The 230,686-nt window shown below is 42.5% G+C and carries 225 protein-coding genes, 3 tRNA genes, 2 pseudogenes and 2 riboswitches (1 of these 232 cut by a window edge); of the genes and pseudogenes, 39 read left to right on the top strand and 191 right to left on the bottom strand.

Going from position 1 to position 230,686, the window contains the following annotated elements:
- Positions 1-1,711, bottom strand: partial view of an ABC transporter permease gene (locus tag O3627_RS01150; protein WP_125382760.1) — the 5' portion only. 1,013 nt of this gene lie to the left of the window's left edge; only the first 1,711 of its 2,724 coding nucleotides appear in the window; the start codon lies at positions 1,709-1,711; its stop codon lies off the left edge, out of view.
- A 1-nt stretch (position 1,712) separates the two neighbouring features.
- Positions 1,713-2,414 carry an ABC transporter ATP-binding protein gene (locus tag O3627_RS01145; protein WP_125382762.1) on the bottom strand — a complete coding sequence of 234 codons (702 nt, stop codon included), beginning with the start codon at positions 2,412-2,414 and terminating at the stop codon, positions 1,713-1,715.
- Positions 2,415-2,557: 143 nt separating this feature from the next.
- Here O3627_RS01145 and O3627_RS01140 point away from each other — a divergent pair, with 143 nt between their 5' ends.
- A complete protein-coding gene (locus O3627_RS01140; protein ID WP_125382763.1) occupies positions 2,558-3,118 on the top strand; it encodes a TetR/AcrR family transcriptional regulator in 561 nt (186 codons plus the stop codon).
- Positions 3,119-3,208: 90 nt separating this feature from the next.
- On the opposite strand, the gene O3627_RS01135 is transcribed toward O3627_RS01140, so the two are convergent.
- From O3627_RS01135 to O3627_RS01005, 27 genes and pseudogenes are all read right to left on the bottom strand, one after another.
- A complete protein-coding gene (locus tag O3627_RS01135) occupies positions 3,209-5,260 on the bottom strand; it encodes a C69 family dipeptidase (RefSeq protein ID WP_125382764.1) in 2,052 nt (683 codons plus the stop codon).
- A gap of 319 nt (positions 5,261-5,579) precedes the next feature.
- Positions 5,580-7,649: a M13-type metalloendopeptidase gene (locus O3627_RS01130; RefSeq protein ID WP_032905372.1), complete on the bottom strand. Its 2,070-nt coding sequence runs from the start codon at positions 7,647-7,649 to the stop codon at positions 5,580-5,582.
- 424 nt (positions 7,650-8,073) lie between these two features.
- Positions 8,074-8,937 carry an SAM-dependent methyltransferase TehB gene (gene tehB / locus O3627_RS01125; protein ID WP_343091925.1) on the bottom strand — a complete coding sequence of 288 codons (864 nt, stop codon included), beginning with the start codon at positions 8,935-8,937 and terminating at the stop codon, positions 8,074-8,076.
- A 181-nt stretch (positions 8,938-9,118) separates the two neighbouring features.
- On the bottom strand, positions 9,119-10,162 hold the full coding sequence (locus O3627_RS01120) for a hypothetical protein (RefSeq protein ID WP_125382769.1): 1,044 nt from the start codon (positions 10,160-10,162) through the stop codon (positions 9,119-9,121).
- A 24-nt stretch (positions 10,163-10,186) separates the two neighbouring features.
- Positions 10,187-11,149: a hypothetical protein gene (locus tag O3627_RS01115; protein WP_343091926.1), complete on the bottom strand. Its 963-nt coding sequence runs from the start codon at positions 11,147-11,149 to the stop codon at positions 10,187-10,189.
- A gap of 175 nt (positions 11,150-11,324) precedes the next feature.
- A pseudogene (locus O3627_RS01110) lies at positions 11,325-11,402 on the bottom strand (SsrA-binding protein); the annotation flags it as partial.
- Positions 11,403-11,446: 44 nt separating this feature from the next.
- Entirely contained in the window at positions 11,447-12,409 is a 963-nt protein-coding gene (locus O3627_RS01105) for a hypothetical protein (protein ID WP_125382771.1), read from the bottom strand.
- A 229-nt stretch (positions 12,410-12,638) separates the two neighbouring features.
- The gene (locus O3627_RS01100; protein WP_125382773.1) at positions 12,639-13,565 is read right to left on the bottom strand and encodes a hypothetical protein; all 927 of its coding nucleotides are present in this window, start codon (positions 13,563-13,565) and stop codon (positions 12,639-12,641) included.
- A 156-nt stretch (positions 13,566-13,721) separates the two neighbouring features.
- Positions 13,722-14,189, bottom strand: coding sequence for an SsrA-binding protein SmpB (gene smpB, locus O3627_RS01095; protein ID WP_002894882.1), 468 nt, complete (start codon positions 14,187-14,189; stop codon positions 13,722-13,724).
- Entirely contained in the window at positions 14,152-16,500 is a 2,349-nt protein-coding gene (rnr, locus tag O3627_RS01090; RefSeq protein WP_125382774.1) for a ribonuclease R, read from the bottom strand. Before rnr ends, smpB begins: the two co-directional genes overlap by 38 nt.
- A gap of 89 nt (positions 16,501-16,589) precedes the next feature.
- Positions 16,590-16,823 (bottom strand): preprotein translocase subunit SecG, encoded by a 234-nt coding sequence (gene secG, locus O3627_RS01085; RefSeq protein ID WP_002894878.1) that lies wholly within the window; start codon positions 16,821-16,823, stop codon positions 16,590-16,592.
- Between the two features lie 42 nt (positions 16,824-16,865).
- Complete coding sequence (rpmG, locus tag O3627_RS01080) at positions 16,866-17,015, bottom strand: 50S ribosomal protein L33 (RefSeq protein WP_125382775.1); 150 nt, start codon at positions 17,013-17,015, stop codon at positions 16,866-16,868.
- Positions 17,015-18,217 (bottom strand): multidrug efflux MFS transporter, encoded by a 1,203-nt coding sequence (locus O3627_RS01075; RefSeq protein WP_185756147.1) that lies wholly within the window; start codon positions 18,215-18,217, stop codon positions 17,015-17,017. Before O3627_RS01075 ends, rpmG begins: the two co-directional genes overlap by 1 nt.
- A 4-nt stretch (positions 18,218-18,221) precedes the next feature.
- Entirely contained in the window at positions 18,222-18,818 is a 597-nt protein-coding gene (gene coaE / locus O3627_RS01070; RefSeq protein ID WP_125382778.1) for a dephospho-CoA kinase, read from the bottom strand.
- Between the two features lie 5 nt (positions 18,819-18,823).
- On the bottom strand, positions 18,824-19,648 hold the full coding sequence (gene mutM / locus O3627_RS01065; RefSeq protein ID WP_009659334.1) for a DNA-formamidopyrimidine glycosylase: 825 nt from the start codon (positions 19,646-19,648) through the stop codon (positions 18,824-18,826).
- A gap of 25 nt (positions 19,649-19,673) precedes the next feature.
- Positions 19,674-19,823, bottom strand: a complete 150-nt coding sequence (locus O3627_RS01060; RefSeq protein WP_083842622.1) for a helix-turn-helix transcriptional regulator — start codon at positions 19,821-19,823, stop codon at positions 19,674-19,676.
- 2 nt (positions 19,824-19,825) lie between these two features.
- Positions 19,826-22,783: a type I restriction endonuclease subunit R gene (locus O3627_RS01055; RefSeq protein ID WP_009659348.1), complete on the bottom strand. Its 2,958-nt coding sequence runs from the start codon at positions 22,781-22,783 to the stop codon at positions 19,826-19,828.
- 9 nt (positions 22,784-22,792) lie between these two features.
- A complete protein-coding gene (locus O3627_RS01050; RefSeq protein ID WP_009659295.1) occupies positions 22,793-23,698 on the bottom strand; it encodes a DNA-binding protein in 906 nt (301 codons plus the stop codon).
- A gap of 174 nt (positions 23,699-23,872) precedes the next feature.
- Positions 23,873-24,352, bottom strand: coding sequence for a hypothetical protein (locus tag O3627_RS01045; protein WP_002894872.1), 480 nt, complete (start codon positions 24,350-24,352; stop codon positions 23,873-23,875).
- Positions 24,342-25,187 (bottom strand): hypothetical protein, encoded by an 846-nt coding sequence (locus tag O3627_RS01040; RefSeq protein ID WP_009659336.1) that lies wholly within the window; start codon positions 25,185-25,187, stop codon positions 24,342-24,344. The genes O3627_RS01045 and O3627_RS01040 overlap by 11 nt, the downstream gene beginning before the upstream one ends.
- Positions 25,188-26,450 carry a restriction endonuclease subunit S gene (locus tag O3627_RS01035; RefSeq protein WP_009659265.1) on the bottom strand — a complete coding sequence of 421 codons (1,263 nt, stop codon included), beginning with the start codon at positions 26,448-26,450 and terminating at the stop codon, positions 25,188-25,190. It abuts the gene before it with no gap.
- The gene (locus O3627_RS01030) at positions 26,443-28,551 is read right to left on the bottom strand and encodes a class I SAM-dependent DNA methyltransferase (RefSeq protein ID WP_009659312.1); all 2,109 of its coding nucleotides are present in this window, start codon (positions 28,549-28,551) and stop codon (positions 26,443-26,445) included. The genes O3627_RS01035 and O3627_RS01030 overlap by 8 nt, the downstream gene beginning before the upstream one ends.
- Positions 28,552-28,701: 150 nt before the next feature.
- On the bottom strand, positions 28,702-29,601 hold the full coding sequence (gene era, locus O3627_RS01025) for a GTPase Era (RefSeq protein WP_009659325.1): 900 nt from the start codon (positions 29,599-29,601) through the stop codon (positions 28,702-28,704).
- A gap of 66 nt (positions 29,602-29,667) precedes the next feature.
- Positions 29,668-30,066, bottom strand: coding sequence for a diacylglycerol kinase family protein (locus O3627_RS01020; protein WP_002894866.1), 399 nt, complete (start codon positions 30,064-30,066; stop codon positions 29,668-29,670).
- Complete coding sequence (ybeY, locus tag O3627_RS01015) at positions 30,047-30,544, bottom strand: rRNA maturation RNase YbeY (protein WP_125382781.1); 498 nt, start codon at positions 30,542-30,544, stop codon at positions 30,047-30,049. The genes O3627_RS01020 and ybeY overlap by 20 nt, the downstream gene beginning before the upstream one ends.
- A 225-nt stretch (positions 30,545-30,769) precedes the next feature.
- Positions 30,770-30,842: transfer RNA gene (locus tag O3627_RS01010), tRNA-Thr, on the bottom strand.
- Between the two features lie 48 nt (positions 30,843-30,890).
- Positions 30,891-31,460 carry a GNAT family N-acetyltransferase gene (locus tag O3627_RS01005; protein WP_125382782.1) on the bottom strand — a complete coding sequence of 190 codons (570 nt, stop codon included), beginning with the start codon at positions 31,458-31,460 and terminating at the stop codon, positions 30,891-30,893.
- 130 nt (positions 31,461-31,590) lie between these two features.
- Here O3627_RS01005 and ald point away from each other — a divergent pair, with 130 nt between their 5' ends.
- Entirely contained in the window at positions 31,591-32,703 is a 1,113-nt protein-coding gene (gene ald, locus O3627_RS01000; RefSeq protein ID WP_125382783.1) for an alanine dehydrogenase, read from the top strand.
- Between the two features lie 67 nt (positions 32,704-32,770).
- On the opposite strand, the gene O3627_RS00995 is transcribed toward ald, so the two are convergent.
- The 8 genes from O3627_RS00995 to rplK form a co-directional block, all read right to left on the bottom strand.
- Positions 32,771-33,760 (bottom strand): PhoH family protein, encoded by a 990-nt coding sequence (locus tag O3627_RS00995; protein WP_142998780.1) that lies wholly within the window; start codon positions 33,758-33,760, stop codon positions 32,771-32,773.
- 90 nt (positions 33,761-33,850) lie between these two features.
- Positions 33,851-34,066, bottom strand: a complete 216-nt coding sequence (locus O3627_RS00990; RefSeq protein WP_002894860.1) for a YozE family protein — start codon at positions 34,064-34,066, stop codon at positions 33,851-33,853.
- Between the two features lie 68 nt (positions 34,067-34,134).
- Entirely contained in the window at positions 34,135-34,989 is an 855-nt protein-coding gene (gene cvfB, locus O3627_RS00985) for an RNA-binding virulence regulatory protein CvfB (RefSeq protein WP_011837250.1), read from the bottom strand.
- A 104-nt stretch (positions 34,990-35,093) separates the two neighbouring features.
- Positions 35,094-35,651: a ribosome recycling factor gene (gene frr / locus O3627_RS00980; RefSeq protein WP_002894858.1), complete on the bottom strand. Its 558-nt coding sequence runs from the start codon at positions 35,649-35,651 to the stop codon at positions 35,094-35,096.
- Positions 35,652-35,670: 19 nt separating this feature from the next.
- Positions 35,671-36,396 (bottom strand): UMP kinase, encoded by a 726-nt coding sequence (gene pyrH / locus O3627_RS00975; protein WP_002894857.1) that lies wholly within the window; start codon positions 36,394-36,396, stop codon positions 35,671-35,673.
- A gap of 190 nt (positions 36,397-36,586) precedes the next feature.
- Complete coding sequence (locus O3627_RS00970; RefSeq protein ID WP_011837251.1) at positions 36,587-38,038, bottom strand: APC family permease; 1,452 nt, start codon at positions 38,036-38,038, stop codon at positions 36,587-36,589.
- 128 nt (positions 38,039-38,166) lie between these two features.
- The gene (gene rplA / locus O3627_RS00965; protein WP_002894855.1) at positions 38,167-38,856 is read right to left on the bottom strand and encodes a 50S ribosomal protein L1; all 690 of its coding nucleotides are present in this window, start codon (positions 38,854-38,856) and stop codon (positions 38,167-38,169) included.
- Positions 38,857-38,957: 101 nt separating this feature from the next.
- Positions 38,958-39,383, bottom strand: a complete 426-nt coding sequence (gene rplK, locus O3627_RS00960; RefSeq protein WP_002894851.1) for a 50S ribosomal protein L11 — start codon at positions 39,381-39,383, stop codon at positions 38,958-38,960.
- A gap of 151 nt (positions 39,384-39,534) precedes the next feature.
- Between rplK and O3627_RS00955 the strand changes: the two genes are divergently transcribed.
- Entirely contained in the window at positions 39,535-39,882 is a 348-nt protein-coding gene (locus O3627_RS00955; protein ID WP_002897148.1) for a DUF3397 domain-containing protein, read from the top strand.
- Between the two features lie 110 nt (positions 39,883-39,992).
- Here the strand turns inward: O3627_RS00955 and O3627_RS00950 are convergent, their stop codons facing one another.
- From O3627_RS00950 to O3627_RS00940, 3 genes are all read right to left on the bottom strand, one after another.
- Positions 39,993-40,379 carry a VOC family protein gene (locus O3627_RS00950; protein ID WP_002920687.1) on the bottom strand — a complete coding sequence of 129 codons (387 nt, stop codon included), beginning with the start codon at positions 40,377-40,379 and terminating at the stop codon, positions 39,993-39,995.
- 111 nt (positions 40,380-40,490) lie between these two features.
- Entirely contained in the window at positions 40,491-42,791 is a 2,301-nt protein-coding gene (locus tag O3627_RS00945) for a DNA translocase FtsK (RefSeq protein WP_125410463.1), read from the bottom strand.
- 130 nt (positions 42,792-42,921) lie between these two features.
- Positions 42,922-43,104 (bottom strand): PspC domain-containing protein, encoded by a 183-nt coding sequence (locus O3627_RS00940; protein WP_002897145.1) that lies wholly within the window; start codon positions 43,102-43,104, stop codon positions 42,922-42,924.
- A 227-nt stretch (positions 43,105-43,331) separates the two neighbouring features.
- On the opposite strand from O3627_RS00940, the gene O3627_RS00935 reads away from it, so the two are divergent.
- From O3627_RS00935 to O3627_RS00925, 3 genes are read left to right on the top strand one after another with little or no spacing between them, the layout of a single operon-like run.
- A complete protein-coding gene (locus O3627_RS00935) occupies positions 43,332-43,751 on the top strand; it encodes an NUDIX domain-containing protein (protein WP_371621238.1) in 420 nt (139 codons plus the stop codon).
- A gap of 54 nt (positions 43,752-43,805) precedes the next feature.
- A complete protein-coding gene (locus tag O3627_RS00930; RefSeq protein ID WP_002912980.1) occupies positions 43,806-44,624 on the top strand; it encodes a peptidylprolyl isomerase in 819 nt (272 codons plus the stop codon).
- Between the two features lie 35 nt (positions 44,625-44,659).
- Positions 44,660-44,896, top strand: a complete 237-nt coding sequence (locus O3627_RS00925; RefSeq protein ID WP_343091930.1) for a zinc-ribbon domain-containing protein — start codon at positions 44,660-44,662, stop codon at positions 44,894-44,896.
- Positions 44,897-45,068: 172 nt separating this feature from the next.
- On the opposite strand, the gene O3627_RS00920 is transcribed toward O3627_RS00925, so the two are convergent.
- The 14 genes from O3627_RS00920 to O3627_RS00855 form a co-directional block, all read right to left on the bottom strand.
- Positions 45,069-45,956: a class C sortase gene (locus O3627_RS00920; RefSeq protein ID WP_343091931.1), complete on the bottom strand. Its 888-nt coding sequence runs from the start codon at positions 45,954-45,956 to the stop codon at positions 45,069-45,071.
- Positions 45,957-46,028: 72 nt separating this feature from the next.
- Positions 46,029-47,471: an isopeptide-forming domain-containing fimbrial protein gene (locus O3627_RS00915; protein WP_125382787.1), complete on the bottom strand. Its 1,443-nt coding sequence runs from the start codon at positions 47,469-47,471 to the stop codon at positions 46,029-46,031.
- Between the two features lie 60 nt (positions 47,472-47,531).
- Positions 47,532-48,971 (bottom strand): isopeptide-forming domain-containing fimbrial protein, encoded by a 1,440-nt coding sequence (locus O3627_RS00910; protein ID WP_125382788.1) that lies wholly within the window; start codon positions 48,969-48,971, stop codon positions 47,532-47,534.
- A gap of 56 nt (positions 48,972-49,027) precedes the next feature.
- Positions 49,028-50,488: a SpaA isopeptide-forming pilin-related protein gene (locus O3627_RS00905; protein WP_125382790.1), complete on the bottom strand. Its 1,461-nt coding sequence runs from the start codon at positions 50,486-50,488 to the stop codon at positions 49,028-49,030.
- Positions 50,489-50,577: 89 nt separating this feature from the next.
- Positions 50,578-52,635 carry an Sgo0707 family adhesin gene (locus tag O3627_RS00900; RefSeq protein WP_260468534.1) on the bottom strand — a complete coding sequence of 686 codons (2,058 nt, stop codon included), beginning with the start codon at positions 52,633-52,635 and terminating at the stop codon, positions 50,578-50,580.
- 153 nt (positions 52,636-52,788) lie between these two features.
- Entirely contained in the window at positions 52,789-54,330 is a 1,542-nt protein-coding gene (locus tag O3627_RS00895; RefSeq protein WP_125382793.1) for an ABC-F family ATP-binding cassette domain-containing protein, read from the bottom strand.
- Positions 54,331-54,441: 111 nt separating this feature from the next.
- Entirely contained in the window at positions 54,442-54,750 is a 309-nt protein-coding gene (locus O3627_RS00890; RefSeq protein ID WP_125382795.1) for a DUF898 family protein, read from the bottom strand.
- Between the two features lie 13 nt (positions 54,751-54,763).
- Positions 54,764-55,456 carry a 5'-methylthioadenosine/adenosylhomocysteine nucleosidase gene (locus tag O3627_RS00885; protein WP_125382796.1) on the bottom strand — a complete coding sequence of 231 codons (693 nt, stop codon included), beginning with the start codon at positions 55,454-55,456 and terminating at the stop codon, positions 54,764-54,766.
- A 76-nt stretch (positions 55,457-55,532) separates the two neighbouring features.
- Positions 55,533-55,955, bottom strand: coding sequence for a cell wall synthase accessory phosphoprotein MacP (macP, locus tag O3627_RS00880; RefSeq protein ID WP_125382798.1), 423 nt, complete (start codon positions 55,953-55,955; stop codon positions 55,533-55,535).
- 12 nt (positions 55,956-55,967) lie between these two features.
- Positions 55,968-56,519 carry an NUDIX hydrolase gene (locus O3627_RS00875; RefSeq protein ID WP_125382799.1) on the bottom strand — a complete coding sequence of 184 codons (552 nt, stop codon included), beginning with the start codon at positions 56,517-56,519 and terminating at the stop codon, positions 55,968-55,970.
- 8 nt (positions 56,520-56,527) lie between these two features.
- Positions 56,528-57,907, bottom strand: coding sequence for a bifunctional UDP-N-acetylglucosamine diphosphorylase/glucosamine-1-phosphate N-acetyltransferase GlmU (glmU, locus tag O3627_RS00870; RefSeq protein WP_009659329.1), 1,380 nt, complete (start codon positions 57,905-57,907; stop codon positions 56,528-56,530).
- A 127-nt stretch (positions 57,908-58,034) separates the two neighbouring features.
- Positions 58,035-58,829, bottom strand: a complete 795-nt coding sequence (locus O3627_RS00865; protein ID WP_125382801.1) for a hypothetical protein — start codon at positions 58,827-58,829, stop codon at positions 58,035-58,037.
- Between the two features lie 197 nt (positions 58,830-59,026).
- Entirely contained in the window at positions 59,027-59,653 is a 627-nt protein-coding gene (locus O3627_RS00860; RefSeq protein ID WP_125382802.1) for a PadR family transcriptional regulator, read from the bottom strand.
- Positions 59,654-59,745: 92 nt separating this feature from the next.
- Complete coding sequence (locus tag O3627_RS00855; protein ID WP_125382804.1) at positions 59,746-60,195, bottom strand: ASCH domain-containing protein; 450 nt, start codon at positions 60,193-60,195, stop codon at positions 59,746-59,748.
- A gap of 226 nt (positions 60,196-60,421) precedes the next feature.
- Here O3627_RS00855 and O3627_RS00850 point away from each other — a divergent pair.
- Positions 60,422-60,685 (top strand): annotated as a pseudogene (locus O3627_RS00850) (transposase); the annotation flags it as partial.
- 186 nt (positions 60,686-60,871) lie between these two features.
- Positions 60,872-61,561, top strand: coding sequence for a DUF6796 family protein (locus tag O3627_RS00845; protein ID WP_125382805.1), 690 nt, complete (start codon positions 60,872-60,874; stop codon positions 61,559-61,561).
- 81 nt (positions 61,562-61,642) lie between these two features.
- Here the strand turns inward: O3627_RS00845 and O3627_RS00840 are convergent, their stop codons facing one another.
- From O3627_RS00840 to O3627_RS00720, 25 genes are all read right to left on the bottom strand, one after another.
- Positions 61,643-62,386 (bottom strand): GNAT family N-acetyltransferase, encoded by a 744-nt coding sequence (locus O3627_RS00840; protein WP_002905031.1) that lies wholly within the window; start codon positions 62,384-62,386, stop codon positions 61,643-61,645.
- On the bottom strand, positions 62,383-63,363 hold the full coding sequence (locus O3627_RS00835) for a glycerophosphodiester phosphodiesterase family protein (RefSeq protein WP_125382807.1): 981 nt from the start codon (positions 63,361-63,363) through the stop codon (positions 62,383-62,385). The genes O3627_RS00840 and O3627_RS00835 overlap by 4 nt, the downstream gene beginning before the upstream one ends.
- Positions 63,364-63,372: 9 nt before the next feature.
- A complete protein-coding gene (locus O3627_RS00830; protein ID WP_125382808.1) occupies positions 63,373-64,071 on the bottom strand; it encodes a 3-oxoacyl-ACP reductase in 699 nt (232 codons plus the stop codon).
- Positions 64,064-64,300, bottom strand: coding sequence for a DUF2829 domain-containing protein (locus tag O3627_RS00825; RefSeq protein ID WP_002899859.1), 237 nt, complete (start codon positions 64,298-64,300; stop codon positions 64,064-64,066). Before O3627_RS00825 ends, O3627_RS00830 begins: the two co-directional genes overlap by 8 nt.
- Before the next feature lie 338 nt (positions 64,301-64,638).
- The gene (locus O3627_RS00820; RefSeq protein WP_125382810.1) at positions 64,639-65,307 is read right to left on the bottom strand and encodes a Fic family protein; all 669 of its coding nucleotides are present in this window, start codon (positions 65,305-65,307) and stop codon (positions 64,639-64,641) included.
- 242 nt (positions 65,308-65,549) lie between these two features.
- On the bottom strand, positions 65,550-66,371 hold the full coding sequence (locus O3627_RS00815; protein WP_125382811.1) for an EbhA: 822 nt from the start codon (positions 66,369-66,371) through the stop codon (positions 65,550-65,552).
- 244 nt (positions 66,372-66,615) lie between these two features.
- On the bottom strand, positions 66,616-67,080 hold the full coding sequence (locus O3627_RS00810) for a GNAT family N-acetyltransferase (protein ID WP_125382813.1): 465 nt from the start codon (positions 67,078-67,080) through the stop codon (positions 66,616-66,618).
- The gene (locus O3627_RS00805) at positions 67,070-68,035 is read right to left on the bottom strand and encodes a hypothetical protein (protein WP_004185958.1); all 966 of its coding nucleotides are present in this window, start codon (positions 68,033-68,035) and stop codon (positions 67,070-67,072) included. Before O3627_RS00805 ends, O3627_RS00810 begins: the two co-directional genes overlap by 11 nt.
- A 29-nt stretch (positions 68,036-68,064) precedes the next feature.
- Positions 68,065-68,490: a GNAT family N-acetyltransferase gene (locus O3627_RS00800; RefSeq protein ID WP_004185954.1), complete on the bottom strand. Its 426-nt coding sequence runs from the start codon at positions 68,488-68,490 to the stop codon at positions 68,065-68,067.
- A 63-nt stretch (positions 68,491-68,553) separates the two neighbouring features.
- Positions 68,554-69,564, bottom strand: coding sequence for a S41 family peptidase (locus tag O3627_RS00795; protein ID WP_004185952.1), 1,011 nt, complete (start codon positions 69,562-69,564; stop codon positions 68,554-68,556).
- Between the two features lie 71 nt (positions 69,565-69,635).
- Positions 69,636-69,905, bottom strand: a complete 270-nt coding sequence (locus tag O3627_RS00790; protein WP_125382814.1) for a hypothetical protein — start codon at positions 69,903-69,905, stop codon at positions 69,636-69,638.
- On the bottom strand, positions 69,892-70,098 hold the full coding sequence (locus O3627_RS00785) for a hypothetical protein (protein ID WP_002909221.1): 207 nt from the start codon (positions 70,096-70,098) through the stop codon (positions 69,892-69,894). The genes O3627_RS00790 and O3627_RS00785 overlap by 14 nt, the downstream gene beginning before the upstream one ends.
- A complete protein-coding gene (locus O3627_RS00780; protein ID WP_048774307.1) occupies positions 70,099-70,605 on the bottom strand; it encodes a hypothetical protein in 507 nt (168 codons plus the stop codon).
- A 67-nt stretch (positions 70,606-70,672) separates the two neighbouring features.
- The gene (locus O3627_RS00775) at positions 70,673-72,073 is read right to left on the bottom strand and encodes an amino acid permease (RefSeq protein WP_125382816.1); all 1,401 of its coding nucleotides are present in this window, start codon (positions 72,071-72,073) and stop codon (positions 70,673-70,675) included.
- 156 nt (positions 72,074-72,229) lie between these two features.
- Entirely contained in the window at positions 72,230-74,218 is a 1,989-nt protein-coding gene (locus O3627_RS00770) for an ABC transporter permease (RefSeq protein ID WP_125382818.1), read from the bottom strand.
- Positions 74,218-74,979 (bottom strand): ABC transporter ATP-binding protein, encoded by a 762-nt coding sequence (locus tag O3627_RS00765; RefSeq protein ID WP_002894797.1) that lies wholly within the window; start codon positions 74,977-74,979, stop codon positions 74,218-74,220. The genes O3627_RS00770 and O3627_RS00765 overlap by 1 nt, the downstream gene beginning before the upstream one ends.
- A gap of 178 nt (positions 74,980-75,157) precedes the next feature.
- Positions 75,158-75,289 (bottom strand): hypothetical protein, encoded by a 132-nt coding sequence (locus tag O3627_RS00760; protein WP_009659231.1) that lies wholly within the window; start codon positions 75,287-75,289, stop codon positions 75,158-75,160.
- Positions 75,290-75,633: 344 nt separating this feature from the next.
- The gene (locus O3627_RS00755) at positions 75,634-76,821 is read right to left on the bottom strand and encodes an NADH-dependent flavin oxidoreductase (RefSeq protein WP_125382819.1); all 1,188 of its coding nucleotides are present in this window, start codon (positions 76,819-76,821) and stop codon (positions 75,634-75,636) included.
- A 163-nt stretch (positions 76,822-76,984) separates the two neighbouring features.
- Positions 76,985-82,204 carry a SpaA isopeptide-forming pilin-related protein gene (locus O3627_RS00750; protein WP_371621237.1) on the bottom strand — a complete coding sequence of 1,740 codons (5,220 nt, stop codon included), beginning with the start codon at positions 82,202-82,204 and terminating at the stop codon, positions 76,985-76,987.
- A gap of 325 nt (positions 82,205-82,529) precedes the next feature.
- The gene (locus tag O3627_RS00745) at positions 82,530-83,270 is read right to left on the bottom strand and encodes a class I SAM-dependent methyltransferase (RefSeq protein ID WP_002897119.1); all 741 of its coding nucleotides are present in this window, start codon (positions 83,268-83,270) and stop codon (positions 82,530-82,532) included.
- Between the two features lie 186 nt (positions 83,271-83,456).
- Entirely contained in the window at positions 83,457-85,310 is a 1,854-nt protein-coding gene (locus O3627_RS00740; protein WP_371621236.1) for a SpaA isopeptide-forming pilin-related protein, read from the bottom strand.
- 289 nt (positions 85,311-85,599) lie between these two features.
- Complete coding sequence (locus tag O3627_RS00735; RefSeq protein WP_002903193.1) at positions 85,600-85,785, bottom strand: hypothetical protein; 186 nt, start codon at positions 85,783-85,785, stop codon at positions 85,600-85,602.
- Positions 85,786-85,818: 33 nt separating this feature from the next.
- Positions 85,819-86,175, bottom strand: a complete 357-nt coding sequence (locus O3627_RS00730; protein WP_270618860.1) for a class Ib ribonucleoside-diphosphate reductase assembly flavoprotein NrdI — start codon at positions 86,173-86,175, stop codon at positions 85,819-85,821.
- Entirely contained in the window at positions 86,176-86,523 is a 348-nt protein-coding gene (locus tag O3627_RS00725) for a hypothetical protein (RefSeq protein WP_125410472.1), read from the bottom strand.
- Positions 86,524-86,722: 199 nt separating this feature from the next.
- Positions 86,723-87,334 carry a TetR/AcrR family transcriptional regulator gene (locus O3627_RS00720; RefSeq protein WP_371621235.1) on the bottom strand — a complete coding sequence of 204 codons (612 nt, stop codon included), beginning with the start codon at positions 87,332-87,334 and terminating at the stop codon, positions 86,723-86,725.
- A 106-nt stretch (positions 87,335-87,440) separates the two neighbouring features.
- Between O3627_RS00720 and O3627_RS00715 the strand changes: the two genes are divergently transcribed.
- The gene (locus tag O3627_RS00715; RefSeq protein ID WP_371621234.1) at positions 87,441-88,394 is read left to right on the top strand and encodes a hypothetical protein; all 954 of its coding nucleotides are present in this window, start codon (positions 87,441-87,443) and stop codon (positions 88,392-88,394) included.
- Between the two features lie 122 nt (positions 88,395-88,516).
- Here O3627_RS00715 and O3627_RS00710 read toward each other — a convergent pair whose 3' ends face one another.
- The 10 genes from O3627_RS00710 to O3627_RS00665 all read right to left on the bottom strand — a co-directional run bounded on the left by O3627_RS00710 (position 88,517) and on the right by O3627_RS00665 (position 97,162).
- Complete coding sequence (locus O3627_RS00710) at positions 88,517-88,933, bottom strand: DUF3021 domain-containing protein (protein ID WP_371621233.1); 417 nt, start codon at positions 88,931-88,933, stop codon at positions 88,517-88,519.
- Between the two features lie 10 nt (positions 88,934-88,943).
- A complete protein-coding gene (locus O3627_RS00705) occupies positions 88,944-89,399 on the bottom strand; it encodes a LytTR family DNA-binding domain-containing protein (RefSeq protein WP_371621232.1) in 456 nt (151 codons plus the stop codon).
- 22 nt (positions 89,400-89,421) lie between these two features.
- On the bottom strand, positions 89,422-90,267 hold the full coding sequence (locus O3627_RS00700; RefSeq protein ID WP_371621231.1) for an ABC transporter permease: 846 nt from the start codon (positions 90,265-90,267) through the stop codon (positions 89,422-89,424).
- 1 nt (position 90,268) lies between these two features.
- Complete coding sequence (locus tag O3627_RS00695; protein WP_314578693.1) at positions 90,269-91,135, bottom strand: ABC transporter ATP-binding protein; 867 nt, start codon at positions 91,133-91,135, stop codon at positions 90,269-90,271.
- A 150-nt stretch (positions 91,136-91,285) separates the two neighbouring features.
- On the bottom strand, positions 91,286-93,286 hold the full coding sequence (locus O3627_RS00690) for an ABC transporter permease (RefSeq protein ID WP_371621230.1): 2,001 nt from the start codon (positions 93,284-93,286) through the stop codon (positions 91,286-91,288).
- A complete protein-coding gene (locus tag O3627_RS00685) occupies positions 93,267-94,046 on the bottom strand; it encodes an ABC transporter ATP-binding protein (protein ID WP_002899832.1) in 780 nt (259 codons plus the stop codon). The genes O3627_RS00690 and O3627_RS00685 overlap by 20 nt, the downstream gene beginning before the upstream one ends.
- Before the next feature lie 169 nt (positions 94,047-94,215).
- Positions 94,216-94,971, bottom strand: a complete 756-nt coding sequence (locus O3627_RS00680) for a TraX family protein (protein ID WP_004193002.1) — start codon at positions 94,969-94,971, stop codon at positions 94,216-94,218.
- 148 nt (positions 94,972-95,119) lie between these two features.
- Positions 95,120-95,500 (bottom strand): class Ib ribonucleoside-diphosphate reductase assembly flavoprotein NrdI, encoded by a 381-nt coding sequence (locus tag O3627_RS00675; RefSeq protein ID WP_371621229.1) that lies wholly within the window; start codon positions 95,498-95,500, stop codon positions 95,120-95,122.
- 11 nt (positions 95,501-95,511) lie between these two features.
- Positions 95,512-96,492, bottom strand: a complete 981-nt coding sequence (locus O3627_RS00670; protein WP_371621228.1) for an ATP-binding protein — start codon at positions 96,490-96,492, stop codon at positions 95,512-95,514.
- Positions 96,476-97,162, bottom strand: a complete 687-nt coding sequence (locus tag O3627_RS00665) for a response regulator transcription factor (RefSeq protein ID WP_125434824.1) — start codon at positions 97,160-97,162, stop codon at positions 96,476-96,478. Before O3627_RS00665 ends, O3627_RS00670 begins: the two co-directional genes overlap by 17 nt.
- A 41-nt stretch (positions 97,163-97,203) precedes the next feature.
- Here O3627_RS00665 and O3627_RS00660 point away from each other — a divergent pair, with 41 nt between their 5' ends.
- Positions 97,204-98,526 carry a DUF2974 domain-containing protein gene (locus O3627_RS00660; RefSeq protein WP_371621227.1) on the top strand — a complete coding sequence of 441 codons (1,323 nt, stop codon included), beginning with the start codon at positions 97,204-97,206 and terminating at the stop codon, positions 98,524-98,526.
- A gap of 157 nt (positions 98,527-98,683) precedes the next feature.
- Positions 98,684-99,880 (top strand): ferric reductase-like transmembrane domain-containing protein, encoded by a 1,197-nt coding sequence (locus O3627_RS00655; protein ID WP_371621226.1) that lies wholly within the window; start codon positions 98,684-98,686, stop codon positions 99,878-99,880.
- 151 nt (positions 99,881-100,031) lie between these two features.
- Here the strand turns inward: O3627_RS00655 and O3627_RS00650 are convergent, their stop codons facing one another.
- Complete coding sequence (locus O3627_RS00650; protein WP_002905957.1) at positions 100,032-100,592, bottom strand: hypothetical protein; 561 nt, start codon at positions 100,590-100,592, stop codon at positions 100,032-100,034.
- A gap of 75 nt (positions 100,593-100,667) precedes the next feature.
- Positions 100,668-101,387 (bottom strand): suppressor of fused domain protein, encoded by a 720-nt coding sequence (locus O3627_RS00645; protein WP_125382838.1) that lies wholly within the window; start codon positions 101,385-101,387, stop codon positions 100,668-100,670.
- Between the two features lie 195 nt (positions 101,388-101,582).
- Here O3627_RS00645 and O3627_RS00640 point away from each other — a divergent pair, with 195 nt between their 5' ends.
- Together O3627_RS00640 and O3627_RS00635 are read left to right on the top strand one after the other, a co-directional pair.
- Entirely contained in the window at positions 101,583-102,110 is a 528-nt protein-coding gene (locus O3627_RS00640) for a DUF2975 domain-containing protein (protein WP_061592013.1), read from the top strand.
- Positions 102,111-102,122: 12 nt separating this feature from the next.
- On the top strand, positions 102,123-102,332 hold the full coding sequence (locus O3627_RS00635; protein ID WP_002894739.1) for a helix-turn-helix transcriptional regulator: 210 nt from the start codon (positions 102,123-102,125) through the stop codon (positions 102,330-102,332).
- A 53-nt stretch (positions 102,333-102,385) separates the two neighbouring features.
- Here O3627_RS00635 and lacG read toward each other — a convergent pair whose 3' ends face one another.
- The 13 genes from lacG to O3627_RS00570 form a co-directional block, all read right to left on the bottom strand.
- Complete coding sequence (gene lacG, locus O3627_RS00630; protein WP_002899825.1) at positions 102,386-103,792, bottom strand: 6-phospho-beta-galactosidase; 1,407 nt, start codon at positions 103,790-103,792, stop codon at positions 102,386-102,388.
- A gap of 98 nt (positions 103,793-103,890) precedes the next feature.
- The gene (locus O3627_RS00625) at positions 103,891-105,597 is read right to left on the bottom strand and encodes a lactose-specific PTS transporter subunit EIIC (RefSeq protein WP_002905954.1); all 1,707 of its coding nucleotides are present in this window, start codon (positions 105,595-105,597) and stop codon (positions 103,891-103,893) included.
- Positions 105,597-105,914 carry a PTS lactose/cellobiose transporter subunit IIA gene (locus O3627_RS00620; protein WP_002894735.1) on the bottom strand — a complete coding sequence of 106 codons (318 nt, stop codon included), beginning with the start codon at positions 105,912-105,914 and terminating at the stop codon, positions 105,597-105,599. The genes O3627_RS00625 and O3627_RS00620 overlap by 1 nt, the downstream gene beginning before the upstream one ends.
- A 48-nt stretch (positions 105,915-105,962) precedes the next feature.
- The gene (locus O3627_RS00615; protein WP_060976697.1) at positions 105,963-106,796 is read right to left on the bottom strand and encodes a PRD domain-containing protein; all 834 of its coding nucleotides are present in this window, start codon (positions 106,794-106,796) and stop codon (positions 105,963-105,965) included.
- Between the two features lie 196 nt (positions 106,797-106,992).
- Positions 106,993-107,973: a tagatose-bisphosphate aldolase gene (gene lacD, locus O3627_RS00610; protein ID WP_002905075.1), complete on the bottom strand. Its 981-nt coding sequence runs from the start codon at positions 107,971-107,973 to the stop codon at positions 106,993-106,995.
- Positions 107,974-107,976: 3 nt separating this feature from the next.
- On the bottom strand, positions 107,977-108,906 hold the full coding sequence (locus O3627_RS00605; RefSeq protein ID WP_371621225.1) for a tagatose-6-phosphate kinase: 930 nt from the start codon (positions 108,904-108,906) through the stop codon (positions 107,977-107,979).
- Positions 108,907-108,918: 12 nt separating this feature from the next.
- Positions 108,919-109,434 carry a galactose-6-phosphate isomerase subunit LacB gene (gene lacB, locus O3627_RS00600; RefSeq protein WP_125382841.1) on the bottom strand — a complete coding sequence of 172 codons (516 nt, stop codon included), beginning with the start codon at positions 109,432-109,434 and terminating at the stop codon, positions 108,919-108,921.
- A 16-nt stretch (positions 109,435-109,450) separates the two neighbouring features.
- Positions 109,451-109,876, bottom strand: a complete 426-nt coding sequence (gene lacA / locus O3627_RS00595; protein WP_009659075.1) for a galactose-6-phosphate isomerase subunit LacA — start codon at positions 109,874-109,876, stop codon at positions 109,451-109,453.
- Positions 109,877-110,084: 208 nt separating this feature from the next.
- Positions 110,085-110,840 (bottom strand): DeoR/GlpR family DNA-binding transcription regulator, encoded by a 756-nt coding sequence (locus tag O3627_RS00590; protein WP_125331178.1) that lies wholly within the window; start codon positions 110,838-110,840, stop codon positions 110,085-110,087.
- A 454-nt stretch (positions 110,841-111,294) separates the two neighbouring features.
- Entirely contained in the window at positions 111,295-112,056 is a 762-nt protein-coding gene (locus O3627_RS00585; protein WP_185756148.1) for a hypothetical protein, read from the bottom strand.
- A 400-nt stretch (positions 112,057-112,456) separates the two neighbouring features.
- Positions 112,457-114,454 carry a methionine--tRNA ligase gene (gene metG / locus O3627_RS00580; protein ID WP_343092037.1) on the bottom strand — a complete coding sequence of 666 codons (1,998 nt, stop codon included), beginning with the start codon at positions 114,452-114,454 and terminating at the stop codon, positions 112,457-112,459.
- Positions 114,455-114,582: 128 nt separating this feature from the next.
- Positions 114,583-115,215 carry a DUF421 domain-containing protein gene (locus tag O3627_RS00575; protein ID WP_002920633.1) on the bottom strand — a complete coding sequence of 211 codons (633 nt, stop codon included), beginning with the start codon at positions 115,213-115,215 and terminating at the stop codon, positions 114,583-114,585.
- The gene (locus tag O3627_RS00570; RefSeq protein ID WP_125351218.1) at positions 115,212-115,667 is read right to left on the bottom strand and encodes a DUF3290 family protein; all 456 of its coding nucleotides are present in this window, start codon (positions 115,665-115,667) and stop codon (positions 115,212-115,214) included. Before O3627_RS00570 ends, O3627_RS00575 begins: the two co-directional genes overlap by 4 nt.
- Before the next feature lie 140 nt (positions 115,668-115,807).
- Between O3627_RS00570 and O3627_RS00565 the strand changes: the two genes are divergently transcribed.
- Both O3627_RS00565 and O3627_RS00560 read left to right on the top strand, forming a co-directional pair.
- Positions 115,808-116,635 (top strand): exodeoxyribonuclease III, encoded by an 828-nt coding sequence (locus O3627_RS00565; protein WP_125351219.1) that lies wholly within the window; start codon positions 115,808-115,810, stop codon positions 116,633-116,635.
- Between the two features lie 11 nt (positions 116,636-116,646).
- A complete protein-coding gene (locus O3627_RS00560) occupies positions 116,647-117,033 on the top strand; it encodes a VOC family protein (RefSeq protein ID WP_002894702.1) in 387 nt (128 codons plus the stop codon).
- A gap of 27 nt (positions 117,034-117,060) precedes the next feature.
- Here the strand turns inward: O3627_RS00560 and nth are convergent, their stop codons facing one another.
- From nth to tmk, 8 genes are all read right to left on the bottom strand, one after another.
- Positions 117,061-117,690, bottom strand: a complete 630-nt coding sequence (gene nth, locus O3627_RS00555; protein ID WP_125382844.1) for an endonuclease III — start codon at positions 117,688-117,690, stop codon at positions 117,061-117,063.
- 94 nt (positions 117,691-117,784) lie between these two features.
- A complete protein-coding gene (locus O3627_RS00550) occupies positions 117,785-118,138 on the bottom strand; it encodes an arsenate reductase family protein (RefSeq protein WP_125382846.1) in 354 nt (117 codons plus the stop codon).
- 124 nt (positions 118,139-118,262) lie between these two features.
- A complete protein-coding gene (locus tag O3627_RS00545) occupies positions 118,263-119,438 on the bottom strand; it encodes a 3-phosphoglycerate dehydrogenase family protein (RefSeq protein ID WP_125382847.1) in 1,176 nt (391 codons plus the stop codon).
- 12 nt (positions 119,439-119,450) lie between these two features.
- The gene (gene serC, locus O3627_RS00540) at positions 119,451-120,542 is read right to left on the bottom strand and encodes a 3-phosphoserine/phosphohydroxythreonine transaminase (RefSeq protein WP_060976688.1); all 1,092 of its coding nucleotides are present in this window, start codon (positions 120,540-120,542) and stop codon (positions 119,451-119,453) included.
- Positions 120,543-120,801: 259 nt separating this feature from the next.
- On the bottom strand, positions 120,802-121,668 hold the full coding sequence (gene rsmI, locus O3627_RS00535) for a 16S rRNA (cytidine(1402)-2'-O)-methyltransferase (protein WP_125382849.1): 867 nt from the start codon (positions 121,666-121,668) through the stop codon (positions 120,802-120,804).
- Positions 121,669-121,670: 2 nt separating this feature from the next.
- Positions 121,671-121,988: a DNA replication initiation control protein YabA gene (gene yabA / locus O3627_RS00530; RefSeq protein ID WP_002894690.1), complete on the bottom strand. Its 318-nt coding sequence runs from the start codon at positions 121,986-121,988 to the stop codon at positions 121,671-121,673.
- 24 nt (positions 121,989-122,012) lie between these two features.
- A complete protein-coding gene (locus O3627_RS00525) occupies positions 122,013-122,903 on the bottom strand; it encodes a DNA polymerase III subunit delta' (RefSeq protein WP_125382850.1) in 891 nt (296 codons plus the stop codon).
- Positions 122,900-123,538, bottom strand: coding sequence for a dTMP kinase (tmk, locus tag O3627_RS00520; RefSeq protein WP_343092036.1), 639 nt, complete (start codon positions 123,536-123,538; stop codon positions 122,900-122,902). The genes O3627_RS00525 and tmk overlap by 4 nt, the downstream gene beginning before the upstream one ends.
- A 312-nt stretch (positions 123,539-123,850) precedes the next feature.
- Here tmk and O3627_RS00515 point away from each other — a divergent pair, with 312 nt between their 5' ends.
- On the top strand, positions 123,851-124,738 hold the full coding sequence (locus tag O3627_RS00515) for a YitT family protein (protein WP_002923623.1): 888 nt from the start codon (positions 123,851-123,853) through the stop codon (positions 124,736-124,738).
- 33 nt (positions 124,739-124,771) lie between these two features.
- Here O3627_RS00515 and O3627_RS00510 read toward each other — a convergent pair whose 3' ends face one another.
- The 14 genes from O3627_RS00510 to O3627_RS00445 form a co-directional block, all read right to left on the bottom strand.
- Positions 124,772-125,428, bottom strand: a complete 657-nt coding sequence (locus O3627_RS00510; RefSeq protein WP_002905931.1) for a CBS domain-containing protein — start codon at positions 125,426-125,428, stop codon at positions 124,772-124,774.
- A 675-nt stretch (positions 125,429-126,103) separates the two neighbouring features.
- Positions 126,104-126,814 carry an ABC transporter ATP-binding protein gene (locus tag O3627_RS00505; protein WP_002894681.1) on the bottom strand — a complete coding sequence of 237 codons (711 nt, stop codon included), beginning with the start codon at positions 126,812-126,814 and terminating at the stop codon, positions 126,104-126,106.
- The gene (locus O3627_RS00500) at positions 126,814-127,578 is read right to left on the bottom strand and encodes an ABC transporter ATP-binding protein (RefSeq protein WP_009659152.1); all 765 of its coding nucleotides are present in this window, start codon (positions 127,576-127,578) and stop codon (positions 126,814-126,816) included. Before O3627_RS00500 ends, O3627_RS00505 begins: the two co-directional genes overlap by 1 nt.
- Positions 127,578-128,531, bottom strand: a complete 954-nt coding sequence (locus O3627_RS00495) for a branched-chain amino acid ABC transporter permease (RefSeq protein WP_049541903.1) — start codon at positions 128,529-128,531, stop codon at positions 127,578-127,580. The genes O3627_RS00500 and O3627_RS00495 overlap by 1 nt, the downstream gene beginning before the upstream one ends.
- A 3-nt stretch (positions 128,532-128,534) precedes the next feature.
- Positions 128,535-129,404, bottom strand: coding sequence for a branched-chain amino acid ABC transporter permease (locus tag O3627_RS00490; RefSeq protein WP_002897070.1), 870 nt, complete (start codon positions 129,402-129,404; stop codon positions 128,535-128,537).
- Positions 129,405-129,649: 245 nt separating this feature from the next.
- Positions 129,650-130,810 carry an ABC transporter substrate-binding protein gene (locus tag O3627_RS00485; RefSeq protein ID WP_002894677.1) on the bottom strand — a complete coding sequence of 387 codons (1,161 nt, stop codon included), beginning with the start codon at positions 130,808-130,810 and terminating at the stop codon, positions 129,650-129,652.
- Between the two features lie 88 nt (positions 130,811-130,898).
- On the bottom strand, positions 130,899-131,168 hold the full coding sequence (locus tag O3627_RS00480; RefSeq protein ID WP_002894676.1) for a YlbG family protein: 270 nt from the start codon (positions 131,166-131,168) through the stop codon (positions 130,899-130,901).
- A gap of 160 nt (positions 131,169-131,328) precedes the next feature.
- Complete coding sequence (locus tag O3627_RS00475; protein ID WP_223313447.1) at positions 131,329-131,946, bottom strand: ATP-dependent Clp protease proteolytic subunit; 618 nt, start codon at positions 131,944-131,946, stop codon at positions 131,329-131,331.
- An 80-nt stretch (positions 131,947-132,026) separates the two neighbouring features.
- Positions 132,027-132,656, bottom strand: coding sequence for a uracil phosphoribosyltransferase (gene upp / locus O3627_RS00470; RefSeq protein WP_002894672.1), 630 nt, complete (start codon positions 132,654-132,656; stop codon positions 132,027-132,029).
- A gap of 97 nt (positions 132,657-132,753) precedes the next feature.
- Positions 132,754-135,414, bottom strand: coding sequence for a magnesium-translocating P-type ATPase (gene mgtA / locus O3627_RS00465; RefSeq protein ID WP_002913260.1), 2,661 nt, complete (start codon positions 135,412-135,414; stop codon positions 132,754-132,756).
- Between the two features lie 157 nt (positions 135,415-135,571).
- Positions 135,572-136,183, bottom strand: coding sequence for a glutathione S-transferase family protein (locus tag O3627_RS00460; protein ID WP_002899791.1), 612 nt, complete (start codon positions 136,181-136,183; stop codon positions 135,572-135,574).
- A 150-nt stretch (positions 136,184-136,333) separates the two neighbouring features.
- A riboswitch (M-box (ykoK) riboswitch) is annotated at positions 136,334-136,489 on the bottom strand.
- 74 nt (positions 136,490-136,563) lie between these two features.
- Positions 136,564-137,739, bottom strand: coding sequence for a MalY/PatB family protein (locus O3627_RS00455; protein WP_002899790.1), 1,176 nt, complete (start codon positions 137,737-137,739; stop codon positions 136,564-136,566).
- Entirely contained in the window at positions 137,732-138,889 is a 1,158-nt protein-coding gene (locus tag O3627_RS00450) for a cystathionine gamma-synthase (protein WP_125382856.1), read from the bottom strand. Before O3627_RS00450 ends, O3627_RS00455 begins: the two co-directional genes overlap by 8 nt.
- 97 nt (positions 138,890-138,986) lie before the next feature.
- Entirely contained in the window at positions 138,987-140,615 is a 1,629-nt protein-coding gene (locus O3627_RS00445) for a polysaccharide biosynthesis protein (protein ID WP_343092035.1), read from the bottom strand.
- Positions 140,616-140,701: 86 nt separating this feature from the next.
- Between O3627_RS00445 and O3627_RS00440 the strand changes: the two genes are divergently transcribed.
- Complete coding sequence (locus tag O3627_RS00440) at positions 140,702-142,147, top strand: UDP-N-acetylmuramoyl-L-alanyl-D-glutamate--L-lysine ligase (protein WP_125382859.1); 1,446 nt, start codon at positions 140,702-140,704, stop codon at positions 142,145-142,147.
- Between the two features lie 45 nt (positions 142,148-142,192).
- Here the strand turns inward: O3627_RS00440 and O3627_RS00435 are convergent, their stop codons facing one another.
- Positions 142,193-142,948: a CPBP family intramembrane glutamic endopeptidase gene (locus O3627_RS00435; RefSeq protein WP_009659084.1), complete on the bottom strand. Its 756-nt coding sequence runs from the start codon at positions 142,946-142,948 to the stop codon at positions 142,193-142,195.
- A gap of 220 nt (positions 142,949-143,168) precedes the next feature.
- Between O3627_RS00435 and O3627_RS00430 the strand changes: the two genes are divergently transcribed.
- The 4 genes from O3627_RS00430 to O3627_RS00415 all read left to right on the top strand — a co-directional run bounded on the left by O3627_RS00430 (position 143,169) and on the right by O3627_RS00415 (position 147,082).
- Entirely contained in the window at positions 143,169-143,954 is a 786-nt protein-coding gene (locus O3627_RS00430; protein WP_125382861.1) for an ABC transporter ATP-binding protein, read from the top strand.
- A gap of 79 nt (positions 143,955-144,033) precedes the next feature.
- On the top strand, positions 144,034-144,969 hold the full coding sequence (locus O3627_RS00425; protein ID WP_125382862.1) for an iron-hydroxamate ABC transporter substrate-binding protein: 936 nt from the start codon (positions 144,034-144,036) through the stop codon (positions 144,967-144,969).
- Between the two features lie 99 nt (positions 144,970-145,068).
- Positions 145,069-146,088, top strand: coding sequence for an iron ABC transporter permease (locus O3627_RS00420; protein WP_125382864.1), 1,020 nt, complete (start codon positions 145,069-145,071; stop codon positions 146,086-146,088).
- Positions 146,078-147,082, top strand: a complete 1,005-nt coding sequence (locus O3627_RS00415; protein WP_125382866.1) for an iron ABC transporter permease — start codon at positions 146,078-146,080, stop codon at positions 147,080-147,082. The genes O3627_RS00420 and O3627_RS00415 overlap by 11 nt, the downstream gene beginning before the upstream one ends.
- 27 nt (positions 147,083-147,109) lie before the next feature.
- Here O3627_RS00415 and O3627_RS00410 read toward each other — a convergent pair whose 3' ends face one another.
- The 8 genes from O3627_RS00410 to treP form a co-directional block, all read right to left on the bottom strand.
- A complete protein-coding gene (locus tag O3627_RS00410) occupies positions 147,110-147,304 on the bottom strand; it encodes a CsbD family protein (RefSeq protein ID WP_002894655.1) in 195 nt (64 codons plus the stop codon).
- Between the two features lie 100 nt (positions 147,305-147,404).
- Entirely contained in the window at positions 147,405-148,058 is a 654-nt protein-coding gene (locus tag O3627_RS00405; RefSeq protein WP_125382867.1) for a DUF1803 domain-containing protein, read from the bottom strand.
- On the bottom strand, positions 148,051-148,563 hold the full coding sequence (locus O3627_RS00400) for a YiiX/YebB-like N1pC/P60 family cysteine hydrolase (RefSeq protein WP_049544211.1): 513 nt from the start codon (positions 148,561-148,563) through the stop codon (positions 148,051-148,053). The genes O3627_RS00405 and O3627_RS00400 overlap by 8 nt, the downstream gene beginning before the upstream one ends.
- Positions 148,564-148,655: 92 nt before the next feature.
- Positions 148,656-149,591 (bottom strand): manganese-dependent inorganic pyrophosphatase, encoded by a 936-nt coding sequence (locus O3627_RS00395; RefSeq protein WP_125380330.1) that lies wholly within the window; start codon positions 149,589-149,591, stop codon positions 148,656-148,658.
- Positions 149,592-149,730: 139 nt separating this feature from the next.
- The gene (gene pflA, locus O3627_RS00390) at positions 149,731-150,540 is read right to left on the bottom strand and encodes a pyruvate formate-lyase-activating protein (RefSeq protein ID WP_125380328.1); all 810 of its coding nucleotides are present in this window, start codon (positions 150,538-150,540) and stop codon (positions 149,731-149,733) included.
- Positions 150,541-150,785: 245 nt separating this feature from the next.
- Positions 150,786-153,035 (bottom strand): endonuclease/exonuclease/phosphatase family protein, encoded by a 2,250-nt coding sequence (locus tag O3627_RS00385; protein ID WP_343092034.1) that lies wholly within the window; start codon positions 153,033-153,035, stop codon positions 150,786-150,788.
- 187 nt (positions 153,036-153,222) lie between these two features.
- Positions 153,223-154,854, bottom strand: a complete 1,632-nt coding sequence (treC, locus tag O3627_RS00380) for an alpha,alpha-phosphotrehalase (protein ID WP_002920592.1) — start codon at positions 154,852-154,854, stop codon at positions 153,223-153,225.
- A gap of 72 nt (positions 154,855-154,926) precedes the next feature.
- Positions 154,927-156,972, bottom strand: coding sequence for a PTS system trehalose-specific EIIBC component (gene treP, locus O3627_RS00375; protein WP_002899775.1), 2,046 nt, complete (start codon positions 156,970-156,972; stop codon positions 154,927-154,929).
- 187 nt (positions 156,973-157,159) lie between these two features.
- On the opposite strand from treP, the gene treR reads away from it, so the two are divergent.
- Positions 157,160-157,873, top strand: a complete 714-nt coding sequence (gene treR / locus O3627_RS00370) for a trehalose operon repressor (RefSeq protein ID WP_343092042.1) — start codon at positions 157,160-157,162, stop codon at positions 157,871-157,873.
- Between the two features lie 366 nt (positions 157,874-158,239).
- On the opposite strand, the gene O3627_RS00365 is transcribed toward treR, so the two are convergent.
- Together O3627_RS00365 and O3627_RS00360 are read right to left on the bottom strand one after the other, a co-directional pair.
- Positions 158,240-159,580, bottom strand: coding sequence for a hemolysin family protein (locus O3627_RS00365; protein ID WP_343092033.1), 1,341 nt, complete (start codon positions 159,578-159,580; stop codon positions 158,240-158,242).
- A 151-nt stretch (positions 159,581-159,731) separates the two neighbouring features.
- Complete coding sequence (locus O3627_RS00360; RefSeq protein WP_002894636.1) at positions 159,732-160,856, bottom strand: AI-2E family transporter; 1,125 nt, start codon at positions 160,854-160,856, stop codon at positions 159,732-159,734.
- 74 nt (positions 160,857-160,930) lie between these two features.
- On the opposite strand from O3627_RS00360, the gene O3627_RS00355 reads away from it, so the two are divergent.
- From O3627_RS00355 to O3627_RS00340, 4 genes are all read left to right on the top strand, one after another.
- On the top strand, positions 160,931-161,725 hold the full coding sequence (locus O3627_RS00355; RefSeq protein WP_371621224.1) for an ABC transporter ATP-binding protein: 795 nt from the start codon (positions 160,931-160,933) through the stop codon (positions 161,723-161,725).
- Entirely contained in the window at positions 161,722-163,284 is a 1,563-nt protein-coding gene (locus O3627_RS00350; protein WP_002905902.1) for a hypothetical protein, read from the top strand. The genes O3627_RS00355 and O3627_RS00350 overlap by 4 nt, the downstream gene beginning before the upstream one ends.
- Before the next feature lie 111 nt (positions 163,285-163,395).
- On the top strand, positions 163,396-163,770 hold the full coding sequence (locus tag O3627_RS00345) for a hypothetical protein (protein ID WP_002905901.1): 375 nt from the start codon (positions 163,396-163,398) through the stop codon (positions 163,768-163,770).
- A 119-nt stretch (positions 163,771-163,889) separates the two neighbouring features.
- Positions 163,890-164,654 carry a class I SAM-dependent methyltransferase gene (locus tag O3627_RS00340; protein ID WP_002913250.1) on the top strand — a complete coding sequence of 255 codons (765 nt, stop codon included), beginning with the start codon at positions 163,890-163,892 and terminating at the stop codon, positions 164,652-164,654.
- Positions 164,655-165,198: 544 nt separating this feature from the next.
- Here O3627_RS00340 and O3627_RS00335 read toward each other — a convergent pair.
- The 7 genes from O3627_RS00335 to O3627_RS00305 form a co-directional block, all read right to left on the bottom strand.
- A complete protein-coding gene (locus tag O3627_RS00335; protein ID WP_125382879.1) occupies positions 165,199-165,975 on the bottom strand; it encodes an ABC transporter permease in 777 nt (258 codons plus the stop codon).
- The gene (locus O3627_RS00330; protein WP_343092032.1) at positions 165,962-166,915 is read right to left on the bottom strand and encodes an ABC transporter ATP-binding protein; all 954 of its coding nucleotides are present in this window, start codon (positions 166,913-166,915) and stop codon (positions 165,962-165,964) included. The genes O3627_RS00335 and O3627_RS00330 overlap by 14 nt, the downstream gene beginning before the upstream one ends.
- Positions 166,915-167,511 (bottom strand): TetR/AcrR family transcriptional regulator, encoded by a 597-nt coding sequence (locus tag O3627_RS00325; protein WP_371621223.1) that lies wholly within the window; start codon positions 167,509-167,511, stop codon positions 166,915-166,917. The genes O3627_RS00330 and O3627_RS00325 overlap by 1 nt, the downstream gene beginning before the upstream one ends.
- Positions 167,512-167,747: 236 nt before the next feature.
- Positions 167,748-168,299: a class I SAM-dependent methyltransferase gene (locus O3627_RS00320; protein ID WP_343092031.1), complete on the bottom strand. Its 552-nt coding sequence runs from the start codon at positions 168,297-168,299 to the stop codon at positions 167,748-167,750.
- A complete protein-coding gene (locus tag O3627_RS00315) occupies positions 168,293-169,240 on the bottom strand; it encodes a TIGR01212 family radical SAM protein (protein WP_247908306.1) in 948 nt (315 codons plus the stop codon). Before O3627_RS00315 ends, O3627_RS00320 begins: the two co-directional genes overlap by 7 nt.
- Positions 169,241-169,299: 59 nt before the next feature.
- Positions 169,300-169,599 (bottom strand): MGMT family protein, encoded by a 300-nt coding sequence (locus O3627_RS00310; protein ID WP_002899758.1) that lies wholly within the window; start codon positions 169,597-169,599, stop codon positions 169,300-169,302.
- Between the two features lie 600 nt (positions 169,600-170,199).
- Positions 170,200-171,543: an MATE family efflux transporter gene (locus O3627_RS00305; protein ID WP_343092030.1), complete on the bottom strand. Its 1,344-nt coding sequence runs from the start codon at positions 171,541-171,543 to the stop codon at positions 170,200-170,202.
- Between the two features lie 340 nt (positions 171,544-171,883).
- Between O3627_RS00305 and O3627_RS00300 the strand changes: the two genes are divergently transcribed.
- Positions 171,884-172,456 (top strand): TetR/AcrR family transcriptional regulator, encoded by a 573-nt coding sequence (locus O3627_RS00300; protein WP_002913129.1) that lies wholly within the window; start codon positions 171,884-171,886, stop codon positions 172,454-172,456.
- Positions 172,457-172,658: 202 nt separating this feature from the next.
- Here O3627_RS00300 and O3627_RS00295 read toward each other — a convergent pair whose 3' ends face one another.
- The 3 genes from O3627_RS00295 to O3627_RS00285 all read right to left on the bottom strand — a co-directional run bounded on the left by O3627_RS00295 (position 172,659) and on the right by O3627_RS00285 (position 174,754).
- Positions 172,659-173,309, bottom strand: a complete 651-nt coding sequence (locus tag O3627_RS00295) for a phosphatase PAP2 family protein (RefSeq protein ID WP_002913241.1) — start codon at positions 173,307-173,309, stop codon at positions 172,659-172,661.
- Entirely contained in the window at positions 173,299-173,856 is a 558-nt protein-coding gene (locus O3627_RS00290) for an ECF transporter S component (RefSeq protein ID WP_002899751.1), read from the bottom strand. The genes O3627_RS00295 and O3627_RS00290 overlap by 11 nt, the downstream gene beginning before the upstream one ends.
- 131 nt (positions 173,857-173,987) lie before the next feature.
- Positions 173,988-174,134, bottom strand: a riboswitch (FMN riboswitch).
- A gap of 116 nt (positions 174,135-174,250) precedes the next feature.
- Positions 174,251-174,754 (bottom strand): tRNA (cytidine(34)-2'-O)-methyltransferase, encoded by a 504-nt coding sequence (locus tag O3627_RS00285; RefSeq protein WP_009659168.1) that lies wholly within the window; start codon positions 174,752-174,754, stop codon positions 174,251-174,253.
- A 339-nt stretch (positions 174,755-175,093) separates the two neighbouring features.
- Here O3627_RS00285 and trkA point away from each other — a divergent pair, with 339 nt between their 5' ends.
- Complete coding sequence (gene trkA, locus O3627_RS00280) at positions 175,094-176,443, top strand: Trk system potassium transporter TrkA (protein ID WP_002913133.1); 1,350 nt, start codon at positions 175,094-175,096, stop codon at positions 176,441-176,443.
- Positions 176,444-176,447: 4 nt separating this feature from the next.
- The gene (locus O3627_RS00275; RefSeq protein WP_049543903.1) at positions 176,448-177,887 is read left to right on the top strand and encodes a TrkH family potassium uptake protein; all 1,440 of its coding nucleotides are present in this window, start codon (positions 176,448-176,450) and stop codon (positions 177,885-177,887) included.
- Positions 177,888-177,935: 48 nt separating this feature from the next.
- On the opposite strand, the gene yidD is transcribed toward O3627_RS00275, so the two are convergent.
- The 14 genes from yidD to O3627_RS00205 form a co-directional block, all read right to left on the bottom strand.
- Positions 177,936-178,190, bottom strand: coding sequence for a membrane protein insertion efficiency factor YidD (gene yidD / locus O3627_RS00270; RefSeq protein ID WP_081102867.1), 255 nt, complete (start codon positions 178,188-178,190; stop codon positions 177,936-177,938).
- Positions 178,187-178,915 carry a pseudouridine synthase gene (locus O3627_RS00265; protein ID WP_002894611.1) on the bottom strand — a complete coding sequence of 243 codons (729 nt, stop codon included), beginning with the start codon at positions 178,913-178,915 and terminating at the stop codon, positions 178,187-178,189. The genes yidD and O3627_RS00265 overlap by 4 nt, the downstream gene beginning before the upstream one ends.
- On the bottom strand, positions 178,902-179,471 hold the full coding sequence (gene scpB / locus O3627_RS00260) for an SMC-Scp complex subunit ScpB (protein ID WP_002909096.1): 570 nt from the start codon (positions 179,469-179,471) through the stop codon (positions 178,902-178,904). Before scpB ends, O3627_RS00265 begins: the two co-directional genes overlap by 14 nt.
- Positions 179,464-180,174, bottom strand: a complete 711-nt coding sequence (locus tag O3627_RS00255; RefSeq protein WP_002905143.1) for a segregation/condensation protein A — start codon at positions 180,172-180,174, stop codon at positions 179,464-179,466. Before O3627_RS00255 ends, scpB begins: the two co-directional genes overlap by 8 nt.
- A gap of 2 nt (positions 180,175-180,176) precedes the next feature.
- A complete protein-coding gene (xerD, locus tag O3627_RS00250) occupies positions 180,177-180,908 on the bottom strand; it encodes a site-specific tyrosine recombinase XerD (RefSeq protein WP_002894607.1) in 732 nt (243 codons plus the stop codon).
- Positions 180,905-181,366 carry a cyclic-di-AMP-binding protein CbpB gene (gene cbpB, locus O3627_RS00245; RefSeq protein WP_002897025.1) on the bottom strand — a complete coding sequence of 154 codons (462 nt, stop codon included), beginning with the start codon at positions 181,364-181,366 and terminating at the stop codon, positions 180,905-180,907. Before cbpB ends, xerD begins: the two co-directional genes overlap by 4 nt.
- Entirely contained in the window at positions 181,363-181,884 is a 522-nt protein-coding gene (locus O3627_RS00240) for a metallophosphoesterase (RefSeq protein WP_002905880.1), read from the bottom strand. The genes cbpB and O3627_RS00240 overlap by 4 nt, the downstream gene beginning before the upstream one ends.
- The gene (locus O3627_RS00235) at positions 181,863-182,867 is read right to left on the bottom strand and encodes a nucleoside-triphosphate diphosphatase (protein ID WP_049548004.1); all 1,005 of its coding nucleotides are present in this window, start codon (positions 182,865-182,867) and stop codon (positions 181,863-181,865) included. The genes O3627_RS00240 and O3627_RS00235 overlap by 22 nt, the downstream gene beginning before the upstream one ends.
- Positions 182,864-183,658, bottom strand: a complete 795-nt coding sequence (gene racE, locus O3627_RS00230; protein ID WP_125402429.1) for a glutamate racemase — start codon at positions 183,656-183,658, stop codon at positions 182,864-182,866. Before racE ends, O3627_RS00235 begins: the two co-directional genes overlap by 4 nt.
- Before the next feature lie 98 nt (positions 183,659-183,756).
- A complete protein-coding gene (locus tag O3627_RS00225; RefSeq protein WP_002894600.1) occupies positions 183,757-184,005 on the bottom strand; it encodes a YneF family protein in 249 nt (82 codons plus the stop codon).
- A 56-nt stretch (positions 184,006-184,061) separates the two neighbouring features.
- Positions 184,062-185,312, bottom strand: a complete 1,251-nt coding sequence (locus O3627_RS00220; protein WP_343092028.1) for a diaminopimelate decarboxylase — start codon at positions 185,310-185,312, stop codon at positions 184,062-184,064.
- A 104-nt stretch (positions 185,313-185,416) separates the two neighbouring features.
- Positions 185,417-186,100 (bottom strand): Bax inhibitor-1/YccA family protein, encoded by a 684-nt coding sequence (locus tag O3627_RS00215; protein ID WP_002899730.1) that lies wholly within the window; start codon positions 186,098-186,100, stop codon positions 185,417-185,419.
- A 25-nt stretch (positions 186,101-186,125) separates the two neighbouring features.
- The gene (locus O3627_RS00210) at positions 186,126-186,617 is read right to left on the bottom strand and encodes an HD domain-containing protein (protein ID WP_049553184.1); all 492 of its coding nucleotides are present in this window, start codon (positions 186,615-186,617) and stop codon (positions 186,126-186,128) included.
- A gap of 44 nt (positions 186,618-186,661) precedes the next feature.
- Positions 186,662-187,402 (bottom strand): RNA methyltransferase, encoded by a 741-nt coding sequence (locus O3627_RS00205; RefSeq protein ID WP_125382899.1) that lies wholly within the window; start codon positions 187,400-187,402, stop codon positions 186,662-186,664.
- Between the two features lie 84 nt (positions 187,403-187,486).
- Between O3627_RS00205 and O3627_RS00200 the strand changes: the two genes are divergently transcribed.
- Complete coding sequence (locus O3627_RS00200; RefSeq protein WP_072074440.1) at positions 187,487-187,765, top strand: acylphosphatase; 279 nt, start codon at positions 187,487-187,489, stop codon at positions 187,763-187,765.
- Between the two features lie 81 nt (positions 187,766-187,846).
- Entirely contained in the window at positions 187,847-188,770 is a 924-nt protein-coding gene (gene yidC, locus O3627_RS00195) for a membrane protein insertase YidC (protein ID WP_125382900.1), read from the top strand.
- Positions 188,771-188,886: 116 nt separating this feature from the next.
- Here yidC and O3627_RS00190 read toward each other — a convergent pair whose 3' ends face one another.
- The 27 genes from O3627_RS00190 to O3627_RS00060 all read right to left on the bottom strand — a co-directional run bounded on the left by O3627_RS00190 (position 188,887) and on the right by O3627_RS00060 (position 219,818).
- On the bottom strand, positions 188,887-190,122 hold the full coding sequence (locus O3627_RS00190; protein ID WP_002899723.1) for a cell wall metabolism sensor histidine kinase WalK: 1,236 nt from the start codon (positions 190,120-190,122) through the stop codon (positions 188,887-188,889).
- The gene (locus tag O3627_RS00185) at positions 190,106-190,807 is read right to left on the bottom strand and encodes a response regulator transcription factor (RefSeq protein WP_033179275.1); all 702 of its coding nucleotides are present in this window, start codon (positions 190,805-190,807) and stop codon (positions 190,106-190,108) included. Before O3627_RS00185 ends, O3627_RS00190 begins: the two co-directional genes overlap by 17 nt.
- A 4-nt stretch (positions 190,808-190,811) precedes the next feature.
- A complete protein-coding gene (locus O3627_RS00180) occupies positions 190,812-191,432 on the bottom strand; it encodes a GTP pyrophosphokinase family protein (RefSeq protein ID WP_371621222.1) in 621 nt (206 codons plus the stop codon).
- Between the two features lie 153 nt (positions 191,433-191,585).
- Positions 191,586-192,068 carry a transcription elongation factor GreA gene (greA, locus tag O3627_RS00175; protein WP_002894584.1) on the bottom strand — a complete coding sequence of 161 codons (483 nt, stop codon included), beginning with the start codon at positions 192,066-192,068 and terminating at the stop codon, positions 191,586-191,588.
- Positions 192,069-192,213: 145 nt separating this feature from the next.
- The gene (gene mltG / locus O3627_RS00170) at positions 192,214-193,713 is read right to left on the bottom strand and encodes an endolytic transglycosylase MltG (protein WP_371621221.1); all 1,500 of its coding nucleotides are present in this window, start codon (positions 193,711-193,713) and stop codon (positions 192,214-192,216) included.
- A gap of 50 nt (positions 193,714-193,763) precedes the next feature.
- Complete coding sequence (locus O3627_RS00165) at positions 193,764-194,279, bottom strand: N-acetyltransferase family protein (RefSeq protein ID WP_371621220.1); 516 nt, start codon at positions 194,277-194,279, stop codon at positions 193,764-193,766.
- Complete coding sequence (locus tag O3627_RS00160; protein ID WP_371621219.1) at positions 194,279-194,791, bottom strand: GNAT family N-acetyltransferase; 513 nt, start codon at positions 194,789-194,791, stop codon at positions 194,279-194,281. The genes O3627_RS00165 and O3627_RS00160 overlap by 1 nt, the downstream gene beginning before the upstream one ends.
- 11 nt (positions 194,792-194,802) lie before the next feature.
- The gene (gene murC, locus O3627_RS00155; protein ID WP_371621218.1) at positions 194,803-196,137 is read right to left on the bottom strand and encodes a UDP-N-acetylmuramate--L-alanine ligase; all 1,335 of its coding nucleotides are present in this window, start codon (positions 196,135-196,137) and stop codon (positions 194,803-194,805) included.
- A gap of 281 nt (positions 196,138-196,418) precedes the next feature.
- Complete coding sequence (locus O3627_RS00150; RefSeq protein WP_268685366.1) at positions 196,419-197,078, bottom strand: cystathionine gamma-synthase; 660 nt, start codon at positions 197,076-197,078, stop codon at positions 196,419-196,421.
- A gap of 54 nt (positions 197,079-197,132) precedes the next feature.
- Positions 197,133-200,234, bottom strand: coding sequence for a DEAD/DEAH box helicase (locus O3627_RS00145; RefSeq protein WP_371621217.1), 3,102 nt, complete (start codon positions 200,232-200,234; stop codon positions 197,133-197,135).
- 128 nt (positions 200,235-200,362) lie between these two features.
- A complete protein-coding gene (der, locus tag O3627_RS00140) occupies positions 200,363-201,673 on the bottom strand; it encodes a ribosome biogenesis GTPase Der (protein WP_011837375.1) in 1,311 nt (436 codons plus the stop codon).
- A 42-nt stretch (positions 201,674-201,715) separates the two neighbouring features.
- Entirely contained in the window at positions 201,716-202,432 is a 717-nt protein-coding gene (locus tag O3627_RS00135) for an NADPH-dependent oxidoreductase (RefSeq protein ID WP_011837376.1), read from the bottom strand.
- Positions 202,429-203,328 (bottom strand): primosomal protein DnaI, encoded by a 900-nt coding sequence (gene dnaI, locus O3627_RS00130; protein ID WP_002894572.1) that lies wholly within the window; start codon positions 203,326-203,328, stop codon positions 202,429-202,431. The genes O3627_RS00135 and dnaI overlap by 4 nt, the downstream gene beginning before the upstream one ends.
- On the bottom strand, positions 203,329-204,513 hold the full coding sequence (locus O3627_RS00125; RefSeq protein ID WP_011837377.1) for a helicase DnaB: 1,185 nt from the start codon (positions 204,511-204,513) through the stop codon (positions 203,329-203,331). It abuts the gene before it with no gap.
- Positions 204,514-204,987, bottom strand: a complete 474-nt coding sequence (gene nrdR / locus O3627_RS00120) for a transcriptional regulator NrdR (RefSeq protein WP_002894570.1) — start codon at positions 204,985-204,987, stop codon at positions 204,514-204,516.
- A gap of 170 nt (positions 204,988-205,157) precedes the next feature.
- Positions 205,158-205,973, bottom strand: coding sequence for an endonuclease/exonuclease/phosphatase family protein (locus tag O3627_RS00115; protein ID WP_011837378.1), 816 nt, complete (start codon positions 205,971-205,973; stop codon positions 205,158-205,160).
- A 17-nt stretch (positions 205,974-205,990) separates the two neighbouring features.
- Complete coding sequence (locus O3627_RS00110) at positions 205,991-208,183, bottom strand: PTS transporter subunit IIBC (protein WP_011837379.1); 2,193 nt, start codon at positions 208,181-208,183, stop codon at positions 205,991-205,993.
- Positions 208,184-208,470: 287 nt separating this feature from the next.
- A complete protein-coding gene (locus tag O3627_RS00105; RefSeq protein ID WP_011837380.1) occupies positions 208,471-209,160 on the bottom strand; it encodes a response regulator transcription factor in 690 nt (229 codons plus the stop codon).
- A gap of 9 nt (positions 209,161-209,169) precedes the next feature.
- Positions 209,170-210,594 (bottom strand): NADP-dependent phosphogluconate dehydrogenase, encoded by a 1,425-nt coding sequence (gndA, locus tag O3627_RS00100; protein ID WP_011837381.1) that lies wholly within the window; start codon positions 210,592-210,594, stop codon positions 209,170-209,172.
- Between the two features lie 425 nt (positions 210,595-211,019).
- Positions 211,020-212,240 (bottom strand): hypothetical protein, encoded by a 1,221-nt coding sequence (locus tag O3627_RS00095; protein WP_270619291.1) that lies wholly within the window; start codon positions 212,238-212,240, stop codon positions 211,020-211,022.
- Positions 212,237-213,196, bottom strand: a complete 960-nt coding sequence (locus tag O3627_RS00090; RefSeq protein ID WP_270619290.1) for a hypothetical protein — start codon at positions 213,194-213,196, stop codon at positions 212,237-212,239. The genes O3627_RS00095 and O3627_RS00090 overlap by 4 nt, the downstream gene beginning before the upstream one ends.
- 68 nt (positions 213,197-213,264) lie before the next feature.
- Entirely contained in the window at positions 213,265-215,916 is a 2,652-nt protein-coding gene (locus O3627_RS00085) for a valine--tRNA ligase (RefSeq protein WP_371621216.1), read from the bottom strand.
- Between the two features lie 25 nt (positions 215,917-215,941).
- Positions 215,942-216,880 carry a hypothetical protein gene (locus tag O3627_RS00080; protein WP_223311176.1) on the bottom strand — a complete coding sequence of 313 codons (939 nt, stop codon included), beginning with the start codon at positions 216,878-216,880 and terminating at the stop codon, positions 215,942-215,944.
- Between the two features lie 239 nt (positions 216,881-217,119).
- Positions 217,120-217,683, bottom strand: coding sequence for a GNAT family N-acetyltransferase (locus tag O3627_RS00075; RefSeq protein ID WP_371621215.1), 564 nt, complete (start codon positions 217,681-217,683; stop codon positions 217,120-217,122).
- Between the two features lie 259 nt (positions 217,684-217,942).
- Positions 217,943-218,197, bottom strand: coding sequence for a DUF1912 family protein (locus O3627_RS00070; RefSeq protein ID WP_371621214.1), 255 nt, complete (start codon positions 218,195-218,197; stop codon positions 217,943-217,945).
- Positions 218,198-218,223: 26 nt separating this feature from the next.
- Complete coding sequence (locus O3627_RS00065) at positions 218,224-219,585, bottom strand: DUF438 domain-containing protein (RefSeq protein WP_371621213.1); 1,362 nt, start codon at positions 219,583-219,585, stop codon at positions 218,224-218,226.
- Positions 219,586-219,587: 2 nt separating this feature from the next.
- Positions 219,588-219,818: a DUF1858 domain-containing protein gene (locus tag O3627_RS00060; RefSeq protein WP_002894544.1), complete on the bottom strand. Its 231-nt coding sequence runs from the start codon at positions 219,816-219,818 to the stop codon at positions 219,588-219,590.
- Between the two features lie 254 nt (positions 219,819-220,072).
- Between O3627_RS00060 and O3627_RS00055 the strand changes: the two genes are divergently transcribed.
- The 4 genes from O3627_RS00055 (at position 220,073) to O3627_RS00040 (ending at position 225,833) form a co-directional block, all read left to right on the top strand.
- Positions 220,073-221,500, top strand: a complete 1,428-nt coding sequence (locus tag O3627_RS00055) for a helix-turn-helix domain-containing protein (RefSeq protein WP_371621212.1) — start codon at positions 220,073-220,075, stop codon at positions 221,498-221,500.
- Between the two features lie 157 nt (positions 221,501-221,657).
- Positions 221,658-223,166, top strand: coding sequence for a glycerol kinase GlpK (glpK, locus tag O3627_RS00050; protein ID WP_125382926.1), 1,509 nt, complete (start codon positions 221,658-221,660; stop codon positions 223,164-223,166).
- A gap of 68 nt (positions 223,167-223,234) precedes the next feature.
- The gene (glpO, locus tag O3627_RS00045) at positions 223,235-225,061 is read left to right on the top strand and encodes a type 1 glycerol-3-phosphate oxidase (RefSeq protein WP_002905176.1); all 1,827 of its coding nucleotides are present in this window, start codon (positions 223,235-223,237) and stop codon (positions 225,059-225,061) included.
- A gap of 67 nt (positions 225,062-225,128) precedes the next feature.
- Positions 225,129-225,833, top strand: coding sequence for an MIP/aquaporin family protein (locus tag O3627_RS00040; RefSeq protein ID WP_371621211.1), 705 nt, complete (start codon positions 225,129-225,131; stop codon positions 225,831-225,833).
- 166 nt (positions 225,834-225,999) lie between these two features.
- On the opposite strand, the gene rlmD is transcribed toward O3627_RS00040, so the two are convergent.
- Complete coding sequence (rlmD, locus tag O3627_RS00035; RefSeq protein ID WP_125382930.1) at positions 226,000-227,370, bottom strand: 23S rRNA (uracil(1939)-C(5))-methyltransferase RlmD; 1,371 nt, start codon at positions 227,368-227,370, stop codon at positions 226,000-226,002.
- 55 nt (positions 227,371-227,425) lie between these two features.
- On the opposite strand from rlmD, the gene O3627_RS00030 reads away from it, so the two are divergent.
- The 4 genes from O3627_RS00030 to O3627_RS00015 all read left to right on the top strand — a co-directional run bounded on the left by O3627_RS00030 (position 227,426) and on the right by O3627_RS00015 (position 230,070).
- Positions 227,426-228,202 (top strand): aminoglycoside 3'-phosphotransferase, encoded by a 777-nt coding sequence (locus O3627_RS00030; RefSeq protein ID WP_125382932.1) that lies wholly within the window; start codon positions 227,426-227,428, stop codon positions 228,200-228,202.
- Between the two features lie 26 nt (positions 228,203-228,228).
- The gene (recX, locus tag O3627_RS00025; protein ID WP_125382934.1) at positions 228,229-229,005 is read left to right on the top strand and encodes a recombination regulator RecX; all 777 of its coding nucleotides are present in this window, start codon (positions 228,229-228,231) and stop codon (positions 229,003-229,005) included.
- A gap of 86 nt (positions 229,006-229,091) precedes the next feature.
- Positions 229,092-229,625, top strand: a complete 534-nt coding sequence (locus O3627_RS00020) for a DUF402 domain-containing protein (RefSeq protein ID WP_002896978.1) — start codon at positions 229,092-229,094, stop codon at positions 229,623-229,625.
- Between the two features lie 127 nt (positions 229,626-229,752).
- A complete protein-coding gene (locus O3627_RS00015) occupies positions 229,753-230,070 on the top strand; it encodes a DUF960 domain-containing protein (protein ID WP_002905830.1) in 318 nt (105 codons plus the stop codon).
- Positions 230,071-230,440: 370 nt separating this feature from the next.
- On the opposite strand, the gene O3627_RS00010 is transcribed toward O3627_RS00015, so the two are convergent.
- Both O3627_RS00010 and O3627_RS00005 read right to left on the bottom strand, forming a co-directional pair.
- Positions 230,441-230,514: transfer RNA gene (locus O3627_RS00010), tRNA-Pro, on the bottom strand.
- Positions 230,515-230,560: 46 nt separating this feature from the next.
- Positions 230,561-230,634: transfer RNA gene (locus tag O3627_RS00005), tRNA-Arg, on the bottom strand.
- Positions 230,635-230,686: the final 52 nt, after the last annotated feature.

Here is a 230,686-nt window from a genome sequence, read left to right as displayed (position 1 = left end):
GTCCTAGGCCGGCAAAGAGCAGGGCAACAGAACCCGCCACACCAAAGATGGTCATAAACATCCGCTGCTTATAGCGAAAGATATTGCGAGCTGTGACCTTCTGAGTAAAGCTAAGGCGCCGCCAGATAAAAGACAGTCTTTCCAAGAAAATCTTGGAGCCTTTAACCGGTGGCTTGGGCAAAAGCAAGTGAGCTGCTTCTTCTGTCAGCTCCCGCCTCGCCACCAAATAGGCAGGGAGAACGCTGGAAAGAAGGGAAAGCCCAAGGGCCAGTAAACTATAGGAAACATAAAAATATGCATGCGGGGCAGAAAGCACCATCCCTCTGGTAATAATAGAAGAAATCACTCCAGACAAGAAATAATGTCCCAGCAGAATCCCTATGAGGGTACCTAGACTCCCCGCCACCAAACCGTAAAGGGCAAACTTACGAATGATATCTCGGCTATGATAGCCTAGAGCCTTAAAGACACCTGCATTTGTTCGCTCTTCATCGACAAAGCGAGTCATGGTGGTAAAGGTCACCATAGCTGCCACCAGATAGAGCACCACCGGGAAGATATTACCAATCGACGCAATACTATTCATGGAGTTTTTATACATATGATAGCCATTACCACCTGGCAGAGACTTGCGGTCATAGCTATGATAGGCAGGCTCTTTCAAACGACTCAGGTCTGACTTAGCCTCAGCTAGCTTGTCCTTGTTAGCAGATAGGTCTTTCTCTGCCTGTGCGAAGTCTGCTTTTTTCTGATTGAGCTGGGACTCAGCCTCCTGAATCTGCTGCCGGCTCTGACTGAGCTGATTGGGAGCTAGGATAGAAGCGGATTGAGCTGCCGCTAGCTGGTTTTTTTGCTGGTCCAGCTGACTCTGAGCTTGCTCTAACTGTTTTTTACCTTGGGTCAGCTCACTCTCAGCCTGAGCAATCTTGTCTTCACCCTTCTGAATGGTGCTTTTGGCATCCGTCTCTAATCGCTTAAACCGGGTCGCTCCATTATCTTCAAGGCTCTTGTCCAAAGCAGCCTGGTGCTGCTCCAAACGCTCCTGATAACTTGCAGAGAAGGGAGCCTGCTTTTCTAAATCATGATAGCGCAGACGGGCAATACTGTAAACATCTGTATCAAAGACCTTGGGGCTGACTACAGCATAGGCTGATAAAGCCCCGCTGCCACTAGTCGCATTGCCCAGATTTCTATCAGACCAGAGCTCTGCCGAGTTGACAAAACCCACAATCTTATAAGTCTTGTTTTTCAGAACTGACCGACTGCCTGCTTTCTCAGTCAGATCAATCTCCTGACCAAGCTTGTATTTTTTAGACCAAAAGCTAGCCAGGGCAATTTCTTGCGCATTCTTGGGAAGACGACCGGAGGTCACTTGAAAGTTTGAAATATCCTTAGTATCCGAGAATACTCGCAGGGCCTCCTCGTCTACGGTGACATCTGTCAGATAGCCAAACTCGACATCAGCTCCCTTAATAGATTCCAGCTCTTTCTGATCCGCCTTATCCAAACCATAGTCCGCCATAACAGCCAAGTCCATGGTTCGTTGCTCTTTCAAATAATCTGTTGCTGTTCTGCGCATATTGGGTGGAGCGACCTTAAGCCCCACGAGAGCTAAAGAGCCCAGCATCATGAGGATTAAAATAGATAGGAAACGTCCTTTAGAGCTAGTGAAGGAGCGCAGAATATCTTTCCAATAAATCTTTCTCTTCATATCAATACTCCAATGTACTTATATCCTGAGGCTCTTCATTGACTGTAACACTCTTGACTCTCGCATCGTGCATGCGGATAACCCTGTCAGCAATGGGAGCCAAGGCAGCATTGTGGGTCACGATAATCACCGTCGCCCCTTGATTGTGGGACATGTCCTGTAAAATCTGCAGTACTTGCTTGCCGGTATTGTAGTCCAGAGCCCCTGTCGGCTCATCGCAGAGCAATATCTTGGGATTTTTTGCCACAGCCCTAGCGATAGACACCCGCTGCTGCTCCCCACCTGACAGCTGCGCTGGAAAATTATTGAGGCGATTTTCCATACCAACTGCGGTTAGAACGGCCACTGGATCTTGAGCATCTTTGACGATTTCAGAAGCCAATTCGACATTTTCCTTGGCCGTCAGGTTGGGCACCAAATTGTAAAACTGAAAGACAAAGCCCACGTCATTGCGGCGATAGTCCGTCAGCTGGTGGGAATTGTAGTCAGCAATATTCTGGCCGTCTATCAGGATATCTCCCTCATCATTGGTATCCATACCTCCAAGAATATTAAGCACTGTTGACTTACCAGCACCAGAAGCACCCAGGATAATGACCAGTTCCCCCTTTTCAATCTCAAAAGAAATATCATGATTGGCGACAATCTCCGTGTCACCTACCTGATAACGTTTAAAACTATGTTTCATTTCAATATAAGCCATGTCATCATCTCTCCTTTTCAAAGCTCTTTTCCTTAAATCAACAATATGTTGATTCTAAATCACAGATATTATATAATGAGCTTAGATAAAAAGCAATAATCAAAAATCAACAAAGTGTTGATTTAAGTAAAAAGGAAGAAAAAATGGTCCAGAAACGAAAAACTAGCACTAAGGAAGACATCAAGGAAGCCTTGATTCAACTACTATCAGAGGAAAGGTTTGATAATATCTCCATCAGCAAACTCTGCAAACGGGCAGGGATTAATCGCGGCACCTTCTACCTCCACTACCAAGATAAGTATCAGATGGTTGATAGTCTCAAAAACGACATTATTTCCCAACTTTCTAGTTATAGCATGTTTGAAGCGGAGAACGAATATCCCAAAAAGTTAATGATAGCAAAATTTCATATACTGCGAGCTAATGAACGTCTTATCAATGCCCTGACCAGAAGCCATTATATTGACTTTCGCGAAGCTATTCGGGAGTACATAACCAGCATCATTCTGAGTGACAATCAAGAAGCTGCTACCCAGCATTTTTTAGAGGAAAACTTTCACATCCCTCAGAAATATGCACTGGAAATCTTCCTATCCAGCGTTGAGGGAATTATTTCTCTTTGGATAGCCGGTGGTGCTCAAGAGGAACCCGAAGAAATCACGGACATGATTTTAACTACTTATAACTATGATTATTTGAGATAAGGGCTCTAGCTTGAAGGCTAGCCTAGACAAAAGTCATTTTTTCCACTAAGAAAGGCCGAACATATTGCTCGGCCTTCTTTTTATTTTAGATTAGTTTTTCTTTGTTTTCTTCAAAAGGAAGAAGACTCCTGCTAGGATAATCAAGCCTGCAAGGCCCATGATGGTGACTTGCTCACCTGTTGATGGTAGGTCTTTCTTCTTAGCCTTGACGGACTGCTCATTTCGATACTGCACTTGATAAACAGAGAAATGATTGGTCGTGAAGCTAATGGTCTGGTTTTGATTAACTGTTACATCAAACTTCTCAACCTGCTTGCCATTTTCATCCAGAGCATAGACGGCATCCACTGGCAGGTCTTTGTGTACTGGAATCGTCACAAGGGTTGGACTAACCTGATGCACCGGCTGACCATTTGGATTGGTCAAGCTAATGTCATAAGTATCTGTCGGCTGAATCTTGCTTTCCATTTTTTTCACTGACAGCTGAAGACCAGCCTTGACCAAGTCAGCATTTTTCAAGCGAATGCCAGTTGCGACATCTACCAAGCTGTCATCTTCTACATTGACTTCCGTCCGTGTATCCGAACTGCTAGAAGTTGCTGAAGAGGAAGAACTTGACGAGTTTTGAGTTGATGAAGAGCTGCTAGAATCTTTGCTGGAGCTAGATGGAGTGTTTTTTGTTGCTTCCTTGATTTTAGCTTCCATTTCTGCTTCTAGATCTTTCATTTCCTTAAAGACTTGGGCTGCTCGAGCCTGTGTTTCCTCAGTAACTTTGGCTGAAGAGTCTGGCAGAGCTGCATTGGCTGCATCTAGAGCATTTTGCTCCTCAATAAATCGGGCTTCCAAGGCCTTCCACTTGTCTTGGACAGAAGTACCAAAGAGGTCCTGATGCTTGGCTGCCATATCGTAGATATGAGATGCTACCCAGTACCAAGAGTCTGGACTGTAGCTAGTTGTGTTGACCTTATAAGCATCGTAAGTATCCTTGATATTCCCATTATAAGGCAGGTAAGGTGAGAAGCGCGGACTGCCTACCGCCAGCCACATAGTGCCTCCGCCCATATTGGCTGGAACACCGTCTTTGAGCTGGAAGATATGAGCTTCCATGACATTTGGGTTCCCCAGCGGATATTTGTAAACAGGGTCTGTCGTACCACGTTGTGGCAGCCCCTTACCATCTAGCTCCATTTGGTCCAGCGGTTTGAACTGAGTACCCTCAAAGCGATTGCGCTGCATAGCCATGACATCTGCTACACTGATCTTTCTGTCTGTGGAGTGCATGAGATCAAAGTAAGAGTCGTTATAAGATACGGCCGCATTTGGATCTAGACTGGTGATACCTGCCCAGGCACGCGAACGATCTGCCTCTGCCATCGGTGGATTGTAGGACTGAGAAATGTGGAATTTGCCGTCAATTTCTTTATAAGAGTTAGCTTGCTTGGCAACATCCTGAACACCTTTTGAGGCAATGACATTTTCCGTATCATCAAAATCAACACTGCCTAAGAAGAAAGTATTAGGAAAGACTGCATACTTGTCATCTGGGAATTTAATAGCAACATATTGGTGGCCAGATAGGATTTCCATATACCAGACACCAGTCTTGTCAGCAATGGTGATAATATTCCCCTCTGCTGCTCCCTGCTCTCTGACGATCTGTGCCATCAGCTCCACACCCTGACGGGCAGTCTGAACATGAGGCAGAACGACAGTTGTCAGGATAGACTCTGCCAAGCCATTTGCTACATAAGGATCCACTTTTTGGATGGCATCATTAGACTTGGCAGAAACAGTCGCAGAAATAGAGACTCCGTACTCATTGAAGCCAACCTCGTCAAAAATGCCTTGGGATGGGGTCACATCTGAGACCGAAGTATACTTGTAACTTTCTGCCGGTAGGGTCCATTCAAAGCCGTTGGTTTCATCGACCAGCTTGGCACCACTCGCATTGGTCTTTCTCGGATGAACCAGAAAGACCTTATTGTGATTGGGCTCCAAGTCCTCTGTCCGACCGTAAAACGTTGTGCCGTCTGCTGTCAGGTCTTTCCCGACGATAAATCCTGTGCAGGCTTCGACCACTTGGAAAGGAAAGAGAAAAATGGTCGAAAGAGCTAACAAGGAACGAAACAATATTTTTTTCATAAAAATATCTCCTTTGTTTTTTTGTAAAAAATTACAAAATGAAATACTATATTCAGTATAGCCTTTTATACCAGTATTTGCAAGCGATTTCATTTTTTTGACGTATAAGATTTACTAGATAAATAATTCATTTCAAAATAGAAAAAAGCCAGATAAAATCTGACTTTAAAGACACGTGGCTGCGGAGGCACAACCCGCAGCCGCGCAAGTGTCGCAGGAAAGAATGGATAGGGGAAAAAGAACAAACTTCTCTCCTATTACCAAACTGGTTGTGCTTCATAGCTTAGATTATTTTACCGTCTTCTCTAGACAAGCCATCTTACCATACGCTGACCCGCTTATCTGGAGCCAGATACATGGCATCACCTTCTTTAATTTCTGGATAGGTTTCATAGAAGGCCTCTACATTTTTGAGTTGTTGGTTGACCCGAAGCTCGGAAGGAGCATGAACATCTACCTTCAAGAGAAGTTGGTTAAATTGCAGACTAGCCTTGCTTCTCCAGATATTGGCATAGTTTTCAAAGTAATTCTTCAAGTCTGCATCTGGATATTTCTTTTTCACAACTTCGAGAGTGGCTGAAAGTCCACCGGCATCGGCTACATTTTCTGTTACTGTAAGCTTGCCGTTGACCTTGCCGCCGTAGATTTCAATACCATCCCACTGCTTGGTAACAGCTTCAATTTTCTTGTCAAAAGCTTTCTTATCTGCTTCTGTCCACCAATTGTTCAAATTCCCCTCTTCATCAAAGTTTGCACCGTTTGAGTCGAAGGCGTGAGTAATCTCATGACCAATAACCATACCAATACCGCCGTAGTTCTTTTCCATCTCTTGCTTAACATCAAAGAATGGATTCTGCAGGATTGCAGCTGGGAAGTTGATACTGTTATTTTCCTGTGAGTAGTAAGCGTTGATATCATAGGAAGGCATGACCCACTCGTCCTTGTCTACTGGCTCAGAGAAGTGCTCAACATCATATTGATGTTTTGCTTGACTCAAAGCAATTGCATTCTCAAAGAAGGATTTTTTATCGTCTACTTTCAAGGCCTTAGTCGCTTCGCGAACTTTTTCAGGATAGCCGATATAGAGTTTCATAGTATCCAGCTTCTTGACTGCCTTCTGCTTGGTTTCTTCTGATAGCCATTCGTTTTTCAGCATACGTTCCCGATAGACTTCCTTGATATCCTTGACCATTTGGGTTACTTCTTGCTTGGCTTCCTCACCGAAATATTTACGTCCATAGTAAAGACTGAAGACATCTGAAAAAGTTCCTGTTGTCAGATTGTAGGCTGCATCTTCTTTTGAAGTTGCTTCCTTAGTACCTTGCAAGGATTTTTGGTACTCTGCAAAAATCAGCCGATAGTCATCGGTTAGAAAACTAGATGCTGATGCGGCTTGCTTCACAAGTATCCAAGATTTGAGCTTGGCAAAGTTCTTGTCGTTGACTACCTTGGCAAAATTTTCATAATACTTAGGGTTAGGTACATTGACATCACCAGCTTCCTGGCCTAGATAGTCATTGATAATATCGTGAAACTTAAAGGTATCAGAGTAGGCATTGATGTCTTCAGCCGTCTTAGGATGGTGAAGATTTTTAATTTCCGAAGTTTCTTCATTACTTTGGGCATACTTGGCCAGTTCTCCATCAAATTCTAAGGCTTCTTTGACAATCTTTTCGCTCTCTTTTTCACTGTAGCCCAGCTTTTGCATGGCTTCTTTGAATGCTTTTTCCAGCGGATCCATCATCCTTTTCTTAGCACCTTCATCTTCATAGTAGCTCTTATCCGGCAGCATAAGACTTGGACTGGACAGATTCACTTGTTTCTGATTGGTATTTTCTAGGTTAGAACTAATTTCAAGGGTAAACGGCAGTGCTAGACCACGCTTTTCCCAGTCAACAGCCTTACTGGCTAGGTCCTTCAAATCGGACAAGTCTTCAATTTCCTTGAGATAGGGCTTGAGAGGGGCTAGGCCATCCTTTTCCCGCTGCTTGAAGTCAGTCGCTTGCTGATAGTATTTGATAAACTCAGGCATGCCTTCAATCGTTGACTCTTCTTTACCAGAGACTAGATTTTTGACATCCGCCTTCATCTTATCCTTGACCTGCTCGTTCAGTTCATAAAACACACCGTTAGACGGCTGATCGCTAGGAATCTCTGCCTTTTCCAGCCATTTTTTATTGATGGCCTGATAGTAATTGGTCCTCACTGTGGCATTCTTATCGATCGGTGTCTCCTGAGGGACAAAGGTCTTATAAGCCCAATAGCCACCGGCAGCCAAGATTAGGCCGGTCACAGTCAACGTAGAAGTTAGAATGATTTTGGTTCTTTTCTTCATGAGTTCCTCCTTGTATATTAAGTAAAATATAATTGACTTTTTTATTTTACTCATTTACTTTAACATATTCTTTTTTCCTCGTCAACAGAAAACTGAAGGTCTGGAAAAATTTGCCGCAAGAAGAGAGAATTAGGTCGTTCAGTCTGCTTTTAAAAGTGATCTGCTCTAGACTCACACTTAAAGAAAAACTAAAGTTTCTATCAGCTGTCCTGTTGCTTCCAGCTCTTTTCTCTCGCCCCTTGCACTTTCTAGTATAGCGTCCAAACTTCAGATATTTCTCAAGAAATTCTAAAATATTTCTAAAGTTTTTTACTAAAATAAAAAGACTGAGACAAAAATATCTCAGTCTAGCTTTATTATGTTCAAAAAATATTGAATCTGAGACAATTTAAATTGTCTCCCAGACCTTTTAAACCTAAGCCTCAAAATAAGTGGGCCAAGCTAAATTTTCAAAAATTTAGTTCTGTCCTAGCATCTTCTACTGAACCTTTTTAGCCAGCATAGTCGCAAAGCGCAGCTGAATTCGATTGCCGTTTTCATCACGGCGATGGAGGTGACCAGGATTTTCATTGTACTTAACCAGCTCCCAGTCCTTGTAATACTCGGCAAGCTCGCCTTCCTTAAACGTAAAAGGAAAGGGAACAGAGCATGGGAAGTCTTCTGTATCCATAGCACAGACAATGAGATTATAGCCACCAAGCGCTGTGTGCTCTTGCATATTTCGGATAATATCCGGAATTCGCTCCGCCTGCAGAAACATAAGGACAACGGTGGAAACGATCAAATCATAAGTCTGGGTTAGACTAGCTGAGTTGATATCGTAACTACCCACTGGCAGATCTAAATCCTCCTGCTCCACAATGCTACGTAAGATCTCCAGTGCCAGCTCATTCTGATCTACAGCTGTCACTTCAAAGCCCTGCTTAGCTAGAAAGAGAGCATTGCGACCTTGACCACAGCCCAGATCTAAAGCCCGTCCAGGCCGGACTGTTTGCATGGCTTCCAAAACCTCTGAGTGCACTGGATTACTGCCGTATTTCTTAGGGAAATAATCCTCAGGCCGACAGTAAAACTCCAAATACCACTCTAGGTCATCCGTCAAGGCTTCGACCCGATGCCAAGCTTGGGGCTGGGCAAAAGGATTGTCCTGACCAGCCTCAAAGATGTGCTCAGCCAGCTCCTCACCTTCCTCTGACATCTCGACAAACTTAAGGCGTCCCTTGAGAACATTGATTTTGCCCCAAGTTCCCTCTTTGGTATTGTGCTTTCTCTTTACTGTCTCTGGCATTGTCTCAGCCGTCCACAGCGGCATGCGTTTATAAGCTAGCAATTCTTCTGTCATAAATAATCCTTTCTCTAAAAGCAAACTACGAGTAATCTAACTGTCTTTATCATACTCGAAAAGCACAGACTTTACAAGTGCCAAGTTGAACTGTCTCTAGCAAAAAGAAAGAACTGGTCAATCAGCCAGTTCTTTCTCACATAGGAAGTTTACTTTTCAGCATCTATCTCTTTACGACTCATCAGTATACCCTTTCTTGTAAAATTGATTTATTCTGTTTTTGTTTCATTAATTCCTTATCCTTACTCTCATCATAAAACTGGTTGAATTCCTCTTTAGAGTTAAAAGGATGTTCCAATCCATCTTTACTGATACTTGCTGGAATCACACCTTCATATAAGTCTGTATTCGAAGGAACTAACAGACTATAAAACTCTAGATAGTCTTTAACGCTCTTATCAAGTATATAAAGTTGAGAGTTCGTTTTTTCCAATAATGCCGCTGCCTTTGGGTCTGTTTGCGCCATCAAGATATTTCGAATCCAACTTGTATCCACAGCTTCATCTAAAGGATATAAAATAGGAAATCTGAAATTCCCCAACTTTTCATCAAACTGTTGCCTATTTAGTTTAAAATTAAAGGTTGGGCTTTGAAATTGTGCTGTCTTGTTATCTTCCCATTCAATTTTTCGAGTATCAAGATTGTACCAAAGAGTTTGAAACTTATCATGTTCCCCAGACTCAGAGGCAAGAATAGACAAATAATTACTTCCATCAATGACAGTTAATGTTTCCTCTATTCCTCTAGGTAAATATCGAGAATTATAGTCTGAAACTAATTTATACAAATCTTCTTTATAACCTTCTAACTGTTGATTCTTAACGTGGTAAATGGATAAGGTATAATAGTTACCTTCATTTTTTTTATCGAGATAATTCGGTCCTGAAGGAAGCTTCATGTTCTCTCGAACAATATAGTTGGCATTACGCGCACCACGTGTCACTTGCACTGGTTCATCTGCGTTTTTCAGAGTAGCATACTTGCGAACTAAGGCATCTTCCTCTGGATTTTCTGATTTCCAATGAACCACTACCCCTGTACCATTTTCAAGAAAAGAATAATCATCAATTGTAAAAGTCCCTGTATAATAAATTAAGGATTCATAAGTTTCTCTTTCTTCCTTAGCTTTTTGAAGCTGATCTTGTTTTAAATGACACTGCCAAGCAAATATGGCAAGTCCCAAGACTGCTAAAGCAAGAATACTTAACAATAATTTTCTTATCATTTTTTACCTTTCTTCTTATCGTTTCTATTTTTCTTTTTGTGGATGGGTTTCAACCCAATTCTTGAAATCATTAAAAGATCGAATCTGTGTTTTCTCTCCAGTTGCTTCATCTGTGGCATAAAGTTCCATTACATCCTGACCTTCGGGCGCAAACCAATGAATTAAATCATTAAACCACTCCTCCTCATTGTATTGGTCTGGACGGAAATAGATTTTATTCATGTCTCTCATTTTTTTCGCAATTTCAGGATAAATCTTAGCAAAATTAGTACCTGAAACTTCCACATAATCACCTATTTTATACGATGGTATTATGTAGCCAGAAACATACTCCATACCATACTTTAATAGTGCGTTATTAATCTGATCCCCTATTCCACCTCTTACAAGATCCATAGTCTTATATATTGTTCCTCTCATATAAGTTCTAGTATCCTTCTGATCTAAAAGTAGATTAATCTCTTTTTCTGACATCTCTTTTTCAATTTTTCCTGACTCCAATGCTAGAATAAAATATTTGATTTTCTCCGGTTTCCCTTTTTCATACGAGTGCATACTAAAAGTTAGAAATTCTTTTCCGTTCCTTGTAAATTGTGCACGAATTTGCTTAAGCCTATAAGTATTCTCTTGTCCTAACAAATCGTAGACATTGACTTCTTTACTAGTTATTTTAGATGGATCCTGCAAATTATAAATCTTGATTTTGAAATATTCCTCTTTACTAACTTTAGACGACGTTAAGCCATCCTCTTCAGTAAGAATATTATACTTGAAATCTGTTATATAATTCTGTCCATAATTGAAAGAACCATCATTTCTGCTAGTAACCAATACATATTTGTTTTGACTGAACAACTCTATTTGATCAACATTATAGTCTTCTTTATCATACTCTTTTTTTCTCCCACTTACTAAAAAAGCGAAAAGAACTACTAAAGTCAGAAGAAGTCCTCCAAGAAATATGAAAAATTTTTTATTGAGTTTCATTTGCTTACCACCAGTTTTTAATTCATCTAGTCATTTATTTTGATAGTCCTTGGAGTCATTCCGCTTTTTCATCAATCATTCACAAAAAGAAATCATCCTTAAACTTGTTCCCTCCCATTATAGCATAAATCAAAAGTCAAAGTTAAATACTAAAAAAGACCGGTCGCCCAGTCTTTCATCTTGTATTAAAGTTCTTCATCTGTCTTGCAATGTCGAGGTTTTGCTCGCGGCGTTTGATGGACTCGCGCTTGTCGCAAGAGTTATTTGTCAGTAGTTTTATCGTTTTCCTTGTAGACTCTAGTTTTCTTTTTGTGGATGGGTTTCAACCCAATGCTTGAAATCATTAAAAGATCGAATCTGTGTTTTCTCTCCAGTTGTTTCATCTGTGGCATAAAGTTCCATTACATCCTGACCTTCGGGCGCAAACCAATGAATTAAATCATTAAACCACTCCTCCTCATTGTATTGCTCTGGACGGAAATAGATTTTATTCATTTCTTTTATATTTGTTGAAATTTCTGGATAGAGTTTTGCAAAATTAGTGCCTGAAAGATCTAAATTACCTTTATCATAAGAAGCTACTAAGTAACCTGGTCCATATCCTAAGTGATAATTTGATGTTGAAGAACTAATCTGACTCTCTATACCTCCTTTTTTCCAATTGGTAGCCATAGGCGAAGAAGCCTCCACAGGAAAAATTGTGATATCCTCTTTACTTAAAAATTCATTGAACTCATTTTCTGACATCTTCTTTTCGATTTTTCCCGTATCCAACGACAGAATTACGTATATAGTTTTTTCTATCTTACCGCCTTCGTTCGAATACATGCTAAAAGATAAATACTCTTTTCCATCCTTTGAGAACTGCTCCTGAATCTGCTTAAGCCTATATGTATTCTCTCGTCCTAACAAACTATAGATATCGACTTCTTTGCTAGTTATTTTGGTGGAATCGTGCAAATCATAAATCTTGATTTTGAAATATTCCTCTTTATTTACTTTAGATGAACTTACACTGTCATATTCATCCAAACTGTTGTATTTAAAATCCGTTATATAATTTTGACTATAGCGAAAAGAATCATTTTCTTTACTGCCAACCAAAACATATTTATCTTTATTAAATAGCTGTATTCCTTCAACACAATATTCACTCTTAGCATATTCTTTCTTCTTCCCACCTAGAAAAAAAGTAAAGAAAACTACTGAAGCCAGAAGAAGTCCTCCAAGAAATATGAAAAATTTTTTATTGAGTTTCATTTGCTTACCACCACTTTTTAATTCATCTAGCCATTTATTTTGATAGTCCTCGGAGTCATTCCACTTTTTTTATCAATCATTCACCAAAAGTGGTCATCCTCAAACCTCATCCTTTCCATTATAGCATAAATCAAAAGTCAGAGTTGAATGCTAAAAAAGACTGGTCGCCCAGTCTTTTAATGTCATTAGACATCTTCCCCTGTGGCTACTATTCACTTCTTTGCCCAGCTCAATCATTTTGATGAGACTCTTTCCACTTTAAAAAATCTTCATAAGAATTAATAGGTGTTACTTCACTAGTTTCCTTATCAGTTATAGAAAGAGAAAGCTTATCTTGCCCTACTGGAGCAAACCAGTGCATTAGTGTATCATACCATTCCTCTGGGCTACTATTGCCTCGACGAGTGTAAATCTTTCCTTCACCAGAATTCATTTTTTTTACAATCTCAGGGTATCGTTTCGAGATATTTAAATCATCAGGTATTTTACTTCCTTTGACTGAACCAGGACCTATACCTTGAAAGCTCGAAGCAAGATTGTATGAGTCAGTAAGGTGATCCCACAAGCCAGAAGTGATGGATACTTCATCGAATTGTAATTTAGATTCAACAAATTCTTTTGAATAATCAATTATCTCCTCAGTATCCACATTAAAGAGGATTTCTTTAATTCTCGGTGAACTATTTTCTTTTATTAGCCTAATGTAAATATAATCTTGCCCTTGAATGTTTAGAATATCGCCAGATAAGTCAACCCCGAACGAAGGATCATAATGTCGAACAATTTCAAAAATGTCCAATCTTTTCTTAAACTTCTTCGTCTTTAGATCATAGACATTAATAAAGTAATACTCTCCTTCATTCTGATGACTATCAGCTCGATTTTCCTCACTATAATCGAAGCTCCAATCATCCAAATAAAAATTATTTTGCCCAACTTTTAATGCATTAAAGCCCTGTTCAGGTGTCTTACTTGTCACAAACACAAGCTTTCCATCTTCCAATTGCTCAAATCTAAGATCATCAACATAAAGTGTATATTCACTCCTGAAACGCTCCTCTTCTACTGGCGATTGGTGATGGAGAAATAGAGCTCCAAGTAAAGCCGTAAGAAGAATAATTAAAAAGATACTTTTTTTCGATTTTATACCTTTCATTTCTTAACCTCAAGTAATTTACTGAAGAATTCATCGCATATTTATATATTCTATCTGTCTGTAAGATAGCTTCCGAATTACATTCCTCATCCTTTCCATTATAGCATAAATCAAAATCAGAGTTGAATGCTAAAAAAGACCGGTCCCCCCAGTCTTTCATCTTGTATTAAAGTTCTTCATTTGTCTTGCGATGTCGCGGTTTTGCTCGCGGCGTTTGATGGACTCGCGCTTGTCGTAGTCGTGCTTCCCTTTGGCCAGGCCCAGGAGCAGCTTGGCATAGCCGTCCTTGAGATAGACCTTGAGCGGCACAAGCGTCATACCAGTTCCCTTGGTCTCCTGCTCCAGCTTTTGGATCTGCTTCTTATGCAGCAGCAGCTTTCTGCGGCGCTCAGGCTCTTGGTTCCAGATATTGCCCTCTTCATAAGGAGCGATATGGACATTGCTGAGCCAAGCCTCACCGTTCTTGATCTGGGCAAAGCCGTCTTTGAGATTGATACGAGCAGCGCGAACACTCTTGATTTCCGTACCGGTCAGCACCATGCCGGCCTCGATGGTATCCACGATGGTGTAGTCGTGTCTGGCCTTTTTATTTTGCGCGACGACCTTTCCTTCTCCCTTTGCCATGCTTGGCTCCTTTCTTGACTAGTTCCTTGTAAAATGCCTTCTGGCTCTTGCCTTTCTTGGACTTCTTATCTTTCTTATCTCTGTAGCCTTTTTCTTTGGAAGAATGGCTGCGCTTGTCATCTTCACGGCGTCTCTTTCTGCCTGACCTGGCTCTGCCACTCTTGCTAGTCTTTTCTACCAGGTCAAATTCACTAGGCAGGTATTCAAAGTCAATCTCGCCCGTAGCCTTATCCGCTCGAACCAGCTTGATGCGAATCTGCTGACCGACCTTGAAGACCACGCCAGACTTTTCTCCTTGCAGGGTCATCGTCCGCTCATTGTAGCTGTAAAACTCTGGCAGGTTGGTAACATGAATCAAGCCCTCGACCGTATTAGGCAGCTCTACGAAGAGTCCAAACTTAACCACGCTTGAAACCACGCCGTCAAATTCTTCTCCAACAAATTCTTCCATGTACTCAGCCTTTTTCATGGCTTCAACTTCACGCTCGGCCTCGATAGCCCGACGCTCTCGGCTGGAGGACTGACTGGCAATCTCTGGAATCACTTGCTCAAAATGCTCTGCTATTTCCTTAGACTTGCCATAATCCCGCACCATCCGGTGAACCAGAAGGTCCGGATAGCGGCGAATCGGACTGGTGAAATGCGTATAAAACTCCGCTGCCAAACCATAGTGGCCGTGATTGTGCTCAGAGTAGCGAGCCTGCTGCATGGAGCGCAGAAGCATCATGGACAGGACTTCCTCATAAGGCTGGTCTTTGACCGATTCCATAATATCCTGCAGAGCCTGCTGACTCATAGAGCTAGCCGTCCCGTATATCCGAATCCCAAAGCTAGAGGCGTAGTCAATGAACTTCTGCACCTTCTCCGCCTTAGGCTCCTCGTGGATCCGATAGATGAAGGGCAGATTTAACTTAGCAAAATGCTCAGCCACCGTCTCATTCGCCACTAGCATAAAGGACTCAATCATGCGCTCGGCAATCCCACGCTGACGCAGGACAATATCCACCGGGCGGCCTTCTTTGTTGACCATGATTTTGGCTTCATTGGTGTCAAAGTTAAGAGCACCGCGTTTAAAACGCATGCTTTCCAGAATCTCATGCAGCTGGACCATGCTGTCAATACTAGGCACAATTTCCTTGAACTGCTCAGCTTTTTCCTGATTTCCAGCAATGATGTCGTTGACATCGCTGTAGGTCATGCGGAAGGTCGTCTTGATGACAGTTTGGGTGATGGTATGCTTGACCACGCACCCCTTGGCATCTATCTCCATGATAGCCGACTGGGTCAGCCGGTCCACATTGGGATTGAGAGAGCAGATTCCGTTTGACAAGCGCTCTGGCAGCATAGGTACCACGCGATCGGTCACATAAACAGAGGTCGCTCGATTGAGGGCTTCTTTGTCCAGCTCAGAGCCTTCTTTGACATAGTAGGACACATCTGCGATATGGACGCCTAGCTCAAAGTTGCCATTTTTCAGGCGCTTGATATGGACAGCATCGTCCAAGTCTTTGGCATCCGCTCCATCGATGGTGAAGGTTATCTCTTCACGCAGGTCCAAACGCCCTGCCAAATCACTCTCTGTCGGTGCCTCTGGAACTCGCTCGGCCTCTTCCAAGACCTTTTCTGGAAACTCAGAGACAATGTCCATCGACTCCAGCACTTCCAGTACATCAATGCCTGGATCATTGACATGGCCGACCACATCGACCAGACTAGCCACGAAGAAATCGTGCTTCTTGGTCGGATATTTGTCAATAGCGACCTTGAGCACCTCTGTGCCATCTAAAACCATGGCTGGTTTTTTAACATAAATAGGCTGGCGGATTTTCTGATTTTTCGAGCGGATATAGCCCGCATACTTGGGCTTTTCCTCATCCAGAACCAGCTGGCCTACTGCTGCCGTCAGGCTGTGCTCCAAAATATCGATAATCTTAGCCTCAGCTGATGTTCCCTTGATCCGGTCTGCCACCTTGGTAATGACTACTTCCACCGTATCGCCATCAATGGCATGATTGACATCATTACGGCCGACAAAGAGGTCATCCTCTTCCTCATTCAGAGTGACAAAGCCAAAGCCATTCTTGTGGGCATGAAAAACACCCTTGAGCGTCAGACGCTCCTGCTTTTTCTTCTCATAAAGCTCAATCCGCCCCTTGTCATCAAAGCGAATCTGATGCTTTCTTTCCATCTGGGAGATGGTCTTGACCAAGCTACTAAAGGCCTTGGAAGAGTCTTTCCCCAAAGCAGCCGCCAGCTCATCCACGCTGGCCTGCTGCCTGTCTTTTAAATATTCAATGATTTCTGATTTCATATTCCTCTTCTCTTAACGAGCTCTTTCTTCATCCTTTCTAAATCTCTTTAAAACTTAAAAAATAGGCCAAGACGAAGTCAGAGCCCATTTTATTTACTAGATAATACTGCTAATACCAATGCAATCAGTAGCCAGAAGAAAATCATGATTCCCGTCATACGCTGCATCACAGCTTCAAAACCGCGTGCCTTAGGACGTTCAAACAAGTCGTTGGCACTGGCATCAAAGACGTTGCTGGACTGATTTTTAGTTGGCTGCATGAAAATTGCAATGACAATAATAGCTGATAAAATGACTAAAATGGTTAATAATAGGTTGTACATAAATAAAAACTCCTTAAAATCCTATCTATTTTATCATAAAATCTACTTGGATTCAAGATGTAAAGTAACTTTTCTTTCCTTAGGACAATACTTTAAGACCTCAATTTTTTCCGGATGCGTTTTAGTATTTTTGCTGGTCAGATAGTTATGACTGCCGCAGCTGGAACATTTTAAATTTATTTTAACGCGCACTAGATATCCTTCTTTTTAAATAAATTTCGAAAACTAAAGAGATTGGCCAGCATACTGACAGCAACTAGCCCTGCTGTTACATAAAAGACTGAATGATAGCCATAGGCTGCCGCAATGACCGATCCAGACATAGGGCCGATCACTCCACCCAGATAAAAGAAAATCTGATTATAGCTGAAAATCCTAGAGATTCCAAATTTGGGTGTTATCTTACTTAGCAAAGCATTGACACCTGGTATCAGCGCCCCTGTTCCTAGACCAAATAAAAAGCGATAAAAGCCTAGCTGCATAGGGGAGCCAGCATTGGCACAGAGCAGATAAATCAGGATTGAATAGAACTGAGCCAGCACCAGAAGCCGGTGATTGCCGATACGGTCTCCTAACCGCCCTAAAATACTGGAGCTCATCATGCTGGAAAGTCCCATGCTAGAAACGATGAGACCCGAAACAAAGATCAGATTGTCCTTTTGCCCCAGCTCTCTGACATAGAGGGAAAGGATAGGGCTGATAGATTGAGCTGCAAACTGGATAACAAAGCTGGTCAGAAAGAGATTCATCAGCATCTTAGGATACCTGAGTTGGCGCAGCAATTCCCTAAAGCCTACCTCTTCTTGTCGGGTCACTGGCACAAAATCCTCCCGAATCAAATAAAAGGTCATCAAGGCTGCCACTAGAAAGAAGCCGCCAATCAAAAGAAAGACATTGCGAATACCGAACATCTCCGCAATCAGCCCTCCAATAAATGGCCCCATAAGATTACCCGCAACGACACCGGTCGAGAGAGTTCCCAGAGCATAACCTGTTTTTTCCTTGGGAGCCTGACTGGCAATCAGAGCTGTGCTGTTGGGAACATAACCAGCGAAAACACCATTTAGAAAGCGTAGAAGCAAGAGCCAGAAAATATTGGGTACAAAAGCAATGCCGCCCATCGTGAAAACCATGGCAGTAGCTGCACGTATCATCATAGGCTTACGACCATACCGATCGGCCAGGCTTCCCCAAACAGGAGAGAGCAGCGCCGCTGAGATTGCAGAGAGTGAAATCCCTAGTCCAGCGTAATACTCCACCTCATGACCTCTGGCACCCAGCTGCTCCACGAAAAGTGGCATAAAAGGCGTCACCAGAGAAATGCTGGCACCTGTTAGGAAGTTCCCAAACCAAGCGACTTTCAGGTTATGTTTCCAATTTACTTGATTTGTAATAAAATCATCTTCTTTCTAATTTCTTCAAAGCATCGCGAATCTGCTGTCGAGTTTCCTCAAGCGATCCATTATTATCAATCAGCACGTCTGCCCTCTTTCGTTTTTCTAGAAGAGATAGCTGAGCTGCTATGCGTTTTTCTGCCTCTTCCTGACTGAGAGCATTTCGAGACATAAGACGACTGAGCTGAGTTTCCTCCGTCACATCCACCAGCCAGATTTGGTCAAACCAGTCCTCATATTGTAACTCAAACAGCAAGGGAAGATCCATAAAAAAGATATCTTCCTTCTCTGCTAGCAAACCTCGTCTGCCAGCCAGTTCCTCGCGAATAATACGGTTTTGTATTTGACTGGACCGCGCCATGAGTTCGGGATTCCCAAAAATCATAGCTCCCAGCTTGGGCCGATCCAAGCGCCCATCTTCCTGTAAGATAGCTGGACCAAAAGCGGATAAAAGAGCTTGATAAAGCCGTCCCCCCGGCTCCTGTAACTCATGAACCACCTGATCCGCATCAATGACTTGGTAGCCCTGCTGCCTTAAAAACTCTGTCACAGTTGACTTACCCGAGGCAATGCCGCCAGTGATACCGATAATTCTTGCCATGACAGCTACCTCGCTTTCTGACAATGAGGACAGAGATGAGTACCGCGTCCACCCAGCTTAATTTTTTCAATCGGGCTGCCGCATCTAGCACAAGGTTGACCAGTCTTTCCATAAACTTGCAGAAAATCCTGCATAGTGCCATCTTCACCCAAAGCATTACGATAGGTCCGAATGGTCGATCCTCTCTTTTCAATCCCGAGCTGCAAAACTTCTATAATCTGCTCACGCAGCCGCTTGGCCTCAGCAGGCTTTAGACTAGCTGCAGGCCTGGCCGGATGAATCCGCGCCCGCCAAAGGGCCTCGTCTACATAGATATTGCCCAGTCCAACGACCAAAGTCTGCTCCAGCAAATAGGGTTTTATAGGCTTCTTGGAACGACCCAAAGCTGCTGCAAAAGGCGCCAAAAGAAAGTCCGCCTCTGTCGGCTCAGGACCAAGCTTTCTGGCAGTAAAATAAGTCTCCAGCTGATCCTTTCTCAATAGCTCCATGGTCCCAAACTTACGAACATCCTCATAAACAAGCGTTCCACCATCTGTCATCTCGAAAAAGACATGGGCATGCGTGCGCTCAGGCACCGCATCAGGATAAAAAAGATACTTGCCTTCCATTCGCAGATGGGAAACCAGCACTCCGCCTGTCAGGTAAAAGAGCAAATACTTGCCCCGACGGCCAATCCTTTCAATGGTCTGACTTGGCAAGTCATGGACAAAGCTATCCACTCCTGTACCGATCATCTTAGCATAGCGGACCCGCACCTGTCCAATCGTCTTGCCAACAACCAGACGCTCCAAACCGCGCCGAACCGTCTCCACTTCAGGTAATTCAGGCATAAAGTTCCTTTCTATCTTCTATTTATTAGCCAGAAATATACTCTAAAATATCAGCAGGCTGACAATCCAGCGTTTCACAGATAGCCAGTAAGGTCGCAAAGCGAATACCTTTAGCCTTACCTGTTTTTAGAATAGACAAATTTGCTTGTGTAATTTTTGTTATTCCTAATAGAATTTTTAATCACCACTCTTTTTAAAACTTTGGTAAACATCATCAATAAAAATCTTTGCAATACGCTTTTTGAAATCTTCATTACTCAATAGCACTCCAAAGAAATCTTGATTTTGGGTGTAACCATCAGTTAAAGCTTTATCAATTTCATCCTCAAATGAAAATTCGAAATCTTCGCGAGAGTTTACTAAAGCTGATTGCTTCAATTTAGGATTCTTCTTCATCAATTCCCTAATTGAGACTGCCCCGCTAACAGCAATTTGATCATCAATATCTAAATCAAGCTGCTCATTAATTTCTTCAATGATTTCAGACAATTTTTTCTCTTGTTCTTCAGAAACATTTGATAAATTCGGCTTATTTAGTGTCACCGAATAATTTCCCTCTAACTCTGCCACAGTGTAAAAACCGGTTTGTTTGTGTTTCATATAATCTACAACAATCTTATCAGCAATAGTGAAATCATTCCCTCCCAATCGGACATCAATCATTTTCACAAGACCTTGCAGATAATTGTATCGTTCATGAAGCAATTCATTTTGATAAGCTGTAGCCTGAATCAAGAAGGTATACATCCGTAAAAATCCACGAATAACTTTACGGATATTTACTTGTTCTTTTTCATCAAAACGCTGCACTCGTGCATACCCGTTTGACAGTAGAGCGAGCATCTTTTGTTTATCGCGGCTGGAACGTTTCTCTTGATATAAGAATTGATTATAGGCATGGACATCATCATTATCTACTATTCCATAACTTTCAATTTTAGCATCTAAATCAAATACATCGCTCGGAGTAATCGTTTCAGTCAAAATTGTTTCTCGGTAGTAGGGAGCAAAAGCTCTATTAATATCCTCATAGGTATTTTTAAAATCAAGAATAAAAGTCTTTTTGTGATAGCCTTTTACAATACGATTCAAACGAGATAAAGTCTGTACTGCTGCTACATCACGCAACTTTTTATCTACATACATAGCCAATAATTTAGGCTGGTCAAAGCCCGTTTGATATTTATTTGCAACGATTAGCACTTGATAATCATCAGTATCAAACTTACTTTTGAGCTTATCTTCACTAAAGCCATTCATAGAAGATTCGCTAAATTCAGCTCCATCAAGGCTCAACCTTCCTGAAAAAGCGACGGCCGCTCCGATACTAGTAATATGATGCTCTTTTAAATATTTCTTAAAAGCTTGTTGGTATTTGACAGCTGCCTCACGTCCTGAAGTTACAATCATTGCCTTTCCATGTCCACCTAAATCAGCCATGATGTCATGAGTAATAAAATGGTCCATGATAATTTCGACCTTTTGATGAATATTTTCATCAGATAGCTCCACAAATTTAGCAATTTTCCGCTTTGCCACTGTCGTTTTGAGTTCAGGATCCTCTTCGACCGCCTTATTTAGCTTGTAGTATGTTTTATAAGTGGTGTAGTTATTGAGAACATCTAAAATAAAACCTTCCTCAATAGCCTGCTTCATACTGTACAAGTCAAAAGGAACCTTTGAACCATCTGGTCTAGTAGAGCCAAACAACTGCAATGTAGTAGCTTTAGGTGTCGCTGTAAATGCAATAATAGAAATATTGTCTTGTTTCCCTGTACGGGCAATTTCCTGTTCAATAGCATCGCCGACAGACACTTCTTGTGGCTCATCCATTGTGCCGTTCTCTATATCCGTTTCAGTCAATACCTGACTGACTGCACTCATATAGGAGCCAGTCGTAGAACTATGCGCCTCATCAATCAAAATGGCAAATTTCTTTTCTGCTGTTACACCCGCAGACATCCAGTTTGATTTATTTATTTGTGCAAACTTATGGATAGTGGTCGCAACAATTTTTGTATTCCCAGCAAGTGCATCTGCTAAGTCGCTAGAAGTAGCCTTATCATCCATAACCTTAATCACACCAGGCTGATGCTCAATAGAACGAATAGCATCTTGAAGTTGACGGTCAACAACGATACGGTCAGTAACAACCAAAACTGTATCAACGATATTTTGATTTTCTTCATCATGAAGACTAACTAAGCTGTGTGCCAACCAAGCAATCGTATTTGTTTTACCCGACCCCGCAGAATGCTGAATCAGATAGTTTCTGTCAGTATGGTTGACTCGCATATCTTCTAAAATACGATTAACTGCTCGTCTCTGCTGATAACGCGGAAAAATGATATCCTTTTTATCAGGCGTTAAAAAGATAAAACGTTCAATCAACTGTAGGATACTTTCTTTCTTCAGCAAATCTCGCCATAGATATTCTGTTTCTGGCCCCTGATTATTCTGGGGATTCCCTGCTCCTTGGTCAATCCCTTCACCCTTTCCTTTATTAAAAGGCAAGAAGTAGGTATCTGATCCCTTAAGCTGAGTTGTCATATAGACTTCCATCCAGTCAACCGCAAAACTAACTAATACTCCTGCATTAAATCGGAAAAGACGATTTTTAACATCACGTCCTTTTAACTGCTTAATAGCATCTTGGACAGACTGGCCACTTGAATTTAGTTTCAACTCAATAGCAAACAAGGCTAAGCCATTAAGAAAGATGACTAAGTCAATACGTTCTTGGTCCTTATAGACCACTTCTTCCATTACTGTCAAGCGATTTAAATTATACTGATGGCTAGCCTTTTCATTAAAGTCTGTTGCTGGTCTGCGGTACATAAGACGAAGTTTTTTATTCTCAATATACACTCCATCTTTTAAGGCAAATAGAAGACCACCTTTGATAATTTCTTGATTAATCAAATTGAGAATAGTTTCTCTATCAAAACGCTTCAAGAGTTTTTCGACAGTTGCTTCTTGGGTTGACATCAGAAATTCCCATAAAATATCTATATCCATAGCCAACCTTTGATTATAAGCAGACTGAGCACGCTGAATATAGCCATTATACTGAATGAGATCTTTTAAAATCCATTGCTGAAAATCATAACGCTCAGTAATATCTAAATTTGCCATCTGCTCTCCTTATCCTTCATCAGCAAGAGATAAAATCTCCAAATACATATCCAATCTTTCATTGATATATTTGGCAAATAAATCCTCCATTGCCGATAAACTTCCTTTTGAATGAAAGTCATCAAATGCTTGGTAATAAGCTAATCTGTCCATAAATTTTATATCAATTGGTGGATAGCCTGCCTTCATCAACTCCAAATTCACCAAGAGCCTACCTGTTCGGCCATTGCCGTCAATAAACGGATGGATACTCTCAAAGGCAATATGAAACTGAGCTAGTTTGGTCACCATATTTTCCTGACTTGCAGCATAGTCCATTAGGATCTTCTCCATCAATGGAGCAATCATATACGGCTGAGCCGGTTCATTGGCTGCTCCCATGATGCGCACCGGGACTCTCCGATAAATGCCTCGGTCATTTTTTTTATCCGCTAATACTAGATAATGAATATCCTTTATCATCTGATCTGACAAAGGCTGGTTCTCCTCAACAAGCCTTTGAACATACTGAAAAGCCTCCTGATGACCGATTGCCTCCATATGATCTTTTAAAGGCTTTTGGTCAATAGTCAATCCACGCAGGACCAAATCTGTCTCACGCAAGGTCAGAGTATTGCCCTCAATGGCATTTGAATTATAAGTATATTCGACTGTGAACTCTTCATTCAGCCGCTCCAGCTCTCCATCCGTCAAAGGGCGAAGTTTTGATAACTTCATCATCTTTTCATCAATCAAAGGCAAGAGGCTCTCTGCTTTTTTATAGCGACCATCCGCTGGTTTTCTGGCATCTGAGGGAATTCTCCACAAACGCCCTTCTTGGACAGCACCCGGAATCTTTCCCTGACTGCACAGAGACCGAACTCGACGATCAGAAATCCCCCAGAGATCAGCTGCCTGCCTCACTGTCATATACATGAGCACTCCTCACTTTCTCCCTCTATTATACCATAGTTCGGAACAATATGAGGAATAACGGAACAATATTTGCGGATTAACGGAAGGATAATAAACGGAAATAATATGTAGGCCATACACATTAGTCTTATAAAACTCACTATTCCCAATTATGTCCCCATTACTTACAAATATCTAATTAGTCTTTCTTTTTTCCTTTTCACTATCTAAACTTAAACATAGAATCTTTCTAAAAGTTAATACTAAACTACATAGCGATAAAATGAAATACAATAAACTTCCGATAAAGATGCTCATACCCACATGTACAATATTTGCTGAGTTATTTTGTTCAAGAGATATAAAAATAGAAGGAAAAATTAATAATAGTACTGATAAAATCGACAGATCAAAAAGTTGTTTCATTATTAGCAAGTCTAAATTCAGAGTTTTTAGTTTTTTGATAAATGGATTGTCCGGTAAAAATGAAGTAATACTAAATGAAGCTATAAGTACACCTGATGTAAAAATAAGGACATTTTGAATAGATGATAGAAAATCTGCATAATTCTGAAAAACGGACAATTTGATTGGACATATCAAAAAATACAAAGCTACTAACAAAGAAAGGAAAAAAAATATTTTTTTCTCATGTTTTCTAATTTTAGTAATCATTCAAATACTCTTCCCTTACTTTATAAGCTCTTTCAAGTTTATCATAAAAGACATTGTTATCAACTTCATCCAGATAATATTTTTCATAATAGTTTAACTTATGAGTTACTAAATCAATTATCTCTGAGTCACCATAAACAGACATAGTTCGGATCTTCATATTCTGGTTATCTTTATACGAACACAATTCGTCTATAGCGCGTTTAATTCTATTTTTATTTAAACTAGCTCCCTTTATTCTCATTTCCATACTTTCGGCTGACATTTCCTTAGCAAATTCAACACCACTATTAATATCTTTTACTTGATCTGAGAATAATGATAAATTTTCTGGAATAGCGATTGAAAAAACAACATCATGAATATGCCGCATCTTATCTAGATTTTCAATAGCATCCTTATCCTTTATAATAACAAATTCAAGTTCTTTATAATCAATTCCGACCTTTAAAGCAATAAATTTTCTTAATTCTTCTATTGTAGTTTGCGATTTCCCTCTTTTCTGAAGCAAAATGCTATTTTTAAAATCATACAAAAATTGAGCATCATTAGCTATTCCTTCGGTATCTAATTTTTCCACAATATCTCTATTTTGAGTCTGAATATCATCAATTTGAATATCTTGCTCCAAATTAACCTTTGCAATAGTAAATACTATATACGTATCTGTTTTACGAATATCATTTCGTAAATAATACGATAAATTACCAATAGATTCTGTAGCAAGTGGCACATTAGGAACAATTCCAGCAAAAAATGCATTAATCTTTGAAACAGCATTTGTTTTAGAAATAGCTTTATAAAAAAGACACTTGAATTCACGTTCTACAACCATTTACACTCTCCTCTTCCCTGTCACATAATCATAAATAAGAGTTTGTCGTTGTTTATTAATATTTTCAATTTGTTCTTGTTTAATATCAATCAACTGATTTATTATTTTGAGTTTATTATCTAAAAACTTAACTATATTCACTTGGCTGTTATAATCAGGAATTAGTATCTCAATAGTCTTAAAGTCATCTGAATAGGTTCGCCATCTCATTTTCATAATACCTTTTCCGTATTTATAACACTGACCAGCAAATGCTTCTGTTCTAAAAAGATAATGGAAAAATTTAGAACAAACACCTTCTAGAGGTTCATAAATATCATATGCAGGACTAGTCACTCCATCGTACTCTGATATTCCAATAGAGCCCATCCAAGCCAAAATAATATTCACTACAATATCTTTTTTATATACAATCTTATACCCTTCTGTTGAAACAGCTTTGTTACCTTTTTCCTCTCTATCACCATGAGGGAATACTCCAAATTCCGTATATAGAGAAAGTAGTTGAACTTCTTCAATAGGACGAAAATTTTTTTCACTTCTCAATTTAAAAGCATCTTTTACTCGTCCTATCTTCCACCCCTCAGGAACCTGTCCAATCCAGTCGATTCCTGAATCCTTCATAGGAACTGTTTTATCCAATCCTTTTGTGACAGTCTCATAAATCAAGCTAGCGCGGTAGTCTTTGAGTTTTTGAATTTGCTTTTCAAGTAATCTTTTTGCCCTATCTAACTGAGCTATTTTCTTGTCTAGATAATCAGCAATTTTTTGTTGTTCATTACAAGGAGGAATTAATAACTCCATTTTATAAATATCTGACCAAGTCCCACCTTGTCTAACTCCACCACCAAAGTTATAAAAAACTTTACAAATATCATATGTATGCAAAAGATAGTACATATAACTGTCGTTACTCTCTAAATTTTTTAAACGCAATGTTAAGTATGCCGAAGTAATAATACCATTTTCTCTTGCAAGTCCAACACGAAGACTTCTTTTATCATTTTGTAAATCAGTCAGACGTAAAACAATATCTCCTCTTTGAATAATATTATACGTATCAAATGATTCTGGTAAAAGTCCAAAAGAACTATCTATGGATTTCCGGATAATACGACCGTAACTTAGAGATAATAGATTTTTTTCTTTATTACCTCTATTTTTTTGTTTATGTTCCTCAAAAATATGATTGACTTTAGCAACTTCCCACTCTTCTGGTATCTGTCCAATCCAGTCGATGCCACTCTCTTTCATCCTAGTCATGTTTGAGCTCCTCCAAGAGGTTTTGTAGTTCTTCTTCAAGCTCGTAGAACTCTGCCAAGAGCTTATCTGCACTTTCTGGGGCTTGGTACTGGTAGAAATACCTAGTAAAAGGAATTTCAGCTCCATAGCCCTTTTCCTCATCAAACCAATAGTGGGCGTCTGGTACATGTGGATAGACTTCACGCGCAAAGTAGTCTTCAACATCCTCTGTCAGTTTGACGATTTCACTATCCTTGGTGGTCTTATCATAGACAATACCATCTGCTATCTCGCCAAACTTGTCCTTCTTGGTCGTTGTGACAATTTCTGCTGTCTTATCCATCTCGCTCATAGTAAGCGCAATAGCATTGACATTAGCTGGTGTCACCTTCACCTCAGATAATAGCTCTCTGATTGCCTGACTAAATTCCTCAAAATTAGGGTAGCTGTCATCAGTGATTCCAAGCCGGAGAGCATTTAATAACTGCTCCTGCTTGGCTTTTCCAGCTGCTAAGTCTTGTAATTTCTTCTCATCATTGGCTGTGCGAGGCTCCATTTCAAGCAGTTCCTGATATTGGTATTCATCATAAAGCTTTGCTACAAATGGGACACTTTTAACCTTTTCGATGGTATCTTCAGTAATTCTGCCTCGACGTTGCAGAGGCTGCATAACGATATACTCTTTATAAAGAAATTCTTTGTTATCAAATATTTTCACATGGTCGTTTTCTTCAAAGTTATGGTACCACTGGATAATCTGCCGGATATTGTCCTCAGAAAGTTCACGACGCTTTTGTCCCAGAGACTTTCTCAATGGTACAAACTCTTCGGTCGCATCGATAAACTGTACCTTATTCTGACGCTTAGGAGCTTTATTTTTATTGTAGATCCAAATATAGATGCCAATTCCTGTATTGTAGAAAAACTGACCAGGGAGTGCGATGATAGCTTCTAGCAAGTCATTCTCTAAGATATAACGCCTAATCTGACTTTCTCCAGATGTTGTTCCACCTGAAAAAAGCGGAGACCCGTTAGAAATAATAGCTGCACGTCCATTCTTTTCTAGTTTAGCCAAGCCATGCAAGTGGAAAAGTAGCTGAGCATCACCTGTTGCCGGAGTATTGACAAACCGACCTTGTCTGCCATCGGTTGCCTCAAAGAGTTCTTGATCTTTTTTGACAGCCTGTTCTACACCATCATCCGCGTCCTTTCCTCCCCAAGACTGGCCAAAGGGAGGATTGGCAATGACAAAATTCATCTTTTTGTCCGCAAAGGGATCACCATCTTTAAGAGTATCTGTCTTCACAAAGTAGTCAGAATTTTCCTGCCGAATCAGCATATCTGCCCTTCCGATACCATAAGTTTCTGAGAGATATTCCTGACCAAAGAGAAGAACATTCACTTCAGAATTCAAACGACGAATATAACTTTTGGCTGTAGCCAGCATGCCTCCCGTACCAGCAGCCATGTCTAGAATTTTTACTATTCTCTTATCTACAAACAGTTCCTCATCTGCTTCAACGAGCAGTAAGTTGACCATCAAAGCAATGACCTCCCGAGGTGTATAGTGAGATCCTGCTTCCTCATTTTCGGAGAAACGGCGAATGATATCTTCAAACATATAGCCCATTCGCATAGAATCCACTGTACTCGGGGATAGATCAATTTTGGAGAATTTCTTAATGACAGTGAATAGGCGTCCTGTCTGTGCCAAGGTATGGACCTGCTCCTTAAACTTAAGGTTTTCAATAATGTCCTTTACTCGTTTGGAATAACCATCTAAATAAGCGAGAAAGTTTTCTTCGATTGCATCAGGATCATTTTGCAAATTTTTAAGAGTAAAAGGGCTTGTATTATAGTATTTATATCCTGATATATCTTCAAGAATCTGTTCCGGTGTTTTTTTGTCTTTCTTGTAGGCTGCAATCACTTGATCCTTGGTTGGCAGTAGAGCTGCTTCCAATCTAGCTAATACAAACATGGGAATAATCACATCACGATATTTATCTGCGCGATAAGCTCCTCGAAGTGTATTCGCAATAGACCAAACTGTGTTGACATCGCTAGAAATATTAACATCATTTTTCTGAAAAAGAGGAAGTTGTGATTTTAATTTTGACATATATATACTCTATTTCCAATTCTTATTTTAGTATCTTTCTGGTGAAAAAAATGTAGACCATCTCTCGTTTGTAGTAAAAAGAGATAACAAATTGTTATGCTCTCTTTCACTGCTATTTTAAAAATAATTTTTCCTAGCTTCCTTAGGGATTCAATACTCCTTCTTATTATAGCCAAAGTCCGCCAAGTCCAGCTTCTTGTCCCGCCAGTTTTTCTTGACCTTGACCCAAGTTTCTAGGAAGACCTTGTCCCCCAGCATGAGCTCAATGTCGCGCCGAGCCATGGATCCGATTTTCTTCAGCATGGATCCACCTTTGCCAATGATAATACCTTTTTGGCTATCGCGCTCCACCATGATGGTCGCTCGGATATGGACCTTGTCCGTCTCCTTATCTCGCTTCATACTGTCAACAACCACCGCGACTGAGTGGGGAATTTCCTCCCGCGTCAGCATCAACACCTTCTCCCGAATCATTTCAGACACCAGAAAGCGCTCTGGATGGTCGGTAATCTGGTCTTCTGGGAAATACTGGAAGCCTTCCTCCAGATTCTCACTGAGGATGTCAATCAGATGGGACACATTATTACCCTGCAGGGCTGAAATCGGCACGATTTCTTTGAAATCCATCTGCTGACGGAAATCATCAATTTGCGCTAAGAGCTGATCCGGATGTACTTTATCGATCTTATTAACCACCAAAATAACTGGCACCTTAGCCGCTTTCAGGCGCTCGATAATCATATCATCACCCTTGCCACGCGGCTCATCAGCTGGCACCATGAAGAGGACGGTATCCACCTCACGCAGGGTGCTGTAAGCTGCTTCCACCATAAAATCGCCTAGAGCCGTCTTAGGCTTATGGATTCCCGGCGTGTCGATAAAGACAATCTGCTCCTTATCCGTCGTGTAAATTCCCATAATTTTATTGCGAGTGGTCTGAGCCTTATCGCTCATGATGGCAATCTTTTGCCCCATAACATGATTCAAAAAGGTTGATTTCCCAACATTAGGACGTCCTAAAATAGCTACAAAACCTGATTTAAAAGTCATTCTTTCACCTCTATTATTTCCATTAAAACAGCAGAAAATCGGCAGTCTCCCCCGATTTTCAAATCTTTAAAAAATCCAATCCCAAATCTTGGGAACAAAAATAATCAGTCCTGTCACAACAGCAAAGCCAGACACGACCAGAACAGCTCCCGCTGCCATATCCTTGGCATTCTTTGCCCGCATAGAAAAGTGGTAATCACTGGCCAGATCCACGACATTTTCAATGGCAGAATTGACAATCTCAAAGGCAATGACCAGAAAAATGCTCAAAAAGAGAAAGAGCCATTCTATCGCGGACAAGTCAAAAATCAGTCCCGCAACTATCACCGCCAGAGCCGAAAGTACATGCTTGCGCAGATTGCGCTCCTCTTTAAAGGCTGTAAAAATACCAGTTAAAGCAAATTCCAAACTCGAGACCACATCTCGATTTTTCCATTTGCGTTTGTTATTTCCTTGTGAGTCCATAAGCAGTTAAAATTTCTTCCTGTAAACCAAACATTTCTGCTTCTTCTTCCGGCGTATAGTGATCATAGCCGTTGATATGCAGAAAACCATGCACTGCCAAAAAGCCCATCTCCCGCTCAAAGCTGTGGCCGTATTCCTCTGCCTGCTCACGCGCCTTGTCCACTGAAATGAACAGCTCGCCGATATAGGCGTCAAAATCGTCCAGCATCTCAGCTAACTCAGGATGGTCCAGCAAATCCTCCTCGTCAACAGCGATGTCCAACTCAGGCTTATACTCCAAGCTGATCACATCCGTCGGCCGATCCGTATCTCTATATTCCAAGTTGAGTTCATGACTGCGCTCATTGCTGACAAAAGTCACAGCCATTTCCTTCTTTTCCTTGCCCGTTTTCTGGGCAGCAAACTCCAAAATTTCCTGAGTCTGTTTAAGAATCTCTTCCGAAACCTGACCCGTTTCATCTACCATTTCGATATACATACCTTACCCGCTTTGCTAGTATTACCTTATTATATCATATTTTGACTCACTTTAGGGAGCCAAGGGCAGGGTTTTGGAAAATAGCAGAGCAGATTCGTAAATCTCTCACCGCAAAGACAAAAGCTGTTCTTTTTTATTTTGTCCCTTCTCAAAACTTTGCATTCCACGACCAGCTATCGTTGACAAAAAGAAAAGGCTGGGAAAACCCAACCTTGTATTACAAGATGCTAATTGCCGGGATCGAACCGGCGACCTCATCCTTACCATGGATGCGCTCTGCCAACTGAGCTAAATCAGCGTACCTATCTAATATATCATGTAGATAGGTGCTTGTCAATATCCTTTCTCATTTTTTTGCAAAATAATCTTCCCTAGTCAGATAGTAATGCATTCGCGTCACAATGCGGCCTTTCTCATGCTTATCTAGTGATGCGTAAGGCTCTTCATGGGAATATTTCATACCAGACTTGACCATAACTCGGCCAGAAGCTGGATTGTCAACATCGTGCAGCGCCACAAGTTTGTTCATTTCAATTTCCTCAAAAGCCAGCTTGATGACTGCGCGATTGGCCTCTGTCGTATAACCCTGATTCCAGTATTTTTTATTGATTACATAGCCGATAGCCGCTGTTTTCAAGTCCAGCCTAATCTTATGCAGGTCAATAGTCCCGATGAATTTGCCGCTATCTTTCACTTCTATTCCCCAGCGCCCCAAAGGATTGGCCAGATAAAAGAGAGCGATATTATTGCGTGTTTCTTCCAGGCTTTTGTTTGTCTCAAACGTATAGCGAGTATTTTCCTCATCTGAAGCGTACTCAAACATTGCCGGGGCATCTTCCAAGGTCACCGGACGCAGAATCAACCGCTCAGTTTCCAGTCTGGTATGATGAGCCAGTTTGACATAAATATTTTCCATCATAGCCTCCTATTTTTTCTTAACAGAATAGCACAATTCACTGATGAAAGCAAACCGCTCTGATTTCCCCTTGATTTTTGAAGCGTTTTCATATACAATAAAAACATCTTAAAAAAGGAGCATATTTTTTATGTTAATCGGTATTCCAAAAGAAATCAAAAACAATGAAAATCGTGTCGCTCTGACACCAGCTGGTGTTCACAGCCTCGTTGGTAAAGGACATGAAGTGCTGATTGAGACAAATGCAGGGCTGGGATCTGGTTTTACAGATGCAGACTATGAAAAGCAAGGTGCAAAAATCGTCCCTACTGCTGCAGAAGCGTGGGCAGCTGAGCTAGTGGTCAAGGTCAAAGAACCTCTAGCAGCCGAATATAGCTTCCTCCGCGATGACCTCTTACTCTTTACCTACCTGCACATGGCTGCCGCTCCTGAGCTAGCAGATGCTATGACAAGTGCCAAGACGACTGGTCTGGCCTACGAAACTGTCCGCGATCAAGATGGACAACTGCCACTCTTGGTACCTATGAGTGAGGTGGCTGGTCGGATGGCGGTCCAAATCGGAGCCCACTTCCTGACTAAGCGCGAAGGTGGATCCGGCGTACTTCTCGGTGGCGTACCGGGTGTTCCGAAAGGGAAAGTCACCATTATCGGTGGCGGTGTCGTAGGTACTCATGCCGCTCGTATCGCTCTAGGACTGGGTGCTCAAGTGACTATTCTGGATATCAGCGCTAAGCGTCTGTCTGTCCTAGAAGATGTCTTCGGTCATCAAATCCAGACCCTCATGTCGAATCCTTTCAATATCGAAGCTAGCGTTCGAGAAGCAGATGTCGTGATTGGCGCTGTCCTCATTCCAGGTGCAAAGGCTCCGAAACTGGTAACAGACGATATGGTTAAGCAAATGCGTCCAGGCTCTGTCATTGTAGACGTAGCTGTTGACCAAGGAGGTGTCATTGAAACAGCTGACCGCGTAACGACTCACACTGAGCCTGTTTACGAAAAACATGGTGTTCTCCACTATGCAGTTGCAAATATCCCTGGCGCTGTAGCCCGCACTTCTACCATTGCCCTGACCAATGTTACCCTTCCTTATGTAGAGGCTTTGGCAGAAAAAGGCTTCAAACAAGCTATTGCAGATGACCAAGGACTGCGCCAAGGTGTCACAACTTACCAAGGTCACATCACTAGCCAGCCAGTTGCAGAAGGCCTCAACAAGAACTACACATCTATTGACGAACTCGTTTAGTTGAAAATTTCGACTTTAAAATCAATCTCACAAAAAAGAGCAGAAATAAATCTGCTCTTTTCGTATGTTATTCCATTTCTTCTGGCTCAGTTGCAGCCTCTCTAACAGGAGTTGGTTCATAAGCTCGGATAATCTCCGCCACCACTGGATGACGAACGACATCCTTAGCTGAGAAATGAACAAAATCAATCTGGGAGATATTCTTCAATTTCTCTTGAGCGTCAATGAGGCCGGACTTAACATTGCGAGGTAGGTCAATCTGGCTGATGTCTCCATTAACAATCATCTTGGACTGAAAGCCTAGACGCGTCAGAAACATCTTCATCTGCATGATGGTGGTATTTTGTGCCTCGTCCAGAATCACAAAGGCATCATCCAGCGTCCGCCCCCGCATATAGGCTAGGGGTGCAATCTCAATGATTTCTCGCTCCATGAGGCGCGTTGTCTGATCCTTGCCCAAAATCTGATACAAGGCATCATAGACCGGTCGCAGATATGGATCCACCTTTTCCTTAAGATCACCAGGCAGAAAGCCCAGACTCTCACCAGCTTCTACCGCTGGCCTTGTCAGGATAATTCGCTTGACCTGCCCACGCTTGAGAGCTGTCACGGCCAAGGTCACCGCTAGAAAGGTCTTCCCTGTTCCGGCTGGCCCGATACCAAAGACAATATCATGATTTTTAACACTGTCCTCATAGATTTTCTGACCAAGTGTCTTGACCCGAATTGGCTTGCCATAGCTGTCCTTGATAATCTCTTCTTCGTAAAGAGCTACAAACTTATCAATTTCATCATTTTTGACCATGGTAATGGCTGTCACAACATCGGGAGTACCAATGGTCATGCCACGATTGACCAAGACCAACAGAGCCTGAATGACCTGTCTGGTCTCTTCACAGGCAGCCTTCGTACCTAAAATCTGCACAATCTCGGTTCGGGCATGAATAGTCACCTTCAATTCCTGCTCCATCAGGCGCAGATGGCGTTCATTAGAACCAAAAAGATGAAAGGCATCATCTGGATGGCCCAGTTTCAATTCTACTGAATGTTCCTGCAAACAAAGAACCTCTCTATTTTATTTTTTTGAATGAATTATCTTTATTATATCAAAGCAAGCAGAAAATGACTATCCCTAGCCACTATCCACTTAATGCGCTTGATATTCCTCCCAAATAGCATCGAACTCGCCAAGGTTAAAGGAAAAATTTGCATGCTCCTCCAGAAAACGACTGACCTCATCAAAATCATCCGTATGCTTGGGAAAGGCTGTATCCTGAAAAGCCAAATCCGCCAAAATAGCCTTGGGCTCCTTGCTCTTAGGATTTCGCTCTGTCATCAGCCAGCTGTAAAAAGATTTTCTCATAGGTTCCTTTCATTTCTTTAAGACAGTATCCTTCCAAGCATCAGCTCTAGATACGTGATTCTTTATCCTCACACCAACTCCGTTCCGGTCGGATCTTGCTTGATTTTACCAGCTTTCATCAGCCCACCTAGAGCTTTTTTAAACTGGCCTTTGGAAATGCCAAAAGTAGCCTTGATGTCGTCTGGTGAAGATTTGTCGTTCAAGGTCATAAAGCCGCCATTGCTCTCCAGATAGGTCAGAATCATCTGGGCATCGTTTTCCAGCATTTCAAAGGAGCGAGGCTTAAGAGAGAGGTTAAGGGTGCGGTCTACTTCACGGAAGCCAATCACCCGTGCATCTAAGACCTGCCCCAAACGTGGCTCTGCATAGCGCTCACTCGGATGAATGAAGCCCAGCATTTTATTCTCCGGCAGGTAAACAAAGGTACCAGAAAGCTTGAGCCGATAAACGATGGCTGGCCAGTTTTGGTTCTGCATGTTATTGTAGGCAGGACGAGCCAGACGCTGGAAATCCTCTTGATAAGCCAGTTGGCCCCAGATGCGGTCTTTCTTGTCCACATCTAGACGGATATAAAGGCGGTCGCCTTTCTTAGGCCAGAGTTCCTTGATTTCTGGCAAGATGTCTAGTGACACGACAATTTGCTTATCCGGCAGACCCGTATCGACAAAGACACCTAGATCCTTGCGGACCTCCGTTACTGTTCCCCAGCCAAACTGCTCTTGAGTAGCTGTAACTTCAAGAGTTGTCAGGCGAAGCTTCTGCTTCATATCGCTATAGGCAAAGCCTTTGACAGACTGCCCCAGCTCATGCGCTCCCTCTTCCTTAGAAAGAGCGTAAACCTGACCGCCCTTTTGAACAAAGTAAAAGCGATCATTTTCATCCGTGATGATACCCACGATGAAGCTGGCAAGATTTGTATTCATATAGACCTATTTTCTACCTTGCTTCTTCAAACCAGGCAAGGATTTTTGATGTTAAAACAACTCAGTCAGCCAAAGCCAACTGAGTTTTGATTCTGATAAAAATGTTAAACTTCTAAAAGTTCTTTTTCTTTGTTTGCTGTCATTTCATCGATATGTTTGACAGCATCGTCCGTTACTTTTTGAATATCCTTTTCCAGGGTCTTCAATTCGTCTTCAGTGATTTCTTTGGCTTTTTCCTGCTTCTTAGCTTCATCCATAGCATCGCGACGGATGTTGCGGATAGCAACTTTAGCATTTTCACCGACCTTTTTCACTTCTTTAGCCAAGTCCCGGCGAGTTTCCTCTGTCAGAGCTGGAATGACCAGACGAATCACAGAGCCATCACTGGCTGGCGTAATTCCAAGGTCAGAAGCATTAAGCGCACGCTCAATGTCCTTGATAGAAGACTTGTCAAAAGGTGTCACCAAAAGAACACGCGCTTCCGGAATCGTAATCGAAGCGATTTGGTTGAGCGGAGTTTCTACTCCATAGTACTCCACATGGATGCGGTCCAAAAGGCTGGCATTGGCGCGGCCTGCACGGATGCTGCCAAATTCACGAGCCAAACTTTGGTGCGAGTGGGTCATTCTTTCTTTTGCTTTTTCTACAATTGCATTTGCCATGAGTTTCTAATCTCCGTTCTTATAAATTATTTGATACTGTTGTTCCGATTTGCTCACCGATAACAACGCGTTTGATATTGCCCGGCTCATTCATGTTAAAGACAACCAAGTCAATGTCATTGTCCATAGACAAGGTCGAAGCCGTTGAGTCCATAATTCGCAGTCCCTTACTGATGACATCCCGGTGGGTCAGTTCATCAAACTTAACGGCGGTCTTGTCTTTCTTAGGATCGGCATTATAGACACCGTCCACGCCATTTTTGGCCATAAGAATCGCATCTGCTTCAATCTCTGCTGAGCGCAAGGCAGCGGTTGTATCAGTTGAAAAATAAGGAGAACCAATACCTGCACCGAAAATGACGATACGGCCTTTTTCCAGATGACGAAGAGCCCGACCTCGGATATAAGGTTCAGCTACCTGCTGCATAGCAATCGCAGTCTGCACGCGCGTATCTACACCTACCTGCTGTAGTGAATCCGCCATTACCAGCGCATTCATGACAGTGCCCAACATACCAGTATAATCGGCCTGCACACGATCCATACCCGCTTCTGCTGCCGGCTCACCCCGCCAAAGGTTTCCACCTCCGATAACCAGAGCAATCTGAACTCCCAAATCGTGAACTTCTTTGATTTCTTCCGCCATCTTCTGAACGGTTTGAATATCAATACCAACGCCTTTTTCACCGGCAAGAGCTTCACCTGACAACTTAATCAAAATACGCTTATACTTAGGTTCTACCATTTTTTTACTCCTTATTTTATCTGTACTATTTTACCACATTTTGTGATTTTTATATAGTTAAATCACTGAAATTTTTCTTTTTTCCTTTTAGTAAAATAGCAGAGCAGGCAAGCTCATTTCACAGAAAAACCAGCCCCATCATCAGATAGGACTGGGAATGCATACTTCAATCATCTTTTACAAGATCCACTCACTGCTTGAGCGACTGTTTCCTTTCCCGCTTAGCTAAGAGCGGCAGGATAACACCCAGACTGATCAAGACGATTGGTGTCAGGATATTTGTCAAGAGAGAGAATTGCCAGCCTGCTGGGTCTTTGGCAAAGTCCACTTTCGGAACCATCCCTAAAATGCAGGCAAAGGCTGTAAAGAGGAAGCACCAAGCTCCGATAGCAAAGCCAACTTTTGGATTTTTGGTAAATTTGTACTCAGCATCCTTGTACTTCTTCCAGGCCTTGTTCAACATCATATAGGCCAGGAATACCCAGAGATACCGCATGGGCATAACGATAGAGTTGAGATTGGTCATCCATTTGACCAGGCCGTCAATTTCTTTGATTCCAAAGATAGGCAGAATAATTAGTAAGCTAACCAAAATCCCTGTCAAGATGTAACCGTTAATGAGGACTCCTTTTGATGTTCTCTTGCGCAACCAGCTTGGAACAAACTCTTCATCTGCATTATTGAGCATGATTTGCAGAGGCGCGTCAATAGAGAAAGCCAGTGCAGCAATCTGTCCAACCATATTGGTCAGGGCATAGATGACTACTAGTACATTGCCCACTCCCCAGTAATTGCCCAGCATTTGAAAAGCTTGGTAAGCGCCGTTTCGCATCAGATCCTCAGGAATATTGCTGCCGTCAAAAAGCATGCCCATAGCCAGAGAGCCTAGGATAGCAGATGCACCAACCATAACAGCCATGACAATCATTCCCTTTGGAAATTCCTTGGCTGGATTGCGTGTTTGATTAACGTAAGGCGAGATTTTCTCAGCTCCGCCAACCGCAAAGACTAAGAGGGAGATGGTCGTGAAATAAGAGAAGTCAAAGTTGGGAATGTAAGTGCTGAGCTTATCCATATTGGCCGTCGCAAACTGCATATCAGGTTTGATAAAAGGAGCACCGACCGCTAAGAGGACGAAGAGGAAAGACATAATCAGCATGGCACTTCCTGCCAAGCCCCCAATCACCTTGAGCGTGGATAGCCCCTTGGTAGACAAGTAGAGAAAGGCACCGAAAATCAGCAAGCTAAGAATAACAATCCAGTGAATGTCAAGACTGCTCAAAAAGTCTCCATTTCCCTGAAGAACCCAGCCCAGCGGAATCAAAACTCCCTGCGGCTTCTGAGCCAGATAGGGAATATGCACCACCCAGTAAGTCCAGGCCGCAAAATAAGCCAGCCGCTTGGTAGAGGTTTTCTCCACCCAGTCGCTGACACCGCCTCCGCTCTCCTTAAAAGTCGAGCCTAGTTGCCCCACGATGAGGGCATAAGGAATGAAGTAAATAGCTAGGATAAGAATCCAAGAAACAATTACCGAAATACCCTGCTGGGAATAGTTATTAACCACATTTCCCAGACCCCAGACCATATTAAAAGCAATCAGAGATACCATCAGCCAGGTTAGCTGGTTCTGATCTTTTTTCATGACACCGTCTCCTTTTGTTATAAAATAAATTGATTCGATATTATTATAACATGTTTCTATGAGTTTGTAATCGCTATCATCAATTTTATTTCAAAAAAAGAACTACCCGAAGGCAGTTCAATTAATTCTTAAAGTGAGTTTACGTCAACCTTGATACCAACACCTTGTGTAGTAGTGATAGTCAGGTTGGTTACGTAAGTACCTTTAGCAGTAGCTGGTTTCGCTTTTTGGATTGTGTCGTTGAAAGCTTTGAAATTTTCAACCAACTTGTCAGCTTCAAATGAAACTTTACCAATGATAGCTTGTACGTTACCTGCACGGTCTGCACGGTAAGTAATCTTACCACCTTTAGACTCTTCAACTGCTTTTGCAACGTCCATTGTTACAGTACCAGTCTTAGGGTTTGGCATTAAGTTACGAGGTCCAAGGACACGTCCAAGGCGACCTACAAGTGCCATCATGTCAGGTGTAGCGATTACTACATCAAAGTCCAACCAACCGTCGTTGATTTTTGCAACGAGATCATCTTCACCAACGAAGTCTGCACCAGCAGCTTTCGCTTCTTCTGCTTTAGCACCACGTGCGAAAACAAGAACGCGTGAAGTTTTACCAGTTCCGTTTGGCAATACCATTGCGCCACGGATTTGTTGATCAGCTTTTTTAACGTCGATGTTCAAGTTGTAAGCAACTTCTACAGTTGCATCGAATTTTGCAAAGTTAGTTTCTTTTGCAAGTGCTACAGCTTCTTCTACGCTGTATGCTTTTGTGCTGTCGATCTTTTCAAGAGCAGCACGAAGTTGTTTGCTTTTTTTAGCCATTTTATCTTTCTCCTTGTAAGTGGTTCAATCGATTTTCATCTCCCACGTCACTCGTCAATCTGATCAAGTGTAGTGCGGGCAAATGGGATGAACGTTATTGATTAGTCAACAACAGTGAATCCCATAGAACGAGCAGTACCTTCAATCATACGCATTGCAGACTCGATGTTTGCAGCGTTCAAATCTGGCATCTTAGTTTCAGCAATTTCTTGTACTTGCGCACGAGTAACTGTAGCAACTTTCGTTTTGTTTGGCTCACCAGAACCTTTTTCAACACCTGCAGCTTTCTTCAAAAGAACAGCAGCTGGCGGAGTCTTGGTCACGAAAGTGAATGATTTGTCTTCGTAAACTGAGATAACAACTGGAATAATCATACCAGCTTGATCAGCTGTACGAGCGTTGAACTCCTTAGTGAATCCCATGATATTGATACCGGCTTGACCAAGCGCAGGACCAACTGGTGGAGCTGGAGTAGCTTTACCAGCAGGGATTTGCAATTTTACAAGTTTTTCGACTTTTTTAGCCATTTTTAAATCCTCCTTTGTGGTTTTGGCGGTAAATAAAGATTTTTACCTCCCACAAGTATGCTTTTCGCATACCTTTCTATTATACACTAAACTTTGTTAAATGCAAGGAATTTTATCTTCTTTTTTGAATTTTTTGTGGTAAAATAATCTTATGACACTATTAAAGATTGCTTCGATTTTATTTATCTTTTTAACATTGATTTTAACCACTATTACAGTGCGAGTTTTTCAATTAAGGAAATACGGTTTAAACTTTGCGGACTTAGCTTTTCCGCTTTTTGTTGTGGAATTTTATATCATTTCAGATAAGGCCTACTACCACAGCTTGCTGCCCCAGCTGACTCTAGCTCTCTCAGTTCTCGCTATCGCCATCACCATCTATTTTCTCAAGAAAAAAAGGAGCTTCTACTATCCCAAGTTTTTCAAGTTCTTCTGGCGGGCTGGATTTCTTCTGACCTTCTTCATGTACCTAGCCATGGTCATCGGTCTCTTTTTGTAATAATGTAAAATAAACCCCATCGGTCACGAGTTAGCCGATGGGGTTTTCATATGCGGGACTTACAAGTCCTTCTTTTGCCGTGAAAGAAGAATCTTACGATGCTCCTAGTCTTATTCGTGAATCTCCAGAGGCAGGCCATCCGGATCAAAGAAGAAAGCCATCTTACGACCGTCAAAGTCGTCATAGCGCAGCTCGGTATGAGGAATCTCCAAACAGTCAAATTCCTCTAGCGTTTCTTCGACATCTTTCACTCGGAAGGCCAGATGCCGTAGACCTGTATGCTCAGGATGCGGCAGGGCTGGCCGCTTGGGAGCTTCTTCCTTGATAAAAATTTCCAGAGTCAGATTTCCCTTGCGGACATTAAAGAGAATATCCTGCTTGTCTGGCCGATGGTGTTCATCCAGCTGCTCAAAGCCTAGCTTATCCACATAAAACTCCCTGGTCTTGGCATAATCATGACCAATGATGGCTATATGGTGAATGGTGTCTAGTTTCATACTTTTTTCCTTTCCTTGGCAATGTGTAAGTAGAGAAAATCTGCCGGCTGACTGCTGGCAGATTTGTTTTTATCAAATGATTATCTTGCTAGCAGACTAGTGAAATTAGAATTAATTTGTCTGCAAAACCTTTCGAGGCTTGGTGCCTTCGGCTGGTCCGATAACGCCTGCCGCTTCAAGTTCTTCCATAAGACGAGTGGCTCGATTAAAGCCGACCGAGAGTCGCCGCTGAATCATAGATGCGCTGGCTTTCTGAGTCTCGATAACCAAGGCCTTGGCTTCTTCAAAGAGAGGATCGCCTTCATCATCGCCCCCACCAGTATCCAAATCACTTTCAGATACTTCACCAGGATCAAAACTATCGTCATAATCAGCTTCAGCTTGATTCTTGACGAAGGCTACGATTCGCTCCACATCTTCATCCGAGATAAAGGAGCCCTGCAGACGAACCGGGTGGTTTTCATCAATAGGCTTAAAGAGCATATCCCCACGACCCAAGAGCTTTTCTGCTCCATTTTCATCCAGAATGGTCCGGCTGTCTGTCCCGCTGGATACAGCAAAGGCAATCCGAGAGGGTACATTGGCCTTAATCAGACCGGAGATAACATCTACAGATGGACGCTGGGTAGCCAGAATCATGTGAATCCCAGCCGCACGCGCTTTCTGTCCCAGACGAATAATGGCGTCTTCCACTTCCTTGCTGGCCACCATCATAAGGTCAGCCAGCTCGTCCACGATGACGACGATTAAAGGCAGGGGAACTTGCTTGTACTCTGATTGGGCATTGTACTCGGCTACTTTAGCATTATAGCCAGCAATGTTACGGGCACCGACCTTGGAGAAGAGTTCATAGCGATTTTCCATCTCGTCCACAACCTTCTGCAGGGCGCGGCTGGCCTTGCGAGGATTGGTTACGACTGGAATAAGCAAGTGAGGAATGTCATTATAAACGGACAGCTCCACCATCTTAGGATCCACCATCATAAACTTGACTTCATCCGGTCTGGCTTTCATAAGAATGCTGGCAATAATACCGTTGACGGCCACAGATTTACCAGAGCCAGTGGAGCCCGCTACCAAGAGATGGGGCATCTTAGCCAAGTCAAAGGAGCGAACAGAGCCGTTGACTGCCTTACCAAGTGGGATTTCTAGAAGCTTGCTGGCATCCGTCTTAGACTGCTCCCAGAGTTCTCGGAAAGTCACGGTCGCAACTTCAGAATTGGGCACTTCAATTCCGACAAGAGATTTCCCAGGAATCGGCGCTTCAATCCGTACATCCTTGGCAGCCAAGGCTAGAGCCAAGTCATCAGCCAGATTGGAAATCCGATTGACCCGAACACCAACAGCTGGCTTGACCTCGTACTTAGTGACGGAAGGTCCGATTTCAGCCCGCTCAACAGCAGCCTTGATCCCAAAACTAGCAAAGGTCTCTTCCAAAATCTTAATATTGTCGCGGACAATGCGCTTTTCTTTAGACTGATTCTTAGGCTTGTCGGGCGCAAAGAGGTTGATGGTCGGCAGCTTGTAGTCCAGACTTTCCTTGGCAGTAAAGTCCACTTCAACGTCTACATCTGCCTCCTCCGTCTCTTCTTCGCGACCAAAGTCCAGAGGCTCATGAGGATCATACTCTCCCACTTCCTCATAGTCTGCCTCGTCAAAGTCCACAGCTGTATTTGACAAGTCCTCGTCATCTAAAATCTCTCCTGTTTCAGAATCGACTTCAGCTTCCTCTTGCTCTACTTCAATGGCTTGCATAGCTGCCTGTGCAGCTTTCTCTTCCTGCTCCAAGAAACGAAGCTGCCGCTTTTCTTCCTGCTTCTCTCTCCAATTTTGAAAAGCAGCCATAGTCTTTTCTGAAATATCATAGATAGACCAAGGGCTCATAAGCAGACCGCCCAAAAGAATGAGCAGCAGGCCGAAGAAATAGGAGCCGATATTTGAAAAAAGGAAAGAGATAGGCGCGTATAAGAGAGAGCCCAGCAGGCCGCCTCCCGCGAAGGAGCTAACCTTAAAGGCTGTCAGATCAGTCAAGACCCTGCCTAGAGTTGTGGATAAGACAGCTGCTCCCTCTAGCTTCAACACACTGACAAAATAAGCTTGAAAAATTAACTCCAATCCCAAAAAGAGGCTGATAAATCCTGAAACTGTCCCCTCGTGCTTGTGCAGCCACTTGAAAAAAAAGAGATAGCCAAAGCTGGCCAGAATAGCCAGATAAGCCAAGCTTCCCACCAAGAGGCGAATCATATTATAAATGGTGACCCCAAAGGCGCCCAGCTTTATAGCTGCAAACAAAAGAATAAGAGCCAGCACAAAGGTGGCAATCATTCTCTTTATTGCTTTTTGTCTTTCTAATTCTGCTTTTGTCGGCCGACGAGTTGTCCGGCCTTTTTTCGTGTTTTTCTTAGTTGCCATAACCCTTATTATACCATATTTGAGCCTTAGATGAGAAATCTTTTATCTAGATTAGCAACAAAAAAACTTATTTATCCACGCAAAAAGAACTGGGCTAGCCAGTTCTCATTTCACTATCACAAAATTCTTATTAAGCCTCTGGCATAACCGCCCAGGCAATCAAGTAAGCCAAGACACCTGTACCTGCTGCACAGCAAAAAACAATACAAAGAATACGGACCAAGGTTGGATCTAAATCAAAGTAGTTTGCGATACCAGCACATACACCAGCGATTTTCTTGTTGTTGACATCTCTTGTCAGTCTTTTCTCCATGGAAAACACTCCTTATTATTTTTACACTGTTTATTTTACCATAACATTTCTCTATACACAAGTTCGCCTGCTATTAAACCCTCTCTTCAGATAAAATTTAATTACATCAAGATGAATTTGTTCACTCTACCATACTTTTAACAAGTCTCAGCAAAACTCTTGTTCTTGTGGTAGAATAGAGGGACATTTTAATTAGCTCACAGTAAAAATACATGAGGAGGAAGATAATGCGAGCCGGAGTCATTCTTCACAATCCCCAAACCAAGCAATTACTGCTCATCCACCGATGGGAAAATGGAGAAGAGTATTTTGTGATACCTGGCGGCGAAGCCGATTCAGGTGAGACTGCAGTCCAAGCAGCTCAGCGAGAAATTCAGGAAGAGCTAGGTTGGAGCTTGTCTGAAAAGCAACTGCAGCCAGCCTTTACTTTCAGAAATGGCCAACGCTTAGAAATCTATTTTCGTGTCACTATCAGCCTTACATCAGCCCCAATGATTCAGGGCGAGGAAGCCCTTCGCAGTCATGCCCAGAATATCTATCAACCTGAATGGCTAGACATAGAAGCAATTCGCAACCTAAACATACAGCCAGAAGGACTTAAAAATCTGCTCCTGGATTGTCTGACACAGGAGGGTTTGAAAAACTAGCCTAATTGTAGTAAAATATCAGTAGTTTACAATCTAATGTGAGAAAGGTTTTATATGAAAAAAATTCTTCTTATCAGCCTCTTATCAGGACTTGTCTTGGCTGGCTGCTCTGGTAAAGGTAAGAAAGAGGAGACTACTAGCTCCTCCAACTCATCCAGCAGTTCTTCGCTAGTGAGCTCTAGCTCTGACCCAGAGGAAACCAGCAAACTCCGTGAGCAATTCAAGGATGCCATGACCAACGAAAATGCCAACTTCCCGCAGCTATCTACAGAAGTTGCAGAGGATGAAGCGGAAGTCAAGTTGGTAACGACTGAAGGCGATATCCGCATCAAGCTCTTTCCAAAACAAGCCCCACTGGCCGTTGAAAACTTCCTAACTCATGCCAAGGAAGGCTACTATGATGGCGTTTTATTCCACCGTGTCATCAATGAATTTATGATTCAGACCGGAGACCCTAAAGGCAACGGCACTGGAGGCGAGTCTATCTGGAAGGGCAAAGACAAGTCTAAAGACTCTGGAAACGGGTTTAAAAATGAATATTCTCCATATCTCTATAATATTCGTGGTGCCCTATCCATGGCTAATGCAGGCCCTGGTACCAATGGCAGTCAGTTCTTCATCAATCAAAGCAAGAAAGACTTGTCTAGCCAAATGTCTACGGATTCCTTCCCAGCTAAAATCATCGAAGCCTATAAAAACGGTGGAAATCCTACTTTAGATGGCGGTGCTTATACCGTATTTGGCCAAGTGCTGGAAGGGATGGATGTGGTGGACAAAATCGCTGCCGCAGAAACAGACGACAATGACAAGCCTAAAAAAGATATCAAGATTGAAAAAATCGAGATTATCAAGGACTATGACTTCAGCAAATAAGCTTGCTGTCCAACCAATAAAGGAGGGAAATCAATATGATTATCTGGGGATATAAAGGTTATCAGAAAAACTTAGGACAGACCCAAAGCAATATCGAGTGTGCCAACTGCCACAACGTCGCACCTTGGGACATTATTGAAACCGGCAGGAAGTTTACACTCTATTGGATTCCTACCTTTCCTTATGGTAGAAAACATTACCTCACCTGCCCAGTCTGCCTGCACGGCAAACAGATTGAAAAGCAGGAAATCGAGCAGTTTTTGAATTATTAGTATTAAAAAGCGACTGAGACAAATCTTGTATCAGTCGTTTTTTGTAAGAGTAAACTATGAAGGCTAGTTATCTTATCGTGTGAGGATTTTTAAGAATAAAGCACTGTCGCCTTTATAAAAAAGGAAATGTCTTCTTCATTAATTCTCACATAACTGTTCCTATTTCCATAAATCATTTAGCATGACGCCCCTTTTTGCACTGTTTGCGATAAACGGCTGAGCGCAAACCTGTTTTACGACGTAGCTCAGCTCTTTTTTTCTTTCTTCTGATATAAAGGAGAAGCAAAATAAAGATCAGCACAAGAAGAATAATAGCTATACAAATCCAAGGAATCACATCTGTCCTCTTCTTACTTGATTTAGAAATGTTCTTCTCATTTGGAACTCGGTGACCTCTAACCAACAAGCGGTGACTATTTATCCCATAAGGGGTACAGGTAACCAGTGTGCAATAATCCTGATCTGGGTCAATGGCCAAAGAAGAAATATCCTCAGGCTCAACCGTCAAGGTCTGATCCACTTGATAAGTGATAGTCTTTCCCAAGACATGGATCATAAACCGATCTCCATTTTTTAATTTGTCAATATCTGTAAACAGCTTAGCTGAAGGCAAACCTCGGTGACCTGATATGACTGAGTGGGTCCCTTGACCGCCAACTGGCAGTGAACTTCCTGGAATATGCCCAATTGCTACTTGCAAAATAGCATCATCTGTCCCATGGTAAATGGGCAGGTTGGTTCCTAGCTTAGGAATTTCCACATAAGCCATAATGCCAGTCCCTGTAACATCTAATAGGCTATTGTAGTTGTTTTTTTCTTCCTCTGAAAGACGATAGTTAGGAACAACTCCTTTTTCGAGGGTTTGGTTATAGAACTTTGCAGCCTCTCTCATCTCATCTGCTTTACTCGTGTCTAGCTTTTCTACTTTATTTTCATAATTTGAAATAGCTTGCGACTGATGATAAGAGTTCCAAAGTTCACTTACAGTAGGGTAGAGTAACAATCCTATCCCACTAACTAAAAATAAAATTAGCAAAAAATTAATAAGATGTTTTTTCATAATATTTATTCAGTCGCATAAGAAAGGAAAAGAGATAGTATACTTCATCTACCTCTTCCTTTCTCCCTAAGATTACCTAGAGTCAGCGCGTTTCTTGATAATAAATAGAACTCCAGCACCAAGAACTAGGCTTGTTCCGATTAGGTAAAGAATGGTTGTTCCAATTCCACCTGTGTTTGGCAGAAGAGCACCTCGCTTATTGACCACTTTCAGGGTGATTACACCAGTATTGACATTAGAATCAAATGTCGCGGTCGCTGAAGTTGCTGTCAGATTTGTCAAAGCTCCTGTGGAGTCGATTGTACCTGAAATGGTAAACTCGACATCTTTCATAGCATTGTAGCCCACTGGAACTGTACTTTCCACAAGCTTGTAGTCACCCGAATCCAGCCCCATAAAATCAAATCTGCTGTTTGATCCAGCTTCAAACTTTTTAATCTCAGTGTATTGGTTATTGATCTTCTTATAAAGAGTAAATCCTGCACCAGCAAGAGCTGCTTGGTTTTCTTTGACCTTATTCACTGTCAGCTGGTAGGTATAGACATTTGCCTTGGTTTCAGGAGTTTCAGTAGTTGAAGAATTATTTCCATTTGGATCATTTGAATAGGTCAGGCTAGCTATATTAGGATTTCCTACCCCACCCATTATAGGATAATTGTTTAAACTTGCAGTGTAGCGAACGACAATCTTACTAGATGCTGTAACTTCTTGATTGCCTTTAAGATCACCAGCAGTTATCGTAATGACATTGCCTGTATAGGAAATTGGGAAAAATGTTGAAATGTCTTTTTCAGTTCCACCTTCTTTTAGATAAACTCGAGCATCATTATTATAGGTCATTCCAGCAGGAATCGTATCCTTGATTGTAAATACATATTGCGGAAATTCAGCATAGTTGCTTGGAAGAGTTGCGGTAATTTGGAAAGGAATATTTTGTCCAATTCTATATTCCGTCGCTGCAGTATAATTTTGAGAGCCATTAGCTTGAACTTGTTTTGTAAGAGTTGGAACATCTGCTTTCACGGCTACAGTTGTATCCTTGGCCACTTGCAGCATAAATCTAGTATAGGCTTGACCACTTCTATTATCCAATGATCCCCGACTATCCTTAATAAGATAGTAACCAGGTTTTAGTCCTGAAATGGTTGTCGTACCTTGCTGGGATTTAACGGTTGTTACACCTGAACCTGATAAATATTGATTCAATTCTTGGGCAAAGGCTTTAGCCTCCGCAGAGTCGTTTTGCTTACCGTTTAAAGAAGCTGCTTTTTCAGATGCATCTCCAAAATGAGTTCTACCTGCTCCAGTAACCCCAGGTCCCCACTCAATATTGGTCAAGGTGTTGCTAGCATCTAAAGTCCCTGAAAAAATATGATAGACTTCATAAGTGTGACCAGTTGTTGTTCCGGTCAGTTGGATGGTGTAGGTCGTTGTATCAGCCGATACGACCGGTAGCCCTGCAAAAGTCAGGATAAAGACCAAGACGGTCATCAATAGTTGTTTTAATTTTTTCATTTTAATCTCCTTTGAGGAGGGAGATGAATGAAACGTTCATCACTTCCTCTAGTTCTCCTTTTATTTTGTTGAAACACGTTTTTTGACTACAAAGAGCACGCCTGCTCCAAACACAAGACTTGTGCCGACTAGGTAGAGAATGGTTGTTCCGATTCCACCTGTGTTTGGCAGAAGGGCTCCTTGCTTATTGACCACTTTCAGATTAATGTATCCTCTATTTACATCTGTTTCAAAGGTTGCTGTTGCGGATGTAGATGTCATATCTGTTAAAGCTCCAGTCGAATCAATAGTTGATGTAATGGTAAATTCAATATCTTTCATAGTATTATAACCAGCTGGTGTCGTGCTTTCGACTAGCTTATAGTCACCTGCGTTAATACCATAAAAATCAAAGGTACTACTTGAGCTCGCTTCAATCTTTCTCACTTCGCTATATTGGTTATTAATCTTTTTGTAAAGAGTAAAGCCTGCACCAGCTACACGCTCTTGTCTTTCGTTAACCTTGGTCAATCTTAAGCGATAAGTATAGACTGTTGCCCTACTATCGAGAGTTTGGGCAGTTGTACTGGCATTATTATTTGGATTGTTTGAATATTTTAGACTAGCCGTATTTGAATTCCCGGTCGTTCCTAAGGTAGCACTATCTTTCAACCTGGCGGTGTAACGAATCACGATTTTACTATTTTCATTTACGTTTGGCAGAGTTTTTAGATCCGCAATGCTGACCGTCAATCCATTGTTCGTAGTGATGGAAAAGGAGTCTGTAATTGCTACTTCTGAACCACCTTGTTGTAGATAAACTTGAATATCACCATTATTGATCATTCCCGAAGTCATACTGTCTTTGACAGAAAAGTGATACTTGGAAAAGTCTCCGTAGTTACTTGGAAGAGTCACAGTAATTTGGAAAGGAACGGTATCCCAAATTGCATAGTCAGTTGCTGATATGTAGTTTTCAGAGTTGCTAGCTTTTACTTGTTTTGTAAGAGTAGGAACATCTGATTTTATAGCTATTGTTGTATCCTTAGCAACTTGTAGCATAATGCTAGTATAGGCTTGACCTTTTACATTATCTAAAGACCCATTACTATCTTTAATCAAGTAGTAACCGGGCTTTAGTCCAAAAATGGTTGTCGTTCCTTGCTCAGATCGAACTCTTGTTCGCCCAGCAGCAGATAGACTATTCGACAATTCTTGAGCAAACGCTTTAACTTCAGAGGAGTCATTCTGCTTACCACTTAAGGAAGCTGCTTTTTCAGATGCATCTCCAAATTTTGCTCTATCTCCAATTGCAACTCCTGCCCCCCACTCGATATTAGTCAGGACATTATTAGCATCTAAATCACCAGAAAAAATGTGGTATAGTTCATAGACATGTCCTGAAGAAGTTCCAGTCAGTTGGATAGTGTAGGTCGTTGTATCAGCTGATGCGGCCGGCAGACCGGCAAAGGTCAGGAAAAAGACCAGGATGGTCATCAATAGTTGTTTTAATTTTTTCATTATAATCTCCTTTTAAGGAAGAGACTGATTTCCCGTTCAGTTCTTCTGATTTTATCCTATTTTTTATTCACTCTTTTCTTTAACATCCATAAGATTCCTGCACCTAGCACAAGCCCTGTACCACTCAGGTAAAGGATAGTCGTTCCAATTCCACCTGTGTTTGGCAGAAGAGCTCCTTTTTTATTGACAATTTTCGTAGTAAAAATTCCATTTGTCAATTCATAAGTAAAAGTTGCTCTGTCCGAAGTTGCTTGAATAGCAGTTCGAGTAATTGGCAATGTCGGATCGTAGGTTACTCGTAGCCTAAACTCAATATCCTTCATGGTGTTGTAGCCTTTTGGAGTGATTGTTTCTACTAGTTTATAATCTCCAGATCCCAGTCCTTTAAATCCTGAGAAATTACTTCTTTTGTATTCTTGTGTAGATCCAACCTTTACATACTGATCGTTTACTTTTTTATAAAGAGTAAACTCTGCTCCTGGAAGAGCTCCTCCCCTTTCATCCACCTTATAGACATTAAGTTGGTAGGTATGAATCTGAACTTTGCTTTGGGGCGTTGTCCCGATTGATTTTGCCAAAGCCGTATTGGGGTTATTAGAAAAGCTTAGACTAGCCACGTTCATGTTAGTATTAGCACTGGCATGTGTTGTTGCGTATTGATTCAGTTGAGCAGTGTAGCGAACCACAATCTTACTTGAAGCATCTACATTTGGCACCTGCCTCAAATTACTAGTTGCTATGGTTAAATTACGAGACGATTCTACAGAAATATTAAAATGGTCAGTTATCAAGCTTTCTTCATCACCGCGTTTTAGATAAACTTGCACATCATTATTATAAGTCAAACCAGGCATTAAACTATCATTAAAAGATAGCTCATACTCAGAATAATCATCCAAGTTCCTTGGAAGTGTCGCTGTCAGTTGAAATGGAACCATGTCACCGATGGAATAATCTGTTATAGTCGTTTCCTCTCCCGTCGTACTTGACTTGGTGACCTTAGTAAGACTAGGAACATCAGACTTAATTGCTACTGTCGTATCTCTTGCCACCTGCAGCATAAAACGAGTGTATGTCTCATTTTTTTTGTATAAGGTATTATTTACTTCCTTAATCAAATAGTAGCCTGGAGCCAAGCCAGAAATAGTCGTTGTCCCATTTTGGCCTGATACTGTTTTTCGTCCACCGCCGGATAAGTATTTTGAAATTTCCTGAGCAAATTCTCTTGCTTCTTGCGAATCATCCCCTTTAGCACTTAAAGAGGCTGCTTTATCGGCCGCGTCTCCAAATCTTCTTTTACCTGAATCCCAAATTCCCGGAGCCCATCTAATATTGGTAAGAGTATTCGTTGCTGGATCGAGGTCTCCAAGAAAAATCGGATGAGCTTCGTAAGTATGGCCTGTTGATGTCCCAGTCAGCTGAATGGTATAGGTCGTGTCTGCTGATACGACCGGAAGGCTGGAAAAAGCCAAGACAAAGACCAAGACCGCCATGACCAGCTGTTTTATCTTTTTCATTATAATCTCCTAATTTTTTCTTCACTCAAGCTTGATCTTCGAGATATCCCATTCCTCTTCAAAACTTTCGCGATTTCCTATCTTTTTCTTTATTGAAATTTCCTATATAGTTTATTTCGGACAATCAGCCAAATCGCTGAACCCAATGTGATGACAGAACCACCCCAGAGGTATAAAAGGGTTCCATTCCCACCTGTTTCTGGAAGGACATATTTTTTTATAGCTGTCGGATTGCTCGTTCTATTTGTTTCTAATGTAAACAGATCTGTCGATACTTGAGCTGAGCTTTGAAGAATGTGCCCATCTACATCCTGATCCACTCGGACTTTAAAGGACACTTCTACTGTCTCCTCTGGTGCCACCCTTCTTCTCCAAGTTAATCTTCTATTAGAAAAGTCATCATATACGGTTGAACCATTGACATAGTCCGTATGTTCAGGTAGTTCATCGGTAATGGTGACATCCAACTCCCTATCACTGGTATTTTTGTAGGTGATTTTATAAGTTAGAACATCATTGGCCTTGACTTCTTGATTATCAATATTTTCATTATTTTTATTGAAGACTTCTTTTTTTGGCTTTTCGTATTCTTGAAAATTCCATATTCCAGTGAAAAGTACATCTTGATTTTGAATCGTGTCAGATTCTTTATCATAGTTTTGGAAAACCCAATTTCCTTCTGAAATACTGACTAGTCTTTTATTCCCTTTGGGGGAATCCGGTGTAACCGTCGAACCATTTTCTAGGTCATGTTGATCTTGCGGTAGCAGATTCAAAACTTCTTGAGGAAGAGATTTATCCTGAGTTCCACTTTCAAATTGGTAACTTTTCTTGTAGTGCACATTAGTTGTAACGATTTCTGATGAAACAGGGATATTATCAATTTCTTGTGTGACCCTATTTTCAATAGGCGCTCTATTTTGTAAAATGTTATCGTTTGTTTTTGTCTTGTATATAATAGTAAATTCTTTCCCAGCATTGCTACTGGTCAGGTGCTTGGCATTGATTGCCACCGTTACCTTTTGTCCATCTCTGGCCAGTGTATAGTCAGCACCTTGGGTCAACGTCCGACCGTCCAATTGAAGGGTCAAGCTCTGAAAATCCAAACGATTGTCCAAAGTTTCAACCATCTGCATTGAAGATAGAGAACCAATGACGTCCTTACCAGGGGTTGGCATAGTAAATTTGGCTGTATAATTGAGAGATTCTCCAGCAAGGGCAGGAAGCTTATCCTTTGAAGCCTGCTTCACTGGTGCCTTTGGAGCCTCTGTATAAAAGCCAAACAAACCGCCACTACCTGCCGTCGTTGTAAATTCAAATCGAACGGCGTTAGTTTCAGAACGAACCGCAAATCCTGAAACATTGTGTTCATCACTATCTCCCTGCGTACTCCTTGTAGGGTGCCATGTCGTTTTATTGTCTACTAGAGTTTCATTAAGGGCATAGGAAGTGTTTTTTACGATTTTATTTAATGCTATATCTTTATCATATATTGAAAAATTTTCTTCTCGACCGAGTGCATTATAGACCACATCAATATCAGACGGCAACATGACCATCTTTAGATCTGTGGGCGTTCCGTCCTGATATCTCAATTCTGCAGTGACATCCGTATCCAGAGCAAAGCCTCCATGCATATCATGAGTAAGAGTTGGATGCGGTGGCCAAATATAGTCCATAATCTGGATGGATTTGCTTCCCCAGTTTTCATCCACTGTCAGAAAGGGGACAAGCGTCTTATTTGGATCCTGGTAGTCTGCATTTCTCTGAACCAGATGAGTATCTATACTATGGAAGGTCACATAAACATCAACAGCCTTGCCATTAACAATACCTGCATTGTTAAACCGCAATTGAATAGGGCTATTAAAGGTTTGCTGAGTTTGGTTTTTATCTACTCTTAGCGAGAAGACCGTACTTTCTTTCCAATTCCCATTAGCTGGGATAAAATCCCTTTCGACCGAGGCGCCTTGACTTAGGACCTCCATATTATCCTGAGTCAAGGTAAACTGATAAATATCAAGCGTTGATAGATTCGTGCTTTCAGTAAGCTCAGTAACAGCATAGACTGCTGAAGAAAAGAGCACAAAAATAAAAGTCAACCCAAAAAGAAATGACTTAACATATTTTTTCATAAGGTATTTCATAATAATTTCCATTTAGTCTTCAAAAAAGAACTGCTTATGGATATACTAGCAGTTCTTTACATATTTGTCAAGGTGTCTAAATAAAATTGAGCACCTTTTAGACTTGAAATTTCTCTTGATTGTCAACTTTCAATTTGATTAAAAACAATGCTCTTAAGTCAACTGGTTAAAATCCCAAATCTGGTCCATCCATCCTTCATAGAAATCAGGCTCGTGGCAGACCATGAGAATGCTGCCCTTGTATTCTTTAAGAGCTCGCTTAAGCTCCTCCTTGGCATCTACATCCAGATGGTTGGTCGGCTCGTCCAGCACCAGAACATTATTTTCTCGGTTCATGAGGAGGCAAAGACGAACCTTGGCCTGCTCTCCACCTGAAAGGACCTGGATCTGGCTCTCAATGTGCTTGGAAGTCAGACCACATCTGGCCAGAGCTGCTCGGACTTCTGCTTGATTAAGGGCCGGAAAGGCATTCCAGACTGCTTCCAGCGGTGTCTGACGATTGCCGCCCTCTACTTCCTGCTCGAAATAGCCAAGCTCCAGATAGTCCCCACGCTCGACTTGACCTGTGATAGGCGGGATAATCCCCAACAAACTCTTGAGCAGGGTTGTTTTTCCAATCCCATTTGCCCCGATGATAGCTACCTTCTGATTGCGCTCAAAGGTCAGATTAAGAGGCTGGGTTAGCGGTCGGTCGTAACCAATCTGTAAATCCTTGGCTTGGAAGATAAAGCGGCCAGGTGTTCGGGCAGGCTTAAAGTCAAAGGTAGACTTTGGCTTCTCACTCTGCAGCTCAATAATGTCCATCTTATCCAGCTTTTTCTGACGTGACATAGCCATATTACGGGTCGCCACGCGGGCTTTGTTGCGAGCCACAAAGTCCTTGAGGTCCGCAATTTCCTTCTGCTGGCGCTCATATGCTGCTTCCAGCTGAGATTTTTTCATCTCATAGACTTCCTGAAACTGATAGTAGTCGCCAGAATAACGAGTCAAGTGCTGATTTTCCACATGGTAGACGATATTGATCACATCATTCAGGAAAGGAATATCATGCGAGATCAGAACAAAGGCATTTTCATAGTTCTGTAGATAACGCTTGAGCCAGTCAATGTGCTCAGCATCTAAATAGTTGGTTGGCTCGTCCAAGAGCAGGATATCTGGTTTTTCAAGAAGCAGCTTAGCCAAGAGAACCTTGGTCCGCTGCCCACCAGATAGCTCCGTCACATCACTCTCCATACCGTAGTCCATGACGCCCAGAGCCCGTGCAACCTCGTCAATCTTGGCATCTAAAGTATAAAAATCTCGGCTCTCCAAGCGGTCCTGCAGCTCGCCCACTTCTTCCATCAGGGCATCAACATCCGCTCCATCCTCAGCCATGTTCATATAGATTTCATTGATGCGGGCCTCGGTCTTGAAAAGTTCGTCAAAGGCCGTGCGCAAGACATCGCGGACAGATTGGCCTTGCTCCAGCACAGCATGCTGATCCAGATAGCCAGCCGTCACATATTTGGACCACTCGACCTTACCTTCGTCTGGCAGCATTTTACCCGTCACAATGCTCATAAAGGTTGACTTTCCCTCACCATTGGCACCGACCAGGCCGATATGCTCACCCTTAAGCAGACGGAAGGATACATCCTCAAAAATAGCCCGGTCTCCGAAACCGTGGCTGAGATTTTTTACTTCTAAGATACTCATTTTTTCTCCTCTATCATTGATTGCAGTTCCTTGATTATACCATCAAAAGGGATTTTTTTGCAAGACAGAAGAAAAGGAAAAGCGAGCCACTTAGGTCTCGCTTGCTTATTCTCAATTCGCATGATGTGTATGCTTGGTAATCCACTGGGTCAGTTTGATTTTCAGCCAAAAGCCATAAATACCACAGGTAACAATGGTCAGGAGCCACCACTTAATCCAATTCCCAAAAAGCTGCATGGCAGTACCATCAAAATAAAGACGGTGCCCGTCAATAACTGTATGTTTCACCTTCCAATTATACAGAATACACATGCCCCAAGGTGCACAAATTCCTAGCGTAAATACTGTAATCAAGGTAGCTAAAATCACATGACCGATGTAAGAAAAGAGACCACCATCAAAATAAGACTCGTTGTACATACTATCTCCCCCTTTAAACCAACTCTTTCAGAAATTGAATCAGGGTTTCTGCAGAGCGTTTACCAGCTTCAAGAATGAATTCATCAAAAGTGACATTGGCATCATGGCGAGCTGTGTCGCTCATTGCCCGAATAACCATAAAAGGCAGACCAATCGAATGTGTAGCTTGAGCAATAGCTGCGCCTTCCATCTCGACAGCCAAGACATCTGGAAAATGCTCCTTGATGCGATCAATCTTGTCTTGACCTGCAACAAAGCTATCACCTGTCGCAATCAAACCTACCTTTGCCTTTTGATTGGTCTTATCCAAAATTTTCTTCATTTCAGCAACCAGATAGCGGCTTGCTTCAAAATAGAGCGGCTGCCGTGCCATCTGACCGTAGTCATAGCCAAAGGCCGTTACGTCCACATCATGGTAGACCAGACGATCTGCGACCACCACATCACCGATAGCCAAACCTTCTGCCACTGCTCCAGCTGAGCCTGTATTAATCACAGCTGTAACCTTGAAATCATTGACCAGAACAGCCACACTCATAGCGGACATAACCTTGCCAATCCCGCTTTCGACCAACACCACTTCATGGTAGCCGATGGAGCCCGTATGATAGACATGCCCCAAACGCAGGTGCTTCTGCGGGTTTTCTAAATGCTCCAGCAGAATCTTCAACTCCTCAGGCATGGCTGCGATAATTCCAATTTTCATATAATACCTCAAATCATCTGATGAAAAAGAAGCTTAGACAGGCTAGGCTTCCTTTTAAGTGCAATAGAGCAGGTTTTTAAGGCCACCAAATAATAGCAGCAATCAAACCAATCAGCAGGATAACTACCCAAAGGAGAATCTTATTGAGTTTGGCTTGAAAGAGGCTCCGCTTTTGGTTTTCAATCCGACGGCTCTTAGTCACGGTCGGATCAACCTCAATGTGCAGAGTCTCATCCGTAAACTCCTCTTGGTTTTGAGCAGTCTGATAGCTAAAACGACTCTGATTCTGCTGAGACCGAGTTTCTTCATAACCAAAGCGGTTTTGAGGGCTTTGATAGCCAAACTGAGTATCCTGTCGGCTAGACTGCTGCGAGCTAAAGGAGCTTCTGCCTGTTGAAAGAATCTTGGTTTCCTCGTCATCCATGAAAGGCGGCCCCGAAATATCCTCACCGCGGTTGGCCCGCTCAATGATTTCATCTGTTAATAAAGCTTTTCCCATTGATCTACGTTCCTATTTATTCAGATTTTTTTGTTGCCAGTACTGAAGGGCCATGATGGTCTTGGCATCGCAGATGTCACCGTTTTGCAGCAACTGATGTGCCTCCTCCAGACTGACTTCAAAAAGTTCCAATGTTTCATCCTCGTCTTGGGGACGAGGGTTTTCGACCTTTGTCAAATGACTGGCGCTGTAGAGCTTAATTTTCTCATTGCAAAAACCGATTGCAGAGTAGAAATCATAGATCAACTCCAGCTGTCCTGTGTAGCCGGTCTCTTCTTCTAATTCTCGGAGGGCAGCCGCTTGGGGATCTGCATTCTCTCCTACCTCAAGTTTCCCAGCTGGAATCTCGTAAGAAGTCGCTTCAATTGCCTTGCGGTACTGCTTGACTAAAATCATCTTATTTTCCGAAGTGATAGCAATCACAGCCACCGCCCCATTATGAAAAATCAAATCCCTTTGGGCTTGACCCTTGCCCTCTGGCAGCTCTACCTGGTCCTGAACCACTTTAAAAATCGGTCCCTGATAAATCTCCGTCCGTTGGACGGTTTTTTCTTCAAATTCCATGATTAAACCTACTTATTTTGAGGGTGATGAGGAAGACGCTTAGCATAATCTTCCTTGTTAATCTGACGGCCACGTCCCAGAGCAATGGCATCTGCTGGTACATCCTTCGTGATGGTAGAACCCGCACCGACCAGTGAGTTGTCACCCAGCTCAACTGGGGCAATAATGGTCGAGTTAGAACCAACAAAGACATTGTCACCAATGATAGTCTTGTACTTCTTCTGACCATCATAATTGACCGTAATCGTACCCGCACCAAAGTTGACATTAGCACCGACTTCAGAATTTCCAATATAGGTCAAATGACCAGCCTTGGTATTTTCTCCGATTGACGATCCTTTAACTTCAACAAAGTTGCCGACATGGACATCCTTAGCCAGACTAGAACCTGGACGGATATGAGCGTAAGGCCCGACCGTCACTCCATCTGCAACACTTGATTCTTCAATCATGGAGTTGGTGATAACGGTACGTTCTCCAATGACAGAGTCCACGATGTAGGTACCATTAGTCAGGATAGTCTCTGCCCCAATCTTGGTCTGACCTTTCAGGGTCACATTTGCTTCAACTTGAACTTCAGGCGCAATTTCCACATCCACATCAATATAGGTAGCATGAGGATTGACAAAGCTGACACCGTTGACCATATGCTGCTGGTTAATCCGACGGCGCATGACACCCTCAGCTGTAGCTAAAGCCACGCGGTCATTAACACCCAAGCTTTCATCAAAGTCTTTGAGCGTATAAGCGCCGACTTTTTCACCATTTTCGCGGAAAATACCAATCACATCTGTGATATAGTATTCGCCTTGAGCATTATTAGTATTGATATTTTTGAGGGCTTCAAAGAGACGGGCATTGTCAAAGACGTAAGTTCCCGTATTGATTTCCTTGATCTGCTGCTCAAAGTCAGAAGCATCCTTCTGCTCAACAATTTTCAAAACTTCGTCGTGCTGATTGCGAACGATACGGCCGTAGCCGAAAGGATTATCTGCTTCTGCTGTCAGGATAGTCGCAACATTTTTGTGGTTGATATGAAAGTCAATCAGATTTTTCAGGCTTTCTCCTGTAATCAGAGGAGTGTCGCCAGCAATGACCAGCGTCTGACCTGTCAGATTTTCCAAAACAGGCTCTGCCATCATAACGGCATGACCCGTTCCTAGCTGCTCAGTCTGACGGACAAAGTCTGTCTGACCTGCTAAGACTTGCTCAACTAGCTCTGCCTTGTGCCCAACAACTGTCACGGTCTTCTCTGGATTAATGGCATTGACACTGCGGAATACATGTTCCAACATGGAAATTCCTGCAACCTTATGCAGCACTTTTGGTAAATCTGACTTCATGCGAGTACCCTTACCCGCAGCCAAAATAATCGCGTAATTTGTCATCAATTATCTCTTTTCTGTAGGATATCACCTTTATTATATCACTAAAAGGTAATTTTTAAAAATTTAAAATCAAGCCAACCCCATAAAAATCTGCAACAAAAATACTTTTGCACAAAAAAATCAGCCTTTAAACAGCTGATTTTGCTTCTTTTTCTTTGATTTTCTTTGGAAGATGGACTTTCGCCTTGCCATAGTCCTTGAAGACTGCCCGCTGCTTGAAGTAAATTAATTCTCCATCTAAAGCTGTATCTTCGTCCAAATCCATAGTCATATCAATAGAGCGGATGGTCCGAGTCTTAGGGTCAACCACAAAGGCAACCTTACACTTCTCAATGTCGATGGTCGTATCATAATGCTCATCATTATAAGCATAATAGAAGGCATCGATAAGGTCATAGGCCAAATCACCTTCTGCTGTCACCGAAAACTCATAGCCCCCGTCCACTTTTTTCTTAGTCAGTTCTGACTCATTATCTACCATGACCTGTAGCAAAGCCTTAAAGGAGGACATGCCCGAATAGCCATCAATATGTTTCCGTGACTCCGTGTCATCAATGGTCTCAAATCCATCCTTCTCTTCCAAGTACATCCGATCTTCGCTGAAATAATGGGTCAGTTCTTGATCATCATAGGTTTCGTAAAGCTTAGCTAAATAAGGTGAATCTGAAACAGTCAGCTGTTTAACCGTCTTGGCTTTTCTTTTTTTGTAGCCTTCTAGATAGGTCGACTCAGACAGCCGATCCATGTAGAAACTATCATGATCGAATTTTTTCAAGGATGCATTCACTACAGCAGACAGCTTAAAGCGGGACTCGATTGCTTCCGCTATGCCTCCAGGTTTAAAGTAGGTATAAAGAAAGGTTCCGCCAATCAGTACAAAGCAGACACAGCCGTAAATGATAAAAAAATGAACCTTCTTCAAAATCAATCCTCCTAGAAGCCTTCTGTCATTTTATAGCTTATATTATAAGCTTTTTTAGAGCTATTTTCAATCTTTTTTCAGGAACGGTCTTTGAAGACTGTAGCGGAAGAAAGGCTAATTTGTTTTTCAAACTCTCAAAGCCATTGCCAAATGTATCTACAAGTCAAGTAGCCGCTGCTTTTTGAATACTTAGTATCTCAGCCCTCTTTCTCATTTTTAGCCAACTGCTGGCGAAGCTTGCTAAACCATTCCAACTGAAAGCGGGCCGAATCCAGCCCAAATTCGAGCGTCTTTATTTCAAAATAACCAATCTGGGAAATACTTTCAGCTAAATCAGCCGCCTGACTGGTCTCTATCAGCTCTGTAGCCAGATGGCTGTTCTGCTCTAGATAGGCCTTTACCTTTTCTTGTTCCTCCGTAAAACGAATCGCGTCTTTGACAGCTTCAAACTCTTGGACTTCAACTTCCAGTCCCTCAATGGTCAAATCCAGCATCTGAAGCTGCTCTTTCTTAGGAAGATAACCCATAAAGAGGAATTTCCCCAAGTCCATATTCTTATTCTTGCTCATGTCGATAGGCGTTTTAAGCCACCCCAAAAACAAGATTCGTCCCGAAGCAGTAATGGCATATTCCTTCTTCATTTTTCCTTTTTCTACATACTCCGAATAAGTCACTGCTCCTTGCTGGGACAGTTTTTTTAAGGCTGCTTGGATACTACCTAGACTGTCACTGCACATAGAGCTGAAATTTTGCCGCATCACCTGACGAATTTCATAAACTGTAAAACGCTTTATCATGAGTAAGCCTAAAATTAATTTATCCATTTCTCCTCCAAATCACGATTTTTATATACCTAATAGCAACACTTTTATTTCGATTTATCAAGGGCAAACAAAAAGCCTATTCAAAAATAGACTTAAGCTTGATCCAGCGGATAGGCCTTGCGAAATTCTTCTAGGACGACACCCGTTTCTTGCGAAAATTCCAAACCGGCTTCCGCCAGACACTCCGTAAAAAATTCCTGATGGACTTGTTGCCAGTAGGCCAAGGATTTGTCTCCTTCTCCTTCCTTAAAGGCGTGTTCGGCTGAAACCTCATTAAAAGGTACCACAGAGACTTTGGTGATTTCAATGATACAGACTGCCTTGTCCTGACTGTCTAAAATGACATCAAAGCTTCCTGCCTGCGGCAAGGGCTCATTTTCAAGCTTATAGAGCTCATAGGCAGAAGCCGTCGCTGTCTTTTCACCACGCAGCACTAAGTCAGCAAGCTCATCTGCCAAGTCACCGAAGGCCCAGGCGTCAATATCGTCGCCAATCTTTGGATTGATTTTCTTGTATGCCTGCCACATTTCTTTTGGGGTCATCACTTCTCCTGTCTTTCTAAAATGATAATTATTGTTTATAAAAAATCTTCCTACAAAACTGTATCTTTATCAAAATCCATAAAGTCATCATGCTCATAATAGTAAATCAGAGCCTGTAAACACTCTTGATCAGTCACTTCTGCTTTCTGCTCCATGACTGACAAGAGAACATCCGCAAAATCTTCACCGTAATAAATCAGCTCCAGATCTTGCTCCTTTACTTGTCTTTGGACTCATTGAAGATACCATTTCTTATGTAAATCCTATTTTTCAAACTGTTTTTAAGACCTTCTTGAAAAACAAGGATAAGATCCTGAACGCACTGGAACTGCCCTACTCAAACACAAAACTAGAAGCTACTAACAACCTCATCAAAGTCATCAAGCGAAACGCTTTCGGATTTCGGAACTTTGACAATTTTAAAACTAGAATCCTCATCGCTTTGAACATCAAAAAGGAGAGGACTGATTTAGTCCTCTCCAGATTATAACTTCTCATCAACCCACTACAGTTGACAAAGAGCCCAAAAATCAAACATTTCCCACACTTTCTGAAATCATTTCATCCCCTTACATAGAAAGCAGACACCATTTTATAGCCTCTAGGCATTTCGAGACTTGCTTCCGTAACAAACCTTTAGTAAAATGTTAGTAACACAAGTCTAAAGGAGGCGCTTATGACTCAAAAAACGATCCGTCGCTGGGCTCCCTGGTCTATTTTAGGAAGCTGGCTGATTTATGTTGCAGATATATTGATTGCTATCTCTGACGGTTTTGGAAAGGGATTTTGGCAGCACATGCCTGATTTAGCAGCTTGGAAAGTTGATTTTGCAGGCTATGCCTTACTTCTTTTCCCGCTTTTAGGAATGGGCGTCTATATCCTCTCTATCGGGCTGAGACAAAAATGGCTAGGAATAGTAGGAGCTTGGATTCTCATGACTGTCTGTGTTTTCCTCCACACCAGCTATTTCTATTTTGCCGCCACTTCGCGGCTGTATGCCCATAATCCCTCTGCCGATATTGCAAAATTACTAGAAAGCTTTTCAATAGTGAAAAATAACTTTCTGCTTATTTATTTCGTACTTATGGCTGTACTTCTCCTATTTATTGTTATCCTCGTTTTGAGTAAGAAAACGGCTTACCCGCGCTGGTTTGCCCTAACAACTCCCTTAACAGGAATTCTCCTTAGTCGGCTACTCAGCGCTATTGCACCAGACCTTCGCGAAATGCTTTCTCCTATTCTCATTCCCGCCTTTTGGTTTGCTTTAATGATAACAATAGCCATGATTTTTGCCCTAAAGGACAAAAACTTTACCAACAAGGAAGCAAGTAGCTGTCCTGAAAATTCAGTTCTCCATTTTCCTTAGCATACAAACAGAAATCATCATCTAGCTCTTCCGATTTTACAGCCTCCATGATGTCTTTTAAGTCATAAGTTTGGTTTTTCTTCATTGGTCAAAAGTCCCTTTCCATTCATAGGCCGGATAAACTCCTAGACTCTGATAGCCCAAGCTTTCTGCAACCTTCTTGGAAGCTTCATTATGCGCATCCCAGAGAGGAAAGAGTGAGCGGTTTTGGGCTTCTAAAATCATCTGGGCACCCAAGATTTTGGCCAAGCCCTGCCTTTGGTAGGATAGCTTGGTAGCAATTTCAATCTCAAGGGCTCCATGATAGACCAAACCTGTTGATACAGCAGCGATGATTTCCTCTCCTGAATAGAGCAAAAAGCCAAAGCCACCCTCCGCTTGAAAATGATCAAAATCAGAAAAATCACCCTGCAAATCCTGAGACCAGGCTTCCCTAGCCAAACACTCATAACTCTCCTTATCAATCGGACTAAGGTAGTAATTTTCTGGTAGCCTGCTCTTCCATTTCTCCAAAGCCTCTGTATCAAAATCAGCCCTGTCCGAAAAAGCGTAGCGAGTAAACTGCTGCAACTCACTCTGACTATCTAAAAATTCTCGCCAGCTGAAATCCTCAGAGATGATAATCTTATCAGCCAGACCATACTGGCTACTATAATCCTGCCAAAAATCCCAATCCACCTGACCGGCCGGAAAGATGAAATTTCCTAGTTGGTAAAGGCAAGATATCTCAGAATCGTTCATAAAGAACTGCCCTAAGCCAGCCTTCAAACCGTAAAGTACCATATTTTTGGTCCAGGATTGGAAAAAAGTATTCTTTGCCTTCATTCTTTATCTTCTTTCAGATGCAGTTCATTGATTTTATTGGTCCAGATATAGCCTTCAAAGCCCTCTGGGATATCTTTTAGACTATGGATATGATCGAAACCTTCTGATAAGTCGCTGCCACCAGCTGTTAGCTCAACCCGTGTATTGACCGCTTCCATTCTTTCCATAAATTTATTTGGCCAACCCCATAAGAATTTGGCATATTTCAAAGGAATGCGCAGCTCTGCATTTTTCATTTCCTCAGGGATATAGCCCGTAAAGCCCAATAATTCATATTGGATAAGAGCATTAAGCATGCGCTTTTTGGACAAGAGCTTGAGACTGCTGCTCTGACTACGCAACCAATGAACGCCTTCCTCGCTTGCCCCACAAACACTGAGTTTATCTAGCCTTTCAGGCGAGAACGTTTTTAGCTTTTCCCACAAGACTTTATAGGTTTCTAATTTCCCGTCTTTGACCTCAATCACAAAATCCTTGTCTGGAAAGGACTCAAAAACCTCATCTATTGTGGGCATCTGGCCGACTCCTTTTCCTCTAAAAGGATAGGTTTTTCCACCATCAGCCGTATAACCGTAACCGATATCCATCTTTTTGAGCTCAGCCATCGTGTAGTCCTGGATTTCACCCTTAATGCCAGTTTTGAATTCCAGAGTTGCATCATGAAAAACTGCCAGTTGCTTGTCTTTGGACAATTTCACATCAAACTCCACTGCATCCGCTCCTAGGTCAAAGGCCGCCTGCATTGAAGAAATAGTGTTCTCAAGATAGGGATGCATAGGCGGGTCAATCATGGCTGCCGTATTGCTGTCCCAGTCCGCTTTAGATTCATCAAAGGTCTGTGCAAGTCCTCGATGGGCTAGGATTTTATATTCCTTCCCATCTTTATTAGAAAAGAGGCTTGTATTGTTTAACCAGATAAGAAATAGCAGGGCTAAACAAAACAGATAAATCTTCTTGTGTTTTTCCCATTTAAACATTTTATTTCCTTACTTCAAACTCCAACCACCGTCGATTTTGATAATCTCACCCTGCATAGCAGCTGCCTTGCCACTGGCTAGAAAGAGGCTAACATTAGCTATTTCCTGAGGGTCTAACCAGCGCTTGATCGGCGTTTCCTCAGCAACCCAGTCTGCCAGTCCGTCTGGCTCAAAGTCGGCGGCAGTCATAGCTGTCTTGACAGCGCCTGGCGCCAAGCCAAAGACTTGGATATTTTTATCCGCATAGTCTAAGGCTATCTGCTTGGTCAGGCCAGCCAGAGCATGCTTAGAGGCTGTATAGGCAGCACCGCCGCCGCCAGCCAGAAAGCTAGCAATCGAGCACATATTAATGATGATACCAGACTTTTTCTCCAGCATTTTCTGCAGATAAAAGCGAGTGATTTTCATAGTCGCTGTCAGATTGAGCGCAAAAATATGGTCCCAGTCCTCGTCGCTGGTCTCGTGCAGGGGACGATAATCGTCCAAGATACCTGCTGTATTGCAGAGAATGTCCACCTCGGGTAAGCTAGTAATGAGCGGTGTCAAATCCCCTGTCAAATCCATCTTGACAAAACGAAGCTCATTGAGAAAGCCAGGATTTTCATCCTTGTCCACCCCGTAGACGCGGTAGCCATTTTCCAAAAAGGTCAGAGCCTGAGCTCGGCCGATGCCAGAGCTAGCTCCCGTAACTAGTACCGTCTTAGTCATCTACTTCCACCCAATCTGTAGCGAGCACATCACAAGGAGTCGGACTCCACATGGAGAAGCCCTCCCCTTCGCCTGAAACATTGATGAGGAAATAAGGTGTCACTTCGAGAGCCACCCCATTCTGCTCAATCGTATCAAAGAGCTGGACGTAGTTCTCTGCCCCACCCCAGCCTGTACGTACATATTTTTTCTTGGCCTTAAGGCCTGGTAAAATTTCTTCAAATGTCATGGTTTTCTCCTTTATCCTTTATAAACCTTGGTTTGATAAGGTTTGTAAACCTCTGAAATGAGGTGGTTTTTAAATTTGTTCACCTTTTTGTGGACTCATAGGCTATTTATGGCTTTTTTTGTAGTACGAAACAGCCTCTTTTCCTTTATCCTTCTACATCTCTGATTGTACAGATGTTGTCACTATCTTAAATGATTTTCTCACGCTCAGAGTAGCCAAACTTTGCGAGCATTGTTTTTTTATTTTAAACTCCACCAGCTAATGTCAGATAATCAGCTTGTATCATGACTTCGTCGGTGGTTGTTTTAATTTATTTTTATAGCAAAAGTAGTCCATTGCTAAAACTGGCTCATTCTCTCCTTTTCGTCATCTAGCGACTGCTGCAATAAGTTGGCCAGCCCTTGGATATTTTGATTGGCTAAAAGCTCCATATACTCCGCCCTGTCATCCTTGCTGATAATGACAGGAGCACCTAGGTATTTCATAGCTAAGTACATAAGAACCAAGCGGCCAGTACGTCCATTCCCATCGCTAAAAGGGTGAATACGCTCAAACTGGATATGAGTATCAGCCAATATCTCTACTATCTCACGCTCACTCTTTGCCGCATCTAGTCTATAAGCTGTATTGTCTGCCCATTGAGCCATTAGAAAAGGCGTTTCCTCTGGTGAAGCCGTCTTAAACTCAGCTCCTATGATGGCATTCTGAACAGTTTTAAACTGCCCTCTATCGTGCTGCAGGCGGTCTGTCAATAGCGCATGGAAATCTTGCACCAGCCCCACAGTCACGGGAGCGTTATTAGCCAAGCTATCCAGCAAGAAAGAAAAGGCCCGTTTGTGGTTCTCTATCTCATAGAACTCTCTGATACTCTTATGCTTCCCAGGTAGGGTACTTTCCAAGATGATACTGACAGTTTCAGGAAGAGATATAGTGTTGCCCTCAATTCCGCTAGAATGGTAGGCAATACGGATCAGAATATCATCCAGATAATCTTGTTTATAGGTCATTTTGTTTCCTTTCAATCTTTAATGTATTTGATATTTAGAGATGCGGGTGACTTGCTTAAGATTGAGAAATCACGCGCTTCATATGGACAAATATTATCAACTTCAAGCCTTTGGGTTATAAAATTAATCTTTTCGACTCACTTAAAATTAAATGCTTCACCTTTTGAAAATACTGATATTAGGTTCTTGATTGCTCTGAAACAATACATTATCAGCCGATGGACTTTTCATTGTATAGCGAATTATTTTATTTCAATTAGCTTTTGATATATTTTTTCCGTTAATCCTGTTTGCTGACTGGCTGTTAAGTGACGAGAGGTCCTAATAACAATCGTACCATAAACATAGTGAGAACCTGGGTTTAGAATCCCATTTCCATCAAAGGCAGATAGATAGGTATTCCGCTTCTCTGCTTCCTCCTTAGTCTTATAAACTTCTATATTTCCTCCTACATCAGTTCCTTTATCAACAATGTCAACACCCTCTACCGATTCTGTCACCTGATTATCAGAAAAATAGACTGATGCAGTGTAGCCACCCTGTTTATTCAAATGATCATTCGGATCATGATTTTCTGTAGCAGATTGGACCTCCGTCACTGTATCTATTTCTCTCAGTCTTTCCTCTACAAATGAACCTCCTGGGTTCGTAATCTGTTTCAACTGTTTAACACTTTTCTGGTAGTTAGCCATTTTTTCAGATAAATTTTTCTGACTTTCTGAGTAGTCTACAGGCGCAGCAATATCTTTGGCTTGTTTTTCAATATCTGAGGTACTATTCTTCATTTTTGGAACTTTACGAATTTCTTTTTTAGTATTTGATATACTTGTTTTTAATTCTTCTAAAGTGACAGCTTCTAGAGGCTCAGCCTTATCTTTTATCAACTTTGTTGCAGAATCTACCTGCTCCTCTACGTTTTTATTGTTAATTTTTAGTGTTTCTGCTGCTTTATTAAAATTTGAAACAGCTTTTTGATGAGGGACAAAAACTAAGAAATAGTATCCTGCTGCTAACGATAGCACTACTAAAATAACACTAATGATGACAATGTTTTTCTTTTTCATTTTTATATACTCCTATTTGTAATTGCTTTAGTTAAGCGTAAATAATGAATTCCTAACAATATTCTTATAACGGCATTCTCTCTTTTAAGAACTGTAAAATCTATCTAATGTCATGGTTTTCTCCTTTTGTTTATTGGTAATCATTGACAAATTCCCTGCTAGCCGCCAGTAGTCATAAGTATATTGAACGACTTTTTCTTGACTGTCAACAATTTTATCTGCTGCTTTGCAATAAAGTCTAAAATTAGACCTTCTTCTCCATCTCCACAAAGAGATGAATATCGCCATTGCTTTCCTGCGGGATGCGCCTCACCACTTCAAAGCCCATGTTGAGATAAAGCTGTTGGGCTCGGTGATTGAAATCAGCCACGGATAGACTTATGACTTGGGGCGCAAAATTTTCCATAATAAAGTCCAGAATTTCCTGCAGAAATCCAGCGCCCTGACCTTTTCCGCAATGCTCCGGCTTCATCCCCAAACCAAGCTCCAAAGTTCGCTCTCCTTTCTGCTCTAAGCAGAAAAATCCATAGAGTTTCTCTTCTCGCATAACTTGATAATAACGGTCCTCACGCGCTATTGGGGAAATCATTTCTTCATAATCCTCCAAGTCATTTTTCATATCATAAAAATCATAAGGCGCCTCATAATGCCAATCATTGGCAATTTCTAAAGCATGCTGCTGAGTTAGTGGTTCAATTTTATTGCTCATATTTTTTCACCTCCTCAGGGTGGGCTTCTCGCCATGCTAAATAGTCATCAAATGACTTGATTTGTGTTTTCTCACCTGTTGCAGAATCTGTCGCATAAACTTCCATCACATCCTGTCCCTTAGGTGCAAACCAATGCAAGAGGTTATCAAACCATTCTTTTTGGTTATACTGTTCAGGTCGGAAATAAAGTCGATCTATATCTTTCATATTCTTAGCTACTTCTGGATATAGCTGAGCAAAGTTGGTATTGGAAATATCAATTTTATTGCGATAATCAGGATCTGGCCTAAGTTTCCCATCACTTTCACTTAAATGTAGCTCCTCCAACTTAAATCGAAAGCTATCAAAAAGATTTCCAGGTCCGAAACTAATATTTTGATTATAAGAGCTATTTGTATCCATCTCATTTCTTCTTTGAGCAACATCTTTGAAAAAGAACTCCTCATTATCAATATCCAGTAAAAAACTTTGCTCAAAGTATTCTCCATTAACATATTGGTAAAGATTGTCTCGTGCCATATAGTCTTTCCCATTACCATAATAACTGCTTAAGACTTCATTGAGTCTAAATTTTTGTGTCTGAATTCTAGGTAATTCATACAGGTCTAGTTCTTTCTTTGATAGATTAGGGCTATTTAAATCGTAGCTGATTATCTTATAGTATTCTTCTTTCCCAATTGGTGGAGAGTTTTTAACTTCTCCAATTCGCCAAGAATGAACAGCAATAGTTGAAACATAATTTTGTCCATAGTAAATATGACCATAATTATCTTTCTCACCTACAGCAACCAATACAAACTTATTATTATCGAAAAGCTGAATGCTTTTGAATTTTGTTTCTTGTCTATTGATATAAACTTTAGTATTTATTCCAATAACCCATAAAATGAGCAGACCTAAAGCTCCCAACAAAAGAATACTCAATAAAACATACACTATCTTCTTTTTTTTCATGACCGTCTATTTTTTTCTCCTTAAATTCTCTAAAATCCCCAATAAAATCGTTTCTGGTCTGCTTTTTCGTTGCAGCCGAGGCTGCGGTAAAATGCATGGGCTGCGGAGCGGGAAATGCCTGAATTAATCCGAATTCCTGTGTATCCTACCGCTTTTGCCTCTTCACGCAAAGCTTGCATCAGCGCTCTGCCATGTCCCTGCCCTTGAAAATCCTGAGCGACGGCCAAAGCCAAGAGATTGAGCAAGGACGGGAAATAGAGACAGTCGTAGCTAGCAGCATGAGCGTAGCCTATGACCTGACCGTCTTCTTCAGCTACCAAAATCAAATGCTGGTCATTCTCTAGCAGCCTCTTTAGTTGAGCCTCCGTCGCTTCCCTATCGAAGTCATAGCCCAGACACTCAGCATTGAGCCGCTGAATGGCTGCAGCATCTCTTAGTTTTACTTTACGAATCATTTGTCACCTCGTTCTTCTCTTTATTATAGCAGAAAAGCAGTCTCTTTGACTGCTTTCAATGAACTATTCTCCTATCTGTCCCTTCAACCAAGACTCCGCCTCTTCTAAAGGCTGGTCTGTTAGGACATCGGGCTGAATTGCCTCATTCTCATAAAGCTTGCCCGTGCGATCTAGGATACTCGAGGTAGTCAAGAGCAAAACCGCTCCATCATACAGTTGATAATAATTATTTCCCGTAGTATAGCTTGCCGTTGGCTGACCAAATATTTTAACGTTTTCCAGTCCCTTAAAAGCTAAAACAGTCATTTCTCCTGAGCTTCCTGTACGTTCATTGGTAAGGACAGCTATTGGCACTTTCTTTGCTTTCTCATCAGTCTGATCCAGACCAAGCTGCTGAAGAACATCTGATCGAGAAACCGCGCTCTTGCTTCCATTTTTTTCAACGAATTGGAAGAGATCTTCATCAGGCAAAAGAGAGGACAGTCCAGCAAGCATCGGATACATATTCCCGCCGGTATTATCTCTCAGATCCACAAGAACCGACTGATAGGTATCCTTTTTAAGAGCTGCCGAAAGTTTGTTAGCATAAGTCTTCGCCGCTTGTGCATCACCGGTAAAAGCAGGAACTTTTAAATAGAGAATACCCTCCCGATTCTGCACTTCAGGCTGATTTTTACTTTCCGGACTATTTTCGGGGTTATCCTGTGGGCTTAAAAAATAGGAATGCTTTCCGCCAGCCTCTTTGGTTAATTCTTCCAAGACAGGATAGGTATCTTGATAAGTCTTGGCTGATTCAAGCTTCTCCAAGGATTTCTTCTTCTCATTTTCCCAATCTTTGTCCGTATAAAGACCAAAATCAAGCTTTTTCACAACCGAGCGAGCGTAGTCTTGCGGACTAGGCGGAAAAAGAAAAATGCCGTAGTCTGGACCAAAGTAGGCCAGAAAACCTATTAAAAGAGCAAGCAAAACCAGTACTGTTCCCAAGCAACCTAAAAGAACTTTTTTCACAATCGCACAACCTTTCTTGTGAGGATTCCTGAGCTGATTATAGCAAAATAGAGACACGTTTTCCATGTCTCTACCTTACATTTATCATCGTCAATCTTACATGTTTGTAAGATGATTTTATTTACATCTACAGAAGTTTATTTCCATTTCTCACTCTTGGAGAATGCAATCATTAAACCAGACCCAGCCAGAACTGCCAGAATAACAAGACAGATATTTTTCAGTGGATAGAGCCAGTCTTTATTTTCCTCATGCCAAGTTGTCTTCCAAAGCCGAACATAATCAGCATGCATATCTTCAGGCTGGTTCAGTTGGATATTGATCACAATCGCCAGTAAGATCAGGGCGATAAAAGCAAGGACAAAGAGCCAGATTTTCTTCTTTTGGCTTAGGTTAAGTTTTTTCATTCTTTTCTCCTTCTATTAGTTCAAATTCTATCTCTTTATCTCCACTAACTTCTATACCTCTGAAAAACAAGACTATTCCAATAAAAATAGGTATTAAGAGAAAGAATCTGGGCTGAGTAAAAAACATAACAAATAATACTACACTTGACAAAATGCCTATTACCAATAATTGGCGAATGCTAAACCGTTTCATTTACCACACCTCTATTCCATTGGCCAATTTTTTAATAGGCTCTTTTGTTCTTACTTTTCCAATCAAGCTAAGTTTGCAACCTTTTTTATTTAGAAAAGATTCAAGTCGTTTCTTTCTATAATATTTTACAAGAAACATAGCAAGAACCATCGATCCTATTGCCACACCAATATTTACAAGACCAGTTCCGATATTCATTGGTCGATTTATTGGCCCAAAGAAAAAATTTAGCGGAATTATTTTTCTCAGCATTCTAGCCAAGATAAGACCTATGGAAGTTCCTGCAATAGCAGGTAGATTATTTGATTTGTTTAAAAATTCAGTATGCGGTATGAAAGAATAGTCTGTTTGATAAACCTTTCTAAAACAGCCACAGGACATTGTTCCATTTCTCTCCACGAGATATTCTTGTCCATTATCAGAAATTATTAAGAACCATCCGAGAAAAGCTTTCTTACCATTCAAAGAGATATTATAGCATCGTCCTTTTATACAATTTTTCTTCATAAAACTCTTTCTGCTTTGTTTATAGTTACCAAGTTTCTACATTACATCTTCTCAACTAATCTCTTCGCTACTTCTCTTTTACAGCGATTTCTGAGTTTCGATAGCCATAGAAGGCATAGATGAGACTTCCCAGCGCTAGGGCAATTCCAAAGGCCTGCCAGGTTTCCTTGGTATACTGGGTCATGAAGGACAGGCAGATGATAATGGATAAAATCGGTGTCAGAGGTACTAGAGGCGTTTTGAATTCTCCCGCTTTGGGCATTCCTTGATCTTTCCGCAATTTCAAGACAGCAAGTGCCAATAAAATCAGATAGGCCAAGGTACAGATATTGAGGAAAGAGGCGATGCTAGCCAAGGGGAAGATACCGGCACAGACAGCTGAGGCAATCCCTACTAAAATCGTTGCATTCTTTGGCACCCGACTGGTATCTGTCAATTTTTTAAAAGAGCGAGGCAAGAGACCATCACGTGCAATACTGTAAATCATCCGCGACAGGGCGTAGGTCATGGAGATGCAGACCGTAATCAGAGTCAAAATAGCGACGACAGAGATATAGTTGGCCGCCCAGCCAAGTCCGACGCTGCGCAAGGCAAAGGCCACCGCATCTGAGACATCCAGCTTGCTATAGTGGACAATCCCAGTCAAGACCAAGGTCACCAAAATATAGAGAATGGTCACAATGCTCAAGGACAAAACAATCCCGCGCGGAACATTCTTTTGGGGCTCCTTGATTTCATCGACCGCCATGGAAATGGACTCAAAGCCTAGAAAGGCAAAGAACATAAGTGAAGCCCCAGCCATGACGCCGACCTTACCGCCATAAATTTCTCCAAAACCAAAAGGTGCAAAGTTAGACCAATTTTCTGGTTTGATGAAGAAAAATCCTGCAATGATAAAGAGTGCCAAGGCTGAGAATTTCAAGACTACCAAGGCTGAGTTGAAGCGCAGGGCTGCCTTGGAGTTCAAAAGGACAACTCCCGTAACAAAGGCCAAGACCAGAATGGGCAGTAAATCCACATAAGTACCTGCTTTGGGATTGAAGGTACCATTCAGGGCTGCCGGTAGCTGGATACCAAAGCCACTCAGCAAGCCCTTCAGATAAGATCCCCAACCAGAGGCAACACCTGAAATAGCAGTCATGAACTCCATGATGGTCAACCAGCCAGCCAGCCAAGCGGGAAATTCTCCCAGAACCGCATAAATATAACTATAGGCTCCGCCATTGGCCGGAATCCGTGAGGCAAACTCAGCGTAAAAAAGGGCCGAAATACTCACACAAAGGGCTGAAATGACAATCGAGATGGTCAGAGCAGGCCCAGCATATTTGGCCGCTCCAGTCCCTGTGATGGTGAAAATCCCAGTTCCTACCATGGCTCCAATACCAAGCAAAATCAGATCAGGAATTTTCAAGTGACGGCGCATGCCCGTTCTATCCTTGCTAGCATCTTTTTTTCTAAATATATTCATCTATTTTTATTCTCCTAATTGCATTAACGCCCTATTTTATCATATTTCCTCCCTTTTAGGAATCCTTCTCAGAAAAATACCGAAAAGAAAGGCTGAGAAAAATCTCAGCCTAGGTTTTTAACATAGATGAAAGATATATAAAGCCTGTCTCTGCTCTCACATAGCCACAATTTTGCGATAGCTGCGAGAAGTAATGAGAAAGACACCAACATATACTGCAATAAATAGAGCGCAAACACCGAGAGTCACTACTAACATAAGTGTGGCATTCAGCACCCCTAAAGCAGATAAAATCAAGCTCAGCATGTGATAGGCAAATGCCAAATGAAGAAAAGCAAAGATTAGTGGTAGGAAAAAGACTATCAGAATTTGCCTACGAATCGTTTTCTTAATTTGTTTTTCGTCCAATCCAACCTTTTGTAAAATAACAAAGCCTTCTCGATCTTCATAGCCTTCAGAAATCTGCTTGTAGTAGATGATAAGAACAGTTCCAAGCATAAAAACGATTGATAGGAAAATTCCAATAAAGAACATACCACCTAGCATTCCTTTTATTTCTTGCTTATCGAAGGCTGTCACCGAACCATAAATACCTTGATTTTCAGGTAAGGTGGTATTAAAACTGCTTAACTTTTCTTGGTATGCTTCTTTTAGTTTTCTCTGTTCTTCTTTTGGAAGCTTGAGATTTAATCCTCCATAATAGTTAACATTGACAGCGTAATCGTTCATAAATGAAGAAAAGATTTGACTCGGATTTTTAGCTACCATATAGATTTTTTCAGGCACTATCATATTCATCGGATCGGGTATATTACCGAAAACGAAATCTTCTTTTAATTTTCTCTTGATTTTTAAATTTTTATCAGCTAGCTGTAAATCTTTTTTGCTGTCTAGTTCCAGTCCTTGCTCAAATATGGCTACTTCATCATCTTTAAGCTGAAGATTTTGACCCGTCATTCCTTGATAATCACTCTCAGAAATGGCCAAAATATAAAGATTTGGAGTGAATGATTTCTGTCCCTTAGAATAAATATCTAGCTGATTACCAGTTCGACCGCTAACTCCTATCGTATAATACTGGTAAATAACTTTTTTACTAATCTGTAGCTGCTGCTCTTGAACAAACTCTGTCAAAGCTTGGTCCAGCACCTCACCTGTTATTTCTTTTCCTTGGATACTGAAATCATGCGGGAACATGGCATTCTGCATATAATCACCGCCAGCATAAATGTTAGCTCCACCAGATAAGGTAACCAAAACCATTGTCGACAAAATAGAAATCGTCGCTAAACCGATTGCATTTTTCTTCATTCGAAAAATTAGATTAGATACCGAAATCATGTTATCAGGCTGATAATAAAATGTCTTCTTCTTTTTCAAAAATTGTAAGAAAACAGTCGTTCCTGCATTGAAAAGTAGATAAGTCCCTAGAATAACAAAAAGTACAGCTACGAAGAAAATGATAATGGCTGCCATCGGATTAGATACACCTAAAGCAAGATAATAGCCAAAAGCGAGAGAAGACATACCAATAATAGTTTGCAAGAGTAAAAAGCGACTCTTTTTCTCCCCGCTATTTTTTTCTTTGACTAATTGCAGAGCATCAAACTTTCTTAAGTAAAAGCCGTTTTTAATTAGCAAACAGAAAAATACAAAAGCATAGAAAATGATAATCAATACCAATACAAAAGGTTGAAATGTCGAAACTAGAACCACCTTGGTACCCATGAGCTTGAGCAGAAAGGCATAAATTAGCTGGTCAAAGAGAACACCAATAGTCAGCCCCAAGCTTACAGCCACTAGCCCGAAGATTAGTAGCTCAATAAAGGTCATAACAAAGAGATGACTCTTATTAAGACCTAGCATACCATAAAGCCCTAGCTCCTTGGAGCGATTCTTCATAACAAATTGATTGGCATAAAAGACAATAATTCCAGCTGTGATGTTTACAATAACAACCCCTAGGACCAAAACGAGGATAACAGAGCTGGCACCTGTCATTTTGGATAGATTGGGATTAAAAGCCAAGGAGTTGAAAATATAAGAAATGGCTACAGCCACACAGGTAGCCAGTGCAAAAGGATAATAGAGACGACGGTTCTTAATCAGATTGGATACCGCCAATTTTGCTGCTAATCGAAACACTAGTCCTTCACCTCACTTGCCATAACTGTCAGAGTGTCAGAAATCTCTTGGAACATCTGCCGCTCGGTCTTGTCACCGCGGAAGATTTGGTTGTAGAGAATCCCATCCTTGATAAAGAGTACCCGCTTGGCGCGACTAGCCGCTGCTGTTGAGTGGGTCACCATGAGAATGGTTTGACCGCGGGCATTAATATCATCAAAGACATCTAATAGGGCTGCCGAAGATTTGGAATCCAAGGCTCCCGTCGGCTCGTCCGCCAGCAGAATCTCAGGATCTGTGATAATGGCTCGAGCCACTGCTACCCGTTGCTTCTGGCCACCGGAAATCTCATAAGGAAACTTCTCTTGAAGCTTGTTAATCCCCAGCTCATTGCAGGTCGTAACCAGCTTTTGCATCATCTCGGTAATGGGACGGCGAGAGAGGACCAGTGGCAGGAGAATATTATCCTTGACCGACAGGGTATCCAGCAGATTGAAATCCTGAAAGACAAAACCTAATTTCTCCCGGCGGAAGCTGGAAGCCTGGCTGTTTTTGATGGTTGCTGTGTCTGTTCCATTGAGAAAGACGCGGCCCTCAGTTGGCTTGTCCAGCATGGCTAGGATGTTGAGCAGGGTGGATTTCCCAGAGCCTGACTCACCCATGATGGCGACATATTCGCCTTTTTCTACCGTAAAGTGAATGTCTTTCAAGGCCTCTACTTGGCTGCCCTGAAAGCGGGTTTTATAAATTTTTTTCACATGTTGTACGTCTAATAATGTCATACTCGAACCTCTTCTTTATTTAACTTGATACTACTATCATACCGGAAAGACAGACAAGTTTCCATAACCTAATCTTTCATTTTGCCTGCCAATCTTACATTTTTGTCATCTTGTGCTCCAAGTCAGATAAAGAGAAAAGTCAACTGACCTTTCTCTTATCCTTGAATACCGGAAACTCTCAGTGACTGTACTGCAGCCAGAAATAATATTGACTGGAAGCACAGCCTAGGCGAGTCTTCTCGATTTCTTCCTTGGAAATCTTTTGAGCTTTAGGTTTACTTTGGCGATGGTTAAAAAGATTGATTTTCATAGCAAGCCTCCTTCTTGAAATCTGATTATTAGTTTGGAAGACGTTTATCTTCTTTTTCTTTACACTTATAGGATACCGAATTCCCAGGCTAGCTGCCATAAGATAACCTTTCATTTTAGCCTTTAAACTTACATTTTTGTCACTTAGAAAAAATAGTTTTCGATTGCCCTTAAACTGCGTCAATAGGCCTAAATTCAACGTTCCCTATTGGCTTCTTTCGTCAAGAATAAAAACCGGAATTTGTTTCCGGTTTTCATAATATATTTCCTCAATTTAAAGATATAGTAGTTTTCTTTCCAGAGGAGGTTCAGGCTTCTGTCAATACTATCTTGAATAGGCTATTCTTACTGCCCTTCATCCCCAAATTTACCAGTATGAAGGTGGGTAATAGTGTCATGACCAGGGAGAGGAGGCAACCCACCAGAGTCCTTACGGCTGAACACTTCAAGCAAGCCCGGTGTCAATTGAGAGTTTTTCAACTGCTCAGGGCTAATCTCATGGACAATTTCTGCTCCTCGTCCCGTCTGTACTTTATAGCCAAACAGCGGGTCAATCAAGGTCCCACGGCCGATTGCAACTAAATCCGCAGCCGTATCCTCAATAGCAGCTTCTGCATCTTCCTGACTAAAGACACCACCGATTGTAATCAGTTTAGTTTGCTCATCCATCACTTCCTTAAAATGATCTGCATAGGTCGTGTCTGATCCTGCAGGTTTTGAAGCATAGCCAGCCAAAAGCGACAAATGGATGTAGTCTAATTCGTGCTTGACCAGCTCCTTGACCAAAAGTTTGGCTTCTTCATAAGTATAGCCCACTTGACCTTCATGGATTTCATCTGGGCTAATCCGATAGCCAATAATAAAATCTTCTGGCGCATACTTGGCTGTAGCACGCTTCACTTCCTCGACTACTGCCAAAGGAAAAGCCATACGTTTTTCCAAAGTTCCACCCCATCTGTCCTGACGAACATTGGAAGTGCTAGAAAAGAATTGCTGCAGCAGATAGTGATTGGCACCATGGATTTCCACTCCGGAAAAACCAGCTTGAACTGCACGTTTGACTGCCCGACCAAAATCCTTGATAATTTCAAGGATTTCTTCATCGGTCAATTCTCTCACCGGATATGGCAGGAAAGAAAAATCTAAGGCACTGGGAGCAAATACTTCCTCACCCTTCAAAGCACGGCCGGAAGCTGCTATCCCACCATGATGAAGCTGCAAAATCGCTTTATTGCCATCTTTTTGAAGGGCAGTAGCTAATTTTCTCTCCCCTTCGATGTGGTCATCAGAGTAAATACCTAATTGAACTGGATAGCCAGTCTGGTAACAAGGCCCTCCTGATGGACTGACATAATGAAATTCAGTAATCAAAAGACTGGCTGCCTGAGAGCGTGCTCCGTAGTATCGCAAAGTATCATCAGACACAAATCCTCCTTCTAAGCCACTGAAAGTATACATAGGGGACAGCACCAAACGGTTGGTTAATTTGCCTCCGTGGCGCAATTGAATCGGGTCTACAATTTGTTTAGACATAGTAAAAATCTCCTTTCTTTTTTGACAACTATTATAGAAGATTCAGAGACAAAAACAAGGGCTTTTCAGTAAGTGGTATTAACCATCAGGTATCTGGTAAAAAAACGATGGTCAGTTGCATAAAAAAACAAGCGTCAATTTTCATTGACACTTGCTTTCTGTTTTATTTTTTGAAACGGATTCCGAAATAAACCCCACAACCAACTATCAGAATCAGACCGAAAGCAAGTAGCGTAAAGCTGATTTCTGTACCTGTGAAAGGCAGAATTTTCTTCGTCTTCCCCTTATCTCCAGGTTTATCTTGGTCTTTTTCTATTGGTTTATCTTGATTTGATTTTTTCGGATCTGGTTCATCTGTTTTTTTAGACGGATCCTTGTCTGGGCCAGTCGGTTTCGTTTGGTCAGTTACGACTAACGTCCCATCCTTGTATTCTACTGTATTTCCATCAGCATTTACAACCGTTACTGTGCCATCGAGATTCACTTGGAACACAATGTCGGTAACAGCTAGGTAACCGGTTGGGGCTGCAGCTTCATGGAAGGTATATACTCCAGGAGCTAATCCAAGCTCATACGATGTATTTGCTTCTGAAGTCCATTTTGCTACAGGATTGCCAGTTGCCTCTTTGCCTTGGAAAATTTGAATCTCTGCACCAGCAATTTCTGTACCGCCGAGGTTGACCTTACTGAAGGTTACCTTACGTGGAAGATTATCGTCCTTATCCGTTACTGTAACAGTTGAGCCGTTGGTTACGACCTTGTTCTCTTCACCCTTAGAGTCTTTCTCGCCGACATTGGTTACTTCTACTGTTCCGTCAGTTTTTACTTGGAAAGTAATGTCTGTCACTTTGAGGTAGCCGGTTGGTGCCGCTTCCTCATGGAAGGTGTAAGTACCTGGAGTCAAGTTCAATTCTTTAGACTTACCAGCTTCAGATGTCCAGCTTTCTACTGCTTGGCCTTCTGCCTTGTTGCCCTTGTAGATCTTGATTTGAGCTCCTGCGATTTCTGTACCACCAAGGTTTACTTTACTGAAAGTAATCGCTTTGGGACTATCATCGTCTTTATCCGTTACTGTAACAGTTGAGCCGTTGGTTACGACCTTGTTCTCTTCACCCTTGGAGTCTTTCTCTCCGACATTGGTCACTTCCACCGTTCCATCATGTTTGACTTGGAATGTGATGTCCGTTACTTTGAGGTAACCCGTTGGAGCCGCTTCCTCATGGAAGGTATAAGTGCCAGGTGCCAAGTTGATGTCCTTAGACTTACCTGCTTCGGATGTCCAGCTTTCGACTGCGTTTCCTTCAGCTTTCTCGCCCTTGTAAACCTTGATCTCAGCACCGGCGATTTCAGCACCACCGAGGTTGACTTTGCTGAATGTCACCTTACGTGGGAGATCATCGTCCTTGTCGGTAATAGTTACTGTTGAACCATTGGTTGCAACGGTGTTAGCTTCGCCCTTAGCGTCTTTTTCTCCTACGCTAATCACTTCCACTGTACCGTCATACTTGACTTGGAATGTGATGTCGGTAACCTTAAGGTAACCGGTTGGGGCTGCCTCCTCATGGAAGGTGTAAGTGCCAGGTACTAAATTTATATCCTTAGACTTACCAGCTTCAGAAGTCCAGCTTTCGACTGCTGTGCCTTCAGCCTTGTTGCCCTTGTAGATCTTGATTTGAGCTCCTGCGATTTCTGTACCACCAAGGTTTACTTTACTGAAAGTAATCGCTTTGGGACTGTCATCGTCTTTATCGGTTACAGTTAGAGTTGCACCATTCGCTACAACACGGTTGTCTTCGCCCTTAGAGTCTTTCTCTCCGACATTGGTCACTTCTACTGTTCCGTCAGTTTTCACTTTGAAAGTGATGTCGGTCACTTTGAGGTAGCCTGTTGGAGCGGCTTCCTCATGGAAGGTATAAGTACCAGGTGCTAAGTTGATGTCTTTAGACTTACCAGCTTCGGATGTCCAGCTTTCAACTGCATCGCCTTCAGCTTTCTCGCCCTTGTAAATCTTGATCTCAGCACCGGCAATTTCAGTACCGCCAAGGTTGACCTTACTGAAGGTCACCTTACGTGGGAGATCATCGTCCTTGTCAGTCACTGCAACAGTTGAACCGTTTGTCGCTACGGTGTTAGCTTGGCCCTTAGCGTCCTTCTCACCAACATTGGTCACTTCCACTGTGCCGTCATGTTTGACTTGGAAGGTGATATCCGTTACTTTGAGGTAGCCCGTTGGAGCGGCTTCCTCATGGAAGGTATAAGTACCGGGTGCTAAGTTGATGTCCTTAGACTTACCAGCTTCGGATGTCCAGCTTTCTACTGCTTGGCCTTCAGCTTTTTCGCCCTTGTAAATCTTGATTTGAGCACCGGCAATCTCAGTACCGCCTAGGTTTACTTTACTGAAAGTCACCTTACGCGGGAGATCATCATCCTTATCGGTTACTGTAACAGTCGAACCATTTGTCGCAACGGTGTTAGTTTCGCCCTTAGAGTCTTTCTCGCCAACATTGGTCACTTCCACTGTACCATCATGCTTGACTTGGAAGGTGATGTCGGTCACTTTGAGGTAGCCTGTTGGAGCGGCTTCCTCATGGAAAGTATAAGTACCTGGAGTCAAGTTTAATTCTTTAGACTTACCAGCTTCAGAAGTCCAGCTTTCTACTGCTTGGCCTTCAGCTTTTTCGCCCTTGTAGATCTTGATTTCAGCACCTGCAATTTCAGTACCACCTAGGTTAACCTTACTAAAGGTAATCTTACGCGGTAGGTCATCATCTTTGTCAGTCACCGTAACAGTTGAACCATTAGTTGCAACGGTGTTAGATTCACCCTTAGCGTCTTTCTCGCCAACATTAGTCACTTCCACTGTGCCATCTGTTTTGACTTGGAAGGTGATATCAGTAACTTTAAGGTAACCCGTTGGAGCTGCTTCCTCATGGAAGGTATAAGTACCTGGTGCCAAGTTGATGTCCTTAGACTGATTAGCTTCGGATGTCCAGCTTTCTACTGCTTGGCCTTCAGCTTTGTCTCCCTTGTAGATCTTAATCTCTGCACCAGCAATCTCAGTACCGCCGAGATTGACCTTACTGAAAGTAATGGCTTTAAGACTATTGTCCTCTTTATCGGTTACAGTAAGAACCAAGCCATTTGCTTCAACAGAATCTGTTGCTCCTTTAGCATCAACTGTAATGGTGCCATCAGAATGAACTGTGAATTTAATATCTTCTACAGCTATAAATCCAGCAGGAGCAAGGCTCTCTTTCAGAGAATAAGTTCCTGGAGCTAATTTTACTACCTTAGATGCGTTGGCTTCGGATGTCCACTCTGCAAGAGGCTTAGCTTCAGGACGAATCTGACTGCCTTTGTAGAGTTTCAATTTCGCACCAGGAATTTCCTTCCCGTTTGGATCTACTTTCTTGATCGTCACATCTCGTTCTGAGTCGTCATCCTTGTCTGTTACCTTCAAGATTGCTCCGTCAGTCACAACCTTATTGTTTTCTCCTTTGGAGTCTTTCTCGCCGACATTGGTCACTTCCACTGTGCCGTCATGTTTGACTTGGAAAGTGATGTCGGTTACTTTCAGGTAACCAGTTGGAGCTGCTTCCTCATGGAAGGTGTAAATACCAGGCTCCAAATTGATTTCTTTAGACTGATTAGCTTCAGAAGTCCAGCTTTCAACAGCTTGACCCTGCGCTTTGTTGCCCTTGAAAATCTTTATTTGAGCGCCAGCAATTTCAGTACCACCTAGGTTGACCTTACTAAAGGTAATGGCTTTAGGACTATTGTCCTCCTTGTCGGTAATCGTCAGAATTGAACCTGCTGCTTGAACAGTATCTTCTGCTCCTTTTTTCACAAGAGCAACAGTACCATTAGCACCTACTGTAAATGTGATATCTTCTACATATTGATAACCAGCAGGAGCGTTAGCTTCAGTCAGTGTATAGGTTCCTGGAGACAATTTTATGACTTTAGAAGTGTCAGCCTCAGAAGTCCAGTCTGCAACGGGAGCTTCTTCCTGATCAACATGATCACCTTTATAGATTTTCAGTTGCGCACCAGGAATCTCTTTCCCGTTTGGATCTACTTTTTTGAAAGTTACATCCTGCTCGGTTACAGTCTTCTTATTGACGATCTCGCGTGATACAGATTTGTCTGTTCCAAAATCCTGGGAACCAATCTTAATTTCCTCAGTTAATTTATCATATCCTGTAGGAGGAGTCACTTCACGGATGGTATAATCATCGCGCAACAAGTCACCCAAGTTGGCATTCCCGTTAGAATCTGTGGTTAATTTTCCGACAACTGCTCCGCTCCGATCACGAACAACTTCAAATTCTGCACCTTGCAGGTTCTCACCATTTTCATTAACCTTATGGAGCTTAATGGTGAAAACATAGCCTTCTCCAACACCGCCTGCAATCTGATAAGAACGATTTTCAGATGATGTCGTTGTTTGACCACCATTATAGGTCATGGTAGCACTGTTGGAAACGCGCTCACCATCAACTAGATCGTAATCTGCTTTTGTCTTATAGTCCAGCAAATACCCGAAACCATCCATGTCGCCAAGGTCAATCGTGAATCCATCACCAGCGGCATTCTCCGTGATTTTTGATTGGAAATTAGCTGTCACGTCTTCTGTTGAATCCCGCACCCAATCTCCATTATTCCAGCGCCAAGCAATTTTATAGACCCGAATTGAGTCTCTCATGATTTTAAAATTAGGCGAGGTAATCTTATCAGTTATCATTACTCCGGTATAATGCTCCATATTGCGGTTAATCGCAATATTGTAATGAACTTCATTCTTACCGTCTTCCGCTGCCTGATAAGAGCTCTTCTCAATTTTTGAGTCATATCTTTTGGGCGGTCCATTATAATGGACGATTCCCGGATACAACATCCGACCTCCTACGGTAAATCCACCATTCAAGTCACCTTCTTGTCTCACAACATCATGGTCAACTCGTGCATAGAAGAAGAATTCTCCTTGGACACCAGACTTTTGCTCAACATAATTTGTATAGGTCAAAGTAATGGTCTTGTTGGTTGAATCCAAAAATCCATTTGCCACTACGTTATCCGAGCTGTCCTTAAGTTCAATAGCTGAAGAGTTCCCAAAAGCATACTCAGAAGGCAAGGTGATTTTTGTCGTATCTCCTTGATGTACTTGGTTATCCGGCAAGACAAACTTTGCGTAAACTCGAAAAGTTTCCCAAATATCAATTCCCTGCGTCAAATCACCACCTGAAGAATTCTTCAGGCTCATCTCAGTGATAACACCACCAAACTCAGCTGCTTGCACCTGAGTAAGAGGAGCTACTGATGGCAAAATGACTCCTAAACAAAGAATAATAAGGTGGAGCAATGCTCTAATCCTTTTGTTCATGCAATTTTCCTTTCTCACAATATTCAGTTTTAAATGTACAATGTAATTGTATACTAACTGAGCTTCCCCATCTTGTCAGTGCCCACTTGCTAAAAAGCGAACATTATAGATACATTACATCTTCATTTTATCATACTATAAGAAAAATGGCTATACACAAAAGGAGATTTTTTTAACATTTGTTTACCTTTTTGTCATTTAGAAAAGGTAGACGATTCGCATAGTTCATTTGCAAATCAGACCAATATTGCTAAGGTCAATCGTGTCTGACAATCAATGTCCCCAATAACGCAGAAAAACCGGAAACAAAGTCCGGTTCTTCTGATTATTTCCTAAACGTCAGGGCATAAAATTTTCCGTCCCAGAGGAGTTTCAACTCCTTCTCTTTGACTCCGGCCGGTATAGCGGCCTCAATTTCTCCTAAATCAACAGTAGCGTCCTTAAAATAGTCCTTGCTGAAGTGGTTCTTCTTATATTGCTGGTCCACATAGTCTGCCGTCTCGTCTGAAATCATAATCTTAGTTCCTGGCTTAGCCACTCGCAGCATTTCCTGCATGGCCTTGGCCTTATCGCTAAAGAAATTAATTCCGCCGATATGATAGACGATGTCAAAGCTATTATCCGCAAAGGGCAGGTCCTCTGCACAAGCATGAAAGAGCTTCAGATTGGTCTTCTTGGCGCAGGATTTCTGGCATTTTTTCAGCATGCCTATAGAAATATCTGCCCCAACAAAGTCTAGGCTTTTCAGGTCAATATTTTCAGGAATGTAGCGCAGGTCTTGACCCGTCCCGATAGAGACATAAAGGACGGATAGATGATCCTTCCATTCTATTTCTGCCATCTGGTCCTTTCTCAGCTTGTCAATAGCCTTGCCATGGAGAAGTGGCCCCATCCATTTCTCACCAAAATCATACCAGCGAGCCAAGCGATTGTACATGGTCATATACTTGGCATTGTCCCCTGAGACATAGTCCGGATTCAGCGCCAGATAGATGTCTCCATCTTTTTGAAAATCCGCCAACTTCAAACCTGGCTTCAGCTTCTCTTGTATTTTTGTATCTGTCATATCTTCTGTCTCCTTTTTCTATTTGCCATTTATTATAGAGGATTCTGAGGCAAAAACAAGAGTTTTTCCGTAAGTGGCTGCCCTGCATGAGTAACTGGAAGAAATTGCTAAGTAAGCTGCAAAAAAACTAGACAAAAAATGTGCAAACAAAAGAAGATAAAGCATTCTGCTCTATCCTCTCTTTATTTATTTGCTCAGTCGAGTCTTACGGTAAAGTCCTAAAAGAGCCAGGACTACCAGACCAGCAAGAACCAATCCAAGGCTTTCAGCAGAGCCAGTCGCAGGAAGAACTTTTTTAGATTTTCCTTGACTGTCTGCTGCTTTATCAGAATCAGATGATTGATTTGGCTTAATACCGCCTTGAACTGCTTTATCAGGGGTACCAGGTTCAGCTGGTGCCGCTTGGTCAGTAATGAACAACTTGCCATCTGTATATTCTACAGCATTGCTATTGGCATCTAGAACTGTTACAGTGCCATCTTCATTGACTTGGAAGACAATATCAGTCACAGCCAGATAACCTGTCGGAGCCGCTTCCTCATGGAAGGTGTAAACACCTGGCTCTAGGTTAATTTCTTTAGATTTGTCAGCTTCTGAAGTCCAAGATGCGACAGGACTGCCCTTGCTTTCCCGTCCCTTGAAAATCTGAATCTGTGCACCGGCAATTTCTTCACCAGCTAGATTAACCTTGCTGAACGTTACCTGTTTATCTGTTGGAGCTTGAGTTTGCTTATTGGCTACATTGACTGCCACCAATCTGCTGTCTCCAGAATCTCCAGATGCCGGACTGCCTACGTTCAAAGTCTTACCAAAATCCGTCGGACTGATCGTAATATCCTCTGTCAGGCGATCGTAACCAGCTGGAGCAGTCGTTTCACGCAGGATATAAGTGTCGCGTAGAAGGTTACCAATTTCCGCATTCCCATCTGCATCTGTCGTGATTGTGCCAACCACCTTATTAGTCGATTTCCGCACCACTTCAAAGACTGCACCGCTCAGAGAGGCATTAGACTCATCTGTCTTGTGAACCTTAACCTTGAAATTATAGCCTTCTGACTTTCCGCCAGCAATCTGATAAGAGTACTCGTTGGTGACAGATACTGTCTCGGTATTGTTGTAGTTCATGGTAGCCTTATTTCCTACAACCTCTCCATCAGCCAAATCATAGTCGGCCAGCGTCTTGTACTCAACTAGGTAGCCGAAACCTTCTACATCACCGAAGTTGATTGTCAAGCTATCGCCTTCAGCGCCAAAGGTCATCTTAGACTGGAAGTCTGCTGTTACATCTTCAGTCGAATCACGCGCCCAATCACCATTATTCCAGCGCCAAGAAACCTTATACACTCGCACAGAATCTTGAACAATCTTAGCGTTTGTATCACCTAGCTTGTCCGTCACAGAGACATTTTTGTAGTTGCCCATGTTACGGTTAATGGCTACATTGTAGCGGATTTCATTCTTAGCATCAGCATCCCACTGAAAAGCACTCTTTTCTAGCAGAGACTCATACTTTTTCGGCGGCCCATTATAGTGAATGCTGCCAGCCGGAATCCTATTATTTCCTACCGTGAAAGTAGCTGGAATATCCCTTTCCTCTGTGACGACCTCGTGGTCAATCCGCGAATAGAAGAAAAACTCGCCTCTGACACTGGACTTCTGCTCCACATAGTCTGTGTATGTCAATGTGATGGTCTTGGCATCGCTATCCAGGACTCCATTAGCCACCAGGGCTCCGTTTTCATCCTTGAGCTCAATAGCTGAAGAATTCCCAAAGGTAAATTCATTCGGCAAATGAATCACTGTCGTATCACCCGCATGGGCCTGGTTGTCTGGCAAGGCAAACTTAGCATAGACACGGAAGGTCTGCCAGATATCCACACCGTTGGTCAACTGTTCACCAGAGTTAGTGGTGAGGTGCATCTCAGTGATGACATCATTGAGTTCCGCCGCCTGAGCCTTAAGGGTTCCGGCTAGGAAAGGCAGGAACACGCCTAGACAGAGAATGATGAGCTGAAACCATACTCTCAGTTTTTTATTCATGCAATCTTCCTTTCTCACAAGTAAAATTTGTTTAAAAGTACAGCGTATTGGCCAGCCAGATGAACACGTTCTTTTCATGTTTTTCTGCCTTTTTGACAAACACTGGAAAGACAATACTAATTCATTGTACCATATTGACTATTAAAAAACTATAGGAATGCTCAGAGGGTTTTAACATAAAAAGGAGAAAGAAGATGTTAGTCTTCTCTCTCCTTTTGGTAAGCAAAACAGGCCAAAAGATGACCTAAAAATCATTGAACAACTTTAGCTCTTCTATTTTGACAAAAAGTCAATCTTTCTGTGACGCACTGGAAGTTGCATCTACCTGATTCTGATGTATTTCTTCTTGTTTGGAAGAATTTCTTTCCGTCTCATCTGAAGTGTCGGGCACTTTCTGTACATGCCCGCAGGCCGTTAGGATAAAGACAGAAATCAGAGCCAGACAGATGCTCCCAATGTTCTTGAACCTAGACATACGAGTCCTCCATTTATGCAAAACTTGATGAGACTAGCACTCCGCTAAAAATGCCTGCACAGTCTTGACATCTTCTGGACTACCGCCTCGGTCAATATCGCAGATATGCTGGAGCCCATATTTTTCGATAATCAAGGCAGTCGCCCCGCAGAAGGTACGGCCGTGTTTAACAGAGTCACCATTGTTAACAAAACCTTTAATCAGCCCAGGATGTTTCTTGATAAAGCGCTTGGTAGACCAAGGAATTTTCCCAGCACCAGCATTTCGAGTAATGAGAATACAGGGCTCTTCCAGTTTCTCCTTGATGGTCTGGGTCGGATAGCCCAATGCTTCTGCAAATCGTTTTCCAACACCAGTATTTGAATCATAAACTACAATCATTTTCATCACCTACTTTCTTAAAAAAAGGATAGCAAACCAAGCCGCAAAGCCTAAAACCACGACATCTGAGATGAGCATAAGCATGAACTCCAAATCTGGCATCATGTGAATGTACATCAGCAATGCCAAAGTTGTCAAAGCCAGTGCCGTCAGCTTAGCAACTGCTGGCAAGCCCGGAATCAAAGCTGCTCCGATTAGGACAAGGATGAGACCTCCGACTAAAAATGACTGAAAATCCACACTCAAACTGAAACCAACTGTCACACCACCGTAGCCAATGGTCAAAAGACCAATCGCGACCAGACAGATACCTAAAATAGCAATTCCGCTCATGGCAAATCCTCCTTGCTTATTCATTCTTTTCCTCACTTTCTGTTTTTGAATGAACAATTCCTAGCATTCATTCAAGACCTTCTAAAAAATAATTCACTTTATACTTATCCAAGCACATTTCTTCCCATCCCTATTCGCACTACATAAGACATCACCTCCTTTATATGTGAATGAATAATTTTATAAATTCATTCATTTTTACTTCTAAGTAAAGGAATTTCCTCTATTTGGAAAAAATTCCCTTAACAAAATATTTAACTAAAGTCTCAATGCTATTGAAGTAGCCTGAAAATTCCTGCTCTGTGACATGCATGTCTATGTAGTAAATCAAGTCATAAACCTTCATAATCTCAGCTATTTTCTCCTTCGAAAAGCCCTCTTCCTGCAAGCGCTGGCTGAAAGTCTGAATCAGAAACTGATGAAAGGCATTGGACGCTCGGCCGGAATCCTGATTATAGTAATCGTGCAGAATCTGAGAAATGCCCGGCTTGTTCCACTCAGCTAGAATTTTATTGGGCGAAATCAATTCAAAAGTGACTGCAAAAAGCTGTTCAATGATTACCTCGGGCTCGCCCTGCCAGTCTACGCGTTGCATGATTTCCTCACGTACACGGCTATTTTCAGCTACATAAACCTCCAAGAAGATAGCTTCTTTGGATTCATAATACTTGTAAAAGGATCCGACAGCCATATGGCTTCTCTTAGCAATATCAGAAATTCCAGCTGCCTTATAGCCTTTTTCTGCAAAGACTTCTCTAGCCGCAGCCAGGAGCTCATTTTTTTTATCCATTTCCACGCCTCTTTTGTGAATGAATTTATTTTTATGTTCATTCATATTTTAACACAATCTTGCCACTTGTCAAGCTTTTATGCTATACTATACAAAAAAGATAGTTTGCTAATCAAATTATTTTTTTAGATTATATTTTGGAGGTTGAGCTATGCTCAAGGAAAGACGAAACCAGGGTACCATCGCCCTACTGGTAATTACTTTTATTTTTCTAGTTGTTGCTGCAGTGATGGGCTTTATCCAATACCAAAAAGTCAACACCAAGACTGCTTATGACCGAAATAGCGAGTCTGGAGCAGATTCAGCAGTCTATGCTGAAGTGTCATATATTTTCCCAGAGGCTCTGATTGAAGTAGAAGATAATACCCAAGTTTGGCTGGTTGCCTACCAAGACGGATATGTTGGTCTGCAGGCTAAAAAAGGGGACAAGCAGATTGCCCAGCTCTTGGAAAAAGAGAAAAAGGGCGAGCTGGAAAAAAATCCTGTCCGAATCGTTGGCTCCTACGTTAATGCTAACTCCCCTAAGAAAAATCAGGGATATATCTCTAATTATGGCAGCCTCGTTCGCGGTCTCCTAGCAGACAATCCCGAAGTCATCACAGTAATGTCAAGCAGCTCCTATATCTCTATTACTGAATTTGAATCTGACAATCTTGCATTCATGTTCTACATTCTGTTTTTGATTGGACTCAGTGTTTTCTTTATCGTTATGGGAATTATCAGCCGCAAGAAAAATATCGTTGCCTACGAAGAAATCTATGCAGCCTATCCAGAGGCCAAGGACAATCTCAATATCCTGCTTGAGCAAGCGTCTTTCCACGACGATGTGCTGAAAATTGCTGTTTATAAAGACCATCTCATTAGCTACTATCGAGGTTTCAAGGCGATTGATCTCAAACAGGTCGTCCATCTTTACCACCACATTCTCACCATGCATCGTGGCTTCGTTGCTTCAAACAGAAACTCAACCTTAGTTGCTGTTCGAAACAATCAAAAGAAATACCAAATGCCTATTAAGAACATTGGTAAAACAACAGATACCAAACTCCAGTCAACCTTTGACTATCTCTACAACCACTTCCCTCATATCAGATTGGGAGTGTAATAGCACATAAAACTCAAGCTAGAAAATCTAGCTTGGGTTTTTTAGATACAAAAAACAGGAGCAGGATACAATCCAGCTCCATTTATTTTTATGATATGCTTGTCAGAACGTTTTTCGGCAAGTTACTTGCCTTCTTTTTCCTTTCTGCGCTTAGCCAAGGCGCTGTTAATCTTCTTGGTCTTAAGATTTGTATCCAAGTAACGAAAGAGCCATACAAAGAGATAAATCAGAATAAAATTAAACCAGAAATGCCAGCTGGCAATTAAAAATCCCCAGTTATTATAGACCATGAAGCAGCATACTAAGACTGCGACAGCGGCGAAATGCAGTAACATCGAGACTGAAAAAGAGAATCGGTCTTCAAGAGTTTTTAACATTGAACTGATGATCCCAATCAAACCGCTCATCGCCATGACACTGATGATATTACTTGTTGTGGGCGGATTTTTTTGAATAGAGAGGGCAAGGACAATCAGATAGACTGCACTCCCTGTCTGGATGCCCATTAATATAGCGTGTAGACATTTTTTTATACTCATCACTTACCTCCTAGATTCCCAGATATTCCATTAAGAGTTTGACATAGCGACGGCTGACTTCGGTTTTGATTTGATTGGTCAGCTTGGCCGTCATATTGCCAGAAAAGCTGTCAGACAAAGACTCCAGATGGTCAATATTGATAACAGCATGCCGGGAAACCTGGATAAAGTTCGAGCTGTTAATCCGCTGCTGAAAGCGAGTCAAGGTCTCTGTCGTCTGGTAAATGCCATCTCTACTGTAAATCATCAGAGTTGTCTGGTTGATGTCTGCTAGGATAATATCTTCTGTCCTCAACATGACCAGTTTATCGTCCGACTTGATAGGCAGGACGCCACTTGGCCCTGCCTTGTACTGCTCTAAATAATCTAAGATGGCCTTGGCTTCTGCCCCTAGCTGGTCTGCCTTGACCACAACCAGCGGATCATTGGATGAAATGGTTGGATCTGTTTCAAATTTTGCTTGCAAGAGGAAGCTCCCTATTCACATTCTATTGTAGTTTCAGCCGGCGGATAGCAATCATATTTTGCACCATCCAAATAATCACTATTGCAACTAAAACTATTCCAACTATATAGAAAGTTTCTGTCCTTGTCAAGAGCTCCTGCCATTCAATGCGAATTCCCATTGTTTTTTCAAAAGCTGCTTGTGACTGGCTGCTATTGGCAAAAGTATCTGCTAGACTTTCTTTCATGAGAACCTGTCTGAAAAGAGATGCCATATAGTTAGAAGGCGTAAGCTTCATCAGGTTTTGCGCCATATTCGGCAAGGTTCCAATGGGGATATAGGTACCCACTAGAAAACCAGAAGTTGCTCCGACTACTGTTGCCAATTTCCCTAAACTATCCACTGATTTGAAGCATTGAACAATCAGAGCATTTATCAGTGTGGCCAAGAGGCTATTTAAGAGCATCAGAAGAATCAGGTAAGGAAGGACTCCCCACTCAAAGGAAATGTTATCCGCTAACGTAAAATAGCTGAGCATAAAGGCAAACATAATGACCTGCATCAAAAAGCCGATAATAACAGAGCTGACAAGATAACTAAGCTGCAAGCCCCATGGTCCCAAGTCTGTGATAAAGAGGTCGTCTGTCACTTTCCGCTCCCGATCTTCGACCTGCCGAGAGAAAGCTGCCAATGTGGTCGTTAATCCTGTAACTGCCAACACGCCGCCAATCAGCCACATGTCCATCAGCTGGCTGGAATGGCCTTTGTAATTATTTTTCAAAAAAACGATATAAAGCACAAAGGGAATAATGGCTCCGAAGAGGGACAAAATTACCCCACTGCGGTTGCGGAAATAAAGTAAAAAATTACGTTTTATCAAAGCGAGCATATTAGCGTACCTCTCTTCCTGTCAGTGCCATAAAGGCATCGTCCATGGTTCCGGGTTGGAATTCAAATTGTTCAATATAGGGACCAGCCTGAGCCAATAAGGTCAGAGCTTCTTGAGTCGTTTTAGGGTGGAGGAAAAATTCCCCTTCCTTGACTTGCTCCCAAGCGCAGCCTCTTGGCAAGCTTTTCTCTAAACTTGCTACATCTTGACTCAAAATCCGCAAGACATTACGGGCGTAGTTTCCCTTAATCTGGTCTGCGGAGCCCTGAGCAATAACCTGACCATGGTCTACGATATAAATCTTATCCGCATCATCAGCTTCATTGAGATAGTGGGTTGTCAAGACAATGGTCATCTGCTCTTCTTTCTGAATTTGCTTGAGCAGGCTCCAGATACTCTCCCGAGTCTGGATATCCAAGCCTGTCGTCGGCTCATCCAGAAAGAGCAGGTCGGGACTATTGAGCAGGGCTCGCGCAATGTCCACCCGACGCTTTTGACCACCAGACAGCGTTCCATAAGGCTGCTTGGCAAAGGCTGATAAACCTAGCTGAGAGACCAAGCGCTCAATTCTACCTGACGGCATCTCCTTGTACTGCTTGGCTCTGATGGTCAGATTTTCCAAAACTGTCAGCCGGGCGTCCAACACACTGTTTTGGAAAACCACACCCAACTTAAGCTTTTCAGCATAGCAAATCTGCCCTGATGTCGGCCGCAAGAGACCTATCAGCATCTGGATAGTCGTAGACTTGCCTGCGCCATTAGGGCCTAGAATAGCTGTAAAACTGCCTCTCTCAATCTGAATATTCAGATCATTAACTGCCACCTTATCGCCATAAACCTTGCTAAGATTTTTCGTTTCTACTAACATGATCTTTTCTCCTTTTCTTTACTTCTGAGACTATGATAGCAAGTCTTTTTTGAAAAATCTCAACTTTTTGGACAAGCGGTAAAATGAGGGAGATGAGAGGTAAAAATCCAGACATCAAAAAATCCCCGACCAGAGGTCAGGGATTTGCTCTTAGCGGGCGACAATCTTGCGGTAGCTGCGTGAAGTCAGCAGAAAGACCAGAATATAGGTCAGGAGGAAGACTCCGCAAGTTGCAAGTGTTGTTTGGATTAAGAGAGGAAGATTGGTCACACCTAGTAGGGCAACTATCAAGCGCAACATATGAAAGACCGCTGCTACATGTAGAAAAGCAAAGATGAGAGGTAGGAAGAAGACAGTCAAGATTTGCTTTCGAATGGTACTTCTAGTCTGCTTTTCATCTAAACCAACCTTTTGCAAAATGATAAAGCCATCTCGGTCTTCATATCCTTCAGAGATTTGCTTGTAGTAAATCACGAGAACAGCTCCTAGAAGGAAGATAACGGAGAGGAAGACACCGATGAAGAGCAAAGTTCCAGTAAGTTCTTGATAGCTCTTTTCTGCGCTGTAACGGTCACTAGCCATTGCGAAGCTACCATCTTGAGCTTGTTCCTGATCCAAAGTGTCCCTCAACCCCAGTTGGACTTGCTCGACAAACTTTTTACTGCCCTTAGTCTCTGAAGCAACTCCAATGTAGTAGTAATGATCCACATCAAGATTGACCTCTTTGCTATCATTGACCACCATATAGAGCCCCTGTTCCATGGTCACATCGTTTGGATTAGGGATTTCCCCATGCGTGAAATTCGACGATAAAAGCTGCTTAATCTTCCAGTCTTTACCATTCACTCGGAGAGGCTTGTCCTTATTTAAGGAAATATTTTTCCCGTAAACTAAGGTTTCATCGTCTGCTAAGTCTATCTTTTCCCCTGTCATTTTTTCATAATCCTGACGATTGATGACCGTAATCGTGCCGGCAGACTTGGTCAAGATACTTGTATCCGACTCCAGCTCTCTTTGCATTGGAACTGTCACATCATTACCAGCCAGTTTCGTGATGAAGGCTGATTGGTAGAGATAGGTAGTATAGCTTGGCTTCTTCAGACCTGTGTCCTGAGCAACTTGCTGGACCTTGTCCAACAGAGCTTCCTTCTGATCGGTCGATTTTGGCAAGACGACGCTGACATTATAATCCTTCGGATGCAAGGTAGTAATATAATCCCGACCTCCAACATAGATATTGATTGTACCGACCAGAGTTACCAGGAGCATGGTAGATAGAATGGAGATAGTTGCCAATCCTGCTGCATTTTTACGCATCCGCGAGATAAGATTGGAAACAGAAATGAAATTCTGCGTTTTATAGTAGTAGCCTTTGCGCTTTTTGAGAAATTTCAATAATGTAATTGAACCTGCATTAAAAAGCAGATAGGTTGCGATGATAACCATAACCACAGCTATAAAGAAATTGCCGATAGCAGCGACAGGTTTGGTAACGGTCAAAGCCATATAATAAGCCACACCCATGAGCAGGAGCCCCAGCAAGGTTTGCAGAAAAAGGAAGCGTCCCTTCTTCTCGCCTGCTTTCTTTTCTTTCATTAGATTAAGAGAGCTATAGCGTAGAAGACGCGTAGAGTTGAGCAACAAAATCACCGCAAAAGCGACACCCAGACTAGCTAGAGTCATCCAGACGTTCCGCCATTGGAAGGTCGAGGCAAGAACTGCCGGCATTCCCATCAATTTCAAAAGAACTGCGTAGAGCATCTTATCTAAAGCTAGGCCAGACAAGATACCCAGACCGACTGTAACCAGATAAAAGACACAGAGTTCAAAGAAGGTCATGACTAGCAGATGCTTTTTCTCCATGCCCAACAGACTATAGACTCCCAACTCTCGGGAGCGGTTTTTCATGACGAAACTATTAGCATAGGTAATGAGGATAAGGACGGCAATCTGAATGACATGGATACCAAACTGCAAGGTCATGCGAGCTGCCGAACCGCCATAAGAGGTCTCCATATTGGGGCTATAAGCTAGTGAGACAAAACTATACAAAATCGCTGTTGCCAGTACCGTCGCCAAAGCAAATGGATAATACAAACTGCGATTTTTAACCAGATTAGACAAAGCCAGTTTACTCGTTAGTTTGAACATAATTGCCCACCTCACTTGCCATAACTGTCAGAGTGTCAGAAATCTCTTGGAACATCTGCCGCTCGGTCTTGTCACCGCGGAAGATTTGATTATAAAGAATCCCATCCTTGATAAAGAGCACCCGCTTGGCGCGGCTAGCCGCCGCCGTTGAGTGGGTCACCATGAGAATAGTTTGACCACGGGCATTGATGTCGTCAAAGACATCCAGCAGGGCTGCCGAAGATTTAGAATCCAAGGCTCCCGTCGGTTCGTCCGCCAGCAGAATCTCAGGGTCTGTGATGATGGCCCGAGCCACTGCAACCCGTTGCTTCTGACCACCGGAAATCTCATAAGGAAACTTCTCTTGGAGTTTATTAATCCCCAGCTCATTGCAAGTCGTGACCAGCTTTTGCATCATCTCGGTAATGGGACGGCGAGAGAGGACCAGAGGCAGGAGAATATTATCCTTGACCGACAGGGTGTCCAACAGATTGAAGTCCTGAAAGACAAAGCCTAATTTCTCCCGGCGGAAGCTGGAAGCCTGGCTGTTTTTGATGGTTGCCGTGTCAGTTCCGTTTAGAAAGACGCGGCCCTCTGTTGGCTTGTCCAACATAGCTAAGATGTTGAGCAGGGTGGATTTACCAGAGCCTGACTCCCCCATGATGGCGACATATTCACCTTTTTCTACTGTAAAGTGAATGTCTTTCAAGGCCTCCACTTGGCTGCCCTGAAATCGAGTTTTATAAATCTTTTTCACGTGTTGTACGTCTAATAATGTCATCTTGCTTCCTTTCTATTCAGCAGGCTCCTATTAAAGCCCTGCTTTTAGCAGTATTTATGAACTGTCTCCTAATTGATAAGTCTATTTTATCTCAATACCAACCACCCTGCCATAACCTAAGCTTACATTTTAAAGTGCAATCTTACACTTTTGTAAGATGAGATGGACTTTATTTTACCCAAAAGGCAATCAAGGCAATTAGCCAAAGGTGGGCTGGATAGAAAATATAGAAGAAATATTTGCTCCACTTGCTGCTGGATCCTCGCTCACCATTATAGAAGTGCAAGAGGGGAAGAACACTGATAAAGAGCCAGTCTGAATTATAGAGCAGCATCGATAGCGTGTCCTGCAGAGTTGGATAAATTTGAATACTCATGGCAAAGAGAACTCCCGCCCAAACTACATAGGACAAGTTTCTGAAAAAGACTTGATTTCTAAAAAGGTAGGTCAAGATCATGAAAGGAAGCAGAGCCATGCCGCCTTCGCTAAAGAGAAGCCCCGCCAGCAAGACTAATACTCCTGCCGCTATCCGCAAACCATGCTTCCTATCCTTAGCAGCTCCGCCATTTTCAGAAAAACCAAAGAAAAGACTCAGCATGAGGACCCCGCAGGCCAAGGTCAGGAAGATATTGTGACTGAGGTAGATGCCCTTTTCCTGAAAGAGAAGCGTCAGGATACAGTTTCCTGTCTGCATCAGGGCTGCCCAAAAGAAGAGCCGCATATTGTAAGCCAGACGATTGCGAGTGTGGAGAAAACCTTCCACTGCCATGAAGGCAAATGCTACTCCGACACAGCGGGTTAGGGCATGCAAGATGCCATCCCAACCATCCGGCACCAGCCCCGGTATCTGGCTGATATGGTCAAAAACCATAAGAAATGCCATGAAGAGCTTCAACTGAAAAGCATTTATACCTTTTGATTTCATTTTTCTATCTCCTTCTTATTTCTTGACTCTATGATAATAAAAAAGAAAGGCTGGTACCATAACCTAACCTTTCATTTGCTAGTTTTATTCTTACAATTTTGTCACTTTAAGAAATCTTGCAGGAGCATTCGTAAAAATAGGACAAAACCTAGTGACTTTTATGAGAACTCTCTTCTGCCTGCAACTGTTCTAAAAATCCTTTGACAGCTTGTCGGTCTGCTTCCGTTCCAGAGCCCTCTATGTTACAAATATGGCGGAGACCGTACTGCTCCACTATCTTATCCGTCGCCCCGCAAAAGGTCCGCGGATAACGCTTCTGATTGCCATTGATGACAAAGCCTTTGATTAGATGTCTGTACTTTCTGATGAAGCGCTTGGTCGTCCACGGAATCTGCCCTGCTCCGCTATTTCTGCTGACTAAAATACAGGGCTCCTCTAGCTTTTTCCAGACTGACTGGCTAGGCATTTCCAGACTTTTAGCAAACTTCTTACCCAAACCAGTCAGACTATCATAAACCACTACTAGCAACTTTCTTCCTCCTATTCAAAGATCAATTTCTTCTCAGGAAAGGCGATGGAAACCGTCGTTCCCTGACCCACTTGAGAGTCTATCGCAATCTTGTGTCCCAGCTGGTCAGCAATTTTCTTGGACAGATAAAGACCTAAACCTGATGACTGCTGGGTCAAACGACCGTTGTAACCTGAGAAACCGCGCTCAAAAACCCGCAGCAAATCAGCATTTTGAATCCCCAGACCCGTGTCTTTGATGTAGAGTCTATCCTCATGAAAATAAATCTCTATGCTGCCTTCTTTTGTGTATTTAAGACTATTGGACAGGACCTGCTCCAAAATCACTAGAAACCACTTTTTATCAGTGACAATCGTGTGGTTTAGGTCATGAAGATTGAGGCTGAGTCCTTGCTGAATAAAGAAAAGAGCGTATTTCTTGACTACTTCCCTGACCAAATCAGCCAGATTTTCCTGCTTCAGCACTAGATCGTCATGGAAGCTTTCCAGACGGAGGTACTGGAGCACCAGATGAACGTAGGACTCAATCTTAAAGAGCTCCTGCTCTAGCTGAGACTTGGCTTCCTTATCCTTCAAATCTCCAATCAAGAGTGAACTGGCAGCAATAGGAGTCTTGACTTGATGAACCCAAAGAGTATAGTAGTCCAGCAAATCATTGTATTTTTCCTGCTCAACCAAGAGCTGATTTTTCTGCTCGTACTCCAGCTCCTCCACCCTTTCCTGCAAAAGCTTTTCTAGAGGAGTCTGAGCCTGAGCAGAGAGCTGCAGCTTCTGGCTGCGATAGCCCTTAAAGGACGTCCAAGCATCTGCTCCGATAAACAAGAAAGACAGAAAAGCCAGCAAGAGCGCAACGTATTCCAGCAGACTGCGGTAAGCATCAAAGACAAAGGCAAAGAGCAGAATAAAGCCTAGCAGCAAAATCAACAGAGCTAGAAAAAATCTCCGCGAATAAAGGTAAGACTTAAGAAAGAAAAATTTATCCTGTATGTCCATTGATGAGACCGTATCCTATTCCTTTTTTGGTTTCGATGAAATTCTTCAGTCCGTGCTCTTCAAGCTTCTTACGCAGGCGAGCCACATTGACCGATAGGGTATTGTCGTCGATGAAAAAGTCACTGTTCCAGAGTTCCTTCATCAGATCATCACGCGCTACGATACCATCTGCGTGCTCAAAGAGGACCCGCAAAATCTGAAATTCGTTCTTGGTCAAGGTCACCACTTTGCCATCAAAGACCAGATCTGTCGACTTGAGATTGAGAATGACACCCTGATGCTCCAAGAGACTCTGGTCGTTTCCAAACTCATAGGAACGGCGCAGCAAGCCCTGAACCTTAGCCAGAAAGACATTATTGTCAAAAGGCTTGGTAATATAGTCGTCTGCCCCCATATTGATAGCCATGACAATGTCCATGGACTGATCGCGAGAAGACAGAAACATGATAGGTACCGTTGAAATCTTGCGGATTTCCTGACACCAATGATAGCCGTTGAACAAGGGCAGGCCGATATCCATCAGCACCAGATGCGGCTCCTCTCGGACAAAGACAGTCAGCACATCCATAAAGTCCTCGACTGCCACTACCTGAAAGCCCCATTGTTCCAGCATTTTCTTAATCATCTGACGGATGACTGGATCATCTTCTACTAGTAAAATCTTATGCATCTTTCCCTCCCGATTGCTTGCTAGTAACATTATACCAAAAAATGCGATTGCTTGTTTATCATCCTCAGTCTAAGGTAGGATTTTTCTGGAAAAGAGAAATTCTATCTAAAAAATATGCTATACTAACTAGTAGAAATTGGAGATATAACATGAGCAATATTTTTACTTACCTTGAAGAAGTCCAGCATGACAGTATTTATGATAAACCTTTCAATGAACTGGATCTGCTAATTCTGACAGAGCTAACCTACTTGCCTTTTGACCAACTAGTGCATGAAGACATGTCCCCCTACTGCGACTGCCGGCTGCTGGATTTGGCCGATCAAGTACCGCGCGACCTCTCCATGATGGTCAGCAAAAACCGACTGAAACTGCTGGATTTGGCCGCAGCCTCTACCCGCTTTAAAAATCTAAAACTGATGGGCTATGTCAACGATGTTGACCAAGATATCCAGAAGCAATTCGCTGCCTTGATTTTCAAAATCAAGCCTGATACCTATGTCCTGGTCTTTCGCGGAACGGACGACTCTATCGTCGGCTGGAAGGAAGACTTCCACATGACCTATATGGATCAGATCCCTGCTCAGAAAATGGCTGCTCGCTACCTGCTGAAAGCCTTAGAAAATCTGCCCGGTAACTTTATCCTAACTGGCCATTCCAAAGGGGGAAACCTGGCTTCTTATGCAGCCAGTCAGATGGAAGCATCGCTCCAAGACCGTATTGAAGACATCTACAGCTATGACTCTCCCGGTCTCAATCACTCTGTCATCGAAAGCGATGGCTATCAGGCCGTGGTTGAAAAGATGAAACGCTACCTGCCTCAGAACTCCATCGTCGGCATGATGTTGGAAACACCTAAGGAAGCAAGGATTGTCAAAAGCAGTGCCATCGGCGGCTTTGCCCAGCACGATACCTTTTCGTGGAAAACCAAGGGAGACTCTTTCCTATTGCTGGATACACTAGATGCAGAGAGCCTGCAGATTGACAAAACGTTTAAAAATTGGGTAAGTACCGTTTCAGATGAAGAACTTAAAGACTTTTTCGACTTCTTTTTCGGACTGATTTTAGATGCTGGTATCCAGTCTGTCGACGAACTGTCCAATGTTGAAAACTTTAACAAAGTTCTCGATATCCTGAAAAATGCTCAATCTCTATCAGACCAAGAACGTGACATGCTGCTGCGCTTGTCCAAGCTTCTACTGAATATGCGTGTCCAAAGCTGGAAAGATGACATTAGCATACCTAATCTTTCTGAAATTGGCAAAGATATCCGAGAAAACCTATCACGCTGGAGCAAGCAGCTACCTTTCGGCCAGTCTGAGACTGATAAAGTGGAAGAGACTGCTACAGAAGTTCACGAGTAAAATCACAAATCTCTTCTATAGCTTGGCTAACGGAAGAATTGACCTATCCATACCAAAAACAAAACAGGCTCTTATCTTGACAGCTTGTTTTTTCTTTGTTAAAATGTAACAAAAACATTTACAACTAAGTAGTGATAAAAACAGAAAGGATACCATCATGAAATCTATCAAAGGAATCGCCCTTATCGCCGTCAGCATAATCCTGACTATCTATGCTTGGGCTTCAGCTGGGATGACCAACTTTATCGTACCTGGTCTAGCCTTGACTACCCTCTCGCTAACTTTTTTACTTGCGACTCGGAACTCCCTATTGGAAAAATGGTTCCATGGCATCGAAAAGATGTACGCCTATCATAAGTTTACAGCTATCTTTTCCGTCGTCCTGCTTGCTCTCCACAATGTTGCCATGGGTGGCAGTCTCTGGGGCTCTCATCTAGCAGCCCAGCTTGGAAATGTCGGCATCTATCTCTTTGTCAGTATTGTTCTGGTGGCCTATCTTGGCAAGCACATCAAGTATGAGGCTTGGCGCTGGATTCACCGCTTTGTCTATCTGGCCTATATCTTTGGTCTCTTCCACGCCTATATGCTGATGGGCGGTCGACTCCTGACACCGACCTTGCTAGGCTTCGTAGTCGGATTCTACGCTATCATCGGTTTAGCTTCTGGCTTTTATATCATCTTCCTCTATCAAAGTTTGGCCTTTAGCCATCTGGGAAAAATCATTCAGGTCAAACGCCTGAACCACGATACCGTGGAGTTGAAGATCCAGCTTAGTCAAAAGCTAGACTACCAGTATGGGCAGTTTGCCTTTGTCAAGATTTTCCAAGAGGGATTTGAAAAAGCGCCACATCCTTTCTCTATCTCTGGCGGTCATGACAACATTGTTTACTTTACTATCAAGAACTCTGGTGACCATACTAAAAAACTTTATGACAAGATCCAAGAGGGAACCAAGGTCACCATTGACCGAGCTTATGGCCACATGATACTTGACCAAGGGCAGGAAAAGCAGATTTGGATTGCTGGTGGGATTGGCATTACGCCCTTCATCTCCTATATCCGAGAAAATCCTAATCTGAATCGTCCAGTCAGCTTCTACTATGCTTATACCGGAGCAGAAAACGCTGTTTACCTAGACCTACTCAAAGACTACGCAGCCAAGAATCCGCAGTTTGACCTTCATTTGGTAGATAGCAAGGTCTCCGGCTATTTGGACTTCAAGAATTATCCTCTGGACAACCAAACCACCGTCTTCATGTGCGGACCTGTCAAGATGATGGAGAAGCTAGCCAACGAATTTAAAAAGACCAATCCTAAAGCAGAGCTGGTCTATGAAGGCTTTAAATTTAAATAAAGAGTATAAAACATCAGGAGCAACGATAAGGTTGCCCCTGATGTTTTATTGTCTAGTAATAAATTGAAATGAACCATGATACAGCTTCGGAAGTCTACCTAATTCGGAAAAATCTTCTCCAAGGAATCAGGAACAATTTCAATAGCTGATGTTACTGTTTTTTAGGCATGTTTGAAACAAAAATATAAGACATTTTCAAAACACTTACCAGTTTATCACGTTTCTCTTTTAAGTTCTGCAGGAACGGATCCCGTACTTCTGCTGGAACTTCTAAATCATCTGAACCATACTGAGATAATTGATCACTAAGAGTCTGTTTTGATTCCTCAAAAGCTTTCAAACCTTCTTCCGCTTCTTTGTCAAAATCTGCTCTTTCAGACTCGGAGAGTTTTTCTTTAATTTCTCCACTATATTTGATGTAATTATCCGCAAGCTTATTGTACACGGTTTTCAAATCGCCAATTGTTGTTGCATTAGCGATTTCTTCGTCTGTAACCAAAACAAAGTCAGGTGTTTCTAAATTGGCACTTGACGAAGTGCTTGAGCTGCTTGAGTTACTTTCTTTACTGCTTGATTTTGAAGACTTTTTAACTGAGCTAGAAGCAGCCTTGCTTTCTGAAGATTTAGAAGTAACGGATGAATGATTATTTGAACATGCTGCTAAGGTAACTGCTGCTAAAAGAGCCACGCTGGCTGAAAAAATCTTTTTCATTTTTATCTCCTTAAATAATAAGTAATTTCATTATAGAATAAAACTAATGAGCTGTCAAAAGTTGATGAAAACTCGTCATCCAACAAGCGACTGCCGACCATAGTCTGTTAGGTCGCTGCCCAAGCGAGCGTAGAGGTCTTGGGCAGTCTCTTCTTCATTGAGGATTTGCTGTAATTCTGCATCTGTCACACCAACCAACTCAATAAAATCTACCCAGCCATGGACTGTCTCCAAAGGCTGGGCTTCTACATCCGGAACCGTGATAAAACCTGTTAAAGCAGACTCCTGTTCACGGTCAAAGCCAAGAAGCTGTCCAGTATAAATGTACTCAAAAGGCTGATAAACCTCTCCGGTCTCAAAGGTCCGGCGCGCCAACTCCTGAAAAATCGTGACGATATTGATAAACTCATCATTAGCTTGGTAGTTTCCTTTTTTCAGTCGCATGGTAAATTCAAAACCATAGCCACTATAGTTTGGATCTTCACTGAGCTTTTCATACAGCTCAGATAAGCCATAACTAACCAAATGCCAAGAGTCACCTGCATCATAGACATCTACACCATCCAGCGGATCCGGCCCGCCAAAACGCCATTTTACAATGGCCTCAATATGGTCTACCGGCTCTTGATTATTATATATCCGAGCAAATTCTGTTGAGATGGCTTCCCATCCCGGAGCTTCCACATAATCTTCTACCGGATCGACATGCTCTACTACTTCTTCGTACTCTTCATAGACAACTTCCTCAACTTCCTGATTTTCCGACTGTTTTTTAAAGAAATCAAAAATTCCCATTTTTTCCTCCTTGAATTAATTTGAAAACAGTATAGCATAAAAAATAAGGAATTACTTTTATGATAGAAGGAAATTTATTTTTATTTTTATCGTTTTTCGATATATTTTTCTTGAAATACAATAAAAAAGGATTATAATAAAAATAAAAGGAAAAGAAAATCTACTGCCGGCTGATTTTCGATAGAGGTAAGCATCATGAAAAAGATTGAATTAAAAAATAATTCTTTGCTCAAAGATATCGTTACTCTTCTGAATCTTATCATAGTGGGTTATGCTGCTATTCTGGTCTTTCTTACTATCCTAAGTGTGATTTCTTACATCGGTCTTTCCGACAGGTTGGGAATAAAGCTCAATGTTCAATTTCTGTCCTCAGCTGATTTTTCAAATTGGTGGAGTATTTTAGCCTTTGTTATAAATCTTCTCACAGCTTCTTTGACTATTTATCTCATCTATCTTGCTCGTAATTTCATCAAAAATTTGATTGGTGGAAAGATTTTTGATTCATCAAACACGCAACTAGCTGATAAGGCATGGAAAGTCTTTCTGGCACTGACCTTTCTTTCCGTTAAGGTTGCTACATCAGGCGATCCCATCGTCCTCCCCTTCTCTTTTAACGCCAGTATAAGCTTTACACCTCTCTTGGGTGCTCTGATTATTTGGCTGATGATGAAAATTCTGGAAAAGGGGATTGATATAGCTGAAGAAAATGAATTTACCATCTAGGAGGCTGCTATCATGATTATCGTTAATCTTGATGTCCAGCTGGCCAAGAAAAAGATGAAACTAGGTGAACTGGCCGATATCATCGGTATTACCAACGCCAACCTTTCCATTCTCAAAACGGGCAAGGCCAAGGCTATCCGCTTTAGCACCCTCAATGCTATCTGTCAAGCCCTTGATTGCCAGCCCGGAGACATCCTAGAATTTACAGATGATGAAGAATAAAAAAACTCCTAGCCTAGCCGATTTCATTCAGCTAGGACGGGAGTTTTGCTTTTCTATTCAATCATTTGTGTTTCAGCTAGTTTCTTATACCAGTGAGCGGATTTCTTCGGATAGCGTTCCTGGGTTTCAAAGTCTACGTAGAATAAGCCGTAGCGTTTTTCATAACCGTTAGACCAAGAAAAGACATCCATCAGAGACCAGATAAAGTAGCCCTTGACATTAGCACCGTCCGCAATCGCATCAGATAAAACTTCCAGATGCTGCTTGACGTAGTCAATACGAGCATCGTCGTAAACCGTATTGTCTACAAATTCATCTTTATAACCCAGACCATTTTCTGTGATATAGATCTTCTTGTAGTTGGGATAATCTTTCTTAATCCGCATGATCTGATCATAAAGACCTTGAGGATAGATAATCCAATCCCAATCAGTTTTTGGTATATGGGTTGGAGATTCTCTGCGCCCTACACCCTTAATCTGGTATTTGGAGCTTCCCTTTTCGCCTTTTCCGTTATGGATAATTTCTGTTTCACCGTCAAAGTCGCGCATCCAGTCACTCATATAGTAGTTGATGCCAAGGAAGTCATTGAGGTCTTTAGCTGCTTCTAAAGCCGCAAAGTCTTCATCTCGTAGATCCAGCTGACCACCATTGACCTTAAGGATATGATTCACTCCTGCCAGAGTTACATCTGAATAGTGCCCCAGATAAGTCGCATCTAGGATAAACTTGTTATGAATAATATCTTCCAACTCTGCTGCTCTGACATCTGCTGGATTTTCTGGGTCGTAAGGGTATTTTGTCGGCAGGGCATGAACGACACCGATTTCACCCTTGTAGCCCTTATCCTTATATAGCTTAACGGCACGGGCATGAGAGACCATCATATTGTGATGGGATTGGAAAACCTTGGCCAAGTCATACTGGATACCCGGCGGGAATTTTCCGACTAAGTACTGACCATCACCAATGGGACCAATTTCATTGAAAGTTGTCCAATAGCGAACTTCTGGAAATTCTTCAAAACAGAAAGCCGCATAGTCCACAAAGTGCTCAATATTTTCTCGATTGAGGAAATCTCCATTTGAATGAAGGGCCTCTGGTGTATCAAAGTGGTGAAGGGTCACAAAAGGTTCTACATGGCGTTTGTGGCATTCTGCGAAAAGATTATGGTAAAATTCCACACCTTTTGGATTGACCTCGCCATAGCCTGTCGGGAAAATCCGTGACCAAGCAATGGAGATCCGAATCCCATTGACGCCATACTCCTCAGCCAATTTCAGATCCACTGGGTATTTATGGTAAAAGTCACTGGCAGGTTCTGCCGTGTACCAGTAGTTATCCTCTAGGTACTTATCCCAGGCAACAGGTCCTTTTCCATCTGTGTGGGTTGCTCCCTCAGCTTGATAGGCTGCTGTTGCACCACCGAAAATAAAATCTTTAGGTAAGCTTTTTGTCATCTTATTTTCCTTTCAATAGCCTTTGAGGTGAAACAAGTAAGTAAATAGGTGAATAACAGGGGAATTGAACTTTGCTTCACCTCAAATGAACTAACAAATTAGTTGTTGAATTGCTCCTGAACGAAGGCCAGTGCTCCTTTACCATCACGGGTTAGTTTGATGTATTGGGCACCTTCAGTCTTAGCCAGCTTGATACCCAATTTATCAGTTTCGGCCTTCATATCTTCAAAGTTGGAGGCAACTTGAGGAGCCAGGATAACTAGGTCAAACTCAGGCAGCATTTCACGGTGAGCACCGTAGCCACCCGCTGCTGCTTTAACAGGAACATTGTATTCAGCTGCTGCTTTATTCAAAGCGTTAGCCAGCAATCCGCTAGTCCCACCGCCTGCACAGAGCACCAGAACATTGGTTTCTTCGCTAATATTGTTTTGCGCTGGAGCTTCTTCATCCACTCCTGCTTTTTCAAGGATAGCATCCGCTTTAGCAGTGTTAAAGTTAGCTGCTACTTTTTCTTTAAGAGCATCGTTAGCTTTGCCAGAACGTTCTTCTTCTAGGATTTGTTCGTCATAAACCTTGACAAATGGATAGTAAATAACCACATCCACTACGACAAGAAGGGCTGCAAGAACAAAGGACAGAAGCTGGAAGTTGGTACCCAGCACAATTCCCAGAGGTCCAGGTGTCACCCAAGGAAGGTTGGCTGAGAAGGAGTTCATGTTCAAAGTATCAACAAAGAATTTGAAAATCCATACGTTTGCGATAGGAGCAAAGATAAATGGAATAAAGAAAATCGGATTCAGTACGATTGGAGCACCAAAGAGAATTGGCTCATTGACACCGAAGAAAGTTGGAACAACAGATGCCCGTCCAATTGCACGGTTACGCTCGGACTTACAGATCCACATGAAGAGGAATGGAACAATCAAGGTCGCACCAGTACCACCCATGGTAACGATGAACATTTGAGTACCAGAAGTGATGACCTTATCCGCATGCTGACCAGCTTGAACTAGAGCCAAGTTGGCATCGATATTGGCATAAGTAATGGCAGCAATGGCAGGCTCAACGATAGACGGACCGTGAATTCCCACGAACCAGAAGAAAGCATAAGCACCAAAGATAAGCGTGATTCCCAGATAGCCATCTGCCGCTGAGAAGAGTGGAGCAAGAAGTGTTCCGATGGATTCAGCAACGGTTACTCCTAGACTTGCTTTAACAAGCAGTTCCAAACCGTAGAGTAGAACGACTGAAACAGTGAATGGAATCAAGTCTTTAAATACTTGCGAAATATTTGGTGGAACTTCTTCTGGCATGCGAATGGTGACATTATTTTTTACACAAACCTTGTAGACATTAACCGTAACAAAGGCTGCAATGAAAGCTGTCAAAAGACCTTTGGTTCCCATGAAGGCAGTCAGGAAGCCACCTTCCTTGGCAGGTTCAGCCGCCATGAGGAGGAAGCCGACCATAGAAGCCAGCATAGTAGACAAGAAGTTAATCTGGTTTGTCGCAGGCAGGTCGCGGTTGACAGAGTCTGTCAGCGCCTTGGCAGTGGTCCCACCCACAAAGAATGCCAGAATCCCCATCGAATAGCTATAAGGAGTCATAAGGAAAGTTTCAATGTCCTTAGACCAATGGAAACCCCAAGCATTTGGCACATAGGCAATCAAGATAAAAATAGATGAGAAGAGGATGACTGGCATACCAGCGATAAAACCATCCCGAATAGCACGGAGATAGATATTCCGAGAAATCTTCTCAAAGAAAGGCTTCCCTTTCTCAATAAGTCCGATGAGTTTGTTCATTATTTTACTCCTCTTTTGTATAGTTCAATCAAATGGTGCATCATGTCTTTTAGCAAGATAGTAGTCATTAAGTGGTCTTGGCCGTGCATCATGGTCACACTGTAAGCCAAGTCCTCACCAGCCGCTTCTTTTGTCAAGAGACTGGTCTGAGCATGGTGAGCTTCAGCGATGCAACCATTGGCTTCTTCTACCAAGGCATCTGCCTTAGCAAAATCCCCAGCCTCTGCGGCTTTCAATGCTTCCAGGAGCTTGGAGCGAGCGTCACCAGCGTAGGCCACAATTTCAAAACCGAGCAATGTTACTTCTTCTCTATTCATGAGAGTTCCTCCTTGTATTCTTGTGTAAAATTTTATTATTATTTTCTATTATAAAAGGCGTTGAATATGCAGCACCAGGTAGACCCGTTCGCTGCGGTAGAGATCAATTCCCGTCTTCTGGGCAATGATGTGGTAAATATCACTTCCGACCTGATAGGCTTGAGGATAGGTCATCTGGATCTGACTTTCCATTTCCAGCAGGGAAACATTGTCATCACGGCTTCTGTCCAGATAGTCTAAAAAGTAGTTCAGGTGAATCATAAAACGGTCATAAAAGTTGCTGTTTTCTGCACTTCTTTTAATGCCATTTTTCTTCAGCTCTGCTTCAACTGCAGCCAGAATATCTTTTCGCTTGCCCAAGTGACTTTGCCCCTCGGGATTAGTCTCCCCTTCAGCATTGATAAAGTGATAGGCAATGCGATTGACCTCGTCGCTAGGGAAATGATCCAACAACCGCTCGCGGTATATCGCTACCGCTTCCTGAGCAATCTGATAAGGGACAGGGTATTTGTCCGAAGCATCTGGCAGGTCACTCTCCTTGTACCGCCCCTGCTGCAGAGCCTGATAAGAACAGTAGATGTGATCCGTCAGCGTGACATAGATATACTCCTGGACAGGGTAATCATACTTCTTAGAAAGGGTGTCAATCACATCATAGGTTACTGTGATAAAGTCTAGTGGAACATCTTTGAGCAAGGCCACAAAGTTTTCTTTAGACTCTTCCGTTCTTAGGCGAAAGATTTTCTCAATCTTACTTTCCAGAACGATGTCACCCTTCTTTTTATTAAAAGCTATGCCACTGCCAATCAGAACAACCTCTTCACCGTTTTCATGTTTGGCTAGAGCAACATTGTTGTTCATAGGATGTATGATTCGATACATATCTCCTCCTCTTCATTTTCTAGGGTTCTGGCAAAACAAAAAGACCACAAACAAACCGAGGCTAGTTCTTCCCTCAATTTATTTGCGGTCACGCCTAATCCAACTTAGTAACGCTCACCCTATTCAATTTCTGATTTCATTATAGCATATCAGTCGCAGAATGTAAACCCTTACTTTATTTATTTTTTAACAAATTTTAGACTCTTTCTTTCCAAGAGGTAGCTGTTTTTTGAAGAACCTTGTTGAGCTCATCAATATTTTCAAATCCTGTTGTACGAAGCCACTTGCGAGCTGCTTCCTCGCCTTGCTCAATATAGTCTTTGACACTGCCAGCCCAAGTCGCACGTCCACAAAGAACGCCGTTGAAGTTAGCACCTGACTCATGAGCGAACACAAGTGTTTCTTGGAAGAGTTTCGCTGATACACCCGCACTCAAGTAGATGTATGGCAGGTTCGTTGCCTCATCCTGTTCCTTGAAGAAGGCTGCAGCTTGTTCTTTAGTATGCACCACTTCACCATCGCCAAAGCCTTCAACGTATTTAACGTTGACTGGAACTTCCACTTTCAAGACATCAATGTTGAAACGTGGATCTGAGAAGACCTTCATAGCTCCGATAACCTTGTGAGGTTTCACTTTAGCGTACTCAGCGCTGGAAGCATCCGCAATCTTTTCATCGTAAGCCAAGATTTCAAGGAAGAAAGGAATATCTTCTGCCACACACTCTGAACCTACACGCTCGATATAAGCCTGCTTTTGCTGGTTAAGTTCTTCAGAGCTATCTACATCGTAGTAAAGAAGGAATTTCACTGCATCTGCACCTTGTTCTTTGATGCGTTTTGCAGACCAAACATCCAGACAGTCAGGCAAGCGCTTGGTGCTAGAAGTATCGTAGCCTGTCTTTTCATAGGCCAATAACAGGCCAGCATTTTTGTCCAGAGCTTTAGTAGCAGGCAGGCCATACTCAGGATCCAGCAGCATAGACGAAGCGTAAGGAGTCAGTTCTTCTGCAACCAAAACTTTCAGTTCTTCCATTTGAGCTACTGTTGGTTCTGCTTCCTGGTGTTGAGCCATGAGGCGTTTCAAAGCACCGCGTTGGTCAAATGCCAAGGCAGAAATGATGCCATTCTCATCAGAAAGTTTTTCCATGTACTTGCGTTTTTGTTCTGTTAATACCATTCTTTATACCTCTTTTACTGTAATTTGATTATATAAATTATCATAATTGTAAACATTGACATGACCAGTCATTTTTTCTTGGGCATTGAGCATGCCGAGAACATTTGCTTTTTTGAGCAGAGAGAAATCATCTGCTTGATGACTCAAGGCCGAAGAAACCCCTGCAACAGTTGAGTCGCCAGAGCCAACTGGATTGACCACTTGGATTTTAGGAATATCTACTTTATAGAAAATATCCCAGTGTTTGGCAAAAGCGCCATCTGCACCAAGTGATACGATGATCCACTCGATTCCATCAAAGAGCGGTTCTGAAAGGACAGCTTTTAACTCATCCAAATCTTTGGAAACTTCGCGACCCAGTAACTGAGAAAGTTCCTCATTATTAGGCTTGATGGCAGTTGGTTTCATGTCTGATTTTAGCACAGCTTCCAGAGCTGCTCCAGAGCAATCCAGCACCACCTTATTGCCAGCTTGATTAGCCATTTCAATCAGCTGGATATAGTATTCAGTTGGAAGGCCCGCTGGCAGACTGCCCGAGATACTGACAACATCTGCCTCAGCCATCAAAGACCGGAAGTGCTCTTGGAAATTCCTTGCCTCATCTGCTGTAATAGTCGGACCGGCTTCTAGGATTTCTGTTTGCTTACCTTCGTGTAAGATAGCAATACAGTTTCTCGTATTTCCCGAAATGTTATAAAAGCATTGTCTAACATTAGGATGGAGGTTTTGTAATAAGAACTCCCCATTAGTTCCACCAATCAGGCCCGTCGCAGCGACATTGTCTCCAATTTCCGCCAAGACCCTGGTTACGTTAAGACCCTTTCCACCCGCTGTCTTACTGACTTCTGCAACACGATTAACAGTATCTATTTTCAATTCTTCTAAAGGATAGGAAATATCGATAGAAGGATTCATGGTCACTGTAAGAATCATCTGGCTACCTCACTAGTCGTGGTACTCTCCACGATCCCATTTTTCAAGAAATTCTGTAAAGAAGTTGGCATCTGTTTGATGAGCATTGTGAGTCTCAACGTGCTCAATTTTTGCGATCAATTTTTTATTTTCTTCAGTTGGCTTGTACTCCGCATGGATGAAAGCTTCAATGATGTCACACATAAGGAGCTCACCAGTGATTTTTCCGCCAAAACCGATAACGTTGGCGTTGAGCTCTTCTTTAGCATAGAGAGCTGAAGTCATGTCACGTACCAAAGCTGAACGAACACCAGGAACTTTATTTACAGCGTTGTTGATACCGACTCCTGTACCGCAAATACAAACACCAAAATCCGCTTGACCACTAACGACTGCTTCCCCTACTTTTTTACCAAAGATTGGGTAGTGAGTACGAGTATGGTCATAAGTACCAAAATCAAGAACTTCATAGCCTTTTGATTTTAGAAAATCTGAGACTGCCATTTTTTCATTGGTAACGATATGGTCACATCCAATTGCAATTTTCATTTGATTTCTCCTTTTCTTAGCACATCTTGTTGAGCATGTCGACCCGGATTTGGTGGCGGCCACCGTCGTATTTCCCATTGACAAAGCCTTTGGCAATGTTCTTAGCCAGACCTTCACCAACGATTTCAGCTCCCATTGTAATCATGCGAGAGTTGTTATGGCCGCGAGTCATGTAGGCAGAGCGTTCATCTGAGACTTCCGCCGCTACCATACCTTTGATTTTGGTCGCTACCATAAATGGACCAGCACCATAAGCGTCAATGACAATACCAAGATTTTCCTCTTGTTTATTCACCTCAGCCGCAACTGCAAGGGTCACATCAACAAAATCTTGACCTTCTTTCGTCACATCCACCACTTCAAAGTTTTCTCCGACGAGAAAATCCTTGACCACATCTTTCAGCTTGCTTCCAGCAGCATCTGCTCCAATAATAATTGCCATGAGCATTCTCCTTTGTTTGATTTTTTGCACAGAATATTGTTTATAAAAAACACTTTCTGTTTCCTATAAGCATACTATACTCCTTTAAAAGTTATTTGTCAACAGATTTTTGTTTATTTTAATCAAAATATTTTTAAAGATGATTAAAATAAACAAAAAAAGCCCTAAAAAGAGCTTTCTGATAATTTTTTCATCCATTTAAAATAAACTAAGAAATAATCTTGGTATAAACCTCCAGTTCTTCTTGAGCATTTTCAGACATCTGGTCTGTGATAACAGCTGTAATATCAGCCAAAGGACAGATAGAAGTGAAGTCTTCCTTGCCAATCTTAGAAGAATCAATCAATAGGTAAGTCTCTGTCGAGCGCTCCAAAGCTAGCTTCTGAGTATAGGCTTCTTCAAAAGAAGAGGTCATAATCTGCCCGTTTTTGATACCATTGCCACTGAAAAACATCTTAGTAAAGTACATCTTATCCATGATGGCATTGGTCATCTCGCCGACAAAGGCTTGAGTCGCTTCCCGCATCTCCCCACCAAGGAGAAAGACTTTGAAGGTATCCGACTTCTTCTTCAGAAGATCATGAAAGATCGGAAGGCAGTTGGTAATCACGCGCAGATGATGATTGCTGATTTCCTCAGCCAGCACTTCCACAGAAGTCCCCGGTCCAAGAAAAATAGTATCTCCATCTTCAATCAGCTCCACAGCCTTCTTGGCAACAGTCCGCTTGGCCTCGATATTCTGATAAAGCTTCTCTTCATGAGGTATTTCCCTGTACTTGAGGTGCTGATTACTTTTAGCCCCACCGTGAACACGAGTCAGCAACCCTTTACTTTCCAGCTCAATCAAGTCCCGCCGAACCGTCATATCTGAGACCTTCATACTCTCTACAATCTCAGCAACCGTCACTGTCCCAGCTCGATCAACCAGTTTAACTATTTCGTCCTGTCTCTGATTTTTACCCATACTATTCCCTCTCTACACTCTAGTTTTGTTTATTATAACTCATTTTTCTGTTTTTTTCCATATTATTTGTTTGTTTTAAACAAAATTGAGGGGTTTGCGATATGGTATAAGATATTAGAAAAACCTCAAGATGATCATCCTGAGGCTTATTTCTATTCTGAATAATGACTATGCAGTTTACTAAGGCCGATTTTGGAAAGAACGTTTATATTGCCTAAGCAGCCAATTAAAATTGAAAGCAAGAGAGAAGACTTGATTAAATTTTAATTATCCTTATCATTCGTCTTTAGTATCCAATTAAACAATCCAATCATTTTTGGGAAGGTAAATGAATAGAACAGAGCCTTTCCAACAGACATTTCCTTAGGTTTATTCAAATCTTTAGATATTTTGTTCATACCTTTAGCCCATACTTGTAGAGCAAAGACTTTCATAATAAATTTTGACAATTGAATTATTCCTCATCTTCAATTATTTCAGCTTCTTTACGGATTGATTTAACATCTTTTTCATATTGTTCTTCATTGTAATCAATCATTTTTGAAAGTTCTTTTTGCAAGTTTTCCCCCATTGGTTTCATAGTAGCAAAAGTGATACCTCCTGAAATAACCCCTGAAACAACTGGAAGAACCTTGGAAACTCCTTTAGCAAATGTTCCCTTTGTAAGACTGATACCGAAAACCTTTAATACTTTTTTCAAAATTGGATAATACAAGGTTTTCGTTAAAGCTTTTTGTGGAATTGATTTGAGTGCCTGTTTTCCAATCGCCATGCCTCCTGCTCTCAGTAACGCACCTGTTCCAGAGACACCTAACATAACACCCAGATACAATAGCAATGTATTTTGGGCTTCTTCTGTTAATTTATCCTTTTCAGACCACAGATATTGGAAGCCGTAGATATAACCTAGTTCTTGAGCTAATTTTAAAGCCATGGCATAATATTGAGCAACATCTGCTGGTATGGTCACAGCCATAGCAATTCCTCCTGGTAAACCAGCAAGAACAGAAGCTCCACTTGATAATAGGACATTATCCATAATACAAGCCTTTGCAGCTTTGTCCAATTTATCCTTGGAAACAATATTTACAGGACCATCAGCTAATAATTTCCCTACTTCTTCTTGACTTAAACCTTTTCCAAATTTATCCATTAAAAATTGATTTCTATCAACTTTAACTACTGGAAGCTTGGATACTTGCTCTAAGACTTGCATGGCCACTTCTTCTGGCTTCGCATCAAATTTACCCTTAGCTCCATTAACCACCTTATCAATCTCTTTACCAGCGCTCCCTGCAACATCTCCGACAGCTTTAGTAGTAGCATTAAAACCATTGCCTACTGCTTTAACAGTCCCATTGGCTAAGTCACCAGCTCCTTTAACAACATCATCCCAAAAAGCCATAAATAATTCTCCTAAAATAATTTAATAGATAAAAGTAAATCTACAAGCCAATTATCCTACAACTTGTCAACTTTGTCAATGTACTGACAGTTATTTAAATGTTTTTGACTAACAAATTTTTTCTGAATCACAAACCATACCTTTTTAATTTCCAAATTCAAAAATCCCCCAGCAGCCTTCTGCTGGGGGATTCTCATTAGATCAAAGATTGCTAGCCAATCAAACTTCCATTTGGGACTTTTTCATCCACAGTAAGGAGAGTCAGTTGGTCGCCATGCTCAGCTGATAGAATCATCCCTTGGCTGATGCGGCCCATCATTTTGCGAGGTTTGAGATTGGCTACTATTTGGACTTTTTTACCGACCAGTTCTTGCTCGTTTGGATAGTATTTCGCAATTCCTGAGAGGATTTGACGGTCTTCACCATCACCAGCATCCAGGCGGAACTGAAGAAGTTTATCCGAGCCTTCAACTTTAAACACCTCTTTGACTTCTGCGACACGGATTTCCACCTTATCGAAGTCGTCAAACTTGATTTCCTTGCGGTTAAGTTTGAGCTCGACTTCTTCTGGATTCCATTCTTTTTCAACCGCAGGTTTGTTGCCTTCCATTTGTCCCTTGATATAAGTAATTTCTTCTTCCATATCCAGACGTGGGAAGATTGGTGTCCCTTTCTCTACAACTGTCAGACCTGCTGGAAGTTGGTCAATTGCTAGATTTTCCAGAGAAGCAGCTTGAGGCAAGCCAAGTTGACTGAGGACAGCCTTGCTCGTTTCCATCATGAAAGGCTCAATCATGTGGGCCACAACACGAAGACTGGCAGCCAAGTGGCTCATAACACTTGCAAGTTGATTGCGGAGGGCCTCATCCTTAGCCAAGACCCAAGGAGCAGTTTCATCAATGTATTTATTGGTACGAGAGATAAGCGTCCAGACTGCTTCTAGGGCGCGTGGGTAGTCTACCGCATCCATGTATTTGTAGTAGTCATCGATAGATTGAGCTGCTACCTGAGCCAGAGGTCCGTCAAAGTCCGTTACATTTTCTTCGTAGGCTGGCACTTGACCGTCAAAGTACTTGTTAATCATGGAAACAGTACGGTTGAGCAAGTTCCCTAGATCATTAGCTAGCTCGTAGTTGATACGACCTACATAGTCCTCAGGAGTAAAGGTTCCGTCTGAACCAACAGGAAGGCTGCGCATGAGGTAATAACGCAGGGCATCCAAGCCATAGCGTTCTACCAGTATTTCAGGATAGACCACATTGCCCTTAGACTTGGACATCTTGCCATCTTTCATGACAAACCAACCGTGAGCAATCAAGCGGTCGGGCAGCTTAATATCCAGCATCATGAGCAGGATTGGCCAGTAGATAGAGTGGAAACGCAGAATATCCTTGCCCACCATGTGGAAGACTGTTCCATTCCAGAATTTATCGTAGTTAGCATGATTATCCTGACCGTAGCCAAGTGCTGTCGCATAGTTGAGTAGTGCATCAATCCAGACATAAATTACGTGTTTAGGATTAGATGGCACTGGCACGCCCCAAGTAAAGGTCGTCCGAGATACAGCTAGGTCTTCCAGACCTGGCTCAATGAAGTTTTTCAGCATTTCATTAAGACGTCCGTCTGGTGTGATAAAGTCTGGATGAGATTTGAAAAATTCTACCAAGCGGTCTTGGTACTTGCTGAGGCGCAGGAAGTAAGACTCTTCTGATACCCACTCCACTTCATGTCCAGATGGCGCAATTCCGCCAGTTACTTTCCCATTTTCATCACGGAAGACTTCTGCCAGCTGGCTTTCTGTGAAGAATTCCTCATCTGATACAGAATACCAGCCTGAATATTCACCCAAGTAGATATCATCTTGGGCTAAGAGTCGTTCAAAGACATCGGCTACAACCTTTTCATGGTAGTCATCGGTCGTCCGGATAAACTTATCATAAGAAATATCCAGCAGTTTCCAGAGTTCCTTGACCCCAACTGCCATCCCATTGACATAAGCTTGAGGACTGATACCAGCTTCTTCAGCTTTTTGCTGAATCTTCTGTCCATGCTCGTCAAGGCCAGTCAGATAGAAAACATCGTAGCCCATGAGACGCTTGTAGCGAGCCAGAACATCACAAGCAATGGTCGTATAGGCAGACCCGATGTGGAGTTTACCGCTCGGATAGTAGATAGGGGTTGTAATATAAAACGATTGTTTTTCAGTCATTTTTTAATCCTTTCAAGGCTAATGAAACCTTTTTTAGTAGCACTTCATTATATCATATTTTGTTAAGTTTGCGAAAAGACATTCATTTACAATAAAATCAATTAAAAAACCTAGAAAATATTCTAGGTTTAATAGGTCACAACATTCAAGTTGCCGCTTTCGTATTCTGCGATGAAGATGTTAGAAATATCAGTATAACCATCTTTAGCTAGTCTCTCCACCAGCCACTCTTCTGTTTTATCAATAGACTCCAGAATATCAATTTGGACAACACCATCTGTGATAAGGGGATATTTAGGATTCTCTTCACCAGCCTGTACAATAATCAGCTGGCCGTTTTGCTCTATAACCGCCCGTTTGACCTGCTTGAGCTGGAAAATACCTTGGCTGCGCAGCTTCAAAGCTACATCTGCTGCTGAAAGACCAACAGAACGGCAGGCTTCGGGACTCAGTTCTCCATGCTGAATCAACGTTGTCGGCTTGCCATCAATCAAATGCTTAACCGCACGGACATTGTTATTGAGCCACTTTAGGGTCAAGACCAAGATAGTCCACATGATGAGAATAACTGCATACTGAAGAATATTAATAGAGCTATTATAAATGACCCCACCGATAATGCCACCCAGAACATAGTTTTGAATCTGGTCAATCGCTGAATTGGGCGCCAGATTGCCTTTTCCCGTCACGTTGATGACAAAAACGAGTGAGAAAAGCCCCAGCGCTAGTTTAATTAGGATTTCAAGAAAATTCAATGTCATTTTTCAACCTCCACTATTTCTATATCTGTCGTCTTATGCAAGTCAATTTTTTCAAGCAGATATTTATCTGGCTCACTGCCGCTCATAGCCCGATAAAAGTTCTTTCCGACCTTCAAAATCGCTCCATCCGTCGCAGCTGAAGTATTGACATAAACTTCTGACTTATCGACGCCCAAGTCTTTTGAAATGACCTCGATAAAATGAAGAGAGGTTTGAAACTGGTTGTTAGAGTCTTGGTCAGTCTGAAAATTGCTAATGCCAATCAAGACCATAGCCACCAAGGCCAAAACGGAAATAATGGCTAGTTCCCGAAATTTTGAATCACGCTTATTGCGATAGGCCTTAAAAGCAAAAAAACCTGTCACAAGCAGCAGCAAGACAGAAAGCGCAACTGTCACCCAGTTTTGCTGGCTAATCTGACTCAAAACATAATCATAAGAATAGAATTTCATGGCTTTCCCCCTATTTTTACTCGCTCTATTATAGAAAATCTTTCCTACTTTTTCAAGCCCCTTGCAGTCACTTTGCTATAAATCATTCCTAAATTTTGTTATAATAAACTCAGTAAACTTCTACTAGAAAAGGAAATTTTATGAAACTCATCTCTTGGAACATTGACTCTCTCAACGCTGCATTGACCAGTGATTCTGCCCGAGCTCAGCTCTCGCAAGCTGTTCTTCAGACCTTGCAAGCAGAAGATGCAGATATCATCGCCATTCAGGAAACAAAACTGTCTGCGACTGGTCCTACGAAAAAGCACTTGGAGATTTTGACAAATCTTTTCCCAGATTATGAAAATACTTGGCGCTCCTCCCAAGAGCCGGCCCGCAAAGGCTATGCGGGAACCATGTTCCTCTACAAAAAAGAACTGACACCAACTGTAACCTTCCCAGAAATTGGCGCTCCGTCAACCATGGATGTTGAAGGTCGCATCATTACGCTGGAATTTGACGGTTTCTTTGTCACTCAAGTTTATACGCCTAATGCTGGCGATGGACTCAAACGCTTGGATGACCGTCAAGTCTGGGATGCCAAATACGCTGAATACTTGGCAACACTAGATCAACAAAAACCAGTCCTCGCTACTGGCGACTACAATGTGGCCCACAAGGAAATTGACTTGGCCAATCCAGCCAGCAACCGCCGTTCACCAGGCTTTACTGACGAAGAGCGCGCTGGCTTCACCAACCTGCTGGCTAAAGGCTTCACCGATACCTTCCGCCACTTACACGGCGATATCCCTAACCAATACACTTGGTGGGCGCAGCGTAGCAAGACTTCTAAAATCAACAACACAGGCTGGAGAATCGACTACTGGCTGACAAGCAACCGTGTAGCTGACAAGGTGACCAAGTCTGATATGATTGACTCCGGTGCGCGCCAAGACCACACACCGATTGTCATGGAGATTGAGCTCTAAGGAGAAAACGAATGGACTATCAAGCTGTCATTCCCGAATTTGTGGTATCCAACATCGAAAAGTCGCGCCACTTCTACTGCGACTTGCTGGGATTCTCTGTCCAATATGAGCGTCCAGAGGAGAAATTTCTCTTCCTCTCACTTGAAGACTGCCAACTTATGCTAGAAGAAGGCAGCGTAGAAGAATTAGCCCAACTAACCTATCCTTTCGGGCGCGGTGTCAATATTTCCTTTGGCATTGAAGATGTCCCTCAGCTCCACCAAAAACTACTGGAAGCTGACTATCCCATCCATCGTCCTCTGACGAAAAGAGAATTTCGAGTGGGAGATAGCTTTATTTATCCCCATGAATTTGCGATTTTGGATCCAGATGGTTATTTTTTAAGATTTAGTGAATAAGAAAGCGAAGTCATCAGACCTCGCTTTTTAAATGTCTTTAAAGTTATAGAGTTGCGGATAGTGATCGCACTCGGGATTTTTAGGATGGCAGATGGCACGTCCAAAGTAAATCATGGCCTGATGGGCTGGCAGCCAACGTTCCGGTGGAAGGACATCCATAACTCGCTTTTCTACTTCCAGTGGCGTTGCCGACTTTTTAACGATATTATGGTGCTTGCAGATGCGCTCCACATGAGTATCAACAGCAAAGGCTGGAATGCCAAAGCCCACACTCATGACTACATTGGCCGTCTTGCGACCAACACCAGCTAGACTTTCCAATTCCGCCCGCTTTTGTGGTACTTGGCCATCAAAGTCGTCTAAAAGCTGCTGGGCGCATTTCTTCAAAAATTTAGCCTTGTTTCGATAGAGACCCAGACGAGAGATGTATTTGGCAATGTCTGCTTCACCAGCCGCAGCCATGTCCTGCGGACTTGGATAGGCTTCAAACAGAGCTTGCGTTGCCTTATTGACCGCAGCATCTGTCGTCTGAGCCGACAGCATGACCGCTACCAAAAGCTCAAAGTGATTGCGAAAATCCAGACTGGGCTTGGCGTCAGGGAAAAGAGCAATAATCTCTTCAATGACATGACGAGCCCGTTTTTTTGATAAAACCATGATTCTTCTTTCTAAGATTGAGATAGATTTATTATATCATGAAAGGAAGAAGCATCCAAAAAACTTGATTGAGAAAGCAGCTGTTCTTAATACTTTACAAACCTAACTCTCCATACGCCTTCCGGTAGCCAATCTGCAAGATTTGGTTATCTCGAACCAAGAGCGGTCGTTTAATCAGCATGCCGTCTGTCGATAATAAATCTGCAGCTTCCTGGGCTGTCAAATGCGGAACTTTTTCTTTGAGACCCAGTTCACGATATTTGAGACCGCTGGTATTGAAAAAAGTCTTGAGCTCAAAGCTCGAGTTCTGGATCCAGTCTAGGAGCTGGTCTCGGCTAGGTGTATTTTGGACAATATCTACTGCTTCAAAGTCCACTCCTAATTGATTGAGCTCAGCTTTGGCCTTGCGGCAGGTAGAGCATTTTGGGTATTCGATAAATTGTAACATTGTTTTTCCTCCGTCCCTATGATAGCCCAGCTAGCTCCTTCTTGTCAAGCCGAGACTTATTAGAAAAAGCCGACAAGCGAAAGGCTCATCGGCAGGCACAGACGCATTCCATGAAGAAACACCTCTATTTTTTGATTAAACGCACGCGCACAATATTGTCGCTATTCTCAAATTTATCAACCAAGTCCTGAATCTTGCTTTCATCCGACTCATCCAGATCCAGCAAGGTATAAGCATAATCACCCTTGGAACGATTGATGATATTGTCGATATTGATATTCAAGTCACTAACAGCTGTTGAAATCCGAGCCACAATATTCGGTACATTTTTGTTAATCAGGGTAATCCGATAAGGCGCTGAGAGAGCCTGACGGACATTAGGGAAATTCACTGAGTTGATAATCTCGCCTGTTTCCATGAAGCGTCGAATGGTTTTCCCAGCCATAATGGCACAGTTGAGCTCAGCTTCTTCGGTCGATCCGCCCAGATGCGGAAAGACTGTAATCTGCGGATGACGGAGCAGCTCATCTACACCAAAGTCTGTGATATAGCGCTTGATAACACCTGCTTCCAAGGCTTCAAAGAGGGCAGCGTTGTCCACCAGCTCGCCGCGGGCAAAGTTGATAAGAGTCGTTCCTTTTTGCATGAGACCAAAAGCAGCCTGATCAAAAGTAGCTCGTGTATCCTCAGTCAGGGGCACATGAATAGTGATATAATCACTCTTCTCAAAGATTTCCTTAATGTCTGCTACCCGCTTGACATGGCTAGAGATATTCCAAGCCGTTTCAATGGATACATAAGGATCATAGCCTAAGACGTTCATCCCCAGCCGATAGGCATCGTTAGCAATACGGCCGCCGATAGCTCCTAACCCAATGACTCCCAAAGTCTTCTCTGCAATCTCTGTCCCAGCAAACTGCTTCTTACCAGCTTCCACTTGCTTGGGAACATCATCTCCAGAAAGGCCGTTAGCCCAACTGTTAGCTGCGATATAGTCACGCGCAGACAGGAGAATGGAAGCCAAGACTGCTTCTTTCACCGCATTGGCATTAGCTCCTGGCGTGTTGAAGACCACAATTCCCTGAGCCGTTGCCTGGTCGACAGGAATATTATTGGTTCCTGCGCCTGCCCGCGCAATAGCTTTGAGCTTGCTTGGAAATTCCTGTCCATGCAGGTTTTGACTGCGCAGGATATAAGCATCCGGATTGTCAGACTTATCTCCGTCAATCTGAAAAGTATTGCCCAGCTCCTTAAGTCCGATTTGATTGATATTATTAAAGGTTTTGACACTAAAGACCATAGTTTCCCTCTCTTAAGAATTTTCTTCTTCAAATTTCTGCATAAAGGCAATCAAGTCCTTGACACCTTGGAGCGGAAAAGCATTGTAGAGACTAGCTCTCATGCCGCCTACGCTGCGGTGCCCCTTGATATTCTTGAATCCCGCTGCTGCAGCCTCTTTGTTAAATTTGGCGTCCAGCTCTTGGCTAGGAGACACAAAGGGAATATTGGCGACTGAGCGCTGCTCCTTATAACGGACTGGACTGCGGTAAAAGTCTGACTGCTCAATGAAGTCGTACAAAAGGCCAGATTTTTCACGATTACGCTTTTCCATTTCTGCTACGCCACCTAGCTCCTTAACCCACTCAAAGACCAGTTTGGCCATATAGATGGCAAAAGTCGGTGGTGTATTGTAAAGAGAGCCATTGTCCGCCTGAATGCGGTAATCCAACATGCTAGATAGAACTGGTTCGTCATCCAGCAAGTCTTCTCGGATGATGACAACTGTCACGCCAGCAGGTCCGATATTCTTCTGAGCCCCAGCATAAATCAAACCGAAATCCTCTACTCGGTATTGAGCAGCCAGGATATTAGAAGACATGTCCGCCACAATCGGCACGCCATTAGTCGCAGGAAGGTCATAAATAGCCGTTCCTTCGATGGTATTATTGGTTGTCAGATGCACATAAGCCGCCTGCGGATCAATATCCTTTTCATCAAAAGAAGGAATTTCCGTGTAATTTAAATCCTCTGACGAAGCCAAAAGAATAGGCTCAAATGGAATGAACTTAGACAGCTTGACTGCTTCAGTGTAAGCTTTCTTTCCCCAAGATCCAGCCACTAGGTAGTAGGCCTTGCCGCCTTGGGCTAGATTAAGGGGAATCATACTAAACTGGGTAGAAGCTCCCCCCTGCAGAAAGAGGACGCGGTAATTGTCCGGAATATCCATGAGCTCACGCAGCAAGCTCTCAGCTTCTTTGATAATATCGTCAAATTCCTTGGATCGGTGGGACAGCTCCATCACACTCATGCCACTTTGGGCATAGTCTAAAAACTCAGCCTGAGCTTTTTTCAAGACTTCCTTGGGCAATACTGCCGGTCCAGCAGAAAAATTGTAAATCGTCATATCCTACCTCCAAAATTTATTTTGTATATCATATCACAAAGTTTAGAAAATATCTATTTTATTTCAGAAATCTAGCACTTTTTTAGCCAATTCCCGAACATTATTAATTTATGGACAAACGAAATCTGCTGTCTAATCTAGCTAACAAAAAAATCCTGAGTTTAAGTCAGGATTAAATAGTCTTACTAAAAAGCTGAGTTACGCTTTTTCCAATTCTAAAAGAGACTACTGGTTGTATTGAGAAATTTCTGAGCTTCTATCAATCCTTATTTTCATGATACACCGCATAGAGCTCGCTCTTGTTCCTGCCGTATTTCTTGGCCACTTCCTTGATGGCCTGATTTTTTTTGCTCCCAGCTTCAACTAAAAGATCAATCTCAGCTAGGATCTGCTCTTGAGATATGTCTTGAAGAGCATCTTCTTCCGCCCCAGCTGCAATCAAGAGACACTCTCCTTTAGGCGGATGTTCTGCTGTATAGGCCAACAGCTCTGAAATCAGCCCTCGCTGATACTCCTCGTGAATCTTAGTCAACTCACGCACCAAAACGACTTGTCGGTCACCATAAACTGCCAGCATATTTTCCAACGTAGCCCGAACTCGATGAGGGGATTCGTAGAAAATCTGAGTCTCAGGATAGGATTTTTTGCTAGTGAAAAATTCCTTCTGCTGGCCAGCTTTTCTAGGAAGAAAGCCATAGAAAATATGCGGTTGGGGAGCCAATCCGCTAGCAATCAAGGCTGTTATTCCAGCACTAGGGCCAGGAATCGGCACTACAGTAATTCCAGCTTCTAGCGCTGCCTGAACCAAATCATGTCCAGGATCAGAAATACTGGGCAGACCAGCATCCGAAACCTGAGCTATATCATTTCCACTTTGAAGCATGTCCAAGAGAACTGGAATTTTCTCCTTGGCATTGTGCTCATGAAAACTGATCTGCTTAGTCTCAATCCCAAAATGCTTGAGCAGAAGGCCCGTATTTCTCGTATCTTCAGCCGCAATCCTGTCAACCTCTTTCAAGGTATTGACCATACGGATGCTCATATCATCCAGATTGCCGATAGGAGTCGCGACCAGATAAAGCTTGCCGTAGGCAGTTTCGCCCTTAAAACTTTTTTGAACCTGCATCGCTACTCCCTAAATAACAATTCATCGCAGAACATGCACTCTGCGTCATTCTCTCGGCGCTGGCCATAGAAATCCGTACAGACATGAAAGCCGTCATAATAAAGCTTGCGCAAATTATCCCGGTTTTTCTTGGTCTTGGTCGGAGCTTCCTTCTCCACCTCTCCCAAGCGCTCCCTCAGCTTGTCATTTTCTAGATGCAGAGCAATATTTTCCTCTACCACACTCTTGAGATTTTTCTTGACAGCCTCCACCTCAGCAAGGGTCACTAAAAGCGTCTGTGAAAAATCATCCAAGGCGTCAAATAAGTCTTTTTTATCCATTTTATACTCCTATGCTGCCTCTTTTTACTTTCCCTTCAAAGTCATATATTCTAAAGCGTTTTGAAAAGATACATTAGCCCGCCACATCTTCCGAGCCAGCAAAAGCTGCTCCAAGGCCTGTCGACCGTTTTCTGTTGCTATCTCTTTATAAAATAACACTTCCAAGAGCTTGAAGACCTGTTCCTGCTTCTCCTTATCATCAGCCAGCTTTGCTAGACGCGAAACCTGCAGAAATGCCTGACTAGAGCGAGTCTGAAAATCCTTGACAAAGCGCTCGCATTCGCTGACTAATTCAAAAAAGGCGTTATTATGAGCCAAGCTTTCCGCTTCTGACTGAGTCTGACTATAAGCAGCTAGTAGCTCTGCTCGACTTTTAATCAAGCCATCCTGTTCCAAACTGTGCTGCAGAGCAGCTGTATTTTTCAAGAAATGATAAACCTGAGTCCGACTTCGAATCGTCGGCAGGATCAGCTGTTCATCAGCAGTCAGAAGAAAGATATAAATCTCACTCTGCGGTTCCTCAATGACTTTGAGCAAGGAATTGGCTGCATTGACGTGCATCCGATCCGCATCGCAGATAATGAAAACCTGCCGACTGCCTTCCAAGCCACTTTGAGAGAAGTTTCGGACCAGCTCCCGAACTCGGTCAGTTTTGATAATGTTATTAACCGGTCGCACCACCGTTACATCAGAAAAATCTTCTTCAGCAATCAAACGGCAAGGACGACAGGACTGACAAGGCCAGACGCCTTGCTTATTCTCGCAAAAGAGACTTTGGGACAGGATTTGGGCCATTTCAAAACTGCCAAAAGCTCCGGTAAACAAGTAGGCATGGCTTAGCCGCCCCTGTTCCAGAATATGCTGAAACTGCTCAAATAAGCTGGGCTGGCTTTGCTGTAACTCTTTTATCTTCATGACGGATTCCCAAATCGTTCCTGAATGATGGCCAAACTATCAGCCACTACCTTATCCAAAGGTTGACTGGCATCCACCTTGACAAAGCGCTCGGGCTCCTTGTCAAGAATCGCCAAATAGCCCTGCCGAACCCGCTCATGCAAGTCCAAACCTTCCAGATCAAGCCGATTCACCTCTCGGCTCTCGCTCCTAGCAATCCGCGCCAGCCCTTCTTCCACATCAATATCAAAATAGAGGGTCAAATCAGGCTTGAGTCCATCTGTCGCAAACTGATTGAGCCATTCAATATCTGCCACATCCAGACCCCGTCCGTAGCCCTGATAGGCAACTGAACTATCGATAAAACGGTCCATCAAGACGATTTTCCCTTGCGCCAATGCTGGCAAAACCCGCTCAGCCAAGTGCTGGCGGCGGCTGGCAATGTACAGCAAGAGCTCAGTCTTAGCATCCATAGCCGTATGGCTAGGTTCCAAAATCACTTCGCGAATGGCCTCCGCAATCTGGACGCCGCCCGGCTCCCGCGTCGTAATAAGACCAGTGCCATAATTTTTCAAAAAAGGAAGCAAGGCTTCCAACACACTCGACTTTCCAGCCCCTTCTGGACCTTCTAGCGAAATCAAAATACCATTTTTCATCTTTACTTTTAATCTCTAACTTCTATTTTTTTATTTTTATAAGAAAATGCAGATGCGAATTGCTCCAAAGCTTTATATAAGCTACTTTTCAGAGTTCGTCCACATTGCTGAGCAACCTGATAAGAGCCGACTCCGTCGACTTATTATTTTCATCCCACTCTTTTTTATCTATTGTTTATTTTACCAAAAAAAAAGCTAAAAGCCCATCATAAGAAAAGACTTTAAAAATTTTTTCAAAGTGTTTCACAAAGGCTAAATTTTTGGTAAAATATATTCAGAATAAATTTCTGGAAATAGATTTAGGAGGATGTTATGTTTAAATTAAAAAACGTACTGGCCATCATTTTTGGGGCTGGAATTTTTTCTTTTGGGATTCATTATTTGGTCATTCCCTTTCACTTATATGAAGGTGGCGCGACAGGTCTGACCTTGATTGCCTACTATCTATTTAAAATCCCTGTCTCGACGACCAACCTGATTATTAACATTCCTCTCTTTATTATTGCTTGGAAACTACTAGGCTCACGAACCCTCTATCTCAGCATTCTGGGGACCTTCTCCGTGTCTGCTTGGCTCAAGATTTTTGAAATCCTACCTGCCTCCAAACACCTGCAAGACTATTTCCTCTCAGCTCTGGACGGGGATGTTTTACTAGCTTGTCTTGGAACAGGGATTGTTTTGGGGATTGGACTGGGCATCATCTTCAATGCTGGTGGAACAACTGGCGGTACTGATATTGTAGCCCGCATCTTTAATAAATATACGAGCATTTCCATGGGCAAACTCATGCTGACTGTTGATTTTGTAGTCATTACCTTGGTTCTCCTTGTTTTCAAAGACCTACGCATGGTGTCTTATACCCTAATGTTTGTCTTTATCACCTCGCGCGTCATTGACCTGATTGCAGAAGGAGGCTTTGCCGGCAAGGGATTCCTTATTGTTACCAGCAAACCGGCAGAACTTGCTGAAGCTATCAATAACAAGCTAGATCGTGGAGTGACCTTCCTCAAGGGCCAAGGCTTCTATAGCAAGCAGGATCTCCAGATTGTCTACTGTGTTGTTTCCCGTAATGAAATGCAGCAGATGAAGAAACTCATTAACCAAGTCGATCCATTTGCCTTTACTACTATTACCGAAGCCCATGAGATTTTGGGTGAAGGCTTCACTTTAGATGCCAACAAACAACCTATTGTACGTTAAAAACCTCATCTAATGATGAGGTTTTTTTATCGCTTATAAAGCTTTTGCAGAAGTATGTGTAATCTCAGCTAGCTCAATCGCATGCTCTTCAAATTTTTTCTTGAGAAGAGCTGTATCTATATTACCAGCTAACTGTACTTCAATGACGACTTTGCCATCCTTGCGTGGGATATTGACGGTATTGGAGATGTTGAGATTTTCTTCCACCAGAAGACGGATTATCTGCTCAAGAACCCCCACCTTATTCTCAGTGACAAAGCGCAGACGGACTCCCTCTTCACCATAGCCAGACACTTCTAAGAAGGCCTTGAAAATGTCACGGTCAGTAATAACACCGTAAAGTTGCTCATTGTCCACGACAGGCAGGATACCAATCTTATTTTTCAGCATCAGATAGGTCGCATCTTCCAAGCTAGCAAACTGAGAAATTGTGACCACATCACGAATCATAACATCACCAACTTTTGTTTTGTTGAGAAGATAGTTCATCTCATAAATGGACAGACTCGTTGCCTTAGATGGACTAGCTTCTGCAATCGTTCCTTCTGTCACCAGTCCCACTAATTGGTCATTCTCAATCACTGGCAGACGGTGGAGTTTTTGCTCACGCATCATATCTGCCGCATGAGCAATCGTTGTATTTGGGCTGATATAAACCACCTTACGCGTCATAAAATCTTTAACTGCCATAAAAGTTCCCTCTACTTCCTATCCATAATTCTTATACTTATTATACTTTATTTTGAAGCTGATTTCAAACGCTTCCAAGGCCTTTGCCTAAGTTTTCAAAATTTAGAAAAATCTCGCGATTGGAAAAATTGAAGATAGAAAATGGCTAGCTAAACTATTTTAAGCATCTAAGATAAGAAAAAGGTCCATTGGACCTTTTCAAAATGTTAAGTTACTATCGTAACTTTCTATCAACAACCTAAAAATGTCTCCCAGACATTTTAAAGAAAACTCGCTACCGCGAGTTCCTATTTGCAACCTGAAACAATCCACCGGGCATCTTGACGAAAACCTTGTTTTCTTTATCTGCAACTTAAAAAGGTCCATTGGACCTTTTCTAAATGTTAAGTTACTACCGTAACTTTCTATCAACAACCTAAAAATGTCTCCCAGACATTTTGAAGAAAACTCGCTCTCGCGAATTCTCATCTGCAACCTGAAACAGTCCACCGGGCATCTTGACGAAAACCTTGTTTTCTTTATCTGCAACTTAAAAAGGTCCATTGGACCTTTTCAAAATGTTAAGTTACTACCATAACTTTCTATCAACAACCTAAAAATGTCTCCCAGACATTGTAAAGAAAACTCGCTGCCGCGAGTTCCCATTTGCAACCTGAAACAATCCCCCGGATTGTTTCAGCCACCTAGATATGCTTTGCGGACTTCGTCAGAAGCGAGGAGCTCTTGGCCTGTTCCAGACAGAACAATTTTACCTGTTTCAAGGACATAACCTCGGTCAGCGATAGAGAGAGCCTTGTTTGCATTTTGCTCAATCAAAAGAACTGTTGTGCCTTGCCGCTGGATATCTTGGATAATATCGAAGATTTCCTGGATAAAGATTGGCGCCAAGCCCATAGAAGGCTCATCCAAGAGCAAAAGCTTAGGTGTAGACATCAGAGCCCGTCCCATAGCCAGCATCTGCTGCTCACCACCTGAAAGGGTTGCAGCATCTTGGTTTTTACGCTCTTCCAAGCGTGGGAAACGAGAGAAGACCTTTTTGAGATTAGCTTGATTTTCTTCTCGATTTGTTTTGAGAAAGGCGCCCATTTCCAAATTTTCCAAAACGGTCAAACCTGGAAAGACATGACGTCCTTCTGGTACTTGCGAAAGTCCAGCTGCTACGATTTTTTGAGCAGGAACTTTTTGAATTTCATTGCCTACAAATTCAATTTTACCAGCACTTGGACGAACCAAGCCTGAAATCGTGCGGAGAATGGTCGTTTTCCCAGCGCCATTGGCACCAATCAGGGAAACGACTTCTCCTTCGTTTACTTCAAAGCTGACATCACGGACAGCCTGAATCATGCCATAATGGACAGAGAGATTCTCAACTTTAAGCATGGACATTAGGCTTCACCTCCTAGATAAGCTTCAATAACGCGTTTGTCATTCTTGATTTCATCAGGTGTTCCGTGCGCAATCATGCGGCCGTACTCCAACACATAGATTCGCTCAGTGACTTCCATTACCAGACTCATGTCATGCTCAATCAGCATGATAGTAATGTTAAATTCGTTTTTAATCCGTCGAATCAATGCAGTCAGCTCTGCTGTCTCCTGAGGATTCATTCCTGCAGCCGGCTCATCCAAGAAGAGGATCTTTGGCTCCGTTGCCAAGGCCCGAACAATCTCCAAGCGGCGCTGCTGACCATAAGCTAAGTTCTTAGCCAAGGTTTCTGCTTCCTTGTCCAAGTCAAAAATTTTCAGCAACTCCAAAGCCTTAGCTTTGAGTTCTTCTTCGTTTTTGTAGTAAGCTGGCAGGCGGAGGAAAGAAGCCAACACATGAGCCTTATGATGATTACCAAAGGCGATCAGAACATTATCCAAAACACTAAGGTCCTTAAAGAGCCGGATGTTCTGGAAGGTCCGCCCTAGCCCTAAAGAAGCAATCTTGTAAGGTACCTTACCATTGAGCAAATGACCATCTAGTGTCACTGTCCCTTCACTAGGCTCATAAACACCGGTTAGGAGGTTGAAAAGAGTCGTTTTTCCTGCACCATTAGGGCCAATCAGACCAACCAGCTCGCCCTCGTTGAGTTCCAAGGTCACATCGCTAACAGCAGTCAAGCCACCAAAGTTTTTAGTTAGATTTTTCACATCAAGAAGTGCCATTATTCTTTGACCTCCTTATTCTTTTTGAAGAGCTTAGACAAGCTCAGCTCCCAAGTTCCTAAGAGTCCGCCTGGACGGAAAATCATGACCAATATCAAAGCCAAAGAATAGACAATCATCCGAATGCTGGATACATCCTGCAGCAGCATATTGAGAACTCCCAATACTACTGCAGCCACAATGGTTCCAGTCATCGATCCTAGACCACCAAAAACGACAATAATCAAGATATTGATAGTGTTGGTAAAAGAATAGTCCTTAGGAACAACTGAACCAACGAAGCCAGCTTGAAGAGAGCCAGCAATAGAAGCCGTGATAGCTCCCAAGACAAAGGCTGTCACTTTGATTCTAGTAGTATTAACCCCAACAGACTCGGCAGCAATCTCATCCTCACGGACTGACAGAGTACTGCGGCCAATAGGACTGCGCAGGAAATTCAAGGTCAAAATAGTTGTGATAACAACAAAGATATAGACCATCTGCCAAGAGGTAAAGGGCGGAATGGATAGGATACCAGCTGCCCCATTAGTCAAAGTACCCCCATTAATAATCAGAATACGGATAATCTCTGAGACACCAAGAGTCGCAATCGCGAGATAGTCCCCTTTAAGACGAAGCGTAGGCAAACCAACTGCCAAAGCCACAATACCAGCAATGACAGCTCCTAGCAGCATAGCAATGAAGAAAGCTCCATAAGTTGGCGATTTAGAGCCAATAATTGCTACTGCGTAGGCACCGATTGCCATAAAACCAGCATGGCCAAGAGAAAATTGACCTGAGAATCCGACGATGAGATTAAGCCCCACAGCCAGAATAATATTAATCCCGATCTGCTCTAAGATTTGAATATAAAAAGCATTGAGAACACCGGCACTAACCAATACTGTCATCAACAAGTAGCCAATTAAGACAAGGCCAAGCCAGAAAATATTTACCTTTAAATTCTTTTTCATACCTTACACCTTCTCTTTCACATTTTTACCGAGGATACCAGCTGGACGGATCAGAAGAATGACAATCAAAATCGCATAGACAATGGCATCACGGAAATCAGATAGTCCAAGCGCTGTCGCAAAAGTTTCCAAAAGACCGATAACAAAGCCACCAAGCGCGGCACCAGGAATGATTCCAATACCACCGAGAACGGCTGCTACAAAGGATTTAATCCCTGGAGTCATTCCCATCAGAGGCTCCAATGAATTATAGTAAAGGGCAATTAGGACGCCAGCAGCTCCTGCAAGAGCTGATCCCAAAGCAAAGGTGAAGCTGATTGTCCGATTGACATTGATTCCCATGAGCTGGGCAGCATCACTATCTACAGATACAGCGCGCATAGCCTTACCCATCTTTGTCTTCTGCACGATGAACTGCAAAGCCACCATGAGGAAAATCGAAATTCCCAAAATCAGCAACTGAATATTTGAGATAGAAATCGGTCCTAAGTTAAAGCGTACTGTTTTAATAACCTGCGGGAAGGAACGGGTATTGGCACCGACAAAGAAAATCATGCCATACTCAAGAAGAAAAGAGACCCCAATGGCTGTAATCAAAGCCGCAATCCGAGTCGAATTTCGCAGAGGACGATAGGCTAAAAACTCAATAACCACACCGAGAATCGCTGTCCCAATCATCGCTAAAATGAGAGAAAGGAAGAAATTAAACTTCAGGATATTAATCAAGTAATAACCCATAAAGGCACCAATCATATAGATATCACCGTGGGCAAAGTTAATCAGCTTAATAATCCCATAAACCATGGTATAACCCAAAGCCAGAAGCGCATAAACACTACCCAGGATTAGACCGTTGACTAATTGTTGGAGCATTAGACACCACTCTTTCTATAATAAAATAAGGAATGGGACAAAAATCAGCAGACTAGGTCGTGATTTTATCATCCCACTCCCAAAATACGAATAATAGTTGATTGAGAAACGAAGAAGAATAGATTATAAAACAATACTCTTTCAAATCCGTAGATTTATAAAGAAAGAAATCATCTACTAACTTGCTCAAGCAACTAGAAATAGAAAACAAGTCAAAGACTGGGATAGCCCCAGCCTCGTAACTATTATTCCGCTTTAACTGTTTCTACAGTATCTACTTGACCGTCTTTCAAGCCAATCATCAGAGCTGTTTTCACTGGATTGTGATCTTTATCAATAGTGATTGAACCAGTTACTCCATCGAAATCTTTAAGCTTAGCCAAGTTGTCTTTGATATCTACAGAAGTTTTAGCACCTTTGGCTGCTTCTGCTGCCATATAAACAGAGTCATATGCCAGAGCTGCAAACATAGAAGGCTCTTCTTTGTACTTAGCTTTGTATGCTTCAATAAACTTCTTAGCTTTTTCTGACATTTCACCAGAAGTTGTAAAGCCAGATACATAGTAAACATTTGTAGCTGCAGCAGGAGTTGCTTGCTCAACGAACTTAGCATCACCAAAGCCATCAGGACCAACGATTGTTTGGTCAATACCTAAACCACGCGCTTGATTGACAATTTTACCAGCTTCAGTATAGTAACCTGGAACAACCAGAGCGTCAAATTCTTTACCCTTAATCTTTGTCAAAGCAGCTTGGAAGTCTGTATCCTTGGATTGGAAGGTTTCTGTTGCTACAATCTCACCCTTGAATTCCTTCTTGAAAGCATCCGCCATTCCTTTAGCGTAGTCACTAGATTGGTCGTAGTAAAGAACGACTTTCTTAGCTTTCAAGTTATCAGTAACATACTTAGAAATGATTTTACCTTGGTAGCTATCAATGAAAGTTGCACGGTAAAGATAATCTTGCTTGTTGGTCAGATCATCCTGTGTCGCACTTGGTGTAATGATTGGTACACCTGCTTTAGCAGCATTTGCAGTAGCTGAAGCTGTAGCTCCAGAAGTCGCAGGGCCAATGATTGCATTTACCTTGCTTTGGGTAACCAAGCTAGTAGTGATGGTAGATGCTTCAGCTGTTTCTGATTTGTTATCCTTATCAGTAACTTCAATCTTCTTGCCATCTACGCCGCCAGCAGCGTTGATTTCATCAACGGCCAACTGAGCACCATGTTGTTCAGCTGTACCGTAGGCTGCTACTTCACCTGATTCTTCAAAGTTAAAACCAAATTTAATCGTATCGCCAATTTCTGTACCAGTTGCTGTTGAGTTGTTATTGGATACTTCTCCACAAGCTGCGAGAAGAGCCGCACTAGCAAAAGCTACTAAGGATAGTGCAAATTTTTTCTTCATTCCGAAATCTCCTTAAGTGATTTGATTGATGATATAGTAAGAATATATCGAATTATCTGACAATTGTCAACCCCTTATAGAAATTTTATCAAATGATAACGTTTTCTTGCTCTCTATACAGGCTTCCAACAAAGTTTTGATCCAGTTCTTTTATGTGAGAAATCCGAACTTGCTTAACATAGCGCTCCTTGGGCAGATTCTCCTGTAAGTTCTGGGCGTCCTCTTGATTGACATAGAGATGCAAATAACGATGCTTCTTAGAATGATAAATAATATCCCCAAAGTTTGCCAGTTTTTTGGCATCTCGATTATAGTAAAGATAGACAATCAAGCCCACTCTTTCTTCTCTCTCTATCATAAAACTCCTTTCCGGTCCATGTAGTTCTTAGATGATTATAGCAAAGATAGGTCAAAAAAACTAGCCCTCAAAAGCTTTATAGTCAGCTTAAAACACCAGAAATTGGTAGCTTGTCAGATTCAAAACAGCAAAAAAGGAGCCGCTTTTGGCTCCTCCTCTGTTAGCTCAGATTGCTATTTTCCATGATTTCATCAATAAAGCCGTATTCCAAGGTTTCCTGAGCACTCATCCAGTAATCGCGTTCCGCATCCTTATGGATTTGCTCAACGGACTTGCCAGAGTTTTCGGCCAAGATTTTTTCCAAGGTATTACGAGTTCTAAGCAAGTGCTCAGCTACAATAGCCATATCCGTTTGCTGAGTACCACTTCCAGCTCCTCCCATTGGCTGGTGAATCAAATATTCCGCATTTGGCAGCATGAAGCGTTTGCCTTTGGCACCACTGGAAGCAATGACCGTTCCCATACTGGCAGCTACACCCATAACAATGGTCTGAACATCAGACTTGATGAAGTTCATAGTATCCACAATGGCCAGACCTGCTGAGACAGATCCGCCCGGCGTATTTACATAGAGATAAATATCTTTAGTATTGTCTTGAGCGTCCAAGAAAAGGAGCTGGGCAATGACTGAATTAGCCATATTATCCTCTACTGGACCAGTCAGCATGATAATCCGATCTTTTAATAGCCGGGAGTAAATATCATAGGAGCGCTCCCCTCGGCTGGTTTGTTCAATAACTACAGGAATCATAGTTTTCTCTCTTTCTCTTTTTAAAATTTTCTATCAAACTAGGAAATAGAATTTCAAATTACGAGACTATTATATCCTTTTGGTCAAAAAAGGTCAAATAGAAACTTTTACTTGGTTCCGAAAAGACGATCTCCTGCATCTCCCAGTCCTGGTACGATATAACCATGGTCATTGAGATGGTCATCCAGAGCCGCTGTGAAAATATCAACATCTGGATGAGCTTCCTGCAAGGCTTTTACTCCTTCAGGCGCAGAAACCAAGCAGACAAATGTAATGTGGCTAGCACCACGTTTCTTCAGAGAATCCACAGCCAAGATAGCAGAACCACCCGTAGCTAGCATTGGATCTACAACGAAAATTTGACGTTGGTCGATATCTTCTGGCAACTTGACCAGATACTCAACCGGCTTCAGAGTTTCTTCATCACGGTACATTCCAATATGCCCAACTTTGGCTGCTGGAACCAAGCTCAGAAGTCCATCCACCATGCCAATACCAGCCCGCAAGATTGGAACAATAGCTAATTTTTTCCCTGCAATCTGCTTTTGGACTGTTTTTGTAATTGGTGTTTCAATTTCTACATCTTCAAGTGGTAAATCGCGCAAAACTTCATATCCCATGAGCATTGCGATTTCATCAACTAATTCACGAAAAGCCTTGGTAGAGGTATCTGTACGACGCAAGATAGACAATTTATGCTGAATAAGCGGATGAGCGATAACTTCAAGTTTTCCCATGATTGGATTTCCTTCTTTCAATTTATTCTTCTTATTATATCAAAAAAAGTGTGAAAAGGCTTGCCATAAGCAAGCCTTTTCAAAGATTTTCTTCACCTTACAGCCATTCTCTATAGCGCTTGATATAAAGGTGTTTAACAAGGGTCACACTAACCATATAAAGCGCAATAATCAAGAGGAGGAAAAGGAAATAAGTGCCATTCAGCGGAGCTGTCTTCAGAACTGACGCAAAGAGGCTGTATGGCAGGGAAGTAACAAAGAGGGCTGCTGCCATGGTCGTCACAATGACAGATAAAGCAGGACGGCTTTGCACAAATGGCAGCTTAGGTGAGCGTAGCATGTAGATGACCATGGTCTGAGTCCACATAGACTCAATGAACCAGCCTGTTTGAAAAAGAGTGATAAAGGTCTCTGCCTGTCCACTACCTGCTTGATAGCTACCTCCTGTTATCATAGGCACGATAATAAAGTAGAGCACCAGATAGGTCAAAACATCAAAAACGGATGAAATCGGTCCAATCCAAGCCATAAATCGGGTAATGGAAGTGGCTGACCAGATATGAGGTCTCTTGAGAAATTCACTATCCACATTATCAAAGGGCAGAGCGATACAGGACAGGTCATAAACCAGATTGAGGACAATCAGATGAACTGGTGCCATAGGTAGAAAAGGCAGAAAAATGCTAGCAAAGAGAAGAGAAAAGATATTCCCAAAATTGGAACTGACCGTCATCTTAATGTACTTGGTCATGTTGGCATAGACCTTGCGTCCCTCTACCAACCCCTTCTCCAGAACCATGAGGTCCTTGTCCAGCAGAATGACATCTGCCGTTTCCTTGGCAATATCGACAGCTGTATCAACAGAAATACCCACATCTGCTACCTTCATAGAAGGTGCATCATTGATACCATCACCCATGTAGCCAACCTTGTGACCATTGGCCTTGAGTTGGAGAATGATCCGAGCTTTTTGGTCAGGTGAGAGCTTGGCAAAAACCGTTGTATGCTCTACTGCTTGGCTCAATTCCTCATCTGATAAAGCATCTACCTCTACGCCTAGTAAGATATTATCTACATCTAACCCAACCTTTTCACAAACTGCCTGGGTCACCTTATCATTATCACCGGTCAAAATCTTAGTAGCAACTCCGTACTCAGCCAAGGTTTCAATAGCTGGAGCCGCAGATGACTTAGGAGGATCTAGGAAAGCCAGATAGCCCGTCAAAATCATGTCGGACTCATCCTTCAATTCATAGTTGTAATCTTCTTCTAAGTCTGACTTGTAGCTAACACCAAGCACGCGCAGACCTTGCTCATTGAGTTGGGACACTTCCGAAAGGATTTCCTGACGAATCTCCTCAGTCAGTACTGTAATGCGTTTCTTGTATTCTACATGGCTAGAGATAGCCAGCATTTCCTCCAAGGCCCCCTTGGTCACCATGCTGATAACATCCTCATCATCCTTGACGATGACACTCATACGACGACGCTCGAAATCAAAGGGCAGTTCATCAATTTTCTTAAAGGTTTGGTCTAGATTACGGACAATCTCATGCTTTTCTGCTTCTTTCTCCGTCCGATTAATAATAGCCCGATCCATGAGATTTTTGAGACCAGTTTGATAGTAGGAATTGAGAAAGGCACGACGGAGCACTGCTAGGTCCAAATCACCATGAATATCCAGCGGGTATTCCAACACAATCTCGTCTTGGGTCAGTGTACCTGTCTTATCCGTACAAAGGATATCAATAGCTCCTAGGTCTTGGATGGCATTCAGCTTCTTAATCACGACCTTTTCCTGAGCCATGATAATAGAACCTTTAGCCAAGCTCGCTGTGATAATCATAGGCAGCATTTCTGGAGTCAAGCCAACTCCAACGCTGAGAGCAAAGACACCTGCTTCCAGCCAGTCGCCGTCTGTCAGACCGTTTATGAAGAACACGACTGGAACCATGATAAGCATCAGACGAATCAAGAGCCAGGAAATGCTATTCATCTCGCGCTCAAAAGAGGTCGGCTCATCATAGGTGTTAAGCGTCTGCTCAATGGCTCCCATCATGGTCTCATCGCCAACCACCAGCACCAGAGCTGTAGCTCTTCCGGAAATAACGTTGGTTCCCATAAAGGCCAGCGACTCTGTTTCTAAAAGGCTATCGAGATTTTGTTCATCTGACTTGGCCAAACAGACCTTTTCTACTGCATCACTTTCCCCTGTCAGGCCGGACTGCTGAACAAAGAAATCACGCGAATCCAGCAGCAGTACATCTGCAGGAATCATGTCTCCAGCACTAAGTTTGATGATGTCTCCTACAACAAGCTCATCAATCGGAAGTTCCTGCTCTGCTCCTTCACGGATAACCGTAGCCGTGTTGACAATCAGCCGAGACAGATTGCTAGCAGCGCGGTCGCTCCGCAATTCCTGAACAAAACGAATGCCTCCAGAAATCAGCACCAGAACAACAATGATGATGGAAGTTGTCGGATCTTCCTCACCAGGCTTAGCCAGCCAGACATTTGTTACTAAGGACACTAGGGCAATCACCAATAGGATGACTGTAAAGGGGTTAATGATAGACTCGTAAATTTTCTTTAGAATAGAGTCTTCCTGACCCTTTGTGATGATATTCTCACCATAAAGGTCACGATTTTCTTCGACCTGCTCTTCTGTCAGGCCGCGAAAGGAACTCTTGTAAAATGCCAGAGTTTCTTTTACAGGAAGCTGCAGAGCAGCAACTAATCTTTCTTTTACTGTTTTCATTGGTTTCTCCTTGATGTATGATTGTTAAATTTCATACACAGGGACCAATCACTTTATGAGGACAGAACGACACAAATCAGCGATTGGCTGTGTATGTGCGGTTCCGGATAATCGTCAATTTGCATCGCATGTCTCCTTTCTTAATTTATAAAAACAATTAAAAGTCCCAAGATGCCTGCAAGACCTCAAAAGTGGCATTCATCTTCTGTGTCCAATCTTGCAATTCTGGAAAATTTTCTTTTAAAGATAATCCAATAACTTCTTCACGTAAATTCCACCAATCTACAAGAGCAACTACTTGGATTGTTGCAATATTTAAAGAGAGCCCTTGCTCAGTAGCCAGTTTCTCTAACAAAGACAAACTCCGTATATTTCTCTCTTCAATTTGCTGATGTCTGTCTTTCCACCAATGTTCTTTTTCATGGAAAAATTTTTCCGCAACAATCGGCATTGTATTTTCCAAAATTCCTTCAGCAATGGACAGTATATTTAAAACATGCCATTTATCCATTCCATTGGGGAAAAGTGAAACTTCCTGACCTAGTTCGTCTAAATATTGAGAAATTAAATCACTACCATATAACCATTCTCCACTGGAAGCTTGAAAAGCAGGAATTCTACCTAAAGGATTATCTTGATTGTGCGGTGAATTTCTATCAAAAGCCACCTGAACTTTCTGAATATCCACTTGCTCCTCTAAATGATGGTGTAAAATTGTAACATATACTTTACGCGCAAAAGGACTGGTACTAGAATACCAAAATTTCATTATTCCTCCTCTTTCTTGTTTCTTAAGAGGCAGGCAATCAACTATTTACTCTCTTGAAATATTTTCAACAAAAAAGAATACCCTGCCAATTTCTCAGCAGGGTCGTTTGCATGTCAGGTTATTCGCTTCATTGTTTTAAGCACAGATAAAGCAAGCATTCACCGTTCAAGCTTTAACTCCATAAGGCGATGAAATGAGCTTAGTCTTGACCTTGGCGATCAGGACTGTTGACCAACGAGTAGTGTCTCCACTGCTTTGCGGTAGTCATCCGTATCCTTATGGTAGCCTCACCTACCGATTTTCCACTATTACTATACTCCTCTTTGGGAGGATTGTCAATCATTTTTCTCACTTGAAACAAATTTCAAAAAATTTTTGATTTATTTTGGCAATACCTCTGCAATACGGGAGCAGATTTCTTCAACCATGGTCTCTGGAGCAGCAACATTTAGGCGAGCATGACCTTTACCTTCTTGGCCAAAATCACTTCCTCTATTCAGGACGACCTTTGCCTCTTCTCGTAGCAGCTGAAAGAGCTGGTCATCTGTCAGGCCATAATCTGAAAAGTCCAGCCAAATCAGATAAGTCCCTTGAGGCTTCATGATCCGCAGGCGCGGTGCCTCTTTGGCAAAATAATCAACCACAAAATTCACATTCTTCTCCAGAACTTCCTTGAGCTCCATCAACCAAGACCAACCGTAACGATAGGCTGCTTCTGTAGCTAGAAATCCAAGACCAGGAATTTCATGCTGGTTATTGGCCAGCTGGCGTTTTTTAAACTGATGCCGCAAGCTAGGATTCTCAATCACAGCATAGGAATTTTTAGTTCCAGCAATATTAAAGGTTTTAGTCGCACTTGCTAAAATCAGACTAAAGTCCTTAAAGTCAGGCGAGACAGTATTAAAAGACTGATGTTCATGGCCAAACAGCGTCAAATCTTGATGAATTTCGTCTGAGACCAGGAGAACGCCGTACTTTTGACAGAGGCGGCCAATTTTCTCTAACACTTCCCGTTCCCAAACTCGACCTCCAGGATTGTGCGGATTGCAAAGAACATAAATCTTGACTTCATTGTCTACAATGTCCCGCTCTAGCTTCTCAAAGTCAATCTGAAAGAGACCATCCTGCTCTATCAAAGAATTGGTAATAAGCTGACGATTATTGAGCTTGACACTGCGGGCAAAAGGTGGGTAAACAGGAGTGTTGATTAGAACAGCATCCCCTTCCTTGGTAAAGGCTTGGATAGCCGTCGAAATAGCAGGAACAACCCCCTCGATAAATACCAAAGCATCCCGATCAAAGGTATAGTCGTGCTCATCCCGCTCCCAATCTAGAACAGCATTGATTAGCTCTTCACTGGCATAGGTATAGCCATAGACCAACTGATTAGCGTAGTCATGAACAGCTTGCTGGATTTCAGGCAGGACTTCAAAATCCATATCCGCAATCCAGGCTGGCAGAACTTCTTTGTCCTTCTCCGCTTCTTTCCATTTATAAGTATGATGCCCTACACGACAGGGTGCTTTTTCAAAATTATATCTTCCCATATTATTCATTCTCCAAGGCTGCACGTAAATCGTCTACCAAATCTCGACTATCCTCAATTCCAATTGACAGGCGTAGCAAATCATCAGTTAAGCCATAAGAATGACGCACTTCCACTGGAATGTCTGCGTGAGTCTGGGTCGTCGGATAGGTAATCAAGCTCTCCACTCCTCCTAAACTTTCCGCAAAGGTAAAGACTTTCAGGCTATTTAGGAGATGAGGAATCTTGCCTTCGTCCACAACTTTAAAGGAAATCATACCACCCTTGCCTGGATAGAGAACCTCTTTTACCGCAGGAGATTGCTTCAGAAAAGCGACTACTTCTTGCGCATTCTGAGTAGAGCGCTCCATGCGTAGAGCCAGTGTCTTGAGACCGCGCAAAAGCAGATAGCTGTCAAAAGGAGACAGGACTGGCCCAGTTGTATTGAGATTATAGAAAAGCTTGTCATAAATAGCAGCATCATTAGTCATGATAGCTCCGGCCAAGACATCATTGTGCCCGCCCAGATACTTGGTTGCAGAGTGCAGAACAATATCTGCTCCATCCTCCAGCGGTCTTTGATAAATGGGACTATAGAAGGTATTATCCACAATGACAGCTGCTCCTCGCTCATGAGCTGCTTGGGAAATGCGGGCAATGTCAAACTCTACCATAAGAGGATTGGTCGGTGTCTCGATATAGACAATATCTATATCCTCTGTCAGATTATTCAGTAGTTCTTCTTCTGTATTGGCATAGGTAAAAGCAAAGCCCCCTTCTGCTTCAGCCTGAGCAAACCAGCGAAAAGAGCCACCATAGAGATCCCGAACAGCCAAAACCTTGCTGCCAAATGGAAAGGCACTAAAGGCCAGCACAATAGCCGACATACCAGAGCTAGTCGCTAGAGCATAATTTGCACTTTCGATAGCAGCCAGAGTCTCTTCCAAGCTAACCCGCGTTGGATTCTTGGTCCGAGTATAGTCATAACCTGTTGACTGGCCAAACTCAGGGTGCTGGTAGGTTGTTGAAAAATGCAGGGGTGTTGTTAAAGCACCAGTTGTTTCATCTTTTTTAACCCCAGCCTGAGCCAGTAGTGTATTTAATTTTACGTCCTTACTCATATTAACCTTCCAATCCTTCGCTAATATTTCACCCTCTATTGTAACATCTTTTGAAAACATTTATCTTTTTTCTTTCCAAGAGCTAGCTATAGTTTGAAACTATAATGTTGATGTTTTAGACATAATAAAGATAAAAATTAAAAAGCCCTGCGGCTTTTTAATAGATATGAAAGCGTCGGCGCAGACTAGCCGCTTTTGAACCGATAAAGCGATCCATAAGGCGAACTTTGAGCGCTAGACCGCCATAGACAGCAAGACCGATACCGCCAATCAGAGCTATATAGACAAAGCTGGAAACTCGGCCGCTAGGATGAAGGAAGAGACCGATAAGAAGCTCTGCTACCAAGACAAAGATAGTCATCAGAACCGTCAGAATCACTGACAGGAGACTCCGTTTAAAGAGGTTCTTAGGATTCAGACATGTTACCTTGCGAATTTCCTGATACATGAGCAGGATTGGGATAATCAAGCCAACTGTCGTCGCAAGAAGAGGTCCATAAGCTTTGAAAATATAAATCAAGGGTACTTGCAGCACCAGCTTGACTCCTACTCCATAGAGGAAGTAAATAATAGCTTTTCGATTTTGGAAGAGGGCTTGAATCATCGGAGCTAACACCGTATATAGACTGAGGATAATGGTCTGCAGCATAGCAAAGATGAAAAGTCCCAGTGCTAAGCCGTCTGGCTTGCCATAGAAAACAGTATACAGAGGTTCCGCTACCAAAGCAGCACCAATGGTTGCTGGCAAGATAAAGAAAATCAGCATACTAAGATTATCCTGCACCAAGCGGGCAGCCGAGCGAAAATCACCTTTGACATAGTTCTCGGTCAGAAGCGGAATCCCAACACCGCCGATAGAAGTCGCCACTGCAATTAAAATCATGGTGATTTTATTAGGATTTGCTGAGAAGTAGGCAAACTGAACCAGCAGCTCGGACTTGCTGTACTTGCTGATCCAGCCCATGACATGGATAAAGGTATTTTGGTCAATAATCTGAAAAAGCTGAATGGCAGATCCTGTGATAATGAAAGGAATGGCTTCTCGGATTGTATCCCAGAGGAGGGCATGGCTATTGATCTCCCCTGCATTGGTAGACTTATGAAGGATAGAAGTCAGCATCCCTGTCTTCCAGAGATAGAAGGCTAAGACAGCCATGCTAGCCAGCATACCGATAAAGGCGGCAAAGGTGGACTGGGTAACCGCTTCTACATAGTTGCCAGAACCGATTTTCATGATGAAAAAGGCTGTCAGCAGCATCCAGATAACCCGAATGACCTGCTCCGCAATCTGACTGATGGCATAAGGCTTGAGATTGTTAAACCCTTGGAAAAAACCTCGGATAACGCTCATTGATGGGAATATCAAAACAGCCAAAGACAGACTCTGCATGACTGGCACCAAGTCTGAACCACCGCCAGACATAGAAGCGAAAACTGGTGAAAGCAGGTACATAATCACTGCAAAAACAGCTCCTAAAAGCAGCATAAACTTGAGAAACTCGCGAATCAAAGTAAAGCTGTGCTCTTCCTTGTCAATGGTATTGTACTTAGCTACCTGCTTGGCCACTGCCACTGGCACGCCGGCTGTCGAAATCAGTAAAAACCAGGCATAGATATTGTAGCCCATAGTAAAAAGGCCATTGGCCTCGGCACCATGCTTGCCCATCCAGATATACCAAGGAATGATATAGATGGCACCCAGAAGACGACTGATAAAATTGCTGGCAGTTAGCCAGGCAGTTCCCCGCAGCATCTGCTGCTGCTGGCTTGTTGTTTCTTGGCTCATAGAAAACCTCTTCTATTTATTCTTCTTTTATTATAAACTTTTCCTTGCCTCTTGTAAAACCCAGCCATAAGGTTTACAATAGATTTATGATTAAAATTGAAACCGTATTAGATATTTTAAAAGAAGACCATAATTTTCGTGATATTGTCAAAGACGGAGAATACTTCTTCTCTTATAGCGGCTTGACTTTCGATAGTATCAGTTATGACAGCAGGGAAGCAGATGCCTCTACCCTCTTTTTTGTCAAGGGTGAGGCTTTTAAGAAAGAATTTCTAGAAAAAGCCGTCACAGCTGGCCTGCGCTTTTATATCAGCGAGACAGACTTTCAAGTGGGCATTCCGGTCCTCTTAGTCAACGATGTCAAGCAGGCCATGAGTCTCTTAGCCATGGAATTTTACAGCCATCCGGAGAAGAAACTCAAATTACTTGCCTTTACTGGCACCAAGGGTAAGACAACTACAGCTTATTTTGCCTATCAAATCCTTTCCCAAAGTCATCGCCCTGCCCTGCTCTCGACTATGAACACTACTTTGGATGGCGAGACTTTCTTCAAGTCAACTCTGACAACACCAGAGAGTCTGGATCTTATTAAAATGATGGCCCAAGCCCTTGCTAATGATCGGACTCATCTCATCATGGAAGTTTCCAGTCAGGCTTATCTCAAGAAAAGGGTCTATGGCCTAACCTTTGATGTCGGTGTCTTTCTTAATATCAGCCCAGACCATATCGGCCCTATTGAGCATCCTACTTTTGAGGATTATTTCTACAATAAGCGACTATTGATGGACAATAGCCGAGCAGTTATCGTAAATAGCGGCATGAATCATTTCCAAATCGTGAAAGAGCAAGTCGCTTCTATGGAACACGATTTCTATGGAGCAGGCTCAAGCAATACCATCATAGATTCTCAGGCTTTCAGCTTTGAAGCTGCTGGTAAATTAGCTGGCCACTACGATATCCAGCTCATCGGCCGCTTCAATCAGGAAAATGCAGTAGCGGCTGGTCTTGCCTGTCTGCGTCTGGGTGCTAGCCTCAAAGACATCAAAAAAGGAATTGCCGCAACCCGAGTCCCAGGCCGTATGGAAGTTCTGACTCAGAAAAATGGCGCCAAGATCTTCGTTGACTATGCTCACAATGGCGTCAGCCTGAGAAACCTGCTGTCTGTCGTAGAGGAACACCAAAAGGGCAAGATTATTCTTCTCTTAGGTGCTACAGGCAACAAGGGTGAAAGCCGCCGCAAAGACTTCGGTCGCCTACTTAATCAGCATCCTGAGCTGACCGTTATCTTAACCGCGGACGACCCCAACTATGAAGACCCTCTAGCCATTGCGGAGGAAATCGCATCCTACATCTCCTATCCAGTGGAAAAAATAGCCGACCGAGAGGAAGCCATCAAAAAAGCTCTCAGCCTGACAGACCGAGAGGGAGATGCCGTCATTCTGGCCGGTAAAGGAGCGGATGCTTACCAAATCGTAGAAGGAGAAAAAGTAGCCTATCCAGGAGACTATGCACTTGCAGAAAAGTATTTATAAGAAAAAAGGCGAGCATATCGCCTTTTTATTGTCGTTTTGTAAAAATCACCGCCATTTAATCAGAACGTACATCAAGCTGGAGCCAAACATATCCGCCAAGGCGTGCATGAGAAAGAAAGGCAGTAGGTTCTTGACCTTGTACTTGTAAAGGAAATAGTAAAAGAGACCGTACACCACTCCGATAACCAAGGCCCACAGCATGCCCTGATAGGTGTGGAAAGAAATCCGAATGATAGTAGAGTAAGCCAGCGCCCACCACTTATACTTATCCTTAACAGAGGTCATAAGACCCAGAAAGAAGAATTCTTCATAGAAGCCATTGAGAAGTCCGTAGAGGATGGCCATAGGTGTCAGTTCAGCAAATTTCCGGAAGATTTCTAGCACATCTACATAAGACCAGAGAGTTGGATCAAAGTAATTATACTCGCCGCTCAGCGTCGTCACAATGTCACCAAAGAACCCTACTGCTACAAAAATAAGAGGAGTCCAGAGGAGAACCGACCAGCTCAGACGGATAGGAAGCTGCTTAAAGTCAAAGCGCCGAAACAATAGGTAAAGAATGGTCAAGACCAGCATCAGCAGCTGAAAATTGAAATTGCTAGAAAAAGCCGCTCCTTCAGTGGCTGTATTGGTCACCGTTTCAGTCGCTCCTGTGCTGGCAGCTGGTGCAAAGCTAGCTAGATAAAGCTCCGTTGAGCGATAAATAAACTGCCCAAACATGAGCAGGGTAATCACTGCAATATCAAACCATCTCAGCTCTTTCAAAGGCTTGGAGGGGCGTAGGTTTGTCAATAATTTCATCATTTTTCCTTTCACCAGCTGTAAATTTATGTCATCATTTCAGGTTCTTTTTTATATTTCTATCTTAGCACGAAAAGCTTAAATTTTTATTATTTACAAATTTATAAAACTTTTTTATTTTATTTTTATTAAATTGTCAGAAAACTCCTTTTTTAGAAAAATTTTTATGGTATAATAAAAGATGTAATTCTGATAGAAGAATCAGCCAGAAAGGAAGTCTATGTCCACTATCTCTGCAGCAAGTATCCAGGTCGCCTACGATCAAAAGGTTATTATTGACGGACTGGACTGCCAACTCGCCGAGGGAAAGATTACAACTATTATCGGTAGCAATGGCTGCGGTAAATCCACGCTTCTCAAGGCTTTTACCCGTATTTTGCCGACAAAAGCTGGCAGCATAACTCTGGATGGACAGTCCATCGCCCTACTGCCGACCAAGGAGGTGGCGCAAAAGATTGCCTTGCTTCCCCAAACCATGGAGGCGACCGATGGCATCACCGTCTATGATCTGGTCTCTTATGGCCGCTTTCCGCATCAAACTGGCTTGGGGCGGCTCAGTACAGAAGACCGGGAAAAAATCTGCTGGGCTATGGAAGCAACTCAGGTCAGCGAATTTTCGGACTGGCAGGTGGATGATTTGTCTGGAGGTCAGCGTCAGCGCGTCTGGATTGCTATGGCTTTAGCTCAAGATACAGAGACTATTTTTCTGGACGAGCCGACCACCTATCTGGATATGAATCACCAGCTGGAAATCTTGGAGTTGCTGAATGACCTCAACCGACTCAGCGGAAAAACCATTATCATGGTTCTGCATGACATCAACTTGGCTGCCCGCTTCTCCCATCAGCTGATCGCTATGAAAAATGGGCATATCCGATATCAAGGAAGTGTTGAGCAGATCATGACTTCGGATATTCTGAGAGACATTTTTCAGATTGAAGCCCAGATTATTCGGGATCCTATTCAGGATAAGCCGCTCTGCCTCAGTTATCAGCTCGTTAAATAAGTCATGTATTCATAGATAAGTTTCCCATATCTTCTTCATGGATACAGCTTCTAAACTTTTTATAGAATTGGAGGAAAAAATGAAAAAGTTTTTATCATTTGCCACCCTTACTGTCACCATCTTCCTTTTAGTTGCCTGCGGCAGCTCATCTAAATCTGAAAACTCTGCCTCTGCAGATAAGGTCGAGCTATCCAACAAGCCAAAAATTGACGGATTCCACTACTACGGCGATATTCCTAAAAATCCAAAACGGATTGCCAGTCTCTCCTCTACCTACACAGGCTATTTGCTGCAACTAGGCTTCGACCCTGTCACTGTAACATCCTATGATGCTAAAAATCCTGTCCTCAAGGAAAAAGTCAAAAACGCCAAGGTCCTGATGCCAGAAGATTTAGAGTCTATCGCTAAGCAAAAGCCAGACCTTATCGTAGTAGATGCCAGTGACAAAAATATCGATGAACTAAAGAAAATCGCTCCAACTATTGCCATCGATTATGGAAAAAATGACTATTTAGAAATCCTGAATCGCTTTGGCCAAATCTTTGGTAAGGAAAAAGAAGCTGATCAATGGATTGCTGATTGGAAGAGCAAAACAGCTGATATTGGCAAGCAGTTAAAAGAAAAGCTGGGACAAAATGTCACTTTCACGGTTGTCGGGCTATATGAAAAGGAAATCTACCTCTTCGGTAACAACTGGGGACGAGGCGGAGAAGTTATCTACAAATCTCTGGGATTTGACGCCCCACAAAAGGTGAAGGATGAAGTATTCCCAAGTGGCTACTTGCAAGTCAGCCAAGAAACGGTGAGTGAGTATATTGGCGATTATGTCCTGGTTGCTGCTGAAGATGATAAAACGGGCAGTGCCCTTTACGAAAGCGATGTTTGGAAATCTATTCCCGCTGTCCAACAGAACCATATCTTAAAAGTGGATGCCAACGCCTTTTATTTCAACGATCCATTGACACTTGAATACGAACTCAAAACCATTCAAGATGGCCTTGAAAAAATGAACTAGGCCATTCCTTGCAGAAACTCAGACTAGTGAAAAAACATTGCTAGTAAGCGATATATATCCTGACAGCTATTTGATTTTCGACTATATAAAGGATACCAGATGACGCTTCATACACTCTTCACTCAAAAAAATAGGCCAAACATCTTTTGGCTTGTTTTTTTCGCCCTCATTCTCCTGCTGATTAGCGGACTCTATCTCTACCTGCGCTTTGGCATTCCCAGCTACTCCCATCGGCAACTGATAGAAACCCTGAGCCATCCTTTCAAGGAAAGTCCAGCCCAGAACATCATCATAGATCTGCGCTTACCTAGAGGAATTGCAGCTCTGCTAGTCGGAGCTAGCTTGGCCGTTTCAGGAGCCATCATGCAGGGGATTACCCGCAATGCCATTGCTGATCCGGGACTTTTGGGGATCAACTCAGGAGCTGGCCTAGCACTCATCTGCGGTTATGCCTTTTCTAAGAGTATACACTACAGTAGCATCCTCCTGCTCTCACTTGCAGGAGCCTGTCTAGCCAGTATTCTGGTTTTTAGCCTCTCCTACCATCCTAGAAAAGGTTTTGAGCAACTACGTCTCGTCTTATCCGGTGCCATGGTAACAACACTCCTGACTGCCATCGGACAAGGCTTGACCATTTACCTCAATCTGACTAATGCTGTCATCGGTTGGCAGGCTGGAGGGCTTCTAGGAACCAATTGGAAAATGCTGCAAATCATTGCTCCTTTTATCCTATTAGGCCTCTTACTGGCTCAGCTATTTTCTCATCAACTAACCATTCTCAGCCTCAATGAAACAGTAGCCAAGGGCTTAGGCCAGCGAACGACTCAGATAACCCTGTTCTTTCTGAGTATTGTTCTACTGTTATCAGCGGCAGCCGTTGCCCTAGTAGGAAGCCTTGCCCTCGTCGGACTGATTATTCCACACTTTGTCAAAACCATCAGCGGAAAGAATTACCAAAAAATCTTGCCACTGACGATGCTAACAGGAGCGCTTTTTCTACTGATCTGTGATTTTGCTGCAAGTCATATGGTCGGTCTGCCTCTTAGCTCTATTATCAGTCTCGTTACGCTGCCAGTCTTCCTGTGGCTGATGAGAAAGGGGGCCTTCTATGAGAGATAAAAAACGGATTCTTTTGGTTCTAGTAAGCCTCAGCCTCCTGACTTTCCTAATTTTCCTACTGTCTCTATCATCAGGCGATCAGGAATTTAATATCGGTGAAGCTTTTCGATATCTGCTGGGGCAGGGAGATGATGGCAGCGCCTTTATCATGGAGCAGATCCGCCTGCCTCGAATTCTGGTCTGCCTTCTAGCAGGAGCTTCTCTAGGGATGAGCGGTGTACTACTGCAGACCTTTACTCGAAACCCACTTGCCGATTCAGGAACCTTGGGAATCAATGCAGGAGCTGGTGTTATCATTACTCTTGCTATCAGCAAGCTAGAAGTGACCGATCCTTTCTATATCCGCTATCTTCCCTTCATCGCGACCTTTGGCGGTATGATGACTGTAGCCCTTATTTACCTGATCTCACATCAAAAAGGCCAAGCTATCAGCCCCGTCAAGCTCATTATCGCTGGTGTGACCTTGTCAACCATTCTGTCTTCTAGTATGATTGCCATCACCGGCCGTGTCAATCAGAACAAACTGACCTATGTAGTTAGCTGGCTAGCTGGTAAGATTACGGGTAATAACTGGGAAAGTCTAGCTATTGCTGGCCCCTTCCTGCTTTTATTCTGGTTGCTGACCTATCTGCGCTCCCATAAGCTCAATATCCTCAGCCTAAATGATGAAACAGCTCTTGGTCTGGGGCTTCATCTAAAAAGAGAGCGGCAGATAACCCTGTTATTAGCCAGTGCTCTCGTCGCCTTTAGCCTATCCCTAGCTGGAAATATTGTCTTTATCGGTATGTTGGCTAGCCATATCAGCAAACGCTTCCTACCGAGCGATCATCGCTTACTCTTTCCAGCCGCCATGCTGCTAGGTGCCTTTATCATGACAGGGGCAGATACGATCACAAGAACCTTCCTCATCGGAAGCTCCGTCCCGACAGGCATTTTGATTTCCATTATTGGAGCCCCCTACTTCCTCTACCTTATGTATCAGCAAAAAAAATAATCAGCCGAATAATCGACTGATTGTTTTTTATTTATCCAAGCTGTTTTTGATACCTTCAACGGCACCTTCTACAGCTTCTTTAGCATCTTCAGCAACTTCTTTTGCTTTGGCAACTGTTTTTTCTACAAAGCCTTCTGCTTCTGTCTTGTTATCTCCTGTAACTTTGCCAACGCCTTCTTTAACAGCGCCTTTAGCTTGATCGAATTTATTTTCTAGTGACATATGATTGCCTCCGTTCTTTTTTACAGTATTTGATACCGTTTACAGTAGTATAAGTTTTTTCTTTTCAAAGGTCAACTATTCTGCTCATTCTATGAGAAAATCAGTCCAGCTGAAAAATCAATCTCTCCTTATCAAAGCTGGCCTGTAACTCATACTTGCCTGCTTCGTTTTGCCGGATATAGCCCAAGATTACTAGGCTATCGACAAAAATGTCCCGCCGCTTCTGCATGAGCTCATCCTTGCGGACATACTTGAGAAGAAAGGTCGTCATATACTTGAGTGCATACTCTGGATTGACATCGCCCAAGACAGCATAGAGGGGCTTTTGTGCCTCAGACAGGGAATACTGGCGCTGCATCTTGTAAAAATAATTTGCCAAGGTCAGCTTATCCCGCAGAAAATCTGTCTCTTCCAGCAAAACAGCCGCATTGGTCTGATTGGAAAGCTGAGTCTCAAAGCGTAGCTCCAACAATTCCTGATAGAGCGGACTATCATCACGGATAAAGATTTCCTGATCCAAACGCAAATCATCCAAACTTTCCAAAAGAGGTAGCGTCAGGTAATATCGCTTGTTCTCCCGCTTGATGTAGCCAGCCTTGATAAACTCCTCTATCGAGCGGTCAATACTAGCCACGCCCTCAAACTCTCTCTTAATCTCCCGCAGAATCACTGCCTCATGCTGATCCAAATAATCAATCAGCTCCTGGAAAAAAGGCTGGCGCGTCAAACGGCTGGGATTGATGATTTTAATCATGAAGTTCTCCTTTGTAGATGAGTTTTCTTGACTGAGCCAACTGGCTAGGATTCGTCCCAGGCTGACCTATGGGAACCGCTAAGCCCAAGTCACGATAATACTCCTGCCAAAAATCAGAAATCAGATTTTTCTCATCGCCAAACTGCATGGGAATCGTATCAAAAATCGGCAAAATGTCCGCAATATACTCCGAACAGTAAAAACAATCGGACTGCGGATAAAAGCCGAAATTGTAAGGCTTTCCTAGATGCAATTTGGCCCTTTTAAAGACAGCATCTGCTTCAATAGCTGGATAGCGATATACGTCATAAACATCCTCATCCTGCCAAAAATCAGACAAATCTTGATTGACAACCCCCTTCTCATGGGTTGCATGATAAATCTCACCATTAAAAAAGATGGCCACGTGGCTGTATGAGCCAGTTGCTGCTCGGATGGCTGCAGCAATTTCTGAAGATCCGACTGTAAAAATCAAATCTCCATCTTGTAAATCTTGAATCTTCATTTCTCTCGCCTATCAAAAAAGGAGCCGAGACTCCTTTTTAAGTATGAGGGGAATAGCCCTCATCTAGTAACTTATTTCGTCATTTGAGCTCTTTAAGCATTAAAACTTTCTGTCAGTTGAGGCACCACTTGCTTCTTACGAGAAACAGCGCCTGCAAGGAAAGCATGGTTGTTTTCAAGAACAAAGTTGAAGGCTGCTTCGACCTTGTCCATATTGCTTCCGATAGCCAAAATTTCTGAGTTTGAGTTAATAATATCTGTAATCATCAAGACAAAGTCAGAGTAGCCATTATCAGCGATTGCTTTTTCAATAGCCGCTTCGATTTCTGCTTGACGCTCCAAAACTTCAGCAATATCAACTGTGTTGACCTGTGCCACACGGACATTATTTCCATTCAGCTCAAAGGTTTTCGCATCGATGTCAATCAATTCTTCAGCAGACTTGCTAGCCAAGTTTGTACCTGCCTTAAGCATTGCCAAACCATACTCTTCCAAGTTGACACCAGCCAGCTCAGCCAATTCTGGTGCAATGGCCTTGTCAGTCAGATGAGTTGTTGGTGACTTGAGCAAGAGAGTATCAGAGATCAAACCAGACAGCATCAATCCTGCAATTTCTTTTGGAACTTCTACGCCGTGCTCTTTGAACATACGATAAACAATAGATGAAGCTGAACCAACTGGCTCCAAGCGCATGTAAAGTGGACTAGCTGTTTCAAAGTTAGCAACACGGTGGTGGTCCACCACGCCATAAACTTCAACTTCAGCAATATCTGCCACAGACTGCTGGAATTCATTGTGGTCTGTCAAGATGACTTGTTCAGCCCCTTCTGCCTTGGCAGATGTAATCACGCGCGGTGCAGCCACGCCAAAGTAATCTAAAACAAAGGCTGTTTCTTCATTAGGCTCACCCAGAGCAACAGCTTCTGTATCCAAGTCATAAGCTTCACGAGCCAAATAAGCAAAAGCGTAAGATGAACCAATGGCATCTGAATCAGGATTTTGGTGACCGAAAACTAAAATTTTAGACATGATAAACCTCTTCTTTTATATAATGTTTATTGCATTTATTTTACCACAATTACAGGCATTTCACAAAAGCAGAAGGGCATTTTCTAAAGAAAAATGGACTGGTCAACCCACCAGCCCATTTATTCATACTCAAAATAGATTAGCTATTATGTACCCGATTCATATACTCTGTATAGGATTCAGTCTGCATGAGTTCCTTAGCATTCTTGACCCGATCAGCTGTCGGAGGCTTAACCCCTTCCAGCTTGTAAGGGATGCCCAGCTCCCGCCATTTGAATTCACCCATGGTATGGTAAGGTAGAATTTCAAACTTATCAACATTCTTCAGCGTCTTTACAAACTTACCTAGCTCAATCAGGTCATCATCACGGTCGGTCAATCCTGGCACCAAGACGTGACGAATCCAGACTGGCTTTCCAATGTCAGACAAGTACTTGGCACAAGCCAAGATATTCTTGTTGGTCTGGCTGGTCACAATTTTGTGCTGTTCTTCATCAATCTCCTTGATATCAAGCAGGACTAAGTCGGTAACTGCCATAAGCTTGTCAAATTTTTTCAGATAACGAGGCGTATTTCTGAAAGGCAGGGCACAGGTATCCAATGTACAGTGGATGCCCAGCTCCTTAGCCTTGGTAAAGAAGGCAATCAGAAAATCAATCTGCAGCAAGGCTTCTCCTCCGCTGACGGTGATGCCGCCTTTATTGCCCCAGAAGCCCTTATAACGAAGAGCTTCTTGCAAGACATCATCCACTGTCCGCAACTGAGATTTGTTGGTCTCCATTTCCCACGTGTCCGGATTATGGCAATACTGGCAACGCATGTGGCAGCCCTGCAAAAAAACAATAAAACGGATACCCGGTCCATCAACAGCTCCAAAACTTTCGGTGGAGTGGACCATGCCCGTTACCTTTCCATAATCAACTGCTTCTTCAATTTTCTCTTCAACCATCGCGCAACCTCTTAACTCTGAAAACGTTTTATAACTAACTACATTATAACATGATTAAAGCAAAAATAGACTTAATTTGCCTATTTTTTAGAAAACAAACTGTTTTTCAGTTTCATTTTCAGTGTTTTACAACAGATGAAATTTTAGGGAGAAAGCTGATTAAGACTTGCTCTTAGAAGCTGGCAAATAAAAAATCAGGGAAGATTCTCTATTCCACCCTGATCTCACTTTTAAACTGATTTTAGTTAATTTCGACTTCTCTTTTTGAGAGTAAAAGCAAACATCAGCAAGGTCAATCCCAAGACTGCCCAGCCATTGTTATTTTGACCGGTCAGCGGGAGTCCCTTCTTCTTGCTGCCAGCAGTCTGTCCTTGTCCAGCTTGTTTAGACGACGAAGGATTGGTCTGAGACGGAGCTCCTTGTTCTGCTGCTACAGAAGATTGTCCAGTTGATTGAGACGGCTGGGAGCTGTCAGATGTTGAAGCTGCAACATCCTTAGAAAAGTCCAGCTGCACCACTACTGGATCATGGTCTGAAGCTCTGCCATGTTCCTCCATGAAAGAGGCATTGATATGGACAGGCGCAAAGACTGCCTTGCCTGCTAGGTTCTTCGAAATGAAAATGTTATCCAAGCTTTGGTTGCTGCCGCGGTAGAAATAGGAATAACGGTCAGCCGCATCATGTTCCTGCATAAGATTAATGAGTTCATTACCCGCCAGTGCTTTAGCCGTTTCGGAAAATTCAAAATCATTGAAATCACCAGTCAGCACAAACTTAAGGTTAGGATTTTGTCTCAGCCCTTCTTGAATAAAGCTATTTAAAATTTTAGCCTGCTCAATTCGGGCTGCCTGCGTATGCTGAACTGCTGGCTGAGCGGAGCCATAAACAGCATCATCCCCAATCTTGGACTTCAAATGATTGGCGATAACGACGATATGCTGTCCCTTGAATTCAAACTCAGCTGCCAAGGATTTACGAACCTTTGTAAAGGCTGGATTTGTTGGAGCAATCCGGGCAGGATTCTTAACCAGATGACCACCGGAGAAGCTAGCCGCTTCGTCACTCGTACCGGCTTCTTTTTCGACTAACTTCACCCGATTTGGATCGTAGAGAAAGGCCACACGGATATTAGAGCCGGGCTTGCCGCCATCTTGACCGTCAAGTGGGGCAACTTCGGTGTACTTATAAGTTTTTCCGCCCAATTCTTTGATGCGGCTCGCTAGTTTCTCACCGCTTTTGACACCACTGGTCGTTCCGTCATTGACACTGCCATTCTCATCTTGAACCTCGATGAGCGTGATGATATCTGGACTATGGATTTCATTGATGAAGGAATTAGCGATTCTAGTCACTTTTTCCTCAGGCGTTTCACCTTTTTTAGCATTAGCAGAAAAATTCTCGATATTGTAGGAAGCAATAGTCAGCTTGTCTTCGCTTGGATAGATAGGAGAGACCTGTCTCTGCAAGCCCCCGTCCACCAAATCAGGCAGCTGAGTCGGCTCCAACTTGTAAATCTTCCCACGATAGGTCACGACTCCGACCACATCTCCATTGAAATAATCCTTGGCCTTGGCAATGAATTTATTGCCAACATAGACTGGAATGGTTGCTGTATTTTGAGCGTTTGGACGAAGATTGAGACCTCCGATATTGTTTAGCGGTAAGGCTTGGTAGCCTTCCGGCAAGAGATAAATATCTCCACGGTACTGCGGGCCTAAAACTCGGGGACTCTTCACCGTCGTCAACATTCCTTCCAAACTTTCCCAGTAGTCCAACGCTTCACTTTGAGGCTGATAATTATTAATATCGTTATCGACCGTATCCTGAGGCATATTAGCCACGATGTCTACTGGAGCAGGTAGGTCAGCTTTCCCTTCCTTGGTCACCTTGGAAGCGACAAGCATGGTGACTGTCAAACTACCACTGGGCTTGTTAAAAGTCTGTCCCTGACGAACGCTGAGCTCTTCCATATAACCTTCTTTGACGCGTCCTTCAAGACTAAGTTTGTCTCCGACATCAACTTTTTCTTTAGAAACAACATAAAGAGCATCAGAAGTCCTGCTATTTCCATCAGGAGTCAGGTCTTGAACATAAAAACCATAGCGGTCTGTTTTCGTCACAACTACATTGGAAACTTGAACCTCTTTGTCCTCATAGGGAGAGGTTTGTGATTCTCCCTGAATGGTTCCCACATTGGGCACAACTTCAGGTCCGCTAGCCGCGGCTTGTGCTGCAGCTGGGGCTTGGTCTGCCTTTTCCACTGCCTCTGTAGAAGCTGCCTTTGACTCTCCCGATTCTGCAGATGAACTCTCTGCTTGACTGGCAACCGACTCATCGCTTACAGTCGGATTCTCTGTGAGAGCTGCCGCATCTGAAGTCGACGAACTTACCGCTTCTTCTGCTCCGACCGGTTGGCCAGAAAAAAGCAGGGACAGAAAAGCAGCTAGCAAGACCACTGTAGGAAAAAGCTGCTTGTAAGAAACTTGTTTTTTCATGAACTTCTCCTTTTCTGTATAAATGTATATTATCCTATTTAATTTTTATTATAAAGAAAAGAATCAAATTTTGCAAAGGCTTTCTTAAAATTCTGTATTAGTTTATCTATGTTCACAAAAATACTTGTCTAGGCTGGCCCAACACAGAAAAAAGAATCTGGAATTTTTTCCAGATTCTTTCGAGACTTTAGTTTTCACCTACTAAGATAGCCAAGGTTTCGTAAGGCTGCAGGGTCAGCACATGGTCAATCTGAGTCTTGCCGTAATTGGATAGGAGAACCCGACTATTTTGATAATCCGGCAGGATGTCCAGCGTAATCGGATCAGCATAAAAGTTGTTAAGGACTAAAAGTTTTTGTCCTTGCCACTCCCGCTCAAAGGCATAGACCTGGGGACTGTCCTCATAGGCTGGCTGATAGCTTCCTTCTGCAATGATCGGCAGTTCCTTACGCAGGGCAATCAATTTCTGATAAAAGGTAAAAATCGGTCCCTTGATTTCATTTTCCACATTGATGAGAGGATAGGATTTGCCCGCCTTCAGCCATGGAGTTCCTGTTGTAAAACCTGCATTGACCGAATCATCCCACTGCATAGGCGTCCGAGAATTATCACGAGATTTAGCCTTGATGATCCTGAAGGCTGCTTCTGGCGATTGACCTTCAGCAAGCAGACTCTGGTAAGCATTGAGAGACTCGACATCCACATAAACTTCCATGGAGTCGTAGTCAGGATCCACCATCCCAATCTCCTCACCCATGTAGATATAAGGCGTCCCTCGCGACAGATGAATACTGGCTGCCAACATGGTCGCCCCTTCATTGCGGAAATCCTCTACATCGACAAAGCGATTGAGAGCTCGCGGCTGATCATGGTTGTTCCAAAAGAGGGCTGACCAGCCATCATGATCGCTCATTTCCTTGCCCCAAGTATGGAAGAGGCGTTTTAACTCTTCAAAGTCAAAGGCCTTAAGAGTCCACTTCTGTCCAGCTTCATAGTCCACCTTGAGATGATGGAAATTAAAGGCCATAGATAGCTCCTGCCGGTCTGGTGCGGTGTAAAGAATGCAATTTTCAATCGTCGTAGCGCTCATTTCGCCAACCGTCATAAAGGAATCGTCCTGCCCAAAGGTCGCTTCATTCATCATACGCAGATAGTCATGCACGATTGGCTTATCAGTATAGGCCGGCTTGCCCTCCTGCTCTGGACAGTCCAACAGCACCTCATCTTTTCCGATGACGTTGATGACATCAAAGCGGAAGCCCTTGACGCCCTTGTCCCGCCAAAAATTCACCACTTTAAAGAGCTCTTGACGAACATTGGGGTTGCGCCAGTTAAGATCAGCTTGAGTGACATCATAGAGATGCAGATAATATTTGCCCGTATCGCCAAATGGAGCCCAGGCGCTGCCGCCAAACTTGGACAGCCAGTCCGTCGGCTCATCCCGCAGGATAAAGAAATCCTGATAGTAGGAATCCCCAGCCAGTGCCTTTTGGAACCACTCATGTTCAATTGAGCAGTGGTTAAGAACCATGTCTAGCATGAAGTCAATACCATACTGCTGGCCGACCTTGACCATCTCTTCAAAATCTGCCATATCTCCAAAGATAGGGTCTACCGCAGTATAGTCAGAAATATCATAACCATTGTCCCGCTGCGGACTCGGATAGAAAGGATTGAGCCAAATCATATCTACTCCCAGCTCTTTCAAGTAGGGAAGTTTTTCAATAATCCCTCGAAAATCTCCCAAACCATTGCCAGTTGTGTCTTTAAAAGATTTTGGATAAATTTGGTAGACAACCTTTGTTTTATCAAGTGTCATATTTTCTCCTTTTTTGAGAAAAGGGACAGATTTTAAAGCACCGTCCCTTTCTATAAGTCATTTCATTTTTCTTTAAAGTGGCTTAACGTTCATCAACTGACTTCCTCGCTCAACTGCCCGAGGAAGTTGTTCAAGTTCCTCCACTTGATAACTGTCTGAGTTTGTAATGATGACTGGTGTTTCTGTTACATAGCCTGCTTTCTTAATCATGTCTATATCAAAGGAAATGAGTTTGTCGCCAACCTTGACCTTATCTCCTTGAGATACATAACCTTCAAAGCCTTTGCCCTCCAGATTAACAGTGTCCATTCCGATATGCATCAGGATTTCAACACCTTCATCTGACAAGATGCCGATGGCATGCTTGGTTGGGAAGAAGACGGTTACTCTACCATTAACTGGTGAAACCAACTCACCTTGGCTAGGGACAATGACAACTCCACGCCCCATCAAACCTTGCGCAAAGACAGGATCCGTTGCCTGATTCAATTCTTTGACTTCCCCTGCCAACGGACTAGTAATCGTTACAGGAGCTGATGAATCAGCTGCTTGCACCTCTGGAGATGACTCGGCTTTGGTTTGCCCAGCAAATTCTGCCTCTTCCTGAGCTGCAAATTCTGCTTGCAATTCTGGATCTTCCTCTGCCTTCGTTAAGAAGCCTGTCTTGTGGAAGAAGAAAGTCAGGAACATTGGTACAAGGATTGCTACAAGCATAACTAGAAGGAAAGGAAGCCAATAGTTTGCTTGAATAGAAAGGATGGCTGGTAAGCCACCGACACCAATACCAGTTGCTGTAACATTAAAGCTAAGGGACAAGACTCCGGCAATAGACGAACCAATCATCCCCGCAACAAATGGGTAAACGTACTTGACATTGACCCCAAAGAGAGCCGGCTCAGTAACTCCAAGGTAAGCAGAAATGGTCGCTGGAAGCGAAATTTGTGCCTCTCTTTCATCACGACGATGCATGAGATAGTAGGCAAATACAGCTGAACCTTGAGCAATATTAGACAGAGCAATCATGGGCCAAAGAGCTGTTCCACCATAATCATTAGCTAACTGTGTATCAATCGCATTGGTCATATGGTGAAGACCTGTAATCACAAACGGAGCATAAAGGGCACCAAATACTGCACCAAACAACCATTTGAATGATCCTGTCAAACCAAGAAATACGAACTTAGACATTCCTTGTCCAACCCACCAGCCAAAAGGACCTAAAATCGTGTGAGCCAAAATCAAAGCTGGAAGCAGAGAAAGCAAAGGAACAAAAATCATAGAAATCACTTCCGGAATCCGTTTACGCCAGAAAATTTCTAAGTAAGAGAGAGACAGACCAGACAAGAGAGCCGGAATGACCTGACCTTGGTAACCATATTTGTGAAACTCAAGTATCCCAAAATACCAAGTGTAGTCTTTAGCAATCACAGCTTTAGAGGTATTGGCTACATCATAAGCATTCAGCAAATGTGGAGAAACCAAACAAATACCTAAGACAATCCCAAGAATCTGACTGGTTCCCATCTTACGGGAGATAGACCAAGTAATCCCCACTGGTAAGAAGTGGAAGACTGCTTGTGCCGGCAGCCAAAGAAAGTCATTAACATTGCTCCAGAATTTGGACACATCCACAATTGTATTATAAACCGGTTGTCCATTTTTTACTTGTGCAACTCCATCAACAATCTTTCTACCCAAAGCTTCAATATGCACGCCCTCAAGGACATTGCGGAAGCCAAGGATTAACCCTCCGACAATCAAGGCTGGAATCAAGGGTGTAAAAATTTCCGCCAGAGTGGCCATAACCCGCTGAAGGGGATTTTGCTTGCTCTTGGCAGCAGACTTGGCTGCTTCTTTTGATACTCCTTCAATACCTGATACAGCAGTGAAGTCATTATAAAAGATTGGCACATCATTTCCAATGATGACTTGGAATTGCCCAGCATTTGTGAAAGTTCCCTTGACCACTGGAATTGCCTCAATAGCCTTGACATTGGCCTTTTTATCATCTCCAAGTACAAAGCGCATCCGCGTTGCGCAGTGACTAACTGCTGTGACATTCTCTTTGCCGCCGATTGCATCTAGCAGATCCTTGGCTTCCTTCTCAAATTTTCCCATTTGACTACTGGCTGAATGAGAATCCAGCACTCTCCTTATATTTTTTACGAGTTAGTTTTTCAACACATCTCTACAAATTATTGTAATCGATTTCAAAGATGTATGCAAGTTGTTTGTTGAAAATATCCCTCATTTTTGATAAAATTTTCTATGTTGTATGCAAAAAAGAAAACAAGTGAAGTTTATGATGAAGAAATACAAACAATTGTTCAAACAGATTGAGAAAGATATTTTAGACGAGCGTTATGCTGTCGGAGACTTCTTACCCAGCGAACATCAGCTGACAGAAGACTACCAGGTTAGCCGCGATACAGTCCGCAAGGCTCTGGCCATGCTGCAGGAAGAAGGATTGATTGAAAAAGTCCGCGGACAGGGTTCCAAAGTCATCAAGCAAGAACAGTTTGACTTTCCTGTGTCTAAGCTGACCAGCTATCAAGAAGTAGTCAAGCAAAATAATATGCAGTCCAAAACCAATGTTGTCAGCTTGGAAAAGATTACCGTAGACCAGAAACTATCTGACATCACTGGCTTCCCTCCCTACCGACTGGTTTGGCGAATCGTCCGTCAGCGTGTTGTAGACCAAATCGCCTCGGTCTTAGATATTGACTATTTAGACAAGGGTATCGTCCCTCACTTGACGAGGGAAATCGCTGAGCAGTCCATTTATGCCTATTTGGAAAATGACTTAAAACTCAACATTGCCTATGCCAAGAAGGAATTTACCATTGACCACGCCAATGACCGAGACAAAATTCTCATGGACCTAGGCAAGGACCAGCAGGTTGTCTCTGTCAAATCTCAGGTCTATCTGGCAGACGGCCGCCAGTTTCAATATACCGAGAGCCGTCACAAGCTAGACAAATTTCGATTTGTGGATTTTGCTAAGAGACAAAAAGAATGATTTTGAGTTCCACCCAGATTACAAAACCACCCCTGCCTTCCAGCTGGCAGAGGTGGTTTCTTTTATAAGTAGTCTAAGGCTGCCTTGTTTTGGAGCGACAAAGAGCCTCAAAATTTCTTTATACTTGTTTTAGGAGATTTATATGAAAAAATTAGTTAAGGGTTTCTGCTGCTTTTTAAAATTTACTGATTCTTATTACTTCCTTTCTTACTTCTTCGCCTGAGAGAATGTCAATATTTGCTTATCATATAGGGTAACTTTAGATGTCATTGGACTGTCCTCATTTCTATTTTGATGGTATTAGTATAATCCCAGAAACTTAAGACAGACTTATAAAAAACTTGAAGGAAACTTAAAAGGCTGAGTTTATTTCTCAGCCTTTTCTGCTTCTTCAATAATTTCAGAAATTTCAACCTTAACCTTCGTAACACGGCCATTTTTAACCTTGTCATTGGTCAAAATGAGTTGCTTATTTTGACTTTCGACTTCGTAGCTAATGCGTTCTTTCGGATCTGGAATAGTCCCTACACAAGTCAAGTAATAACCAGCTATCGTATCCACATCGTCGCTTTCAATTTCAACTTCAAAATATTCATTAAAGTCATTGAGAGTCATGGTTCCTAATACGATGTAGGTATTCTCACCGATTTCATGGACTTCGATTTCAGCCTTGTCAGTCTCATCATCAATCTCACCGACAATCTCCTCCAAGAGATCTTCCAGTGTGACCAGACCAGCCATTCCGCCATACTCATCCAAGAGAATCGCCATTTGATTTTGCGTATTGCGCAGCTCCTTAAGCAAATCATCGACAAACATGGTTTCCGGTACAAAGAGCGGCTCCTGCAAAATCTTACGCAGAACGATATTGTCAAAACCATTGATGAATCCTTCATTAAGCAATCGCTTGGTATGAATCAGACCGATGACATTGTCCTTATCCCCATCATAGACGGGAATCCGCGAAAAACTCTGTTTGAGAATGCTTTCGATAATTTCTTTGGTGTCATCCTGAATGTCCACCATAAAGGCATCCGTCCGCGGCACCATCAGTTCACGCGCCATCAGCTCATCCAGAGAGAAAATCCCCTGCAGCATCTCAATCTCATCTGCATCCAAGGTCTCCTCACTATTGGTTAGCATATACTCAATCTCATCCCGTGTCATCTTTTCGTCTGCATCATCAAACTTCATCGGGGTTATCCGGCTCAGTAGATTAGTCGACGCTGACAGCAACCAAACGAAGGGACTGACAATCTTGCCAAGAAAAATAATAACTGGTGCAGCCCGCACAGCTAGATTGTCTTTCAGGTTCATGGCAATGCGCTTCGGATAAAGCTCGCCCAAAACAATAGAAATATATGTCAACAAGACCAAAGCCAAGAAAGTTCCGATAGCACGTGCTGTTTCGGAATTTCCCATCCAAGAAGAGAACAGTTTTCCCAGATTATCCGCAAAGCTGGCCCCAGACAGGATATTGATAACTGTAATCCCAACCTGAATAGTTGATAAGAAGTTATTGGGGCTTTCTAAGACTGCCAAGAGACGGATATACTTGAGGTCCCCCTCTTCAGCCTTTTGCTCCACACGCGCTCGATTGAGCGATACCATTGCCATCTCAGCTGCTGAGAAAAAGGCATTTAACAAAGTCAATATAAACAGTAGTAAGGCTTGCCATAAAATATTCTGACTGCCAGGGTCTTCCATTGATTCTTTCTCCTCGAAAAGTATAGGTAAATCTGATTATATCATATTTTTAAATTTAGTGCACAGGAAATGAAAATAAGACGGAAGGCCTTCCTTCCGTCTTATTTTCTGGTATCGAGACTCTGGAATCAATCGATTTCCAAACTCATCCTTATTTATTAATAATCCCAAACTCTTCGTTCTTCTTCTGCTGCTGGGCTTCCTTGTGATTATCATAGAGGTTAGCCAAGAACTTGGCGATTTCCTTGAGGATAGAATAGGTCGGGATTGCCACAATCATCCCCAGCACACCATAGATATTGCTGGATAAGAGCAAGAGCACCATGATGGTAATAGGATGGACCTTCATCACACCGCCAACGATACGGGGGTAGAGGATATTACCATCGACCTGCTGGATAATCAACATGTAAATCAAGGCCGCCACCATCTTCTGAGGATCGGTAAAAGCATACGTAATGACCATGGGAATCAAGCCGATACTCGGTCCTACATAAGGAATCAGATTAGCCAGACTGGAGAAAATAGCAAAGACCAAAGCGTACTTGAGCCCAATCACGCTATAGCCAATATAGGCCAGAGCACCGATAATCAGGGCATCGATTGAAATTCCGCTGATATAGCGGGCAACAGTAGCATTGAGATTAGTCAGCAAACTAGAGATATTGAGCTTATCGCGCTTGAGGACTGTCCGCTCCAGCATGGGCAAAAGCTTATGGCCGTCCATGAGGAAGTAAACCAAGAAAATCGGTGTCATAATCAAAATCATCAGCGTATTGACGACTGCTGACAGAACACTACCCAGACTGTTGGTCACACTGTTGAGAATATTCTGCAGAATATCCACATAAGACAGATTGAGCTGCTGGATGGTGGACTGGATATTCAGATTTCGAAAGAGCGGATTTTTAGATAATTGATTAACAAAACTTTGAATTTCCCAATAAAGTCCTTGCGTTGAATTAATCAAACTGCTCAGCTGATTAATCAAAATCGGCAAGAGGTAAATAACGCCCAAAGCAATTAAGCCAAACAAAAGGCTGAGCGTGATCAGAATCCCAATCATTCGGTTGATTTTGAGCTTGTCCTGGAGAAATTTCACCAGCGGATTCGTAATATAATAAAGAAATCCTCCCACAAGAAAGGGAATCAAGATGGTATTCACAACGCTAACAATCGGGGTTATCATATCCCCCATTTGGCGCCAGATAAAGAAGATAATCGTTAGCAAAAGGACCTCACTGGTCCAAAACATCAGCTTACTTTTATGAAACATTTGACTCCTCCTATCAGTTATTTTACCATAAATTTTGTTATAATAAAGGAGATTTAACGAAAGAAAGAGTAAAAATGGAAAAGATTATCAAACTGGAAAATGTGAGCTTGGCTAAACAAGGCCGAACCATCTTAAAAGATCTCAACTGGCAGGTGAAAAAGGGGGAGCATTGGGCTATTCTCGGTCTCAACGGTTCTGGAAAGTCTACTCTCCTGCGCTTGCTCATGGCTGAGCATTGGAAGACTAAGGGCAAGGTGACGGTTCTCGGTACAGAATTTGGCGCCGGCGACATTCCTCAACTGCGAACTAAGATTGGAGTAGTTGGCTCCTTCATTGCTGAACGCCTGCCCAGCCGTCTCATAGCTGAAGAAATCGTCCTGACAGGCAAGTATAAAAGCAGTATTCTCTACGCTCCTTACGGGCAAGAGGAGCTGGACCAAGCTAGGGAAATGCTGGCTTCCATTGGCGGGCAAGAATTGATTGGCCGAAGCTACATCAGTCTGTCTCAAGGGGAAAAGCAGCTCCTGCTGATTGCACGCAGTCTCATGGAAAAGCCAGAACTACTTATCCTAGACGAAGCGACCAGCGGTCTGGATCTCTTTGCCCGCGAGCGCCTGCTGGATCAGATTGGTAAGATTACACAGATGGACCAAGCTCCAACCATCCTCTATGTCACCCACCATGTAGAGGAAATCACTGCTGCTATGGATCATGTCCTGCTCCTAAAAGAAGGAGAAATCATAGCCCAAGGTCCTAAAGAAGACATTCTTCAAAAAGAGGTCATGAATCAATTTTATCCCCAGCCAGTCGAGCTGATTGAGCTGGGAGAAGACCGCTATTTCGTCAAGGTGGAGGGCAGGTCCTCATGAAGCAATTTTCTAATACCATCTTCAACCTAGGCTACTTCCTGATTCTGACCATGACTGCGATTGCCTTACTTTTCCTGTCTGGACAGATTCTGCTGTCCCATACTTACATCCCTTTAAGGATTGCTGAAGGGGTCCAATTCGTCAGTAATCCTTGGTATTTCTACCCTATACTCTTACTTTTTCTCCTCAGCCTCTTTTTAATCCGGCCCCTGTTGGAAAAGGTTCAGACCAAGCATCTTTTTTGGTTTTTGTCCTTCCTCTTTATAGCAGCAGCGATTTTTCTGATAACGGCCTACGATGGCCGCATCCGAGCTGACGCCAAGCACGTTTTCAATGCAGCGCTGGCCTTCAACCGAGGAGATTACAGCTCGCTGACAACCGTCGGAAGCTACATGTATCGCAATCCCCATCAGCTAGGACTGATGACTCTGGAGCGACTTTATGCTTTTATTTCTCCGACGACTCAGTTTGTTTTTAGCATGAATGTCGTCTGGACTTTACTCAGTCATTTCTTAATTTACAAAATCACAGCTCTCCTCAATGCCAGAGAAATGATTCAGAAATACACGATTCTACTGACCTTTCTCTTTTTACCACAGCTCTTTTTCATCCTCTTTGTCTACGGTACCATTCCCGGGCTCTTCTTCTGTCTGCTCAGTCTCTATGCTTTTATCAAGCTGGATCAGAAAGGAAACCTGCTCTATGCCTTGCTGGGAGCGGCCAGTATCAGTCTGGCCTGCCTCCTGCGCAACAACTACATCATCTTTGCCATCATGCTGATTGGAGTCTGCTTCCTGTCCATCTTTTATAAATGGTCTTGGAAGAAACCCTTAGCTATCATCCTGATTTTAGCCGGTATCGTCCTTTCAAACAAGGGTCTGACGGCCTACTATGAGCAGCTGATTGGGGGCAAGATTGGTGTCGGTACCCCAAAAATCGCCTACATCACTATGGGCCTGCGGGATGATCCCAATCGGCAGACCTTGGGAGGCTGGTACGATGCCTACAATACCAAGATTCTCAAGCGCAACAAATACGATGAAAAATTGGCTACAGAAATGGCTACTCGGGATTTGAAGGACATTTTGATTCACTTCAGTAAGCATCCGGCTTATGCGCTCAAATTCTTCTACGAAAAGGTCAAGTCGACCTGGACTGAGCCAACTTTTCAGTCTATTTGGACTGGACCTCAGATTGAGCGCCAGCAATATATGAAACCAGCTGTCCTGCGCAGCATTTATGAGGAAAGAAAAGGTTATCAGATTGTTAATTTCCTGCTCTTGACCCTGCTAGCTAGTATCTATCTGCTCTCCTGTTTCTTTATCCTGCATAAATTTTTCGTCGCCGAGGAAAAGCTGACGCCTTTTGACCTCTATCCCTTCATCTTTCTCTTGGGGGGCGGCCTCTTCCACTTCTTCTGGGAAACCAAGAGCCAGTATGTCTATATCTATGTCCTCCTTCTCATCCCTTCCGCCGCTCAATCCATAGTCGACCTGAGCGATTGGTGGAAGAACAAAGGAAAAGGGAAATCAACAGACCAGCTTGAGAAAGACCTATAAAACTTGAACATTTGACAAGAATTCCTTATAATTTTATAGGAACATTAAGTGAAACAAAGTTGAATTTGTAATTAAAATTTTTTGTATTCTGCGAAGGGAGAATAGTGATTTATGTTTTCAATATTAGGTGCAGTATTATTTGGAATTATAGCAATTATGACAGTTCTTGTTGCTTGCGGTCTGCCTTTGGGCGAATATACAATGGGTGGACAACATAAAATCTTACCTAAGAAATTTAGACTTGCGGCAGTCATTTCGATAGCTATTCAAATTTTTGCCATGATCATTATTTTGCAAGCCGGAGGTTTTATTCCCCTGTGGCTGTCTTTCAAGGTTACTAAATATATTTGTTTCTTCTTTGCCGCTTACCTATCCTTGAATACGATTATGAACATGATTTCAAAAAGTAAGAAAGAAAAATATGTTATGACTCCGATTTCACTTATAGCCGGAATATGTTTTTGGATAACAGCATTTCAGATGTAGTATATGAAATGAAGATCATCTACAGTGCGCCAAATTGGAATTTGTAGAGGTGAGAAAAATGTAATGGCAACATATTCAACTTAAATCGAAATAATATAAAATTATGAGGAGATTATAAGATGAACAATTATATAAAATTAAATGAAGATAGATGGAATAATGTAAAAAATGACTATACTGAGCCATTGACACATGAAGAATTAGAAGAAGTTAGAAAACATCCAATTTCTGTTGCATTAACTGTCGGGAAAAAAGTTCCAAAAGAATGGTTTGAAAAAGCAAACGGAAAAAAGATATTAGGTTTAGCTTGTGGTGGTGGACAGCAGGGACCAGTTTTTGCTATAAAGGGTTATGATGTAACCATAATGGATTTTTCTAAATCACAATTACAAAGAGATGAGTTGGTTGCTAAAAGAGAAGGCTTAAAAATCAATACAGTTCAAGGCGATATGACAAAACCATTTCCATTTGAAAATGAAACTTTTGATATTATTTTTAATCCGGTTTCAAATGCATATATAGAAGATTTAGAAAACATGTATAAAGAAGCCTCTCGAGTATTGAAAAAGGGTGGACTGTTAATGGTCGGATTCATGAATCCATGGATATACATGTATGATGCTGACATTGTATGGGACAAACCTGATGAGGAATTATTTTTAAAGTTTTCAATACCTTTTAATTCAAAAGAGCTTGAAGAGGAAGGCAAGATATCCATAAATCCAGAATATGGATATGAATTTAGCCATACCTTAGAAACTCAGATTAGAGGACAACTTAAAAATGGTCTCGCTATGATAGATTTTTATGAATCATGTGATAAAAGAAATAGATTATCACGTTATGGAAATGATTATATAGCTACACTTTGCATTAAACTATAATGTTATAGAACATACTTCGGGAGAATAGCCCGTTTTATTTTCCGTGAGGGTTAAAATCTAAAAATCCCAGTTTGTCTAATTGAATAAAAGAATTTTTAAAACAGTAAATCACAAAGGTTTACTGTTTTTTTGCTCATTTTGAGAAGTCATAACCATCCGTGAAAACAGGTGGCTTGTACACCGGCTATAAGCTTTTCCCTCCAGCTACGTCTAAAGACGTTCGCTAAACTTCGTTCGAGGCAATGCTATGTTCGTTTGACTAATGCCCGTAAAAACAGGCTTTTATCTTATTCTAAAACTGCCATCTGAGAACGGGTTGACACTTAACTTATCAAAGGCAAGGTCATTTTTTCCTAATCACGTATATTAGAAACTATCTTTTTATTTAGGCCAACGATATTCACATAGTCTCCTCTCGCCTAAAACTTTCGATTGCCATAAAGAATACAACCCCTCTTGTTTTTCAATCTGAACAGGAGGGGGTATTTTGAATAGAAATGAATAAGACTTAGTTTTGTGTTATTAGCATTTTTATCACTTCATTTTAATCGTAATCAGCATACCTCCACCAAGCTATTGTTGCGATAAGACCTAGAATACTTACCCCAAATAAACTGACAATGCTCCCAAAATTCAATAGTGCTTTTCCTGCAATACCACTTGCGAGTGCAGGAATCGCCCATGGAATGTATTTCCCAAAGTTAAGAGCAGAACCAAGCTGAGAAAAAATAATAGTAAAAATGATAAATGCCAATGGTGACAAATATCCCCGGCCTAAACAAGCAAAAAAGGCCACTGGAGTAGAGAGTACGATCGTAAGAGTGGTGCAATAACCAAAAGTAAGTATACCTTTGAGAAGCACCGTTAAGCTCCCACCCTCAAGTCCAATCAAATTACCAGCTAATAATCCCAATAAAAGTGCAAAAATTGATAGAATATAGCTCCATAGAGCGATAACGATAAACTTGGATAATACGATTGTATCTCTTCTTATCGGGAGTGCTAATAAGTCTATCATCGTTTTATCAGAATATTCTCTACCAAAAATCCAAGATGCTGTAAATCCAAAAATGAGCAATCCCCCAACAGAAATGACTTGTGATACGGTCATTAAGTACGACGACCAGTCTGTTATCCTCATCATTTCCATTTTTGCAGAAATCAAACCAAGATTTTTGAAATTCTCTGGATATTTCATCATAGTTGCAAACAACCCAACAATAAAAGGAACTAAACAGATAGAACAAGCAGTTACGATGGAAAGTTTTGATTTTATTAACTTTTTCCATTCAATTAAAATACAGGAACTAAGCTTTTTCATTCGAAACACCTCCATTATAGTCATTCAGTATTCTTAAGAAATAATGCTCTAAATCTTCTTTTTCAACAGTCAGTGATTTAGGTGGATAACCTGCATGGACTAGCAATGTAGCAACATCTTCCGGGCATTCCACAGATTTTGTATCAATTAGTTCTAAGAAATTGATATTATTTTCTGTGTCTGATTGAATGTTTACATGATAGCCCTGGTTAGATAATACTTCTTTCATAGCCTTATTATTAGAACCACTTACTAGTAACTTCTTTTCTAAGTACTGCTCTAATTCATTGCTTTCAACTTCTCTTATAAGTCTGCCCTCATGTACAATAACTATCCTAGTAGCAATTTTAGATATTTCTTCCAGATTATGACTTGAAATAAGAACAGTTGTGCCTAGATTATTCGCCAATTCCTTTAATAGTTCTCTCACTTCAATAACTCCAAAAGGATCTAATCCATTTGTTGGCTCATCAAGAATTAGAATTTTAGGTTTATGAATAATCGCTTTTGCAATTCCTAAACGCGCAACATTTCCTAAAGAAAGATGCTTCTCCTGTTTATGTTCATATTGCTTTAGTTTTAGTTTTTCAATTACCCAATCAATATTATCTTTATTAACCCCTCTTAATTTACTAACGATTTCTAAATTTTCTCTCACAGTTAAGTCTGGATAAGAATAAGGCGTCTCAATAATATAACCTATTTCGTTTCGAAGTTCTAAATTACTCAGATCTAACTTTTTTCCTTGGATATAACATTCTCCTGATGTAGATTTTATCAATCCTAGCATCATTCTCATCGTCGTTGTTTTCCCAGCACCATTTAGTCCTAAAAAACCTACTATTTCACCAGGTTTTATCGATAGATTCAAGTTGTTGACAACATTTTTTGTTCCATATCTTTTAGAAAGCTTTGCGGCTCTAATTGCTTCTTTCACCATTACCTGTCCTCCTTAGTAATTTGTTCCACAACTCCTTGTATGACTAACTTCAATGTAGTATCAAATTGTTTTTCGCCGATTTCCTCGATGTGTAGAATAGTCATAGCAATCGTTCTAAATAAAGCAGAGACGATTTCTACCGATACATTTTCTCTAATGTTGATTCGGGACACAATTTTTTTAACCATCCTATCATCTATCAGATGATGATTTGTTATCGCCTCTTTTGGCAATTTTCTTAGGAGTAATTCCATTTCATGATTTTTAAATATGGTATACATAAATGAATAGCGAAAATCTTGATAAAAATCATAAAGTAACTGTACCAGACGATTTGTATCTATCTTGGTTTCCATACCTAATTGTTCTGTCAGACGATTCATAACATCTATTTGATATTCTTCTAAGACCTTAAAAAATAACATTTCTTTTGAGGAATAAAAATTATAAAAAGAACCTTTGGAAATATCTACCATTGCTGCCATTTGGTCAACTGTGGTTTTCTTAACCCCATATCTTTGAAGGCATTCCTTTGCAACTTTATGTAATTTCTTTCTAATAACTTCTTTTTCTTCGCTAGTAAAAGCAGTAGCCATAACTTCCTCCTAAAAACTCTGTGACGTTTTTGTTTTTACAGTCATAGATTATCATATAAACTGAAAAATGTCAAAAGTCTTATATCTTCTATGTAAGAAAATATAAGACTTTAAATTTACACACACCTTAATTCTTTTCTTTTAGACCTAATTATTCGATTTTCACGATAAAAAACAAGGATACAGTACTGAAAGCTCCTATTGTCTGGCTTTTCTCTCTGTATCCTTATTGTATCTCAAGTTCCTTCTCTCAATTTCTCAATCATGACTAAGAAAGGCGGGTTGTTAATCTGATTGATAGTCTTATAGAGGGCAACAGTAAAGTCCTGCTGAGGCAGCTGACTGACGAAGTCTAGCACCGCATCTTTTTCAACTTCGCCACCTTCATGCCCGTAGTAAATCATGATCGCTGCACGGCCGCCTTTTTCTAAGCCTTGACAGACTTTTCCCAGAGCTTCCAACGTCGTAGCGGGTCGGGTAATGACAGACTTGTCCGCCGAAGGCAAGTAGCCAAGATTAAAAATAGCTGCCTTGAAATGGTCTGTGTATTGGTCCAGAGTCTCATGGCCAGCCAAGATTAGCTGAGCATTGTCCAAGCCAGCTTCTGCCAAGCGCTGGCGGGTCTTTTCCACAGCCTGCTCCTGAATGTCAAAAGCATAGACCTGCTTGACCAACTTAGCCAGAAAGAGGGTGTCATGTCCGTTGCCCATAGTAGCATCTACCACGATATCTTCCTTGGTCACGACTTCTGCCAAAAAGGCATGGGCCATCTGTAAGGGTCTTAACATACGAATCTCTGCTCCTTTGCTTTACAGCCTTGCTTGCTGCCACGACGACGCATTTCTGCCTCGATGGCATTGAGAACTTCCCATTTATTGAGGCTCCACATAGGGCCAATCAACATATCTCGCGGAGCATCGCCTGTGATTCGGTGGATGACGATATGCTCGGGGATAATCTCTAGTTGGTCACATATGATGGAGACATACTCCTCCTGACTGAGCAGCTGCAGTCGCCCCTCATGATAATCCCGCTGCATACGGGTATTGGTCATCAAGTGAAGCAAGTGAAGCTTGATTCCCTGGATGTCATTGTCCGTCACACAACGGCGGACATTCTCTAGCATCATCTCATGGGTTTCGCCCGGCAGGCCATTGATCAAGTGAGAGACAATCTCCGCCTTGGGAGCCAGCTTACGAACTCGCTGGACCGTCTCCACATAAAGCTCATAGGAATGGGCACGATTGATGAGGTCCGAAGTCTCCTCATAGGTAGTCTGAAGCCCCAGTTCCACAGTCACATGCATACGCTCAGACAGATCAGCCAAGTAGGCGATGGTCTCTTCAGGCAAGCAGTCAGGCCGAGTCCCGATATTGAGACCAACGACGCCAGGCTCGTTAATGGCCTGTTCATAGCGCTCACGAATCACTTCAAGCTTCTCATGGGTATTGGTGAAGTTCTGGAAATAAACCAGATACTTGCGAACATCAGGCCACTTGCGGTGCATGAAGTCAATTTCCTTATAGAACTGCTCGCGAATGGGCGCATCCGGCGCCACAATGGCATCACCTGAACCCGAAACGGTACAGAAGGTACAGCCTCCATGCGCTACCGTACCATCCCGATTGGGACAGTCAAAGCCCGCATCAATGGGCACCTTAAAAGTCTTCTCTCCAAAAAGTTTGCGATAATAATCATTCAAAGAATTGTAAGATTTCATACCTTTCATTCTACCACAAAAAAGAGTTTAGAAACAAAAATTCCCTCTTTCACAAAGAAAGAAGGAAATCACCGCTCCCACAAATAGACTTTCAAATCCACACAGCCATTAGCCTTCAAGTCCACTCCCTCCGCCCAGAGCAAGTGTTCTTGGTCTTCCCAGCCCGGTGCGAGGCGTCCTGCCGCATTGACTACCCGATGGCAAGGATGCTTGCCGCCATAAAGCTCAGACTGACTAAGAATCTTCCCCACCAAGCGGGCGTTTTTAGGCCGACCAATCAAACGGGCAATCTGGCCATAAGTCGCCACGCGCCCAGAGGGAATGCTATCTACTAATGCCAAAACAGCATTAATGAGTTCTTGATTCAAAACGGAAATGACCCTCCTTCTTACAAAGTGGATCAGAAAGGCCAGAACACTATCCTTCGTTTTAGAAGCTATATTATAAAGCCTCTTTCATTGATGATGTATTCATATCATTTCCGAGCAACTTCCATTCCACTTATAGATATAAAGCTTTCTTACCCTCCAGTTCATGGCAAGATCGTTCCTAAGATAGAAGCAATCGAAACTTACTTCTACAGCTTTATTGATTAGCTAACCCTCTAAAAACTTCCAATAATGAAAGTTTAAGAGGTTATAAGTTTTTATAAATTCCATTCTACCACAAAATCCAGCAGTGACTCGAAAAATCCCTTCTTCCATAAAGAAAAAGGGATATAATTATACTCAAATAATATATATAAAACAAAATATAATCAATCTACAGATTTTAATACTCCTAACATGTTTATGTTTTTTAAACAAAAATTTACTACAGAACCTAGAATAGATAAAATTAAATTATCTCTTTATAGATATACATCGTCTCTCTTATCTATTTTGTAATTCATATTATTATTAGCGACAATCTCGCTGTCTCCTGATTTATATCGTTTAAAAGAATTACACATCTCTATATAGGTCATTTTATGCCTCCATAATTTTTCTTAATTTAGTCATCATAAATTTTAGCCAAAACATTATAATCACAAGTATCAAAAAATCCGAAATAAAATAAGAGGACCACAGGCCAGTTATTCCAAACAAAATTGGTAAAAATAATGCTAAAGGTATTTGAAAAATAATCTGTCTCAGAATAACTAAAAAAGTAGATATCCGCGAGAAAGAAATATATTGAAAATAGTTAGTTCCGATATTGATGATTCCTTGTACAGGTAACGATATCATAACAAGTCTTAAGGCTGTACTAGAAAACTTTATAAATTTCGGATCGCTTGAATTAAAAAGTGTAGCTATTTGCACTGTAAAAGTTTGAATTACAAGGAACAAGCACAGAGAAAAAATTGTGCTGATTATTAGTGAAATACTAAGTGATTGCTTTATTCTACTATAATTTTTTGCACCATAATTAAAACTAATTACAGGCTGAACTCCATTTGTAATAGCATTCATCAAAGAAATAATATAGCGATAGATTGAAGAAGTTATAGATAAAGCAGCAAGACCATAAGTACCTGCATAATCAAAAGCAACCCTATTATATAATATCAGTAATATCACAGATATGACCGTTGTAAGAAAGAATGGCAACCCCATTGCAATAATTTTATTGATAAGCTTTTTATCAATAAATAATAAGCTCTTCAAATCTATTTTTAAATCGTTAGATTTTCCAGTGTACTCTCTGAATGTCAAGATAAGTGCAGCAAGATTAGCCAGAACTGTAGATAAAGCTGATCCAAAAAAACCAGTATGAAATACAAGAATTAGAACTGCACCAGTCCCTGCATTCACAAGAAATGAAATAGCATTGATATGTAAAACTTCTTTAATCTTACCTTGAGCCCGCAAACAGTACAAAAGAGTATGTGATACAAAATATATAGGCGCTCCAATAAGAAATGTAAGGCAAAATTCTTTAACATAATGATACAGTTCTTGTGGTGCCCCAAAAATAATCAATAAACCTTCTAAGGAAAACCATAAAAGTATCGACTGTAGAATTGATAAAATTAAAGAAACTTGGATAGAGGAATCTAAAATTAATCGGGCATTTTTGTAATCCTTTTTGCCAAGTGAGATTGTCAACAAGGATGCTGTTCCTTCGCTTGCTAGAGCTGAAAAAGCATAGACCAAGGCATATATCATAAATGTATATGTATTAGCGGAATTTCCCTCAATCCCTAAGGTCTGTCCAATGAATATGCCGTCAACTAAATTATAAGACCCACTTACTATTGCTGTAACTAATGAGGGAATAATTAGTTGAACTAACAGTTTTTTTACAGATATATTTTCTAATTTATTCATGACTATGTCTCATTTGTTCAAAGCTCTTTCTATTCCTAAAGATTTTTCCAGTCATATACCCTTTTAGACAACATTTTCCATTTTGATAAAGAGCATAGACACAATACAAATTACATAATAACATTTTCATTATACTACTTCCAGTACCAAAAATTTACAAAATGTAGCCAAAATATCTTGCTTTTACAGAATAATCAAAAGCAATTTAGAAAATTTTTTACAAACTGTAATTTTTTTGTTAGTATTGAATCTAATTAATTATACTTAGACTAAAATAATTTTTTACTAATAACATTAGAAGTACTAGGCTACATATTGACTGACAAGGAGAATAACGGCAATGACCAAAGATACGCGAGAAAATATTATCACTGCTTTCTTTCGACTTTCTGAAAAATATCCTGATAAATCTAACTTTTCTTTTTCTGAGATTGCAGAAGAAGCAGGCATAGCAAGACAAACAATCTATAAAAATCATTTCAACTCTCCTAACGAAATAATTGAAGCTATTCATCACGACATTGACGAACGAATAATGTCAAAAATGCTAGATTTTGTACCAGGTTCAAATGGATCCGATAATGCTCTTTTTATTGACTTCCTTGCTTCTGAAATAATACCATTAATTTTTGAGAATAGAATCTGGCTAAAATATCTTTATTCAACTGCAGCTGATCCTAATTGGGAACTTTTTTTAAAGAAACAATATAAGACTTGGATTAGCCAAAACATTCAACTGTCTAGTAAAATGGGTTTATCTAAAGAGTTTACTGAAGAATTACTTGTTAATTATACTCTATCAATTATAAAGTCATGGATTACACAAGCAATTCCAGAATCTCCTGAAGTCTTTTCTAAAAAATTCAAATCACTTTGCAAGCTATCTATTCAAGATATTATTCAAAATGCTTAAAACTAAAAAACACCAAATGAACTACTTACCATGTTCATTTGGTGTTTTTCAATAATTCAATTATAACTCATTTTTTAACGGCCAGTGTATGATAACTGTAATCCAAAACTAAGTTTGAATTCTAAAACTCAAGAATTATGCCATAAATAATTTTTCGACTCTGTAACTCTGTTCCTATTGATTATTCTTATCAAAGTAAACGCTATTTCTGCTTTCCCTTGAAACGCCACTGGAAACGCAGCTTGTCATAAAAAGGAAATTCAATATTGAGGATGGCAAAGCCCATCAAGGCTCCTCCGATTACATCTGTCGGGTAGTGCACTCCCAGATAGACTCTGGAAGCCATAATCATGAAGATAAAGAGAAAGAGCAAACCTTGTACCAATCGCTTGATTTTTTGGTTTTGAATTCGTTGCTGGGCAATGATAATCAAGGTCCCAACAACAACGGCTGTCGCCATGGCATGCCCGCTCGGAAAAGAGTAACCACCCTCTTTGACCAAATGCGAAAGACTGGGCCGGCTTCTTTGGTAAAGGAGTTTAATCAGCTTAATCAAAATCCCATGTAAGACCAGATTTCCCGCTAGCAAGGCAGCTTCCAGCTTCCATTTTTTATAAAGGAAAAACAGGACAAGAGCCGAAACCCAGATGATAATCCCCATCGGATCAATCACACTGGTCACTAGTTTGAAAAAAGTCGTCAAAGCTGCAGGCAAGTCTCCCCGCAACCAGGTCTGAATCGGGGTGTCAAAGCTGGTCAGCTGCTCAGGATAAAATTTGACCATGTAGCCTAGCATAAAGAAAAGTAAAAGGGCAAAAGAGCCCTTTGTTAGATAAGATTGTTTATTTTTCATAGCGTTTTAGAACGGGCTGTATGAGTTTGTAAATTAGCCAAAAGACAGCAGCCCAGATTACTCCTTCTAATAGGTTAAAAGGGACAATCATAGTCAGCAGATACTTGGAAAGACCAAATGCCTTATTAATATCAAAACCAGCAAACCTCGCATAGAGAGGCACAGCATAAATGACATTTAGAATGATCATAGTAATCGTTAGACCAAGTGTTGCTGCTAAGGAAGCCTTCACATAGCTAGATAAGCTCTTTCTTTTTTTCCACAAGAGGGAAAAAGCACAAACAAAGACAGCTACCGCTAGTATATTCATGGGTAGACCGATTAGAGTGCCTACGCCATTATTATTCAAAGCTAGCTTTAAGACAGAGCGAATCAAGAGCACTGCTAGAGAGCTTTTTAGATCCAAGACTACCAAAGCCAGTAAAATCGGAATAATTGAAAAATCCAACTTTAGAAACTCAGTTATCAAGGGAATCTCATAAAGCATGAGTAGAAATGAAAGTGCAGATAAAACTGCTACAATCGCCAACTTACGAGTATTTGTCATCACAGGTTCCTCCAATTTATAAAAATTAGAGAAGCCGGAAAGGCCACTGAAAAAAGCTTGTCAGCTAATGATTATTTAGTATAAGGCTCAGCCCTTAAATAAAGATTAAACGGCAAGTATGCTTCACTGCCTCTCGTCTTCTCCCATCCAGACTATACTGTCGGTTGTGGAATCTCACCACATCAGCTTGCGCTCGCGGACTTAATTGGCATTGAGAAAAAATTTCCAATCCAAAAATTACCGCCGGTCGGGAATCTCACCCTGCCCTGAAGACATCATTATCATAACAAAAAAAGCCTGCCAGAGCAAGCAATTTGATTGATGTAATCAAAAATGTTTCAACATTAGTGTTCTATCAATCAGGAAAATTAACTGCTTAGATACATTCATTCCGCTACTTCAGCTTGTCCGCTTCATACTCGTGTACCAAATCTAAGCCAGCAAAATTCTGCTGGCGCAGGGCTTCATAAACAATCATACAGACTGTGTTTGAAACATTGAGGCTGCGAACATGCTGATCATTCATGGGAATACGCAGTGCCTTCTCTGGATGACGACGCATAAATTCCTCTGGCAATCCCTTGTCCTCACGACCAAACATAAAATAGTGCGAACCTTCTGCTGCAAAATTTTCCTCAGAATAGACCTTCTCTGCAAACTTAGAAATCAGATAAAGACGGCCATCCATCTGCTCCATAAAATCGTCTAAACTCTCATAATAGGTGATGTCCAGCTTATCCCAATAGTCCAGCCCAGCCCGCTTCATCTTGCGATCATCAATGGGAAAACCCATGGGCTTGATGATGTGAAGCGGTGAATTAGTCGCGGCGCAAGTACGGGCAATATTGCCGGTATTCTGCGGAATCTGAGGCTCAAAAAGAACAATATGATTTTTCATAATAAGAATATTTTTCCTAGTATTTTTCTTTAGATAAAAAAATAGCCACACTGCCCGGAGTCAAGCTCAGCAAACAGCGTGGTTAAGGCTTCATTAACTTACATCACAACAGGTTTGAGGTAAACCAATGAAGGTACTCATTTAGTATAACACTTTCAGCCTACAAGTCAATAAAAAATGCTCAAAAAGTTGTACTTTTTTTAAATATCACAGGAAGATACCATTTTGGTAAAAAAATATTCGGAATTCTATAAATAAGCAAGCTATTCTGTATTTTATAGATGAAATTTAATTGAAAAAAGAGTATGATAGATACATACTTTGGAGGAATCTAAACTTATGAAAATTATTGTTGTCGGTGGCGGGAAGGTCGGAACGGCCCTCTGTCGCTCCTTAGTGGCTGAAAATCATGATGTTATCCTGATTGAGCAGGATGAGGCTGTTCTCAACCAGATTACCAAGCGCTATGACATTATCGGTATTTCTGGCAATGGAGCCAACTTCAAAATCTTAGAACAAGCGGATGTTAGTCACTGCGACATCTTCATCTCTATGACTGAGCATGATGAGGTCAACATGGTCTCAGCTGTTCTGGCCAAACGAATGGGCGCTAAGGAAACCGTCGTTCGGGTGCGTAATCCTGAATATTCCAACCCTTACTTTAAGGAGAAGAACATTCTAGGCTTCTCGCTGGTGGTCAATCCTGAGCTCCTAACTGCTCGCTATATTGCCAATATCATTGATTTCCCTAATGCCCTGTCAGTAGAGCACTTTGCCAATGGCCGGGTGGCACTGATGGAGTTCAAACTCAAGGAAGACAGCAATCTCTGCCAGATGAGTATTTCCCAGTTCCGCAAGAAATTTGGAAATATCATTGTTTGTGCCATTGAGAGAAAAGGGCACTTGGAAATTCCTGATGGAGACTTCACTTTGGATGCCGGCGACAAAATCTATGTCACAGGTAACCGCCTGGACATCGTTCAATTCCATAATATGGTACGACCTAGAGTGGTTAAGAGCCTGATGATTATCGGGGCAGGCAAGATTGCTTATTACCTGCTCAATATTCTCAAGAATAGTAAAATCGAGCTCAAAGTCATTGAATCTAACCATGAACGGGCAACCTTTTTCAGTCAGGAATTTCCTGATCTCTATGTTGTCCATGGAGATGGTACTGCCAAGGATATCCTACTGGAGGAACGCGCCAATAACTTTGATGCCATCGCTACCCTGACTGGTGTAGACGAAGAAAATATCATTACTTCTATGTTCCTTAATAATCTGGGTGTGCAGAAAAACATCACCAAGGTCAACCGGACTAGTTTGTTGGAAATCATTGATAACCAAGACTTTGCCAGCATCGTGACACCTAAAGGTATCGCCGTTGATACAGTTATGCACTTTATCCGCGGTCGCTACAATGCTCAGTTCTCTAACCTAGAAGCTCTGCACCATGTAGCCAACGGCCAAATCGAGACCCTGCAGTTCCAAATCAAGGAAGAAAACAAGATGACTGGTATTCCTCTGTCTCAGCTTCATCTGAAGAAAGATGTTCTGATTGCGGCCATTATCCGCCAAGGTAAAGCTATCTTTCCTACAGGCGATGACAATCTGCAAGTTGGAGATAAAATTGTCGTGACCACTCTGCTCCAAAATATCACGCAGATTTACGATCTGTTAGCGAGGTAGACCCATGAATAGATCTATGATTCGCTACCTGCTAGCAAAATTACTGCTGATTGAGGCGGCTCTGCTGATTGTACCCATTATCGTCGCTCTAATCTACGGTGAGCCTTTAAAAGTCTTTCTCTCTATCGGGGCGACCATGGCTATCCTGCTAGTTTTAGGTGGCATAGGCTCTTATTTCAAGCCCAAGGACCTGCATATCTACGCCAAGGAAGGTGTACTGATTGTAGCCCTTTGTTGGATTCTCTGGTCCTTCTTCGGAGCTCTGCCCTTTGTCTTCTCTGGTCAGATACCGGACATCATCAATGCCTTCTTTGAGGTCAGCTCCGGCTTTACAACCACGGGAGCGACTATTCTCAACGATGTCGGCGTTCTCTCTCATTCGCTTCTCTTCTGGCGTAGCTTTACCCACTTAATCGGAGGGATGGGAGTACTGGTCTTTGCCCTAGCTATTATGGACAATGCTAAAAATGGCCACTTGGAGGTCATGAAAGCGGAAGTTCCGGGACCAGTCTTTGGCAAGGTTGTATCCAAGCTCAAGAGTACGGCCCAGATCCTTTATATCATTTATCTGGCTCTCTTTGCAATTTTCGCCTTGCTTTATTTCCTGGCGGGTATGCCGCTCTTTGACAGCCTTGTGATTGCCATGGGAACAGCTGGTACAGGAGGATTCACCGTATACAATGACGGTATTGCTCACTACAACAGCTCACTGATTACTTATCTGGTCAGCTTTGGGGTCTTGGCTTTCGGTGTCAACTTCAACCTCTATTATTATCTGCTGATTCGCAAGTTTAAGGCCTGCTTTGGCGATGAGGAGCTTAGGGGCTATCTCTGGATTGTCTTTCTTTCCACTGCCTTGATTGCCTTTAATGTCTTCCATCTCTATCAAGGTTTTGCTAAGAGCGTGGAGATTTCCTTCTTCCAGGTCTCCAATATCATCACAACGACTGGATTCGGCTATGGTGATACGGTCAAGTGGCCGCTCTTTTCTCAGGTCATCCTGCTACTGCTCATGTGTATCGGGGGTTCGGCCGGATCAACCGCTGGGGGATTCAAGGTTATTCGGGGGATTATCATTTCCCGCATTGCCAAAAATCAAATCCTCTCTACCCTATCACCCAATCGGGTCCTAACCATGCATGTCAATGGTGCTGTCTTAGATAAGGATACTCAGCACAAGGTCCTCAAATATTTAGCAACCTATGTTTTGATCGTGCTGGCACTGGTTTTCATCGTCAGCCTGGATAATAACAATCTCATGACAGTTGTCAGTGGTGTTCTATCCTGCTTCAACAATATCGGTCCTATGATTGGGACGACGGATACCTTTTCTATCTTCAGTCCTTTTTCTAAGCTATTGCTATCCTTTGCCATGATTGGCGGACGTTTGGAAATCTACCCAATTCTCCTACTCTTCTTGCCTAAGACTTGGTCGAGAAGGTAGGAAACACTCTGAAATTATAGATAAAAAAAAGTCACACTAGCTAAATAGCTAGTGTGACTTTTTTCTTGTATCGTTCCTTTTCAGGCTGAAATGGTCTGGTACGGGATCCTCTCCTGGTTGAGACCAGGGATGGCAGCGGAGAATTCGCGCCAAACCCATCAAAACTCCCTTGGCACCATGCTTCTGGATAGCCTCTATCATATAGTTAGAGCAGGTGGGCCGAAAGCGGCAAGATGGAGGAAAAGCAGGTGAGATGAAACGTTGATAAAAGCGGACAGGAGCAATAAGCAGTTTCTTTATCATTTCTTGGTCTTGGTTACAGCCAGTGTATGCAGCTGGCTGACTTCTTTTTTACTGAGCTTACGATACTCACCAGGCTTGAGGCCCGTCAGGTCCAGATGACCAAAGCGAGTCCGTGAAAGCTTATCCACTTGCAGTCCGACAGCTTGGAACATCTTCTTAACCTGATGGTTACGGCCTTCATGGATGGTCAGCTGAACGACCGAGCGATTTTTCGCCGGATCAACCTTAATAATCTCATAAACTGCTGGCTTGGTTTTGCGCCCCTCGATTTCAATACCTCGAGTCAGAGGACGAAGAACTTCTTTATTGGCCAATCCTTTGACACGCGCCACATAGACCTTGTCAATCTCATTGCGGGGATGAATCATCTCGTCGGTAAAGTCTCCGTCATTGGTCAGAATGAGAATGCCAGAAGTATCCCAGTCCAAACGACCGACCGGATAAATCCGCTCCTTGACCTGAGGCAAAAGATCCACGACCGTCTTACGTCCCTTGTCATCACTGACAGAGGAAATGACCCCGCGCGGCTTATTGAGGAGATAATAAACCTTCTCCTCATTGTAGATAGGTTGGCCTTCTACTTCCACACGGTCGCCAGACTTGACGTTCGTCGCCAGCTCTCGCACCACTTGGCCGTTTATACTGACCTTCCCCTGCCTAATTAGCTCTTCTGCTTTTCGACGGCTGGCTATCCCAGCATGAGCGATGTATTTATTGATTCTCATTGATATCTGTCCTTTCAATAAAGAGCTGGCTTTCTTCAGCAACTAGCTCCGTTTCTTCGACAATCGGCAGCTCATCTAAGTGATTGATCCCCATATAGTCTAAGAAATAATCCGTTGTCACATAGAGATTTGGCCGGCCAATGACTTCCTTTTTGCCATCCTCTCGAACTAGTTCAAAAGCCAAGAGCTTAGCCAAAGCACCGCTGGAATTAACCCCACGGATGTCATCTATTTCTACCCTTGTAATCGGCTGCTTATAGGCGATGATAGACAAGGTCTCCAGTGCAGCCCGCGACAAACTTTGATTGATTGGCGCCCTTGAATAGGCCCGCAGAATCTCAGCAAACTCTGGCTTTGTAACTAGCTTGTATGTCTTTGAAGTTTCCAGCAGGGTCAGGCTAGAGTCTGGATTGGCTTCATATTGCTCAGCCAACTTCTCCAAACTCTGAATAACCCCGGTCGGCGGCAAAGAAAGGATTTCTGCCAATTGATGAACCTTGAGTCCATCTTCTCCCGCCACAAAAAGCAGGGCTTCAATCTCTGCTAACTTACTCATTTCCTCTTCCTACTAAATAAATATTTCCAAAGTTTTCTTCCTGAATGACTTGCACTTCCTGCACCTTGACCAATTCCAATGTCGCCAGAAAGAGAGTAATAACTTCATTCATGTCCTTGGTCTCTGCGAAAATCTCCTGCAGAGCCAGACGGCTCTTACCAGCACAGCGCTGACGCACCACATCCATCATGTCCTCAATCTTATACTCGTCTCGCACAATGGTTGTATGGCTCTTAGAAAACTCCTCTTGCTTCTTGGCGATAACCTTGGAAAAAGCCAAGAAAAGATCAATCGTTGACTTGTCATGCAGGAGCTCAGCGTCTTCATAAACCAGCTCCAGCTTAGGCTTAGAATAATAAAGCGCTCGGTCATCATGCTGGAGCGACATTTTCTCACCCAAGAGCTTGAACCTGCGGTATTCCTCAATCTGGCTCAAGAGGTCTTGCTCCAAGTCATCTTCTAGCTCAGCATTATCCGCCACCTTAGGCAAAAGCTTGCGGCTCTTAATCAGCATAAGCTGGCTGGCCATGACCATGTACTCGCCCGTCACTTCCAGCTTCATGGCCTGCAAAGTAGCCACATAAGCCAGATACTGCTCGATAACCTCCGTAATGGGCACATCATAAATATCCACCTGGTACTTAGATACGAGGTGGAGCAGCAGGTCCAACGGGCCTTCAAAATCTTTTAGTTTGATATCCATTTTTATCTGTATTTTTCTAATGTAATCATGGTTTTCAAGCCCAAATCCTGGGCAATATCATAGAGGCCAATCCCCTTCTCCCGCTGGCGCAAAATAAACTGCTCACGCAGGCTTTGGGCAGATAGACTGGCTTGTCCCTGCTCAATCAAGAAGGCCTCTAGCTGACGGAAACCCCACTGACGAGAATAGGATTTGCCGTTTTTCTCAAATAAATACGTCCCCGTCAGATAGTCTTCTAACTCACCCGTCAAGCTCTCAGGAATCTTGATGACCCGTTTCTGACCGGCCTTTTCAATCTTCAAAACCTGAAAGTCAAGATTGACATCTGCCACTCTGACCTGCAGAATCTCGCTAGGCAGCAAGCCCATTTCCAAAATAAGAAGAGCCATCAGCCGCCCCCTGGGAACGCTTGATTCCTGCCAAAAAGCAGACAGGTCTAATAGTTCGTTTTCCTGCTCCTTCGATATGGAGACCTTGGGCAGGACCAAGCGGTGAAACTCCTCAATAAGCTGCTGCTGATAAAGGAAATAGAGAAATTGATTGACTGCTGAGAGCTTCCGCTTCTGAACAGCTGCCTTAAAATCCTTGATAGAGGCCTGATAAATCCGCAGATTGGTCTCGGTAATCCGGCCGTGTACTTCCTCGATAAACTGCTCCAAATCATAAGAATAGGCAATTTTAGAATTTTCTGAGATGTTTTTTTGATTTAAAAACGGTCTAATGTATTCTTTCATTTTTTGCGAATTTCGTACTTCTTGCTAAAGCCGTGCAACAAAGAATTGACAGCTTTCAAAATGGACTTTCTAGTAATAATTCCGTAAAAATGCTGATCCTCGCCCACAACCGGCAGAAACGACTCGTCGACCAGCTTATGAAGCACATCTGATACAGTATAATCTGGCCCAACTGTCAAGTCGTCCATTTTAGTCATGTGGACGATGTCTGTCATCATGAATTCCTCTTCTGGCAAATCATGGCGCATGCGATAAGACATGATGTCTGTCAAGGAAATCGTACCAACAAACTTTTTATCTGCCGTCACGACTGGTACACGTGAGTATGTCATCTGACTCAGCAATAGGATAGCATGATCCACATTGTGGGTATCAATCATCACCGCCAGATTTTCTCCAGGCGTCAAAAAAGTTTCTTCATGTTGCAGCAGATAGTCTTCAAATTCCTTAGCAATCATCGGCTAAACTCCTTGGACAAGCTTGGATAAAGTTCATGATTTCGTGTATAGTAATCAACTTTAAAGCGGTCATCATCAATCTCTACCTTAGCGTAGAGACGTTCGTTGATTAGGCCGCGCGGCTGGCTAATGGAGCCCGGATTTAGAAAGAGCGTTTTGCCTTCCATTCGAGCATCTGGGATATGCAGGTGACCATAGAGGCAGATGTCTGCATTAACCTCTTGCGCCCACAAATCTAGCTTTTGAAAAGAAAAGTTGATATGGAAGAGATGCCCGTGAGTCTGTGCAATAATGGTCCCCGCCAAATCCGTCACCAAGCGTTCTGGATAGCCGTCGTAAAAGTCCATATTCCCTGCAACAACCTGAATCCCTTGCCATACCTCATCATCAGAAGGAAGCTCAGAGTCTCCATTATGGAAAATCGCATCTACCTTTCCAATATAATGATTCCTAATTTCTTCTACAATAGCACGGTCACCATGAGAATCACTCATGACTATAATGGTTTGCTTTGCCATGCTGGAAATACCTCCACTAATTTCTTAACTGCCTGAGCCCGATGAGATTGCGCATTTTTTTCTTCCATCGTCAGCTCGGCAGACGTTTTTCCTGTTTCTCCCACTAAGAACAAAGGATCATAGCCAAAGCCATTTTCCCCTTTTGGCTCATGGGCAATGTAGCCCGGCCAATCCGCTTCAACTACCAGAGACTCCCTGTCAGGACTAGCCACCACTAGGGTCGTATGAAAATGGGCCGAGCGGTCCTTAACATCAAACACCATAGCCAACTCATGCAGGAGCTTGATGTTGTTTTCATCATCTGTCGCGCCTACTCCAGCGAAGCGAGCCGACCAGACGCCAGGCAAGCCGCCTAAAACATCGACCTGCAGACCTGAGTCGTCAGCTAGCACCATTTTACCGGTCAGTTTACTGATGGTCTCTGCCTTGAGCCGCGCATTTTCCTCAAAGGTGGTTCCCGTTTCTTCCACTTCTGGCAAATCAGGATAATCATTGAGATTTTCAACCTTATAGCCCAGCTTATCAAAGAGTTTGCGAAACTCTGCTGTCTTACCTTCGTTTCGAGTCGCAATCAAGATGGTATCTCCGACAGCCATCTCGGTCTCCTGCCCCTGACCAAAAAAGTCGGTCATCTTAACTCCATCTTTAGACAGGAAGAAGACCTTGCGCAGCAAATCCTTTTCTGTAATTAGAATAGCCCCCTTATGACTGGTCGCCTTAAAATCGCGCTTCTGGCGGTCGTTAATCATATTAAGGACAAACTGGATATAGGACATGGGCGAGCCGTATTTGACCACAACTGTGGTAAAGGCGTTGTATTCTTCATCCAAATCCCGCTCAATCAGCTCACTCAACTCTGCATCTATATGCTCCAAGAGCCTGTATGGGATGTCGTTGAAATGATAGCCAGCCTTGCGAAAGCGGGTCCATTCTCCGATATACCAATTGTTCTCGTCAATGTATTCATAAATTTTATTTGTCATAAGCTTACATGCTCCACATTCACTTTCAGGCCCAGCCAGCTTTCTGCAATCTCCGAAAAGCTTTTGGCATTGGCAGTTGTGTAAAATTGGTGATTGAGCTCCTGTTTTTCCCGACTGCGATTGATTTCAAAGTAATTGAGTAGGACAGAAATATCCCGTACGCACTCTGCCCCGCTGTCAATTAGCTTCACATTCGGTCCCATCCTATTTTGAATGATAGGCCGGAGCAAGGGATAGTGGGTACAGCCCAAGACCAGGGTATCTACCCGGCCAGCCAGAGGTTGCAGGGTTTCATAGACAACTTTTTTGGTAAGACTGGAATGAAGTTCATTTGACTCTACCAAAGGTACAAACTTAGGGCAGGCCAAACTTTCCACCTGCATCTCCGGCGAGAGCGCTTCAATCTTCTGACGATAAATATCAGAAGAAACTGTCATTGGTGTTCCAATAACACCAATGCGGCCGCTGGCAGTTGACTTAATAGCTGCACTAGCCCCCGGCAGAATCACACCCAGTACGGGAATATCCAGCTTTTCCTTCACTTCTTCCCAGACAACAGCAGTCGCTGTATTGCAGGCAATGACAATCATCTTAACATCCTTGGTCAGGAGGAAGTTGACCAATTGCCAGGTATAAGAGCGAATCTGCTCAGCAGGCCTAGGACCGTAAGGAGCCCGCGCTGAATCTCCAATATAAATGACCTCTTCGTGGGGGAGCTGCCGCATGAGCTCACGGACTACAGTCAAACCGCCCACTCCTGAGTCTAAAAAACCGATTGGTCGATTATCCATAAGGTCTTCTTTCTAAAACAAGGGACTGGAAGCCGATTCCAAATCCCCATTTTTTTATTGATTTTCTCTACTGGTATTAAAAGCCAGTCACTAGAAAATTATTTTTTCTTTTTGCTCTTAGCAAGCGCAGCTTTCTGCTGGCTGATAATTTGACGATAGACTTGCTGTACTTTCGCTTCATTTGGCCGTTGGCCGCTAGCGCTAAGCAAGGTCCGAACTGCTTCTACATTCAAACGCGGATTTTCTGCAAATTCCTTCTCCACTTGACGACGAAGCAGATACATACCCAAGATCACGCCTCCAGCAAATGCTGCCATAATCAAGAAAATTGCTAAAACTAAATTCATATCGAGAACTCCTCTATTTCCATTTTTACATTGCTCTTCATTATATCAAATTTTCTCTATTTTTCAAAATCAAAGCCATACAGTGTCGCAAAATAATCTTCTGGTTTTTCTGCCCGACGAATCATGCGAACATTGCCATCTTGTTCCAAGAGAATTTCGCTGGAACGAAGTTTAGCATTGTATTGATAACCCATAGAGAAACCATGAGCACCCGTATCGTGAATCACCAAAGTATCACCGATTTGGCTGACAGGCAGCGGGCGATTAATAGCAAATTTGTCGTTATTCTCGCAGAGGCTACCGACAACATCCACAATCTCTGTCTCACTCTCAGGTCGATCCATATTAGTAATGTGGTGATAAGAACTGTACATGGCAGGACGCAGCAGATTGACCGCTGAGGCGTCCACTCCCAGATAGGTGCGGTAGGTCTGCTTCTTATGGGTAACCTTGGTGACCAGCAGGCCATAAGGCGCCAGCATGAAGCGACCCAGCTCCGTATAAATCTTGACCTGTCCTAGGCCAGCTGGAGTTAGAATAGCTTCATAGGCCTGACGAACTCCTTGACCTATGACCGCAATGTCATTTTCCTCGCCATCAGGCTGGTAATTGATACCAACACCACCAGAGAGATTGATAAAGTCCAACTCAACTCCTGTCTCAGCCACTACTTCTACAGCCAGCTCAAAAAGCTGACGAGCCAGTTCAGGATAGTAGTCATTGCTGACAGTATTTGAGGCCAAGAGAGCATGAATCCCAAACTTCTCAGCTCCCAACTCCTTGAGCTCTTTGAAAGCTTGAATCAGCTGGTCCTTAGTCATACCAAACTTGGCTTCTTCTGGATTATCCATGATGCTGGTTCCCAGCTCAAAGACACCGCCAGGGTTGTAACGGCAGGAAATAATCTTTGGAATACCCGCGGCTTCCTTTAGAAAAGCCACATCTTCATAAGCATCCAGATTGATAGTCGCTCCAAGGTCACGCGCAAACTGAAATTCCTCAGCTGGTGTGTTATTGGACGAAAACATGATATCCTGTCCAGCAAAGCCCAGCTTTTGGCTCATGAGCAGTTCGACATAGCTGGCACAGTCTACCCCGCAGCCTTCTTCTTTGAGGATTTTTAAAATAGCAGGATTGGGAGTAGCCTTAACGGCAAAATACTCTTTAAAGCCTGGATTCCAAGAAAAGGCCTCATGCAGGGCACGCGCTCTTTCCCGAATTCCTTTCTCATCATAAAGATGGAAAGGGGTTGGAAACTGAGCCGTAATCTCAGCTAGCTTTTCACGACTGACAAAAGGAGTTTTCATACTATTCTCGCTTTCTATTTGCTGGCTTTATTATACCATAAATCCATAGGAGACACAAAAAGCACTGGAGCAAACGTCCAATGCTTGAGTCTTATTTAGCTGAGTTATTTGTTTCTTCCAAAAATACGCAGCAAGCTGAGGAAGAGATTAATGAAGTCCAGATATAGGTGCAGAGCCAGCGAAATTGCCCATCCATTTCCTGGATTGCCATTGGTCTGCTCATAGACGTAGCGGATCTTCTGATTGTCCCAAGCGATGAGTCCTGAGAAAATAAGGACACCAACGATACTGATGATAAAGTCCAAGCCACTGCTTCTCAAGAAGATATTAAGGACGCTAGCAGCGATAATACCAATCAAACCGGCCATACAAGCTCTGCCCATTCCAGAAAGATCCTTCTTGGTCACCTTGCCGATGAAGCCCATGGCAAAGAACATAACGGTCGTTGTCAGAAAGGCTAAGAGAACAGTTGACTGAAGATACAGCGCCATGATAATACTTAAGGTAAAACCATTGATGGCTGAATAAGCTAAAAACATAGGCAACGCCGCTGGGCTATTGCTCCGAGCAGTTCCAGATGCTACCAACACAAGGATAAACTCAACTGCAATAGCTGCATAGAAAATCCAAGTGGAGCCTGTCAGAACAGAGATAATAATGTCCTGAAAGAAGTTCAGCATCAAGAGGGATACGATTGCTGAGATTCCGATACCGACACCAACGATAGAATAAATCTTGGCATAGAAAGAATTAATATCTGATTGATCTTGAATAATAGAATGATTCATAGTTACTCCTTTTATAATAAAACATTTACGGTTTCAGCATCTTTCGATGAAAGAGCTTGCGATTACCGCCCTTGCGTCTCCAAGGTGCCGTCGCTTCTTTGACGGCCCAATACTTGTCCACCATCGTCACAACGAATGATTCTTTGTAGCGAGGTGGTGCCAAGGTCAGGCCCCACATATGCTTGACGATAATGTCCTCTTCGACTTTATTAAGCTTAGTAATCTTACGAGCATTGCGAACTGCCAACCTCGGATGGACCCAAGCATGACTCTTCTTAAACTTGGTCACACGCCAGTCATAGTAGAATAAGTCATGAAGCAGGGCACCGCGTGCCGTGCTGCGGGCATTCCAACCAAATTTTTTGGCAATTCTGTAACTAGTATAACTTACATTGATGGAATGTTCAAGTCTATTGGAATGAATATGATGGGGAATTTCTTTCAGGCGCTGAACACTGGGCTTTTCAATCAAGTGCCCAACATAGGCCATAAACTCCTCGTCCTTTTTGTAAGGCATAGAATCACCTCCCTTGCCAACTATTATATCTCTTTTTCTGATTTTTAGCTTAAATGAAAGATTAAAATACCAGCAGCGACAGCAACATTGAGACTTTCTGCCTGCCCTTTCATGAAAATATGGACCAGAATATCAGCTGCTACCGTCATTTCTGGACTAATCCCCTGCCCTTCATTGCCCATGACTAGGACAAAGCTATCTTTACTGTCCACCTCTCTGTAATCGATAGATGTTGACGACAAGGTCGACGCTAGAATCGGCAGACGGGAAGACTGAGCCAGCCTAATAAAATCAGCTGTATCCATCCGATAAACTGGCAGATGAAAATGACTCCCCTGCATAGAGCGCAGCGTTTTTAGGTTATAGATATCTGCCGACAATTGAGAGATGAAAACCCCGTCAAAACCAGCTGCATCCGCGGTCCGAATGATGGTGCCGACATTACCTGGATCCTGAACGTCCTCCAAGAAAAGATAGCGTCCGCTTAACTCCGCTGGTATCTCTTCCCTTTCAAAAGCCACTTCCGCGACAATCCCCTGTGGTGTCTTACTATCAGCCAAATCTGCTAAAATCTCTGGACTGACAAAGATTACCTGAGAAAAATCAGCTAATCGCTCTGCATATTCCGCTAAAGCAAAAATCCGAATCAGCTCTGCCCCGCTGCTGACAGCTTCCTCAAATAAATGCCAGCCCTCGATCAAATAAGAATCCTTGCGGTATTTTTTGTGATGAAGTTTTTTAGCTTTTTTTACCACATTATTGGCTTTTGAGGTTATAATATTCATAAGAACATTATACCACAATTTAGCAGACTTGCACTCATACTGAGGGCTTAAATCCCCTCGGTCCGCTCACTAAAGGAGGACGCCATGCAGAAAGTAAAAATGATAGCCCAAGGACGAGTACAAGGGGTCGGATTCCGCTGGGGAGTTTATTCTCTAGCGCTGGAAATCGGAGGTATTACCGGCCGAGTCTGGAACAACGACGATGGTACTGTTGGCATTCTGGCTCAGGCTGATGACCCCGCTCTGATAGCTAAGTTTATCCAGGAAATCCGCAAGGGACCGACACCTTTTTCTAAGGTCAGCTATTTGGATGTGACTATGGCTAATTTTGACTCCTATCCTGACTTTAAAATTTCAAATTAGGTCTGCAGAACTATTGTATATTTTGCAAAAAAACAGTAGAATAGATAGGTATTATTTTTTAGAAACAAAGGATATGAACTCGTGAAACATTTCAAACGCTTTTTATTCTCCGGTATGGGACTGGCTGCGCTTCTTTTCCTGTCTGGCTGTGTGGGCCGCGACAAGGCCGGTAATCCTTCTGGTCTGATCTGGGACGTGATTGGTCAGCCTATGGCGGATGGCATCCAATTCTTTGCCAAGAATTCAGGTCTGGGGTATGGTCTGGCGATTATCATCGTTACGCTCATCGTGCGGATTATCATTCTTCCGCTGGGAATCTATCAGTCTTGGAAGGCAACGCTTCAGTCTGAAAAGATGAACTACTTCAAGCCAATTTTTGCCCCAATCCAAGATCGAATCAAAAATGCTGAAACTCAGGAAGAGAAGATGCAGGCTCAGCAAGAACTGATGGCTGCTCAAAAAGAAAATGGACTCAGCATGTTTGGCGGTATAGGCTGTCTGCCTCTGCTCATCCAAATGCCTTTCTTCTCAGCCCTCTTCTTTGCAGCCCAGTATACTCAAGGAGTTGCAGGCAGTTCCTTCCTCTGGATTAAAGACCTGGCCAAAAGCGACTTGGCTTTGACTGCCATTGTCGGTATCCTCTACTATATCCAGTCGGTGCTCTCCCTGCATGGTATTGAAGATGAAACTCAAAGAAACAGCATGAAACAGGCTTCTTATATGAGTCCTATCATGATTGTTGGTTTCTCTTTCTTCTCCCCTGCCGCAGTCACTCTCTACTGGGTAGTCGGTGGATTTATCCAAATCATCCAGCAATTTATCATCAACTACATCATTCGACCTCGCCTGAGAAAACAGGTGGCAGAGGAATTTGAAAAAAATCCTCCTAAAGGCTTGAAAAAAGCGAGTCGAGCTAAAGATGTTACTCCAAAAGCTCAGCAGGCTATTGAGCAAAAGAACAAAAAGAAAAAGAACCGCAATGCTGGTAAGCAACGGTCAAGATAAAGAAAAATTCTTCTAGCTAACACTAGAAGAATTTTTTTAATCTCGAGTAAGAATCGGCGTAACCGATACAAAAAGCTCAGCAAACAAAGCAATAACTGATGAACGAGGTGACTCTATCACAGTAAAACGGTAAAGCCAATCAAGCCTTTCTTATATGAAACCCAAATCCTGCCCTTGAAAATCCGCACCAGACTTTCTGCCATGGATAGGCCAATCCCGTAGCCAGGCTGCTTCTGATTGTGCGATTCGTCTTCGCGATAGAAACGATCAAAGAAACGGCTGTAATCAACATTTTTGCCGTCCGCGTAACTATTGGCTACCGTCAGACGAGCTCGTTTCCCCCGCTTAGCCTTGGTCAGAGTGACAAAAATTTGCCCATCTTCATCACAATACTTGCAGGCATTGTCAATCAGAATGCTGACCAATTCATAAAGTTCATCTTCAGTTGCCTTGACATGGATGTCTTCCTGCAGCTTAATCTCGTACTTCTTGCCTGCCTTCTCGATGACAGACTTGAAGTTCCCAGCCACTTTTTTGACAACTTCTGAGAAATTCACATCTACCAAGGTAACATCTGGCTGCTCTTCCAGACGGGCCAGAACGACCATTTGATTGATTAGATTACTGAGGCGCTTGACCTGGTCCTTGGTGCTTTCTGTCCATTCATTTTCGCCAGTCATCAGCTCTTGCAGCTCCGTATTGGCTGAGATGATGGCCAATGGCGTCTTCAGTTCATGTCCCGCATTAGTGATGAAACGCTTCTGATTTTCATAGTTTTTGATATAGGGACGGATGGCAAAGTTAGAAAATCCAGACACGACTAAAACAAAGAAAATAAAGCTATAGAAGCATAACTGGATAGACAGCCAGAAAAAGTCATTGCGGCTTTCGAGATAATTGGTCGAATCTAAGACCACCAGTAAATAGCGCTTGGTCTTGGAATCCTGCGTTATCTGGTAGGAATAAAATTGACTGCCTACCTTAAAAACCCCACTGCTGCGGCTGTTCTTAATCACTTTGTTAGCATAGCTGAGCGCCTGCTCCTTAGATAGATTGGAAAGATGGTCTAAGTTGGTGGAGTAAAGTGTTTTGTCTTCCTTATAGACCACACTGAAATAGCGGTATTGGTAGATGGTATCAATGGTGATACGGTCGTTTTGCAAGCTCTCAGCCGTTTCTTCTACGCTGGGAAAATCGCCGTTATTGGCAGATAGAATATTGAGAACTGCTTGGATTTCTCCGTTGGTCTGCAGAAAGCGAACGGAATTTAAGACAGCAATCATGGTCAGCAAAATACAGACAATAGCTGCCGAAGCCAGCAGAATGAACCGAATTTTAAGCTTCCGAAACATGGCTATCTCCTTCCAGCGGCACCAGAGTGAAACTGCCGCCTTCCTCACCCAAGATAGCAAGGTCAGCATGGATGGCCTTCAGCTTCTGCCGCAAATAGGAAATATAAATCCAGACGAAGCCTTCGTCCAAATCCTCATCCTCGTCTTTGGACCAAACATGACGGAAGATTTCCTGAGTGGAAAGACTCTTCTGGGCATTAAGCATGAGAAATTCCATCATTTTAGATTCCTTGCCGGCTAGGCGAATAGAGTTGGAGCTAATGAGCTCATGCTCTCCGACATTGAGGCTCGTTTGGCCAATCTGTAGCAAATTTGGCGTAAAAGTCGCTACCCGTCTGGACATAGAGCGCAGGCGAGCCAGAAGCTCTTTCAGAGAGAAGGGCTTGGTCAGATAATCATCTGCACCGGCATCCAGCCCTGTGACCTTGTCATCCACCTCTGACATAGCTGTCAGCATGATGACATGGGTCGTATTGCCGGTTTGGCGGATTTCTTTCAACGCTTCAATGCCTGTCTTGACCGGCATCATGATATCCAGAATCATCAAATCATAAGCATTTTCCTTGGCCAAGTCCACAGCTTCTTGCCCATCAAAGGCTGTATCAACCTGATAGCCTTCATGGGTCATCGCTGTTTCCAAGACGCGGGACAGCTGTTGCTCATCTTCAGCTAATAAAATCTTCATCATCTCACTCACTTTCTCGAATCAAATTGCGGATGGTCTGCATGGTTACATCGCAGGAAGCCAGCTCATCTGCACAGCGTTTCAGCTCACGGACAATCCGCTTGCTGTCTTTAATCTCATGCTTGTACTTCATCTGATGCTCTAAGCTGGCCCAAGAATCCATAGCAATGGTCCGAAGCTGGATTTCTACAAAATAGCGGCCGGGATTTTGACCATGACAGTCCTCATAAGGAGTCTCCACCTCTAATATCAAGTGGTAGGAGCGATACCCGTTAGGCTTGGCAGCCTGGATATAGTCCTTTTCCAGAACAATCTCACAGCCCTCCAGCTGACGAAGCACCTCAATAGTCTGATAGATGTCCTCGATAAAACCGCAAACAATCCGAATCCCAATCGCATCACGAATTTCTTTCAGGGCTGACTCTGGCGCCCTAGGCAAATTCTTGCGTTGACATTTCTCTTCCATACTGGCTGCCTGCTTGACTCGTGCATTAAAATGCTCAAAAAGCTTCTGCCCTGTTTCCTGCTTGACCCGATCATTAGCCTCTTGAATACGCTGGCTAAGATTCTCTAAAATCTTGGGCAGATAGGCGCCATATTTCCCATAAATATCTTGCTCTTGCATACAGTTCTCCTACTTTTCTAGCTTATTCTCATTATAGCATAACCATCTGTCTTTTCTCTATTTTTCCCCTGCTCTTCTTATCTATCCTACACTCTCTGTCTTAAAAGAAACGAAAAAAGAACCAGTCTTCTAGCCAGTTCCTTTTGGTATTTATTAAACGGTTTTTTCAACCTTGAGAATTTTAACGTCGTAGCTGCCAACCGGTGTTTCGACTGTTGCAGTATCGCCTGTTTTCTTGCCAATTAGAGCTTGACCAATCGGGCTTTCATTGGATACCTTGCCTGCGAAAGCATCTGCACCAGCAGAACCAACGATAATGTAGACTTCCTCTTCGCTTTCGCCTACTTCTTGAATGGTAACTGTTTTGCCGATAGCTACCTCGTCCTTGGCTACAGCGTCACTGTTTACAATCTCAGCGTAGCGGATCTTGGTTTCCAGACTAGAAATCTGTCCTTCCACAAAAGCCTGTTCGTCCTTTGCAGCTTCGTATTCACTGTTTTCTGACAAATCGCCGTAGGAGCGGGCAATCTTGATACGTTCTACCACTTCTGGACGACGCACCAATTTCAATTCTTCTAATTCTTTTTCTAGTTTTTCCTTTTCCTCTAGGGTCATAGGATAAGTTTTTTCAGCCATTTTTTCTCTTTTCTTTTATTTTCTTTTATTTTAAAACTAAAACAAGAGGCTGAGACAAGTCTGTATCAGTCCCTTTTTTATATAGCAGGACTGAGAAAGCTTGAACTAAATGCACTAGCTTTCTCTTATCTGCAATGATAGCAGTCTAATTAGAACTGCTGCTGGATTGAGTGAGCTTGCTATTGACATGCTCCTCAACATTTTTAGCGTGTTCCTCATAAGTATTGGCGAAGTAAACAGCGCCTGTTTCAACATTTGCCACAAAGTAGAGGTAGTCCGTCTTACTTGGATTAATGGTAGCCTCCAGAGCAGATAGGCTGGGACTATCAACTGGTCCAGGCATAAGCCCTTCTTTTTTATAGACATTGAAAGGCGAGTCAATATTGGTATCAATTTCAGCGTCCTCTTTCAGAGTCGTTTTCTTTCCTAGCTTGCCTTGAGCATAAAGGATAGCGATATTACTCTGAAGCGGCATCGCTTGATTGAGACGATTGTAAAATACGCTGGCAATATCTTTGCGGTCCTGGTCTGTTGAACCTTCTTTTTCCACCAGAGAAGCAAGTGTCAGAACTTCATTAACCGTTAGGTTCTTCGCTTCGATAGTAGAGTAATAAGAAGACAGATTGGTATTCATTGCGCCCAACATTTGATCAATCAAGCTTTCCAGATCCGCATCCTCACCATAGTTATAAGTGGCAGGGAAGAGGTAACCTTCTAAGCGATACTTGACTCCGCTGTCCTTGCTTGGCAATGTGCCCAGCAACTGCGGATATTTAGCCGCCATCTTGGAAATGAAAGCTTCATCCTGCACCTTAGCTAGGAAATCGTCCTTGCTAAAAGGTGTTTTACCAGTCTTTTTAGAAGTTGCAGCTGCATTAACCGTCACAGCCTCTGCAATCTGCTCCAGTGTATAGCCTTCAGGAATAGTAACCTTACCAACAACTGGTGGTTGCGGCGTATCTGTTCCACCTTCCTGAAGCTGCCGAGCAATGGTATCTAGATCCATACTCTTCTGGAGATTGTAATAGCCAGACTGGTAATTGTTAAAGCTTTTAATCTTGGAATAAAGACTAAAAACTTGGGCATTTTTAATCAGCCCCTTTTTCTCGAGGATTTCCCCAATCTGTTTAGAGCTAGAGCCTTCTGGTACTTCAACCGTCACATACTCTGTTGCGTTTGCATCAACAGGTTTAAGAGCTGAAGATACATAAGTATAGCCGACAACTCCTGTGACCACAAGTCCCAGCAGGACAATCAGCAGAACAGTTGTCATAATCCTGCGGGCTAAGGTGTTTTGACGTTTTTTCTTGACCGTGTTGTTGGCCCGATTAGCCCGAGATAGGACCTCATTGGGCTTCTTATCTTCCTCATCCACTCGGCCATAGACCTGAGGGTGAGCCTTTTCATTCTCTGCAACCTTGTAGGAAACATCTACCGAAGCCGGTCTAGCTTCAAAGTCATCCGCAGCTGCTGTTTCTTTTGCAGAAGCAGAGTCCGCTTCTGACTGGCTAGTTGAAGAGGGAGTTTGTTCTTCCTTTTCTCCAGCTAAGTCTTTCAAAATCTGCTCTTTAAAGCTCAGATTCTTCTCTTTGTCTTGTGATTTTTCAGTCAAAAATTTGACCTCCTTCATCATAATCCCTAACATTATATCTTAAAAGTCAGATAAATGCAATAAGAGTAGGATTTTCTAGCTTATTATTGGTTTTTTTGCAGTTTGAGTCTAGGATTTTCCCAGACCATATCAAACCAAGTAGCGCCTGCGTAAGTTGATTGTGACAAACCTTCATTTACAAAGGCATGCTTCTCGTAGTAAGCGGTGAGGTAGTCGTGGCAAGTCAGATTGATGCCGTGGCGTTCATCTGCTATAGCAATCTCTTTCATAGCTTCCAATAGCTTGCGGCCGACTCCCATCCCCTGAGCATCCTTCGAGATAGAAAGGCTGGTCAGAGAGATAAAGCCACCGTCCAGATGACCATAATCTTCAATCTCCTCTGTAAAGGAAATGTCCTTTAAATAACGTTCTGGACGGACAGGTCCCTCCAGATAGCCCAAAATTTTACCGTCCTTTTCTGCCACCAAAAAAGTCGAAGATAGGGTTTGGATATGAGCTGCTAGACTTTCTCGGCTAACAGCCTCTTCTGGACTGAAATTTTCCAATTCGATAGCATAAATGGCATCTAAGTCAGGCATTTGAGCTTGACGGATAATCATCACTTCTCCTTAAAATTGGGATTTTCCCACACCATATCAGACCAGACAGCTCCACCATGACTTGAGTCAGAAATCCCTTCGTGGACGAAACCATTCATCTCATAATAAGGTATCAACTCATCATGACAGGTTAGGCTAATGCCCTGTCGATTTTGCTGAACAGCTGTCTCCTTGAGAGCTGCAAGCAACAAGGTTCCGACCCCCTGCCTCTGAAAATCAGGATGGACGGACAGACTTTGGACGGCAATGAAGCCACCTTCTGGAGGATTAGCACCCACCTTGCTAAAGAGATCATCTGTCAAATATCGCACCTGAACAGCAGGTCCAACAATATAGCCTGCAAGCTGACCATGCAGCACTGCTAGCAAAAAAGTATCTGGAATCTGCTCAATCCTCTCTTTGAGAACTTCTGAACTGGCTGCTTCTGCTGCTGGAAAATTCAGCTGCTCAATTGCAAGAATTTCTTCCCAGTCGCTCAAGTCAGCCTGTCTGATACGAATCGGTGCTTCCATCAAGTTTCCTCCTACTGAACGTTGCTGGTAAGATTGGACAGGAGACGTTCAAAGGAATATTCATAGGTCTGGATGTCCCCAGCTCCCATAAAGACATAAACGGCATTAGTATGGTCAAGAAGCGGAGAAACATTATCCACGTCAATAACCTTGGCCCGCTTCACAATCTTTTCAGCCAAATCTTCAACCTTAACATCGCCATTGTCCACCTCACGCGCAGATCCGTAAATCTGAGCTAAATAGACTGAGTCAGCCTGATTGAGGGCTTCCGCAAATTCGTCCAAGAGAGCAATGGTCCGAGTGAAGGTATGCGGTTGGAAGATTGCCACGATTTCCTTGCTTGGATACTTCTGACGAGCTGCATCCAGAGTTGCGATAATTTCCGTCGGATGGTGAGCAAAGTCATCAATGATAACTGTTTCGTTGACAATTTTCTCTGTAAAGCGGCGCTTAACTCCGCCAAAAGTCTTGAGATGTTCCCGTACTAGATTCAGATCAAGACCTGCAGTATACAAGAGACCGATGACTGCTGTCGCATTCATAATGTTGTGGCGGCCAAAGCTTGGAATTTGGAACTCACCCAGCTCTTGCCCGCGGAAAGAAACTTTGAAGGCTGAACCGCTGGTAGAACGCAAGAGGTCGTGAGCAACAAAGTCATTGCCCTCTTCCTTGAAGCCATAGTAGTAAATCGGAGCCTTGGACGTAATCCGGCGCAATTGCTCATCTTCTCCATAAATGAAGAGTCCTTTGGTAATCTGCTTGGCATAGTCATTGAAAGCGTTAAAGACATCTTCCAGGCTCGTGAAATAATCCGGATGGTCAAAGTCAATATTGGTAATGATCGAATATTCCGGATGATAAGGCATGAAATGACGCTCGTACTCGTCCGACTCAAAGACAAAATACTTGGCATTGGCAGAACCGCGGCCTGTACCATCCCCAATTAAATAACTAGTATCCGTGATATTGGAGAGAACGTGGGAAAGAATACCCGTTGTAGAAGTCTTCCCGTGGGCACCAGCCACTCCCAGGCTGACAAAGTCACGCATGAAGCCACCTAAAAACTCATGGTAGCGTTTATAGCCAATACCGTTTGCGTCTGCATAGGCAATTTCCACATTGTTATCTGGACGAAAGGCATTGCCGGCAATGATTTCATAGTCTGGCTGGATATTCTTTTCATCAAAAGGCAGGATGGAAATGCCAGCCTGCTCCAGACCGCGCTGAGTGAAATAATATTTATCAACATCACTGCCCTGAACCTTATGGCCCATCTGGTGCAGCATCAAAGCCAAAGCGCTCATACCAGAGCCCTTAATCCCGATAAAATGATAGGTTTTCGTCATGATTACTCCTTAAGATACAAGGCCATAAAAGCAAGTCCAAAGAGGAAAATCTCCGCAGACCCTAATCAGCCCGCAGGGATTTTCTTTATGTACAAGCTTTTAGGCACCACCAAAACACCAAAGAAGCCGGACCAATCAGTAAGTCCCAGCTTCTAGCATCGGTCTTCTTCAACCGATGATGGATGTTATATGCAGATAAATTTTACATTTACATAACCAAACAGCAATTTCCTTATAAACATCAGAAAACTGCAAGCAGAAAAGGCTCAAGCAAACCAGCTTTAATCGCTGTCCAAGCCTGTCAAGTTCAGCTCTTGAGCCTTGGAATGCTTCAACTGCTCCTCCTTAGCTCTATCCTGATTATAGATCTGACTGGTTTTTAAAAAATCATAATTGTTCTTCTTAGGCTTTTCTTCCGGCTCCTGCTTCTGAGGGCTATACTCAGGCTGAATATCTGCCAAAATATAGTTATCCTGCTGAAGCCTGTCGCCAAACTTCGTAAATTCGCCCGATGTATTCTTTTGAAAAGGGGCTGTTGGCTTAGGTCTTTCCGCATTAGAAGCTGTCGGAAGCTTTCTGTTGCGGACCTTAGTCGGAAGGTCGCTGGTCAGATAAGACGCTGAACGCTTCTTTTTCAAATCTGCCCGAGCTTCCTCGCGTGCCTGCTCAGCATAACGAATGGCCGGATCTTTCTTATCAATCGGCTTTTTAAAATCCTTGAAAGCAGACTGCTTTTGCAGCGGTCTTCTGATAGCCTGACTGGCAGCGATGGGAGCATGCCTGTTGGAGTCCACAATCGGCATCCATTCCAAATAATTACGGTCTGTATAGTCTCCGGTAATGTTGCTAATGAGATCCAGTTCATCATAAAGATTCATATGTGGCATTTCCGTCAGCATGATTTCATCATCTGACACCAGAGGAAATTGTTTATCAGTCATATCTTTTTCCTTTCAACCCTTCATTATTATAAACTATTCAGGCTATTTTTCAAGCTATTCTGCCGAAATTCCCAGAATTTCTCGAATTTCCTCCACAGAGAGACTGGATTTGGCTTCTGCTCCGTCCAGAATAGTCGAAACCAGATTGCGCTTGCTCTCCTGCAGCTCCTGTATCTTCTCCTCAATTGTCCCCCGTGTAATCATCCGATAGACTTCGACATTGCGCTCCTGACCGATACGGTGGGCACGGCCGATAGCCTGGGCCTCAACCGCTGGATTCCACCAGAGGTCGACCAAGATGACTGTGTCTGCACCAGTCAGATTGAGACCGACACCTCCAGCCTTGAGGGAGATCAGAAAGGCTGAACGCTGGCCGTCGTTGAAGGCTGTTGTCATGTCCTGACGCTCCTTGGCCGGAGTAGAGCCAGTAATCTTAAAGGACTCCATACCTAGCTTGTCTAGCTCATTCTCGATAATATCCAGCATACCACGAAATTGTGAAAATATGAGGACACGGCGATTACCATCTTGTATCTGTTCAAGTAATTCCCGCAAACTTTCCAGCTTACCGCTCTCGCCCTCGTAATCTTCCATAAACAGCTTCGGAGTATCACAGATCTGGCGGAGGCGCATAAGACCTGACAGAATCTCTATCTTGCTGCGATTGATTTCATCTTCTGTCGCATGGACAATTCTGTCCTGCATCTGCTTGAGCAGAGCCAGATAAATAGTCTTCTGGCTATCTGCCAATTCATTGCGATAGGCAACTTCAATCAAATCAGGCAATTCCTGCAGCACACCTTCTTTCTTGCGCCGCATGACAAATGGTTTGATATAGCGGGCGACTTTCTCTGCTGGCAGTTTTAAAAATTCCTTTTTGCTTGGCAAAAGTCCTGGCATGACAATTTGGAAAATAGACCAAAGTTCTCCCAGATTATTCTCAATCGGCGTCCCAGAAAGGGCATAGGTATGCTCCACTTCAAAATCCCGCAAATACTGGGCAATCTTGGTCTGGTCATTTTTCATCACCTGAGCCTCATCCAAAATCAAATACTGGAAGTGGTTGTCCCGGTATTCTTCCACATCCTGCCTGAAAGAAGCGTAGCTAGTAATCGTAATCTGATGCTTCTCCGCTATCAGCTCATCACGAACATTTTTCAGACCATACACCACCGCCACATCCAGATGCGGAGCAAATTTAGCAAACTCATCGCTCCAGTTGTAAATCAAGCTGGATGGCGCCAAGATTAAGACTTTCTTAGAGTCATCTATACGCGAACTCAGAAAAGAAATCGTCTGCAGGGTCTTCCCTAGTCCCATATCGTCAGCCAGAATTCCACCGAAGCCATACTTATCCAGCATGGATAGCCACTTGACACCCGTTTCTTGGTAATCCCGAAGGTCAGCCTTGACTTGCAGCTTGGGAAGAGGGAATTCCTCTGGGTGAGTCAGGTCAAAGGCCAGTTGCTGCACATCTTTTGAAAACTGTACCCTATCCTTGCCCTTAAAAAACTCTGCTAGTTGATAAGCTGCCAGACTGCTGGTCTGAATGAAGCCATTTTTAGTCCGCTTACTCCGCAGCTGCTGCAAAGTCCGACTCATCTCCTTGGTCTCTTCATCGAAAATCAAGACTTGCCCAGACTTACTGATAAAGAAGTCCTGCTCCTTAAAGAGCGAATCAAGAACTGCGTCAATCTCTGACTGCGCAATGCCAGCAAAATCGAAACCAACATCTAAGAGGCCGCCCTTCATCTTGACAGAGATCCTTGGACTTTCTGTCTGTGCCAGTGCCTCTAACTCTTCTGTCATGCTAACACGGCCCAAAGCCTCAAAATTGGGAATGACTTCTGAGAAGAAATGATAAATTTCTTCCGGCTTCAGAGGCGGTCGCTGACTGTAAAAATCTGCCACAAAACCTGCCTGCAGCATTTGCTTAAATACCTGCTGCTCATGCTCAAAATTACCCGCAAAAGGCAGACGTTCCAAATCTTTGCGAGTCGTCACCTTCCTGTCTCCATAGTCAAAGACAGTGTCCAAAATCAGACGCTTGTCAGGACCGATATCAAAGTCAAACTTGGCTGTAAAGTCATGAATCATCATACTTTCAGGTGCTTCTACCCGACCAACCTTTTTAAACTCAGACAAACTGGAAGCCAGCTTCGTTCTCTCTGACAAGTCGAATTGCAGGCGCTTCAACCGATCATGCTCTATAGGCAACTCCCGTAAAGCCTTAATTAGTCTTATCTGCTGAGGATTTAGCTGGTAGAAGGTATCTCCATAAAAAATAAACTGGCCATCATAAATCATCTTATAATTCTTCTCAGCAATGACTAGCTCAAAATGCTCTTCATACTCTTCCACTTGGAAAGTATAAACTTCTGCCTCTTCATGTAAATCTTGGAAAAAGACTTCACTGTAGTCATAAAGGCTGTACTCTAAGCGGAAAGAAGACAGATTCATCAGGAAGATAACTCCCTCTTCAAAGATACTAGCCGGGAAGAAAAGATTGCGCCCAGCATTTGGGAAAATCAAAGAAGAATCTTGCCCCTGATAGTCAGACACTAGTCCTTGCAGAAAAACGAGCAAATCTTGACTGGCTTCATCAAAATCCTCCAAATGAATAGCCTCATAGTAACTCTTACCAATCTGATAATGTCCGCCCTTTTCCAAGGTCCGAAGGAAGGAAAGAACGTCTCGGACAACATAAGAGCGCTCGTCCGGTAAGCGGCTGATCCGGAGACTCCAGAGAAACTGCCCTGTATAAGAATCCTCCTGACCAGTAGCCGAAAGCTCATAACGAACCTGTTGATTGGATTTATCCGGCAAGAGCTTATCCAAGAACAAGCTTCCAAAAGAAACCAGCTCTTGGGTCTCCTGACTGGTCAACTCCTCTTCTTCCATACTCTTTAGCACATCTTTTCCAGATGGAGCATTTTTCAGATAATACTCCAAGGCCGCCAGATGGGCACAGTATTTTTTCTTCTGGAAAAAGTCGCAATAACAAAAGATGACATCATCATCCAAGCTATAGCGCAGATTACACTCGTCCACACGAGCATATAAAAGAGAATCACTGACCTCAAGGATTACTACCTTATTGTTTTCAACCAGGGCAATTCCTTCTGTCCGAATCTTACCAGGAATTAATTTTGCCATAATTACCACCTTACATTTATCTCACCATTATACCATACTTTCGACATAAAAAAAGAAAAGCAAGCTCTTATGCTTACTTTCATTTTTACATATAAACGTATGTTTGTCAAATTGCTGTTTTCCAACTCCTACTTACGCTTCCTTGCAATCAAGTGAATTGGGGTCCCTTCAAAGACAAAAGCCTTGCGGATTTGATTTTCTAGGAAACGCAGGTAAGAGAAGTGCATGAGTTCTTCTTCGTTGACAAAGATGACAAAAGTTGGCGGTTTGGTCGCTACCTGAGTCGCATAAAAAATCTTGAGACGCTTGCCCTTGTCAGTCGGTGTCGGATTAATCGCGATAGCATCCATGATAACATCATTGAGGACCGCAGAGGGAATACGGGTATTCTGACTCTGACTGATTTGCTTAATCATGTCCGGCAGCTTATGGAGACGCTGCTTGGTCAGGGCAGAGACAAAGATAATTGGCGCATAAGACAAATACTGGAACTGGTCTCGGATATCTTCTTCCCAGTCTTTCATGGTATGGTTGTCTTTTTCCAGTGTGTCCCACTTATTAACAACGATAACAATACCTTTTCCTGCTTCATGGGCAAAGCCAGCGATTCGCTTGTCGTACTCACGAATTCCTTCTTCAGCATTCAGCACCATCAGAACGACATCTGAGCGGTCAATGGCCCGCATAGCCCGCATGACAGAGTATTTCTCCGTATTTTCATAGACCTTGCCTGACTTGCGCATACCAGCCGTGTCGATCATGGTAAATTCCTGACCTTCACTGTCCGTAAAGACCGTATCAATAGCGTCACGCGTAGTACCGGCAACAGGACTGGCAATAACCCGCTCCTCACCCAAGATGGCATTGATCAAGCTAGACTTACCGACATTAGGACGGCCAATCAAACTAAACTTAATCATATCAGGATTTTCGACCACTTCTTCATTTGGCAGATTTTCAACGATTGCATCAAGAACATCTCCTGTACCAATCCCATGGACTGAGGAAACCGGGAATGGATCGCCCAAGCCCAGCGCATAGAAATCAAAAATCTCATTGCGCATTTCAGGATTGTCCACCTTATTGACCGCTAAAATAATCGGCTTATGAGTCTTATAGAGCATGCGAGCCACATACTCGTCCGCATCTGTAATACCTTCCTTGCCAGACACGACAAAAACGATAACATCTGCTTCGTCCATGGCGATCTCAGCCTGGTGTTTGATTTGCTCCATAAAAGGCGCGTCAACATCGTCAATTCCGCCCGTATCAATAATACTAAACTTGCGGTTGAGCCAGTTTGCCGTCGCATAGATTCGATCGCGGGTCACCCCTTCAACATCTTCCACAATGGAAATCCGCTCACCGGCAATCCGATTGAAGAGCGTTGATTTGCCGACATTGGGACGGCCGACAATGGCAATAGTTGGTAAGGCCATGTTTTTCCTCTTTCATTCTTTAGGACAGAGCCAAACTCCGTCCTATTTTTCTAATTTCTTTTCTTTGAATAGTTGGTCAATAGCCTGATTTGGCTCCTGACCAAATTGGGCAGCTAGGCGCTGACTCCAGGTTTCTTTAGCTCGCTCGCCGGCATATTCAGTCTGAACGCGGTCATAGGCTTGGATAGTTGAACGATCCTGTTCACGATATTCTTCCTCAAAGACCACTGCTTCATAAGGCAGACGTGGCTTGACTGCATGGTTCTGGTTGGGAGTTCCCAGAGCAATCCCAAAGACCGGATAAGTGTAGTCCGGTAGCTTGAAAAGCTCTGCTATTTGACTGGCAGCATAACGAACCAGTCCAATGATTACTCCGCCATAACCCAAACTTTCAGCTGCTAAGAGAGTATTTTGTCCAGCTAAAGCAGCATCTACTGAGCTAATCAGGAGATTTTCTGTTCCCTCAGGATAAAAGTCTTCCGAATGCATGTGAACGCCTTTTTGGGCACGATTGAGATCACCAACAAAAAGCAGGAAGGCCGAAGACTGCCGAATGGCTTCTTGAGGCACTAGGTCAAAGAGGGCTTCTTTTTTCTCTTTGCTTCGCACCACAATGATAGAGTAGGACTGAAAATTCTTCCAGCTGGACGCAGCCCGCCCCGCATCAATGATGGCACGCAATTCCTTATCCGAAATCTGCTCCTCAGTAAAGCGGCGAACAGACGTATGAGCATTCATCAAGTTAATTGTTTCATTCATCGGCGGTTCTCTCCTTCTAGGCGTACCTCCTGAGCCAGAAACTTAATTCGCTCCATAACCCGCTTGGCCTGCCAAGTCTCATCGCCATTCTTAGAGCTGGCAAAGTGACGCTCTAAATCCGCAAAACTAAAGTTAGAAGTAAAGAAAGTTGGCAGATTTTCCTGCATACGGTGCTGGAGAATGACCTGCAAAATCTCATCCCGCATCCAGGGGCTAGACTGCTCTGCACCGATATCATCCAAAATCAGCACTTGAGCCGTCTTGACCTGGTCAATCTTTTCCTTGACCAAGCCGGAACTGATCGCATTCTTAACATCCAAAACAAAGCTCGGATAGTGGAGCAGTGTCGTTGAAACACTGCGTTTTTCTGACAAATCGTGCGCCAGAGCAGCCATCATGTAGCTCTTACCGACTCCAAAATCCCCGTAGAGGTAAACAGCTTTCTGATAATGCGGAAACTCAGCAACGAAGTTGGTCAACAGTTCAAAAGCCTTGTAGCGGCCAACATCGTCCAGATCCACCTGAGCCAGACTAGCCTCCTTGAGACTGGCTGGTAAGCTGATAAGATTGAGACGGCTTCTAATAGCCTCCTGTCTCTCCTGCTCAATCAACTCAGGCGTCTCTTCATAGGCAACATCCGCATAGCCTTCATTTTTCACCAAGATTGGCTTATAACCCTTGGCAATATAGGTCTCATCCCCCAGCAAAAAGCGGTTGCGCTCCGTAATATACTGGTTAAACTTGGAGACACTACGCTGAATTTCAGCTTGGGTCAGCTTTTCCTGCTGGATAAAGGCCGCGACATCTGGGTCCGCCATAATCTGCTTGACCAGCTCCTGATAGTCAAACTGCCGCACCCTATTCATATGAGGCATATTCTGTCCTATTTTCTCCATTTATTCGCCTCCTCCTTCAAGTTTGGCTAAGAGCCGACGTTTCTGCTCTTCTAGCTCGGCCTGCTTCTCTGCACTCGTTTCGTTTTTATAATCCGGCTGACTCCAGTCAGGTACATTGCTTTTATAAGTTTTATTATTTCCTTTAAACTCCCCTTGCTTTTGAGATTTTATTTCCTTAGATAAAAACTCCACAGCATCTTCAGCTTGAATTAGTCCTCTATATGAATAATCATTCACTAATGCTTTAAAAAGATTAGCTTTTAGATTACTAGTATCCGTATATCTATTAAAATAATCAAACAGAGCTACATTTATTACTTCATCCAGCAAGCCAAGATTTTTAGCGTATTTTAATACTTCCTTTTCAGATCCAGTAATACCCGAATACTTACTCTCTTTAAATTCAGCCAGCACATCAATTGGAGTTTTAGATTTTGCTACTGAAATTAGAGATCTCTCCGAATCAGAAAATATCACTTTACTCGAATTTTGTGTTCTGCTCTTAAAAAAGTTCTTAATTCTTTTTATAGAAATAACATCATCAACAGCTGTTTCCTTAGCAACTTGATACACATCAAACCAAGATTTTTTATATTTTTCAGAAATGTTATAGAGAGCAATTATACTGTCATCCTTATTCTCGAACCTCAGTAAATCTCTAGCCATCAGTTGTTCAAAATGTTCTATTTCAAAATCATTTTTTGGTCGATTTGTAATAAAGTTTTCTCCTGAATCATCAAAAACATCTGAAAAGTTTTTTGATATTTTTTTCTCATGAATTAAATTTACTTTTTCAAAGTTCGAAACACATGTTTCACCTATTTTTTTTTCAAGTAAAGTTCTGTATACATTATGCTTTAAAAAATCTTGAGTAGATAACGGCGGATACAATACAATCCCAAAAATTTGTTGATTTTGAGAATCTTTTTGTTCATAAATTTCAATAAGCTGCATAGCTGACAGCAAATCAAAACTATCTTGTAAAGTATTAAAACCAAAATTCAAATGATTAAGTATTTCACTAAATTGATGTGGTTTACTACCGTTATCCCAGATAGCAACAAGAAATTGGTACACAGAAGAAGAGCCCATACCGATGATAGGCAAGTAACATCTAATCAAATCAGCAATATTCAAATTTACAAAATAATTTTTAATAAAGTAAAATTTATCATTTGGTTTCATTTATTTGTCCTTTTTCTTCTTGGACCCCTTGGTAATCTGCTTGAGCAGGCTTTCTAGCTCTCCCACATCCTTGAAACTCCGGTAAACACTGGCGAAACGAACGTAGGTGATTTCATCCAGCTCTGCTAGTTCATCCATGACTAAGGATCCAATATATTCACTATTGATTTCATTATCGCTCTGACTGCGGACCTTTTGCTCGATTCGGTTGACAATCTCCTCAATTTCGTCACTAGATACTGGTCGCTTTTGAGCCGAGCGAATAATACCGTTAAAAATCTTATCCCGAGAAAATTGCTCACGCGTCCCGTCCTTTTTGACAACAACTAGGGTTCTCTCTTCGACGCGCTCGTAGGTCGTAAAGCGGTGCTGACATTCCTCACACTCACGGCGGCGACGGATTGTATTCCCATCTTCTGCCTGTCTGCTATCAACTACACTTGATTTATTCCCACCACATTTTGGACAACGCATACCATTTCCTCCTAGAATCCTAATACTTCATTATAACACGTTTTCAAGAATAACAAAAGACAGCCGTTTGGGGTGTAAAATTACACTATTTCACCTTAAAAATATGTTTATCAAAAAGAAAAAGAGAGGCAAATCTGTTGCATTCTCAGTCTTGCCTCATCTTTTTACTATTATAAAGTCACTTGCACTTCTAAACCAAAGTGGTCACTGACAACAGGGGTTTCTTTCCCGTCAAAGACGACAGCGGAACGCTCAACGTCCATCCCTTGGCTAGTGAAAACATAATCTATCTTCAGAGCATGCTTATTATCATCCCAGCCTGCAATAATACCTTCTACTGTCGCCTCTCCGATAGCTTCTCTCGCAACGGCATGACTATCCTGCAGCTTCAGCGGACTGGCTAAGATGGTCTGGTAGCCTTGCTGGCCGACTGGATTGTTGAAATCTCCCATCAGAACCAGAGAACTTTCTGCTTTTAGAAGCTTTTCTTCAAGCTTAGCCCATTCCCCCTGGAAGCCTTTGTCCCACCAAGACAGATGGCAGGAGGCAATTGTCAGTAATTGACCTTCCACCTCAGTCTCGGCTAGCAAGACCTTGCGGGTATGGTAATCCCTAGGATCATTAACCTCTGATACCAGAACTTCTCTAGGAGTCAGCGGCTTTCTGGACAGAATTGCCACTCCTTCGTTATAAATATCAAACCCAATATGATTATAGGCCCAGGACCAATGATAGTCCAGTCCTGCATCAGCCAATTTTTCTACCAAACAAAGGGCAAAGTGGTCTTGATGAATCTCAATTGCGCCCTCAACCGCCTGATAGAAAGGAGCCTGAACAACCTGTTCAGACTCCGTTAATTGATTGACTTCCTGCAGGCAAATGACATCATATTTTTCTTGAAGAATGCGTTCTGCAAGCTGATTAAGCTTAGTTTCTTGCTCTTCTTCCATCCAACTATGAGTATTTAATGTCAGGAATTTTGCCATGATTTCTCTTTTCTATATTACAATTCAACCTTAGCAACAACTGTCTTAGCAGATGCTTGACCAAGTTTTTCTACTGTTACAGACTTGATAGCTGCTGCATTGGTGAAGACTACGATTGTTGAAGTTTCACGTCCTGCTTCCTTGATTGCTTCCAAGTCAGCTGTGACTAAAAGATCTCCAGCTGCAACTTTTTGACCTTCTGAAACATGAACTTCGAAAGGTTTACCTTCAAGGCTAACAGTTTCCAAACCAATGTGTACCAAGACTTCTAGACCGTTATCTGTCACAAGACCGATAGCGTGCTTGCTAGGGAAGACGCTAGTTACTGTACCAGCAACTGGTGAATAAATCTTACCATTTTCTGGCTCAACTGCAAATCCATCACCCATCATTTTTTGTGAGAAGACTGGATCTTTAACATCTGCCAAGTCAATGACTTGACCGTCCGCAACAGTTTCAACTTCCTCAGTCACACCTTTGTAAGTAACTTCGGCAGCTGCTGATTCTGCTTTTTGGCTCGGAAGTGTTTCAGGAATCACTTCACCAGAATCCAACAAGTCTTGAATATCAGATTTGAGAACGTCAGCTTTTGGTCCATAGATAGCCTGAACACCTTGGCCTTTCATAACCAAGCCCATAGCGCCTTCAGCTTTCCACTGTTCTTCTGTTCCAACTTTTTCAGCATCTTTGACAGTCACACGCAGACGAGTCATACATGCATCTACATCTACGATGTTAGCGCGACCACCCAGAAGGTTGATAACATTTACTGCTTGAGAAGCTTCAGCAACTTTACCGCCAGTTGACTCTGATGAAGAAGCTTCATCTGAACCATCTGCTGTTTCATAGTTACCGTTACGTCCTGGAGTTGCATAGTTGAACTTCTTGATCATGAAGTTAGAAATGAGGTACATCACAACACCAAATAGGATAGTTACCCAGATGAAGTTGATGATATCCATCCCTAAGCCAGCATTGATGGCCATAGGAGTACGGGTCAAGAATTCGATAGAACCGAATGAGTGCACACGAAGGTTAACGATGTCAGCCATTGCAAACGCAGCACCTTGTACAAATGCATAGATGATATACAGCGGTGTTGCAACGAACATGAACATGTACTCGATTGGCTCAGTAACCCCTGTCAAGAAGGTTGCCAAAGCAGTCGCAATCATCATACCTTTGTATTTGTGCTTCTTGTCAGCATCCACATTGTGATAGATAGCCGCCGCTACCCCCATAAGGATACCGAATGAACCAATCATCTGACCAACCTTGAATCGAGCTGGATGAACTGTATCAAGCAAGTGTTGGTAAGTAGAAGGATCAGCTGATTTCGTACCAACCAAGTCAGTTACCCAAGCCAACCATAGAGGGTCTTGACCAGCTACAGTTGTTCCCGCACCAGAACCAGTAATAACGTGGTAAACACCACCTAATTCTGTGTAGTTCATTGGAATGGTCAACATGTGGTGCAAACCAAATGGAAGCAAGAGACGTTCCAAAGTACCATAGATGAATGGTGCTAAAACTGGTGCAGTATCTTGTGAGTTAGCAATCCAAATACCAAAGCTGTTGATACCTGATTGAACAACTGGCCATACGAATGACAAAACAATTGCTACGATTACTGAGCGCAAGATAACAACGAAAGGTACAAAACGCTTACCATTGAAGAATGACAAAGCATCTGGCAATTTACGGAAATTATAGTATTTGTTATAAGCTGTCGCTCCAACAAAACCAGCAATAATTCCGACAAAGACACCCATGTTCAGAGCTGGTGACTCCAGAACGCTGATGAAATAATCAGAAACCTTAATTGACGCACCAAACATTGTTTTAACTACAGCTGCCTTATCTGAGAGCATATCGCTGGTAACGCCAAACATAACACCAGTGATACGGTTAATCAGGATAAAGGACAGACCTGCTGCGAAGGCACCGCCAGCACGTTCTTTTGCCCAGCTTCCACCGATAGCCAAAGCAAAGAGGATATGCAGGTTACCGATAACCCCCCAACCAATCTGCTCTAAGACACCGCCGATAGTGACTAAAACACCTAGATTTGGATTAATCATCGGGATCGATTTACCGATACTAATCATCAGTCCTGCTGCCGGCATAACAGCAACGACCACCATCAAAGCTTTACCGAATTTTTGCCAAAATTCAAAGCTAAAAATGTTCTTGAATGAATCTTTCATCATTCAGACCTCCTTATATTTTTTGCAAACCACTCCTTTTTGTGAAATCGTTTGCATGTCGATACATCTATTATAGCACGATTTTTTATTTTGTAAAGGCTTTTATAAAAAAATTTTCTCTTTTTTTGCACCTAAAATACTGCATTTTCTCTTCAAGAGTTATATTTTTGCCATATTCCAACGAAAACGATTGCATGAAATAACCACAAAGTCCGCATTATTTCTCCTATCAATACTGTAACAAGCGCAAAAAAACTCCGTCTCTCAAGGAGAACAGAGTTTTGAATTTTTTATTCTTGCATGGCATAACCAACACCGCGAACGGTTTTGATATAGCTTGGCTGCCCCTCCACATCAATTTTACTGCGCAGATAACGAATATAAACATCTACAACGTTGGTCTCGGTTGCACTCTCGTACTTCCAGACACGCTCCAGCAGTTGCTCACGGCTCATAACCTTATTGCTGCCCATCAGGGTAACCAGCAAATCGTACTCCCGCCGCGTCAGTGCAATGACTTCCTCACCGCGGTAAACTGTATGATTTTTAATATCCACTCGCAGATTGCGATAAGAGGTCGGAATTTTTAAGAGGCTGCAGTGCTGGTCGATAAAGTCGCGCCCGCGGAAAATGATAGAAACACGCTCCACTAAATCACTGATAATGAAAGGCTTGACTACGTAGGAAACAGCAAAATGCTGGATTGCTTCCTGCTGATCTGCAATCTCTTCGCGACTAGCCAGAACGATAATGACGGACGCTGGCTTAATCAAGCTCAGCTGCTGAGCAAAATCGCTGGCAGTCATATCTTGAAGATCATAGTTGAGCAAGAGCAAGTCATAATCCACATCTTTAGCCAAAGCCAGTCCCTCTTGACCAGTCTCAGCTAAATCTACAAGAAAGCCTTCCTTTTGCAGTTCCAAACTCACAAATCGGGCAAGATTTTTTTCATTTTCTACTAGTAAAATTCGCTTTGCCATAGGCCTATCCTATTTTTCGTCGTACCAAGAATAGTGGTAGGTACCTTCTTTGTCTTTACGGTTGTATGTATGAGCACCAAAGTAATCACGCTGTGCCTGAATCAGATTAGCTGGCAGATTTTCCGCACGGTAGCTATCAAAGTAAGCAATGGCACTGGAGAAGGTTGGTACTGGTACACCTGCTTGCACAGCCAAGCTGACAACATCACGGACTGCCTGTTGGTACTTAGCTGTAATATCCATGAAGTATTCATCTAAGAGCAGGTTTGCAAGGTCAGCATCACGGCTGTAAGCATCTGTAATTTTCTGAAGGAAGCGGGCACGGATGATACAGCCAGCACGCCAGATAGAAGCAATCTCTCCGAACGGCAGATTCCAATTATTTTCCTTAGAAGCTACACGCAACTGAGCAAATCCTTGAGCATAAGACATGATTTTTGAGAAGTAAAGAGCCTGACGGATCTTTTCAATCAACTCCGCCTTATCTCCCTCAAAGGTGAAAGCAGCTGGTTTTGGCAATACCTTGCTGGCAGTCACACGCTCATCTTTATAGGTAGAAATGTAACGCGCAAAGACTGACTCTGTAATCAATGGCAGTGGCACACCTAAATCCAAAGAAGATTGACTGGTCCACTTACCAGTTCCCTTATTGCCAGCTGCATCCAGAATGTAGTCAACGATTGGACCATCTTGACCTTCATCGTCCTTGCGTGTCAAGATATCCGCTGTAATCTCAATCAGATAGCTGTCCAGTTCGCCTTTGTTCCACTCTGTGAAGATATCTGCCATTTCACTAGCTGAAAGGCCCAGCAAGTGCTGCATAAGGTCATAACTCTCAGCGATAAGCTGCATATCTCCATATTCAATTCCGTTATGGACCATTTTTACATAGTGACCAGCGCCATCAGGACCGATATAGGTCACACATGGTGCACCGTCTTCAGGAGCTTTAGCAGAGATTTCTTCCAAGACATCCGCTACCAACTCATAAGCTTCTTTTTGACCACCCGGCATGATAGATGGCCCTTCCAATGCGCCCTTTTCACCACCAGAAACACCTGTACCGATGAAATTGATACCAGAGTTAGCCAACTCTTCATTACGGCGAATAGTATCCTTGTAGAAAGTATTCCCGCCGTCAATCAGAATATCGCCCTTATCCAAGTGAGGAAGCAAGGCCTGAATAGTCGCATCTGTACCAGGACCAGCTTGAACCATCAGCATAATCCGACGTGGCTTTTCGATAGAGTTCACAAAAGACTCTACATCATAGCTTGGCACAAAGTTCTTCTCAGGATGAGAGGCAATGACGTCCTCTGTCTTGTTTGCTGAGCGATTATAAATGGCAACTGTATAGCCACGAGATTCGATATTTAAGGCAAGGTTACGGCCCATAACAGCCATACCAACAACACCAAAATTTGCTTTAGTCATTATGTTCTCCTATAGTTTGTTTGTCTTATTTTATCATTTTTAAGGCTTAAAAGAAAGTATTAAGTCGGAGACGGATTGTGTGGGTGTATGTATAGAAAAACCAAGCTCAGATGTAACTGAACTTGGTTGTGGGAGTTTAAGGTAAAGTAGAGACTTTCATAATAATCTCCAAATGCCTTGTTGGAAATGCCTTCTTGCTGAACATCGTGAATATCACGACCACCAAATGAGTGTTTGAATGATTTAATCGATTTGCCTGACGTGTATTTTAATAAACTAATTGATTTACACCATTAGGAACTAGTTAGTCTATTCAAATATCAAATCAATTCCCCTAACATCTGATAAGAAAGCTGCAATGTTGTACTTCTCAGATCGGTTCGAACTTACAGAATTTGTTATGTAGTAATCTGCTTTCTAAAAGATTATTGTAATGGAAACTCTATATTAAATTGTACTAAAAACAATAATATCATAGGAATTAGCAATCTTAAAACAAGTATAATTAACAAGCATAGTAATAATAAGTTATACATGTTACAATACGATGGTTTCTTGATGAATTTGTTAAAGTCTTCTTTAGAAATAAACATTTGATTCACATAAAGATCTTTTAAACATTGATATTGTTTTCTAATATCACTAATATCTAAATTAAACATTATCATGATGATTAACAAAGCCATAATCAAAAGTAATAACAATACATTAGTTTTTTCTGAAGTTGAACAAATAATTCTTCTAAATAGATTTTGACCATCACTCTCTTTTATAAAATCAAAAATAATCAAAGAAAAAGCCGTTAGCCAACCAAATAATTTCGTATTTAAACTTGAGTTAGATTCACTAGTCATATTCGAAATTTTTATAAAGTCATCTTTTAAATTATTTTGAAGTTCAAAATAATGGTCTGTTTTTCCACTAACAATTCTATTAAAAATAGATTCTGCTTGATTTTTAATTAAGTCTAATCCATCGAGTTTTTTGTGTTTAATAATCAAACTTCGAATAATCTGCAACTTTACTTTATAAGCCTTACTATATTCTTGTTCATTAACAATCCATTCATAAATTTCTAATAATCCATCGGTAAAATTTCCTTTTCCAAATTCCGTTTCAAAGACAAAAGAATCTAAATCTCCTTCAAAAGTAAATTCGAGTCTATTTTGTTGTCTCTTTGTTCGATTAGCTAAAAGAAATAATACATATATGTTTATAAGATGGCGTACCCGATCACTTTTAGAACTATATTTTCCTTCGGACAAAAGTTCTAACGAAATGTTTAACTTTTCATATCCTACACCACGAATAATATTCAAACTAATAATTTTCAAGTAGTCTTCAGCATCAGATTTAGTAACTAAATTAAATGTATTAGTCGTCGAATCAAAACATTGTATATTATCATAATTTTTAATACATAATTTATCAAAAATTTGTTGTAAAGTATGACTTGATTTATCTATAAACTCTTCTTCAAAAATCCAAATATTTTTTTTATTATAGATATGGTACCCATCATGCTTTTTGACAGCAATACGATTTTTGACAGCAATCGGATTTGATTCAAAAGTTTGTCGTAAAGGAGAATTTAAATCTATAATCGCAGCAGTACTTTGCCATTTTGTTACTATACTATTAGTCATTCATCTATACCAAGATTTTGTAAAACTTGAGAGCGATACCTCTCCTGAATATCCAACTCTAATTTACCTGTATTGCTATTATATTCTACTTCCTGCCTATCTTTCATCTCAATAATATTATCCGTATAAATACTTGTTATATCAGATATTTGTAAAGATTTTTTAAAATGTTTAACAATCATTTTCTTAGATATATCAAATTCTGAATCTAAATCCAATGATCTTTCAGAAAAAATCTCACTTTCATCATTTGTATCCAACAAATTATTTTGAACTAATTTATTAGTTAGTTCAACCTTGTCGAAAGAAATACTTTCAAAAATATATTCTAATGATAACTCTTTAACCTCTTCATAGTTTTCTTTGTTTATAACTTCCTCAGAAAATAGTAAGTTTTTATTAATAAATTTAATCAATGTGTCAGTATTAGTATCACTATCTCTAAAAAGTTTTAAATCCAAAAATTTATTATACCAAAATTTTGCCGCAGTATTACTTTTATCAATAATGGTCACATTATCAAAATTATCCTCAAAAATACAAATCTTGTAGTAACTATTATCTAATCCTAAATCTTGTCTAATAGCAAATGTTTCGGGATCAATTGCATTCGTCGATTCTAGCTTTATCAACTTAATACGACTACCAATTTGCTCAATAAACAGGATACCTGTTCTAATCGTCTTATTTCGTTTTCCATCCTCATTTGTTTCTGCTGACAATAATTTATCGGCGAATTTTTTAAAATCAAAACTGTCTTTAGGGTCATGATTTTTAAATTCAAACAATACTGAAGTGTTTGTTTGTTTTTCAGGAGGTAAAATACACTTTACGGACAGATGAGATTTTTGATCACCTATCAAAAATTTAAACAACTCTCGGATATTTTTTAACTTTTCTTTATCGAGTGTCCGCTCTTCAACAACTTTATCAATGGAATATACTTTTATAGTCATACAAAACCTCATTATTAGTGTTGTTTTAATTATACCAAAAAAACCAGCAAATTGCCGAGGTTTATAGTTTATTTCACAAGTCTCCTCATCTCATCAATACGCGCCACTGTCGCATCGTACTTAGCTTGGTAGTCGGCTTGTTTGTCGCGTTCTTTTTGGACGACTTCTGGTTTGGCGTTGGCTACGAAACGCTCGTTAGAGAGTTTCTTGCCAACCATATCCAGTTCTTTCTGCCATTTGGCTAGTTCTTTTTCGAGACGAGCCAGTTCTTCCTCGATATTGAGGAGGTCTGCCAGCGGCAAGTAGATTTCTGCTCCTGTGATGATGCTAGACATGACCAGCTCTGGTACTGCAAGATCTGCTGCGATTTCCAAATGCTCAGGATTAGTGAAGCGCTTGATGTAGTTGACATTATCCTTGAAGAAGGTTTCCAGCGCGCTGTCTGTCGTCTTAATCAAGATAGTAATCGGCTTGCTTGGCGCCACATTGACCTCAGCTCTGCTATTGCGCACCGAACGGATCAGATCCTTGAGGGCTTCCACGCCAGCTGCTGCCTCGGCATTTTTAAACTCTGGACGAACCACTGGATAAGCCGCTGTCACAATGGTGCCTTCTGATATTTGACCAAAGATTTCCTCAGTCACAAAAGGCATGATTGGGTGAAGCAGGCGCAGGATTTGGTCCAGCGTGTAGAGGAGGACAGAGCGAGTGAGGACTTTCTCGTCGTCATTGTCGCTGTATAGGACTTCCTTAGTCAGCTCCACATACCAGTCGGCAAATTCATCCCAAATGAAGTTGTAGAGAATGTGCCCAGCTACACCAAACTCAAACTTATCGAAGTTCTCAGTGACCTTGCCAATGGTTTCGTTGAGATTGTGGAGAATCCAGCGATCGGTGACATTGCCTGCCTGACCAGCCGTCACTTGAGCGACATTCTCACGCGCCGCATCCAGCGTCAAGCCTTCATTGTTCATGAGGATGTAGCGGGAAATGTTCCAGATTTTGTTAATGAAGTTCCAAGAAGCATCCATTTTCTCGTAAGAGAAGCGCACGTCTTGACCTGGTGCAGAACCGTTTGAAAGGAACCAACGAAGCGCATCAGCACCGTATTTCTCGATAACATCCATTGGGTCAATCCCGTTACCGAGAGATTTAGACATCTTGCGTCCTTGCTCGTCACGAATGAGACCGTGAATCAGGACGTTTTGGAATGGCTGACGGCCAGTGAATTCCAAGGATTGGAAGATCATACGAGACACCCAGAAGAAGATGATGTCGTAACCTGTTACCAGGGTTGAAGTTGGGAAGTAACGTTTGAAGTCTGCTGAGTCGACATCCGGCCAGCCCATGGTTGAGAATGGCCAAAGAGCAGAACTGAACCAAGTATCCAAGACGTCTTCGTCCTGAGTCCATCCATCACCTTCTGGAGCTTCCTCACCGACGTACATTTCACCCTCAGCATTGTACCAAGCAGGGATTTGGTGACCCCACCAGAGCTGACGAGAGATAACCCAGTCGTGGACATTTTCCATCCATTGAAGGAAGGTATCGTTGAAACGAGGTGGGTAGAATTCAACCTTGTCTTCTGTATCTTGGTTGGCAATGGCATTTTTAGCCAATTGATCCATCTTGACAAACCACTGAGTAGACAAGCGTGGTTCAACCACAACACCTGTACGCTCTGAGTGACCAACACTGTGAACACGTTTTTCGATTTTAACAAGGGCACCAATTTCTTCCAATTTGGCAACGACTGCCTTACGGGCTTCAAAGCGATCCATGCCTGCAAATTCGAAGGCCAAGTCGTTCATAGTTCCGTCGTCGTTCATGACGTTGACTTGTGGCAAGTTATGACGCTGACCAACCAAGAAGTCGTTTGGATCGTGAGCCGGCGTGATTTTCACGACACCTGTACCAAATTCAGGATCCGCGTGCTCGTCTCCCACGATTGGAATCAATTTATTAGCGATAGGAAGGATGACGTTTTTACCAATCAAGTCCTTGTAGCGTGGATCTTCTGGATTGACTGCAACCGCAACATCCCCAAACATAGTCTCAGGACGAGTTGTCGCAACTTCAAGGGCGCGTGAGCCATCTTCCAGCATGTAGTTCATGTGGTAGAAGGCACCTTCGACGTCCTTATGAATCACCTCAATATCAGAAAGGGCTGTGCGAGCTGCTGGGTCCCAGTTGATGATAAACTCACCACGGTAGATCCACCCTTTCTTGTAAAGCTCCACAAAGACCTTGCGAACAGCTTTTGACAAGCCTTCGTCAAGGGTGAAACGCTCGCGAGAGTAATCTACAGAGAGGCCCATCTTGCCCCATTGTTCCTTGATAGTCGTCGCATACTCGTCTTTCCATTCCCAGACTTTATCTAGGAATTTTTCACGACCGAGGTCATAGCGGGAAATGCCTTGCTCCCGCAAGCGCTCCTCGACCTTAGCCTGAGTGGCAATCCCTGCGTGGTCCATCCCTGGTAGCCAAAGTGTATCAAAGCCTTGCATGCGCTTCTGACGGATGATAATATCTTGCAAGGTCGTATCCCAAGCGTGACCAAGGTGGAGTTTCCCAGTAACGTTTGGTGGTGGAATCACAATCGAATAAGGCTTGGCCTTTTGATCTCCAGAAGGCTTGAAAACATCAGCCTCAAGCCATTTTTGGTAACGACCAGCCTCAACCTCAGCTGGATTGTATTTAGGTGAAAGTTGTTTAGACATGTGTGTTCTCCTTACATAATTCATTTTATTTCTTTTGTAAAATTAAATACATAGCAATTAATTTTTTCCATTTCGGGAGTTTTCTCATTTTAACAATCGTTGTTTTGTTCTTTCTTTTTCGATTTATAATAAATGAATTAACAGCAATTAAAATAGCTACCAAAAACGAAATAATCATTAATATTGGCATCCTAATATTTAATCTCTCAGAAGCGACCATGTTCTTTTTCTCGAAAAAACTTGATATAAGCAAAGAAGCATACAATAAAAAAGTCAAAAGATATCCACTCAGCTTATTGCGTTGCCATATATATTTCACTTTATCCGAAATGTATTTTGACTCTATATCTTTACCTTTTCTTAGAAAAATAACAAAATCTATTGAATTGATATAATGCCAGATAGCCAATCCGCCCGTTATAAGCGCCCACCATTTAATATCAAATACACTAATAGTATAAACACCGATTGTAATCATTAAGATTTGAAACAAAAATTTTAATAAACTACTACCAATTAAGATCATCATCAATGAAAAATAAAAACGTATGAAAACAATTGTAATAAATAAATCATGATAAACTTTATTGATCTTAAAATGATTAATCAAAATACCCACAAATAATAAAAGAGAAAATGACCATATTATTTCTCTAACTACAGTAATAATATTCTGGTATTCTTTATTATCAGAAAAATCTTTTATCCTTTTGGATCTAGGGTAATAGTTGATTAGATAGATAACCAGTAATATTAATATCAATATTTGATAAAGATTAAAACCTAGAATCAAAAAATCCCTTATTAGTCTTGTTTTATCTAAATTAATAATTAAAAAAAGAAAGGGTAACATAAATAGGTATTTAATACCAGTATAATCGAAAAATTTAAATGCCCTTTCTACAATATTACTTTGAGCTGTTATTTTAAACTTTTTTAACCTCTCAAAAATTTTTTTATTCATTCTTCCCCCTATCATATTCCTAATATGCTTACCAAAATCCGACGCAATCTTCTGAGTTCTGTTAAACTTCTCATTTTCCTGTTCTACATTATTATAAATGTTCGCTTGTCGTTGACTCGGCAAAACCGAGCAGCTCAAAAATCACTTTTATGTCAGCAAAAGTTTGTTATTTTGCAAAAGAATATCCAACTAAAAATCACCATTTAGAGTTGGATACAGGATGAAGTTAGAAATCTCATTCATCGTTTATCCTCCCACTCACTCCTCAGTAAGCCATATATCAAACTGTCACAGCGATTGCCTTGGGCATCTTTGCGGTCTCGAATGCGAGCTTCGAGGGTAAAGCCTAATTTTTCCGCTACTCGTTGACTTTGGACATTGTAGCCAAAGCAGGTCAACTCAATTTTGTGAAGACCCAGTTCTCTAAAAGCCAGATCAATCAAAGCACGCGCTGCTTCGGGCACATAGCCTCGTCCCCAGTAGTCTGGGTGCAAGATATAGCCAAGCTCCAAGACATCATCCTCGTGACGACGAGGGAAATCAACAGAGCCGATGACTTTATCCGTTCCTTTGACGACAATCCCGTAGCCCGCTGGAAGATTTTCCTTTTGATTTCGCTCAGGCAGAATATGCTCCAGATAATAAATCTCATCTTCCAAGGTCTTGACGGGCGGAAAGCCTGCTGGATAGGAGACTTCTGGCCGACTGGCATAATCAAAGATATCCTCAGCATCAGCCACGGTGCGGACTCGTAAGACTAGTCGTTCCGTTTCTAATCGATCTGGCAATCGTGCTTGCTCCATCTTCCTCCCTCGCTTTCTACAAAAAATCGCCCCTGTCATCAATCTGACAGGGACGAATGTATTTATCCGCGGTACCACCCAATTTCGGGCAGAGCCCGCATCTTTAATCTTTAAAATAAAAAGACAATAATATTTCATTTTCATTCATCAGCAACCAGTTTTGACACACTTGTGGACTTCTCAGCACCGCCACTTTCTGTAAAATGCTTGACTCAAAACACCTCTGATGAACCTATTCTATCACCTTTCCAGCGAAAAATCAATAATTTCTCTCACCCAAAAGTCCGTCTGGCAGGTCATGAAATCCCTTGCCCGCCTGATAGTTGGCGAATTTTCCTAAAAGGAACTGGTAGGCATCTAGACGACTTTCATAGCGAATGGCCGCTTCCTTGGCCCGCTTGTCCTGGTCCGCCTCGTAGACCGCCTGACTCTCCTTGAGGGCCATCTCGTTAATCATGACCTGAGTCTTGACCCAAGCTTCAAACTCCTGTAAAAATTCCTGTTCGTAGCTCATTTTTCTCACTTTCTAACTGCAAATACCTAGTCCAAATCTCGGTAAAAATCACTGTCAATGTCACGGAAGGGCTGAATGTCCTGTACATACTCCAGCACCCCTTGAAATTCACCGGCCTCATCCCGCACCGCCGCATAGGTCACATGGACAAACTTGCCCCGTGATTCCGACTTGAACCACATCTCAAACTTGTCCCGCTCTCCCTGGCGCAGAGCCTTGAAAATCCGCCGCACCTTATCCAAAAACTTGGGCGGGTGGCAGAGCTCGACATTGCGCCCTATCTGGGAAGGCGTCCGCTTGAAAATCATCTCGTCCGCCGGCACGCTGTCATTATAATACTGGAAAATATCGTCCTTATTGACAAAGGTAATCTCCATGGGCAGATGGTCCAAAATCAGATTGGCCTCCGCCACTGACAGATAGCCATGACCAAAAGGCTGTTGTGAGTCCCGATTAAAGGTTTGCTCCTTCTTTTCCTTGGGTTTAAAGGAAATGGTGACCTGACCATCCGGCGTATCAATGACTTGATGAAACCTGCCATCACTAGTCTGTTCTCTACTGGCTGGCGCTTCGCTTCCTTCATCAGCAGCATCCCCAGCTTCCTCCTCCGAGAATGAGTGCCGCGCAGGAATCCATTTCTCCGTTGGCTTGATGATAGCATAACCATAAGCATCGCTCTCCTCAGCAATCTTGAGCCAGTCGTCCTGATGAAAGGACTCGAGGAGTATCATGAGAAGGATGGACTCTTCCTTGAAAATCATAGCTTCAAACTCAGCCGCAAAAATCTCAAACTTTTCCTTGACTTCTTGAATCGAAGTATCAGGCAGCTGCTCTGCAGCAATCTTAGCCTCTTGGAAAAGGTCTCGAATCTGGTCATCTACCCCCCACATGACCTTGGGCGGCGAATCATGGCCGTAGCTTTCCATGATGGGAAACATGAGCTCTTCCTTGCGCTGATAGTGGATATCAAACTGTCCTACCAAACCCAGCTGGCGCTGGAGTCCCTTGCGGATTTCAGGAAGAAGCTCTTCATCTTCTGTGCTTTCATAGGTGGATAGGAGCCTGCGAACTCGCATGAGGGCAGCCCGCAAGGCTAAATTTTCTTGCTTGAAGATCTGAACCGGATGGCCCGGATGGTCGGTATCAGCCACCTCCACATCCTGAATGGCACCTTTAAAGAGGTTGGCATGGACATTGCAGAGGGACATGACATCTTCGAAGGTCACTCCCGTATCCGAGTTCATCAGCTCATGCTCCATCAAGCTGATCTCAATAGCGGACACACCTGCAAAATGCTCGTTGAAAAGCTCCTGAACAGATTCTGCTGAAGCTCCATTATGTAGGTCCAGCAAGATAGACTTGAGGACTTCAATGCGTTCAGTAGCCATGCCTAAATCCCCACCACTTCATAGCCATTTAATTCCAGAGTTTGCTTGATTTTATTAAGGTCAATGCCATTCATACCAGCACCTTTTTTGATCGAAACCACGCGCCCGACAGTATTTCGCATGACAGGATTGGCCAGAGGCGTAAAGCCTAATTCTACCAGAACATCCAAAACTTCAGGCTGCTTCTCAATCACTTCTGCCACTGGGATAGACAAATCAATCACATTATCCATAGCTGCTCCCTCATAGTCATTTTTCTACAATTATACCATAAAAAAGCGATCAGACTCAAAGCAAAAAAAGTGTGAGTATCTGCTCCCCTTACGTTTGTTCAAAAGAAATGGAATAGCGAATTAAGATAGGCATGATGACAGACTTCTGCCTTCCATTATTGCCTCAAGCAACGATAAGAAAATATAAAGCACATTGCTTCGTCTTTTTTCCCTTTTGTGATAAGCTAAGATTAGTGAATTGAGAGGGTTTTCGTATGTATCTTGCAGACTTAATGGAAAAGAGTGAAGCGGGGCAGTTTATTGTCCTGTCTTATTTACAGCAGCATTCTACATCCAGTTTGAAGGACGTCATGTCAGAAACTGGCTTCTCAAAAGCAACCTTGACCAAGTACATTAGCCTGATTAACGACAAGGCTATGGACCATCATGCAGCCTTATCCATCCAGCTTCAGGACGAAACGCTCAGTCTGTCTGTCGGTCCAGATACCAAGGGACGGGATATTCGTAGACTCTTCTTAGACAATTCTATCAAATACCAGATTTTAAATTACCTGCTCTATCATCAGCAGTTTTTAGCCCATCAATTAGCCCAAGAGCTCATGATCAGTGAAGCAACACTCGGCCGTCATATATCCGGTTTAAATCAGATTTTATCAGAGTTTGAGCTATCTATCCAAAATGGCCGCTTGAAAGGGCCTGAGCACCAGATTCGCTATTTTTATTTCTGCCTCTTTCGTAAGGTCTGGTCCAGCCAAGATTGGGAAAAAGAACTTCAAAAATCAGAAAGAAGGCAGGAAGTTGCCGTCTTAGAAGAACTCTGCGGAGCCCAACTCTCTCAAGGTCAGCGATTGGACTTGGCCCTTTGGGCGCATATTACCCAACAGCGCCTAAGAGTCAATGCCTGTCAATTCCAAAACATTGAGCAGAAAATGCAGGGCTATTTTGAAAATATCTTCTACCAGCGCTTGCATCGCCGAACAAATGATTTCTTTGCTGGACAGCACATCACCCTGAGTCTCGAGGATGGCGAAATGATGATTTTCTTTTCATTTCTGCTTTCCCATCGGATTCTGCCTCTGCACACCATGGAGTATATTCTGGGCTTTGGCGGTGAAATTGCCAGTCTGATTACGCAACTGATTCAAGAGATGAAGGGTCAGAACTTGCTAGGGGATTATATTGAGGATCAGGTGACCTACGAACTCAGTCAGCTCTGCGCCCATGTCTTTCTTTTCAAAGGCTGTCTCTTGCAAGACAAATACAAGCATGATTTAGAATTGCGCCATCCTTACTTATGGAGCGAATACGATTATCGACAAGTGGCAGACACTATTTTTAGCAAACTGCCTATTTTCCAGCAGGGAACATCTCTGGATAAAAAGGTGTTGTGGGAATGGCTCCAGCTGATGGAGTACATCGCTGAAAACGACGGTCAAGTCATCAAGATAGGCATGGACTTGACAGATAGCTTTATCGTTGTTTCCAGAATGACGGCTATTTTAAGACGGTACTTAGAGTACAATCGCTTTATTACGATTGAATCCTACGACCTTACCAGAAATTATGACCTCATCATCACCAACAATCCTATTCATCAGGCCCAGCAGGTTCCTATCTATTATTTAAAAAATGACTTGGATTTGGAAGATTTGGCTCAAATCCGTCACATGATATTTCATTAAGAAACTTGGAGAAATCCAGGTTTCTTTGTGATTTTCGCACAATCTCCTCAGATTTTTTTAAAATTTAAAAAAAGTTGATAAAAAAGAAAGCGTTTTATTTTATATACTAGTTACTGTAGAGGAAACATCCTCAAGATTTTTACTAGGAGGACAGTTCATGTCACAAGAAAAATACATCATGGCCATCGACCAAGGAACTACTAGTTCCCGCGCCATCATCTTTAACAAAAAAGGAGAAAAAGTTAGCTCCAGTCAAAAAGAATTTACTCAGATTTTCCCTCAAGCTGGATGGGTTGAGCACAATGCCAATGAAATTTGGAACTCTGTGCAGTCCGTTATTGCAGGCGCCTTCATCGAAAGTGGAGTCAAACCTAACCAAATAGAAGCCATCGGGATCACCAACCAGCGTGAAACAACTGTCGTCTGGGATAAGAATACAGGACTTCCTATCTACAATGCTATCGTTTGGCAATCACGCCAGACAGCACCTTTGGCTGAGCAACTAAAAAGCCAAGGTTATGTGGAAAAATTCCATGAAAAGACTGGTTTGATTATTGACGCTTACTTCTCTGCTACCAAGGTTCGCTGGATTTTGGACCATGTAGAGGGAGCGCAAGAAAGAGCTGAAAAGGGCGAATTGCTCTTTGGTACTATTGATACCTGGCTGGTTTGGAAATTGACTGACGGCGCGGCTCACGTGACCGACTACTCAAATGCTGCCCGTACCATGCTCTATAACATCAAGGAACTTAAATGGGACGACGAGATTTTGGAAATCCTTAACATTCCAAAGGCTATGCTTCCAGAAGTTCGTTCTAACTCAGAAATCTATGGTAAAACCGCTCCATTCCATTTCTACGGTGGAGAAGTTCCAATCTCTGGTATGGCTGGTGACCAGCAGGCAGCTCTCTTTGGACAGTTAGCTTTTGAGCCTGGTATGGTTAAGAATACTTACGGAACTGGTTCTTTCATCATCATGAACACCGGTGAAGAGATGCAACTGTCTGAAAACAACCTCTTGACAACCATTGGCTATGGAATTAATGGCAAGGTTTACTATGCTTTAGAAGGTTCTATCTTCATTGCCGGAAGTGCTATTCAATGGCTGCGAGACGGTCTTCGGATGGTTGAAAATTCACCAGAATCTGAAAAATATGCCCTTGATTCTCACAACAATGACGAAGTATATGTCGTACCTGCCTTCACAGGTCTGGGCGCTCCGTATTGGAATCAAAATGCCCGCGGATCTGTCTTTGGCTTGACCCGCGGAACCAGCAAGGAAGACTTTATCAAGGCTACTCTGCAATCCATCGCTTACCAAGTACGAGACATCATTGATACCATGCAGGTGGACGCTAAGACTGCTATTCAAGTCCTCAAAGTCGATGGCGGTGCCGCTATGAACAACTTCCTCATGCAGTTCCAGGCTGACATTTTGGGAATCGATATTGCCCGTGCTAAAAACTTAGAAACAACTGCTCTCGGTGCAGCCTTCTTGGCAGGACTGTCAGTAGGCTACTGGAAAGACTTAGATGAACTCCGTACTCTCAATGAAACTGGAGAACTCTTTGAACCATCTATGAATGAATCCCGCAAGGAACAACTCTACAAAGGATGGAAAAAAGCCGTTAAGGCAACTCAAGTCTTTGCAGAAATCGACGACTAATACTGATTCTTATTTTGATAATCAAGTCAGTAGAAGCATGAAATGACTAAGTTAGAAAGTGTGTAATTATGGAATTTTCAAAGAAAACACGTGAATTATCGATAAAAAAAATGCAGGAACGCACCTTGGACCTCCTGATTATTGGTGGTGGGATTACCGGTGCTGGGGTAGCCTTGCAAGCGGCAGCAAGTGGCTTGGAGACCGGTCTGATTGAAATGCAGGACTTTGCTGAAGGAACTTCTAGCCGTTCTACCAAATTGGTCCACGGTGGCCTTCGTTACCTTAAGCAATTCGACGTAGAGGTGGTCTCAGATACAGTTTCTGAGCGTGCTGTGGTCCAGCAAATTGCCCCTCATATTCCAAAACCAGATCCTATGCTGCTTCCTGTCTACGAAGAAGAGGGTGCTACCTTCAGCCTCTTCCGCCTCAAAGTGGCCATGGACCTCTACGACCTCTTGGCTGGTGTTAACAACACTCCTGCTGCCAACAAGGTGTTAAGCAAGGAAGAAGTGCTAGAACGGGAGCCTGAACTCAAGAAGGAAGGCCTGATCGGCGGTGGTGTCTATCTTGACTTCCGCAACAACGACGCGCGTCTCGTGATTGAAAATATCAAACGCGCCAACCAAGACGGTGCCCTGATTGCCAACCATGTCAAGGCAGAAGGCTTCCTCTTTGATGAATCTGGAAAGATTACAGGCGTTGTTGCGCGTGACCTCTTGACGGATGAAGTCTTTGAAATCAAGGCTCGCTTGGTCATCAACACAACTGGACCTTGGAGTGACAAGGTACGCAATCTGTCAAATGACGGTGAGCAATACTCACAAATGCGTCCAACCAAGGGAGTTCACTTGGTAGTTGACTCTAGCAAAATCAAAGTTTCTCAGCCAGTCTACTTTGACACAGGCTTGGGAGACGGTCGGATGGTCTTTGTTCTTCCACGTGAAAACAAGACCTACTTTGGTACGACTGACACTGACTACACTGGTGACCTGGAGCATCCAAAAGTAACACAAGAAGATGTGGATTACCTCTTGGGCATTGTCAATAATCGCTTCCCAGAAGCAAAGATCACAATTGACGACATCGAAAGCAGCTGGGCTGGTCTGCGTCCTCTGATTGCAGGAAACAGTGCTTCTGACTACAATGGCGGAAATAACGGTACAATCAGCGATGAAAGCTTTAACGCTCTTATTGCGACCGTTGAGAGCTATTTGGCTAAAGAAAAATCCCGTGAGGATGTCGAGGCGGCTGTTACGCAACTCGAAAGCAGCACATCTGAAAAACACTTGGATCCATCAGCCGTGTCTCGCGGTTCTAGCTTAGAACGTGATAACAATGGCCTCTTGACCCTTGCTGGCGGTAAAATCACAGACTATCGTAAGATGGCTGAAGGTGCCATGGAGCGTGTGGTTGAAATCCTCAAAGCAGAATTTGACCGCAGCTTCAAGCTCATCAACTCGAAGACCTACCCTGTTTCAGGCGGAGAGCTCAATCCAGCAAATGTGGATTCCGAAATCGAAGCTTTTGCTCAACTTGGTGTCTCACGCGGCTTAGACAGCAAAGAAGCCTTCTATCTTGCGAACCTTTACGGCTCCAATGCTCCTAAAGTCTTTGCCCTCGCACACAGTATCGAACAAGCACCAGGTCTTAGCCTAGCGGATACCTTGTCGCTGCATTATGCTATGCGTAATGAATTAGCACTCAGCCCTGTTGACTTCCTGCTTCGCCGGACAAATCACATGCTCTTTATGCGGGATAGCTTAGATGCTATTGTAGAGCCTGTTCTGGATGAAATGGGACGATTCTACGACTGGACAGAAGATGAAAAAGCAGCTTATCGAAATGATGTTCAAGCTGCCCTTGCAAATAACGATTTAGAAGAATTAAAAAAATAGAAAACACAAGAAGAGGCGGTAGACTAACAACTGTCTGCCACCCCTTCTTTTAAATGGAGTAACATAAATGATGAAAGAAATATTTGGCGAATTTTTAGGAACACTGCTCTTGCTCCTTTTGGGAAATGGTGTAGTTGCAGGTGTGGTTCTTCCCAAAACAAAGAGTCACAATTCAGGTTGGATTGTGATTACCATGGGATGGGGGATTGCCGTTGCTATCGCTGCTTTTGTATCCGGCAACCTTGGACCAGCCCATCTGAATCCTGCCCTAACTCTCGGAGTAGCTCTGAAAGGTGATTTGCCTTGGGCATCTGTTCTTCCGTATATCCTCGCTCAGTTTGCAGGTGCTATGGTCGGACAATTCCTTGTCTTCCTACAGTTCAAACCTCACTATCTAGCTGAAGAAAATCCGGCTAACGTCCTGGGTACATTTAGCACAGGCCCAGCTATCAAAGATACCTTCTCTAACCTGATTAGTGAAATCCTTGGAACTTTTGTTCTTGTACTGACTATCTTCGCTCTTGGACTTTATAAGCTGCAAGCAGGCATTGGCACTTTTGCAGTTGGAACACTAATTGTCGGAATTGGTCTCTCGCTTGGTGGAACAACAGGTTATGCCCTAAACCCAGCTCGTGACTTAGGACCTCGCATTGTGCACAGTCTCCTTCCGATTCCAAACAAAGGAAATGGCGATTGGAGCTATGCTTGGATTCCTGTTGTCGGACCAATTATTGGTGCTGTCCTTGCAGTCCTAGTCTTCGGTTTATTCTAATATAACTTATTGCTATTGGAGAACACTTGACGAGTGTTCTCTTTTTGTGACTAATCTTCCTATAAATCCATTGCAATCTTGACAAAAGAAAAGACTTAGCTCCGTATTGCAAGAAAACTAAGTCCTTTTTAGAATGATTTTGTCAACCCTTGCAAGCTGCTTACGATTAACTCGAACGAGAGCTATCTCGCTTGGATAATTTCACCACTGCCTCGGTCCGAGCGGTATGCGGAAACATATCAACCGACTGGATATAGTGAACATCGTAGACCTGACAGAGCTTGACTAAATCCCGAGCCAGAGTTGAGACATTGCAGGAAACGTAGACCATCTTTTCAGGTGCATAGCGGACAATCGTCTCCAGCAGCTTATCGTCCAGACCTGTTCGCGGCGGATCGACAATCAAGGCATTCGCCCGATAGCCCTCAGCATACCAGCGAGGAATAATCTCCTCTGCCGTTCCAGCTTCGTAGAGTGTATTGTCAAAGCCCATCTTTTTCGCATTGCGCTTGGCGTCTTCAATGGCCTCAGGGATGATGTCCATGCCACGCAGAGACTTAACCCTTTTAGCAAAGGCAAAGCCGATAGTCCCCACTCCGCAATAGGCATCAATCAAATGATCTTCTTTCGTCACATCCAGCGCCTTAACCGCCTCCCCGTAGAGCACCTCTGTCTGCTCAGGATTGAGCTGATAGAAAGCTCGAGGCGATAGGGAGAACTCATAGTCCAGCACTCCTTCTTGGATGGCCTTCTCGCCCCAGATAATCTCTGTCTTATCCCCGTAAATCTCACTGGACTTGCTCGTATGATAATTGACCGCCACTGTTTCCAACTCAGGAAATTCAGCCACTAGATCTCGAACGACTGGAGAAAAGTCCAACTTATGCCCCGTCACAAAAATCATCTGCACCTGACCTGTCTTTCTGGATCTACGAATCATAACGGTGCGCACTCCAGCAGTCTTTCTCTCATCATAGATGGGCAGCCTATACTTGCCTAAAAGCCGAGCCACCTTATTTATGATCTGTTGCGTCACCTTGTCCTGAACCAGACAGTTTTTCAGCGAGACCAGATAGTGGGAATTCTGGGCATAGAGCCCAGCCTTGACCTCATCCTTGAACTTCCGAGTCTGAAACTGCAGCTTAGCCCGATAATAGAGCGGCTCCTGCATACCAATGGTCGGATGAATCTCATAGTTCTCATAGCCAGCTGGCGCAAATTTTTTCAAGGCCTGACGCAGCAAATCTTCCTTAAACTCTAACTGCTTGTCATAGTGGAGGTGCATGATTTGACAGCCCCCGCAGCTATCATAAATCTCACAAGGCGCTTCCACCCGAAATTTCGACCGCTTGTTGATGGTCAAGAGCTTGGCCTCGATAAAATTACGCTGAACCCTGGTCACCTGACAGTAGACTTCTTCACCCTTCAATGCCCCTGGCACAAAGACCAGCGTTTTCTTATAAAATCCAATCCCTTCCCCATTAATCCCCATTTTCTTAATTTTCAAAGGTATTCTTTGCTTCACTTTCACATTCATGTTTCTATTATACCACGCTGCCTCGCATTAGTTGAGAATATGTTACAATAAAAGTATGAAAGCAGAAAAAATATCCCTTCCACTAGCCCATTTCCCTGAGCAAATACGAACTTATCTAGAGGGGGCCAACTTTTACGACAGCTCCTCACATTCTGCAGCCAGTGTTTTCTATGCTGATACGGGCTATTATTTGAAAATCGATCAAAAAGGCCAGTTAGCCCAAGAAGCCACACTGGCCAAATGGTTTGAAGAGCAAGGACTCGGTGTACCTATCATTCACTACATGGCAGCAGATAAAGACTACCTACTGACTAAAGAAGCCGAGGGCAAGGACGCCCTAGCCTTTCTCCAACAGCCAGAAGAACTTTGCCAAACGATGGCTGCCGCGCTCAGAAAACTTCACAGCCTCCAACCCCAGCATTTCCCAATCCAGCATCGCCTCCAACACTATAAAGAGCAAGCAGAGGAAAATTATCAGAAAGGCTGCTTTTATCAAAAAGCCTTACTGCCTCAGTTTCACATCGCAAGTCGTGAGGAAGCCTACCAGCTTATCCAAGAACAGGGACACCTACTGACGGCGGACGCCTTGATCCACGGAGATGCCTGCTTGCCTAATTTTATTCTGAAAGACGCAGCAACCTTCTCCTGCTTTATTGACGTTGGCCTCTCCGGCCTTAGCGATCGCCACATTGACCTTTACTGGGCGATCTGGTCTCTTACTTATAATTTATCTGACCCCCAATACGCAGAGCTCTTTCTTGACTACTATGGCAGGAAGGATGTTGATACAGACAAACTGCGCTTGATAGCTGCCTTTGAAGCATTTGGCTAAAAGAAAGGATTCTACCAAAATCTCTTATGAAAATCACAAAAATCGAAAAGAAAAAAAGACTCTACCTCTTGGAGTTGGACGGCAGTGAAAAGCTCTATATTACAGAAGACACCATCGTCCGCTTCATGCTGTCCAAAGGAATGGAAATCACAGAGCAGGAGCTATCAGAAATTCAAGACTATGCCCAATTTTCTTACGGAAAAAATCTAGCTCTTTACCATCTCTCCTTCAAGCAAAGAACTGCTAAGGAAGTTAAAGACTACTTAACGCAGCACGACATCCAACCAGAAACCATCAGCCAGGTCTTGGACAATCTAAAAAAGGATAATTGGATTAATGATAAAAGATATGCTCATTCTTTTATCCAATCTAACTTTCTCACCGGTGACAAAGGCGCTTTTGTTCTCAAGCAAAAACTCAGTCAAAAAGGGATTTCTAGCACTATTATAGAAGACGAATTGAGCCAGTTTGATTTCACTGAACTAACAGACAAGGTTGCCCAAAAGCTGCTCAAAAAACACCAAGGAAAACTGCCCAGCAAAGCTTTACAAGATAAAATACTTCAAACCTTGATAAACAAAGGTTTTTCCTATAGTCAAGCCAAAACCGCCTATCAGCATTTGGAAATCGAAGAAGACCAAGAAAACCAGCAAGAGCTGCTCTATAAAGAGCTAGACAAGCAATACCGCAAGTACTCAAAAAAGTACAACGGCTATGACTTAAAACAGCGTCTGACCCAAGCTCTCGCTCGCAAAGGCTATGATTTCTCCGACATCGCCAGCGCTCTGAGAGAATATCTTTAAGATTTTCTATGAAAACTTATGCATTTCTATGAAAATATGTTACAATAAAGAAGATAAACTTATAAATTGTAGAAAGTTGGTAAGTTATGAAACTTCCAAAAGAAGGCGACTTTATTACAATTCAAAGTTATAAGCATGATGGGAATCTTCACCGCACCTGGCGAGATACCATGGTACTAAAGACAACAGAAAACGCCATTATTGGTGTTAATGACCACACACTGGTGACAGAAAGTGATGGCCGACGTTGGGTAACACGTGAACCAGCCATTGTCTATTTTCATAAAAAATACTGGTTTAATATTATTGCCATGATTCGAGACAATGGAACTTCATACTACTGCAACCTAGCCAGCCCTTACTATCTGGATAATGAAGCTCTAAAATACATCGACTATGATTTAGACGTCAAAGTCTTTGCTGATGGTGAAAAACGCCTGTTGGATGTAGAAGAATATGAACGCCACAAAAAACAGATGCACTATTCTGATGATTTGGATTTCATTCTCAAAGAAAATGTCAAAATCCTAGTTGATTGGATTAACAACGGAAGAGGTCCATTTTCAGATGCTTATGTCAATATTTGGTACAAACGTTATGTTGAACTAAAGAATCGATAAAGTTGTCAAAGAGCGTAAGCTCTTTTTCTTTTATCTAATTCGCCCTCACCAGAGGTCAAATTCTTGCAATCTCAAGCATTTTCAGGTATCATATAAGAAAATCCAGACTGTAAGAAAGGAGTCTCCCATGGCATTTACAAATACTCTCGGACGATATGCCAGCTTTGGCATCATGACGAGCCTCCCTGAAGAAATTATAGACTCATTCTGGTACGTTATTGATAACAATCTCAAAGGAGTCTTTGAACTTCGCCCAGTCCTCAAGTTCGAAATCATCAATAGCCAAGGAAGAGTATCTCTTCGCTTCTCACAAAAGAACTTCAACACCATTATTTCATTTGACTTAAACTATCAATTTGACCCTTTCTTTCCCAGAAAAGTCTACATCGTTGATAACAAGGGCAAAGAAACCATTATGCTATCTGACGAATACTCTTTGATGTAGAAAATCAAACTCAGCACATATAAAAACCTCTGAAGGCAACTATTCACAGCTATCAGAGGTTTTTGTCTTTAATATTACTCATCTCAAATGGAAAGTACATTCGAGCAGAATGATAGATGCAAAACACCCGAAACACTAGTCTTTAAAATCAATCTTAAGACAGTTAAATAATCAAATCTCTTGCTTCCTAATATAAATAAACACAAAGAGAAAATACAGTAGTTCTAAAAGATTGAATCTCTAATTAAATCCGGTTATAACTAAAAGAGCTTAACAACAACATATGTTAGCGAAGTCATAGATACTGAATACACAGTTTTCTTAAAAACAAAAAAGATAGATCAGTACATCTATCTTCTATGTTATCTAGTCGGGAAGACAGGATTCGAACCTGCGACACCTTGGTCCCAAACCAAGTACTCTACCAAGCTGAGCTACTTCCCGGTGTTTAAACAATCTAAAAACGGAGCCCTAAGGCTTCGCTGCCAAATGCACCCTAGAGGAGTCGAACCTCTAACCGCCTGATTCGTAGTCAGGTACTCTATCCAGTTGAGCTAAGGGTGCTCAGTATTAATACTAAATTCATTATAGCAAAACTTCAGAAAAAATCAAACTA

Origin of the sequence: Streptococcus sp. 27098_8_82, from assembly GCF_041431615.1 — a bacterium.
Lineage (GTDB): Bacteria > Bacillota > Bacilli > Lactobacillales > Streptococcaceae > Streptococcus > Streptococcus sanguinis_K.
The sequence above is the reverse complement of the archived record's forward strand: the minus strand, read 5'-3'. Positions and strand labels throughout refer to the sequence as shown.

Bases quoted from the DNA above. Each gene is read 5' to 3' on its own strand.
- O3627_RS01145 (WP_125382762.1), bottom strand. From the start codon at position 2,414: ATGGCTTATATTGAAATGAAACATAGTTTTAAACGTTATCAGGTAGGT.
- O3627_RS01140 (WP_125382763.1), top strand. From the start codon at position 2,558: ATGGTCCAGAAACGAAAAACTAGCACTAAGGAAGACATCAAGGAAGCC.
- O3627_RS01135 (WP_125382764.1), bottom strand. From the start codon at position 5,260: ATGAAAAAAATATTGTTTCGTTCCTTGTTAGCTCTTTCGACCATTTTT.
- O3627_RS01130 (WP_032905372.1), bottom strand. From the start codon at position 7,649: ATGAGTAAAATAAAAAAGTCAATTATATTTTACTTAATATACAAGGAG.
- tehB (WP_343091925.1), bottom strand. From the start codon at position 8,937: ATGACAGAAGAATTGCTAGCTTATAAACGCATGCCGCTGTGGACGGCT.
- O3627_RS01120 (WP_125382769.1), bottom strand. From the start codon at position 10,162: ATGATAAGAAAATTATTGTTAAGTATTCTTGCTTTAGCAGTCTTGGGA.
- O3627_RS01115 (WP_343091926.1), bottom strand. From the start codon at position 11,149: ATGAAACTCAATAAAAAATTTTTCATATTTCTTGGAGGACTTCTTCTG.
- O3627_RS01105 (WP_125382771.1), bottom strand. From the start codon at position 12,409: ATGAAACTCAATAAAAAATTTTTCATATTTCTTGGAGGACTTCTTCTG.
- O3627_RS01100 (WP_125382773.1), bottom strand. From the start codon at position 13,565: ATGAAAGGTATAAAATCGAAAAAAAGTATCTTTTTAATTATTCTTCTT.
- smpB (WP_002894882.1), bottom strand. From the start codon at position 14,189: ATGGCAAAGGGAGAAGGAAAGGTCGTCGCGCAAAATAAAAAGGCCAGA.
- rnr (WP_125382774.1), bottom strand. From the start codon at position 16,500: ATGAAATCAGAAATCATTGAATATTTAAAAGACAGGCAGCAGGCCAGC.
- secG (WP_002894878.1), bottom strand. From the start codon at position 16,823: ATGTACAACCTATTATTAACCATTTTAGTCATTTTATCAGCTATTATT.
- coaE (WP_125382778.1), bottom strand. From the start codon at position 18,818: ATGGCAAGAATTATCGGTATCACTGGCGGCATTGCCTCGGGTAAGTCA.
- mutM (WP_009659334.1), bottom strand. From the start codon at position 19,648: ATGCCTGAATTACCTGAAGTGGAGACGGTTCGGCGCGGTTTGGAGCGT.
- O3627_RS01055 (WP_009659348.1), bottom strand. From the start codon at position 22,783: ATGGCAAATTTAGATATTACTGAGCGTTATGATTTTCAGCAATGGATT.
- O3627_RS01050 (WP_009659295.1), bottom strand. From the start codon at position 23,698: ATGTATATGACAGTGAGGCAGGCAGCTGATCTCTGGGGGATTTCTGAT.
- O3627_RS01045 (WP_002894872.1), bottom strand. From the start codon at position 24,352: ATGATTACTAAAATTAGAAAACATGAGAAAAAAATATTTTTTTTCCTT.
- O3627_RS01040 (WP_009659336.1), bottom strand. From the start codon at position 25,187: ATGGTTGTAGAACGTGAATTCAAGTGTCTTTTTTATAAAGCTATTTCT.
- O3627_RS01035 (WP_009659265.1), bottom strand. From the start codon at position 26,450: ATGACTAGGATGAAAGAGAGTGGCATCGACTGGATTGGACAGATACCA.
- O3627_RS01030 (WP_009659312.1), bottom strand. From the start codon at position 28,551: ATGTCAAAATTAAAATCACAACTTCCTCTTTTTCAGAAAAATGATGTT.
- era (WP_009659325.1), bottom strand. From the start codon at position 29,601: ATGACTTTTAAATCAGGTTTTGTAGCTATTTTAGGACGTCCTAATGTT.
- O3627_RS01020 (WP_002894866.1), bottom strand. From the start codon at position 30,066: ATGGACTCACAAGGAAATAACAAACGCAAATGGAAAAATCGAGATGTG.
- ybeY (WP_125382781.1), bottom strand. From the start codon at position 30,544: ATGTATATCGAAATGGTAGATGAAACGGGTCAGGTTTCGGAAGAGATT.
- O3627_RS01005 (WP_125382782.1), bottom strand. From the start codon at position 31,460: ATGGAAAATATTTATGTCAAACTGGCTCATCATACCAGACTGGAAACT.
- ald (WP_125382783.1), top strand. From the start codon at position 31,591: ATGTTAATCGGTATTCCAAAAGAAATCAAAAACAATGAAAATCGTGTC.
- O3627_RS00990 (WP_002894860.1), bottom strand. From the start codon at position 34,066: ATGAGAAAATCTTTTTACAGCTGGCTGATGACAGAGCGAAATCCTAAG.
- cvfB (WP_011837250.1), bottom strand. From the start codon at position 34,989: ATGAATACAAATCTTGCCAGCTTCATCGTGGGTATCATCACGGATGAA.
- frr (WP_002894858.1), bottom strand. From the start codon at position 35,651: ATGGCAAATGCAATTGTAGAAAAAGCAAAAGAAAGAATGACCCACTCG.
- pyrH (WP_002894857.1), bottom strand. From the start codon at position 36,396: ATGGTAGAACCTAAGTATAAGCGTATTTTGATTAAGTTGTCAGGTGAA.
- O3627_RS00970 (WP_011837251.1), bottom strand. From the start codon at position 38,038: ATGAAAAAAGATCAGAACCAGCTAACCTGGCTGATGGTATCTCTGATT.
- rplA (WP_002894855.1), bottom strand. From the start codon at position 38,856: ATGGCTAAAAAAAGCAAACAACTTCGTGCTGCTCTTGAAAAGATCGAC.
- rplK (WP_002894851.1), bottom strand. From the start codon at position 39,383: ATGGCTAAAAAAGTCGAAAAACTTGTAAAATTGCAAATCCCTGCTGGT.
- O3627_RS00955 (WP_002897148.1), top strand. From the start codon at position 39,535: ATGACACTATTAAAGATTGCTTCGATTTTATTTATCTTTTTAACATTG.
- O3627_RS00950 (WP_002920687.1), bottom strand. From the start codon at position 40,379: ATGAAACTAGACACCATTCACCATATAGCCATCATTGGTCATGATTAT.
- O3627_RS00945 (WP_125410463.1), bottom strand. From the start codon at position 42,791: ATGGCAACTAAGAAAAACACGAAAAAAGGCCGGACAACTCGTCGGCCG.
- O3627_RS00940 (WP_002897145.1), bottom strand. From the start codon at position 43,104: ATGGAGAAAAGACTGACAAGAGATGTCAACAACAAGAAAATCGCTGGT.
- O3627_RS00935 (WP_371621238.1), top strand. From the start codon at position 43,332: ATGCGAGCCGGAGTCATTCTTCACAATCCCCAAACCAAGCAATTACTG.
- O3627_RS00930 (WP_002912980.1), top strand. From the start codon at position 43,806: ATGAAAAAAATTCTTCTTATCAGCCTCTTATCAGGACTTGTCTTGGCT.
- O3627_RS00925 (WP_343091930.1), top strand. From the start codon at position 44,660: ATGATTATCTGGGGATATAAAGGTTATCAGAAAAACTTAGGACAGACC.
- O3627_RS00920 (WP_343091931.1), bottom strand. From the start codon at position 45,956: ATGAAAAAACATCTTATTAATTTTTTGCTAATTTTATTTTTAGTTAGT.
- O3627_RS00915 (WP_125382787.1), bottom strand. From the start codon at position 47,471: ATGAAAAAATTAAAACAACTATTGATGACCGTCTTGGTCTTTATCCTG.
- O3627_RS00910 (WP_125382788.1), bottom strand. From the start codon at position 48,971: ATGAAAAAATTAAAACAACTATTGATGACCATCCTGGTCTTTTTCCTG.
- O3627_RS00905 (WP_125382790.1), bottom strand. From the start codon at position 50,488: ATGAAAAAGATAAAACAGCTGGTCATGGCGGTCTTGGTCTTTGTCTTG.
- O3627_RS00900 (WP_260468534.1), bottom strand. From the start codon at position 52,635: ATGAAATACCTTATGAAAAAATATGTTAAGTCATTTCTTTTTGGGTTG.
- O3627_RS00895 (WP_125382793.1), bottom strand. From the start codon at position 54,330: ATGAGTATCTTAGAAGTAAAAAATCTCAGCCACGGTTTCGGAGACCGG.
- O3627_RS00890 (WP_125382795.1), bottom strand. From the start codon at position 54,750: ATGTACAACGAGTCTTATTTTGATGGTGGTCTCTTTTCTTACATCGGT.
- O3627_RS00885 (WP_125382796.1), bottom strand. From the start codon at position 55,456: ATGAAAATTGGAATTATCGCAGCCATGCCTGAGGAGTTGAAGATTCTG.
- macP (WP_125382798.1), bottom strand. From the start codon at position 55,955: ATGGGAAAAGCTTTATTAACAGATGAAATCATTGAGCGGGCCAACCGC.
- O3627_RS00875 (WP_125382799.1), bottom strand. From the start codon at position 56,519: ATGGAATTTGAAGAAAAAACCGTCCAACGGACGGAGATTTATCAGGGA.
- glmU (WP_009659329.1), bottom strand. From the start codon at position 57,907: ATGACAAATTACGCGATTATTTTGGCTGCGGGTAAGGGTACTCGCATG.
- O3627_RS00860 (WP_125382802.1), bottom strand. From the start codon at position 59,653: ATGGATAAATTAATTTTAGGCTTACTCATGATAAAGCGTTTTACAGTT.
- O3627_RS00855 (WP_125382804.1), bottom strand. From the start codon at position 60,195: ATGACCCCAAAAGAAATGTGGCAGGCATACAAGAAAATCAATCCAAAG.
- O3627_RS00845 (WP_125382805.1), top strand. From the start codon at position 60,872: ATGACTCAAAAAACGATCCGTCGCTGGGCTCCCTGGTCTATTTTAGGA.
- O3627_RS00840 (WP_002905031.1), bottom strand. From the start codon at position 62,386: ATGAAGGCAAAGAATACTTTTTTCCAATCCTGGACCAAAAATATGGTA.
- O3627_RS00835 (WP_125382807.1), bottom strand. From the start codon at position 63,363: ATGTTTAAATGGGAAAAACACAAGAAGATTTATCTGTTTTGTTTAGCC.
- O3627_RS00830 (WP_125382808.1), bottom strand. From the start codon at position 64,071: ATGACTAAGACGGTACTAGTTACGGGAGCTAGCTCTGGCATCGGCCGA.
- O3627_RS00825 (WP_002899859.1), bottom strand. From the start codon at position 64,300: ATGACATTTGAAGAAATTTTACCAGGCCTTAAGGCCAAGAAAAAATAT.
- O3627_RS00820 (WP_125382810.1), bottom strand. From the start codon at position 65,307: ATGACCTATAAACAAGATTATCTGGATGATATTCTGATCCGTATTGCC.
- O3627_RS00815 (WP_125382811.1), bottom strand. From the start codon at position 66,371: ATGAAAAAGAAAAACATTGTCATCATTAGTGTTATTTTAGTAGTGCTA.
- O3627_RS00810 (WP_125382813.1), bottom strand. From the start codon at position 67,080: ATGAGCAATAAAATTGAACCACTAACTCAGCAGCATGCTTTAGAAATT.
- O3627_RS00805 (WP_004185958.1), bottom strand. From the start codon at position 68,035: ATGAAAAAAAAGAAGATAGTGTATGTTTTATTGAGTATTCTTTTGTTG.
- O3627_RS00800 (WP_004185954.1), bottom strand. From the start codon at position 68,490: ATGATTCGTAAAGTAAAACTAAGAGATGCTGCAGCCATTCAGCGGCTC.
- O3627_RS00795 (WP_004185952.1), bottom strand. From the start codon at position 69,564: ATGGAAAACGTGTCTCTATTTTGCTATAATCAGCTCAGGAATCCTCAC.
- O3627_RS00790 (WP_125382814.1), bottom strand. From the start codon at position 69,905: ATGAAAAAACTTAACCTAAGCCAAAAGAAGAAAATCTGGCTCTTTGTC.
- O3627_RS00785 (WP_002909221.1), bottom strand. From the start codon at position 70,098: ATGAAACGGTTTAGCATTCGCCAATTATTGGTAATAGGCATTTTGTCA.
- O3627_RS00780 (WP_048774307.1), bottom strand. From the start codon at position 70,605: ATGAAGAAAAATTGTATAAAAGGACGATGCTATAATATCTCTTTGAAT.
- O3627_RS00775 (WP_125382816.1), bottom strand. From the start codon at position 72,073: ATGAATATATTTAGAAAAAAAGATGCTAGCAAGGATAGAACGGGCATG.
- O3627_RS00765 (WP_002894797.1), bottom strand. From the start codon at position 74,979: ATGACATTATTAGACGTACAACATGTGAAAAAAATTTATAAAACCCGC.
- O3627_RS00760 (WP_009659231.1), bottom strand. From the start codon at position 75,289: ATGAAAATCAATCTTTTTAACCATCGCCAAAGTAAACCTAAAGCTCAA.
- O3627_RS00755 (WP_125382819.1), bottom strand. From the start codon at position 76,821: ATGTCTAAACAAATTGTAGACCCGATTCAATTGCGCCACGGAGGCAAA.
- O3627_RS00750 (WP_371621237.1), bottom strand. From the start codon at position 82,204: ATGAACAAAAGGATTAGAGCATTGCTCCACCTTATTATTCTTTGTTTA.
- O3627_RS00745 (WP_002897119.1), bottom strand. From the start codon at position 83,270: ATGACAGATACAAAAATACAAGAGAAGCTGAAGCCAGGTTTGAAGTTG.
- O3627_RS00740 (WP_371621236.1), bottom strand. From the start codon at position 85,310: ATGAATAAAAAACTGAGAGTATGGTTTCAGCTCATCATTCTCTGTCTA.
- O3627_RS00735 (WP_002903193.1), bottom strand. From the start codon at position 85,785: ATGTCTAGGTTCAAGAACATTGGGAGCATCTGTCTGGCTCTGATTTCT.
- O3627_RS00725 (WP_125410472.1), bottom strand. From the start codon at position 86,523: ATGAATAAGCAAGGAGGATTTGCCATGAGCGGAATTGCTATTTTAGGT.
- O3627_RS00720 (WP_371621235.1), bottom strand. From the start codon at position 87,334: ATGAATGAACATAAAAATAAATTCATTCACAAAAGAGGCGTGGAAATG.
- O3627_RS00715 (WP_371621234.1), top strand. From the start codon at position 87,441: ATGCTCAAGGAAAGACGAAACCAGGGTACCATCGCCCTACTGGTAATT.
- O3627_RS00710 (WP_371621233.1), bottom strand. From the start codon at position 88,933: ATGAGTATAAAAAAATGTCTACACGCTATATTAATGGGCATCCAGACA.
- O3627_RS00700 (WP_371621231.1), bottom strand. From the start codon at position 90,267: ATGCTCGCTTTGATAAAACGTAATTTTTTACTTTATTTCCGCAACCGC.
- O3627_RS00695 (WP_314578693.1), bottom strand. From the start codon at position 91,135: ATGTTAGTAGAAACGAAAAATCTTAGCAAGGTTTATGGCGATAAGGTG.
- O3627_RS00690 (WP_371621230.1), bottom strand. From the start codon at position 93,286: ATGTTCAAACTAACGAGTAAACTGGCTTTGTCTAATCTGGTTAAAAAT.
- O3627_RS00685 (WP_002899832.1), bottom strand. From the start codon at position 94,046: ATGACATTATTAGACGTACAACACGTGAAAAAGATTTATAAAACTCGA.
- O3627_RS00680 (WP_004193002.1), bottom strand. From the start codon at position 94,971: ATGAAATCAAAAGGTATAAATGCTTTTCAGTTGAAGCTCTTCATGGCA.
- O3627_RS00670 (WP_371621228.1), bottom strand. From the start codon at position 96,492: ATGGACATACAGGATAAATTTTTCTTTCTTAAGTCTTACCTTTATTCG.
- O3627_RS00665 (WP_125434824.1), bottom strand. From the start codon at position 97,162: ATGCATAAGATTTTACTAGTAGAAGATGATCCAGTCATCCGTCAGATG.
- O3627_RS00660 (WP_371621227.1), top strand. From the start codon at position 97,204: ATGCGATTGCTTGTTTATCATCCTCAGTCTAAGGTAGGATTTTTCTGG.
- O3627_RS00655 (WP_371621226.1), top strand. From the start codon at position 98,684: ATGAAATCTATCAAAGGAATCGCCCTTATCGCCGTCAGCATAATCCTG.
- O3627_RS00650 (WP_002905957.1), bottom strand. From the start codon at position 100,592: ATGAAAAAGATTTTTTCAGCCAGCGTGGCTCTTTTAGCAGCAGTTACC.
- O3627_RS00645 (WP_125382838.1), bottom strand. From the start codon at position 101,387: ATGGGAATTTTTGATTTCTTTAAAAAACAGTCGGAAAATCAGGAAGTT.
- O3627_RS00640 (WP_061592013.1), top strand. From the start codon at position 101,583: ATGAAAAAGATTGAATTAAAAAATAATTCTTTGCTCAAAGATATCGTT.
- O3627_RS00635 (WP_002894739.1), top strand. From the start codon at position 102,123: ATGATTATCGTTAATCTTGATGTCCAGCTGGCCAAGAAAAAGATGAAA.
- lacG (WP_002899825.1), bottom strand. From the start codon at position 103,792: ATGACAAAAAGCTTACCTAAAGATTTTATTTTCGGTGGTGCAACAGCA.
- O3627_RS00625 (WP_002905954.1), bottom strand. From the start codon at position 105,597: ATGAACAAACTCATCGGACTTATTGAGAAAGGGAAGCCTTTCTTTGAG.
- O3627_RS00620 (WP_002894735.1), bottom strand. From the start codon at position 105,914: ATGAATAGAGAAGAAGTAACATTGCTCGGTTTTGAAATTGTGGCCTAC.
- O3627_RS00615 (WP_060976697.1), bottom strand. From the start codon at position 106,796: ATGTATCGAATCATACATCCTATGAACAACAATGTTGCTCTAGCCAAA.
- lacD (WP_002905075.1), bottom strand. From the start codon at position 107,973: ATGGTATTAACAGAACAAAAACGCAAGTACATGGAAAAACTTTCTGAT.
- O3627_RS00605 (WP_371621225.1), bottom strand. From the start codon at position 108,906: ATGATTCTTACAGTGACCATGAATCCTTCTATCGATATTTCCTATCCT.
- lacB (WP_125382841.1), bottom strand. From the start codon at position 109,434: ATGAAAATTGCAATTGGATGTGACCATATCGTTACCAATGAAAAAATG.
- lacA (WP_009659075.1), bottom strand. From the start codon at position 109,876: ATGGCAATTATTATTGGAGCAGATGCTGCTGGAAGCAAGCTGAAAGAT.
- O3627_RS00590 (WP_125331178.1), bottom strand. From the start codon at position 110,840: ATGGGTAAAAATCAGAGACAGGACGAAATAGTTAAACTGGTTGATCGA.
- O3627_RS00585 (WP_185756148.1), bottom strand. From the start codon at position 112,056: ATGCAAGTCTTAGAGCAAGTATCCAAGCTTCCAGTAGTTAAAGTTGAT.
- metG (WP_343092037.1), bottom strand. From the start codon at position 114,454: ATGACTGAAAAACAATCGTTTTATATTACAACCCCTATCTACTATCCG.
- O3627_RS00575 (WP_002920633.1), bottom strand. From the start codon at position 115,215: ATGACATTGAATTTTCTTGAAATCCTAATTAAACTAGCGCTGGGGCTT.
- O3627_RS00570 (WP_125351218.1), bottom strand. From the start codon at position 115,667: ATGAAATTCTATTCTTATGATTATGTTTTGAGTCAGATTAGCCAGCAA.
- O3627_RS00565 (WP_125351219.1), top strand. From the start codon at position 115,808: ATGAAACTCATCTCTTGGAACATTGACTCTCTCAACGCTGCATTGACC.
- O3627_RS00560 (WP_002894702.1), top strand. From the start codon at position 116,647: ATGGACTATCAAGCTGTCATTCCCGAATTTGTGGTATCCAACATCGAA.
- nth (WP_125382844.1), bottom strand. From the start codon at position 117,690: ATGGTTTTATCAAAAAAACGGGCTCGTCATGTCATTGAAGAGATTATT.
- O3627_RS00550 (WP_125382846.1), bottom strand. From the start codon at position 118,138: ATGTTACAATTTATCGAATACCCAAAATGCTCTACCTGCCGCAAGGCC.
- O3627_RS00545 (WP_125382847.1), bottom strand. From the start codon at position 119,438: ATGGTCTTTAGTGTCAAAACCTTTAATAATATCAATCAAATCGGACTT.
- serC (WP_060976688.1), bottom strand. From the start codon at position 120,542: ATGACGATTTACAATTTTTCTGCTGGACCGGCAGTATTGCCCAAGGAA.
- rsmI (WP_125382849.1), bottom strand. From the start codon at position 121,668: ATGCAGGTTCAAAAAAGTTTTAAGGGCGAAACTGCCTACGGCAAGCTT.
- yabA (WP_002894690.1), bottom strand. From the start codon at position 121,988: ATGGATAAAAAAGACTTATTTGACGCCTTGGATGATTTTTCACAGACG.
- O3627_RS00525 (WP_125382850.1), bottom strand. From the start codon at position 122,903: ATGAAGATAAAAGAGTTACAGCAAAGCCAGCCCAGCTTATTTGAGCAG.
- tmk (WP_343092036.1), bottom strand. From the start codon at position 123,538: ATGAAAAATGGTATTTTGATTTCGCTAGAAGGTCCAGAAGGGGCTGGA.
- O3627_RS00515 (WP_002923623.1), top strand. From the start codon at position 123,851: ATGTTTAAATTAAAAAACGTACTGGCCATCATTTTTGGGGCTGGAATT.
- O3627_RS00510 (WP_002905931.1), bottom strand. From the start codon at position 125,428: ATGGCAGTTAAAGATTTTATGACGCGTAAGGTGGTTTATATCAGCCCA.
- O3627_RS00505 (WP_002894681.1), bottom strand. From the start codon at position 126,814: ATGTCCATGCTTAAAGTTGAGAATCTCTCTGTCCATTATGGCATGATT.
- O3627_RS00500 (WP_009659152.1), bottom strand. From the start codon at position 127,578: ATGGCACTTCTTGATGTGAAAAATCTAACTAAAAACTTTGGTGGCTTG.
- O3627_RS00495 (WP_049541903.1), bottom strand. From the start codon at position 128,531: ATGAAAAAGAATTTAAAGGTAAATATTTTCTGGCTTGGCCTTGTCTTA.
- O3627_RS00490 (WP_002897070.1), bottom strand. From the start codon at position 129,404: ATGCTCCAACAATTAGTCAACGGTCTAATCCTGGGTAGTGTTTATGCG.
- O3627_RS00485 (WP_002894677.1), bottom strand. From the start codon at position 130,810: ATGAAGAAAAAATTTGCACTATCCTTAGTAGCTTTTGCTAGTGCGGCT.
- O3627_RS00480 (WP_002894676.1), bottom strand. From the start codon at position 131,168: ATGATAGAGAGAGAAGAAAGAGTGGGCTTGATTGTCTATCTTTACTAT.
- upp (WP_002894672.1), bottom strand. From the start codon at position 132,656: ATGGGAAAACTTGAAGTTATCGCTCATCCGCTTATTCAGCATAAATTG.
- mgtA (WP_002913260.1), bottom strand. From the start codon at position 135,414: ATGAAAACAGTAAAAGAAAGATTAGTTGCTGCTCTGCAGCTTCCTGTA.
- O3627_RS00460 (WP_002899791.1), bottom strand. From the start codon at position 136,183: ATGAAATTTTGGTATTCTAGTACCAGTCCTTTTGCGCGTAAAGTATAT.
- O3627_RS00455 (WP_002899790.1), bottom strand. From the start codon at position 137,739: ATGAATAATATGGGAAGATATAATTTTGAAAAAGCACCCTGTCGTGTA.
- O3627_RS00450 (WP_125382856.1), bottom strand. From the start codon at position 138,889: ATGTTTTCAAAAGATGTTACAATAGAGGGTGAAATATTAGCGAAGGAT.
- O3627_RS00445 (WP_343092035.1), bottom strand. From the start codon at position 140,615: ATGAGCCAAGAAACAACAAGCCAGCAGCAGCAGATGCTGCGGGGAACT.
- O3627_RS00440 (WP_125382859.1), top strand. From the start codon at position 140,702: ATGATTAAAATTGAAACCGTATTAGATATTTTAAAAGAAGACCATAAT.
- O3627_RS00435 (WP_009659084.1), bottom strand. From the start codon at position 142,948: ATGAAATTATTGACAAACCTACGCCCCTCCAAGCCTTTGAAAGAGCTG.
- O3627_RS00430 (WP_125382861.1), top strand. From the start codon at position 143,169: ATGTCCACTATCTCTGCAGCAAGTATCCAGGTCGCCTACGATCAAAAG.
- O3627_RS00425 (WP_125382862.1), top strand. From the start codon at position 144,034: ATGAAAAAGTTTTTATCATTTGCCACCCTTACTGTCACCATCTTCCTT.
- O3627_RS00420 (WP_125382864.1), top strand. From the start codon at position 145,069: ATGACGCTTCATACACTCTTCACTCAAAAAAATAGGCCAAACATCTTT.
- O3627_RS00415 (WP_125382866.1), top strand. From the start codon at position 146,078: ATGAGAGATAAAAAACGGATTCTTTTGGTTCTAGTAAGCCTCAGCCTC.
- O3627_RS00410 (WP_002894655.1), bottom strand. From the start codon at position 147,304: ATGTCACTAGAAAATAAATTCGATCAAGCTAAAGGCGCTGTTAAAGAA.
- O3627_RS00405 (WP_125382867.1), bottom strand. From the start codon at position 148,058: ATGATTAAAATCATCAATCCCAGCCGTTTGACGCGCCAGCCTTTTTTC.
- O3627_RS00400 (WP_049544211.1), bottom strand. From the start codon at position 148,563: ATGAAGATTCAAGATTTACAAGATGGAGATTTGATTTTTACAGTCGGA.
- O3627_RS00395 (WP_125380330.1), bottom strand. From the start codon at position 149,591: ATGTCTAAAATTTTAGTTTTCGGTCACCAAAATCCTGATTCAGATGCC.
- pflA (WP_125380328.1), bottom strand. From the start codon at position 150,540: ATGGTTGAAGAGAAAATTGAAGAAGCAGTTGATTATGGAAAGGTAACG.
- O3627_RS00385 (WP_343092034.1), bottom strand. From the start codon at position 153,035: ATGAAAAAACAAGTTTCTTACAAGCAGCTTTTTCCTACAGTGGTCTTG.
- treC (WP_002920592.1), bottom strand. From the start codon at position 154,854: ATGACACTTGATAAAACAAAGGTTGTCTACCAAATTTATCCAAAATCT.
- treP (WP_002899775.1), bottom strand. From the start codon at position 156,972: ATGGGAAAATTTGAGAAGGAAGCCAAGGATCTGCTAGATGCAATCGGC.
- treR (WP_343092042.1), top strand. From the start codon at position 157,160: ATGAAGAAATACAAACAATTGTTCAAACAGATTGAGAAAGATATTTTA.
- O3627_RS00365 (WP_343092033.1), bottom strand. From the start codon at position 159,580: ATGGAAGACCCTGGCAGTCAGAATATTTTATGGCAAGCCTTACTACTG.
- O3627_RS00360 (WP_002894636.1), bottom strand. From the start codon at position 160,856: ATGTTTCATAAAAGTAAGCTGATGTTTTGGACCAGTGAGGTCCTTTTG.
- O3627_RS00355 (WP_371621224.1), top strand. From the start codon at position 160,931: ATGGAAAAGATTATCAAACTGGAAAATGTGAGCTTGGCTAAACAAGGC.
- O3627_RS00350 (WP_002905902.1), top strand. From the start codon at position 161,722: ATGAAGCAATTTTCTAATACCATCTTCAACCTAGGCTACTTCCTGATT.
- O3627_RS00345 (WP_002905901.1), top strand. From the start codon at position 163,396: ATGTTTTCAATATTAGGTGCAGTATTATTTGGAATTATAGCAATTATG.
- O3627_RS00340 (WP_002913250.1), top strand. From the start codon at position 163,890: ATGAACAATTATATAAAATTAAATGAAGATAGATGGAATAATGTAAAA.
- O3627_RS00335 (WP_125382879.1), bottom strand. From the start codon at position 165,975: ATGAAAAAGCTTAGTTCCTGTATTTTAATTGAATGGAAAAAGTTAATA.
- O3627_RS00330 (WP_343092032.1), bottom strand. From the start codon at position 166,915: ATGGTGAAAGAAGCAATTAGAGCCGCAAAGCTTTCTAAAAGATATGGA.
- O3627_RS00325 (WP_371621223.1), bottom strand. From the start codon at position 167,511: ATGGCTACTGCTTTTACTAGCGAAGAAAAAGAAGTTATTAGAAAGAAA.
- O3627_RS00320 (WP_343092031.1), bottom strand. From the start codon at position 168,299: ATGTTAAGACCCTTACAGATGGCCCATGCCTTTTTGGCAGAAGTCGTG.
- O3627_RS00315 (WP_247908306.1), bottom strand. From the start codon at position 169,240: ATGAAAGGTATGAAATCTTACAATTCTTTGAATGATTATTATCGCAAA.
- O3627_RS00305 (WP_343092030.1), bottom strand. From the start codon at position 171,543: ATGAATAAATTAGAAAATATATCTGTAAAAAAACTGTTAGTTCAACTA.
- O3627_RS00300 (WP_002913129.1), top strand. From the start codon at position 171,884: ATGACCAAAGATACGCGAGAAAATATTATCACTGCTTTCTTTCGACTT.
- O3627_RS00295 (WP_002913241.1), bottom strand. From the start codon at position 173,309: ATGAAAAATAAACAATCTTATCTAACAAAGGGCTCTTTTGCCCTTTTA.
- O3627_RS00290 (WP_002899751.1), bottom strand. From the start codon at position 173,856: ATGACAAATACTCGTAAGTTGGCGATTGTAGCAGTTTTATCTGCACTT.
- O3627_RS00285 (WP_009659168.1), bottom strand. From the start codon at position 174,754: ATGAAAAATCATATTGTTCTTTTTGAGCCTCAGATTCCGCAGAATACC.
- trkA (WP_002913133.1), top strand. From the start codon at position 175,094: ATGAAAATTATTGTTGTCGGTGGCGGGAAGGTCGGAACGGCCCTCTGT.
- O3627_RS00275 (WP_049543903.1), top strand. From the start codon at position 176,448: ATGAATAGATCTATGATTCGCTACCTGCTAGCAAAATTACTGCTGATT.
- yidD (WP_081102867.1), bottom strand. From the start codon at position 178,190: ATGATAAAGAAACTGCTTATTGCTCCTGTCCGCTTTTATCAACGTTTC.
- O3627_RS00265 (WP_002894611.1), bottom strand. From the start codon at position 178,915: ATGAGAATCAATAAATACATCGCTCATGCTGGGATAGCCAGCCGTCGA.
- scpB (WP_002909096.1), bottom strand. From the start codon at position 179,471: ATGAGTAAGTTAGCAGAGATTGAAGCCCTGCTTTTTGTGGCGGGAGAA.
- O3627_RS00255 (WP_002905143.1), bottom strand. From the start codon at position 180,174: ATGGATATCAAACTAAAAGATTTTGAAGGCCCGTTGGACCTGCTGCTC.
- xerD (WP_002894607.1), bottom strand. From the start codon at position 180,908: ATGAAAGAATACATTAGACCGTTTTTAAATCAAAAAAACATCTCAGAA.
- cbpB (WP_002897025.1), bottom strand. From the start codon at position 181,366: ATGATTGCTAAGGAATTTGAAGACTATCTGCTGCAACATGAAGAAACT.
- O3627_RS00240 (WP_002905880.1), bottom strand. From the start codon at position 181,884: ATGGCAAAGCAAACCATTATAGTCATGAGTGATTCTCATGGTGACCGT.
- O3627_RS00235 (WP_049548004.1), bottom strand. From the start codon at position 182,867: ATGACAAATAAAATTTATGAATACATTGACGAGAACAATTGGTATATC.
- racE (WP_125402429.1), bottom strand. From the start codon at position 183,658: ATGGATAATCGACCAATCGGTTTTTTAGACTCAGGAGTGGGCGGTTTG.
- O3627_RS00225 (WP_002894600.1), bottom strand. From the start codon at position 184,005: ATGAATTTAGTTTTAGCAATTTTCTTGATTATGGCAGCATTTGCTGGA.
- O3627_RS00220 (WP_343092028.1), bottom strand. From the start codon at position 185,312: ATGAAAACTCCTTTTGTCAGTCGTGAAAAGCTAGCTGAGATTACGGCT.
- O3627_RS00215 (WP_002899730.1), bottom strand. From the start codon at position 186,100: ATGAATCATTCTATTATTCAAGATCAATCAGATATTAATTCTTTCTAT.
- O3627_RS00210 (WP_049553184.1), bottom strand. From the start codon at position 186,617: ATGCCTTACAAAAAGGACGAGGAGTTTATGGCCTATGTTGGGCACTTG.
- O3627_RS00205 (WP_125382899.1), bottom strand. From the start codon at position 187,402: ATGAATATTATAACCTCAAAAGCCAATAATGTGGTAAAAAAAGCTAAA.
- O3627_RS00200 (WP_072074440.1), top strand. From the start codon at position 187,487: ATGCAGAAAGTAAAAATGATAGCCCAAGGACGAGTACAAGGGGTCGGA.
- O3627_RS00190 (WP_002899723.1), bottom strand. From the start codon at position 190,122: ATGTTTCGGAAGCTTAAAATTCGGTTCATTCTGCTGGCTTCGGCAGCT.
- O3627_RS00185 (WP_033179275.1), bottom strand. From the start codon at position 190,807: ATGAAGATTTTATTAGCTGAAGATGAGCAACAGCTGTCCCGCGTCTTG.
- O3627_RS00180 (WP_371621222.1), bottom strand. From the start codon at position 191,432: ATGCAAGAGCAAGATATTTATGGGAAATATGGCGCCTATCTGCCCAAG.
- greA (WP_002894584.1), bottom strand. From the start codon at position 192,068: ATGGCTGAAAAAACTTATCCTATGACCCTAGAGGAAAAGGAAAAACTA.
- mltG (WP_371621221.1), bottom strand. From the start codon at position 193,713: ATGTTAGGGATTATGATGAAGGAGGTCAAATTTTTGACTGAAAAATCA.
- O3627_RS00165 (WP_371621220.1), bottom strand. From the start codon at position 194,279: ATGATTATCCGTCAAGCTCAAATGCCTGACTTAGATGCCATTTATGCT.
- O3627_RS00160 (WP_371621219.1), bottom strand. From the start codon at position 194,791: ATGGAAGCACCGATTCGTATCAGACAGGCTGACTTGAGCGACTGGGAA.
- murC (WP_371621218.1), bottom strand. From the start codon at position 196,137: ATGACGAAAACCTATCATTTTATCGGGATTAAGGGCTCTGGTATGAGC.
- O3627_RS00150 (WP_268685366.1), bottom strand. From the start codon at position 197,078: ATGACTGATAAACAATTTCCTCTGGTGTCAGATGATGAAATCATGCTG.
- O3627_RS00145 (WP_371621217.1), bottom strand. From the start codon at position 200,234: ATGGCAAAATTAATTCCTGGTAAGATTCGGACAGAAGGAATTGCCCTG.
- der (WP_011837375.1), bottom strand. From the start codon at position 201,673: ATGGCCTTACCAACTATTGCCATTGTCGGCCGTCCCAATGTCGGCAAA.
- O3627_RS00135 (WP_011837376.1), bottom strand. From the start codon at position 202,432: ATGAATGAAACAATTAACTTGATGAATGCTCATACGTCTGTTCGCCGC.
- dnaI (WP_002894572.1), bottom strand. From the start codon at position 203,328: ATGGAGAAAATAGGACAGAATATGCCTCATATGAATAGGGTGCGGCAG.
- O3627_RS00125 (WP_011837377.1), bottom strand. From the start codon at position 204,513: ATGAAACCAAATGATAAATTTTACTTTATTAAAAATTATTTTGTAAAT.
- nrdR (WP_002894570.1), bottom strand. From the start codon at position 204,987: ATGCGTTGTCCAAAATGTGGTGGGAATAAATCAAGTGTAGTTGATAGC.
- O3627_RS00115 (WP_011837378.1), bottom strand. From the start codon at position 205,973: ATGGCAAAATTCCTGACATTAAATACTCATAGTTGGATGGAAGAAGAG.
- O3627_RS00110 (WP_011837379.1), bottom strand. From the start codon at position 208,183: ATGATGAAAGATTCATTCAAGAACATTTTTAGCTTTGAATTTTGGCAA.
- O3627_RS00105 (WP_011837380.1), bottom strand. From the start codon at position 209,160: ATGGCAAAGCGAATTTTACTAGTAGAAAATGAAAAAAATCTTGCCCGA.
- gndA (WP_011837381.1), bottom strand. From the start codon at position 210,594: ATGACTAAAGCAAATTTTGGTGTTGTTGGTATGGCTGTTATGGGCCGT.
- O3627_RS00095 (WP_270619291.1), bottom strand. From the start codon at position 212,240: ATGACTAATAGTATAGTAACAAAATGGCAAAGTACTGCTGCGATTATA.
- O3627_RS00090 (WP_270619290.1), bottom strand. From the start codon at position 213,196: ATGACTATAAAAGTATATTCCATTGATAAAGTTGTTGAAGAGCGGACA.
- O3627_RS00085 (WP_371621216.1), bottom strand. From the start codon at position 215,916: ATGTCTAAACAACTTTCACCTAAATACAATCCAGCTGAGGTTGAGGCT.
- O3627_RS00080 (WP_223311176.1), bottom strand. From the start codon at position 216,880: ATGAATAAAAAAATTTTTGAGAGGTTAAAAAAGTTTAAAATAACAGCT.
- O3627_RS00075 (WP_371621215.1), bottom strand. From the start codon at position 217,683: ATGGAGCAAGCACGATTGCCAGATCGATTAGAAACGGAACGACTAGTC.
- O3627_RS00070 (WP_371621214.1), bottom strand. From the start codon at position 218,197: ATGAGCTACGAACAGGAATTTTTACAGGAGTTTGAAGCTTGGGTCAAG.
- O3627_RS00065 (WP_371621213.1), bottom strand. From the start codon at position 219,585: ATGGCTACTGAACGCATTGAAGTCCTCAAGTCTATCTTGCTGGACCTA.
- O3627_RS00060 (WP_002894544.1), bottom strand. From the start codon at position 219,818: ATGGATAATGTGATTGATTTGTCTATCCCAGTGGCAGAAGTGATTGAG.
- O3627_RS00055 (WP_371621212.1), top strand. From the start codon at position 220,073: ATGTATCTTGCAGACTTAATGGAAAAGAGTGAAGCGGGGCAGTTTATT.
- glpK (WP_125382926.1), top strand. From the start codon at position 221,658: ATGTCACAAGAAAAATACATCATGGCCATCGACCAAGGAACTACTAGT.
- glpO (WP_002905176.1), top strand. From the start codon at position 223,235: ATGGAATTTTCAAAGAAAACACGTGAATTATCGATAAAAAAAATGCAG.
- O3627_RS00040 (WP_371621211.1), top strand. From the start codon at position 225,129: ATGATGAAAGAAATATTTGGCGAATTTTTAGGAACACTGCTCTTGCTC.
- rlmD (WP_125382930.1), bottom strand. From the start codon at position 227,370: ATGAATGTGAAAGTGAAGCAAAGAATACCTTTGAAAATTAAGAAAATG.
- O3627_RS00030 (WP_125382932.1), top strand. From the start codon at position 227,426: ATGAAAGCAGAAAAAATATCCCTTCCACTAGCCCATTTCCCTGAGCAA.
- recX (WP_125382934.1), top strand. From the start codon at position 228,229: ATGAAAATCACAAAAATCGAAAAGAAAAAAAGACTCTACCTCTTGGAG.
- O3627_RS00020 (WP_002896978.1), top strand. From the start codon at position 229,092: ATGAAACTTCCAAAAGAAGGCGACTTTATTACAATTCAAAGTTATAAG.
- O3627_RS00015 (WP_002905830.1), top strand. From the start codon at position 229,753: ATGGCATTTACAAATACTCTCGGACGATATGCCAGCTTTGGCATCATG.